The following is a 224473-nucleotide window of genomic DNA, read 5'->3' as shown; positions in this document are numbered from 1 at the left end:
GCTCCGGCGAGCGAGAACCCGATCGCCGTCCGGTCGATCCAGGTACCCCTGCGCAGGGCGGAGATGAACCCGAGCGTGACGCCGAGCAGGGCCCACATCGCGGCCCCACCGAGGACGATCGAGATCGTCACCGGAAGCGCGCGTCCGACGATGCTGGACACCGCCTCACTGCTCCGGAACGACCAACCCAGGCACGGCGCTTTGCACTCGATCGCGGTGTCGCCCTGGCCGATCGTGCGGCCGGCGACGATGCCCTTCATGTACTGGCCGTACTGCGTCCAGAGCGGCTGGTCCAGACCGAGCTGCCGCTCGATGTTCTGGACCTGCGCGGGGCGGCAGTCGCGGCCGCACTGCAGTTCGGCCGGGCTGGTCGGAACCGCGAAGAACATGAAAAACGTCAGGACGCTCACGCCGAACAACGTCAGCAGTGCGAGCGAACCTCGCCGCAGAATGAACCGGGCCACGGACCTCTCCCAGCCGGGTGCCCCGGTCGGCCGTCAGCACGACGGCCGACCGGAGCAGTGGTGACTTACTTGACGTACAGGTTGTTCAGACCCGAGTTGCCGTACGGCTTGCTCAGGTAGATGCCGCCGATCTTCGAGCCGTACACGGTCGTCTGCTTGTCGTAGATGACCGGGATGGTCGGCGCAAGGCGGGTCATGATGTCCTTGTCCAGCGCGCCCCAGGCCTTGTCGGCCTCGGTCAGGTCGGACAGCCCGAGGATCCGCTCGATCTCCTCGTTGGTCTTCGGGTCGTTCAGGTACGCCGTGTTGTTGTTGCCCTCCGGCGTGATCCGCTTGCCGTCCCACAGCGGCGGGATGACCGTTCCGGCTCCCGGCCAGTCCGAACCCCAGCCGTACATGTACATGTCGAACTGGTTGTTCTTCTTTCCGATGACCGTGTAGTACTGGTCCTCGTCGACCGGCTGGATCGTCAGGTCGACACCGGCCGGCTGCAGGCTGCTCCGCAGGAACGCGGCGACGGCCTGGTTGCGCTCGGTGTTGCGGTAGGCGTAGGTCAGCTTGACCTTCTTGCCGCCGAGCAGCTCCTTGGCCTTCTCGATGTTGCCGGTGTTGCCGCCGTCGTAGGCGTTGTACTTGTCGTAGCCCGACGTCGTCGGCGAGAGCAGCGTCGTGCCCGGGTCACCGGCGTAGGAGCCCCACACCTTGAGCAGACCCTGGCGGTCGATCGCGTAGTTCAGCGCCTGGCGAAGCTTGAGGTCCGTCACCCGCTGGGTGTTGAAGTTGATCTGCCAGACGTACTGCGTCGGGCCGCTCAGGATCCGGTCCTTGGCGGACTGGACGGCCTTCGGGTAGACGCTCGCCGGGATCGTCATGTCCTGGAACGTCAGCGAGGTCTGGGCCGCGCCGGCGTCGGAGATGACCAGCTCGCTGGCCTGCTCCGCGGTCCGGGTGAAGTCGACGACGTACTGGTCCGGGAAGTCGTGCCGGATCGGGTCGGTCTTCGGGTCCCAGTTCGAGTTCCGGACCAGCACCATCTTCTGGGTGCGGTTGTACGTCTGGATCTTGTACGGACCGGACGAGAACGGCCGGTTGTCGTACTGGACCTTGGTGTCGCGGGCCGGCGGCACCGGCGACGCGGTCGGCAGCGCCATCGCGAACGGCGTGTCCGCGTGTGCCGCCGGGAACTTGAAGATGATCGTCTTCGCGTCCGGCACCTCGACGTTCGGCGGAACCTTCGCGCCGCCGTTGTACGGGCCCTTGTACTTCGCGTTGTAGTCCGCGCTACCGGCCAGCCACTGCTGGATGTAGTGCGGGCCGTTCGGCAGGTCGGGGCTGAACGAGCGGGCGATGCCGTACGCGACGTCCTGAGCCGTGATCGCCGAGCCGTCCTCGTACTTCAGGCCGTCCTTCAGCGTGTACTTCCACGTCTTGCCGCCGTCGGACTCCTCGCCGGTGTTCGTGGCCAGGTCGCCCACGACCTCCAGCTTGCCGTCGCCGTTCTCCCGGTACTGGGTCAGCGTCCGGTAGAGCAGGTTCGAGCCGGTCGTCTGCGACGGCACGACGTAGTTCTGCTGGGGGTCGAGGTGCTCGAAGTCGCCGCTGGTGTAGAGCGTGACGGTGCCGCCCTTCTTGGCACCGGCAACCTCGGGAGCGGGTCCGTCCGAGTTCTCCGCGAGCGTTGCGGTCTGCGTCTCCGCCTTGGTCGTCTCGCCGGTGGCGTCGTCATCACCGGTGTTCTTGCTGCATCCGGCCGCGGTGAGCGCCACCGCAAGAACGCCGACGCTCAGCATCCGTACTGGTCGTCGCACGAGTACCTCTCTTCTTCCCAAGGAACCGGTCATCGTGCAGACCGGGGATCAAGTGCGTCGCGCAGCGAGTCACCGAACAGGTTGAACGCAAGCACGAGCAGGAACAGTGCGATGCCGGGGAAGAACGCGTACGCCGGGTCGGCGGACACGTAGCTGGTGGAGCGGAAGATCATCCGTCCCCAGTCCGGCACCGGTTCGGTGACGCCGATGCCGAGGAACGAAAGTGCCGCCTCGGTCGTGACGTACTGCGGCACCGCCAGCGAGAACGTCACCAGGATCGGAGCCCACAGGTTCGGCAGCAGCTGCCGGAAGATGATGTGCCTGGTGCCCGCACCGGCCGCGCGGGCGGCGTCGACGAACTCGCGTTCGCGCAGCGAGAGCACCTGGCCGCGGACGAGCCGCGAAGTACTCATCCACCCGAACGTCACGAGTACACCGACGACGACGTAGATGCGTGATTCGACGCTCGGTTGTTTCTGCACGGAACCCGTGATCAACGTGTTGATGATGGGAATTGCAGCGAGCGAGAAGATGATGAAGGGAAACGCCAGTAGCAGGTCGGTGATCCAGCTGATCACCGAGTCGACCCAGCCGCCCAGGAAACCGGACACCAGGCCCATGATCACGCCGACGACCGTGCTGAACACCGCGGCCGCGAATGCGATCCCGAGTGACGTCCGGGCGCCATAGACCAGCTGCACGAAGATGTCCCGGCCGAGCTGCGGCTCGAGGCCGAACCAGTGCTCACCGCTGACTCCGCCCAGGTAACCGAGCGGATAGCCGATCGAGTCCAGCTGATCGCCGAAGAGCTGGTCCTTGTTAATTCCGTAGGCAGACACGATGAGGTCTGCGAAGATCGCGACGAGAAGGAAAAACACCAGCACGACGACGCTGGCCACCGCGATCTTGTCGCGGCGCAGGCGTTGCCAGGCGATTTGCCCGGGTGAGCGACCCTGGACCTTGGGTTGCTTGCTACCGGTTTCGCCGGGCTCGTCACCGGCGGCCGGCGCGAGCACCGCCTCCGTGTCGAGCGGCAGGACGGGGCCGGGGCCACTGAGGCCGCCTGCCGCTTCCGTCGCGGGCCGATCGCCGCCGACATGGCTCATCGCTGGCGTTCTCCTTCCCAAGATTACGAGGCGTCAGCACAAAGTTGCAGCATGCAACACACACGGGTCGTGGCGTTGTGACGTGCACATGCCGGTCTGCGCCGCCCCGCCGAAAAGCTACGCGAATGTTCATAACGGCGAGGCGTCCCCAGCCCACAATCGTGTAACAGCTCAATCACGAGCGAAGAGCCGACGCGACAGCGGGTAGCAGCGTCGTCTACGGATTTAACTTCGGTATCAATTCGCTAACGGCACCGGGCCTCTACAACGAAACAGCCCCGGGCCAGTGGCCCGGGGCTGTACGGAAGCGGCGGTTGTTCACGCCGGCGGGTTGGCCCACTTGCGCCGACCACGCGTCTTCTCCCGCTCGTGCGCGTTGAGCACGACCTTACGAATCCGCACCGTAGCCGGGGTGACCTCGATGCATTCGTCCTCACGGCAGAACTCGAGGGCCTGCTCCATCGACATCTGCCGGTAGGGGATCAGCGGCACCAGCACGTCGCCGGACGACTGACGCATGTTGGTGAGCTTCTTCTCCTTGGTCGGGTTGACGTCCATGTCGTCGGACCGGGAGTTCTCGCCGACGATCATGCCCTCGTAGACCTCGGTGCCCGGACCGACGAACATGACGCCGCGCTCCTGCAGGTTCGCCAGCGCGAACCCGGTGGTGGGGCCCCGACGGTCGGCGACCAGCGAACCGGTCGGACGCGTACGCAGCTCGCCGTGCCACGGCTCGTACTTCTCGAAGACGTGGTGCAGCAGGCCGGTGCCGCGGGTGTCGGTGAGGAACTCGGTACGGAAGCCGATCAGGCCGCGCGCCGGAACCAGGTACTCCATCCGCACCCAGCCGGTGCCGTGGTTGACCATCTGCTCCATGCGGCCCTTGCGCAGGGCCATCAGCTGCGTGACGACACCGAGGTAGTCCTCGGGGATGTCGATGGTCAGCCGCTCCATCGGCTCGTGCACCTTGCCGTCGATCTCGCGGGTGACGACCTGCGGCTTGCCGACGGTGAGCTCGAAGCCCTCGCGGCGCATGATCTCGACCAGGACGGCGAGCTGCAGCTCACCGCGGCCCTGCACCTCCCAGGTGTCGGGTCGCTCGGTGTTGAGCACGCGGATGCTCACGTTGCCGATGAGCTCGGCGTCCAACCGGCTCTTCACCAGGCGCGCGGTGAGCTTCTTGCCGCTCTCGCCGGCCAGCGGCGAGGTGTTGATACCGATCGTCATCGAGATGCTGGGCTCGTCGACGGTGATGACCGGCAGCGGGCGCGGGTCCTCGGGGTCGGCGAGCGTCTCACCGATCGTGATCTCGGGGATACCGGCGATCGCGATGATGTCGCCGGGGCCCGCCGACTCGACCGGCTTGCGCTCCAGGGCGTCGGTCATCAGGAGCTCGGTGATCTTGACGCGCTCGATCGAACCGTCGGCACGGCACCAGGCGGCCTGCTGGCCCTTCTTGATCGTCCCGTTGTGCACGCGGCAGAGCGCCAGGCGGCCCAGGTACGGCGACGAGTCGAGGTTCGTGACGTGTGCTTGCAGCGGAACGCTCGGGTCGAACTTCGGCGCCGGGATGGTCTCCAGGATGGCGTCGAACAAAGGCTTGAGGTCTTCGGCGTCCGGCAGGCTCGCGTTCGCGGGGCGGGTCATCGAGGCCCGGCCGGCCTTCGCGCTGGCGTAGACGATCGGGAACTCGATCTGGTGCTCGTCGGCGTCCAGGTCGAGGAAGAGCTCGTAGGCCTCGTCGACGACCTCGGCGATCCGGGAGTCGGGCCGGTCGACCTTGTTCACGACGAGGATGACCGGCAGCTTCGCCTCGAGCGCCTTGCGGAGCACGAACCGGGTCTGCGGGAGCGGGCCCTCGCTGGCGTCGACGAGCAGCAGGACGCCGTCGACCATCGACAGGCCGCGCTCGACCTCGCCACCGAAGTCGGCGTGGCCGGGGGTGTCGATGATGTTGATCGTGGTGTCGCCGTACTTCACGGCGGTGTTCTTCGCGAGAATCGTGATGCCCTTCTCGCGCTCGAGGTCCATCGAGTCCATGACCCGGTCGTCGACGTCGCCCTGCTCTTTCTGGTGGGCGCTGAACGCGCCGGACTGCCAGAGCATGGCGTCGACCAGCGTGGTCTTGCCGTGGTCGACGTGCGCGACGATCGCGACGTTGCGCAGGTCTTCGCGACGGGACAACACCGTGTCCTCGGACTGGGCGGGCATGACGAGGTCACTCCTGGGTTTTCTCGGGTTTGCCCGCTACTGGAATGACACCGGGCCAATACCTATTCTACGGGGCACTCCCTTGCCCGTTCCGCACGGAAGGGCCACGGTCGAACCATGGCTGATCTGACTCTCAGCGCGGACGAAATCACGGCTTCGCTGGTGGAGCTGCCGGGGTGGTCGGGCGACACGCTCGGGATCCGGCGGACGGTCGAGGCGGAGTCGTTCCCCGCGGCGATCGCGCTCGTCGACCGGGTGGCTGTCGTCGCCGAGGCGCGCGACCACCATCCCGACATCGATATCCGGTGGCGGAAGGTGACGTTCACTCTCGTCACCCATTCCGCCGGTGGGGTCACGGCAAAGGATCTGGACCTGGCGTCCGAGATCGATGCACTCGTCACCGGCTGAACTGATTCCGTGGCCCCTCGACTCGGACTTTGCACGATTAAGTCCAAATCGCGCCGCGCCGGATACGCGTAAACGCTTCCCGTGTGGGATGGATCACGGCAGACTGCCGGTACGTAGGGTCGACGCGCAAAGGGGCGCCGGCGGGCTGACATCGCCCGGCGTCCCGTCCACGCGTCGAGGCGCCACGGAGGTGGTCACGATGTCGGTGCGTGCACAGGAAAACACGGAGCTCGCCCAAGTTCGGCGGGCGTTGGTCGAACTCGACCGGGCAGTCGGTCAGCTACAGGCTCATCACACCGAAACGCTCGGCGTCCGGCGGCTGGTGAGTGACGTCCGTCGGCTCATCGAGGACCTGGACGAGATCGGCGAACTGCCGCCGGCCCAAGCCGAGGAAGCCCGCCTCCACTACGTGTCCGATACGCCGTATCCACCGGATCTCTGGCGCGATTGTGACGACGAAGGCCTCGGCGGCCGCAGGTAGGCCACGCACATAACTTCACAGGAGCCACCCCAGGCATGAGTGCACCCCCTATTCCCCCAGCTGCTGTCTCCCCCGAGCCTCGCGCCCGAGCGAAGATCAACGTCCGGACGCTACGCACGGATCGCTGGTGGCTGACCCCCCTGCTGACAGTCCTGGGCCTGGTGGCCTGGGTCGCCTATGCGACCGTGCGGGCGTTCATGCAGAAGTACTACTGGGTCGACGACTACCACTACTTGACGCCGTTCTACTCGCCGTGCGTCTCCAACGGCTGTGTGCCGGAGGCAGCGCACTTCGGGCGGGTACTGCCGGACGTCTGGTTCATCCCGTACGCGGCGCTCAGCCTGCCGTTCCTGCTGCTCTTCCGGCTGACCTGCTACTACTACCGCAAGGCGTACTACCGGTCGTTCTGGCTGTCGCCGCCGGCGTGCGCGGTCTCCGAGCCGCACACGAAGTACACCGGTGAGACCCGGTTCCCGCTGCTGGGCCAGAACCTGCACCGGTACGCGTTCTACGCCGCGTTCCTGATTTCGCTGATCAACACGTTCGACGCGCTGGCCGCGTTCCGCTCGGGTGACGGTTTCGGCTTCGGGCTCGGCAACGTGATCCTGCTCGCCAACGTCGTCGCGCTCTGGGCCTACACGCTGTCGTGTCACTCCTGCCGGCACATCGTCGGCGGACGCCTGAAGCACTTCTCCAAGCACCCGGTGCGGTACCGGGCCTGGACGTTCGTCTCCCGGCTCAACGGTAAGCACCAGGAACTGGCCTGGCTCACGCTCGGCACGCTCGCCTTCACGGACTTCTACGTGATGGCGATCTCGGCCGGCTGGTTCTCCGATCTGCGATTCGTCGGGTGAGTGCAATGACCAACATCGAGAAGCATTCGTACGACGTCGTGGTGATCGGCGCCGGGGGCGCCGGTCTGCGCGCGGCGATCGAGGCACGTCAGCAGGGCATGCGCACCGCGATCATCTGCAAGTCGCTGTTCGGCAAGGCCCACACGGTGATGGCCGAGGGCGGCGCCGCTGCCGCCATGGGCAACGTCAACAGCAAAGACAACTGGCAGGTGCACTTCCGCGACACGATCCGCGGTGGCAAGTTCCTCAACCACTGGCGGATGGCCGAGTTGCACGCCCGCGAGGCGCCGCAGCGGATCTGGGAGCTGGAGACCTACGGGGCGCTCTTCGACCGCACCAAGGACGGCAAGATCAGCCAGCGCAACTTCGGGGGTCACGAGTACCCGCGGCTCGCGCACGTCGGCGACCGCACCGGTCTCGAACTGATCCGCACGCTGCAGCAGAAGATCGTCAGCCTGCAGCAGGACGACCAGCGCGAGCACGGCGATTACGAGAAGTACCTGCGGGTCTTCCACGAGGTGACGATCAGCGAGCTGCTCAAGGACGGCGACCGGGTCTCCGGCGCGTTCGGCTACGCCCGTGACGACGGCCGGTTCCTGCTGTTCGAGGCACCCGCGGTCGTGCTGGCGACCGGCGGCATCGGCAAGTCGTTCCAGGTGACGTCGAACTCGTGGGAATACACCGGCGACGGCCACGCGCTGGCCCTGCGCGCCGGCGGGACTCTCGTCAACATGGAGTTCGTGCAGTTCCACCCCACCGGGATGGTCTGGCCGCCCTCGGTCAAGGGCATCCTGGTGACCGAGTCGGTCCGCGGTGACGGCGGGGTTCTGACGAACTCCGAGGGCAAGCGCTTCATGTTCGACTACATCCCGGACGTGTTCAAGGACAAGTACGCGACCAGCGAGGAAGAGGCGGACCGCTGGTACAACGACGCCGACAACAACCGGCGTCCCCCGGAGCTGCTCCCGCGTGACGAGGTGGCGCGGGCGATCAACTCCGAGGTCAAAGCCGGGCGCGGGTCCCCACACGGTGGTGTCTACCTGGACGTCTCCAAGCGGCTGCCCGCCGACGAGATCCGGCGTCGCCTGCCGTCGATGTACCACCAGTTCAAGGAACTGGCCGACGTCGACATCACGGCCGAGCCGATGGAGGTCGGGCCGACCTGCCACTACGTCATGGGCGGGGTCGAGGTCGACCCGGACTCCCAGGCCGCTGTCGGCGTCTCCGGGCTGTTCGCGGCCGGCGAGGTGTCCGGCGGCATGCACGGCTCGAACCGCCTCGGCGGCAACTCCCTCTCCGACCTGCTGGTCTTCGGACGCCGGGCGGGTTCTTACGCCGCGGCGTACGTGACCGGTCTGGAGGGGCGCCCGTCAGTGCTGGAGGCCGACGTCGAGGATGCGGTGTCGTTCGCGCTGGCGCCGTTGTCCCGCACGGACGGCGAGAACCCGTACCAGGTGCAGCTCGACCTGCAGAAGACCATGCACGAGCTGGTCGGCATCATCCGTAAGGCGCCCGAGATCGAGAACGCCCTGTCCACGCTGGTTTCGCTGCGGGAGCGAGCTTCGACGGTCTCGGCCGTCGGTGGGCGGACCTACAACCCGGGCTGGCACGTCGCGCTGGACCTGCGCAACCTGCTCGTCGTCGCGGAGTGCGTGGCGCGGGCCGCGCTGATCCGCGAGGAGAGCCGCGGTGGGCACACCCGGGACGACTTCCCGGAGATGTCCGCGGTGTGGCGCCAGCGGAATTTGATCTGCTCACTCAGCAAGGACGACCCGGGCGTCACCGTTCGGGAACAGCCGCTGCCGACCATGCCGGTCGAGTTGCTGTCGCTGTTCGAGCGGTCGGAACTGTCGAAATACCTCACCGACGAGGAGCTTTCCGTCTTGGCCTCTTCTCCGGAGGCACCACCCGCGGTCGTCGCAGCCGCTCGACAACCGGCCGAGGACGAGTCACGCGACTCGTCCCCAGAGACGGTCGCGGACGAGCGCAGCGCCACCGGCGACGCGGTCGGTAGGAGCCATTCCGAGGGGAGCAGGGGCTGATGGGGTACCAGGCGAAGTTCCGGGTCTGGCGCGGCGCCGGCCGCCCCGACGAGACGATCACGGCCACCGAGGCCGACGGCGGGCTGCACGACTACGAGGTCGAGGTCAACGAGGGTGAAGTCGTTCTCGACGTCATCCACCGGCTGCAGCAGACGCAGACGCCCGACCTGGCCGTGCGGTGGAACTGCAAGGCCGGGAAGTGTGGGTCGTGCTCCGCGGAGATCAACGGCAAGCCGCGGCTGATGTGCATGACCCGGATGACGACGTTCGAGGAGGAGGAGACCGTCACTGTCACTCCGATTCGGACGTTCCCGCTGATCCGTGACCTGGTCACGGACGTGTCGTACAACTACGAGAAGGCGCGCGAGATGCCCGCGTTCGCGCCGCCGCCCGGCGTCGAACCCGGTGAGTACCGGATGCAGCAGGTCGACGTCGAGCGTTCGCAGGAGTTCCGGAAGTGCATCGAGTGCTTCCTGTGCCAGAACACCTGTCACGTCGTGCGTGACCACGACGAGAACAAGCCGGAGTTCGCCGGGCCGCGCCTGTTCATCCGGGCCGCCGAACTGGACATGCACCCGCTGGACTCCCAGTCGGACCGCAAGGAGTTCGCGCAGGCGACGCAGGGCATCGGCTACTGCAACATCACGAAGTGCTGCAGTGAGGTGTGCCCGGAGCACATCCACATCACCGACAACGCGATCATCCCGATGAAAGAACGCGTCGTCGACCGCAAGTACGACCCGATCACGTGGCTGGGCTCGAAGATCGGCCGCCGCAAGGCCTGACGTCTCACAGACGCCGACGCGCCCCGGGGTGGTACCTGCTACCGCTCCGGGGCGTTCGTGTTCCTCGCCGCCGCGTCCGGGCGGCCGCGTTGAACTGCTCCACGAGCTCAGCACCGGCCCCGGTCAGACGCCCCATCGACCGTTGCACGAGCGAGCTGATCACCGCGCCCAGCAGCACGTAGCCCATGACCGTGATCGCGATCCCGGTCGTCCTCGCAAGGATGGTCCCTGGGGCCAGATTCTCGGGGTCACCTCCGAACAATCTGTTGATCAGCCAATAGATCGCGCTGAGGTAATCCGTTGGCCGCCCGTCGCCACAGCTCGAGCATTGCCGCTCCACGTCGGCGACGACCGAGGCGCTGGCGACGATCGCCATCAGGATGCCGAGAAGTAGCCACGGGATCGCCCGGCCCGGAGGCACAGCGACGGCGTCCGGGAGCCGTACGCGGGGATGCCGACCGCCGAGCACGACGTAGGGCGATCCGACGGCCAGCGGCGTCGCTCCGGGCACGGCGCCGAGCCATTCCCGGGAGGCGCTCGAGGTGAATCCCCGCTCGTCGACGAAGAGGACCGGTGGAGCGGGCTGCCGATCCTCCGGAGTCGCCGTTCGGAGGCTGCGCGCACGCGCCGCCCGAAAGAGCCGGTCCGCCGAGTCGGCGTTCTGCAGGTGACAGAAGCGCACTGACCAATGCCACGTCAGCAGCTGTCCGGTGCCGTGCCGGGTCAAATCGCTTTGCTCCGCACGCACCAGCGTCCGGTAGATCTCGACAACTCCGCGGCCCACCGCGACCGTGCCGAGCAGCGCGAAGACCACTACCGGAAGCAGCGCCAGGCAGAGCGCTGAGTAGTAGACGGCGCGGCCACCGCCGACGAGCACAAGGGCAACGGCCGCCAGCCAGCTGACCACGGTGAGTACGAACAGCCAAAGCCCGCTGTCCCAGTTTCGATCCAGCCAACGGAGGACTCGCACCGATCGGGAACCACCGGTCGGCTCGGGCCACGCGGCTGGGCGGCTCAACACGAGGAATCCGCCGTCACCGGCCGTGACGAGCCGTTGCTCGACCGCGGCCAGGTAGAGCAGGACCGCCATCGGTGCGCGTCCGCGGGCGATCCCCATCACTCCACGCTGCCGAAACGCGCGCACCGCCTGGCGGCTCTCCGGGGAGTGCCGTAAACGGGCTGCCACTCGGCGGCACTTGCGGAACGGCCACAGCGGAGGTTCGATCGGCGCGATCACGCAGCGAGGATCGCACCGCTACGCAAAGTCGTCACGACGCTGGTAATCACAGCTCGGCGCGCACTTCCAGGCCCAGCCCAGGAGATTGAGGCCTCGCCACTTCGCGGGGATCCAGGCGTGGGCGTCGGCACCCCCGCACATCGCAGACGCCTTCGACAGGGAGCACCCGAATAGTCGGGGGCCCTGCGGTCGGTGACGGAAGTCACAGTCGTCGGTCGGGTCGCGTTGCCTTAGGTACCCGGGCCGCTCGAATCGGCGAGATCCCGGCTCCGGCTGGCCGTCGGATTTCGGCATCCGGAGACCGCGCGGCGGGCTGATGCGGCGTGTCGGGCCCCGCTCCGGGGTGCACTTTCCCGCCGGAATGGGACTTCCGGAGATCCGTTCGTTAGCCTGACTGCGGTAACGGGAGAGGACGGGAAGGCCGCGCCGTGACGAGTTCCGAGCCTGGTCGACAGGGATGGCAAGGGTCGGTCCTGCGCGACCTCACGCCTGAGTCCACCAGCACGAACGGCCATCAGGCCGCGTCCGAGCCGACGATCGATCCGGACGATTCGACCGCTACGCAGCGGGTCGATCCGGCGTCGTTAGGCATCACCGCGCCGATTCCGACCGCTTTTCCGGAGGCGTCCGGGGCGGAGTCCACCACCATGCTTCCGCCTGGCGAGCTGCCACCGTTGATTCCGACGCAGAACGGCGCACCGACAGCGGAGAGCTCACCCGCCGACGCTTCGTTCCCGCCGCTGCCGCCGCTCTTCCCACCCCAGCCCGACCCCAGCGCGGCCAGCACTCCCCCGCCCTACACCCCGGCCTACCCCGCCACCCCTCCCTTCCCACAAGCCCAGGGCTTCCCCACCTCCGGCGCCCCCGCACCCGGCACCCCAGGCTTCCCGACGTCCGGCGCCGCCGGCCCGGGCTTCCCACCCCCCGATGCACCCCCGCAGGGCTTCCCGCCCGCGGACGCACCCCCGCAGGGCTTCCCGACCTCGGGCGCCCCGGGCGTTCCCGCTTCCGGTGGGCCCGCGCAGGGCTTCCCGACTTCCGGCGCCGCCGGACCGGGTGTGCCGGCGCCGGGCTTTCCGGTGCAGGGTGCGCCCGGGCCGGGGTATCCGGCGGTTCAGGGGCCTGAGGGGCCTGGGCAGCAGGGCTATGGGCAGCCGGCGCCCGGCTATCCGCAGCAGGGGGTGCCCGGGCACTCGAAGGTTTTCGGCCCGGACGCCACCCCGGTCCAGCAGCAGTGGACCCCGGCCGGCCTGCTCCCCATGCCCGAGCACGCCGACAACCGGATCCAGCGGCTCCGCAGCAGCGTCCGCGGCGCGGGCCGCTCCACCCGCGGCGCCGACGACATCGCCGGCGAGCTCGGCGCCCCGGTCACCACCGGCCGCCGCATCGCGGTGCTCGGCATCCGCGGCGGCTCCGGCAAGAGCACAGTCGCTGCGCTCCTCGTCAGCGCCTACGCCACCCACCGCGGCGACCGCGTCCTCGCGGTCGACGCCGACCCCGACCTCGGCTCGCTCGGCCTGCGACTCGGCGCGAGCTCACCGACGTCACTGGCGAACCTCGGCCGCGTCCCCCGCGTCTGGGCCACCCTCGACGAGGCCGAACGCTGCCTCGGCCGCAGCCAGTCCGGCGCCTGGATCCTCTCGGGCGAGCGCGGTTCGGCCGCCCCCGAAACCGTCGCCCCCAACGCCTACTACGGCGTCCTGCACGGCATCAGCCGCTACTTCGCGGTCACCGTCGTCGACGCCGGAGCCGGCATGGTGACGCCACTCAACCAGGCCGTGCTCGCCGACGCGCACGCGATCGTCCTGGCCACCCCGGCGAGCATCGACGGCGTGGTCAGCGCCCGCCGCGCGCTGGAGTGGATCCGCGAGTGGAACCCACAGCGGCTCCAGCAGGCGACGATCGCGCTCACCGCGATGTCCCCGCAGGCAGTGAGCATCGACCTGAACCGCACCGCGGAGGCGTTCGCCCCCTACGGCGTGGTTCCGGCCCTGCTGCCCTACGACCGGCACCTGGCCACCGGCTCGACGATCGAGCCGTGGCGTCTCGGCGAGCGCACCCGCAACTCCGCCGTGCAACTGGCCGCCGCGACCCTCGTCAAGGCACGGGCCATCCCCTAGGCCGCCCGCACCTCGGCTCGACGCTTCAGGTGGGCGTTCCGCGCCATCAGGATCGACAGCAGCTGACGGCGCACCGCCACCTCGTCCGCGACCCGGCCGAGCAACCCGAGCGGTGACTCCCAGACGATCCGGTCGGTCACCAGCGTCCCGGCCCCGGTCTCGGCGAACACGTGGTCGTGACGCAGCGCACGGAACGGCCCTCGCACCTGCTCGTCGCTGAAACCGCGCGGAGCGTCGACCTCGACCACCTCCGCGTCCAGCGCGAACGGAAGGCCGAAGTGCCGCGCGCGGAAACACACCAGGTCACCGGCCTCCAGCAACCCGCTCACCCGCCCCGGAGCGACGACCCGCTCCGCGGTGTGCACGAGCGCGGCGGTGTGCTCCCGCACGTCCCGCGCGAGGTCGAACACCAGCGCCGCGGGGGCGTGGATCAACGTTGTCGTGATCAGGATCGACACGTCACACCGTCGCCAGCCGCTCGCGCAGCTCGTCGATCAGCGGTGCGTCCGCGGGCAGCCACGCGACGTCGTCCAGCTCCGTGGCGTCGAGCCAGCGCAGCGCCGCGTGTTCGAGAGCCGCAGGCTCTCCGGCCGACAGGCGCGCGATCCACACCCGCAGAACTCCCCGGTCGCGCTGCAGCGGCAGGTCACCACCGAGCCGCTCGACCAACTCGATCTCGACGCCGAGCTCCTCCTGGCATTCGCGGACGATCGCGGCCTCGGGGCTCTCCCCCGGCTCGACCTTGCCGCCGGGGAACTCCCAGCCCCCGGCCAGCGCGGGCGGCTCGGCGCGTTGGGCGGCCAGCACCTGACCGCGGTCGTTGACGATTGCTGCCCCGACGACGATCAGGAGAGGGGTGACCACCGCCCCAGCCTGCCAGAGGTTCCTTCGCGCCCGGATCGGGCACACCAAGGAAGGATCTGACCGACTGCCGCGTTGTCACAACAGACAAGCGACAACCGAGGGAGACACCGATGGCCACGGTGGAACTGACCACCGAGAACTTCAACGAGACGCTGGCGCGCGACGGAATCACGCTGGTGGACTTCTGGGCTAGCTGGTGCGGCCCGTGTCGCCAGTTCGCTCCGGTGTTCGAGAAGGCCTCCGATACTCACGAGGACATCGTGTTCGGCAAGGTCGACACCGAGGCTCAGCAGCAGCTGGCCGCCGCATTCGACATCCAGTCGATCCCGACGCTGATGGTGATCCGCGACCGCGTAGTGCTCTACGCGCAGCCGGGTGCGTTGCCCGGTGACGCGCTCGAGGACCTCATCACCCAGGCGCAGGCCCTCGACATGGACGAGGTGCGCAAGCAGGCCGAGGACACCGAGGCCGCAGATGCCGGGGCGCAGGCCTAAGGCGACCACGAAACCTGAGAGATCGGGGCGTTAGCTCCGCATCTCTCAGGTTTTGTGTTTCCGGCCCGATGGGCTACCCGAGCTGTCATCACGGGAGACCAGGGCGAGCACATGCGCGACGCGGGTGAAGAGTCGGCCGGATGAGCACCGACCTGGTCACGGGCCTCGCCGGTGCGGACTACGACCCGCTCGACGACTCCACCTCCTGGTGGGGTGGCCAGAAGAACCGCTCGCGCCCGACCATGCCGCCCGATCCGGCGGCTCTGCGACGCCAGATGGCGTGGCGGAAAGCGATCTCCGGCGTACTCGCCGAGCCCGACCAGATCCGCGTCGTGTTCCAGCCGATCGCCGACCTGGCCCGCGGCACCGTCGCCGGGTACGAGACGCTCGCCCGGATCGACGCACCGGTTCCCGGCGTCGGTGACCGCCTCTCCCCCGACCTGTGGTTCGGTGCCGCCGACGAGAACGGGCTCGGCCCGGCGCTCGAGGGCGTGGTGATCACCCGCGCGCTGACCCGGCTCGACGACCTGCCCCCGAACGCGTTCCTCACGGTCAACGTCAGCCCGCACCTGCTCGGCACGCCCGAGCTCGACGAGGCGTTCGGCAGTGTTCCCGACCTGTCCCGCGTCGTCGTCGAGCTGACCGAACACGTCGCGTTCGCCGACCTGCGGTCGATCACGACCGAAACCCAACGGCTGCGTGCCGCCGGTGCGCTGATCGCGGTGGACGACGCGGGCAGCGGTTACGCCGGCCTGCAGCAGATCCTGGAGCTCCGCCCGCAGCTGGTGAAGCTCGACCGGGCTCTCGTCGCCGGCGCCGACCGTGACCCGGCGCGAGCGGCGCTGGCCCAGCTGCTCGGGCAGTTCGCCGGCCAGCTGGACGCGTGGCTGCTGGCCGAGGGCATCGAGACGGTGGGTGAGCTGGCGACGTTCTGCCGGATGGGCGTGCCGCTCGGCCAGGGTTGGCTGCTCGGCCGCCCGGCCGACGAGATGGTGGGGCTGACCGACGAGGTGCGCTCGCGCATCCTGGCCGAGACGTCCCGGGTCGCGGCCACCGAGGCGATCACGAGCGTGATGCTCAGCAACGTCGTGGTCGCCACCGCGGACCGCCTCGACACCGCGTCCTCGACCGAGCCGACGGTGGTGGTGGACGCCGGCGGTTCGCCGGTCGCGATGTTCGCACCCGACCCCCGCGACGGCGTCCGCCGGGAGCTGCCCGTGAGCCTGCGGGTGCTCACCTCGGACACCGCCGAGGACGTGCTGATGCGGGCGCTCACCCGGCCGGCCGCGAACCGCTTCGACCCGGTGGTGTGCACCGACGCCTGGGGGCAGGTGATCGGTCTCGTGCTGGTGGACGAGCTGACCCGGCACGTCGTCGGCGCCCGAGACGCCGCTCACAGCTGAACCCCTCAGGTCGTCGGCGACCGGACCGATTCCGGTGAAAGCCGCCCTTTCCTCGACACCGGTGGCTCCCCCCGCGAACGGAGAACGGTCATGAAGCACTTCGCCTGTGGTGACGTCGTCAGCGGCTGCACGGCGGTGTTCGTCGGAGACACCGAGGACGAGATCCTGTCGCTGGTGGCGCAGCACGCCCGGAAGGACCACGGGTTGGTCGACATCCCCGGCGAGCTCGTCGCCGCGGTGCGCGGCTCGATCGTCACGTCGGCGGCCTGACCTTCGCACCGAGGACGAACTCGGTGCGCCCGGCGACCACGCCATTGAGCTGCAGTTCGATCGCGTGCTGCCCCGGGTGGTAGCGACGGGTGGTGATCTCACGGAACGAATGGCTCCGGGAGATCTCCTGCTGCTCACCGGGCGCCAGCTTCGCGGTGGTGAGCTTGAACGTCTTGCCGGTGAGCCGCCCGTCGGCCTTGCGGTGGTGGACGATGTAGTCCACCGCGACGACGGCGGCCTCGTCGGCGCGGTTGGTGACCGTCGCGGTGAAGTGCACGGCGCCGCCGTACGGGATCTCCACGGCCGCCAGCGTCGGCCCGACCACGTCGAGCGTGACGCCCGTGGTGAATCCCAGCAGCGCCAGCGCGGCCGGATCGCCCTTCTTGACCAGCGTTCGCAGCGCGTGCCGCACCAGGCGCCCGGTGTTGCCGTCGGGTGCGGCGAGCCAGCCGGCGGCGGTGTCCACGACGAGCTCGGGGTGGTGCCGGCTCAGGTCGTTGAGGTGGTTGGCGACCGACCGGCGGACGTACTCGCTCTCGTCCCGGTAGAGCGCCGTGAGGATCGGGATGGTCGCGCGGGGTCTCGCCAGGATCGCCGGAACCTGTTTCGTCCACGGGAGGAACGGCCGCGTGCCCTCCGACGCCAGCCGCCGGACGTGCTCGTCGGGTGACTCCGCCCAGGCCAGGACGATCGGCAACGCCCGGTCGAGGTCGTGGGCGAGCAGCGCGCGGATCGCGAATTCGCCGGTCAGCAGCGGGGTGAGCTCGGCGAGCACGGCGAACGCGTCGCTGAATGCGGCGTCGCCGCCGTCTTCCAGCGCCCGCGTGACGGTGGCCGTGGTGGCGGGCCAGATGCCCCAGCCACCGAGCCGGGCCGCCCGGATCGTCGCCACGAACGTGTCGTAGTCGGCCGGCAGGTCGGCGAGCAACGCGTCGCGGATGAGGTCGCTGCGCTCGCGCAGCGGGAGATCACCCAGTTGCACGCGGCGCAGTGCGGTGAGCGGGTTCTGCGGCGCGGCCGCCGCCAGCGCGTCGGTCAACGCGGCCAGCGCGGGGGCGCCCAGCAATTCGTCGGCGAAGGGCATGACCGCATCGTGCCCGCGGGGTACGACAGTTCAGGGCTGCGAACGAACCGCCAGCCAGATCCGGTCCGGCAGGAGCCCGGACGCTTCGGTCAGGTCGAAGCCCGGCGCACCGGCCAGGTACCGCCGGGCGGTCTCGGCGACCGGGCCGATGATCGGCATCTCCAGCAGCGATTCCGGCAGGTCGACGATCCGACCGGCGCGGACGTGCGGCCGGATCCACTCGACGATCGGCGCGATCTCCGGCTTCTTGGCGGCGGCGATCTCCGTGGCGTGCGCGGTGAGGTCCCCCGACGCCTAGATGAATCGGGCCGCGGCCGGGTGCTCGGCGACGAACGCCAGGTACGCGGTCGCGATCGCCCGGACCCCGTCCTCCGCGGTGCCCGCCGTATCCAGCGGCGCGGCGACCGTCGCCAGCAGTTCGGCCATCGACCGGCCGTAGAGCGCGGCGGCGAGCCCGTCCGCGCTGCCGAAGTGGTGGTAGAGGCTGCCGAGGCTGACGCCGCTGGCTGCGCTGATCGCACTGCCAGATCCGCTCGGCGAGCGCCCGGTCGGTGGCCGGTCCGGCGAGCGGTGTCTCCTCGTCCAGGTGGTAATAGCCGACCGTCCCGGTCGGTTCCGTGATCAGGCGGACGATCGGACGCGCGCCGCCGTCGGGCGTCGCCCAGCGTCGCTTGGCAAGTGTGAGCAGAAGGCCCACCGGGCCGGACCGGTCTCCGAGACCGGTCCGGATCACGTCGGGGTGCACGGCGTTGATCGTGACGTTCCAACCGGCCCAGCGTTCCGCGAAGAGCGGCAGCATCAGGACGTTGCAGAGCTTCGTGTCGGCGTAGGTGCGCAGGCTGCTGAAGTCGCGGCCGGTGGGTGTCCGCTCCGGATCGGCCCGGCCCTTGACGTAGAGCCCGGCGCTCACCTGCACGACGCGGGCGTCAGCGGCGGCCAGATCCGGCTCGAGCTGCGGGCAGGCGTCCCGGATCGCCACCGCCGCGGCCCGGACCCCGGCGATGGTGCCGAGGTCACCGACGACGGAGACCGGAGGCGGACCGGATGCGAGGGGCCACCGCGGCCGAAGCTGCCGCCCCGCTGGCCGCATTCCGGCAGACCAGCACCGTGCGGTACCCGTTTTCTAGAAACTATTTTTGATCTCGAAGAGCAGCGAGTCCCGCCACCCGCCCCGCACCGGCAGGTGGTCGGTGAGGTAGTCGATCTGCCGCAGCCCCGCTTTGCTGAGAACGCGGGCGGACGCGAGGTTCTCCGGCGCGCACGTGGCCGCGATCCGCTCGAGGCCCAGCGGCCCGAAGCCGTAGTCGACGAGGAGCCGCGCTGCCTCGGTGGCGTAACCCTGCCCCCAGTGCGCGCGGGCGAACGCGTAGCCGAACTCGCCGTGTTCGTCGACCACGCGGATCGAGGCGCCACCGATCATCTCGCCGGACGCACGCAGTTCGACGGCGAACTGGTGCACCGACGGCGGCGGGTCGAGGGCCTCGCGGAGGAAGGCCGCGGTCTCCGCCGGGGAGTTCGGACCCCAGTCGGTGTACCGGGTGACCTCCGGGTCCGCGGCGTACCGGTGAACGGCCGCCTCGTCCGTGGCCCGGAAGGGGCGCAGCCGCAGCCGCGCCCCGAGAACCTCCGTCACGCCGACGGACCTGCCACGCCGACCAGGTTGCCCTCCGGGTCGACGAACTGCCCGACCGTGAAGTCACCCGACGCCGGCTCCGGCCCCAGCACGCGGGAACCGCCGAGCCGTTCGGCGTCGCGCAGCGCGGTCTCGACGTCCGGCACCGCGACGTAGAACAGCACCCGCGGCCGATGGCCCTCGCCGCCGCCGACCCCGCCGTTGATTCCGGCGACGCTCTCGTTGACGAAGCCGTACTCGCCCGGCTGGGAAACCGCGTCGGTCGTGGCGTCGCCGACGGCGTACTCCCACTCGAACAGCTTGCCGTAGTAGTCGCGGAGCTTCGCCGGGTCCGCACCGATGATCTCGAAGTGCACGACGGGTCGTCCCATGGTTCTCTCCTTCGTCATTTTCAGAATGACGAACGGGGACAACCGTTTTCTACTTCACCGCGACGATCCGGAGCCGGCGGTAGTCGGCCCACCAGGCACCGTTGCGCCAGAGCACCTCGTGCACGCGCTCCTCCAACGTCCGGAAGAACACCGCTTCGTCGACGCCGTCGAGCAGGAACGCCGCGAACATGCGTACCCAGTTCTCCAGGCCGGCCGTGCCGTCGAGCACGGTGGGCCGATCGAACAGCCACGCCGAACGCACCTCGAGCCCGGCCCGCTCGACGACCCGCGCGTACTGCGCGACCGTCGGGTAGTACCAGGGCGTCGACACCGCCGGCAGCCCCGCTTCCGCCCGGACCTCCTGCGCCGCACCGATGATCGTGCCGACGTTGCCGAAGCCGCCGAACTCGGCGACGAACCGACCGCCGGGCTTGAGCGCCTTGGCCACCGACTTCGCGACCCGCCACGGCTGGGGCACCCAGTGCAGCACGGCGTTGGAGAACACGGCGTCGTACTTGTTCTCGACGCCCAGCTTCCGGGCGTCCGCGACCGCGAAGTACGGGAAGTCGGGGTACTTCTCCTCGGCGCGGGCGATCATCTCGGCACTCGCGTCGACGCCGTCCGCCACCACCCGCCGCGACCGCAGCAGCGCCACGTGGTCACCGGTTCCGCACCCCAGGTCGAGCACGCGCTCGCCCGGTAGCGCGGCCAGCAGCTCGAGCAGGTCCTGCCCGTACGAGGCGACGAAGCCGTGGTGGCGGTCGTACAGCGCGGCGTCCCAGGTCTGCGTGCTCATGGCGCCGACCCTATCGGTGTTCTCACCATACAGGAATAGCGTCTCACTATGTGGATGAGAGCTGGCCCAGGAGTCGACTGAGCAATGCGGCGACGCCCGGCACGCTGATGATGACACCCAGCACGGCGAGCACTGTGAACGCGGGCACCAGGACCGTGCGCTCCACCGTGCCACCGGCCCGGACCGCGATCCTGTCGGGCATCCCGATCTCGCGCCAACGCTCGCCCCGGATCGGCAGCGGCCAGAGCACCGGACACCCCGCCTTGGTGATCATGTCGCCGAACGTGTGCACCACGCAGCCGATGCCGACCGACAGACCGAGCAGTGGATATCCCCGGTCGGACGGCAGCGTGTCGATCGCGACGTACGCGGCGGTCGCGGACAGCGCGGTGACGATGATCCACCCGGACGCCTTCACCGCGTCCGCCATCAACCCGCGGATGCCGAGCCCGAACAGGAAGAACAGCGCGATCGCGACGGCGGTCTTGCCGTAGGTCTCGGCCAGGTAGCCCGTACCGGCGCCGAGCCCGGCGGCGAACAGCCAGGTGTGCGTGAACGTGCGGTGACCATTGCGTCGTTTGCCGTCCCGCTTGGAGCGGGTGAGCTTGTAGACGCCGAGCGAGAACTTCTCCACGCACTCGGCGAGGAACAGCGAGACGACGCCGAAGGTGCGGGCCACGGTGGCACCACCCTTGTTGCTGGTCACCTTGCCCGACGTGTCAAGGTCGGGCAGTAATGCGGCCCCGGCGCACGCGACCGTGTAGGTCGTCAGCTCGATCGGCGACTGCATGTAGTGACCGAGTTGGGCCGCCACCGCGGAGCCGACCAACCAGGCGGCCGCTCCGGAGATGGCATGGGTGGGCCCCATGACCATGCGCGCTCACTTTCCACTGTGTACTTGTGAGGTCCACGGTAGAACCTCGGCGAAACCCGCACAGTGAAGCACGCATCGTTCAATCAACCGGACAGCGACACGCGTGAAATCAAACGTCTGTGCGAGACTCATGTTTGAGGAGCAGCCGTTTGATCTGGACGCCCCAGCGGAAGCCGCCGAGCGTGCCGTCCTGCCGCAGCACCCGGTGGCACGGGACGAACAGCGCGGCCGCGTTCCGGGCACACGCTGACGCCGCGGCCCGGATCGCCACCGGGTTACCGGCCAGCCGGGCGTACTCGGTGTAGGTGATCGCCGAGCCCGGCGGCACGGTGCGCAGCACGTCCCAGGCGACCTGCAGGAAGACTCCGGACTTCTGCAGCACCGGGATCGTGTCGATCGCCGTGAGGTCACCCTCGTGGTACTGCACGATCGCCTTCGTGACGTCACCCAGCTCGGTGCGGGGCACGAGTTCGGCCGGGCGCAGCGTCGGATGGATGACTTCCATCAGGTCGTCGATCGTGCCGGTCCAGCCGCTGGCGAGCACGGTGCCGTCGGTCTCGATCGCGGTGAACGGGCCGATGTGGGTGTCGACGGTCGCGTAGTAGGTGGGGGAAGACATGCCGTCTGTCCTTTCAGTCACTCTCGGATTGCCAGAGGTGGAGCACGGCGTACGAGCGCCACGGACGCCAGCGGCTCGCGCGCTCGTCCAGCGCGCGTGGCGCGTCCGGAAGGCCGAGGCGGGCGGCTGCGCGCCGGACGCCGAGGTCGCCGGGAAGGAACACGTCGGGTGCTCCGGTGGCGCGCAGCGCGATGTAGCCGGCGGTCCACGGCCCGATGCCGGGGATCTCCTGGAGTACGGCCAGTGCCTCGGCAGGGTCGGTGCCGGAGTCGAGCACGAGTTCGCCGCTCGCGAGTGCGGTGCACAGCGCGATCAACGACCGGGCCCGGCTGGCCGGCATCGGCAGTTCGTCGGGGGTGAGTTCGGCCAGCACGTCGGCCGACGGGAACACCCGCGGGCCCTCGGGCTCGGCCGGATCGCCGTAGGCCTCCGCGAGCCGCCCGGCGACCGTGCGTGCCGCGGCCACCGACACCTGCTGCCCGAGCACTGCCCGGACCGCGAGCTCCGCGCCGTCGACAGCGCCCGGAACGCGGAGCCCGGGACGGGCCGCGACCAGCGGTTCGAGTACCGGATCGGCGGCGAGCGCCATGTCGACGGCGACCGGATCCGCGTCCAGATCGAGCAACCGCCGGCATCGGTGCACGGCGGTGCCGAGATCGCGGAGATCGGCCAATGTCAGATCGGCACGCACGTGCCCGGCCGCCGGTGTGAGCGCGACCGAGCCGACGCCGTGCGGCAGCCGCAGCGTGCGCCGGTAGGTGCCGCCGTCGATCTGCTCGACGCCGGGCACGGCGCGCATGCTCAGGAACGCCCAGAGCGCTGTGGCGTCGAACGGCTCCCGGTACGCGAGCCGCAGACTGATCACACCGGGGCCGCCGGCGGCTTTCGGACCGCGCTTGGTGCGCAGTTCGCTGGGCGTGGAGGCGAACACCTCCCGCACGGTCTCGTTGAACTGCCGGATGCTGCTGAAACCCGCCGCGAACGCGACTTCGGCGAACGGCAGCGTCGTGGTCTCGATCAGCGTGCGCGCGATCTGGGCGCGCCGGGCCCGGGCCAGCGCGAGCGGGCCGACGCCCAGCTCGGCGATGAGCTGCCGGTTGAGGTGGCGCGCGGAGTAGCCGAGCCGGTCGGCCAGGCCACTGACGCCATCACGTTCGACGACGCCGTCGCTGACCAGCCGCATCGCCCGCCCGACCAGGTCGGCACGCAGATCCCAGTCGGGCGAGCCGGGCGCCGCGTCGGGCAGGCAGCGCAGGCAGGCGCGGAAGCCTTCCGCCTGTGCCGTCGCCGGAGTTTGGTAGAAGCGGACGTTGCTGCGCTTCGGCGTCATCGCCGGGCAGCTCGGGCGGCAGTAGATGCCGGTGGAGGTCACCGCGAGCACGAACTGCCCGTCGAACCGCGAGTCGCGGCTGCGGGCGACGCGGTAACAGAAATCGGGGTCCAGTAGAGCGGTCACGACAACGATCCTGCCCCGCCACCCCTCTGCCGGGCTGGCGGAAATCGGACCTGTGCATAACGTGGGACCCTGTGCCGCGTGACCGAATCGCCTTTCGAGTTCCACAGCGACGGACTGGCGCTCGCCGGCGTCCTGCGTGTCCCCTCCGGTACGGCACCGGAAGGCGGTTGGCCGACGCTCGTCTTCACCGGTCCGCTCTCCGGCGTCAAGGAGCAGGTCGTCGGCGGGTACGCCGAACGCCTCACCGCGGCCGGCTACGCGACGCTGGCGTTCGACCACCGCAACTTCGGCGCCAGCGACGGCGAGCCCCGCCAGCACGAGAACTCCGCGGGCAAGCTCACCGACCTACGCGATGCGGTCAACGCGCTGGCCATCCACCCGGCCGTCGACGCCGACCGCATCGGTGCGGTGGGCATCTGCCTCGGTGGCGGGTACGCGCTGCGGTTCGCCGCGTTCGACCCGCGGATCAAGGCGGTGGCGTGCATCGCCGGTGGGTACAACGACCCGGCCGCGATGCGCTCGGCGATGGGCGCCGACGGCTACCGGGCACAGCTCGCGCGGTTCGCGGACGCGGCCGCCGAGCAGTACCGCACCGGTCAGGTCGCCTACCTCGCCGCAGTGTCCGACGACGAGGACGAGCCGGCCGTGATGGCCGGCGCCGAGCCGTTCGCCTACTACGGCACCGAGCGGTCGGCGAGCCCCGGTTGGATCAACCGGCTGACGCTGCTGACCGTCCGCGAGCTGATCACGGTGGACCTGGCGATCGGGGCGGACTTCCTCGGCCCGACGCCGCTGCTCGTGGTGCACGGTACGACCGACGCGTTCTGCTCCCCCGATGGTGCGCGAGCGGTGTTCGAGCGGGCCACCGGCCCGGCCGAGATCCTGTGGCTCGAGACGACGAACCACATCGATCTGTACGACCGGCCCGAGTACGTCGATCCGGCCTCAGAGCGCGCAGCCGAGTTCTTCGACGGACATTTGTGAAGAGTTCCGACAGTGGTTGTGATGATTGTCCGCCAAGTAGCTGACAGCATTCACTTGTCAGGGGCGGCACAATAAGTGGAGCCGAAACACTAACTCGCGCGAAGCTCCGGGGGGTGATCGACTGATGACGCTGGCAAACGCGTCGGGCCATCCGCTCGGCGCCCGCCGGGTCAACGCGGCCACACCTTCCGAGGCCGGGCTCTGGGCGCGCACCGTCGACAAGGTGAAGGAACGCCGGCGGCGGCGCTACGTTGCCGCCGTGAAGCGCCGCCTCCGCCGCTACGACCCTCCGGCGGGCCGCTAGCCCCCTCCGGCGGGCCGCTAGCCCCCTCCGGCGGGCCCGAGACCGCGACTAGTTCTCGGGCCTACGACGAGTGTGCGGGCCTACGATGGCCCGAGGTAGGGCCGCAAAGTCGTCGAAGAGCCGAAAAGCTGCGCACCGAACGCAAGCCCGAGGAGGACGCTGAGGTGGTCCCATTTCGGCGGGGCCAAGCTCACCCGAACGGGACCACTTCGACTAGCAGGCCGCTGACGACCGACCTGCCGCACCAGACGTTGTCGCGTCCCTGAGTACAGGCGTGACAGCCGCTGCTGACCCCGATCAGGTGGCAGTCACTTCAGTCGGCTGGCCACTCGGTTGAGGGTCCGGTTCGGGTAGCACGGCATCTCGATGGGCTCGGTTCGCGATCCCGAGGAATTCCGCTTCGACGCGAGTCCCCGTCGTTCCCCAGTTCGGACCTACAATCGTCCACCACCGGTACGGAACAGGTCGACTAAAAAGCGTCGAGAATAATCGATATGTCGTAGTCTCGGGGAACTCGCCTAGCTCCCATTGCATCTTCCAGTACGTTACCCACAAATTCGCGGCGATCGTCTGGCGCAGCTCCTCGCCTTCAAAGCCGCCGACCGAAGTTACGTCCAGCGAAGGATCGTCGAGGACAAGCTTCACCAGGTCGAAATGACGCTCACGCGAAACGGCCTGATGTGAAATTTTGATTTGGTTGGATTGAAGAATCAAAGATGCGGCGATGCCAATTAGGGCGAACGCCGAAAGTATCGCAGCCACGCTACTTTTTCGGCCTGACACGGGGATCTCCCTTGCTGGCGCCCTGCGGTCATGCTTTCTAGCACGACTCAGGTTCATCGTGCATGAACGTCGCAACCGGTCGGACGATGCGCTTCAGCCGAAGTAGCTCGGGTGGCTGGGTCTCTGGTCTTCTCCGTCGTGAGGGACAAATTGACGTACCTCGCTCCGACGGAGAGTCGCGATAGCGGAAAGTGTTCACCGGGATCGAACAATTCGCGCCGGCGCGAGCGCGGCAGGTCCCCTGGTGGAGGTCGCCCCAGATGATGCATTGACGAGTTACACCCGACCTTGTTTCGAATGTCCAGCGTCCAAGGTCGTCAGGGCCGCGCAACGCAGCGTGGACTTTCCGCTTCTGCCTTCATGGGCGCCGCCCTGCATCGAGCCGGGCCGAGCCCATGCTCGTGTCGCAGCAGGTTCTCGGGCCTACGACGAGTTCGCGGGCCTACGACGGCCGGAGGTAAGGCCGCGAAGTCGTCGTAGGGCCGAAAAGTTTGCGCACGCTGGAAAGCGGTGGGCGGTCAGGCCGGGCGGGGACCCCTGGCTCGGACGATGCCGAGGTCGTAGGCCAAGATCGTCGCGCGGACGCGGTCGCGCACGCCCAGCTTGGTGAGTAGCGCGTTGACGTGGGTCTTCACGGTGCCGACGCCGACCCCCAGCTCCTCGGCGAGTTCGGCGTTGGACAAGCCCGACGCCAGGAGCACGAACACCTCGCGTTCGCGGGCGGTGAGGCCGGCGAGGGTGGCCTCCGCGGCCGGGTCGGGTGGTGGGCCGCCGTCAGCGAACGTGGCGATCAGCCGGCGGGTCACGGTGGGCGCCAGCATCCCCTCACCGGCGGCCACCACCCGCACCGCGTTCAGGAGCTCCTCGGGCTCCGCGTCCTTGAGCAGGTAACCGGCCGCACCGGCACGGAGCGCCTCGTAGACGTACGAGTCGAGGTCGAACGTGGTCAGGACGACGACGGCAGGCGCGTTCGGGCGGTCGGTGAGCAGGCGGGTGGCGGTGAGGCCGTCCATGCCCGGCATCCGGATGTCCATCACGATGACGTCGGGCTGCAGCGAACCGGCCAGCTCCACGCCCGCGGCACCGTCGCCCGCCTCGCCGACCACAGTGATGTCGGGCTCCGAGTCGAGGATCGCGGCGAACCCGGCGCGCAGCACCGGCTGGTCCTCGACGACCATCACCCGGATCACGCCGGCACCGCCAGCACGTCCGGCCGCTCGGCGGCGGTGCTGGTGGTCGGCGGATCCAGGGCGGTGAGCAGTTCGCGCATCGCCGCCAACGCAGCCCGGGCCGCGGCCACGACCTCGTCCGGGTCACCGTCGTCAGCGGCGGCCACGACCTGCTCGGTGTGCCGCAGCACCTGCGCCCGCAACCCGCCGACCAACCGCACCCGCTCGGCCCGTGCCTCGTGCTCCGCGGCGGCGACCGCCTCGAGCACCGCCGTGTGCTCGCGACGCACCACACCGTCCCGACGGAGCCGGACCACGAAACCTCCGGCCCAGGCGACGACGACCGGCGACGCCATCGCCGCGCCCCCCAGCCCGGCAAGCACCACTGTGACGCCCGGATGGACCCGCTCGCTGGCGTCCCATGCGGTCTTCAACGCCACGGCGACGGCCACCGCGCCGATCACGGCACCCGACGCCGGCATCACGATCAGGCTCAGCCACTGGTGGCGAGCGTGAGCACCGACCGTGTAGACCGCCACCGCCTCGGCCCCGAGCGCGAAGATCAGCGCCGACGCGAGGTTCTCGGTCATGCCGTCGGGCGTGAGCCACAGCGGCCACAACCCGGCCGTTGCGAACACGCCGGCCCACGCCAGCCAGGGCGCGCGACGGCGGACGAGCAGCGGCGCGCTGTGCGCGATCAGCAGGAACACCGGCCAGATGCCGAGCGGCACCGGCCGTACCGTCCAGCCGTCGTCGTCAGGCATGTAGAGGCCGGCGATCGAGAACGTCAGGATCATCGCGACGATGCCGACATCGATCAGCGGAGTGCGGCGTGAACTCCACCAGCGCTCGGAGGGCGGCGCGGCCGACCCGACGGAGGGCAGGACGGCGCTCACCCGCCAGCCGTCTTCCCCGGCCGGACCGGCGGTGAGACCACCGCCCAGCGCGGTGACCCGCCGCCGCAAGCCCGCGAGGCCACGCCCCGAACCGAGCCGCACCACGTTGCCCCCGACGGACACCGCGCCGTTCTCGACCACGACGTGCAGCTGCCCGACGTCGAGAAGAAGACGGACGCGGACCGCGCCACCGGGCGCGTAGCGCAGTGTGTTCGTGAGTGCCTCGCGGACGACCGCGTGAGCGGCCTCGGCGACCGGCAGCGGAAGCGGACCGGGATCCGGTGCATCGAGCGTGACGTGCTGGCCGAGACGGGTGAACGCGTCGCTCAGCTCGGCCAGCCGATCGGTGAGGTGGGGACCGGTGGGAGCCCGGCCGGACGCACCGAGCAGCGCGCGCAGCTCGGTGAGCGCCTCTCGAGCCGTGGCCGCGGCAGCCACCAGGCTTTCGGCGAGCAGTTCCGGGCGCGTCTCGCGCAGCCGGCGGGCCGCGTTCATCGAGACGACGATCGACGTCAGGTGGTGGGCGCTGACGTCGTGCAGCTCGGCGGAGAGCCGCTGGCGTTCACCAGAGCCGGCCTCGCGGTGGGCGGTGGTGGCCTGCTGCAGCGCGTCGGCGGCGGCTCGGCGCCCGGCCCGCCACTGCTGCCGCGCGACACCCGCACCGGCAGTGACCACGTACGCGACGATCGTGAACCCCGCCTCGGTGATCCCTTCGCTGTTGACGCCGAATTCCAGCCAGCCGACGGCGGCCTGCCACACCGAGAGCAGGACGAGCGCGGTGACCCAGGTGCGCCGTGGCTTCCACGCGGCCACGGAGTACAGCGCGACCAGATCGGCCGCAGCGATCGTCAGCGCCCCGTCGTACGGGCTGGCCAGGTACGCGACGGTGATAGCGGCGACCGCCCCCGCCAATGCGACCACCGGCCGGGAGCGCCGCAGGCACAGCACGGCCGCGGTGAGCACCGTCGCGAGCACGGTGACGCCGGCCAGCAGCGGATCGCCGACCGGGGGCGCTCCGGGCAGCAACCCGCCCGGCCACCACACCAACTGTGAGGCGGCGAGCACCAGGGGCACGATCACCGTTTTCATCGGCACCGACCTTAGGGGGTCGGTCCGACAACGTCTGTCGGCTCTCTATCGCTCGGTAGAGACGGGGATCCTGCGCGCAGCCGACGCGGTGCACGCGCGGTGCGGAGACCCTGGAGACATGACCGCCTATCAACACCTCGCCAGGACGGCGACGAACCGCTGGTGGAAGACCCTTCTCGGGTTCGTGCTCGCGCCGATCGCCTACCTCGTGGTGGCGGGCGCCGGAGCGCTCGTGCTCTTCGTCCCCCGCGGCGGCACGGACGTCGGACCACTCGCCGAGTTCGCGCTCGGCATCGGTGCGGTGGCCCTGATGCTGCCGGTCGTCCTGCTCGTCGCGTGGGTGACGCAGGGTCGCCGCCCCGGCACGCTGTCCTCGGTCGTCGGACGGATCCGCTGGCGATGGTTGCTCGTGTGCGCGCTGCTCGCCGTCGGAACGACAGTGCTCTCGTTGGGGCTGAGCACGGCGGTGACGGGTGGCGAGGAGTACCGGTGGGCCGGCTGGGCGACGTTCGCCCCGGCGCTGTTCGTCGTGCTCGCGCTGGTGCCGGTGCAGGCCGCCGCCGAGGAGTACCTGTGCCGCGGCTGGATCCTGCAGTCGGTCGCCGCGTTCGTCCCGCTGCGGTGGATCGCGATCGGCGTCCAGGCCCTGGTCTTCACGTTGCTGCACGGCATCGGGACCGGCTGGGGTTTCGTCGATCTGATGGTGTTCGGCGGTGTCGCCGGGTGGCTGGCGATCCGGACCGGCGGCCTGGAAGCGGGGATCGCGCTGCACGTCGTGAACAACGTGCTGGCATTCGGGATCGCGGTCAGTGCGGTCGGCGGGCTGTCGATCGACGAGACCGCGGCGGACTCCGAGTGGCAGACAGTCGTCGTCGACATCGCGGTGATCGTGGGTTACGCGGTGCTGGTGCGGTGGCTCGCGACGCGGAAAAAAATCGAGACGGAACCGGCCGAGGTCACGCCGCCGCTCGTGCTGGTGCCGAATCCAGTGCCGTGAGCAACTCGCGCATGGCCGCCAGCGCGGCCCGCGCGGCGGCCAGCACCTCGTCCGGATCACCACGATCGGCCGCGACGACGACCCGGTCGGTCTGTTGCAGCACCTGCTCACGCAGGCCGGCCACGAGCCGGGCGCGCTCCACCCGCGCCTCCTGCTCGGCGGCTGCGACCGCGGCCGTGACCGCACCGTCCTCCCGGCCGACGATCCGGTCGCGCCGCAACCGCACCGCGAAGCCGATCGCCCACGGCACGACGGCCACCAGGGCGATCACGGCCGCGATGATCGCGAACGTCCCCACGTACCCGAGCGCGGACTTCAGCGAGTCGTCGTCCTCGTACACCGCCGCGCCGACCGCGGCCAGCACACCGGTGGCCGCTCCGGTGAACGGCACGACCAGCAGACCGGCCCACTTGTGCCGGGCGTGCGCTCCCACCGCGTAGACCGCCACGAACTCCGCGCCGACGGCGAAGATGATGACGTCGAGCCGCCCCTGGGCAGCGGGCCCGTCGGCGTTGAACATCCACATCGGCCACAGTCCGATCGTGGCGAACACCGCGGCCCACACCGCCCACGGGACCTGGCGTCGGTACAGCAACGGCACCGTGTGCAGCGGCACCACGGCGGCCAGCCACAGCCACGACCGGCCGTCGAGCCTCGTGCTCCCGTCCGGGATGAGCGCCAGGCCCAGCGGCAGCGCGAGCAGCAGCGCCACCGCGGTGACGTCGATCAGCTCGGGAACCCAGCGACGCCGCGCTCGCGCCGTGATCGACACGGTCGCCGCCACCCGCCAGCCACCGTCGACACCCGGGCCGGCGGTCAGCGTCCCGCCGAGCAGTTGCGCCCGTCGTCGCAGGCCACCGAGGCCGCGTCCGGAGCCGAGTTTCTCGCCGAGGGCCGCTGCGGCGTCGTTCTCGACCACGACGTGCAGCTGCCCGACGTCGAGAAGAAGACGGACGCGGACCGCGGAGCCGGGCGCGTAACGCACGGTATTGGTCAACGCTTCGCGAACGATCGCGTACGCGAGCTCGGCGACCGGTTCGGTGAGGGAATCCACCGCCGGCACGTCGAGGGTGACGCGCTGGCCGAGCCGGGTGAACGCGTCGACGAGTTCGGCCAGTCGCTCACCCAGCGGTGTCTCCGCCGGAGTGAGGTCGTCGGCCAGAAGCCTCTTCAGCTCCCGCTGGGCGGTCCGGCCGGTCTCGGCGGCCGTCCGGAGGCTCTCGGGCTCCAGCCCTTTCACCCTGCGGGCGGCGTTCATCGTGACGACGATCGACGTGAGGTGATGGGCGCTGACGTCGTGCAGCTCCTCGGAGAGCCGACGCCGCTCACCCGCACCCGCCTCCTGGTGCGCGACCTGCGCCTGCTGCAACGCCTCCGCCGCCGCCCGACGACCGGCAAGCCACTGCCGACGCGCCACCCCGGCGCCCGCCACCAGCAGGTAACTGAGCGCGGTCAGCCCCGCCTCCGCAACGTACTGCGCCGCCGTGTCCCAGACCTCGGGACCGATCACCGCCTGCCAGAGGCAGAGGACGCCGAGCGCGGCCGGCCAGTGACGCCCCCGGACGACCACCGAGTACAGCGCGATCATGTCGGTGACCTGCATCCCGATGAGCGCGTCCTCGGGCGTGCCCAGCTGTCCGATCGTGAGCCCGGCAACCACCCCGGCGAGAGCGGCCAGCGGACGCCGCCGACGCCACCCCAGCGCGACCGTGATGACGACGACCGCGAGCACGCCGAGGTACTCGTCGGGCGAGGGAACGAGGTGCCGCGGCCAGTAGAGCAACTGGAGCACACCCAGCGCGACCGGCAGCGTCCAGTTCTTCATCGAAACGAACCCTAGGGGCTCTATCTCTCGGTAGAGGCCGGTTTCGTGCTCGCAGCCGACGAGATCCGCCGGGGCCGGCCCGAGGCTGGAGTCATGCTGATCTATGCCACGCCGCTGATTCCGTACCACCGCCTCGCCGTCCCGGCGGCGAACCGCTGGCGGCGGACGCTCCTCGGATTCGCACTGGTAGCGGGTGTAGCCCTCCTGCTGCGGAGCGTCGAGTTCCCCGACGTCAATCCGGCCGCCCGGCTCGCGCTCGACCTCGGCTCGGTCGCGCTGCTGCTCCCGCTGGTCTTCCTCGCCGTTCAGTGGACACAGGCGCGGAGACCGGGGACGCTCTCGTCGGTCCGGGGTCAGCTGCGGCTGCGATGGCTCGGCATCTGCGCGCTGGTGGCCGTGCCGGCGTGCGCGTACTCGTTCACCTGGCCGGGGTGGACGACGTTCGTGCCGCTGCTCATGGTCGCCGTCGCGCTGGTGCCGGTGCAGGCCGCCGCCGAGGAGTACCTGTTCCGCGGCTGGATGCTGCAGTCGATCGGGGCCCACCTGAAGTCGCCGTGGGTGGCGGTGGGCGTCCAGGCGGTGCTGTTCGCGCTGGTCCACGGCTCCTGGACGTACGCGGTGATCGGCGTCGTGGCCGGGTGGCTCACGGTGCGGACCGGTGGCCTGGAAGCCGCTGTCGCGTTCTCGGTCGTCAGCCACGTGGTGAGCCTCGGCTCCGAGGCCGCCGCGGTGAACGCTGTCTTCGTGGTGGCCTACGGCCTGGTCGTGCGCTGGTTGGCCACGCGGTCCGGCGTCGAGACGAGGGCACGCGGTGAGGAGTCCCTGACGCCGCTGGCCGAACTGTCCAGGCGGACCGTGCCGACAGCGCGCGGACCGGTTCTGACCAGGCGGTCCAACCGCTCGGAGGTGTCCTCGTCGTGCGGCAGGTAGAGCACCAGGCGCAGGTCGTCGGCGTCCGGGAACACCAGAACCTCCGGGCGCAGACGCAGGTCACCGACGTCGGGATGGCGCCAGACCTCGAGGCGCTCGGAGTGCGGCGCCGGGGTGGCAGCGGTGGTCAGATCATCGGTCACGTACGGGTCCGCACGATCCGGTAGGTCGGCGGCACGCAGGCTCGCCACCGCGGACCAGTCGGGGTAGGCGTCGCGAGCCCGCGGATCGGTGAACACGTACCTCGCGAGGTTCCCGCGTTCCAGCAGGCCGATCGGCTCGGCGAGCAGCCGGAATCCGTCGGTGTGGGCGAGGACGTCGGTGATCCGGTTGAGCACGACGGCCGGCGACGGTTCGAGCCGGTCCAGCACCATCCGCACGGCGGCCGGAACCTCCGTCGCCGGTGGCTCGATGATCAGGCACGGAACGCCGTCCTGCGCCTTGGCGATGCGTCGCAGCTGCAGGCGATCGGGGTCGGAGAGCTGCAGGGCGTCCGCGAGCGCACCGATGACCTGCGCCGACGGATGCCGGTCACGCCCCTGCTCGAGCCGGGCGAGGTACTCGACGCTCACTCCGGCCAAAGTGGCGAGTTCGCCCCGGCGGAGGCCCGGGGTGCGTCGGCGGGACCCCGGTCTCAGACCGGCGGCTTCCGGCCGGAGTCCTTCCCGGCGGGAGCGCAGGAAATCGCCGAGCTCGGTCATGGCTCCGAGGCTAGTAGCGGCGCCCGCCTTTATCGTCGCCCTGCGAGGGCTAGCCTTCGCGCGGTGTTTCTACCGCTCCCGCCTTCGCCCAGGGTGAGGGGCATGAAACTCGTCATCATCGTGGGAAGCGTGCGGGAAGGCCGTTTCGGCCTGCGGGTCGGAGAGTGGTTCCGCGCACGAGCTCAAGAACACGGCCACTTCGACGTCGACGTGCTGGACGTGGCGGACGTCGAGCTGCCCTGGACGTTGCCGCCGAACGTGCTGGAGCTGATGGACGTGTCGGCGCGCCCCGCCGAACTGCAGGGGGTGGCTGCGCGACTCGCCGCCGCGGACGCGTTCGTCGTCGTCACGCCGGAGTACAACCACAGCTTCCCGGCGTCGCTCAAGCATCTGATCGACTGGCATTTCACCGAGTGGCAGGCCAAGCCGATCGGGTTCGTCTCGTACGGCGGGCACGGCGGCGGTCTGCGGGCGATCGAACAACTGCGGCTCGTGTTCGCCGAACTGCACGCGGCGACGGTGCGCGACTCGGTCAGCTTCGACCGGCACTGGGAGCGTTTCGCCGCGGACGGCTCGCTGTCCGACGCCGACGCCCCGAACGCGGCTGCGAAGGTGCTGCTCGATTCGCTGGCGTGGTGGGGGCAGGCGCTGGCCGACGCGCGGGCGGTGCGGCCGTACGCGGTGGCCTAGGGCGCCGGTCCGGGAGGGCGCCGTGACGGACGGGCGCCGGTCGACGCGTAACCTTGGTCGGCGTGAGCCTTACGCTGGGAATCGTCGGTCTGCCGAACGTCGGCAAGTCGACCCTCTTCAACGCCCTGACCAAGAACGACGTCCTCGCGGCGAACTACCCGTTCGCGACGATCGAGCCGAACGTCGGGGTGGTGGGCGTGCCCGACGAGCGCCTGAACGCGCTGGCCAAGGTCTTCGACTCACAGAAGATCGTGCCCGCGGCGGTGAGTTTCGTCGACATCGCGGGCCTGGTCCGTGGGGCCTCCACCGGCCAGGGCCGCGGTAACGCGTTCCTCGCGAACATCCGCGAGGCCAGCGCGATCTGCCAGGTCATCCGCGCGTTCAGCGACCCGAACGTCGTGCACGTCGACGGCAAGGTCAGCCCGGCGGACGACATGGAGACGATCAACACCGAGTTGATCCTCGCCGACCTGCAGACGCTCGAGAAGGCGATTCCGCGGCTGGAGAAGGAAGCCCGGATGAAGAAGGACCGGGTGCCGGTGCTGGAGGCCGCTCGGGCGGCGTCCGCCGTGCTGGACGGAGGGACCACCCTCTACGCGGCCGGAGTCGATCTCGAGCCGCTCCGCGAGCTCAGCCTGCTGACCGTCAAGCCGTTCCTCTACGTCTTCAACGTCGACGAGGACGAGCTGGGCAACGCGTCGTTCCTGGACGAGCTGCGGGGCCTGGTGGCGCCGGCGGAGGCGGTCTTCCTGGACGCGAAGATCGAGTCCGAGCTCATCGACCTGCCCGAGGACGAGGCGCGGGAGCTGCTGGAGTCGGTCGGGCAGGACGAGCCGGGCCTCAACCAGCTGATCCGGGTCGGGTTCCGCACGCTCGGACTGCAGACCTACCTGACGGCCGGGCCCAAGGAGGCCCGCGCCTGGACGATCCCGATCGGCGCCACCGCCCCCGAGGCGGCCGGGGTGATCCACTCCGACTTCCAGCGCGGCTTCATCAAGGCCGAGGTCGTCTCGTTCGACGATCTGATGGCGGCCGGCTCGATGCAGGAGGCCCGGTCGCGCGGGCGGGTGCGCATGGAGGGCAAGGAGTACGTGATGCAGGACGGCGACGTCGTGGAGTTCCGCTTCAACGTCTAGCGCTGACGAACCGGCCGCGGCCGGCTCGGCCTCCCGCACTCCGAGCGAGGCGCTGGCGTGCGTTGCGGCTCGGAGCGGTCCCGATTCAGTGGGCTCGGGCTCGCTCGAACGGGACCGCTTCGCGTGCGACCCCGTGGATCCGACCGCAACCTCCGGCGTGGCTCGCGCGTAGTAGAGGGGTCCGGACGGTGGTGCCGGCTGCGGAGCGGAGGTGCGGGTGACGCCCGCCGAGCAACGGTTCGACGACTTCTACACCGACCGGTTCGCGGCCCTCGCCGCCCAGATCGCCGTCTACCTGGGTGACCGCGCCGAGGCGGAGGACGTCACCCAGGAGGCGTTCTGCCGGGCCTGGCGCCACTGGTCGACGATTTCCGACGACCCGGCCCCCTGGGTGCACACGGTCGCCTACCGACTGGCGACCAGCCGGTGGCGGCGGCTCAAGACCGTGCTCGCGCACCGCCGGAGTACCCGGCCGCAGGACGTGCCACCGCCCGACACCGCCCGGCTGGATCTGATGAACGCGCTCGCCGGGTTACCCGACGCCCAGCGTCGGGCGATCGTGCTGCACTACCTGGCCGATCTGAGCGTCGAGCAGATCGCCGCCCGGGAGGGTGTCGCGACCGGAACCGTGAAGTCGTGGCTGCATCGGGGCCGCGCCCGCCTGGCCACGGTTCTCGACAACGAAGGAGCGCGCCGGTGAGCGACGACACCGACCTCGCGGCCGCACTCGCCGCCGAGTACGAACACCACCGCAGCCACACGAGCGCCCCGGGAGGCCCCACCGCCCGCGCCACCGTCACCCGGCGTCGCCGGCGGAACGCTGCCGCCGCAGTCGTCGGGCTCGTGCTCATCGTCGCCGCCGGGATCGGCCTCGCCCGAGGCGCCGGCACCCCCGACCGCCTGGTCCCGGCCACCCCGGCAGCCCCATCACCGAGCAGCACCACCGACACTCTGAGCGAAATCCAGGACCCCGACTGCGGCGACCCCGCCGCCAAGTACCGCGACAAGGTCGAGATCGACAGCATCCCCGCCGACACCGGCTGGACGCTGACAGGCCCTACCGCCCAGTTCAGCGGTGACAACTACCTGGCGTTCCTCACCTGCTCCCGCGGTTCCTACGTACCCGCCCGAACCTGGCTGGTGATGCTCACCGGCTGGAACGCGAAGCTGCGCTTCACCGGGCACCCGTACCCGCTCAGCGCCACCGGCCGCCCCTCCAGGTTGCCCGGACTCAGCGTGAACGACCACGGCACCATCTCCCTGCGCAGCAGGCTCGGCGATCAGGAAACGGACGTCCTCCTCCGCTGGGAGGTCGACCAGTTCAGACGAGCTGGTTGAGAAAAATTCATGCGTGCTGTTACGCGAACGCGACTTATCGTCGAATCATGGGGGAGGAACGGCCCACGGGGGCACTAAAAACACTGCTGCGTCTGCGGACGTACGCGCGTCCGCACTCGACCCGACTCCTCGTCCTGCTGACCTCCTCCGCCGTCGCCCAAGCACTGCAGATCGTCGGCCCACTGCTGACCCAGCGCCTGATCGACGGCCCGGTACGCCACCGCACGACCGACGGACTGTTCCTGCTCGCCGGGCTCGCGCTGGTAGCTGCCCTCCTCGTCCAGCTGAGCGACTACATCGGACGCCGAGCGCACGCGACCGGCTCGGTCGGCATCGAGACCGCGCTGCGCACGGACCTGTACGCACAGCTGCAGCGCCTGTCGCTGAGTTTCCACGAACGCTGGCAGAGCGGGCAGCTGCTGTCCCGCGCCACGTCCGACCTGCGCGCGGTCGGCAGCTTCCTGGCGTTCGGCTCGGTCTTCATCGTGCTGCAGACAGTGACCTACCTCGGCGTCTCGATCGTGTTGATCTCGATCTACTGGCCGCTCGGGCTGCTGGTCACGGCCGGCGTCCTCCCGGTGATGGTGCTGACCTACGGCCTGAGCCGCAGCTACCTCCCGCTTTCGCGCCAGCTGCAGGACGAGGTCGGTGACCTCACCAGCCTGGTGGAGGAATCGGTCCTCGGCTTCCGCACGATCCGGGCGTTCGGTCGGCACCGGTACCTCAACCAGAAGTTCGCCGAGGCTGCCGAACAGGTCAGACAGACGGGCCTCGCGCAGGGCCTCGTGATCGCCCGGTACTGGCCGGCGATCGAGGCCGTCCCAGGCGTTCTGCTCGGCGTCACGCTGCTCGGCGGTGCCTACGCCGTCGCCGACGGCGCGATGACGGTCGGCGAGCTCGTCGCGTTCGTCGGGCTGCTGACGTTCGCGATCTGGCCGCTGGACTCGCTGGGCTGGCTGCTCGGTGAGGCCCAGCAGGCGGCGACCGCGGCCCAACGCGTCTACGAAATTCTGGACGCGAAGCCCGAGATCGTCGACCGGGCTCGGACGACCACCGTCAAGGCAAACGGCCACCTGAAGTTCGAGAACGTCAGCTTCCGGTACCCGTCCGAACAGGACTCGGTGCTGAAAGACGTGAACCTGGAGCTGCGGCCCGGCGAGACCCTCGCCCTCGCGGGTGTCTCCGGCTCCGGCAAGACGACGCTGACGCTGCTGGTCAACCGGCTGCACGACGTGTCCGCCGGCCGCATCACGCTCGACGGCGTCGACATCCGGGACCTGCCGCTGGAAACCCTCCGGACGCACGTCAGCGCCGCGTTCGAGGATCCGACGCTGTTCTCGGCGAGCGTCCGGGAGAACATCATGCTCGGCCGCCCGAACGCCTCCGAGGAGGAGGTGGCCGACGCGCTGCGGATCGCCCAGGCCGAGTTCGCGTACGACCTGCCGTGGGGCCTCGACACCCGGATCGGTGAGAAGGGCTTGTCGCTCTCCGGCGGTCAGCGGCAGCGGCTGGCGCTGGCCCGCGCGGTCGTGGGTCGCCCCCGCGTCCTCGTGCTCGACGACCCGCTCTCCGCGCTCGACGTCGAGACCGAAGCGCTGGTGGAACGAGCGCTCAAGACCGTTCTCACCGGCACCACCGCGCTCCTCGTCGTGCACCGGCCATCCACAGTGGCGCTGGCCGATCGGGTCGCGCTACTCGACAACGGCACGATCACCGCGGTCGGCACTCACGAGGAACTGCTGGAAACCGTCCCCGGATACCGGGACGTCCTCGACACGACCCCGCAGGAAGTACCGCGATGACCACCGACTGGCACGGCGTCGCCGCCGAAGACATCGACGACGTCCCGGACGACGCCGGCCTCCGGCTGCGGCGCCGCAGCCGCAAGCTCCTCGGCAGCCTCGTGCGCCCGTACCGCAGATCGATCGGGATCGCGTCGCTGCTGCTGATCGCGCAGAACGTCAGCGGGCTGGCGGGTCCGTACCTGATCAGCGTCGGCATCGACGCCGGTCTCCCGCCGCTGGTCGACAACGGCGACGCCAGCGTGATCTTCACCGTCGCCGGTGCGCTCGTCGCCGCCACGGTCGTCGAGTCCGTGACCCGGCACATCTACCTCCGCTACAGCGCGCGGGTCACCAACGGCATCCTGTTCGACCTGCGCCGGCGTGCGTTCGCGCACCTCCAGCGCCTCTCCCCCGCGTTCCACGAGCGCTACACGTCCGGCCGGGTGATCTCCCGGTTGACCTCGGACGTCGACTCGCTGGCCGACATGCTCGACGGCAGCCTCGACGACCTGGTCATCCAGGGCCTGAACGTGCTGGTGATCGGAATCATCCTGCTCGTCCTGGATTGGCGGATGGGGCTCCTGGCGCTGCTCGCGTTCCCGTTCCTGTGGCTGATCATCCGGTGGTTCCGCCGGGAGTCCGGGCCGGCCTACCGGCGGACGCGCGAGGCCGTGGCGTCGGTGATCGTCCACATCGTCGAGACGCTCGGTGGCGTCCGCGCGGTGCAGGCGTTCCGCCGGGAGCCGCGCAACAACGTGCTGTTCGGCCGCCTCGCCGGTGATCTGGCCGCGGCCGACGCCAAGGTGCTGCGCCTGATGGCGGTGTTCGCACCGACCGTGTTCGGGGTGTCCACCGGGGCGACAGCGCTGATGCTGGCCGTCGGCGGCTGGCTGGCCGTGCACGGGCAGCTGCAGGTGGGCGTGCTCGCCGCGATCCTGCTCTACGTCCGCCGGTTCTTCGACCCGATGACGCAGCTGTCGATGTTCTACAACAGCCTGCAGGCGGCCACGGCGGCGCTGGAGAAGATCTCGGGTGTGCTCGAGGAGGAGCCCGACGTCGCACCTCCGGCCCGGCCCGTGCCGCTACCGGTGCGCACCAGCCGCGGCCGCACCGTCGAACTCCGGAACATCACGTTCGGCTACCGCGACGGCGTGACGATCCTGCCCGAGCTCGACCTGACGATCCCGACCGGTCAAACCGTGGCACTGCTCGGTGCCACCGGCGCCGGCAAGACGACAGTCGCCCGCCTGATCGGCCGGTTCTACGACCCGCTGGGCGGAAGTGTGCGCCTGGATGGCGTCGATCTGAAGGATGTAGGCGAGGACGCGCTGCGCGCGGCCGTCGTGACCGTGACCCAGGAGAACTTTCTCTTCGGTGGAACGGTCGCCGACAACATTCTTTTCGGACGCCCTGGCGCGAGCCAAGAGCAGATCGGAGCGGCGGCAGCACAGGTCGGGGCGGACCGCATGATCCGTGAACTCCCGGCCGGGTACGCCACGCAGGTCGGGCAGCGGGGATCGCGGCTGTCCGCGGGACAGCGACAGCTGGTGGCGTTCGCCCGGGCGGTGCTGGCCGACCCGGACGTGCTGATCCTGGACGAAGCGACGTCGTCGCTGGACATTCCGAGCGAACGCGCCGTCCAGCGGGCGCTCCGGACGCTGCTCGCCGACCGCACCGCGGTGATCATCGCCCACCGCCTCTCGACGGTGGAGATCGCCGATCGCGTGCTGGTGCTGGACGCCGGACGGATCGTCGAGGACGGGCCGCCCGCCGATCTGCTCGCGACCGGCGGACGGTATGCGGCCCTTCGTGAACTATCCAGTCGCTAGTTCGGTGGCGAGGGCTTCCGCCTCCTCCATCCGGTGGGCACCCTCGTTCCCCAGCCGCTCCAGCACCCGCCCGGCGATGGCCTCCACCAGCGCGACCGCCGGGGTCAGCGCCCGCGGCGAGGCCTCGCTCGGCAAGACCACCTCGGCGTGCGCCGCAGCCGGCGACAACCCGGCAGCGGTGAACAGCACCACCTTCGCGTGCTGTTTGGCGGCGTACCGGGCCAGCGCCGTCACGGCCGGTTCGTACGGCGGCAGGTCGAAGACGACCAGCACGTCGCGGGACGTGAGGTCGGCGACCGTGGTCACCGGCGGCGCACCGACCACGTGCACGCCCGGGCGCACGGTGGCCAGCAGTTGGTGCAGGTACCCGGCGAGCAGCGAACCGCCGACGACGTAGATCTGCCGGCGACGGTCGGCGAGCAGCTCGACCGCCTCCTGCACGTCGTACGGCGGCAGCCCGGCCACCGTGCGCACCATCGCCTTGGTCGCATCGTCCACCGACGCGAGCAGTGCGGCGTCCCGGGCCGTCGGTACCACCGTGCTGGTTTCCGTGCGTAAGCCGCGCTGGAAGTCCGGGAAACCCTGGAATCCCAGCCGGGTGGCGAAGCGGACCACCGTCGGCCCGCTGACGCCGGCGCGGAGTGCCAGCCGCGCGACGGTCTCGAACCCGGCGGCGGGATAGTCGGCCAGCAGTACGCGGGCCACCTTCCGTTCCGCCGGGCTGCATTCCCCCAGCCGTTGTCGGATCACGTCCGCCAACGTTTCTTCGATTACTCGCTCGATCACGACGCCTCCCCCGCGCCCAATTGCCCCCACGCAGTCCTGACGGACGAAGACTTCTTAACGGCATTTTTCGGACGTTTGAGCGAGAAACTATTCCTTGGGAGGGCGTGCCGACGTGGCACCGCCGGGCCGATGAGTCACGATTCGCTCATGTCCACCTCCACCCTCATCGGACTGATCGTCGTCGCTCTGTTCTGTCTGGCCGCGGGGGGCGCAGCGGGATGGTTCGCCGCCCTGGCCCGCCATGCCGCGGACACGGCCGGGCTGCGGGCGACCGTCGAGGCGTCGAAGGCGAACGAGGACCGGCTGGAGCACGCGCTGCGGTCGGTCACCACGGAGGCGATCGAGCGCAACAACACCGCGTTCTCCCAGCTCGTCGGTCCAATCCGGGAGAGCATCGCCAACGTCGAGCACACCGTCGTCGAATTGGAGAAGGACCGGGCGGTCGCGCACGCGGCGCTGCGGGAGCAGGTCAACGCGATGCAGCAGACCGGCGAGAAGCTGCGGGTGGAGACCGGGCAGCTGGTGTCGGCGCTGAAAGCGCCGCAGGTCCGCGGCCGCTGGGGCGAACACCAGCTGCGGCGGATCGTCGAGGTGGCGGGCATGGTCGAGCACTGCGACTTCGTCGAGCAGGCCGTCTCCAGCACCGAGGACGGTGTCCTCCGTCCGGACCTGGTGGTGACGCTCGCCGGTGGGAAAAGCGTCGTCGTGGACGCGAAGGTGCCGTTCGCCGCGTACCTGGAGGCGATGGAGGCGCGCGACGACGCCGCTCGGCGTGGTCGGATGGAGGCTCACGCGAGGCACCTGCGCACTCACGTGGATCAGCTCGCAGCGAAGGCGTACTGGCAGCGCTTCGAACCGACGCCGGAGTTCGTCGTGCTGTTCGTTCCCGCCGACACGTTCCTCGACGCCGCGCTGCAGCGCGAACCGAACCTGCTCGAGCACGCGTTCAGCCGGAACATCGTCGTCGCGACGCCGTCGACGCTGGTCGCGTTGCTGCGCACGATCGCGTACACGTGGCGGCAGGAGGCGCTGGCCGAGAACGCGGCGGCCGTGCACGCGCTGGGGCGTGACCTCTACCAGCGGCTGTCCACGATGGGTGGTCACGTCGACAAGCTGGGTACCGCGCTGAGCGCGGCGGTGGCGCGGTACAACGACGCTGTCGGTTCGCTGGAGGCGCGCGTGCTGGTGACCGCCCGGCGGTTCACCGACCTGCAGGTGGCGACGAGTGACATCGCGCCACCGCGGCAGGTGGAGGCGGTGCCGCGGGCGCTGCAGGCGCCGGAGCTGGTGGACTAGCGCCGGCCCTGCGACTAATGCCTGAAGCCGGCGATCAGGCCCTGCAGGTCGGCCGCCATGCCGGCCAGTTCCCCCGCTGACGAGCGGGATCCCGCGGCCTGACCGCTGATCGACTCGGCGGTGTCGGCGACGCTGCGGATCGTCGTCGCGATGCTTCCGCAGCTCGGCCGAGTGATCGCCGAACTCACCGCGCACCTCGGTCAGGTTCGCCTGCGGGTCGACCAGCGCGAGCAGGACGTCACCGCGGATCGCGTCGTGGTCCATGTCAGCCTGGAGCGTGGCCCGGGTCAGTACACCCGCCGACAACACCCGTTCGGCCGACTCGTGTGCCTGGTTCAGACCGTGCACACCAGCAATGCCGACGCCGATCGCGCCGGCGACGGCGAGCAGGCCGAACGCGGTGAGCTTCTGGCCGACCGAACGGTCCGCGACGAAAGTGCGTAGCGACATGCGGACAGGATCCGCGCAAACCGGACACGCCGAGTAACGGCGCGCCGAGGGTTGCACGGTTTGGTGGGCTATGACCCACCAAGGCGTGCAAGCCTCACGACGTGGGGAGGCCGGCGGCCTTCAGGTCGCGGCGGAGTTCCTGGGGCAGGGAGAACGCGAGCCGCTCCTGCGCGGAGAGGATCTCCTCGACCTCGCCGTAGCCGCGCTCGGCCAGCCAGGCCAGCACCTGCTCGACGAGCTCCTCCGGCACCGACGCCCCGGACGTCAGACCGACGGTCGTCACGCCCTCGAGCCACGCCTCGTCCACCTGGTGGGCGTAGTCGACCAGCCGGGCGTCGTTCGCACCGGCCTGCTTGGCCACCTCGACCAACCGCACCGAGTTCGACGAATTCGTCGAACCGACCACGATGACGAGTTCGCACTGCGGGGCGATGTCCTTCACGGCCTGCTGCCGGTTCGACGTCGCGTAGCAGATGTCGTCGCTCGGCGGCGACTGCAGCCCGGGGAACCGGGTCGTGAGGCGGTCGACGGTGGCCATCGTCTCGTCGACGCTCAGCGTCGTCTGGGACAGCCAGACGACCTTCGACTCGTCACGCACCGTCACATTCGCGACGTCGTCCGGCCCGTCGACGAGGTGGACGTGGTCCGGCGCCTCACCGCTGGTGCCGATGACCTCTTCGTGACCCTCGTGGCCGATCAGCAGGATGTCGTAGTCGGCGGCCGCGAACCGGCGCGCTTCGTGGTGCACCTTCGTGACCAGTGGGCAGGTGGCGTCGATCGACTTGAGGTTCCGGGCCGCCGCTTCCTGGTGCACGACCGGGGCGACACCGTGCGCCGAGAAAATCACCGTCGCGCCTTCCGGCACTTCTTCGGTCTCTTCGACAAAGATCGCGCCGCGTTTCTCCAACTCGGCGACGACGTGCTTGTTGTGCACGATCTGCTTGCGGACGTAAACGGGCGCGCCGTACAGGTCGAGCGCCTTTTCCACCGTGACGACTGCGCGGTCGACACCGGCGCAGTAGCCCCGGGGCTTGGCGAGCAGGACGCGCTTGACGGTCGAAGTCATGGCCCCATGGTAGGCAGCAGAAACCCCGGCCACCTGATGAGGTGACCGGGGCAACCCTGCTTTCGGTCATCGCCGGGCCGCCACCCGGCAACGATCGTCAGTCTTCGACGTAGAGCGCCCAGACGCCGTACCGGTGACCCCAGCGGTCCCAGTCGTTGCCCCAGTGGTTGCCCCACCGGTTGCTGCGGTCCCAGCCGCGACGCCACTGATTGCTGCGCACGCAGATGTAGTCGTCACCGCGGTCCCAGCGGGTCTGGTAGCGGCCGGCGCGCTCGCACGACCAGCGGCTGTTGTAGACGCCCCGGAAGTCCCAGTCGTCGTCGTCCCAGCCGCCCCAGCCGTGGCCGCGAGCGCCCTGCTGCTGCTGCGTCTGGTTCGACGGAGCGGTCTTGGCGGCCTCGGCCGCCGCCGGGCTGGCGGCGCCGAGAACGGCGCCAGTGGCGAGCGTCAGCCCCGCCAGCATGACCGCGGTGCGGCGAATCGTGGTTGTCATGATCAGTGCCTCCCGTTGATGTTGCGGCAGAACGGAGCTAATCAGACAAAAAGTGCTTTTGGGGAGCTTGAGCCGTCTTTGTGTCAATTACCAGCGCATTAAAGCCGATATTAACCTTTCTGGACTAATGCGGATTAACCGTTCGGATGATGCCTTCCCGTCCGGGTGGCCAAGGGGGCACTAGGCTCGGGTCGTGACCGACATCGCACCCGCGCCGTCGAAACCTGACCGCAGCTCGGCGGAGGCGCCGTGGCCGGTGCGCATCGTGAGCATGAAGATCGGCCAGTGGGTCGCCCGACTCGGTGACGTCTGGGTCGAAGGGCAGGTGGCGCAGGTTTCCCGGCGCCCAGGGGCGCCGACGGTTTTCCTCACTCTGCGTGATCCGGCTGCGGACATCAGCATTCCGGTCACCTGTCCCCGCATCGTGTTCGACGCCGTGCAGCCGCCGCTGTCGGAGGGCGCGCGAGTGCTCGTGCACGCCAAGCCGGACTACTACCTGCAGCGAGGGTCGCTGTCGCTGCGGGCGACCGAGCTCCGCGCCGTGGGTATCGGTGAGCTGCTCGCCCGGCTGGCGCGGCTCAAGGAGCTCCTCGCCGCAGAAGGCCTGTTCGCCACCGAGCGCAAGCGGCGATTGCCGTTCCTGCCCGGCACGATCGGTCTGATCACCGGGCGGGCGAGCGCGGCCGAGCGGGACGTCCTGGAGAACGCGCGGCGCCGGTGGCCGGCCGTTCGCTTCACGGTGCGTCCGGTGGCGGTGCAGGGCACGACGGCGGTGACGCAGATCCTCGAAGCGCTGCGGGAGCTGGACGCCGACCCCGAGGTGGACGTGATCGTCCTCGCTCGTGGCGGCGGGTCGGTGGAGGATCTGTTGCCGTTCAGCGACGAGACGCTGTGCCGGGCGGTGTTCGGGTGCCGTACGCCGGTCGTCAGTGCGATCGGGCACGAGACCGATACGCCGCTCGTCGATTACGTGGCCGACGTCCGCGCGTCGACGCCGACCGACGCGGCGAAGCGGGTGGTGCCGGACCTGTCCGAGGAGCGGCAACGGATCGACGTCGCGCGGCAGCGTCTGCGGCGCGGGGTGCTGTCCCGGCTGGAGGCCGGGCAGCAGTGGCTCGACGGGGTTCGGTCGCGGCCGGCGTTCGCGCAGCCGACCGTGCTGGTGGAGCAGCGGGAGGTCGAGGTCGACGGGCTCCGGGAGCGGGCCCGGCGGACCCTCGCGCACCGGCTCGACGCGGCCGGCGGGGAGCTCGCGCAGGTGCGCGCCCGGGTGCGCGCGCTGTCGCCGCAGGCGACGCTCGACCGCGGGTACGCGGTGGTGCAGCGCGCGGACGGCGCGGTGCTCCGCGACGCCGCGGACGCGTCCCCCGGCGACGCGCTCCGCGTACGCCTCGCCGCGGGCGAACTACCAGCGCTCGTCACCGACCCCACCACCTGAACCGCCAGGCGATAAACCGAGCGCGGACGCGCGCGGGGCGCGGCCGCGGGGCACGCGGAGCGTGCGCGGGGGCGCGGGCTTGGTGAGCAGGGTCGCGCGAGCGCGGCGGTCGTAGATCGCGCGACCCTGCCCGGCTCAGCGGTCCTCGTACTCCGCGGTGCCGATGACCTGGCCGGTCCAGAACCAGTCGGTGCCGAGTGCGCGGTCGAGCAGGCGTTCGCCGTCGCGGGTGAGGCGCAGCGTCACCTCGTCGCGGTCGTCTCCCGCGCCCCCACCGCCGGCGGCCGGCCGCTGCTGAGCGCCGCCCTGCTGAGCGCCGCCCTGCTGAGCGCCACCCTGCTGGCCGTTCTGCGGGCGGTTGCCCTCGCGGCCGTTCTGGCCGTTCTGGCCCTCGCGCTGGTCGCCGGGGCGGTCGCGGTCGCCGTCACGACCCCTACCCCTCGTGTCGACGCTGAGCAACGTCACCCGATCGCGCCCGATCTGAAAACTCACCGTCTCCCGCCGCAGATCCACCGACGGCCGGGAGATCTGGAAATCCGGCCGCCGCGGGCTGTCGAACAGCACGCCACCCCGATGCTCGAGCTGCCCCGGACGCGAGTTCCGCTCCGCCCGGAACGTGATCCGCACGTCGTCGCCGCGACCACGCTGCTCGGCGTCCACCGCCCGGATCCGGACACCCAACCGGTTCAACTGCCGGACCACCGCCCGATCGAACGTCACCTCGGTCCGGTCGACACGGCCCCCGGGCGTGACGTCGGCCGCCGCAGCCGGCACGGCAGCACCTGCTCCCAGCACCGCGGCCGCGGCCATCCCACCCGCAAGGGCACGAGTTCGCGTTCGCATGAAGACTCCTTCTCTTGCCGGCAACATCGCCGGCGTCGGATCGTCTGCGCCACACACCTTCGCGGAAGTGATGACCTACACCAGGACTTACATTCACCCTAAATGGGAATAATTCGGAAAACCGTCCCTCCGATCGAGGCGCTACGCTGACGCCCATGGCGGAACGGCTGAGCTACGAGGACGCCCGCGCACAGCTCGTCGAGGTCGTGCAGCGGCTCGAAGCCGGCGGCACCACCCTCGAGGAGGCGCTGTCGCTCTGGGAGCGCGGCGAACAGCTCGCCACGGTGTGCCAGGAGTGGCTCGACGGGGCCCGCGCCCGCCTCGAAGCCGCCCGCGCCCCCGTGGAGTAGCTCTCATAGCTCAGGCACAGGATCGGCACAGGAGCTCCTCAGCCTGCCTGATCATCGTGGGTGCCATGACGACGAATCACTCCCCTCGCGTGTCAGGCTGGACAGCATGAGCGACCGTTCGGGACAGCGTCGGGTCCTCGTCGTGGACGACGAGGAGAACGTCTCGCACCTGGTGTCGACAGCCCTACGGCTGGACGGCTTCACCACGGTGGTGGCCGACACCGCTCCCGGTGCGCTCGCCGCCGTGGCCGAGCACGAGCCCGACCTGGTCGTCCTCGACATCATGCTCGGCGACGCCGGCGGCATGGACGGCGTCGGAGTGCTGCGGCGCATGCGTGAAGCGGGCGCCGAGGTGCCGGTCATCTTCCTGACCGCGCGGGACGCCAGCGGCGACGTCGTCGCCGGGCTGCGCGCCGGTGCGGACGACTACGTCGTCAAGCCGTTCCGGGTCGAGGAGCTGCTCGCGCGGGTGCACGCGGTGATGCGGCGGGCGGTGCCCGACCCGGGGCGCGCGGCCGCGCTGCGCGTCGCCGACCTGGAGCTGGACGAGGAGAGCCGCGAGGTGCACCGCGCCGGTCAGGAGGTGCACCTGACTGCGACGGAGTTCGAGTTGCTGCGGTACCTGATGCGGAACGAGCGCGTCGTGGTGAGCAAGGCGCAGATCCTGGAGCGCGTGTGGCGCTACGACTTCGGCGGTCAGTCGAACATCGTCGAGCTGTACATCGGTTACCTGCGCAAGAAGATCGACAACGTCGAACCGCGGTTGATCCACACCGTGCGGGGTGCCGGCTACGTGCTGAAAGCCCCTCGATGAGGCCATGATGACGCGGTTCTCGCTCCGCACCCGCTTGGTTGCGGTCGTCGTCGCGGTCACGATCTTCGCCCTGACCGCCGGTGGCGCCGCCACCTGGCTGGCCCTGCGCGCCTACCTCTACAACCGCATGGACGAGCAGGTCCACGGGATGAGCGGCCGGTACGAGGAGACCGCCGAGAAGATCATCGAGAACGGCTTCACCAGTGGTGTGCTCCTCGACAGCCAGCTCGGGCCTCCGCGGCCGAGCTCGGCCGGGCTGTTCACGATCGTCGACCCGGACGGCGCCCCGCTGCTGACGCAGGCCGAGTCCCCCACGCAGAACTTTCTCTTGCGCCTCCCGCAAGACGACATCGACGAACTGCTCGACATCTCCGGCACGGACCACGACACGCGGACGCTCACCACGACCGACGGCGTGTCGGTCGTGGCGATGGCGCGGCCGGTGCAGACGGGCTACATCCTCGTCGTCGGGTTGCCGACCACCGACACCGACGACAGCCTGACCCAGCTCATCGTGCTGGAGCTGGCGGTGGGTGGCGCGGCGGTGCTCGCGGCGGTGGCGCTCGGCGCCTACGGCGTGCGTGCCGGGCTGCAGCCACTGACGCGGGTGAGCAACACCGCGCACGAGATTGCCGAGAACCTCAAGCGGCACGGCAGTGGGTTGGAGCGGCGGGTGCCGCCCAGTGATCCTCGGACCGAGGTGGGGCAGCTCACCGAGGCGGTGAACACGATGCTGAGCGAGGCCCAGGTCGCCTACGCCCAGCGCGTCGAGAACGAAGACCGGATGCGCCGCTTCCTCGCCGACGCCTCCCACGAACTCCGCACACCCCTCACGTCCCTGCGGGGCTACGCGGAACTGGAGCGCCTGCGCGCCACCACCATCGGCGCGGAGGATCCGGCCGCCACCCAGGACGCCCTACGGCGCATCGAAACCGAGGGTGACCGCATGGCGCGCCTCGTCGACGACCTGTTGCTGCTCGCCCGCACCGACCAGGGCTCCTCGGCGCCCGAGCTCGGCCCGGTGCCGGTCGACGAGCTCCTCGACGAGGCGGCCGACCGCGCCGGCGCCGCACACCCCGGCCGCCCGTTCGTCGTCGACACCCCGAACACCGGCCTGGTCGTGGTCGGCGACCGGGAGGCCCTGCTGCAGGTGCTGGGCAACCTGATGCGCAATGCCGCGATCCACACCCCCGGCCCACGCCCGATTCGGCTCGGCGTCCGACCCGACGGCAACTCGGTGCTGCTCCTCGTCGCCGACGAGGGCCCCGGCATGACACCGGAACAGGCCGCGCACGCGTTCGAGCGGTTCTGGCGCGCGGACTCCGGTCGTACCCGGGCCACCGGCGGCAGCGGTCTCGGGCTCGCGATCGTGCACGCGCTGGTCGCCGCCCAGCACGGCGCGGTAGGCCTGACCAGTGACGTCGCCACCGGCACCACAGTGCTGATCCGGATGCCCGGACTGCTCGACGACGCCGGCCGGTTCGTCCACCAGGCCACCCCGGACTACTACCCGCAGCAGTACACCGATCCGCAGACCGGCTCGCACCGGTCGGTGAGCACCCCCGACTACCGCCGGCTGCCGTAGCCCGCCGGAACCCCGCGTTCGAGCAGGTCGAACGCCTGTCGATACGCGTCCGCCGCCCAGTTCTTGACGACGTCGAGCGGCTCACCGTCCAGCAGCCGACGACGGGCCTCGGACAGCACCGCGTGCCGGGCACCGGCGATCAGACCGGCCACCAGCAGCGGCATCGGGTCGTCGTCACTGGCACCGGTCTCGGCGGCGAGCGCGCGGGCCAGGGCGGTCTCGGTGCGCTCGGCCAGCTCCCGCTCCCGGGCGCGCAGCGACGGGCTCCCCTCGACGAGCCGGAAGAAGTCCACGGCGCCGTCCCAGAGGCCCGTCGACCAGTCGTCGGCGGCGAATCCGTCGAGGATGTGCCGGCGGACGGCCTCGACCGCGCCCTCGCCCGCCCGTCGGCCGCGGACGATCGCGGCGAGCATGTCCTCGACCTCGGCCTGCCGGTCGAAGAAGAGGTCCTCTTTGCTGGGGAAGTAGTTGAAGACCGTGTTGACCGAGACATCGGCGGCCCGGGCCACTTCGGCGACGGTGACGCCCTCGAAGCTGCCGCGCGCGGCGAACAGGCCCATCGCGATGTCCGCGATCAGCAGCCTGGTCTGCGCCTTCTTCCGCTCACGCAGCGACGTCTCCACGACGCAATGGTAGCAACGTCATTTTTGGAGTCGTTGCAATTTTGGTGTGACTCTGTTTTTCTGGGCACATGATGCTTTCGATACGAGGTTTGCGGAAGGACTATCCGGGGCCGGTCACCGCGGTTCACGGGCTCGACCTCGAGGTCGACGCCGGTGAGATCGTCGGGCTGCTCGGCCCGAACGGCGCCGGAAAAACAACGACACTGCGCATGCTGACGACGCTGCTGCGTCCCACCGCCGGAACGGCGACGATCGCCGGGGCTGATCTGATCGGGAACCCGGCCGCGGTGCGCCGCCGGATCGGGACCGTCGCGCAAGGCGGCAGCACCGATCCCACGTTCACCGTCGGCGAGGAACTCGTTCTGCAGGGCAGACTGCACGGTCTGTCCGGTCGGGCGGCGAACGGCCGGGCCGACGAACTGATCGGCCAGTTCGAACTCGGCGAGGACCAGCCGACCGGCCATCTCTCCGGTGGCCAGCGCCGTCGGCTCGACGTCGCGCTCGGCCTGGTGCACCGCCCGTCCGTGCTCTTCCTCGACGAGCCGACCACCGGGCTGGACCCGCGCAGCCGCGCGACTCTGTGGACACATCTGCGCACCACCGGGACGACGATCGTCCTCAGTACGCACTACCTGGAGGAGGCCGACGCGCTCTGCGACCGGGTCGTGGTCATCGACGCCGGCCGGGTCGTCGCCGACGGCACACCCGAAGCACTCAAGAGCGAAGTCGGCGAGAACTCGACGCTCGACGACGTGTTCCTGGCGCTGACCGCATGACCGAGCGCTTGCGCGAGGTCCGGCTAGCAGAGTGGTTTCGCCGTCATGACCGCGACGAGCGAAGCGAGGAGTGGGCATGACGGCTACGTGGTTGATCTTCCGGCGGTACCTGCGGCAGACCCTGCGGACGAAGATCGGGGTGCTGTTCGGCGTGCTGCAGCCGATGCTCTACCTGCTGTTCTTCGCGCCGCTGGTGGACTCGTGGGAGATCTCCGTGCCCGGCTTACTCGTCCAGCTGGTGCTGCTCTCGGCCGGACTGGCCGGCTTCGGGATCGTGTTCGACCAGCGGTTCGGTGTCCTCGACCGGCTGCGGGCCACACCGGCGCCACGGGCCGCGCTGCTGCTGGGCCGTGTCCTGCGTGACGTCGTGGTGCTGCTCGTCCAGGCCGTGCTGATCGTCGTGGTCGGATTCGCGCTGGGCCTGCGGGTGCCGGTGCCGGGCGTCGTCCTGGCATTGATCTTGCTGGTGCCGTTGGCCGCCGGGGTGGCCGCGCTGTCGTACGCGGTGGCGCTGCGTCCCGGCGCGACCGAGCTGTTCGCCCCGCTCATGACGACGATCGTGGTGCCGCTGACCCTGCTGTCCGGCGCTTTCCTGCCGATGACGCTCGGCCCGCGCTGGCTGGACGTGCTGTCCCGGTTCGATCCGTTCCGGTACGCGGTCGACGCCCTGCGCGAGCTGTTCGCCGGGCGCTACACGAGTGGCCCGGTCCTGCTGGGCACCGCGTTGACAGTGGCCATCGCGGTCGGGGCGACAGCGCTCGGCGTCCGCGCGTTCCGGTCGGACCCCGCCTGAAACTCCGTCGAGAATTGTCGGGGGGCCGATCTACCGTGGAGCGGTGCCTGAGCTGAACGCGATCGAGCTGTCCGGTGTCGTCAAGCGATTCGGGGCGGTGACCGCGGTCAACGGGCTCGACCTGACGGTGCCCGCCGGCATCTGCCTCGGGCTGCTCGGGCCCAACGGCGCCGGCAAGTCCACCACGATGCGGATGCTCACCGGCCAGGCCCGTCCTGATGCCGGTGAGATCCGGGTCCTGGGCTACCGGGTGCCGTCGGAGTCCAAGCACGCCCGCGCGCAGATGGGCGTCGTTCCGCAGCTCGACAACCTCGACACCGAGTTGACCGCCCGGGAGAACCTCTCCGTCTTCGCCCGGCTCTACCGGGTCCCCCGCGCGGAGCGCCGGGCGGCCGTCGAGGCGGCGCTCGCCATCGGGCAGCTCGCCGACCGGGCCGACACCAAGGTCGGCGAGTTGTCCGGCGGAATGCGGCGGCGGCTGCTGATCGCGCGCGGGCTCGTCCACCGGCCGCGGCTGGTGCTGCTCGACGAGCCGACGGTGGGGCTCGACCCGCAGGTGCGGCAGGAACTGTGGGGTCTCATCGACCGGTTGCGCCGTGACGGCACCACGGTGCTGATGTCCACGCACTACATCGAAGAGGCCGAACGCCTCGCCGACGCGGTGGCCGTCGTCAGCAAGGGTCGGGTCATCGCCCGGGGCACTCCGGCGGAGTTGCTGGCCGGCCACGCGGGGCGGTCCGCGGTGGAGTACGCCGGTCCTCCCGATCGGCTCAGCGAGGTGGAGCGCATCGCCGCGGCTGCGGGGATGTCCACCCGGCGCACCGGTCCGAGCGTCTCGATCCTGCGCGCCGAGGACATGCCGCCGTCGGTGGCCGCCGCGCTCGGGCCCGGCACCGCGCGTCCGGCCAATCTCGAAGACGTTTTCGTCACGCTCACTGGGGAGTACGTCGCGTGAACAGATCCGAACGGCTGCGATTCATCGAGCCCACCGCGCTGGCCGGTGTGATGGTGCACGACCTCGCGGTCTTCCGCCGCTACTGGCTCAACGCCACGTTCTCCGCGGTGGTGGAGCCGACGATCTACCTGCTCGCATTCGGCTTCGGCTTCGGGTCGCTGGTGTCGGTCGTCGCCGGGTACCGCTACCTGGATTTCCTCGGCACGGGCGTGGTCGGCACCGCGGTGCTGTTCACGTCGGCGTTCGCCGGCATGTTCCAGACCTTCGTCCGGAGAACGTTCCAGCACACCTACGACGCGATGCTGTCCACACCCCTCGACGTGCACGAACTCGTGACCGGCGAGGCGCTCTGGATCGGCGCCAAGGCCGGTGTCTACGGCTGTGCTCCGCTCGGCGTCGCGGTGCTCTTCGGCCTCCGGCCCTCGCCGGCGGTCGTGCTCGTGCCGCTGGTCGGTTTCGTCACCGGGCTCGGCTTCGGGCTGTTCGGAATGTGGATGTCGGCGCTGGTGCCGAACATCGACAGCTTCAACTACATCATCTCCGGGGTGCTGACCCCGTTGTTCCTGGTCGCGGGAACCTTCTTTCCGTTGGACACGCTGCCGTCCTGGGCACACACCGCGGCCGCGCTGAACCCGCTGTATCACTGCGTCGAACTCGTTCGCCACTCCGTGTTCAATCAACTGGGAGTCAACGACCTCGGGCACCTTTTGGCTCTTATGTTTTTCGCCGCTGCCATGTGGGTAGGAGCGGTCTTCTTTCTGCGTCGAAAGTTGATTGATTGAAAAGCAGTCGGCAGTACTAGCCCGCCGACGGTCTCGCTAAACCACAGCTTTGAAGACACACAGAATGCGGTTGGGGCCGCCTTCCCGAAGGAAGGCGGCCCCAACCGCATTAGTGGTGCTGGTTCGTCAGCGAACCAGCGGGCGACGACGGCCACCGCTGCGGCCGTAGAGACCGGCGACCAGGGCAACACCCACGGCCGCGAGCACGACCTGAACGGCCAGCTCACGCCAGTCGATGCCCGAGGTGCTGGTGGGGATGCCGATCGCGCGAGCAAGCGCAGTTCCGAGGAAAGCAGCGATGATACCGACGAGGATCGTCAGCCAGATCGGGATGTTCTGCTTACCCGGGACGACGAGCCGGCCCAGCGCGCCGACGATGGCTCCGATGATCAGCGCCATAATGATGCCGGTGACGGTCATGGCTTTCTCCCTTTACTTCCTGGAGGTTTTCTCGCTCCCTGGCGGGTTGGCGTTGACCATCTAATGCCCGGGGTGGCGCACTCTCACACACCTGGAGAAAGAAATTTTCTGCCCGATGCCTTTCCGCACGTGAATGGCATGGAGAAGTGCCGAACATTTGCGAGTGGACGCTAATGCGGGTCAGGAAAGTAACCGACATTAAGGACAAATAAGACTTATTGAAGTGACTTGATCATCGTGCGAGCGGTATCCACCGACGCGTCGCCCACGACTACGACCGTCACATCCGGCTCGATCAACACGAAGGCGTTCTCCCGGCCCTCGCGTGCGGTGTACCGGGTCCAGGTCTCGCCTTCGATCTGCTCGGAGCCGACCGGGGCGCTGCGGTCGATGATCCCGGAGATCAACGAGTCCGCCGCGGCGTTGCTCTGCACCAGCTGCACGTAACCGTCGTCCGGAACGGAGTAGCTGACGCGAATCGTGAACCGACCGCCGGCGGACGGGCTGTAGACGGCCGCGGTCGGCTTCCAGTCCGCGATGCCCTGCGGCTCCCGCACCCGGAACGCCTTCTCCGCCCGCGCGGTGTCGTAGACCCGCGCCGGATCGACGGCGGGGGCGTCCGACTCCTTCGGCTGGAACAGCACGACGATCGCGACCAGCGGGATGACCAGGACCCCCAGCGCGATGGCCAGGTTGCGGACGGTGGCGTCGGCCCGGGTCGGTTTCGACGGCGGCACGCTCGTTCCGGCGTCCGTGCTCATCCCGACCGTGACGTGCGTGGGCTCCGGGGCGGTATCCACGATGTCGACGATCGGACGCTCTTCGCTGGCCATGCCTCTATCGTCGTACACCCGGCCCGTACCGCCCACCCGGGGCGTGCTGAATCGAAACACCGGGGTTCACACGCGTGGCATACGCCACGTGGAGCCTCATAGCTCCGGGCGCGCGTAGTCCGTTCTGCCAGGATGAAGGCCCGCCGTCCGTTGATGGAGGACTTCCATGTCGCTCGACACCCAGCCCCAAGCTCCGGACCGGAACCTCGCGCTCGAGTTGGTCAGGGTCACCGAAGCCGCCGCGATGGCCGCCGGACGCTGGGTCGGCCGAGGTGACAAGAACGGTGGAGACGGCGCTGCCGTCGACGCGATGCGTCAGCTGATCAACAGCGTCTCGATGCGCGGCGTCGTAGTCATCGGCGAGGGCGAGAAGGACAACGCCCCGATGCTCTACAACGGCGAGGAGGTCGGCGACGGCACCGGTCCCGAGGTCGACGTCGCCGTGGACCCGATCGACGGCACCACGCTGATGGCCAAGGGCATGCCGAACTCGGTCGCCGTACTCGCGGTCGCCGAGCGGGGCGCGATGTTCGACCCGTCCGCCGTCTTCTACATGGAGAAGATCGCGGTCGGCCCGGACGCGGTGGGCGTCGTCGACATCAATGCGCCGATCAGCGAGAACATCCGGCGCGTCGCGAAGGCCAAGCGCACCGGCGTCCGCGACGTCACCGTCTGCATCCTCGACCGCCCGCGCCACGAGAAGCTCGTCGAGGAGATCCGGCAGACCGGTGCCCGGATCCAGTTCATCTCCGACGGCGACGTGGCCGGCGCGATCTCGGCCGCGCGCGAGCAGACCGGCGTCGACATGCTGGTCGGCATCGGCGGCACGCCGGAGGGCATCATCGCCGCCTGCGCGATGAAGTGCCTCGGCGGCGAGATCCAGGGCAAGCTCTGGCCCCGCGACGACGAGGAGCGGCAGAAGGCTCTCGACGCCGGTCACGACCTCGACCGCGTGCTCGGAACCGACGACCTCGTCCGCGGCGACAACGTCTTCTTCTGCGCGACGGGCGTCACCGACGGCGAGCTGCTGCGTGGCGTCCACTACCGGCGCGGCGGCGCGACCACCGAGTCGTTGGTGATGAGGTCCCGCAGTGGCACGATCCGGACCGTGGGAAGCTGGCACTCGCTGGAGAAACTGCGGGCATACTCGCTGATCGACTTCGGACACCGCGGCGACGACGAGGACGAGTGACGACAAACCTGATTACGGTCGTTGGAGAGAACATCATCGACCTGGTCCCCGACCAGGGGGACGATGCTCCCTACCACGCACGCGCCGGCGGCAGCCCCGCCAACATCGCGGTCTCCGTGGCGAAGCTCGGCTCCTCGGCGGCGCTGGCCGCCCGGGTGAGCCGGGACGTGTTCGGCGGGCGCATTCGCACCCGCCTGGCCGAGGCCGGCGTCGACAACCGCTTCCTGGTCGACGCCACCGAGCCCTCGTCGCTGGCGGTCGTGACGTTCGACGACGAGCGCCGGGCCAGTTACGACTTCTGGCTCACCGGTACCGCCGACTGGCAGTGGCGCGACAACGACCTGCCGAACCCGCTCGACGACGACGTCGTCGCGCTGCACGTCGGCTCCCTCGCGGCGTATCTGTCGCCGGGCGCCGAGGCGATCGAGCAGATGGTCGCCCGCGAGGGTTATCGCGGGCGGGTGACGCTCACCTACGACCCGAACATCCGCCCGACGATCGTCGCCGCGGCCGACGGTTCGCTGGACGCCGCCCGGGTGCGCACCGAGCGCCTGGTGCGTCTCGTCGACGTCGTGAAGGTGAGCGACGAGGATCTGGGCTGGCTCTACCCGGACTCCCCCGCCGAGGACGCGGCCGCCGAATGGGCGGAGGCCGGTCCGGCGCTGGTCGTGGTCACCCGCGGTGCGCAGGGTGCGCTCGCGATCGGGCGTGCCGCGACCGTGACCGTGGCCGCGCCGAAGGTGGAGGTCGCCGACACGATCGGTGCCGGCGACTCGTTCGCGGGGGCACTGCTGCACGCGCTGGGCGTCCGGGGGCTCCTGGGACCGGGAGGCGCGGACCGGATCGCCGGCCTCGACGAGGCCGCGTTGACCGACGTGATCCGCACGGCCGCCGTGGCGGCCGCTCTCACCTGCACTCGCGTAGGCGCCGAGCCGCCGACCGCGGCGGAGCTCGCGGCCGCGCTCGAAGAGTTCAGCTAGGTGCTGAACGTTCTGCGCCCCGCCAGGGGCACAGAACGTTCAACCCTTGACGCAGACGACCTGCTTGAGGTGGGCGACCACCTCGACCAGGTCGGTCTGCTGAGCCAGCACCTGCTCGACGTCCTTGTACGCGCCGGGGATCTCGTCGACGACCCCGGCGTCCTTGCGGCACTCGACGCCCGCGGTCTGCTCGGCGAGGTCGGCCTCGGTGAACATCTTCTTGGCCTTGTTCCGGCTCATCCGCCGTCCCGCGCCGTGCGACGCGGAGTCGAACGCGTCCGTGTTACCGCGGCCACGCACGATGTACGAACCGGTGCCCATCGAGCCGGGAATGATCCCGAGGTCGTCCTTCCCCGCCCGGATGGCGCCCTTTCGCGTGACGAGCAGGTCGACGCCGCCGTACTGCTCCTCCGAGACGTAGTTGTGGTGGCACGAGATCGGCTCGTCGAACGTGACGTGCGCGAACGCATCACGGACCACGGTTTCGAACAGCCCGAGCATCAACGCGCGGTTGCGCCGTGCGTACTCCTGCGCCCAGTACAGGTCACGCCGGTAGGCGTCCATCTCCGGGGTGTCGCGAGGAACACCGCCAGGTCACGGTCGGGCAGGTCGGCGTTGTGCGGCAGCCTGCGCGCGACCGCGATGTGCCGCTCCGCGAGCTCCTTGCCGATGTTCCGCGACCCGCTGTGCAGCATCAGCCAAACCCGGCTGTCCGTGTCCAGGCAGACCTCGAGGAAGTGGTTACCGCCGCCGAGCGTGCCCAGCTGCTTGCCGGCTCTTGCTCGCAGCTGGCTGACTCCGCTGTGCAGGTCGTCGAAGCCCGTCCAGAACTTGTCGAGGCCCTTCGTGTCGACGCCACGGACGCGCCGCGGGTCGACCGGGTCGTCGTGCGTGCGGAAACCGACCGGGATCGCGTCCTCGATCGCCCGCCGCAGCGGCCCGAGGTCGTCCGGCAGGTCTTCGGCGCTCAGCGACGTACGAACCGCCGACATGCCACAACCGATGTCGACGCCGACCGCGGCCGGCGAGACGGCCTGGCGCATGGCGATGACCGAACCGACTGTCGCGCCCTTACCGAAGTGCACGTCGGGCATGACCACGACGCCGCGTTCCGGGCAGCAAGGTGTACATACGTCACAGTGTCACCCCCGAGACTGGAGAACCTCGAACAATTAATCTGGCGGCAACTCCCCAACGCCGTGAGGTCTCATCGATGCCTGACTTCCGCTACTCGGACCTGCTCCCGCTCGGGCCGGACGACACGCAGTACCGGCTGCTGACATCCGAGGGGGTGGAGGCTCGCGACGGGTTCCTGCACGTGGCGCCAGCCGCGCTCACCACGCTGACCAGGGCCGCGATGCGCGACATCGCGCACCTGCTGCGCCCGGCGCACCTGCAACAGCTGCGCAACATCCTGGACGACCCGGAGGCCTCGGGTAACGACCGGTTCGTGGCGCTCGACCTGCTGAAGAACGCCAACATCTCGGCCGGTGGCGTCCTGCCGATGTGCCAGGACACCGGTACCGCGATCGTCATGGGCAAGAAAGGTGAGCGGGTCCTCACCGGCGGTGGCCAGATCGACGGCGAGGCGATCAGCCGGGGCGTCTACGACGCCTACACTTCGCTCAATCTCCGGTATTCGCAGTTGGCGCCCTTGACGATGTGGGACGAGAAGAACACCGGCTCGAACCTCCCGGCGCAGGTGGAGCTGTACGCCGACGGCAAGCCGAACGAGTACAAGTTCCTGTTCATGGCCAAGGGCGGCGGCTCGGCGAACAAGAGTTTCCTGTACCAGGAGACCAAGGCCGTACTGAACCCCACGCGGATGATGCAGTTCCTGGAGGAGAAGCTCCGGTCGCTGGGTACCGCCGCGTGCCCGCCCTACCACCTGGCCATCGTGGTGGGCGGCACGAGCGCGGAGTACGCGCTGAAGACCGCGAAGTACGCGAGTGCCAAGTACCTGGATTCGTTGCCGACCTCCGGAACCATGGCCGCGCACGGCTTCCGGGACATCGAGCTGGAGTGGCAGGTGCTGGAGCTGACCCGTCGATTCGGGATCGGCGCCCAGTTCGGCGGCAAGTACTTCTGCCACGACGTCCGGGTCGTGCGGCTCCCCCGCCACGGCGCTTCGTGCCCGGTCGCGATCGCGGTGTCCTGTTCGGCCGACCGTCAGGCGCTGGGCAAGATCACCGCGGAAGGCGTCTTCCTGGAGCAGTTGGAGACGGATCCGGCGCAGTACCTGCCGGAGACGACGCACGAGGACCTCGACTCCGACGTCGTGCAGATCGACCTCAACCGGCCGATGTCCTCGATTCGGGAAGAGCTGTCGCGGTATCCGGTGAAGACGCGGCTGTCGCTGACCGGGCCGCTGGTCGTCGCCCGCGACATCGCGCACGCGAAGATCGCCGAGCGGTTGGACGCCGGGGAGCCCATGCCGCAGTACCTGCGTGACCACGCGGTCTACTACGCCGGTCCGGCGAAGACGCCCGACGGGTACGCGTCCGGATCGTTCGGGCCGACGACAGCGGGGCGGATGGACTCCTACGTGGAGAAGTTCCAGGCGGCCGGTGGGTCGCTGGTGATGCTCGCGAAGGGCAACCGGTCGAAGCAGGTCACCGACGCGTGCCACGCGCACGGCGGGTTCTATCTGGGCTCGATCGGAGGCCCGGCCGCGCGGCTGGCGCAGGACTGCATCACGCACGTCGAGGTGCTGGAGTACCAGGAGCTGGGGATGGAGGCGGTGTGGAAGATCGAGGTTCGCGATTTTCCCGCGTTCATCGTGGTCGACGACAAGGGCGAAGACTTCTTCGCCGACACCACCAAACCAGTCCTGACGATCAGCCCCCGCCCTTGACGGTGCTCCACCCACGGACGCGGGCCGCCGCGAAGCGGTCCCGTTCGGGCGCGCCGGGGCGCGTCGGAATGGGACCGCTTCCGGCGGCCGGCCGTGGCGCAGCGGCGCTGCGGGGTGACCGGTGATTTCGGCGCAGGTTTCGGCCGCGCGGGCGGCGTCGCAGTTGCTGGCGGTGGAGCGGGCTGCGAGCGCGGCCGAGGTCGTGGAACGGTTGGGGGCGCTGCAGGCGCAGGATCTGTCGGCGACTGCGCTCGCGGTGCGGGCGCGGTCGTCCGGGCTGGTCGCGTCCGAACTCGGGCTCGAGTCTTCCGCGTACGTGCGGACGTGGTTGATGCGCGGAACGCTCCATCTGGTGGCAGCGGAAGACGCCGGCTGGATGCTGAGCCTCCTCGGCCCGCTCAACCGAGCACGCGGCGCACGCCGCCGCGCCCAGCTGGGTCTCGACGACGCACTGTGCGCCCGCGCGGTAGCGGCGCTGCCAGAGGTACTGGCGGACGGACCGCTCGACCGCACGGAGGTGGTCACCCGGCTAGCGTCCCTCGGCGTGCCGATCGGCCCAGGCCAGGCCGCGCCACACCTCCTCGCCTACGCGGCGTCGCTGGGCGTTCTGGCGCTGGGCCCCGAGATCGCCCGCGGACAGGCGACCTACCGCCTGCTCGACCCCGCAACGCCGTCCTCGGCCGATGCCGTCACGGAGCTGGCGCGCCGATACCTCGTAGGCCATCAGCCAGCTGGGTGGGCGGACTTCGCCGCCTGGTCGGGTCTCGGTCTCCGCCAGGCCAGAGCGGCGTTCGCCGCGCTCGACGAGCCGACCCTCGCGCCGCGCGGCTCGGCGGAACCAACGGTGCGACTGGTGGGCCACTTCGACCCGTACCTCCTGGGTTACGCCGACAAGTCGGCCAGCGTGCCGGCGGAGCACGTGAGCCGGGTCCGCACCGGCGGCGGCTTCGTCACCCCCACCGTCCTGGTCGACGGCCGAGCCACAGCCACCTGGCGCCGCGCCGGCTCGGCACTAACCGTCGAGCCGTTCCACCCGCTTCCCGGTGCCGTCCTCGCCGCTGTCGAGCACGAGGTATCCGACATCTCCCGCTTCCTCGACAGCCCGCTGACTCTGACGATCTAAGCGTCAGGATCCACGAACTCAGCGAGGTCGACCGCGAACAGGAAGGGCTCGGTCACGTCGATCCGCGGCCCGCGGGAGACCTCGACGTAAGCCCCGTCGTCCAATCGGTGAACGACCGCGATCAGCTCGGGCTCGAGCTCGATGCGCCAGTAGTAAGGGACCTTGGCATCGGCGTAGACGAGCGGCTTGAGTGTCCGGTCGATCCTGCCACTCGTCGGCGAGACGACTTCGATCGCCACGACGATGTCGTCCGCAGTGTGGATGCGACGCCCTTTCAGGCTCCGCGCGCGCAGGACCGCAACGTCCGGAATGCGGGTCGTCCGATCGCCCAACTGAACATCGATACCTTGGTTGACCGTGTATCCGCTCGAACGTGCTCCGTAGAGGCGCATCCCGAACGCCATCGCGAAGAATTGGTGCTTGTCTTGTGGGGCAGGAGACACCGTCAGGACTCCGTCGGTCAGCTCGATGCGGTAATGGGTTTCCGGCATCGCGAGCAGATCGGCAACGGTGAAGCCGCCAGCGGGCACCTCGAAGTCGTCGCGGAAGGGCGACGGGGCGCTCTCCTGCGGCTCATCGGGCGTCCACACGGCTGCATCGTCCCACGGAATCGGTCGACGACGTCCGCGTTGCTTACGCGTGCCTTGGTCCAGCGCGTTCATGCTCATCGGGTCAGTCCTCCCTGTGATCGGGTGGTCATGCTCGGTCGCCGGCGGTCACCATTCGCGCCTCGCCCACTGGGGGCGGAGCTCCTCCAGGTCCACTCGGAAGGTGAACGGCTCCGCGACTTCGATGCGGCAGCCGCGGGATACCTCGGCGTACCGGCCGTCTCGAAGCGCATGGACCACGGCGACGAACTGGTCGTCGTCGGTTTCGATGCGCCAGTAGTGCTCGATGCCGAACTCGGCGTAGAGCGCCGGACGGGTGATGCGCTCCTCGACGTGATGGCCCGGCGATTCGACCTCGACCGCCAGCAGCACATTGCTCGGCGAAAACCAGCGCCGATCCGGCTCCCGCGACCGCAGCACGAGCACGTCAGGGATACGCGTCAGCGAGGCGGCCAGCCGAATCTCGGTGCCCCATGTCGCGCTCATCATTCCGGTTGCCGCCTCGCTGAGTCGCAGACAGAGCGAGCCGGCGATGTATTGGTGCAGACGGGTGGGCGCCGGACTGATCGTCAGCGCTCCGTCGGTGAGCTCGGCGCGTACCTGCCCTTCCGGTAAGGCGTCCAAGTCGTCCAGCGTGAAGCCACCCTCGGGCATCACCGGCATGAAGGGGCTCATTCACGACCTCCGCAACGGTTGGCAACGCTCATTGGCACGAGCCTCCCAGTTGTTCCATTGCGGACGCAAGCGAAGTTCACAACGGCCCGCTGCGGCGGACGACGACGAGACGGCGTAGGTATGAGGTATGAGCGAGAGCGAATACCGGATCGAGCACGACACGATGGGCGAGGTCAAGGTGCCCGCCGCGGCGAAGTGGCGCGCCCAGACCCAGCGCGCGGTGGAGAACTTCCCGATCTCGGGAACCCCGATCGAGCCGGCGCTGATCGCCGCGCTCGGCCGCATCAAAGCGTCCGCTGCCCGCGTCAACGCCCAGCTGGGCGTGATCGACACCGACCTCGCCGAGGCGATCGCCGCTGCGGCCGAGGAGGTGGCCACCGGCGTGCACGATGCCGAGTTCCCGGTCGACGTGTTCCAGACCGGCTCCGGCACGTCGAGCAACATGAACACCAACGAGGTCATCGCCACGCTCGCCACCGAGCGGCTCGGCAAGCCGGTCCACCCGAACGACCACGTCAACGCGTCCCAGTCGTCGAACGACGTGTTCCCGTCGTCGATCCACCTGGCGGCCACGGGGGCGGTCTCCGACGACCTGATTCCGGCCCTCGAGCACCTCGCGGCGTCACTGCGCCGCAAGCAGGACGAGTTCAAAGACGTCGTGAAATCCGGCCGTACGCACCTGATGGACGCCACACCGGTCACGCTCGGGCAGGAGTTCGGCGGCTACGCGACGCAGATCGAGCTGGGCGTCGAGCGGTTGCACGCGGCGCTGCCCCGGCTGGCCGAGCTGCCGCTGGGCGGCACCGCAGTGGGTACCGGCATCAACACCCCGCCGGGGTTCGCCGCCCAGGTGATCGCCGATCTCGCGACTCGCACGGGCCTGCCGGTCACCGAAGCCCGCGACCACTTCGAGGCGCAGGGCGCCCGCGACGGCCTGGTCGAGGCGTCCGGCCAGCTGCGCACGATCGCGGTCGGCCTGGTGAAGATCGCCAACGATCTGCGGTGGATGGGCTCGGGCCCCCGCGCGGGCCTCGGCGAGATCGCGCTGCCCGACCTGCAGCCGGGGTCGTCGATCATGCCCGGCAAGGTGAACCCGGTCATCCCGGAGGCGGTCGCGCAGGTGGCGGCCCAGGTCATCGGCAACGACGCCGCAGTGACGTTCGCCGGCGCGTCGGGGTCGTTCGAGCTCAACGTCATGCTGCCGCTGTTGGCCCGCAACGTGCTCGAGTCGATGCGTCTGCTCGCGAACGTCTCGCGGTTGCTGGCCGACCGGTGCATCGACGGGATCGTGGCGAACGTCGACCGGTGCCGTGAGTACGCCGAGTCGTCACCGTCGATCGTGACGCCGCTCAACAAGTACATCGGCTACGAGGAGGCGGCAGCCATCGCGAAGCAGGCGCTCAAGGAGCGCAAGACGATCCGCGAGGTCGTGGTCGAGCGTGGTCACGTCGAGAACGGCAAGCTCACCGAGCAGCAGCTCGATGCCGCGCTGGACGTCCTCTCGATGACCCGCCCGACCGGCAGCTGAGCGCCGCCCGTCCGAGCGGCTCGGCTGCCCTCGGCCGGAGACGACTCGGGCCCGCCTCGTTCGTGCGAGGCGGGCCCGAAGCCGAACGACTCAGTACCAGCCGTTGGCCTGCGAGTGCGACCACGCACCGCACGGCGTGCTGTACCGACCCTTGATGTAACCCAGGCCCCAGCGGATCTGCGTCGCCGGGTTCGTCAGGTAGTCACTGGCGACCGACGCCATCTTGCTGGCGGGCAGCGCCTGCGGAATGCCGTACGCACCCGACGACGGGTTCTTGGCGGTCTCCCGCCACGTGCTCTCCTTGTCCCACAGCTTCTCCAGGCAGCTCATCTGGCTGGTGGCGAAGCCGAACTCACTCAACAGCGAGCAACCGGTCTTCTTGTTGCCGCTGTAGGAGCCGCAGTCCGCGGGGCCCTCGGGCACCGGGTCGCCGCTGTTTCCGCCCGACTTCGTCGAGGACGACGAGGACGACGAGGACGACGTGTCGGCGGCGGGTGCCGCAGCCTTGCGCGCCTCGCTGCGCGAGGACCGCTGGTCCTCGGCGTGCTCGGCCTGCTTGGCCGCCGTCTTCTGCGCTGCCGTCGCCTTGTCCGCGGCGCGCGACTTCGCGGCGGACACCGCGTCGTCCTGCTTCTGCTGCGCCTGGTCCTGGGCGGCCTGCGCCGCTGCGGCGTCGGCGGAGGCGTCCACCGGAGCGTCCGCGACCGGCGCGTCGGCCTGCAGGTCTTCCTTGACCTGGACGGTGTCCGGGTCGGTGTCGTGCAGCACCGTCACCGCGACGCCGATCGCCGCGGAGAAGACGAGTACCAGTACCGCGGCCACGCGCAGCACCAGGTGCTTACGGGGTAACGACCGCTTGTGCGTCGCGGGGGCCTCGATCGCGAAGTCCGGGTTCTCTTCAGCGGGGCGACGCTGTTCCGGAATTCGCGGTTCGGAGTGCCCGTACGCGGGCGGCACCGGCGCGGTGACGTTCGAATATGCGTTGTCTATCGGGACACCGGCGGCCGCGCGTAACGCGTCCGCGTCCCAGGCGCTGCCTTCGCCGCGCGTCTGTCCCCACCAGTCGACGGGAGTCGCGTCGGTGGGCGCCTCGTACGAGCCGAGGTCTTCGAAGGATTCCGCTCGCCGCCGACGAGGCTGCCAGTCAGCGGGGCGTTCGTACACGTACTGCTCGACGTCGGCGGTGTCGCTGGAATGCCGACGCCGTCTGGGTAACTCGGGAGACTCTCGGTCGTCGACGTAAGTCATCGGCGCCGACCCGTCTCCCGCGCGCCGTCCCAGTCGACGGCGTCAGATCCGGCCCTCCCGGCACCGGCCAGAAGGGAGAAACCTGGCGCTGTCGTCAGGGTGGAACCCGGCAGCGCTGTAATCATGAGCACCTCTCGCGTCAGGTCGCGCCTCGGGCACCATCTGCCCGAGAACTCGTCCGTCGCCCCTTGCACACGTCGACCGAACGTACCTGACCGATTCGCGCACTCCCCGTCACTGCAGCCATCGCTATACGTCTCTTACTGCTGCGTTAACAGTCCGTGGCTGAACGCGGCCGAATTACCCTACTAACGAGCTATTTGAGGAACCGAAGCACGGCAATCAGTGACCTGGCTCACGCAAAACAGGGGTCCTCCGCCGAACGGAGGACCCCTGTAGCGGGACGAAAAGGTCAGGCGCGCGGGCCGCCCGCAACGTAGATGACCTGACCCGAGACGAACGAAGCATCGTCACTGACCAGGAACGACACGACGCCGGCAATGTCCTCCGGCTGGCCCGGACGACCGACCGGGATCTGCGACGCCGCCGCCTTGATGAAGTCGTCGAACGGCACCCCGACACGCTCCGCGGTGGCCGCGGTCATGTCGGTCTGGATGAAGCCGGGCGCGATCGCATTCGCGGTGACCCCGTAGCGACCGAGTTCGATCGCGAGCGTCTTCGTGAAGCCCTGAAGGCCGGCCTTCGCGGTGGAGTAGTTGGCCTGGCCACGGTTACCCAGCGCAGAGGTCGAGGACAGGTTGACGACCCGACCCCACTTGGCCTCGACCTGGAACTTCTGCACGGCCCGGGACATCAGGAACGCACCGCGCAGGTGCACGCCCATGACCGCGTCCCAGTCGCTGTCGGACATCTTGAAGATCAGGTTGTCGCGGAGGATGCCCGCGTTGTTCACCAGCACCGTGGGCGCGCCCAGGCCGTCGACGACCTGCTGGATGCCCGCCGCCACGGCGTCGGAATCGCTGACGTCCGCACCCACCGCGATGGCCTTGCCGCCGGCGGTCGTGATCGTGTCGACGGTGTTCTTGCAGGCGTCCGCGTCGAGGTCGACGACGCCGACCGCGAAGCCGTCGCGGCCCAGTCGGACCGCGGTAGCGGCACCGATCCCTCGCGCCGCACCCGTCACGATCGCTACCCGCTGCTCTGCGCTCACGCTGCCTCCTATAACAGTCACGTCTGACCGTCACCCTACCGACGCGTCGGTCACTTACCGCCGTGACAACGGCCACGAACAAGAAATCGGGGCCCCGGCACCAGCCGAAACCCCGATCCCCAAAAAACCAACTCAGTGCGGCAGATCCTCGAGCATCTCGGTGACCAGAGCCGCGATCGGCGACCGCTCCGATCGCGTCAGCGTCACGTGCGCGAACAACGGATGCCCCTTCAACGTCTCGACGACAGCCGCGACCCCGTCGTGCCGTCCCACCCGCAGGTTGTCGCGCTGCGCGACGTCGTGCGTCAACACAACCCGGGAGTTCGCACCCACCCGGGAGAGCACGGTCAACAGCACACCGCGCTCCAACGACTGCGCCTCGTCGACGATCACGAACGCGTCGTGCAGCGAGCGGCCGCGGATGTGGGTCAGCGGCAGCACCTCGAGCAGCCCGCGCTCCAGCACCTCTTCCACGACCGCGTCGCTCACCAGCGCGCCGAGCGTGTCGAAGACAGCCTGCCCCCAGGGGCTCATCTTCTCGGCCTCGCTACCCGGCAGGTAACCCAGTTCCTGGCCACCCACGGCGTAGAGCGGACGGAACACCACGACCTTCTTGTGGGCGCGCCGCTCCATCACCTGCTCCAGACCCGCGCAGAGCGCCAGCGCCGACTTACCGGTACCGGCCCGGCCACCGAGCGAGACGATGCCGACCTCGTCGTCGAGCAGCAGGTCGAGCGCGACGCGCTGCTCGGCCGACCGGCCGTGCAGCCCGAACGCGTCCCGGTCACCGCGGACGAGACGGACGGTCTTGTCCGGGCGGACGCGAGCCAGCGCCGACCCGCGGCCGGAGTGCAGCACCAGGCCGGTATGGCACGGCAGGCCCTGCGCAGCGGCGACGTCGATCGTCTCCTCACCGTAGAGACGCGCCATGTCCTCGTCGCTGATGTCGATGTCGACCATGCCGGTCCAGGGCCGCTCGGCCACCGACACCATCTCGGCGCGGTACTCGTCGGCGTTCAGGCCGACCGCACCGGCCTTGACCCGCAGCGGCACGTCCTTGGTCACCAGAACGACGTCGGCGCCCTCGGCGGCCAGGTTCAGCGCGACCGCGAGGATCCGGGCGTCGTTGGTCTCGGTGCGGAAGCCGATCGGCACGTTCTCCGTCGACACGTGGTTGAGCTCGATGCGCAGGAAACCGCCGGCCTCGTTCACCGGCACCGGCACGTCCAGCCGACCGTGACGAACCCGCAGGTCGTCGAGCATGCGCAGCGTCTGCCGGGCGAACCAGCCCAACTCCGGGTGGTGCCGCTTGCCCTCGAGCTCGGTGATGACGACGAGCGGAAGAACTACCTCGTGCTCAGCGAACCGCCCGAGCGCGCCCGGGTCGGAGAGGAGAACGGAGGTGTCGAGGACGTAGACCGTCTTGGCTGGGTGGCCCTCCGTACGCGGCGCCCGCTCCCGGGTGCGCTGGGTCTCCGAACCGGACGGTGCCTCCACGGGCGCGACGACCTCGTCAGGTACGAAGTCGTTTTCTGGGGTACGACGATCGGGCATGAGGTGCTCCTGATCCCGTGGGCGCGCACCCATGCGCCCACTGGCTCGCCGGGTCCGGTACCCGCCCCACGGGGCCGGGTGCCGGCCCCGCGACGAAGACAACCGATCGAGGTTTCAACGCCTGGGCCTCCCGGGTGGGATCGAGAACCCCACCGACACCAAAGCTACGCCGTCTCCGCGGATTCCGGGTTCGTATCGCCCAGATCCGCAGTACCAGTGTGTGAACATCACGTAACCGGACAGGACCAATAGTGGTCACACCCCGAAGCGACGATTCCGCCTCGCGTAGTCCCGCAGCGCCCGCAGGAAGTCCGTCCGACGGAAGTCGGGCCAGTGCGCGTCGCAGAAGTAGAATTCCGAGTGCGCGCTCTGCCAGAGCAGGAACCCGGACAGCCGCTGCTCCCCCGACGTGCGAATGACCAGGTCGGGATCCGGCTGCCCCTTGGTGTAGAGGTGCTCGGCGATGTGATCGACGTCGATCACCTCGGCCAGTTCCTCGATGCGGGTGCCGAGGCCGGCGTGCTCGTGCAGCAGCGACCGCACCGCGTCGGCGATCTCGCGCCGCCCGCCGTAGCCGACAGCGATGTTCACCGACATGCCGGTCTTGCCGTGGGTGCGCTCGGCGGCGTCCTTCAGCACCCGGGCCGTGTCGGACGGCAACAGGTCCAACGCACCGACCATCCGCAGCTGCCAGGGCTGGTCGTCGGACGCCAGATCGGTGGCGACGCCCTCGATGATGCGGAGCAGCGGTGCGAGCTCGCTCTCCGGCCGGGTCAGGTTGTCGGTGGAGAGAAGCCAGAGCGTCACGACTTCGACGCCCTGATCAGCGCACCAGCCGAGGACGTTCTCGATCTTCCGGGCACCGACGTGGTGCCCTTCGTTCGGATCGTCGAACCCGGCCTCACGTGCCCAGCGCCGATTGCCGTCGAGGATCACCCCGACGTGCCGAGGGCGCGGTTTTCCGGTCAGCTCGCGGACCAGCCGCCGCTCGTAAAGGGAGTAGATGACATCCCGAACAGCCACGCGGGAAGGGTACGCCTCAGAACTGATCACGTGGAACGGCCCGGTCGGCCGAGACCGACCGGGCCACACCTTTAACTACTGCACGCCCAGCTTCGTCTTCAGCACGTCGAGCTCGGACCAGAGAACACCCGGCAACTTGTCGCCGAACTTCTCGAACCACTCGGTGACCTGCGGGATCTCGGCCTTCCACTCCTCGGCATCGACGGCGAGGGCGGCCGCGACCTGCTCTTCGGTCAGCGAAAGGCCCGCGACGTCCAACGATCCCGGCGCCGGCACGTGTCCGATCGGAGTGTCGACCGCGTCGGCAGTGCCCTGGATCCGCTCCACGACCCACTTCAGCACCCGGCTGTTCTCGCCGAAGCCCGGCCAGAGGAAGCCACCGTCGGCGTCGCGCCGGAACCAGTTCACATAGAAGATGCGAGGCAGCTTGGATGCGTCGCCGGTCGGGCCGCCCTTGCCCATCTCGATCCAGTGGCGGAAGTAGTCGCCGCCGTTGTAACCGATGAACGGCAACATCGCCATCGGGTCGCGACGCACGACGCCGACCGCGCCGGCCGCCGCTGCCGTGGTCTCCGACGAGAGCGTCGCGCCGAGGTACACCCCGTGGTTCCAGTCCCGCGCCTCGCTCACGAGCGGGATCGTCGTCTTGCGGCGACCGCCGAACAGGATCGCCGAGATCGGCACGCCGTTCGGGTCCTCCCACTCCGGCGCGATGATCGGGCACTGCCCGGCCGGCGTGCAGAACCGGGAGTTCGGGTGCGACGAGGGCTCGTCCGACGCCGGCGTCCAGTCGCGACCCTTCCAGTCGGTCAGGTGCGCCGGCGGCTCCTCCGTCATGCCCTCCCACCAGATGTCACCGTCGTCGGTGAGCGCCACGTTGGTGAAGAGCGAGTTGCCGATGTCGATCGTCCGCATCGCGTTGGCATTGGTGTGCCAGCCGGTACCCGGCGCGACGCCGAAGAAGCCGAATTCGGGGTTGAGCGCGTAGAGACGGCCGTCCTCACCGAAGCGCATCCAGGCGATGTCGTCGCCGAGCGTTTCGACCTTCCAGCCCGGGATCGTGGGCTCGAGCATCGCGAGGTTCGTCTTGCCGCACGCCGACGGGAACGCGGCGGCGATGTACTTCACGTCGCCCTGCGGGTCGGTGAGCTTGAGGATCAGCATGTGCTCGGCGAGCCAGCCCTCGTCGCGCGCCATGACGCTGGCGATCCGCAGCGAGAAGCACTTCTTGCCGAGCAGCGAGTTGCCGCCGTACCCGGAGCCGTAGCTCCAGATCTTGCGCTCCTCGGGGAACTGCACGATGTACTTCTCGGGGTTGCACGGCCAGGCCACGTCCTCCTGGCCGGGCTCGAGCGGCGCGCCGATCGAGTGCAGCGCCGGCACGAACGTCGCGTCGTTCCCCATCCGCTCCAGGACCGAGGCGCCCATCCGCGTCATGATCCGCATGCTGGCGACGACGTACGCGGAGTCGGTGATCTCGACGCCGAACATCGGGTCGGCCGCGGTGAGCGGGCCCATGCAGAACGGGATGACGTACATGGTCCGGCCGCGCATGGACCCGCGGTACAGCCCGGTCATGATCGTCTTCATCTCGGCCGGGTCCATCCAGTTGTTGGTGGGGCCGGCGTCGTTCGGGTCCACCGAACAGATGAATGTGCGCTCTTCGACTCGCGCGACGTCCGAAGGGTCGGTGCGAGCCCAGAACGAGTTCGGTTTCTTCTTCGGATCGAGGCGGACGAGAGTGCCGCCTTCGACCAACTCATCGGTCAGGCGGACCCATTCTTCCTCGGACCCGTCGACCCAGACGACACGATCGGGAGTGGTGAGCTCAGCGGTTTCACGTACCCAGGTGAGCAGTTCCTCGTGAGAGGTCGGGGCATCGGCCAGGCCGGGAATCGCGGTGGGGGCTGACATCGGATCACTCCTCGGGTGGGCGTTATTCGATGACCCCGGAAACGCGAATAGACCGCTCGGCGGCGGGTTCGGTCGGGGGTTTTCAACTACCCTAGACCCGACCGAGAGGAGTAACGGGCGTCCGCATTGTGAGAACTGGCATAGGGACCGATTCAGTCATGCAAGCCGTTGAGCAGTCCGTTCACCGCTGTGATGCCGAGGTTTCATCAGTCTTGACGCATGCACAGCGTGCGCTCACGCCAACCAAACCTACGGTGGCGTAACCTTGGGTTCGTGCCTAGCGACGACCTGACGACCGAGAGTCTCAAAACGGACAATCTCGCGGCCGCCGGCGTGACGATCGCGGACGTCGCGGACGAGACCGCCGACGGCTCGCCGATCCTGCTGAGCCGTGACCCCCTGGGCCGGCCACGAATGCGTGGCTGGCTGCACGTGTACGCCGTCGGCGTCGCCGCCGTCTGCGGAATCGTGCTGTGCAGCATCGCCGCCGCCCGACCCGGCTGGTCCTACTTCTACGGATGCCTGGTGTACAGCCTCACCGTGTGCGGCTTGTTCGGCACCAGCGCGCTCTACCACCGGCGTATCTGGGGCCCACGCGGCTACACCACGATGAAGCGACTCGACCACTCGATGATCTTCGTCTTCATCGCGGGCACCTATACGCCCTTCTGTCTCTTCCTGCTCGAACCCCCGAAAGCCGACTGGCTCCTGGCCGTCGTCTGGATCGGCGCGGGGGCGGGCGTCGCTTTGAAAATGGTGTGGCCGAAGGCGCCGAAGTGGTTGGGAACCCCGCTGTACATCGCGCTCGGCTGGATCGCGGTGCTGGTACTGCCCGAGATCGGGCACGCCAGCGTCACCGCATTGGTACTGCTCGCGGTAGGCGGCGTGATCTATTCGGTCGGCGCGGTGTTCTACGCGGTCAGCTGGCCGAATCCCTGGCCGCGGACGTTCGGCCACCACGAGTTCTTCCACGCCTGCACGCTGGTGGCAGCCATTTGCCACCACATCGCGATCTACTTCGCGGTGTTCGCCTGAAATCTGTCTAGATTGAACAGAAGGCCGACCCTCTCCGCAGGGTCGGCCTTCTGTTTACTACCTTTATCGACGCTAAGCGCGGCCACACCGTGGGTGGGGTGACTTATCCCTCAACGGATGACTTCGGGATCGTCCGTGTCGGAGCTGGCCGGTTTGGCCGCCTCGTCCGAGGCGCCGGCGTCCGGGCCGGCCGCGCGAACCCGGTCGACCTCGCTCATCGCTGAGCGGAGCTGGTCGAGCCAGTTGTCGGCGTTGCGGCCGACGAGCCGTACGCACCACGAGAGCGCGTCCGACCGCGAGCGCGCCACCCCGGCGTCGACGAGCGTGTCGAGCACCTGCCGCTCGGGCTGCCGCAGCCGCGTCATCACCGGCGCGGAGTGGGTGGTGAACAGCTCGCGCGTTCCGCCTGCGACCGCACCCCAGGAGACCTTGCGGCCGTAGCGGTGCTCGCCCTCGCGGGCGACCCGGATGCGCGCGTCGCGCGTCTCCTCGCGGAAGCGGGCGATCAGGCCGGCTTCGTGGCCGGCTTTGTCCGCGTCCGACGCTTCGGACGCGTGCTGGGTCGGCAGGGTGCCGATGACCAGGATCTCGTCGCGGTCGACCTGGACCTCGGGCGCGCCGGTGAACCAGTCCGTCGGGAGTCGTCCCGCGAACCAGGCGGGCGCGTCCTCGGCCGGGGGGAGGTCGGCCTGCTGCCAGCCGCCCGATCGCCCGAATCCTCTTCCTTGTCCGCGCATCTCCGCCTCCTTCTCGCGCTGCTTTGAATAAGCGTTGCACTGATTACAGCATTACACGATCACGTCGTGACTGCCAGGGAGCGCGAAATGACGCTTGAATGAGTGAGGCCTCACTCATATGATGCTCCACATGACATCTCCTCCCAGCCGGCGCCGAGCGTCGGCACTCAGTCCCGAACAGCGCCGCGAGACGATCGTCCGCGCGGCCCTACCCCTGGTCGCCGAACGCGGTGCCGCCGTGACCACCGCCGAGGTGGCCCGGGCCGCCGGTATCGCGGAAGGCACGATCTTCCGCGTGTTTCCCGACAAGAACGCGCTGCTCGACGCGGTCGTGGTCGAGGTTCTGCGCCCCGATCACGTGCTCGCCGAGCTCGAGTCGATCGACCTCGACCAGTCACTGGCCGCGCGCCTCACCGAAGCCGGCGAAGCCCTGGCCGCCCACCTGTCCCGCATGGGCGCCGTCCTGGGCACCCTCCACACCACCGGCCGCCCCCTGGACCGCCGCCCACCCCCCACCGCCGGGGACGCCGCCGACGCTGCGCCGGCCACGGGCGCCGCGGAGGCGGCAGAGGTTGCGGGGCCGGCTGGGTATTTTCAGCGGGCGGACAGTGCTCGGGCTGCGGCGGCGCGGCGGGCGCCCACGGAGGGGCCGAGCATCGGGCGGGACGAGAGTCAGGTGGCTACGGCTGCGGCGCTCAGTGAGTTGTTCGAGCCGGAGCGAGAACACTTGCGGGTACCGCCGGAGCAGGCGGCAGGCATCTTCCTCAGCCTGCTGTTCGCGCGCGGACGCCAACCCCGCCCGGCCGCCGACCTGGAGACCACCGTCGACGTCTTCCTGTACGGCGCCCTGGACGTCCCGGCCCCCGGAGCCCGGTCATGAGCCGGGCCGGAACCCGGTCCCTCGCGGTGGCGGGTGCAACCGCCGCCGCGGTGGCCGGGTGGGTGGTGATCGGCCCGATCGCCGGCGCCGATCTCGTCGTCGTCGGCAACAACGGCCGCACGCTCACGGTGGGCGTCGGCGCCGTCATCTTCCTCAGCGTGCTGGCGGGCCTAGCCGCCTGGGCACTCCTCGCATTACTCGAGCGAGTCACGACCCGCGCACGGGTGATCTGGCTTGCAGCAGCCGCCGTAGTGCTGCTACTGAGCTTCGCCCCACTCACCGGCTCCGACGCGACCACGGAAACCCGCGTCGGCCTGGCCGCGCTGCACGTGGTCGTCGCCGCCGTACTAATCCCCGTGATGTGGCGGTCCAGCACCGACAACTCGTCGGGCCTACGACGAGCCCCCGGGCCTACGACGGCCGGACGTAAGCCCGGCAAGGCGTCGTAGGCCCGATTACTCGTCAGCCGATGCGTACTGCCACGGAGAGCGGCGTCTGCTCCGAGCCCTGACCGAGCGGATTGTCACCGAAGAGGTTCTCGAAGAACTCCTCCGGCCGGTCCGCGTCACTGCCCAGCACGTTGCGCCCGATGTCGTTCGCGTCGATCACGACGACCCCGGCCAACGTCTGCGCCAGCTGCGACAACCCGGCCTCGCCGAGCGTCGCCGCGATCGTCGACTTCAACTTCGATGCCACGCGATCGGGATGCGCCGGCGCCAACTTCGCGGACACGTTCGCCGGGTACACCGAATACTCCGTCGGGCCGTCGATGGCCCGCACGGAGTGGCCCGCCACCTGGTAGAACAGCCCGCGCTTGCCGACCGCCTTACCCGCGGCGCTGACTCCGGCCGCGAACAGGATGCGCGGCAGGCCGGCTTCCCGGATCGCGAGCTCCATCGTCCACGGGCTACCGAGCCCGATGCCGTACGGCGTCTTCACGACGAACTTCGCCAGCGTCCGCGCCCACCACGACGGCTCGATGTCCCAGATGAAGTACGACCGGCCCTGCGAGATCGCAATGATCTTCTCGCTGACCAGCAGGTACCACGGACCGTTGAACGCGGTCAGGTACGAGCCGTCGGCACGCACGTGCTCGATGAACTCGCTGACGTACCCGGTGATCCGCCGGGTGTAGTCGTCGCCCGACGTGAACAGCTCGGTGCGGATCGGGAAGCGCAGCCAGCGCTCCTTGCCGACGGTGATCTCCAACTGCTTGTTGGCGTTGGCCTCGAGCGGGCCCTTGATCCGGACCGGCTCCTTCTCCTCGGGCTTCGGATCGAGGAACTCCTGCGCCCACATCTCGACGCACCAGATCCGCCAGAACAGCTCGGCGTCGTGGTTGCGGCCCTTGATGAAGTCCTCGAACGCGACCAGCACGTTCTGCTGGTGGAACCAGGGCCGATTGACGAACGACTCGGCCAGGAACGTGCCGTAGATCCGGTTCTTCAGACGCAGCAGCCAGTCACGCACCGGCGCCGAGTTCCGGACGTCGCCGGGTGCACCCGCCGGAAGCGCGGACCGCAGCGACGCGCCGCCCTGACCCGCGTCGGCGACCGGGTTGGCGAACGGCGTGTCGATGCGGATGCCGAGCCGGGCGGCGTTGCGGTCGGCGGTGCGCCGGGCCTCGGCCAGACGCGCGGACGCCTTCACCGCCGGACGCGGAGCGGGTGCGCCGTCGGCGGGCGCCGCGGATCGGGCCTGCGCGAGCGTCGACGCCAACAGCGTGGTGGGCGTGACCTCCTTGCGCGGCTTCTTGCCGGTGGTCTCGATCGTCAGGCCGTAGGCAGCGATCGCGCCCACCGGGTCGAGCAGCGAGTCGGCGCCACCCTCGCGGGCAGTCTTGGCGACCGCGTACTGCACGTACTCGCCGAGGTCGGCGACCGGCTCCCCCTGCACGCGGAGGAACTCGGCCAGGTCCGACGCGAGCGTGTCGGCGTTCACCCGGACGGAGTGGACGGTCGCGCCGAGCGAAGCGGACACCGCGCCCACGTACATGTCTTCGGTGGTGTCCATCGGCGCGAAGCTGGCCGAGAAGTACGCCGACGGCGGGACGCCCGGCGTCGTCTTCGCGGTCGCGGCGAGCGCGGCGCCGGGAAGGCCGAGGCCGAGGCGAACGGCGGGCTGGTGGCTCGCCACGAGCGCGTTGCGGGCGGCGGCCAGGCCGTCGATCGGCGGGGCCACCGCGTCGATCGAGCGGGTGACCGCACCACTGCTGTCGACGACCAGCGCCTGGCCGGCGGGGAGCCGCCGGATGCCGGCGAAGAACGTCGCCTCGCCGTCCTCGCCGCCGCCGGTGAGGACGAATTCCACGACCCGCTCGGTGTCGGGCGCCGACGAGACCAACCCGGCCTCGACGAGTGCGGCCGGCTCGGACGCGAACGCCAGCCCGTCGACACCTGCGGCAGCGGGCGCGTAGTAGAGCGGAGCACCGGCCGCGACCAGCACCAGTGCTTCCCGGCGCGGGTCGAGCAGCGCGGCGGTCCACGGCGTCGGCAGCGTGGCCAGCAGCTCCACTCCCCCGGACGCGTACCGGTCGGCCACGGCAGCCGGGTCGACACCCGCGGCCACGACGACAGTGCCGTCGTGGTCGGTGTGCCCCGCCGCCACGTTCCGGGCGGAACGAACGACGAGCCCGATCCGGCCGCCCTCGGCCCGGTTCTCAGCGGCGCCGCGGTGCGCCAGCGCGGCGCCCAACGCGACGAGCGCGTTCTGCCCAGCGGCCTGACCGGCTGCTCCGTAATACCCCGCGATGCCGCCCGGCTGGTAGTCGACGGCCGGGGTGCCCGCCTGGGACGTTGTCGCGCCGCCGTCCGTCTCCGTCACACCCATGAAAGCCGCCCACTCCTGTCTTCGCCGAGTCCGCACGATCGTAGCGAGCCGGTACGACCGACTCGCGCGGCGCGTTACCGCAACTGCTCGGCCAGCGCACTCGCGTCGGTGGTGGGCCGGTCGCAGACGAAACCGCGGCACACGTACGCGGCCGGTTCGCCGCCGACGAGCGGGCGATCGGCCAGCAGCGGCACGCCTTCCGCGTCGGGTTCGCCGGTGACCACCACGGTGCCCGGCGACGTCGCCCGCCACGCGGCCGTGCGCAGCGCGTCGGCGTCGGCACCCGATCCGACAATTGCGACCTGCAGCGGACCGGCGACGGCGGCCTCACCGACCGCGCAGGCCCAGCCCGCGAAGCGGGCGAACCGTTCCGCGACCGGCGCCATCTTCGCCAGCGCGCCCTCGGCGGCCTCGCGGTGGCGGATCGACGCGGTCAGCGCGGCGTACGTGAGCAGCGCACCGGCCACCGCGGAGGAGCCGGACGGGGTCGCGTTGTCGGTGGGGTCCTGGGGGCGGCGGATCAGGGCTTCCGCGTCGTCGGCGGTGTCGAAGAAGCCGCCGGAATCGTCCGCGAATCGAGTGAGCGCGGCCTCGAGCAGGTCCCCCGCCGACGACAGCCACCGTGCCTCGCCGGTGACCTGGTGCAACGCCAGGAAGCCCTCGGCCACGTCGCCGTAGTCCTCCAGGACGCCGGCGTGCTCGGAGACCCGGCCGTCGCGCGAGGTGCGCCGCAGCCGACCGTCGACCACGTGGACGCGCAGCAACAACTCCGCGGCGCGCACCGCGGCGTCGACAGCGTTCTTGTCGTTCGTGAGCTCGCCGTATTCGGCGAGCGCAGCGATCGCCAGACCGTTCCAGGCAGCGACGACCTTGTCGTCGCGCGCGGGCTGCGGCCGGTCGTTCCGCGCGGTCAACAACCGCTCCCGCAGCGACGCCCAGCGCGCGGGATCGTCGGGGTCGCGCCGCAGTTGCAGGACGCTCGTGCCGTGCTCGAACGTGCCGTCGTCGGTGACGCCGAGCAGCGCGGTGGCCCAGCGGCCGTCGTCGTCCCCGAGCGTTTCGGTGAGCTGCGCGGGGGTCCAGGCGTACGTGAGGCCCTCGACGCCGTCCGTGTCGGCATCGAGAGCCGACGCGAAGCCGCCCTCCGGCGTCAGCAGATCGCGGCGGAGGAACTCGGCGGTCTCGTCGGCGACGCGACGGGCCAGCGGATCGCCGGTGGCGCGCCAGAGGTGCACGTAGACGCGGAGCAGCAGCGCGTTGTCGTACAGCATCTTCTCGAAGTGCGGCACCGTCCAGGTGGCGTCGACCGCGTACCGGGCGAACCCACCGCCGAGCTGGTCGTACATGCCGCCGCGGGCCATCGCCTCGCAGGTTTCGGCCACCATCCGGAGCGAGTCCTTGCTCCCGGTGCGGGCGTGCTGGCGCAGCAGGAACTCCAGCCCCATCGACGGCGGGAACTTCGGGGCGCCACCGAAGCCCTTGTTCGTCGTGTCGAAGTCGCGCTGGAACGTCTGCGCGGCCGAATCGAGCTTCGCCGCGTCGAGCGGGTGACCCGGGCCGAGCGCGCCGCCGGTGAGCGCCTCGACGACGTTGCGGCCCTGCGCGATCGCGTCCTCGCGCTGGGTGGCCCAGGCCTGTGCGACAGCGGTGACCAAGCGCTGGAAGTGCGGCTTCGGGAAGTACGTGCCGCAGAAGAACGGCTCGCCGTCGGGGGTGGCGAACACGGTCATGGGCCAGCCACCCTGGCCGGTCATGGCCTGGGTGGCTTCCATGTAGACCGCGTCGACGTCGGGGCGTTCCTCGCGGTCGACCTTGATCGGAACCGTGTACTGGTTGATCAGCGCGGCGGTCTCGTCGTCCTCGAACGACTCGTGCGCCATGACGTGACACCAGTGGCACGCGGCATAGCCGACGCTCAGCAGCACCGGGACGTCGCGGCGCTTGGCCTCGGCGAACGCTTCGGCCGACCAGGGCCACCAGTCGACCGGGTTGTCGGCGTGCTGGACGAGGTAGGGCGAAGTCGCGTCACCGAGCCGGTTCATGGTCCGTAGCCTGCCACGCCCGTACGACGGCAAACGTCTCAGAGCTTGCGGGCGACGGCTCCGTAGGCCTCGATCGTGGGGGGTTCGGCGTCGTCGGGACGCCAGTGGGTGATCTGGACCAGGCCCGGGTCGATCAGCTGGAGGCCGTCGAACGCGGAGGCGAGCGTCTCCGGGCTGCGCAGGATGTACGGGACGCCGCCGCTTTCCGCGAGCTTCCGGGCTCCCTCGACGACCTCGGGGGTCGTGTTCGTGCCGTCCCAGAGCACGAGGTAGCTGTCGGGCTCCAGCGGGGCCAGGGTGCGGCTGACGATGTCGCGGAACACGTTGTCGTCGGGTTCGTAGCCGAGGACACCCATGAACATGACTGCGATCGGCTCGGAGAAGTCGAGAGCCTTGCGTGCTTCGCTCAGGATCGTGTCGGGGTCGTGGTAGTCGGCCTGGACGAAGGTCGCGGCGCCCTCGAGTGGGGTGTTGGCGACCATCGGGTCGATGTCGACGTAGACGACCTTCGCGTTCGGGGCCACCTCGTGGGTGTTCTGCATGATCGGTAGGCCGGTGCCGATGTCGAGGAACTGCCGGATGCCGGCTTCGTTCGCCAGGTAGCTGACGGCTCGGATGAGGAACTGGCGGGAGTACTGGGCCATCCGGACGATCTCCGAATAGACCTGCGCGACCGCGTCGCCGGCGGCTCGGTCGGGCGGGAAGTTGTCCGTGCCGCCCATCCAGTAGTTCCAGATTCGGGCGGCGTGGGGGTATTGGGTGTCGAGGTCCTCATCGGAGAGCGCCATGGGGTGTTTCTACTCGCGCGGGTAGCCCGAACGCAGCCGGCTCGGGCGTTCGCCGCCACGGGATCGCACGGCTAGAGCAGGTCGGCGAGTTCGGCGCGCTGTTCCGGGTCGGCTAGTGCCGACCCGAGCGCCACCAGCGCGGCGCCCGCCGCGAGATAGGTCGGCACGTCGCCCACTGACAGGCCTCCCGTGGCGACGAAGCGAACGTCGGGGAACGGGCCTCGCAGGGCGGAGATCCAGCCGGGGCCGAGCGCGCCGGCGGGAAACGCTTTGAGCCAGCGGCACCCCGCGGCCACCGCCAACCCCACCTCGCTCGCGGTGCCCACCCCGGGCAGGTGGGGCACGCCGGCGTGCAGGCTCGCGGCGAGAACCGTGAGGTCGAGGCCGGGCGCCACCGTGTAGCGCGCCCCGGCTGCGGCCGCCGCACGGGCCTGGTCGGGCGTCACGACCGTGCCCGCGCCGACGATCAGCCCACGATCGGCGGCCGCCGCGGCGACCTCCCGCAGCGCGTCCAATCCGTGCGGCCGCGCCAGCGGAATCTCCAGCACGGTGACCCCGGCGTCCCACAGCCGCGTAGCCAGCGAAACGGTCTCCGCCGGCGGCAACCCCCGCAGGATCGCCATGATCCGCGCATCCCCGACGATCTCGTCGAACGTCACCACGAGCCCTCCAGTCGAGCCTCGGAAAGTCGAGCCACGTCGCCGGTCACCCGGAGCGCGGCGCCCGCCAGCTGGTGTCCGAGTCGCAGCCGCTCGCTCTCCGGCGCGTCGTTCAACAGGCCGAACAGGTACCCGGCCGCGAACGCGTCACCCGCCCCGACCGGCTCCACGACGTCGACAGTGGGAGCGGGCACGAAGCAAGCGTCCGAGTACGCGCCCACGGCGCCGTCCTTCACGATCACCCGCTCCGGCTCCGGCAGGAGCTCCCGCACGTCCGCCGCCGTCCGCACGCCCCAGAGCGTCCGGGCTTCGTCCAGACCGACGAAGACGACGTCGGCGCGGCGAGCCAGCCCGGCCAGCACCGGCGCGGCCTGCTCGACCGACCAGAGCCCCGGCCGGTAGTTGACGTCGAAACTCGCGGTCACACCCGAATCGAAAACCGCATCCACCAGTGCGGCGCACGACGAGGAGAGCGCAGGAGTGATCCCACTCAGGTGCACCACCCGCGAGGAAGGCAGCGTGGACGGCCCGAGCCGCGATGCCGCCGACCCGGCGCGGTAGTAGTGCACGGTCGTGCCCGAGGCGCCCGGGTCCTTGAAGAAGACGCCGGTGGGCGCAGAAGGATCCACCACGACGGTAGAGACGTCCACGCCGTACGACGCGATCCGCGAACACACCAGCGAGCCCAGCGGATCGGCCCCCACCGCACTCACCCACGCCGTCCGCGCCCCGAGCTGCGCCAGGTACGACGCCACCGTCGATTCGGCGCCAGCCACGTCGAGCCGCATCGGCCCACCCGATGCCAACGGACCCGGCGGATCCGGCGTCACCAGCGCCATCGCCTCCCCGACGCACACCACGTCGAAACTCATGCCGAAACCGTCAGCCGCCACTCGCACACCCCGGACTCCCCGACCACGGCTGTCTCCCCCTCGGCTCGGTCGAACACCCGCCCCAGCATCGGCTCGACGCCGATCGAACGGTACGGATCCCCCTCCGGCCAGCCTCGCAGGTTCCGCCAGAGCGCGACCGAGGCGGGCTGCCCCTCGGCCTCGAGCCGGAAGCTCAGCGACTTCCCGTCGACCACCCGCACGGCGGAACAGGCGAGGATCGCCCCGACAGCGGTCCCGTCGTCCGGCCCGAGCCGGTCCAACCTTCCCGACCCGGACCGGTCCGCGCTGCCCGGCCCGACATGACCCGGCCACGCCACGGTCTCGGTCGCCGGGCCCCGGCCGTAGACCCGGGTCGGCGTTCCCGGCGGGGCGATCAACCGGGCATCAGCCGACACGTCCAGCAGCGCGTGCGCCGCCCACACGAACCGGTACCCCGGTGAGGCGGTCAACCGGTAATCCACCTCCACCGCATCGACCACGTGTCGAATCGTCCGCGACAACGAGAACTCGTCGGTCACCACCGACCCGTCGGCAGACCACGGTCGCGACCACACCGACCCGTGATCCGGATGTCCCCGCACGGTCGGGACGCACTCCTCCACGCCGCCGGCGTCGACAAATGCGTCGCCGGGGCGAACCGAAGCCCGGGGCGCGGAACGGTGCCAGAGCCATTCCCGGCCGCCCACACGCAGCGACGTCCACCGGCCGCCGTGCGCGAGATCGACGTCGACGCTCACCACTCCGCGAACGACCCGTCGTCGTGCCGCCAGACGGGGTTGCGCCAGGCGTGCCCGGACCGGTCGGCCCGGCGCACCGCCGCCTCGTCGACGGTGATGCCGAGACCGGGTAACTCCAGGCGCGCGATGTGACCGTCGACGATCCGCAGCGGCTCGGGGTCGGCCACGTAGTCGAGCAGGTCCGCGCCGACGTTGTAGTGGATCCCGATGCTCTGCTCCTGGATCAGGAAGTTCGGCGTGCTGAGCGCCACCTGCAGGCTCGCCGCCAGCGACACCGGACCGAGCGGACAGTGCGGCGCGAGCAGCGCACCGTGCGTCTCGGCGAGCGACGCGATCCGCCGCACCTCGGAGATGCCACCGGCGTGTGAGAGGTCGGGCTGGACGACGCTGATGCCCGCGCGTAACGCGGGCAGGAAATCGCTGCGGTGGTAGAGCCGCTCACCGGTCGCGAGCGGAGACGCGGTGAGGCCCACCAGCTCGGGCAGCCGGTCGCCGTGTTCGGGCAGCAGCGGCTCTTCGACCAGCAGCGGGTGCAGCGGCGCGAGCGCGGGCAGCAGCAGCCGCGCGGCCGCGAACGTCGCCCGGCCGTGCAGGTCGACGGCCACGTCCCGGGTGTCGCCGAGCGCGTCCCTGGCCGCGGTCACGCGCGCGACCACCGCGTTGAGCTCGGCGAGCGTCGGCACCGGCGAGAGCACCCCGCTCGCGTTCATCTTCACGGCGGTCATGCCCGCTTCGACGTGCGCGGTCACCGCGTCGGTGATCTCGCCGGTCTCGTCGCCGCCCACCCACGCGTACACGCGGACGCGATCGCGCACCGCCCCGCCGAGCAGCGCGTGCACCGGTGCACCGTAGGCCTTGCCGGCGATGTCCCAGAGCGCCTGGTCGATGCCGGCGACCGCGCTGGAGAGCACCGGACCGCCGCGGTAGAACCCGCCCTTGGTCAGGACCTGCCAGTGCTGCTCGATGCGCAGCGGGTCTTCGCCGATCAGGTACTCGGCCAGCACGTCCACGGCGGCGCGCACGACTTCGGCGCGGCCTTCGACGACCGGTTCGCCCCAGCCCACCAGCCCGTCGTCGGTCGAGACGCGACAGAACAGCCAACGCGGCGAGACGAGGAAGGTCTCGACCCTATCGATTTTCATCGGCGAGCCTCGCTACGTCGTCGACCGCCTGCTCGAGCAGCCGGCCCATCGCCCGTGCGGCCTCTGCGGCGTCGTGCTGACGGATCGCGTCCACCACCGCCTGGTGGCTGGGCACGGGGTCACCGGGGCCGGCGCCGTGCACCATCCGGTCACGTTCGGCCAGCCCGGTCTCGATCAGCACTTCCATGCGTTGCAGCAGCTCGTTGTGGGTCGCGGCGAGCAGCGCACGGTGGAACGCGAGGTCCGCGTCGACGGCCGCGCCGGTGTCGTCCCCGGCGGACGCCATCGCCGCGAGCGCCGCGTCGAGCGCGGCGACGTCGGCGTCCGTGGCGCGTTCAGCGGCGAGGCCGGCGGCACCGGGCTCGACGATCGAGCGCAGCTCGTGCAGGTCGGAGAACAGGCCCGGACGAGCCGCGCGGGAGAACTGCCATCGCAGGACGTCGGGATCGAGCAGGCTCCAGTCGTCACGCGGACGCACGAACGTCCCGCGCTTGGGACGCGCGTCGACGAGCCCTTTCGCCGCGAGCACCCGCATCGCCTCGCGGAGCGCGGTGAGGCTGACGTCGAGTTCCGACTGCAGCGCGTTGATGTCGAGCGTGGCGCCTTCGGCGAGCTGCCCGGTCAGGATGCGCTGAGCGAGCACCTCCACCGTCTGGCCGTGCACGCCACGCGTCCCGTAGTGCTGCATGCGTCCCCTTGTCACGACGACTGCCGGGTGGCAGTCCAGCCACCGTCGACGACGAGCGTCGTCCCGGTGATGAATCCGGCCTCGTCGGAGGCCAGGAACGCCACCGCGGCAGCCACTTCGTCGGGGCTACCCAGCCGGCCGGCGACCGTGGCTTCCGCACTGCGCGCTCTGTCGGCCTCCGAGAGGGAGGCCCACGCGTCGGTGAGGATCGGCCCCGGCAGCACTGTGTTGACCCGCAGCGCCGGACCGTACTCGACGGCGAGCTGCCGACCGAGCGAAACCAGCGCACCCTTGGCCGCCGCGTAGGCAGGCCGGCCCGGGAGCCCCACCAACGCGTGCACCGACGAGATCAGAACGGCGGAGCGCAAGGCCCCCAGAAGTGCACGCACCCCCAGGAACGTGCCGGTCAGCGACACCGCCAACTGCCGGTCCCACGACTCCCGGCTCGTCTCGTGCGCCGGCTTGACGTCCACTGAGTACGCGTTGCTGACGAGGACGTCGACCGGTCCGAAATCAGAACCCAGCCGTTCCCAGGTGGACTCGTCGGATGCGTCCGCGATCACGGCGTGCGCGCGTCCGCCGTCGGCTCGGATCTTCTCGGCGACCCCGTCCGCGGGCCGCACGTCGGTGAGCACCACCGCCGCGCCCTCGGCCGCGAGCCGGACCGCGCACGCGGCACCGATGCCGCCGGCCGCACCGGTGACCACGGCCGTCCGACCTGCGAATCGTTCGCTCATCCGGGAGCCTCCGAGCCAACTAACCATTAATTACGAAGATATATTGACAGCCCTGCAAAGCCCGTGCAACCGTTCCGCAACGCGATGTCACAGCTGACTCTCGTCCCCCCGGAGGGTTCACATGACCACCACTCGACGCGGCTTCCTCGCGGGCCTCGGCGGACTCGGAGCGGCCGCCGCGCTCGGCGGCTGCGCCACCGGTAGCGACTCCAGCGGTGGTGGCAGCTCCACCACGCTGACGCTCCAGAACTCGCAGTCCGACGCCGACCCCAAGGCCGCGCTCACGCAGGTCGTCGACGGTTACACAAAGCAAAAGGTCACCCTGAACACGATCGCGATCGAGACGTTCCGGGCCCAGCTGCCGACCTACCTCAACTCGGCCAACCCGCCGGACGTCCTGACCTGGTACGCGGGCTCCGTCGCCCGCGACTACGCGAAAAAGGGCTTCCTGCTCGACGTCTCCGAGCTCTGGACCGGCGACGGCGCCTGCGCGAAGTTCTCCCCCGCGCTCAAGGAGCTGTCGACCGCCGAGGACGGCAAGCAGATCTTCGTGCCGACGAACTACTACTGGTGGGGCGTCTTCTACAAGAAGTCCGCGTTCGCCGAGTGGGGCGTGCAGCCGCCGACCACCTGGGACGAGTTCATCGCGGTCTGCAAGACGATCAAGAGCAAAGGCGCCTACCCGCTGACGATGGGCACCGGCTCCACCGCGTGGGTGGCGTCCGGCTGGTTCGACTACCTCAACCTGCGGATCAACGGCGCGAAGTTCCACCGGGAGCTGCTGGCCGGCCAGCACGCGTTCGACGGCCCCGAGGTCAAACAGGTCATGGACCACTACCGGCAGCTGATCGAGTACATCGACCCGAAGGGCCGCTCGTACTCCTATCAGGACGCGGTGACACCGCTGGTCAACAAGAAGGCCGGCATGTACCTGCTCGGAGCGTTCATCACCAGCTCCGTGCCGCAGGGTGGCGTCGAGGACATCGACTTCTTCCGCGTTCCGTCGATCAACACGAGCGTGCCGGTCGCCGAGGAAGCCCCGACCGACGGTTACTTCGCTGCCGCGAGGACCAAGAACAAGCAGGGTGCACTAGACCTGCTGTCGTACCTCGCCGGGTCGAAGCAGCAGCAGGCGTTCATCGAGCGCGCGAAGTCGTCGAACCTGCCGACTTCGAGCGAGGTCGACGTCAGCAAGTTCTCGCCGCTGGTGCAGAAGGGGGTCAAGCACCTGAACGAGACCGAGGAGATCACCCAGTTCTTCAACCGGGACTCCAGCGACGAGCTGCAGACCACCGCCGACACCGCGCTGACGAAGTTCCTCGACAAGCCCGGTGACGTCAACTCGATCCTGAAGGAGTGGCAGGCGAGCGCGAAGAAGGTCCTGGGGTCGTGACTGCTCCTGCCGTGCGGGCACCGGCACGCTGGCGCCGCGTGCCCGCGATCGTCTGGGTGTTCCTCGCGGTGCCGGCCCTGGTCGAGATCGGGATGGTGTTCTGGCCCGCCCTCAACAGCTTCTATCTGTCGTTCACGACCTGGAACGGGCTGGGCGCCGCCCAACCCGTCGGGCTGGAGAACTACCAGAACCTCTTTGACGACGACGTCTTCACCGGCGCGCTGAAGAACAACGTGATCTGGGCGATCGGATTCGGTGGGCTGTCGGTGCTGGGCGGGTTAGCTCTGGCGTTGGCGCTCAACCGGCCGCGCCGGGGCGTCGGGCTCTACCGCAGTGCGATCTACCTGCCGATGGTGTTCTCGCTGGCAGTGACCGGTCTGTTCTGGCGGGTGCAGTACCAGCCGGACGGGTCGATCAACACGCTGCTCGGGGCGATCGGGCTGTCGTCGTGGGAGAAGCAATGGCTGGCGAACCCCGACACCGCGTTGTACGCGGTGCTGGTCGCCGCGGTGTGGCGGCAGGTGGGGTACGTGATGGTGCTGTATCTGGCGGGCCTCAAAGGCACCGATCCCACCTTGGACGACGCTTCCGCGGTGGATGGGGCCACGGCGTGGCAGCGGTTCCGGTACGTGACGTGGCCGCAGTTGCGTGGCGTCAACACAGTGGTCTTCGCCGTGACGGTGATCGATTCGCTGCGGACGTTCGACATCGTCTGGGCGATGACAGCGGGTGGGCCCTACCACTCGTCGGAGCTGCTCAGCACGTACATGTTCCAGCAGGGCTTCAAGTTCCTGAACCTGGGTTACGCGTCCGCGATCGCCGTCGTGATCTTCGCACTCGCCGTCGTTTTCATCATCACGTACCTGATCCGCGCGACCCGCGAGGAGGCTGCGGCATGACGGGGTATCTGGTTGGCCGCCTCGCATCGGGAGGCGCCTTGTGACAGCGACTCTGGTCGCCGCGCCGGCGGCGCCCGCGGCTCCGCAGAAGTCCCCGCGACCGCGCCGGAAGCGGGGGTGGGTGTTTCACCTGATCATGGCGCCGGTGACCGTGCTGTGGGTCGCACCGATGGTGTTCGTGCTGGTGCTGGCGATCCGGACCTTCGACGACGTGGCGGCGAACGGCACCGCGTCGTTGCCCCACAGCTTCACGTTCGACGGCTTCGACACCGCCCTGGGCACGGGCGGAATGGCCCGCTCGCTGTGGACGAGCATCAAGATCACCGTGCCGGCCGTGATCATCACGCTCTGGCTGGCGTCGATGGCCGCGTACGCACTCAGCCGGTACGCGATCCCCGGTCGCCGCGCGATCCTGCTGACGATGCTCGCCGGCAACCTGCTCCCTCCGCAGATCCTGCTGATCCCGGTCTCCCGGATCACCGAGTCGCTGGGGCTCTACGACACGCTGACCGGCCTGATCGCGATCCACGTCGGCTTCGGCCTCGGGTTCTACACATTCGTTCTGTACGGGTTCATGCGCTCGCTGCCGGGCGAGCTCACCGAAGCCGCACGCATCGACGGCGCCGGGCCGGTGCAGATCTACGCCCGGATCGTTCTGCCCCTGTGCCGTCCGTCGCTCGCAGCACTCGCCGCACTGGCCACGACCTGGATTTTCAACGACCTGATCTGGGCGATCACGGTCCTGCGCACCGAGGCGAAACTGCCGGTCACGGCGGCGCTGCTCAACCTGCAGGGCGGTTACGTGAGCCAGTGGAACGTCGTCGCGGCGGCATCCGTGCTCGCCGCGGTGCCCACCGCGATCGTGTTCTTCGCGTTCCAACGCCACTTCGTGTCGGGCCTGCTGGTGGGGGCGAACAAATGAGCAAGCTCGCGATGACGCTGTGGGACTTCAGTTGGTACACGCGGACCGGCCCCGGAGAGCCGTTCGAGGACCTGGACCGGGCGTTCACCGAGGCGGTGGAGCGCGGCTACAACGCGGTGCGGATCTGCGCGATGCCGTTCCTGCTGTTCCGTTCGGGTCTCGACACGTCGGCGTTGACGTTCGAGTCGTTCGGCGGTGAGTACGGGCAACGAACCCGCTGGTACGACGTTCGCGGTCGCACCACGCTGAACGGGCGCGCGCACCTGCTCGACTTCTTCCGGGCCGCCGCCCGGCACGACGTCAAGGTCATCGTGTCGAGCTGGGAGTACCAGCAGAGCCCGTCGTTCTCCGGCGACGACGCCTGGCACCGGGCACTGCGCGCGGTGCCCGTGTCCGAACGACCGCTCGCACTCGCCGACGCCCACGCGGATCTCGTCGATCTGGTGAAGTCCGAAGGGTTGGCCGACACCGTGGCGTTCGTCGAACTGCACAACGAAGTGCAGGTCAGCGCGCTGACCGAGGACGGACGGTTCGGCGGCGTCGTCGAGCTCCGCGACGCCCTGGAAGCCGGCATCGACCGGTTCAAGGAGCGCCACCCGTCGGTGCCGTGCACGGTGAACTACGCGCACGTGCCGATCGGTGAGCTGCGCGGTGTTCCGCGCAACATCGACGTCGCGGTGTTCCACCCGTACGTCTACGGCGTGCTCGACCAGCTCATCGACGAGTTCGCGCTGCGGGATCCGTCGCGTCCGTTCCCGCAGGAGCGGGCGTACGCCGAGCTGCTGCGCGACGGTGCACCGCCGCTCGAGGACTGGCAGCCCGCGGAGAATCGCCGCTGGACGCTCGACGCGACAGTGATGCAGCCGCGGGAGCTCTACGCGCACGACTGGTGCGACCCCGACAAGTGGGACCGCTGGCTCTACGACCGCTACGGCGCGCACCGCGTGGCCATGCGTGCTGTGTTGGATCTGTGGCTGGCCGCCGCCGCCGACTTGGCGTCGGACCGCGGTGTGCCGCTGGTTTTCGGTGAGGGCTGGGTCGGCTACACCCCGCTGCACACCGACTTCGAGGAGGGCCCGGTCGGCGCGGAGATCTGCGAGTACGCCGTGCGTCGCAGCCGGGAGATCGGCGCCTGGGGCACGATCGTCTGCTCGAACGCGGCGCCGCACCATCCGATGTGGGTGGACGTGGTGCTGCAGCAGCGCCTGACCGCCGAGTTCCTCGCGTGAAGTGGACCCTCACCGGGGCCACCACCGAGTACACGGTGACCCTGGCCGACGAGTGGCTGGAGCTGCACTCGTGGGGGCCGATCGGCGTCAGCGACGGGCCGTCGCCGCTCGCGTTCCACGGCAAGGTGCAGTACCTGACGCGCGGGGACGTCGCTCCGGTGGAGTACGCCACCGATGGACAGCGGCCATTTCTGGGTGCGGATCTGGATGCCGGGGGGCTGCGCTGGGAGTTCGTCTCCGCCGAGGAGACCGACGGGCTGCGGGTGACGTTCGTCGACGCGCTTACCGGCCTGCGCGGTACGCAGTGCTACCGGTTCGGTCATGGCACGGACGTGATCGAACGGTGGGTGGAGGTCCGCAACGACGGCCGTGATCCCGTGTCGATCGGGTCGCTCGGCTCGGCGGCGTTCTCGGTGCCTACCCCGGATGGTGCGCGCCTCGGCTACCTGTGTGGCCAGTGGTCGCAGGAGTTCACCTGGTCGGAGATCGACCTGCCGCGCGGGCGGTTCGAGATCGGCAGCGCGCAGGGAGTGACCGGCCACCAGTTCGCGCCCTACCTGACGGTCGACGGCACGTACGGCGTCCAACTGGCCTGGAGCGGTTCCTGGCAGATCGTCGCCGACGTGGACGCGGTCGGGACCACCCGCGTGCGGGCCGGTTCCGTCGGCGGGGTCCTGCTCGCACCGGGTGAGACCGTCACGACGCCGATCGCCGCCGGCGCCTACAGCGCCGAGGGCGTCGACGGCCTCGGCCGCGTCTGGCACGCCTACGAGCGGCTCCGGTCCCGCGATCGGGTGCGCCCGGTCATCTACAACTCCTGGGAAGCGACGACGTTCGACGTCACCGCCGAGGGACAGCTCGCGCTCGCCGACATCGCCGCGGACCTCGGCGTCGAGACGTTCGTGGTCGACGACGGCTGGTTCGTCGGGCGCACGGACGACCACGGTGGCCTCGGCGACTGGACACCCGACCCGGCCAAGTTCCCGGACGGCTTCGCGGCCTTCGTCGACGCGGTGAGGGCGAAGGGCCTCGGTTTCGGGCTCTGGGTCGAGCCGGAGATGGTGAACCCGGCGTCGGAGCTCTACGCCGAGCACCCCGACTGGGTGTACCGCATCGAGGGGCGCCCGCAGACACAGGTGCGCAATCAGTACCTGCTGGATCTCGGCCGCGCGGACGTCTTCGAGTTCGTGAGTTCGACGCTCGAGGGACTGCTGGCGGAATACCCGATCGACTACCTGAAGTGGGACTTCAACCGGCCCCGAACGGAGTCGACGGCACCCGACGCCGACCGCAGGCACGTCGCGAACCTGTACCGCGTGCTCGATCGGCTGCGGACGAACTTTCCCCACGTCACGGTCGAGGGGTGTGCTGCGGGTGGGGCACGCGTCGATCTCGCGACGGCGGAACGCACCGACGTGCTGTGGCCGTCGGACAACACGGCGCCGCTGGACCGGCTCCGGATCCAGCACGGTTTCCTCGCCGCGCACGCGCCGCACCTGATGAGCTCGTGGGTCACCGACGCGCCCGGCCTGTTCGACGTCCGGCCCCGGTCCCTGGACTTCCGTTTCGTGCTCGCGTCCGCGGGGGTGCTGGGGATCGGCGCGGACGTCGGTCGTTGGTCGTCGGCCGAACGCGAGACCGCGCGCACCTGGGTCGCCCGGTACAAAGCCGTCCGCGACGTGATCACGGGCGGCACCGTGTACCGGATCGGCTCACCCGACCAGGCGCGATGCGCCGTGCAGTACACGCTCGGTAGCCGCACCGTCGTGCTGGCCTGGAACACCGGGACGCTCGACGGCCTTGGGCACGTGCCCGGACGCGATCTGCGCCTGCCGCTCTCCGGGCTCTCCGCTGCCGCCCGCTACCGTGCGCGAGGAACCGAGTTCTCCGGAGCGCACCTGGCCACGGTCGGGTTGCCGGTCCGGTGGACCGCAACGCAGGACGCCGAAATGATCGTCGTGGAGGAGCTTTGAGCACCAGGCTCGTCATCGGTTCGTACACGTCGGACATGGACGGGACCGGGATCGGCCTGTCGTCCGTGCCCGGCGGGCACGTGGTCACCCCGTCCCCGTCCTACGTGATCACCGACGGCTCGTACCTGTATGCCGTCAACGAGGGCGAAGGCGCGGTCAGCTCGTTCACTATCGACACGCTCGAACTGCTCTCGACGCAGTCGACCGGCGGACAGTGGCCGTGCCACCTCGCGCTGATCGACGGCTACCTGCTGGCGGCGAACTACGGCTCCGGGAGCGTGTCCGTGCACCCGGTCGCCGACGGGAAGATCGGCCCGCGGACGAGCCTGGTGCAGCACCAGGGGACCGGGCCGGACGCCGAGCGCCAGGAAGGCCCGCACGCCCACCAGATCGTGTCCGGCCCGGACGGCGCGGTCACCGTCGTCGACCTCGGCATCGACCGGCTCGTGCACTACTCGTTCGCCGACGGTGCGCTGACCCGCACCGGCGAGACCGCCCTGCCGCCCGGTACCGGTCCGCGGCACGTGGCGGTGCACCCGTCCGGCCGCTGGTACGTCGCGGGTGAGCTGAACTCGACGGTGGTGACGCTGTTGTCCGGGAAGGTCGTGGCCACCACGCCGTCCACCGCCGTGGACGGGCACAACCAGGCGAGCGCGATCGCGCTGTCGGGCGACCACCTCTACGTGGCCAACCGCGGCCCGGACACGATCGCCGCGTTCCGCCTCGACGCCCACGGCGTTCCGGCACCGATCGCCGAGGTGTCGACCGGCGGCTCCTGGCCCCGGGATTTCGCGCTCGTCGACGACGGCCTGGTCGTGGCGAACGAGCGGTCGTCGACGCTGGTGTGGTTCTCCCTGGAAGACGGAATCCCCGTCCCCACCGGCAAAACCGTGGAAACCGGCTCCCCGACGTCCGTCCTCCCGCTCTAGACGGGCCTGGCACCGATTCCTTTCGCGGTGGGGCATCGTCTACCCGGAGATGGAGATCCTGGACGAAGCCGTGCTCGAGGCGCATCGGCGCGAGTTGCGGGCGCACTGTTACCGGATGGTCGGTGCGCTGGGCGAAGCCGACGATCTGGTGCAGGAGACGTTTCTGCGGGCGTGGAAGGGCCGGACCGAGTTCGAGGGGCGGTCGTCGCTGCGGACCTGGCTCTACCGGATCGCCACCAATGCCTGCCTCGACGCCCTGGCCAGCGGGCAGCGCCGAGTGCTGCCCGCCGACGTCGGGCCGGCGGATCCACGCTGGTTGGAGCCGATCCCGGACCATCTGCTCGACCCCGCCACCGGGTCGGTCGACCGCGAAACGCTCGAGATCGCGTTCCTGGCCGCCATCCAGCACCTGCCGCCGCGGCAGCGCGCGGTGCTGATCCTGCGTGACGTGCTGGGCTGGCCGGCTGCGGCGACCGGTGATTCGCTCGGATTGAGCGTTCCGGCCGTCAAGAGCGCACTGCAACGTGCTCGGGCGACGCTGCGCGAGCGCCTGCCGCGCGAGCGCGAGGAGTGGCGCCGCGACGCTTCCACCGACGAACGACGAACGCTCCGCCGCTACGTGGCGGCGCACCGGTCCGGTGACCGGCACGCGCTGGCCGCCCTGTTGGCCGAGGACGTCCGCGCCGAGTTCGCGCCGTCGGCGCGGTGGATCGAGGGCCGCGACGCCTATCTCGACGAGATCCGCGACAACGCCGACCCCGGTGTGTACCGGTACGTCGAGGCCGGCGCCAATCACCAGCCGGCGATGGCTGTCTACCTGCGGGCGCCCGGCGTCGTGGTGTACCGGCTCCACGCCGTGCAGGTGCTGCGCGTCAGCGGCGGCGTGGTCGTCGGGATCGTCGACTTCCACGCACCGCAGGTCCTCGATTCCTTTTCGCCGGAGCTGCCGTCAGAACTGGCATGAGTACGCGACGCGTGATTCTTCGGATGCAGATAACGCTCGACGGGTTCGTCGCCCGGCCGGACGGTGGGCTCGACTGGATGTGGGAGTCGTTCACGGCGAAGAAATCGCGCCGTTGATCAACGGCATCGAAAAGATTGTTTTCTCGACGACGTTGAGCGAGCCGTTGAGCTGGTCGAATGCGCGGCTGGCCACGCAGGGGCTCGGCAGCACTGTCGCCGGGCTGAAGCGACAGCCCGGTGGTGACATCGTGATCGTCGGGGGCGCGGCGTTCGCGCGAGCGGCGGTGCGCGAGCGGCTGGTCGACGAGTACCACCTGGTCGTGCATCCGGTCGCGATCGGGGACGGGTTGGCGCCGTTCGGTGCGGACACGCGGTTGCGGCTCGTGGGCCACCGGGCCTATCCCAGCGGCGTGCTGCGCCTCACCTATCAGTAGTCCGGGGTCAGCAACCCCTGGAATCCCACGATCACGGCAATAATCCCGAACACCGCCAACAACAAAGCCACCCCCGTAGGCGCCGCCACCGCGGCGGCGGTGCGGCTTCCGGCCGAGCCGCCCGGCCCGGCCGGCCGAGCCGATCCGACCCCGGCCGGCGCGACACTGCCGGCTCCCGCCTGGCCGCCCCCGGCCGGGGCGGCGCTTGCCGCGGGGCGGCCGGCGCCGCGGCCGCTGCGGAGGCGGTCCCAGAGGAGGATGACGCCCATGGCGATGGCGACCAGCTCGAAGTGGAAGACGTGGGGGCCGTCGGTCGCGTGGACGAGCAGGTAGTAGCCGCCGGTCACCAGCGCGACCAGACCGACGATCCACCCGTACGGCGCCGCGGCCCGGGCCACGAGGCCCAGGTCGTCACCCACCCTCGGCAGGCGCTGCAGAAGCGCGGACGCGAGCAGCAGTCCTCCCGCGATGTTCGCGAAATCGAGCAGGAGCGCCATGATCATGACCCGGTTCCCTTCTCCTACCCCCGACATCGATGCCTGCTCTAGAGACGCGCCAAACGCGCTTCCCGCCCAACCGAAGTTAGCCTTCGACACATGTCCCGGCTCCGCGCGATGCTCCTGGTCGCCGTTCCGGCCCTCATCGGGTTCGCCGGGATCACCATCGGACTGGCGACCGGCATCCTGATCGGTATCGACCGGTCGATCGCCGACGGGCACCGGATCGGCGCCCTCTACTGGCCGGCGCGGGTCGGATTCTCCCTGGGCCAGAACTGGGTGTTCCCCACCGCGTCGGCAGTGGTCGCGGCCCTCCTCGCGGTGCGAAAGCGCACGCCCTGGCCGGTACTGGGCCTGATCGGCAGCTGGCTCGCCCACACCCTGGTCGTGGGGTCCGCGAAAATCTGGGCCGGGCGGCCCCCACCGGCCGGCGGCGACCCGCACCTGCACGCGGTCGCCGCCGAGCTCAGCCAGCGCATGAGCTACCCCTCCGGCCACGCCGCGAACATCGTCGTGTTCAGCGCGACGCTCGGCGTCCTGCTGGCCGCGTATACCGGCAATCCGCGCTGGGCGAGCCGGATGCAAACCGTCGGCGGCGTCAGCGCTCTGATCTGCGTCGTCTGCATGGTCTACCTGAACTTCCACTGGACGACCGACGCACTGGGAGGCCTGGTGCTCGGCATCGCTATTCGTGCTCTCGTCGTCCCTTTCTGTGAGAGAATCAGTAGTACACCAGTTCGGGGGTGACCCATGAAGGGCGACCGAGTCGAGATCGTCATCGATGCGGGCGAATCCACCCGCACCTACGAGGTCGTGGCCACTCGCGCCGGCCGCCGGGTCGACGTCACGCACGGCCGCGGCATCGTCGAGGTCACCGAAGTGACGCGCGGCGGCACCCCGGTCCGCACTGCGCGTTTCATGGCGGCGCGCGTCCTCGCCCTCGTCGAGCACCCCGCACCGCGGGGCGCCCACGCCGACGACGAAAAGCCCCCACAGGTCACAGCGGCGTAGGAATTACTCACCGAACGACGGACTTAACCACGCTTTCGTTAGCACCGGCGCGTCGAATCTGTTGTTTTCCGTCGCAGACGCCGACAAAAGCGCACGCTCTAGTGGTGAGTCGGGGGTTACGCGCGGCTGGGCTGCTACTGAGCACCGCCACCTGGTATTCGATGTTCCTGTTCGCGGCCGGTGCGCCAGCGATCCTCGGGCCGCTGTTCTTCAACCGGTACGGCGGCGCCGACGGAAGCCTGTTCGCGTTCGCCACCGCCGGGGTCGCGTTCCTGACCCGGCCGATCGGCGCGCTGGTCTTCGGGCGGCTCGGCGACACCGTCGGTCGCCGCAGCGCGCTGATCTCCTCGCTGGTGCTCGGCGGCCTCAGCATCGCGCTGATCGGCGCGTTGCCGGTCGAGCGCACGATCGGCGCGCTCGCCCCGATGCTGCTGGTCGGCCTCCAACTCGTGCACGGGCTGGCGATCGGCGGCATCTGGAGCGGCATGACGCTGAGCCTCACCGAGGGCGCGCCGCCGCTGAGTCGCGGACTGATCGGCGGCTTCGTGCAGAGCGGTGTGTCGTGCGGCGCGGTCCTGGCGAACGTCGCCGTCTTCGCCGCGACGTCGGCGTTCGCCAACGACACGTTCACGAGCTGGGGCTGGCGGGTGCCGTTCCTGGTGGGCGGCGTCCTGCTCGTCGCGGCGCTGCTGATCGCCGTTCGCCTGCGTGACGCGCCGGCCCCGCCGGAACCCGCCCGGCGCCGCGGGCCGATCCGGAGCGTGCTGCGTCGTCCCGGCCGGCTGCTGCTGGCCGCCGGCCTGCTGTTCTCGGCGAACGCCGCGTTCTACGTGACGATCACCGGCACCGTGGAGTACGGCGTCACCGAGCTCCGGCTCGCCCGCGCAGACCTCATCGCGGGCTCGTTCATCGCCGCTGTCGTCGGCGTGCTCGGCACGCTGGGCGGCGGCGCGCTCGCCGACCGGCTGGGGCGCCGCCCCGTCGTCATCCTGGGTGCGGTCGCCAGCGCGATCTGGGCGTTCCCGTTCTTCTGGCTGGTCAACACCGCCGCCGTCGAACTGGTGACGTTCTCGATGGCGGTCAGCGGACTGGCGTCGGCATTGGGCTACGGCGCGGTGGCCGCCTACCTGACCGAACTGTTCGACCGGCGGTCCCGGTACACCGGGACCGCCCTCGCGTACCACCTGGGCGCCGCGCTCGCCGGCGGAGCCGCGCAGCTCGCGGTGCTGGAGCTGCCCACCTATGTGGAGAGCGGCATCTCCTGGTTCCTGATCGGCGCGTCCGCACTCACGTTGCTGTGCGCGCTCGCGCTGCCGGAGACCAAACCGGTATCACGCTCGGACGCCACGTTCGCCCGGCTCAGGGAAGGGGCCAGCCCGCATAGTTCTCGGCCAAATTCGTCGCTGCGGCGGTAGAGCTGGTCACCTGGCGCAGCTGGGCGATCTGCAGGCGCTCCTGGAACTCCGCCTCGGCCGCTGACCCGTACGCCGAGACCGGGAACTTGTGCAGCATCGACGTCATGAACCACGAGAACCACGTGCTTCGCCACACCCGGGTGAGACAGGTGTCGGAGTAGGCGTCGGCCAGGTCGGCTTTGCCTTCGACGAGCAGCCGCACGAGTGCGTCGGAGAGCACCTTCACGTCGGCGACCGCGAGGTTGAGGCCCTTCGCACCGGTCGGCGGCACGATGTGGGCGGCGTCGCCGGCGAGGAACAGGCGGCCCTGACGCATCGGTTCGGCGACGAAGCTCCGCATCGGTGTGATGCTCTTCTCGGTGATCGGGCCCTCGGTGAGCGTCCAGCCGGGATGTCCGAGCCGGACCTGCAGCTGCTCCCAGATCCGGTCGTCGGACCAGTTCTCGATCTTCTCGTCCGGGTCGACCTGGAGGTAGAGGCGGCTGACCTCGGGCGAGCGCATGCTGTGCATCGCGAAACCCTGCGGGGAGTGCGCGTAGATCAGCTCGTCGGTCGAGGGCGGCACGGGGCTGAGGATGCCCAGCCAGGCGAACGGATACGTGCGCTCCGAGACGCGCAGGCCGGACATCGACGGGCGGGAGACGCCGTGGAAACCGTCGCACCCGGCGATCACGTCGCACTCGAGTTCCTGCGCGACACCGTCCTTGTCGGTGAACGACAGGATCGGGCGCTCGGTGTCGATGTCGTGCACGGCGGTGTCGGATACCTCGAAATGGATCGGATGCCCCACCGCGATCGCGTCTTTCACGACCTCGGTCTGCGCGTAGACGGTCAGCGTGCGTCCGCCGGTCAGCGACGGGAAGTCGAGGTGGTGACGCTCGCCCCCGAACTGCAGGTAGATGCCGCTGTGCAGCAGCCCTTCCCGCATCATCCGGTCGCCGAGGCCGATCTCCTTGAGCAGCTCCACCGTGCCGTGCTCGAGGACGCCGGCCCGCTGGCGCTTCTCGCAGTACTCGCGGCTGCGGTTCTCGACCACTACGGAGTCGACGCCGGCTCGGGTGAGCAGGTGCTGGAGCAGCAGACCGGCCGGACCGGCCCCGATGATGCCTACCTGGGTACGCGTGCGCATCGTCACAGGATTACGGATGCGTTGCGGTTGGATGACCCAGGTCTTCCGTTGGCCGGAAGAGCAATCCCGCAGCCCGTTCGATCGGACCTAGCGTGAGCGCATGGCAGAGCTGCACTCAGTACCCATCTCATGAGGGGACGGCCGCACATGGCTGAGCTACTCGATCTCGCCGCGGCGGTGGAGAGACTCATCCACGATGGGGATGTCGTCGCCCTCGAGGGCTTCACCCACCTCATTCCGGTCGCGGCCGGGCAGGAGATCATCCGTCAGGGTCGGCGCGACCTGACGCTGGTGCGGATGACCCCCGACATCGTGTACGACCAACTGATCGGTGCGGGCTGCGCCCGCAAGCTGATCTTCTCCTGGGGCGGTAACCCGGGCGTCGGATCCCTGCACCGATTTCGCGACGCCGTGCAGAACGCGTGGCCGGCGCCGCTGGAGATCGAGGAACACAGTCACGCCGGCATGGCGAACCGGTACGTCGCCGGCGCGAGCGGGCTGCCGTTCGCGGTGCTGCGTGGCTACGTCGGCACCGACCTGGTGAACCAGACCGACACGATCAAGCCGATCACCTGCCCGTTCACCGGCGAGACGCTCACCGCGGTGCCCGCGATCAACCCCGATGTCACGATCGTGCACGCCCAGCGCGCCGACCGACTCGGCAACGTCCAGATCTGGGGCTTGCTGGGCGTCCAGAAAGAAGCAGTTCTGGCCGCGAAGCGGTCGTTGGTGACGGTCGAGGAGATCGTGGACCAGCTGTCGCCGGTGCCGGGAGCGATCACGCTGCCGAGCTGGGCCGTGACGGCGGTGGCCGAGGTGCCCGGAGGGGCGCACCCGAGCTACGCACAGGACTACTCCGAGCGCGACAACGCCTACTACCGAGAGTGGGACGCGATCAGCCGGGACCGGGACACCTTCACGAACTGGCTGAAGGAGAACGCGGCATGAGCTACTCGTCCGACGAGATGATGTCGGTCGCGGCGGCGGCCTCCCTGACCGACGGGGACGTGTGCTTCGTCGGCATCGGTCTGCCGAGCACCGCCGCGAACCTGGCCCGCCGCCTGCACGCGCCCGACCTCGTCCTGATCTACGAGGCCGGTGCCGTCGGCGCCAAGCCCGACCGCCTGCCGCTCTCGATCGGCGACGGGATCCTCGGGGAGACCGCGGACGCGGTCGTGACAGTGCCGGAAATCTTCAACTACTGGCTGCAGCCCGGCCGGATCGACATCGGATTCCTCGGTGCCGCGCAGATCGACAAGTTCGGCAACATCAACACGACGGTGGTCGGGGACTACGCGGACCCGAAGGTGCGGCTGCCCGGGGCGGGTGGGGCGCCGGAGATCGCAGCCTCCGCGAAGGAGGTCCTGGTCGTCGTGCGGCAGAGCAAGCGGGCGTTCGTCGAGAAGGTCGACTTCGTGACGTCGGTGGGGTACGGCGACGGGGCGGGGTTCCGGGAACGCCTCGGGCTCCCGGGGAAGGGTCCGGTGAAGGTGATCACGGATCTGGGCATCCTGGAACCCCACCCGGAAACCCGTGAACTCACGCTCACCGCCATCCACCCCGGGGTATCACTGGACCAGGTGCGGGAAGCCACCGGCTGGGACCTGAAAGTCTCCCCGGAGCTCACGACGACAGCGGAACCGACCGACGAACAGCTCGATGCCCTACGGGCGCTGAAGGAGGCGTCGTGACCGACGCATACGTGATCGACGCCGTCCGGACCCCGTTCGGCAAGTACGGTGGCGCGCTGAGCGGCGTGCGGCCCGACGACCTCGCGGCGCACGTCGTCCGGGGCCTGGTCGACCGCTCCCCCGACCTCGACCCCGCGACGATCGACGACGTGCTGTTCGGCAACGCGAACGGCGCCGGTGAGGACAACCGGGACGTCGCCCGGATGGCGGTGCTGCTGGCCGGGCTGCCGACGTCGGTGCCGGGCGCGACCGTCAACCGGCTCTGCGGCTCCGGTCTGGAAGCCGCGATCGAGGCGGCCCGAGCGGTCGAGACCGGTGACGCCGAGCTGCTGATCGCCGGTGGCGTCGAGTCGATGAGCCGGGCGCCGTGGGTTCTGCTGAAACCTTCCAAGGGCTTCCCCGCAGCGCCCGAGACCCTGCACTCGACCACCCTCGGCTGGCGCATGGTCAACCCGCGCATGAACGACGCCTGGACCGTGTCGCTCGGTGAGGCCACCGAGCAACTCGCCGAGAAGTACGGCATCACGCGGGAAGCCCAGGACGCGTTCGCGGCGAAGAGCCATCAGCGCGCGGCGGCGGCCTGGGACGCCGGAGTGTTCGCCGACGAGGTGATCGCCACCGAGGACCTGGAGCGCGACGAGGGCATCCGGCCCGACTCGAGCGTCGAGAAGCTGGCCCGGCTCAAGCCCGCGTTCCGTCCGGACGGCACGATCACGGCCGGCAACGCGTCGCCGTTGAACGACGGAGCGGCCGCGACGCTGATCGGGTCGCTGGAGACCGCCAACCGCCTGGGGAAGACGCCGCTCGCGCGCATCGCCGGGCGTGGGGTGGCCGCCGTCGAGCCGCAGTTCTTCGGCATCGGACCGGTGCAGGCCGCCGAACGGGCGCTGCGTCGCGCCGGCATCGGCTGGGGCGACCTGAGCGTCGTCGAGCTCAACGAGGCGTTCGCCGCGCAGTCACTGGCGTGCTTCGCCGACTGGCCGGAGCTCGACCCGGAGATCGTGAACGTCAACGGGGGCGCGATCGCGATCGGGCACCCGCTCGGCGCGTCCGGCGTCCGGGTCCTGGGCAGCCTGGCCCACGAGTTGCGTCGCCGCGGCGGCGGCTGGGGCCTCGCGGCCATCTGCATCGGCGTCGGCCAGGGTCTGGCCGTGGTCTTGGAGGCATCGTGACCTATGTGCAAGATTTCGACGTCCATCCCCGGCTGGACTTCGCCGGCTACAAGTCGACGGCGCTGCGCCATCCGAAACAGCCGCTGATCGCCCTTCCGCACGCGTTCACCGAGATCACCGGGCCGCTGCTCGGCGAGGGGCGCCTCGGCGAGCTGGACAACGACCTCACCCGCCAGCACGACGGTGAGCCGCAGGGCCAGCGGATCATCGTCTACGGCCGGGTGCTCGACAGCGACGGGCGGCCGGTGCCGCGGACGCTGCTCGAGGTGTGGCAGGCCAACGCCGCCGGTCGGTACCAGCACGTCGTCGACAACTGGCCGGCGCCGCTCGACCCGAACTTCACCGGGCTCGGCCGGACGCTCACCGACGATCTCGGCCGCTATCGCTTCACCACGATCAAGCCCGGCGCGTACCCGTGGGGCAACCACCACAACGCCTGGCGTCCGGCGCACATCCACTTCTCGCTGTTCGGGCGCGCGTTCACCCAGCGTCTCGTCACCCAGATGTACTTTCCGGACGATCCGCTGTTCCCGTACGACCCGATCTTCAACTCGGTGCCGGACGAGAAGGCACGGCAGCGGATGATCTCCCGGTTCGATCTGGAGTCGACGCAGCCCAACTGGGCGCTCGCCTATGAGTGGGACATCGTGTTGCGCGGTACGGAGGCGACACCGTTCGAGTCGGAGGTGGACGACGAATGACGACTCCTTCACAGACCGTCGGCCCGTACCTTTCGATCGGCCTGACCTGGGATGACGGCCCGTTCGTCGCACCTTCGGGAACGCCCGGCGGGTTCTGGATCCGCGGTCGGCTCACCGACGGCAACGGCGACGTGGTGCCGGACGGCCTGATCGAGACCTGGCAGGCCGACCCCGATGGCCGATTCGATCATCCCGACGATCCACGCGGCGCCGCGAAGCCGAGCGTCGAGGGATTCCGTGGGTTCGGCCGCTCGGCCACCGACCAGAACGGCGAGTGGGGCGTCTACACGCTCATGCCCGGGCGGGTGCCGGATCAGGCACCTCACATCGACGTTTCGGTGTTCGCGCGCGGCATGCTCCATCGCGTCGTCACCCGCATCTACTTCTCGGACGAGATCGACTCGGTGCTGGCGACCGTTCCGCCGGAGCGCCGGGGCACGCTGATCGCGACGCCGACCGACGACGGCTACCGGTTCGACATCCGCCTGCAGGGCGACGGGGAGACTGCTTTCTTTGCGCTCTGAGCTGTTCGATCCCCTGTTCGCCGATGCGCGGGTGTCGGCAGAGATCGGCGACGACGCGGTCCTGCGCGCGATGCTCGACGTCGAAGCGGCGCTGGCGCGCGCAGAGGCGTCCGTCGGGGTGATCCCGGCGGACGCGGCCACGGCGATCGGTGCCGCCTGCGCCGGTGAGTTCGACGTGGCAGCGGTGGGTCGCGCCGGGGTGTCGGCCGGGAACCCCGTGGTGCCGCTGGTGCGGGCGCTGGAGAAGGAGTTGCCGTCGTCGGCGAAGCCGTGGGTGCACCACGGCGCGACCAGCCAGGACATTCTGGATTCGGCGTTGATGCTGGTATCTGCCCGCGCTCGGCGCCCACTGCTGGCTGCGTTGCAGGCGGCCACTGACGCTCTCGCGACACTCGCCGCGGAACACAGGACCACGCTGATGGTCGGCCGCACACTCGGCCAGCAGGCACTCCCGACGACGTTCGGGCTCAAGGCCGCCGGCTGGCTGGTGGCCCTGGACACCGCGGCTTCCCGGCTGCGTGCCGTGCAGCCGGCCGTGCAGTTCGGCGGGGCGGCCGGCACGCTCGCCGCACTGCGGGAACACGGCGTCGCGGTGACTGCCGCGCTCGCAGCTGAACTGGGGCTCGCGGAGCCGACACTGCCATGGCACACCGACCGGCAGCGGATCCTCGACCTCGGCTCCGCGCTCGCCGCGGTGTCCGCGGCCCTCGGCAAGATCGCGCTCGACGTCACGCTGCTGGCGTCTACCGAGGTGGGCGAAGTCGCCGAAGGCGGCGGAGGCGGCGGCTCGTCGGCGATGCCGCACAAGCGCAACCCGGCGAACGCCATCCTCGTGCGGTCCGCGTCGGTCCGCACGCCCGGCTTGCTGGCGACGCTGCACAGCGCGGCGGCCCAGCAGGAGCACGAGCGGGCGACCGGCGGCTGGCACGCCGAGTGGGAACCGCTTCGCGAGCTCTTCGACGTCGTGGGCGGCGCCGCCGCACGCGCGGCCCAGTTCCTGCCGGACCTGCAGGTGGACGTGTCCGCGATGCGCGCGACGCTGGACGCCACCGGCGGCGTGCTGCTGAGCGAGAACGTCAGCGGGGCGCTCGCCGAGACCCTCGGCCGCAGTGCCGCGCATGATCTGGTCAAGAATGCGGTACTAGCCGGGCGTCCGCTGCGCGAGGTTCTCGACGAAGCGGGAGTGGCCGCGGACCCCGTTCTCGATCCCGCCAACTACCTCGGCAGCGCGGACGAGCTCGTGGACCGCGCGCTCGCCGCCCACAGGAAGGGATGGCAGTGACCGCTCGACTAACCACCACCTGGTACGGCACGGACAGTGCGCCGATGGACGCTCCGGTTCTGGTCCTGGGCAACTCCATCGGCACCAATCAGGGCATGTGGGCACCGCTGATCCCGACGTTCGCCCAGCGCTTCCGGGTGCTGGCCGTCGAGACCCGGGGCCACGGCGGGTCCGAGGTGCTGCCGGGGCCGTACTCCATCGCCGACCTCGGTGGCGACTTCCTCGCGGTGTTCGACGAGCTCGGCCTCGAGACCGTGCGGTACGCCGGGCTGTCGATCGGCGGGATGATCGGCATGTGGCTGGCGTCGCACGCGCCCGAGCGGGTCGAGAAGCTCGCGCTGGTGTGCACGTCGGCGTACCTGCCACCGGCGACGAACTGGATCGCCAGGGCGGAGACCGTGCGGTCGGAAGGCACCGGGGCGATCGCGGAGACGGCGGTCGGGCGCTGGTTCACGCCCGGGTTCCGGGAGCGTTCGCCGGACCAGGTGAAAGCCGCGGTCGCGATGCTCGAAGCCACCTCGGACGAGGGCTACGCGGGCTGCTGCGAGGCGATCGCGGGCATGGATCTGCGGCCCGACCTGCATCGGATCACCGCCGAGACGCTCGTGATCGCGGGCGCCGACGACCCGGCGACGCCGCCGTCGCACGGCGAGGCGATCGTGGACTCGGTGCGGGGCGCGCGGCTGCAGATCGTTCCGGACGCGTCGCACCTGGCGACGCTGGAGCAGCCGGAGACGATCGCTTCGCTCGTGCTGGGGGCGCTGGCATGAGCGATCGCTACGAGGCCGGCATGAAGGTCCGCCGGGAGGTGCTCGGCGAGGCGCACGTCGACCGCGCCACGGCGAACACCACCGAGTTCACGGCGGACTTCCAGGACTTCATCACGCGCTACGCATGGGGCGAAATCTGGACGCGTGAGGGCCTCGACCGTAGGACGCGCAGCTGTATGACGCTCTCGCTGCTGGTCGCCCTCCGGGCGGAGAACGAGATCCCGATGCACGTACGCGCGGCACGGCGCAACGGGCTGACGCCGGACGAGATCAAGGAAGTGTTCCTCCACGCCGCCGTCTACGCCGGCGTCCCCGCCGCCAACTCCGCCTTCGCGATAGCCCAGAAGGTGCTCGCCGAAGAGAGCTGACGCACCCGCGCAGCGCCGCCCGGGCCGTGCACCGCGGGCCGCGGCTCAGCGGGTGCGGGAGATGCCGCGTGCTGCGGCGCGCACGGCGGGGGCGAGACCCAGGCGGTCCGCGCCTTCGCTGCGCACGACCACGGAGAGGGCGGCCACCACCTCCGACGCGCCATCGGCGGCGAAGATCGGGGCGGCCACCGAGAGGGAGTCCGGGTCGACGAGGCGGTCGCACACGGCGATCCCGGTCTTCCGCACCTCGGCGAGCACCGAACGCAGCCGCTTCGGGTCGGTGACCGTGTACTTCGTGAACGACTGGAGCGGCAGCGCGAGCACCTCGTCCTGGAACTCCGCCGGCGCGTAGGCGAGAAGCACCTGCCCCACCCCCGTCGCGTGCAGCGGCAACCGCCCACCGACGCGCGACAGGATGCTCACCGCGTGCCGACCGGTGATCCGCTCCACGTACACGGCTTCGTACCCGTCCCGCACCGCCAGCTGGACGTTCTCGTGCGTGACCTCGTACAGGTCCTCCAGGAACGGCAGCGCCCGCTCACGCAGCCCGAGCCCCCGCGGCGCCAGCGACGCGACCTCCCACAGCCGCAGCCCGATGCGGTACCGACCGGCCTCGTCGCGCTCCAGCGCCCCCCACTCCGTGAGTTCGCCGACCAGCCGGTGCGTCGTGGTGAGCGGCAGCCCCGCCCGACGGCCGATCTCCGAGAGCGTCAGCTGCGGCTGCTGCGCGGTGAACGCCGCCAGGATCCCCAGCGCTTTGCTGGTGACCGACGCCGACGGTTCCATGTGATTGTCACCTCGCTTCTCACTCGGCGGAATCTGCTGGTGAGGCTCTCAGTTTGGTCGAGTAGTTGATAGGTACACCGTCTCGCGCCCCACCAAGGAGTCGTGCATGTCCAGGCTGCAGATCATCGTCGCGAGTACCCGTCCGGGCCGGGTCGGGCTTCCCGTCGGCCAGTGGGTGGAGTCCGCAGCCGGCAAGCACGGCGGCTTCGACGAGATCGACCTCACCGACCTCGCCGACCTCGACCTGCCGCTGATGGACGAGCCGAACCACCCCCGGCTGTCGCGGTACACCAAGAATCACACGAAGGAGTGGGCCGCCCGGGTGGGCGCCGCAGACGCATACGTCTTCGTGCTCGCCGAGTACAACCACAGCTACACCGCCGGCGTGAAGAACGCGATCGACTACCTGCACAACGAGTGGCAGTACAAGCCGGCCGGACTGGTCAGCTACGGCGGTGTCTCCGCCGGTCTGCGGGCGGCCCAGGCGTTCAAGCCGGTGCTGCTGTCGCTGAAGATGGTGCCGATCGTCGAGGGCGTGATGATTCCGTTCGTCGCCCAGTTCCTCGATGACGAGCGTGTCTTCACGCCGAACGAGATGGTCGAGACGTCGGCCAACGCGATGCTCGACGAGCTCGGTCGCTGGAGCGGCGCGCTCACTTCCCTGCGCTGACGAGGGAGCGCGGCGCGCCACGGCGCGCCGCGCCCGTTATTGGTCGGAATATGTCTTTTACACTGAAGCGTGGCTAATCACGGAACATCCACGTCGAACGAACTGACCCATCGTCAGATCGTGACGATTCTGATCGGACTCATGCTCGGGATGTTCCTGAGCGCGCTCGACCAGACCGTGGTGGCCACCGCGATCCGGACGATCGCCGACGACCTGCACGGCTTCGACCTCCAAGCGTGGGCGACGACCGCGTTCCTGATCACGTCCACGATCGTGACGCCGCTCTACGGCAAGCTTTCCGACATCTTCGGTCGCAAACCGCTGTTCATCACCGCGATCGTGCTGTTCCTGTTCGGCTCGCTGCTGTGCGGCATCTCGTCGTCGATGTACGAGCTCGCGGCCTACCGGGCCCTCCAGGGAATGGGTGCCGGCGGGCTGATGTCCCTGGCGTTCGCGATCATCGGCGACATCGTGCCGCCCCGGGAGCGCTCGAAGTACCAGGGCTACTTCATGGCCGTGTTCGGCACGTCGAGCGTCCTCGGGCCGGTCATCGGCGGGTTCTTCGCCGGTGCGGACTCCGTGCTGGGTGCGGCCGGGTGGCGGTGGATCTTCTGGGTGAACCTGCCGGTGGGCGCCGTCGCCCTGGTCGTGGTCTACCGGTTCCTGCACGTGCCGCACACGCCGCGCAGCCACCGGATCGACTGGCCGGGCGCGCTGGCGCTGGTGCTCGCGCTGGTGCCGCTGCTCACTGTCGCCGAACAGGGCCGGGAGTGGGGCTGGGGTTCCGGGCGCGCGGTCGGCTGCTTCGTGGTCGGCGTCATCGGTATCGCGTTGTTCCTGCTGGCCGAGCACCGGTACGGCGACGAGGCGCTGCTGCCGCTGCGCATGTTCCGCGGACGGACGTTCGCGGTGGGCTCGGCGGGCAGCCTGATCATCGGCATGGGCATGTTCGGCGCGATGGCGCTGCTCCCCCAGTACCTGCAGATCGTCAAGGGGTCCTCGCCTACGATGGGCGGTCTGCAGATGCTGCCGCTGGTGGTCGGCATCATGACCGCGGCCGGCATCTCCGGAACGATCATCACCCGTACCGGCCGTTACAAGGTGTTCCCGCTGATCGGCAGCGTGCTGATGGCGCTGGCGCTGCTGCTCTTCTCGCGCGTCGGCGCGGACACGGCGCTATGGCAGACGATGCTGGTCATGGCCATGTTCGGGGCCGGGCTCGGCGTCAACATGCAGCCGGTGATCCTCGCGGTGCAGAACGCGGTCGACCCGCGGGACATGGGGGTGGCGACCGCCGCTGTCACGTTCTTCCGCCAGATGGGTGGGACGCTCGGCACCGCCGTGTTCCTGTCGGTGCTGTTCACGGGGTTGACGAAGGACATCGGCACCCGGGTCGCAGAGGCGGCGAAGACGCCGGAGTACCAGGCCGCGCTCGCCGCCCACCCGGAGCAGGCCGCCACGCTCCGGGCCGCCGACGGTGGGTCGCTGTCCGACACGTCGTTCATCAACACGCTGGACGCCGTGGTCGCCCACCCGTTCAAGGTCGGGTTCTCCGACGCGATGAGCACGGTGTTCCTGCTGGCCGCCGCCGTCATGGCGATCGGGGCGGCAATCATGTGGATGCTCCCGGAGCTGCCGCTACGCAGCCAGAGCGGCCTGCAGGCCCGAGCCTCCGCCGAGGCCGCCCCAGCCGCCCCGGCCCCAGCCGCCGCCCCAGCGACCCCAGCAGCCCCAGCAGCCGGCGCCCCAGCAGCCCCCGCAGCCGCCGCGCCGAGCGCCGCGGTCGACCTCGACGACAGCGACATCGACCTCGACGACCCGGACATCCGCGAGCTGGACGACACGACCGACGACGCGGTGCGCCGGCACTAGGACGGGCCCGGCCCGGGGCGTCCTCGTGTCGTGCGCGTCAGGACGTGGTGGTGATGGCGCCCGTCTTCGAGTGCTCCAGCCAGTCCTCGAAGTCCAGCGTCCAGTCGCTGTAGCCGTTGCCGAGTTCGACAGTCGTCTCGGTGTTCTTCACGGTCACCGGGTCGCCGACCTGCAGCCGGTCGTACAGCCAGATCGCGTTGTCTTCCGACACGTTGATGCACCCGTGCGACACGTTCGTGTTGCCCTGCTGCGCGACCGACCACGGCGCCGAGTGGATGAACTCCCCACCCCAGGTGAGGCGCATCGGGTACTCGACCTTGGTGCGGTAGCCATCGGGCGAGTCGACAGCGAGGCCGTAGGTGGACGAGTCGAACATCGCCTCGCGGCGCTTGTCGATGATCACCATCGTGCCGCTGCTCGACGGGTACTTCGGCTTACCGAGGCTGACCGGCATCGACTTCACGACCGAGCCGTTCTCCGACACCTTCATCGTGTGGGTGGAGGAGTCGGCGACGAGCCGCCGGTCGGTGCCGATCTTGTAGTCGATCGTCATGTCGGTGCGACCCCACACCCCGTCGGCGACCTGGCGACCGGCGCTGTCGACGGCGACGTGGACCTTGCTGCCGGCCGCCCAGTACTCCGACGGCCGGAAGTGCAGCTCGGTGGAGCTGACCCAGCCCCACGCGCCGGTGGTCGGCGGCTCGGACGAGACCTTCAGCATCTTCTCGTACGCGGTGCGCGCCGCGTCGCTCTTCACCGACCGGCTCAGCTTCAACACGATCGGCATGCCGACGCCGTACGTCTTGCCGTCGCCGAGCGGGCTCGACGCGCGGACCGAACTGTCGGCGCCGGGCGTGGGCACCGTCGAGAACTTCGAGGTGAGCGGCGCTCCCCCGCCGGTCGTCGTCACCGAGACGGTGTAGGTGCCACCGAACGACAGCTTCCCGGTGCTCGCCCAGCTGCGCTTGTCGGCGCCGACGGCGCCTTCCACCGCGTCGCCCTTGTCGGACTTCACCGAAACCTCGGAGATCGTGTCCTTGTCGATCGAGAGCGTGATCGGATCCGACGGCGAGACGGCGGTGGCGTTCGCGGCCGGCTGGACGGTCAGCTTCGGCCCGTCCGGAGAGGGCGACGTGGACGGCTTCGAGTCACCCCCGCCACTACCACCGTCACCCGACGACGAGCACCCAGCGGCCACCAGTGCCGTCGTCAGAAGCGCGACGAGCAGTGCCACTGCGCGGCGAAGGGCTGGGGTGGTCACGAGCAACTCCGGGGGGAGACGGTGCGCCACAGGACGATCCGGGGCGCGATCAGCGGCTCCATCGTGCCTCAAGATTTCAAGTCTGGAGAATGAGGCAAACAGGGGCAGCTGAGCATGGTCAATAAGGTCCTGTTAACGCTGGTTGTGGTTCAGGCTAAGGCACCGGCCCGCAGTCCGTTTTCCGGTGTACCCCTCCGCCGATCAGGCGAAAATTTCCGACCGGATCGGTTGCAACCTCGCGGGGCCGACGCTGCGTCAGTTCGGTGGTCCGTCGGGCCCGCCGCGCGCGGCCAGCACGACCTTCGCGTCGTCGGGGTCCAGCGGCGGGTAGAAGAAGAAGCCCTGCGCACCGTGGCAGCCGAGTTTCATCAGCTCAGCGCGCTGTTCCGCGGTCTCGACGCCCTCGGCGATCGCCCGGAGCCCCAGCGTGTGCGCCAGTCCGACGGTCATCCGAACGACCGCCTCGGCCTGGCGGGAGGTCTCCATCGCGATCACGAACTGCCTGTCGATCTTGATCTCGTCGACGGTGACGCGCGCCACCGAGGTGAGCGACGAGAAGCCGGTGCCGAAGTCGTCCAGCGACAGCCTGACACCGAGGTCGCGCAGGGCCGTGAGCACCTCGTCGACGACCTCGAGCTCGCTCATCATCGCGGTCTCGGTGATCTCCAGCACCAGCCGGTCCGGCGGCACGTCGAACTCGGTCAGCAGGCGGCTGACCTCGTCGGGCAGGTCCCGGTCGAGCAGCGAGCGCGCCGAGAGGTTCACCGCCACTGGTGCGTCGATGCCGTCGTCGAGCCAGGTGCGGTAGGTGCCGAGCGCGAGCTCGAACACGCGCCGGGTCAGCGGCGCGATCAGGTCGGTGTGCTCGAGGTCGGGGATGAACGCGGCGGGGCTGAGCATCCCGCGGCGCGGGTGCTTCCAGCGCACCAGCACCTCCGCGCCCAGCGGCTTGCCCGCGACGAGGTCGACGCTGGGCTGCAGCTGGATCACGATCTGGTCGTCAGCCGCGAGCGCGGCCTGCATCTCCGAGGCCAGCGCCAGCCGGTCGACGCTCGCGGTGTCCTGCTTGGCGTCGAATTCCAGCAGTTCGACGCCGCCGGCCTTCGCGCGGAACATCGCGGAGTCGGCCCGGCGGAGGAGCTCGACCATGTCGCAGCCGCCGGTCTCCACCGCGACGATGCCGGCCGTGGCCTCGATCGACAGCTCCACCCCGTCGACGACGAGCGGTCCGCCGAGTGCCCCGAGCAGCGTCCCGGCCCGGGCGTGCGCGTGCAGCGACGCCGATCGCAGGCTCGACTGGCCGGGCATCAACAGCGCGAACTCGTCGCCGTGCAGCCGCGCGAGGGTCTCCCCCGGCGCCACCCGGACCCGCAGCCGCTCGGCGACGACACGCAGCAGGTCGTCGCCGGCCTCGTGGCCGAGCGTGTCGTTGACCTGGCGGAAGTGGTCCAGGTCGAGCAGCAGCAGGGCGACGGTGCCGTGTCCGCTGGTCAGCACCGCGTTGCCCTCGGCCATCAGGCAGGCGCGGTTGGCCAGGCCGGTCAGCGCGTCCTGCGTCGCGAGGTCGTGCAACTGCTGGTGGACGTAGGCGTTCTGCATGGTGCCGGCCAGTGCGCTGCCGAGCGTCGCCAGCGCGAGCTGTTCACGCTCGGGGAGACGGACCTGCGAGCGGAAGCACAGGCGCAGTTCGCCGAACGACGGACCGGAGCCGTTGACGAGCGAGACCGGGAACATCGTCTGCTCGGGTCGGTAGAGGCCGGGCTTGCCCTGCCAGATCTCGCCGTTGGCGTCACCGCGGGTGAGCATCGCGTCGCCGTTGGCCCGTTTCCACTCGACCTCGACGACGTCGGCGCCGAACAGTTTGGCCGACTCGACGATCGCGGTCCGCAACACAGCGTCGATGTCGAGGTGACCCATTTCCTGGGTCGCGGCGGACAGCCGCTGCCACATCCGGCGTTCGATCCGGGTACGCACGCGGCCGGCGAAGCCTTCGATCAGCAGCCAGAGCACCGGTGGAAGAACGATCAAGAGATAAGGCGCGTAGCGCGCGACCGCGAGAATCAGCGCGCCGATCGCGAGATTGAGCAGCAGGCCGAGAGCGCGGGTTCCGACGCCTTCGAAGACGACCGAACGGAACGTGTCGCCGCGCGAGAACGCAACCGCCGCCGCACACGCCACTTCACTCACGACTGCGGAGATCGCGGCCATGGCGGTCAACGCGAGCGCGCCGCGCCAGCTGATCGGATCGGGCTGGGCGCCGGCGATGGCAACCATCGCCGTCGCAGCGGCACTCACTCCCACAATCGTCGTGGCGACGTTGAACCAGGCTTTGACCGGATCGAACCTCTTCCACGCCATCGCACCAGCGGTACCGATCGCAGCGGTCAGAACGGTCCATCCGGGCGGCAGCAGGACGAGCCCGACGATGAGGACTGCCTCACCCCAGTCGACGAGGATGCCGCTGCCGCCGATGTAGCGGCGGACGATCCAGATCCGACTGATCGCCACCATCACGGTGACGAGCGGGACTGCCCACCAGTCGGTGCCGGGCGCGGGCAATGTCAACGCGACCGCGGCAATACAGACCGCCGCCAACACGGTCATACCTGTGATCAAGGCGCGAAGACGACTGGGAAGCGACAGTCGCTGGGCGCTGATAACCGCGTCCACGCCGCCTCCCTCGATCTCGCCGGCGTGACCGATACGGCCACGCAAGCACGATCCTCTCCGACGGAGGGCGGGTGCGTCACGGGTTATGAGGCGATAGTTGGGTGAGCTTTAACCACTCACGTTCGTACAGCCCTTGCGGGCATCGAATTATCAGCCGTCAATGACCGAACGGCTACGCTGCGCAGTTTAGCCCCAGGTTGCGCCACGCATCACGCAACTCCCTTCAGGATGCAATTCCCGGTCGCCCTGGTCCTCAGCCCCACGTTGCGCCACGCATAACGGTTCCCTCCATTCCCGCCAGTAACGAATTTCCACTCCGAACACAAAGGGGGCAATCAGCCCCAGGTCGCGCCTCGCATCATCGAGCACCTCCTCCTGTCTTTCACTGCACTCGCCCGTCGTCCGTTCGGTTCAGCCCCACGTCGCGCCTCGCATCGCGCACACCGCCCTTCGAATCCGCTCGTCGCCGTCCACATCCGACCGTCAGCCCCACGTCGCGCCGCGCACGGTCCACCTCCGATCGTTCGCATCTGATCCGACACATCGGACAAACTCAGCCCCAAGTAGCTCCACGCATCACTAAACACCTCCGTTCACTTCTCTCCAACCATTCCCACTATTCACTTACGTTAAATTCAGCCCCACGTTACGCCGCGCATCGCCGCTTCCCCTTCCTGGAGTTGCCCGACAAAGGCTGGACCACACCGATCCGTACACGCTCGGTCACGGAAACAGTTCTTCGCCTATCGGCATCCGAACGCGAGACAACGTGACCAGAAAGATCCGGTAGCAATCAGCCCGCAGTTTTCGGGCTCAGTTCGAGATTCGATCTTGCTTTGCGATACGGCCGACGGTAGTGGCGTTATCGCAATGGGTGAAGTCACTCAATGGTCACCAAAGAATGTGCGTTCGCCCGCTGGTCGGAAATGGTATAAAACGCTACCGGAAGTTATACTGCCCGTACTTATCCCTATGCGAAGTGTCACCGGTCCGGGTTTCCGGAACGACAACACGAGATAACGACGCGGATAGGAAATGCATCCGCGCCGTTCTGATCGGAGATTACTCTCCGTGGCTGGCGAAGGGAAGGCGGGGTCCATCCGGCGCGCCGGAGGAATGGCGCGCCGCTACGTCGACGTGACGGTACGGAGAGTGACTAGCTCTCGGTGTCGGTGCGCTCGGGAGCAGCGGGCGCCGCGGGCGCCTTGGGTGCCGCGGCGGGTTCGGCGGCGGCCGGCTTGTCGGTGGCGTCCTGCGTGGCGAACGACGACGGCAGGCGCTTGATGCGCGCGGTCATGTTGCGCCACAGGAGGATCGTCGCGATCGCGAGCAGCGCGACGACCGCGAGGGCCAACGGGCCCGCACCGGCGCCCTCCCGCGTGTCGCCGAAGTTGTTCGCCGCCTCGATAACCGTGTCCAGCGTCATCGTGCCTTCACCGCCTCGCGTACGCCTGCGAACAGATCATCCTCCGGCAGCTCGCTCGCCACCGCGGACCGGGCCAATTCGTAGTCCTCGGTGGGCCAGACGCGCTGCTGGATCTCCAGCGGCACGCCGAACCAGCGCCCGTTCGGGTCGACCTGGGTGGCGTGCGCCCGCAGTGCGTCGTCCCGAACACCGAAGTATTCGCCACAGTCGATCCGCGTGGTGATGCGGTCCCCCGGGTCGGGCCGGTCGTCCGACCAGTTCTGCAGCCACTCCTCGTACGGCGACTCCAGGTTCGCCGCCTTCATCGCCGCGTCGAGCTTCACGACCCGGGCCTTGGAGAAGCTCATGTGGTAGTAGAGCTTCAACGGCTGCCAGGGCTCGCCCTGCTCGACGTACCGGTCGGGATCACCGGCTGCCTCGTAGGCCTCGACCGAGACCCGGTGGCACATGATGTGGTCGGGGTGCGGGTAACCGCCGTTCTCGTCGTACGTGAGGATCACGTGCGGACGGAACTCGCGCACGAGCCGCACCAGCGGCGCGGCGGCCACCTCCAGCGGCTGCGTCGCGAAGCATCCCTCGGGCAGCGGCGGCAGCGGGTCGCCCTCCGGGAGGCCGGAGTCGACGAATCCCAACCACGCCTGGTCGACGCCGAGGATCGCGCGCGCGTTCGCCATCTCCTCGCGACGCAGGTCGCTGAGGTTGGCCCAGACCTCCGGGCGGTCCATCTGCGGGTTGAGCACCGAACCGCGCTCGCCGCCGGTGCACGTCGCGACGAGTACCGAGACGCCGTCGTGCACGTAGCGCGCCATCGTGGCGGCGCCCTTGCTCGACTCGTCGTCCGGATGGGCGTGTACCGCCATCAAGCGGAGTTGCTCGGTCACGCGTCTCCCTCACCTCGGCGCCACGAGCACGTCGGGATACGTTGCTGCGTAGCTAGACAGCTGAATTGTCCACGACCGGCGGCGCCGCTGTGACAGCGGCTCACCGGCCCCGATAGCGGAGCGCTCGTGACGGCACCCGTATTTCCTCCCGGCCGGTACGGTCGCCGGCGCGCCGTGCGCGCCTATCCCCGGTGGCTGGTCCCGGCGCTGGTCGGAGTGGTCGTGGTGGTCGGTCTGGCGATCACCGGAAAGCTGTACACCACCTACGGCGACGACCACGTCGAGGGCCGGGTGCTCCGGTACGCGGTGGTGTCCGACCGCGAGGTGCGGATCGAGTTCGAGGTGTCCGGCACCCGGGAGACGCCGGTGAGGTGCGCGGTGCGCTCGCGGGCGGAGGACGGCTCCGAAGTGGGCCGCACCGAGATCACCGTGCCGGAGGGTGACTCCGTGATCACTCGAACCGTTACTCTGACCACATCGAAACGAGCCGTCAGCGGTGAATCGGGAGGTTGCACGCCCGCCGCGTGAACCGGCCGCCACCCCTGCCCGTGTCCACGGGGAGGGGGCAGCTGTGCCCAACCGATCCTCCGAACGTCGGAGACGCGCGTCCCACGGCGGGATCGCATCCGGACAGCACCCTCGCCGCGGACGCGATCCCGAGGTTCTCTGGGAGCCATGGGAGGCAGTGAGTCGCGGCGCCGTTCGCGGCACTCGGTAGCGCAGACCGATCCGCTGTACTGGGCTCGGGCACGCGCGGCCGAGCAGGATCCGATCGGCCGACCGGCCGATCCGGAGGCTGCCACCGAGGAGTTCCCGTCGGTCGCTCCGGAGTGGTCCGGACGCTTACCGCTGCCGGCCCCTCCGGGCCTACCGCCCCGTCGCTCCTGGTCCGGTGAGGACGCCACCACCGACTCACTGCCTGTGGTTCCCGTGGTCCGCGACGACGACGCCGCGACGACCGTCGATCTACCTGCGGTGCCCTCGACCGAGGTCGAGACCGTCGACCACCGCGACCACCCGCTGGCACTGCTGCCGCAGCCCTACGGCTCCGGACGCTCGGCGATCGCGCGACGCAACTACACCGGGCGCCACCGTCCGCCGCCGGCCCCGGCACCCACCCGGCTCGGGCTGTCCACCGTCGGCATGACGGTCGCGGTCGGCGTCCTCGGCGTCACGCTCGCCATGCTCCACGCGCAACCCAGCGACCAGGCCGACCGCGGCACACCACCGCTGGCGGCGGTCTCGCCGACCGGAAGTTCGGGCCCCGACGGCGCGACGGTCACCGAACCGGATCCCACGCCCGGTCCCGACGGGCAGCTCATCCCCCGCCCCGGCACGACGCCGAGCGCCGTTCCGCCCGCTTCCCCGGACGCGGCTCGCCCCGCCATCGAACGCCCCGACGTACCCGCCGTCGCTCCCGGGGCGCCCGGCGCGAACACGGACGACGACGGCGGCGGCGCGACGACAGAAGAAGAGCCGGCCGTTCCCCGCTCGGGCGGCCGCCCCACCCGGACCCGCCAGCCCGAGACCGCCGCCCGGCCGACGCCGCGGGCGACCCCGCGCTGCGCGACGTCGATCGACCGTGCGACGGCACGCACCAACGCGCTCTCCGACGAGGAGTCCGCGAGCACCAGCACCACGACGCCGGCCGACCCCGACGAGACGCCGTCGGAGGAGCCCACCGAGGAAGAGGTCGAGCCCGCGAGCCCCAGCTCGTCGGCCGGGGCCTGCTGACCTGCGCGGATTCGGCTCTGGGCACTTCGGGTCGCGCCGATCGTTGAACGAGATGGCGTCGAGATGTCATCCTGGGTGTCCGGTCGCCTGGGGGCGTCCTCCCCGAGGTGACGAGAAGGGCAGTCGAGCGTGACGAGAAAAAGCGGCCCGGTAACAAATACGGCTGAGTAACCGCGCGACTGCATTGGGTTCCCCGACCCCGGCCCGAGAGAGACCGATCGGGCTATCCTTTTAGTTTCCGTTCCATCCCCCGCAGTGCGTAATACCGATCTATCCATTGACCCCCGAGGAGCACCCGTGTCTACGACCGATGAGGCGCGCGCGACCTGGCTGACCCAGGAGGCGTTCGACCGGCTGAAGGCCGAGCTCGAGGAGCTCAAGAACAACCGTCCCGTGATCGCCGCGGAGATCAACGCGCGACGCGAAGAGGGCGACCTCAAGGAGAACGGCGGTTACCACGCCGCCAAGGAGGAGCAGGGCAAGCAGGAGGGCCGGATCCGGCAGCTCGAGGACCTGCTCCGCAGCGCGCGCGTCGGCGAGGCGCCCACCACGGCGACCGTCGTCGCGCTCGGAACCGTCATCACGGTGCACTTCGACGACGACCCGGACGATGCCGAGACTTTCCTGCTCGGCTCCCGCGAGATCTCGTCGACCACCGACCTGACCGTGTACTCCCCCGAGTCGGCGCTCGGTGCCGCGATCATCGACCACAAGCCCGGTGACAAGGTGTCCTACGAGGCGCCGAACGGCCGCACGATCAACGTCACGATCGCGAAACTGGAGCCGTTCGCAGGCTGACGTCGCTCCGCGGGCTACTCGACCGAGTAGCCCGCGGACCGCAGCGCGTTCACCGTCCGGTGCGAGTGGTCGGGGCCGTCCGTCTCGACCGTCAGCGACACCTCGACGTCTCCGACCGCGAGCGCGGCGTCGTGCCGCACGTGCGCGATGTCGAGGACGTTCGCCCGCTGCTTGGCCAGGACGCGGAGCAGGCCGGCCAGCATCCCCGGCCGGTCGGCGAACCGCACGGTGAGGTCCAGGTACCGCCCGGCGGCGCCCATGCCGTGCTCGATCACCCGGAGCAGCAGCAGCGGGTCGATGTTGCCACCCGAAAGCACCACGACGACCGGCGGGACGAACGTCTCCGGCTCGGCCAGGACTGCGGCCAGCGCCGCCGCACCGGCCGGCTCGATCACCATCTTCGCCCGCTCCAGGCCGAAGAGCAGCGCTTGCGAGAGCTGCTCCTCGGTGACCGTGCGCACCTCGTCCACCTGCGCGGCGATGTGGGCGAACGTCAGATCGCCCGGCCGGCCGACCGCGATGCCGTCGGCCATCGTCCGCATCCCGTCGAGCGTGATCGGGCGACCGGCGGCCAGCGACACCCGCACCGCCGCCGCACCGGCCGCCTGCACGCCGACCAGCCGGACGTCGGGCCGCTCCGCGCGGAGCACCGTCGCGATGCCGGCGACCAGGCCACCGCCTCCGGTCGGGACGACGACCGTCCGCACGTCCGGACACTGCTCCAGGATCTCCAGCCCGACCGTGCCCTGGCCCGCGACGACGTCCGGGTGGTCGAACGGGTGCACGAAGACCGCACCGCGCTCGGCCGCGAACGCGATCGCCGCGGCCATCGCGTCCTCGATCGTGTCGCCGACCAGTTCGACTGTCGCGCCGTACTCCCGGGTCGCCGCCACCTTCGGAAGCGACGCACCGATCGGCATGAACACGGTGGCGTGCGTGCCGACCGCGCGGGCCGCCAGCGCGACGCCCTGCGCGTGGTTGCCCGCACTGGCCGCGACCACGCCGCGGGCCCGCTCCTCCGGCGACAGCCGCACCAGGCGCAGATAGGCCCCGCGCAGCTTGAACGACCCCGCGTGCTGCAGGTTCTCGCACTTGAACAGCGCCGGGCCGCCGACCGCGCGGCGCAGCGGCTCGCACTCCTCCATCGGCGTCCTGCGCACCACTCCGGCGCCGGTCAGGACGTCCTGCGCAGCCCGGACGTCGGCCAGCGTCACCAGATCGGGAGGGGTGACGACAGCGTCCACGCTCGGCATGGGGAGAATCGTGCCAGGAAGCCGATTCCTGACCCTCCCTGGGTGGTCAGTGCAACGGGAGATGAGAAACGGTGGTTACCCTGACCGGCGCCGGTGTGATTACGAATTCGCTGGACGGGTAGTGCCGGTGCAAGTGAGAGCCGACGGGCAGGAGAAGGCAGTGCGCGCTGCGGGGCGGCCTTGACCGCGGCACAGATCGAGGGTGACCCTTCGCCTGACGCAGGCCCGACGCTCGGCCATCAAGCGCTGATCTACTCCTCGCGCGACGAATTCACCGCGAGCGGGGTGGAGTTCCTCCGGCAGGGCCTGGACCAGGGCGACACGGTCGTGCTGGCCACGCCGAACGCCGCCGACCTGGTCGAGGCACTGGGGTCGCACGCCGACCGGGTCGAGGTCGTGGACGACCGGGCCTGGCACCACGTACCGGCCTGGACGATCGGCGGCTACGCCCGCCGCACCGAGCGGGCGTCCCGGAAGGGCCACCGCCTGCGGGTACTGACCGAGATCCGCTGGGACGCGCAGAACACCACCGAATGGGAGTGCTACGAGTCCCTGCTCAATCCGGCCCTGGACGGTCTGTCGATCGACCTGTGCTGCGCCTACGACGCGGACGGGCTCGCTCCCGAGGTGGTCGACACGGCCCGCCGAACGCACCCGTCGACACGCGGGCTCGCCGGCGTCGCACCGTCGGAGACGTACGTCCCGGCCGTCGAGTTCCTCTCCTCCGGCCCACAACCGACGCGTTTCCCGGTTCCGGTCGACGCGCTGCGCGTCGAGTTCGGCGCCGCCGAGATCCCGTCCGTGCGGCAGACCGCGCTGGGCTGGGCCCGGGACGCCGGGATGAACGAGGACGACGCGAGCGAGTTCCTGATCGCGATCTACGAGATCGCCAGCAATGCCGTCGAGCACGGCGGCGGGCGGGGCGTCGGCCGGTTCTGGTCGGAGGCCGACCGCCTGTACTGCGACATCTGGAGCGCACGGCAGATCGGCGACCCCCTGGTGGCCGGCTACCGCCCGCCGGGCACCGCGCAGGAGCGTGGCCGTGGCCTCTGGCTCGCCCGTCAGATCTGCGAACACGTCACGATCTACAACAACGGCGGAGCAACAGTGCAATTGGTGCGCTCGGTCGCGTCGAACTGATCCACCTCGCCAGCCACGGGAATCCGACGTAGCGTCGGACTGTGACGCGTGATGCCTCGGCGGCCGAGGCGGCAGCCCGGCCCGAACCCACCACTCTTGGCGCCCTCCGGGACGCCGGGACCCCCTACCGCGGCGTGAAGGCCGAGATCCGGCACAACCTGCTGGCCCGGCTCCGCGCCGGCGAACCTTCCGTTCCCGGAATCCTGGGATTCGACGACACCGTCCTCCCCGAGTTGGAGCGAGCCCTGCTCGCCGGCCACGACCTCGTGCTCCTCGGTGAGCGCGGCCAGGGCAAGACCCGCCTGATCCGGTCGTTGATCTCCCTGCTCGACGAGTGGACCCCGGTGATCGCCGGTTCCGAACTCAACGACCACCCGTTCGCGCCGATCAGCGTGTACGGCCAGAACCTCGTCGCCGAACTCGGCGACGCCACCCCGGTCGAGTGGCTGCACCGCTCGCTCCGGTTCGGTGAAAAGCTCGCCACCCCCGACACCTCCGTCGGTGACCTGATCGGTGACGTCGATCCGATCAAGGTCGCCGAGGGACGCACGCTGGGCGACCCCGAGACCATCCACTACGGACTCATCCCCCGCACCAACCGCGGAATCATCGCCGTGAACGAGCTGCCCGACCTGGCCGAACGCATCCAGGTGGCGCTGCTCAACGTGCTCGAAGAGCGCGACATCCAGGTCCGCGGCTACACACTGCGGCTGCCGCTCGACCTGCTCGTGGTCGCCAGCGCCAACCCGGAGGACTACACCAACCGCGGTCGGATCATCACCCCGCTCAAGGACCGGTTCGGGGCCGAGATCCGCACCCACTACCCGCTCGACCTTCCGGGCGAGCTGGCCGTCATCGAGCAGGAAGCGCTGGTCAGCTGGCCGGACGAGCCGCTCGGCGACCCGGTCGTGCCCGACCACCTGCGCGAGATCATCGGTCGCTTCACCCGCGAGGTCCGCGAGGCGCCGCAGGTCGACCAGCGCTCCGGCGTCTCGGCCCGCTTCGCGATCGCGGCGCTGGAGACGGTGGCCGCCTCCGCGGTGCGCCGCGCCGCGCGTACCGGTGAGTCGCCGGTGGCGCGGGTCAGCGACCTGCCGTCGGTGGTTCCGGCCAGCCGCGGAAAGGTCGAGTTCGCCGACCTCTCCGGCGACCTGGAAGACGGCCGTGAGCTGGAGATCCTCGATCACCTGCTGCGTCGGTCGATCGCCCGGACGTTCCGCCGCTACCTGGCCGGCGTCGACCTGTCGGGTCTGCAGACCAAGTTCGAAGGCGGCAGCACCGTGATGGCCGGCGAGAACGTGGCCGCGGCCGACCTGCTGCACCAGCTGGGCACCGTGCCCGGGCTGGCCCAGATCCTCGAGCGCGTCGGTGTGCCCGACGGGGCGGAGTCGCCCGGTCTCGCCGCCGCCGCACTGGAATTCGCGATGGAAGGGCTCCACCTCAACCGTCGGCTGGCCAAGGACGTAGCCGAAGGCCAGACCCTGTACGGCTCCTAGGGAGCCGACCGTAGGGAGGCGCCGTCATGAGCGCAGAACCACTGGAACCGCCGCCCCCGCCCCGCCGTCGCGGCGGCTACAAGTACGGACGCTGGTCCGGTGGCGCCGACCCGCTGGCGCCTCCGTTCGACGTCCGCGAAGCCCTGGACGGGATCGGCGACGACATCCTGTCCGGTTCCACCCCGGCCGACGCGTTGCGTCGGCTGCTGCAGCGGGGGCGCGACGGCCTGTCCGGCCTCGACGACCTCCGCCGTCGCCTGCGCAAACGCCGGGAACAGCTGCGCCGCTCCGGGCGCTTGGACGGCACCCTGGACCAGGTCCGGGAACTGCTCGACCAGGCGCTCGAGGCGGAGAAGCGTGCGTTGTTCGCCGACCCCGACGACATGGCGCGCTTCGAAGAAGCCGAGTTGGACGCTCTGCCGAACGAAACGGCCAGCGCGGTGCGTGCGCTGTCCGAACGGCAGTGGCGCTCCCCCGAGGCGGCGCAGAAGTACCAGGAGATCCAGGAACTCCTGCGCCGCGAGGTGCTGGACTCCCAGTTCGCCGGCATGAAGAACGCGCTGCAGAACGCCTCACCCGAGGACATGGCGCGGGTCCGCGACATGATGGCGGACCTGAACGACCTGCTGTCGAAGCACGCGCGCGGCGAGGCCGGGCAGCAGGACCTCGACCAGTTCCTCGACAAGCACGGCGAGTTCTTCCCGGAACGGCCGAACACCATCGACGAGCTGATCGACCAGCTGGCCCGGCGTGCCGCGGCGAGCCAGCGGATGATGGACGGCCTCACCGCCGAGCAGCGCGCCGAGCTGGGCGACCTGATGGATCAGATGCTCGGCGGCGACATCGGGCTCTCCGCGGAGATGGAGCGGCTCAACCAGCAGCTCCGCGCGGCCCGGCCCGACCTGCGCTGGGGCGGCGACCCCCGGATGCAGGGCCAGGAAGGCATGGGCATGGGCGACGCCACCAGCGCGGTCGCCGAACTGTCCGACGTCGAGTCGCTCGACCGGCAACTCGGTCAGCAGTACGCCGGTGCCGGCTTGGACGACGTCGACGAAGAGCTGGTGCAGAGGGCGCTGGGACGGGAAGCCGTCGACGACCTCAACAACCTCCGGCGGATCGAGAAGGAGCTGTCTCGGCAGGGATGGCTGCAGAACCGGAACGGTCAGTTGGAGCTGGCGCCGAAGGCGCTGCGACGGCTGGGCGCGACGGCGCTGAAGCGGGTGTTCGCGCAGCTGCACGACGGTCCGCGGGGCGACCACGACATTCCCGACGCCGGTGCGGCCGGGGAACTGACCGGTAGTAGCCGGAACTGGCAGTTCGGCGACACCCAGCCGCTGGACGTGGTGCGCACGGTGCGCAACGCCGTTCTGCGTACCGGGCCTTCCACCAACGGCGTTCGCCTTACCGTGGACGACTTCGAGGTCGTGGAGACCGAGCGGCGGTCGCGGGCTGCGGTGGCGCTGCTGGTCGACCTGTCGTACTCGATGGAGCTCAACGGCACGTGGGGTGCGGCGAAGTCGACGGCGCTGGCGCTGCACCACCTGGTGACGACGCGTTATCCGCAGGACTCGATCGAGCTGATCGGGTTCAGCCAGTACGCGCGGCCGTTGCGTGCGGCGGAGCTGGCCGGGCTGGACTTCGACCCGGTGCAGGGCACGAACCTGCAGCACGCGCTGATGCTGGCACGGCGGCACCTGACCCGGCACTCGGACGCCGAGCCGATCCTGCTGGTCGTCACCGACGGTGAGCCGACCGCGCACCTCGAGCGGGACGGCGAGGCGGTGTTCATGTGGCCGCCGATGCCGGAGACGCTCGCGCTGACGTTGGCCGAGGTCGACCGGGCCACGCGGGCCGGGGTCGCGATCAACGTGTTCATGCTCGGTGAGGATCCGCGGCTGGTCGACTTCATGACCGAGGTGGCCCGGCGCAACGGCGGCCGGATCTTCACGTCCGACGCCGACAACCTGGGCGAATACGTGGTGAGCGACTTCTTGAAGCGCCGAACCGCCATCGCCTCCGGCCGCCGCCGCTAGAGAGTCAGTACCTCGATGTTGCAGATGTACCAGCCGTTGTTCTCCAGGACCTGAAGGCGCATCGGCCAGGGGAGGTTCGACGTCGCCCGCGAGCGCTTGTCGGCCACGACGAAGGTGACCCCGACGTCCAGTTCGACCTCGGTCGAGCTGCGTCGGGTTTCCTTCGTGATGCGCCAGTTGATGGTCTGGAGCTCTTGGCCGACGTCGACCAGGCCGCTGTTGAACTCCCGCAGCGTCGCCCCCGCCTGGCTGCGCTTCGCCTCGCAGAGCGCCTGCTCGAACTCGTTGATGCTGTTCTGCGACATGCTGCGCAGCAACTGGTCAGCTGCCGCTTTCGGCGTCTCCGGACCCTGTGCACCGGTGCGGTAGACGAACAACGCGGTGACCGTGCAGACGACCGCCGACATCACGACGGCGACCACCCCGAGGAACACGAACCGACGCTTCCGCCGTTTCCGACGACGCTCCCAGCTACGGCTGCGAGTCGTCAGTTCCGGCGGCGGGGGCGCAGGAAGCATGACCCTCCTTCGTGAGCGGCGTTCACAGTACTGGCGCCGAGCGCATTGTGTCCCGCACACGGGGGTAGAACAGTCGCATGACGAAGTTCGTGTTGACGCTGCACGTCCTCGCCGCCGTGTTCCTCATCGGACCGATGGCGATTTCCCCGATGATGGGCATGCGGGCCATCCGCCGGCACGATGCGCGAGGCGTCCACGAGGCCGCCCGCACCACCACCCTCTACACCCTGTTGTCGCTGGTGGTCGCCGCGCTGGGCTTCGTGCTGATCGCTGTCGGCAACGGACGGTGGTCGTTCGGCGATGCCTGGGTCACGATCTCGATGACTTTGTACGTGATCGCGCTGCTGCTGGGCATCGGCGTGGTGGCGCCGGGGCTCACCGGCGCCGCCCGGCTGCTCGACGTATCGACGCCCGTGCCGGCGACGCCGGTGACGGTTTCGGACACGACGGTCGAAACCACCGAGCCCGCCGGTACGGATACCGCGACGATCGACGTCGAGACCCGCAGGAAGGTCGACGCCGCTTACGGGCGGGTCGCGGCATCCAGCGGCATCGTCGCTCTGCTGCTGATCATCATCGTGATCTTCATGGTCGTTCGGCCGTTCCGGTAACAGCGCCCTCGGGGTGCCGCTGCCACGACAGTTCGGCGGCGGCGCCCAGCAGGAGACCCTCGCTCCCGGGCGGCCCGACCAGCTGAACCGACGCCGGTGCGCCGTCGCTGCGCACCCCGGCGGGCACGGCGAGCGCCGGGAAGCCGGCGAGATTCCACATGCCCGGATACGGCGCCAGACGCGTCGACACCTGCGCGTTCGCCCGCCACGATTGCGCCGACCACGCCTCGGCACGCGCCGGTGCCCTGGTCAGCACCGGCATCACCAGCAGGTCGACGTCGTCGAAGAATGCTGTTGCAGTTCGGCGCCACCGGTCGCGCTGACGTTCGTTCACCAGACCGGACCGCAGTGCCGCGCGGCCGAGCGCGATGTGGGTGCGGGTCCGCGGCTGGAGCGCCGCCTCGTCGAGGTTCGCGGGGAGTTCGGCGGCGACCGCGCCGGTCCAGAACGCACCGGCGAGCGTCTGCAGCGACGCGGGAATCTTGGGATTGCGCGCAAACGTGGAGTGCCCGGCCAGCGCGAACGCGCGGCCGACGCGGTGCAGGCCGTTGCGGGTCTCGGCATCCGGCTGGGCGAACACCACCGGGGAGCGGGACGAGATCGCGATCCGCAGCTTCGTGCGCTGCGGGGTGAACGTTCGGCCCGCCATCACGCCGAGCCCCAGCGCCACGTCCTCGACGGTCGTGGCCAGAACGCCGTGCTCGGACAGGCCCAGCCAGCCTTCGCCGTCGGCGTGCGGGGTGACTCCACTCCCGGGCTTGAGGCCGAGAACGCCGCAGCACGCGGCCGGGATGCGAATCGAGCCCATTCCGTCGCTGCCGTGGGCGAGCGGCACCATGCCGGCTGCGACCGCCGCGCCCGCGCCGCCGGAGGAGCCGCCGGCGCTGTAGCGCGGGTCCCAAGGGCTGCGGGCGATGCCGTTGGGGTCGTCGCTGAATGGCCAGATGCAGAGTTCGGGGACTCGGGTGAGGCCGATGACCACGGCGCCGGCTTCGCGCCAGCGGTGGACGAGGGGGTGGTCCGTTTTTGCCGGGGTGTGTGAGGTGGCGAGGGATCCGTCAGCCCGAACCTCGCCGGTGACCTCGACGTGGTCCTTGATCGCGACCGGCACGCCGGCCAGCGGCCCTTTGTCGGCACGCTGGTCGACGGCGTCGGCCTCCGCTAGCGCCTCGCTCGCTCGGACCCGGCGGAACGCTCCGTAGAGCGGGTCGACCCGCTCGATGTGCGCGAGGTGCGCAGCGACGACTTCCCGCGCCGTCGTACGCCCCTCGCGCACCGCGGCCGCGATCTCCGTAGCCGTCGCGCCGATCACGCCAGCGCCTGCAGCAGGTCCCCGATCAGGTCGTCGACGTTCTCGATCCCGACCGATAGACGGACCAGGTCGTCCGGCACCTCGAGCGGCGAGCCGGCCACACTCTGGTGGGTCATCTGGCCCGGGTGCTCGATCAGCGACTCGACGCCACCGAGCGACTCGGCGAGCGTGAAGATCTGCGTCTTCGCGACGACGTCCAGCGCGGTCTCGAGCCCACCGTGCAGGCGGATGCCGACCATGCCACCGAACCGCCGCATCTGCTTGGCGGCCGTTTCGTGGCCGGGGTGCTCCGGGAGCCCGGGGTAGAGCACCGACTTGACCGCTTTGTTGCTGAGCAGCGCCTCGACGACCCGCTCCGCGTTGTCGGAGTGCCGGTCCATGCGCACGCCGAGCGTCTTGATGCCCCGCAGCGTCAGCCACGAGTCGAACGGGCCGGCGATCGCTCCGACAGCGTTCTGGTGGTAGCCGATCTTCTCCGCCAGCTCGGCGTCCTTCACGACGACAGCGCCGCCGACGACGTCCGAGTGACCGCCCATGTACTTGGTCGTCGAGTGCACGACCGCGTCCGCGCCCAGGCCGAGCGGCTGCTGCAGGTACGGCGACGCGAACGTGTTGTCGACGACGAGCAGCGCGCCCGCGTCGTGCGCGATACCGGCCAGTGCGGCGATGTCCGCGATGCCCAGCAGCGGGTTCGTCGGCGTCTCGCACCAGACGACCTTGGTCTCCGGCCGGATCGCGGCGCGCACGGCGTCCAGATCCGAAAGGTCGACGCTGGTGTGGCTGATGCCCCAGTTCGACAGCACCCCGGCGATGAGCCGGTAGCTACCGCCGTACGCGTCGCCGGGCATGAGCACGTGCGTGCCCGGCCGGGCGACGCTGCGCAGCAGCGTATCCTCGGCGGCGAGCCCGGAGGCGAACGCGAACCCCTTGAGCCCGCCCTCCAGCGCGGCCAGGCACTCCTCGAGCGCCTGACGCGTCGGGTTGCCGCTGCGGGCGTACTCGAAGCCGCCGCGCAGGCCACCCACGCCGTCCTGCTTGAACGTCGAGGACAGGTGGAGCGGCGGCACGACCGCACCGGTGGTCGGATCGGGGTCCTGACCGGCGTGAATGGCGAGCGTCTCGAAGGCGTGGGTCATGAACTGAGCCTAAGCCGCTGCAGCGAGTCCGCCGTCGTCGGCTGATCCCTGTGTTGTCGACGTCGTACCGCTGGGAACCGTGAGCAGCGGAAGTGTGACGTGGACGACCGGGCCGATGCTGATCGCGTACAGGATCGTGCCGATGCCCACCGTGCCGCCGAGGAGCCAACCGATGGCGAGCACGCCCAACTCGATGCCGGTGCGGATCACGCGGACCGATCCCCCGGTCTTCGCGACGAGACCCGTCATCAGGCCGTCCCGCGGCCCGGGCCCGAGCCCGGCGCCGATGTAGCAGCCACCGGCGATGCCGTTGAGGACGATGCCCGCGATCAGGAACGTCCACCTACCGGGCAGCCACGTCATCGTCGGAAGCGCCCAGAGCGCCGCGTCGACAGCGACACCGACCACCACGACGTTGCTGAGCGTGCCCAACCCGGGACGTTGCCGCAGCGGGATCCAGAGCAGCAGCACCGCCGCACCGACGACGATCGTCACCACCCCGAACGACCACGGGACGTGGGTCGCGATGCCCTGGTGGAAGGCGTCCCAGGGGTCCAGGCCCAGGTTCGCGCGGATCATCAGACCCATCGAAAAGCCGTAGAGCGCGAGCCCGACGTAGAGCTGGACGAGCCGGCGGACCCGGTGATCGGGCGGGAGGAGGCTGTTCACGGGTATACGGTTACTCCAATTGGCCTTCTATCCAATAGCCAATTTCGGGATAGTGGACTGGTGACGACCGACCGGCGGGTCAACGGCCCGCATCTCGTCCGCCTGCTGGGCGACTGGCGCACCGGGCCGCTCCCGACCGCCTATGCCGGGCTCGCCAGTCGTCTGCGCCTTCTCATTCTCGACGGTCGGGTGCCGCTGCACACCCGGGTTCCCGCGGAGCGGGAACTGGCCGACGCGCTCGGGGTGTCGCGGACCACTGTCGCGGCCGCGTACGAGCGGCTCCGCGAGGACGGCTTCCTGCTCAGCCGCCGCGGGTCGGGAACGTGGACCCACCTGCCGCCCTCCGGCGTGTCCGCGGCCGGGCCGGTCGCGACGCTCGGCGAAGACCTGCTCGACCTGGCGCACGCCGCCGCGCCCGCTCCCGCCGAGTGGCTGCACGCGGCGGCGGAAGCCGCTGTCACCCAACTGGCCCGCTTCCTGCCGACACACGGCTACGACCCGCTGGGGCTGGCCGAACTCCGGGGCGCCGTCGCCGATCGCTACACCGCCCGAGGGGTGCCCACCACCCCGGACCAGATCCTCGTGACCGGCGGAGCGCACCACGCGTTCGCACTGGCGCTGCGCGCGCTGACGACACCCGGCGACCGCATCGTCGTCGAGCACCCGACGTACCCGAACGCGCTGGAAGCCGTGCGGTGGGCCGGGTGCCGCCCGGTGCCGGTGCCGTTCGGACCGGACGGCTGGGACCTCGAGATGCTGGCCGCGACGATCCGGCACGCCGCGCCCCGCGTCGTCTACCTGGTGCCGGACTTCCAGAACCCGACGGGGTTCTACATGTCCGCCGCCGACCGGGCCGCCGTCGTGGAGCTCGCGTCGCGGTCCGGCACCACGCTGGTGATCGACGAGACAGTCGCCGAGCTCTGGCTGGACGGATCACCGGTGACGCCCGTGGGCCTCGATGCGGTCGTGACGACCGGGTCGACCAGCAAGGCGTTCTGGGGCGGGCTGCGCGTCGGCTGGATGCGTGCCACGCCGGCGCTGGTGCGGCGGGTCGGCGCGGCCAGGGCGTCGATGGATCTGGCGAGTCCGATCCTGGAGCAGTTGATGGCGGCGGAGTTGGTGCCCCGGACGGCAGAGGTCACTGCCGATCGGCGCGACTGGCTCCGCGACGCCAGGTCGCGGCTGCGGTCGCGGCTGGCTGCGCAACTCCCGTCCTGGACGCTGAACGCACCAGCCGGCGGCCTGGCGTACTGGGTCGACCTCGGCGCGCCGATCTCCTCGGCGCTGGCGATCTCGGCGGAGCGGCACGGCGTGGCCCTCGCCGCGGGGCCGCGGTTCGGGCTCGACGGTGCCTTCGAGCGTTACGTCCGACTTCCGTACACGCTGGAGCCGTTCGCGCAGGACCTCGCGGTCGACCGCCTGACCGCCGCCTATCTCGCGCTGGGCGGCGAAGTGGCGGAGGATCTACCGTTGCGGGGTGTGACCTGAGTCGTGGAACACCCGGACCGCAGGCTGTGTTGAGCTGGACGTGGGCCGGGCCGCCCGGCCCCGCTGAATCGCAGGAGGCGAAACCATGCTGTTCGGCCGCAGCAAGTCCGAGCTGATCACCGAGGAGAACGCACTCCCCGGCCGGGCGCAGCCGCTGCCGGTCGCCGCCCGCCACACCGTCCTCGACACCCCGCTGACCGGCCCCTGGCCGGAGGGCTACGAGACCGCCGTCTTCGGAATGGGCTGTTTCTGGGGTGCTGAGCGCATCTTCTGGCGGATTCCCGGCGTCTACTCCACGTCCGTCGGCTATGCGGGCGGGTACACGCCCAATGCCACGTACGAGGAGGTCTGCTCCGGTCTGACCGGGCATGCCGAGGTCGCGATGGTCGTGTACGACCCCGCCAAGGTCTCGTACGAGACGCTGCTCAAGGCGTTCTGGGAGAACCACGACCCGACGACGCTCAACCGGCAGGGCAACGACCGCGGTACCCAGTACCGCTCGGTCATCTACACCACGTCCGACGCGCAGGCCGCCACCGCCAAGGCGAGCCTCGAGGCGTTCCAGCCGGTGGTGACGAACGCCGGTCTCGGCGCGATCACCACGCAGATCCAGCCGCTCGGCGAGTACTACTACGCCGAGGACTACCACCAGCAGTATCTCTCGCCGTCCAAGAACCCCAACGGCTACTGCAACCACGGCCCGAACGGGCTTTCGTGCCCGATCGGGATCGGGAACGTGCCGGCTCAGACCTCGGTAGAGGTCCCGGGCGCAGCGCACTGACGTTTTAGAACGCCACATGGCGACGGGCGGTCCGGCATAGTCGGGCCGCCCGCTTCATTCGTCCACCGCCCGGTCGATAAGACAGGCATGGACCTGATGGAGGTCGCTGGGCTCATGCTTGGCGCCGAGCCTCGCGTTGTCACGGCCGAGTACACCGACGAGGACATCGATGGCTCCTCGCGCGCCGGCCGCTTCGTCCTCTTGGATGCCGGTGAAGTCTGGCTCGACCGCCACAGCGACGGATTCCAGCACATGAGTGGCCCGGGCGGGACCGAGGTCCGCTCCGGACGGAAGGTCATCGACCGCAGCGAGCACCGCGGACGGCTCTACGGTCCGCGAAATGCGGGCGTCATGCTGATGCCCCGATACGCGTATATCTGGGAGTATCCGCTGCCACATCCTCGACTTCCTGGACATACACGGCCGCACCACCTTCACCAATATTCGCTACGACGTCGCCCCCTCCGACCTCGCGCACCTGCAGCGCGTCCGCTGACGTGGAGCCGATCGAGGTCGCCGGCTACCTGATGGGGCAGCGCGAGACCCAACTGTCCGCCACCTATCTGCGCCAGGACGACCGGACCGGACGGTCGACCGGCCAGATCGTATGGACCCAGGCCGGGCTGTGGCTCGTCGAACAGGACGACGACTACCTCATGATCAACGGCCCCAAGGCCAGCGAGATCCGGATCGGGCGTGGCCGCTGGCAGCGCGGCCCCTCGATCCCGCTCGGCCTGCCCGACAACCCCGCCGCGTTTCTCCGCCCCTGGCACGCCCCGATCTGGGGACGACCCCAGCACGACTGGCGTCTGGCCGGGCCGGTGGAGGTCGAGGGCGACACGGCAACCCTGCGGCTGGTCCACGCCGACGACCCCAAAACCACCGGACAACTCACCGCCGACCTCGAACACTGCATCATCCTCGACCTACAGATCCCCGGCACCAGGACAACGCTGACCGACGTCGGCTACCTGATCACCGCCAACCATCAGCGGCTTCTCGAACGGGTACAACCCGGATGACCGAACCACCCGCATCCCCGGCCGAGCGTGTCAGGCGCCTCTCGCCCCAGCCACCCGCACGACGCACACCGTATCTACGGATCTACCAGCCCAGCCGCCACCAACTACGCCTGGACTTCTCCGGAGACGTGGACCAGTGGTCACGCCCCCTGCTCGCCGCAGCCCTGAACGCGGCCGAAGCCGCACCCCGCGCCGACATTCTCATCGACCTCGGCGACACCACCGCCCTCTACGACGTCACACTGAAGACCTTCAGCGACATCCGCACCCACGCCGAGCTCCATAGCCGGTCACTTACCTTCATCCGGCTCAGCGAAGCTGCGCTACGCACCTTCGACCTGCGCAAATTCGCATATTAAGGTCTGCGAACTCCGTTGATTGAACGCTATCGACGCAGGCACGCAGTCGGTGAGGGCACGTGGAGCCGCGATGGCGACGCAAGACAGTTCGTAATACAATTCGTCTCATGTCCACGATTACGTTTCGCGCAGACGACGACGTCAATGCCGCTCTCGCGGATCTGACGTCCGGGGACCGGGACCGCTCGCAGGTCATCAGAGAAGCCATCCTCGCCGCCTGGCAGACTCGCCAGGCCGAACGACTCCGAGCCGAGGCCGAAGCAGTCGCCGCAGACGAAGACGACCTGGCCGAGGCCCGGTCCGTGCTCGCCGACATGGAGTCGCTCCGTGCGTGGTGACGTCCACGAACTGAAAGCCCCCCGAGACGCCCGCGGCCACGACCAGCGCGGCAACAGGTTCGCGGTAGTAGTGCAGAACGATCTGCTGCCGCTCTCCACGCTCTTGGTCGCACCCACCTCGACCAGCGCTCGCCCGACCAGCTTTCGACCAGAGATCGAAATCGAGGGCAAGACAACCTACGTGCTCGCCGAACAGACGGCCGCCGTCCAAGCAGAGCGTCTGGGCCGCATCGTCGGCCACCTCTCGCACACCGAGATGACAGCAGTCGATGCCGCCCTACGGACCGTCCTCAGCGTGTAGGCCCCGCCGGAGTAACGAACAGGACGACTGCCACCAGCAGTATCTGTCGCCGTCCAAGAACCCCAACGGGTACTGCAACCACGGCCCGAACGGGCTGTCGTGCCCGATCGGCGTCGGCAACGTACCGGCTCAGACCTCGGTAGAGGTCCCGGGCACAGCACACTGACGGTTTAGCACTTCCCCCAGCGGCGGGCGGTTCGGATACGGGCCGCCCGTTCGTTGTCCACAGGCTGTTTCGGCGGCTGGCGTCGCCCGGCGCTCCGCGCCTAACCTGGTTCGCATGAGCGCCGAACGAGATGAGCTTCGCCGCCTCGTCGAAGAGCTACCCGACGAGGAAGTCGGTGCTGCTCTCGACGAACTACGTCGTCATCTGCGGCCTGTCAGCGCCCGCCCCTGGCCGCCTGCCTTCTTCGGTGCGGGAACATCGCGCCGGCCGGGCGTCGCCCGCCGAGCTGACGAAATCCTTGCGGAGGGCTTCGGACGGTCGTGATCATCTGCGACACCGGCCCGCTCGTGGCTGCCGCCCTGTCTGACGATCCCGACCACCACGCCTGCACTGAGCTCTTCACCGGCATGCACCTGGCGGGTCGTCGGCTGCTCGTGCCCGGGACAGTCGTCGCGGAGGTCGGATACCTCCTTGCACGGGAGTCCGGACCACGAACCGAGGCGATCTTCCTCAGGTCGATGGCAGAAGGCGATTTCGAGATCGTCGACCTCACCTCAACCGACTACCGGCGAATGGCTGAGCTGGTCGTGCAGTACGGCGACCTTCCGCTCGGTACCACCGACGCATCCGTCATCGCGTTGACGGAGCGCTTCGGACTCGCAGAGGTCGCAACGCTAGACAAACGCCACTTCACCGTCGTCCGCCCTGCACACGTGAACGCGCTAGCGCTTCTGCCGTGACGACTGACGCCATCCGCTGAGCTGACAGCGCCGCAACCCCGGTTGAAGCGAACCGGGCAACAACCACCAGCAGTACCTCTCGCCGTCCAAGAACCCCAACGGCTACTGCAACCACGGCCCCAACGGGCTCAGCTGCCCGGCAACGTCCCGGCCCAGAACGACCGTCGAGGTCCCGGGCGCAGCGCACTGACGCACTAGGCACGCCGACGGGCGGTCCGGCAACCTGCCGGGCCGCCCGTGTTCAATCTGGAAGCAGCCTGAGCCGCTGCCCCTTCGGTAGGTGGCGCGGTGCCACGACGCTGAAGTCTCGGCGATCGAGCGCCGCCACTTCCCTGAGGTCCAACCGCTCGGCGAGCGCGACGACGCAGGCGTCCACCGCCTGTAAGCGAAGAGACGCGTAGGTGCTCAAAAGCTCCGACATTCGTCTGTAGTCGTAGGGCGAGATCTCTCACCGCGAGGGACGGACAACTAACCGAGTCCAGTTCTCGACGAGAAACCGAGAGCAGCGCTCGTGGTTGTCGTTTGCCTCGTTGAAGGCCGCGACGAGCGGCCCGGTATCGCAGAGGATCACGCCGAGGCCGCGCCGCCGGCCTGCTGTTCCTGTGGATACGCCAGATACTTGTCGTGGTTCTGCGCGAGATCCGCGGGGCCACGCAGTGAACCCACCAGCCGAGCGAGGTGCCGGGGCAACGCTCGCTCGTTCGCGAGCTCCTCATCGTCCCGCTTCAGCGAGTCCGGTTCGTCGGCCCTTCGTGGAGTGTTAGCGCCGGTCATCACGTGCCCAGGCACCGAACGCCGGTCTGTGAACACCCCGACCACTTGCAGCGCTGCGCTTGCGCTTCCGCATCAATCACGCGAGGAGCTAGGTGCATGCCGCCTGCCAGCCAATCCGAGTTCTGCGGTATCAATGCTCCGCCGCGGACGCACAGGGGCTCGCGTGCCCGATCGGTGTGGGCGCCATGCCGGCCGAGACCGTGGTAGAAGTCCCGGGCGCAGCGCACTGGCGCTCTTAGGTTTGATGATGGGCGGTCCGGCTCACATCGGGCCGCCCATACTCAGTCACCGGGCGCGCACCACCCAGAGAATTCAGCGGTGGCCCTCGGCCGCGGCCGTATGCGCATCGATCGTCGACTGGTGAGGTTGGTGCAGCGCTGCGGTCGACTCGTCGACGAGGCCGGACAACCGGGCAACCTCGTCGTCGGTCAGCAACTCGGCAACGGACGTCGCGGCGACGTTCGCGCGCAGGTGATCGGGGTTGGACGTACCGGGAATGACGAGCATGGCCGGTGAACGACGCAGCAGCCAGGCGAGCGCGACCTGGGCCGGTGTCGCACCAAGGCGCTCCGCCGGGGCGGTGAGTGCGGCGTAGGCGGTGAGCCGCCCGGCGGCCAGCGGGAAATACGGCACGAACCAGATGTCCTGGCCCTCGCAGTCGGCGAGGACCTGAACGCCGCTGCGATCGAGCAGGTTGAAGCGGTTCTGCACGGCCGCGATCGGCGTCATCTTCTGCGCCCTGGCCAGCATCTCCGGTGATGCGCCGGAGAGCCCGATGCGACGAATCAGGCCCTGGTCGCGCAGGTCGACGAGCGCACCGAGCGACTCCTCGAGTGGCACCTCGCTGCCGGCTCCAGGCGTGTCGCCTTCGAGCCGGAGGTAAGTCAAGGCACTCGCTTCCACGCGCATGTCCTGCAAGGCCTCGTGCACCTGCAGTCGAATCGTGTCCGGGTGGTGGGTGAGGATCCACGACCTACCGGATCCGCGGCCGGCGCCGACCTTGTTGCCGACGATCACATCGTCCGGGATCGGGCTCAGCGCCTCACCGATCAGCTGATTCACAGTGCGCGGACCGTACGCGTTCGCGGTGTCGAGGAATGTGACGCCCAGCTCCACGGCAAGCCGCAGCACCTGCCGCGCCGACTCGGGGTCGGCCGGCAGGCCCCACACGTTCGGGCCCGCGAGCTGCATGGCGCCGTATCCGACTCGATTCATTTCGCAGTCCTCTGCGTATCAGTGCAACGCCATCAATCGTGGCAGTGCTACGTCTCAGTGATACACCGTGCTGCGTAGCATTGCCACCATGAATGACGACAGGGCTCGTACGCGTCGGCGGATCGTCGCGATTGCCGCCGAGCTCCTAGAGCGGGAGGGCGTTCAGGCGGTCTCGACCCGGTCGGTTGCCGCTGCGGCGGGCGTTCGCGCAGCCTCGCTCTACGGACTGTTCGGCGATATGGACGGGCTCCTCAATGCCGTCGCTGTCCACGCTTTTGATCTCTACCTGGCAGAGAAGCGAGAGCTGACGCCAACCGACGACCCGGTCGACGATGTGCGGCGGGGGTGGGACATGCACGTCGACTTCGGGCTACGGCATCCCGCGCTGTACGTGCTGATGTTCGGCACGGGCCGACCCGGTCAGCGGCCGCCTGCCGCAGACAAGGCGCACCACCAGCTGGTGGGCTTCTTCGATCGGGTCGCCGCCACAGGCCGACTGCGAGTGCCCTCCGCTACCGCCGCCAGCCTTTCGGTTGCCGCCGGCACTGGCATCACACTCGCACTGATCGCCGCACCCGCCGAGGAGCGCGACTTGGAGCTCTCCGTGAAAATGCGCGAGTCGGTCGTCGCTTCGGTCATCATCGACGCACTCCCCGGTAAGGACCCTGGCCTCGCGTCGCTCGCGGTCGCGCTCGACGCTTCGCTCGGCGCGGTGGGCGGCGAAGACCTGCCCCTCCGCGCTACCGAGACTGCGCTGATGCGCGACTGGCTGCACCAACTCGCGCGCTGATCGCCTGCGGGAGTTCTTCGCCCGAGCAGCCCCGAATATGCACATGGTCGCGAGTGCTAGCACCAGCAGTACCTGTCCGACGCGAAGAACCCGTACGGGTACTGCCAACCACGGCCCGAACGGGCTTTCGTGCCCCATCGGTGTGGGGGCGATGCCGGCGCAGACCTCGATCGAGGCCCCGGGCGCAGCGCGCTGACGCGGTAGTACTTGCACGGCGACGGGCGGTCCAGCTTTCGAGCCGGGCCGCCCAATCGGCTTCTGTGGTGCCCGGTCGCTGAGAATGAGACCGTGAACCTCAGGCTGACCGGAAGCACGCTTGACACGTTCGAGTGGGACCACTCCGCGACTCTCGCCTTCTCCGAGAGGTGGGAGGTACGCATCGAAACCCGCTTCCAACTGCGCACGCCGAGCGCGGACATGATGGTCGACCCCGAGGCGGATCACCGGGCGTCATCACGTTCCTCTGCCGGCTCTCGTCGGTCCCACGATCGAAGCGGCCGAGGTGAGTCCGCTAGGCCTCCTGACCCTCACCTTGAAAGGCGGTTCTTCCCTCGCCATCGAGCCGGACGGCCGTTACGAAGCGTGGACGGTTGCCGGACCTGCCGGTGGGAAGGTGATCTTTCGGCCCGGCGGAGGATTCACCGCATGGTCGGCGATACAGGCAGACGACCGGTGATACCTGCCCGAGGATCAGTCCCATGCCCAGCCCGTTCCCGAAAGAGTTCCGGGCTGATGTGATCGCGGTCGCCCTCGAAAAAGCGTGGGAAGCTCGGTTGACCGTCCCGGGTGGCGGGTCAGGGAATGAGGACGATTTTGCCCACGTTCTCGCCGTGTTCCAACAGGCTCAGCGCCTGGGCGGCATCCGCCAGCGGCAGGCTTGTGCTGTGGGGCCCGGTAACCGTGCCGTCAGCGATCCAGTCCAGCAGCCTGGCGACCGCGCCGTGGGCAGCATGGGGCCGCCGGGTAAGCCAGTGCGTGACATTGAACCCGGCCACGGATTTCCCCGCGGACGGATCATTGACCAGCGCAGTTAGCGCGTCCGCGTCAACGACTTCCCCGTAGCCGGGCAGCATTCCGTAGATGATGACCCGCCCGAACGCTGCCAGGATTGACAGCGACTCGCCCACGTGTTTCGGCCCCAAGCCCTCCAGCACCACGTCGACGCCGGTCCCGCCGGTGAGCTTGGCGATCTCCTCGGTCCAGCCAGGCGCCCGGTAGTCGACGGCGTGGTCGGCGCCTAGGTCGAGGGCGACTTGCCGCTTCTGCGGCGTACTGGCGCCGGCGATGACGGTGGCGCCGAGGGCCTTCGCGATCTGCACAGCGTAGCCGCCGAAACCGCCGCCGGCAGCGGGGACGAACACGATCTCGCCCGCGGCGATCCGGGCCGCCTCGATGAGGGCGATGGCGGCGGCCGCGCCGACAACCGTCAGCCCGGCCGCCTGTGCAGCTGCCATACCCGCCGGAATCGGCGTTAGCCCGGCGGCCCGGACGGTGGTTAGCTCGGCCCAGCCGCCGTCGAGAATCTGGCCGGACGCCCCGAACACCCGGACGCCAACTTTCAGGCCCTCGACATCCCGACCGAGCGCGACGACGGTGCCGGCAACCTCCGCGCCGGGCACGAATGGCAGCGGCGTCGGGACGTCGAACGGCAGGCCCCTGACGCGCATGAGGTCCATGAAGTTGACCGCGGCCGCCTCCACCCGGATCAGCGCCTCGCCGGAGCCTACTTGTGGTTCGGGCAGGTCCACGAGTCGCAGCGTGTCGATACTGCCGGTGGTTTCCGTCTGGATTGCCTTCATTAGCTGTCTCCGCAAATATGTGGCTAGCCAAATTGTGTCTAGCCACATAATTGCTTGGTCAGCCACATAACGCAAGGGTCGGTGCTCACATACGATGGAACTCGCGCAGCCGAGGGAGGACGACCGTGACCGACGCCAGCAACGGGCCGCTCATGAACCAGCCGACCTTGGTCGACCGCGCGCCCTTGAGCTTCGGTCTGCTTTCGCTCTCTCGCACCTTCCACAGCTATGGCGGCGAGCTGTTGCTGAAACTCGGCCTGTACCCCGGCCAGGAACTCATCCTCATGCAGCTCTTCGACCGCGACGAGCAGATTCAGACCGAGCTGCAGACCTCGATCGGCCTCGACCACTCCACACTCTCGCGCAGCATTCGCCGCATAGAAGATGCCGGCCTGGTCACCCGCCGCCCGGCGGACCGCGACAAGAGAGCCATGGTGGTCTCCCTGACCGACGCTGGGCGAGCTATGGTCCCCCGGCTCGTCGAGCTATGGGACACCCTCGAAACGGCGCTGACGAATGGGCTCACCGATGGCGAGCGCGCCGATCTACTGAAGGCGATCGGCGCCCTCGACCAGTCCGTGGCCAACGCCCGTCGCCGCCGCAAAACCTGACGTCGGCGCCGCAACCGTGAATCTTGGCCGGGTTGATTTGTTCGGCCACGGTCGACGGTGTCGACGTCCACCAGCCTGTTGCCGGCCCGGACCGGAGTAGAAATCCCGGGCGCAGCGCACTGACGCTGCCTTGATCCCGGGCCGCCCGTTCGGTTGCTCAGGAGTCGAGACCCGCTTCGTAGCCGGCAATCACCAACTGCGCTCGGTCACGTGCTGCCAACTTGGCGAGCAGGCTCCCGATGTGGGTCTTGAGTGTTCCCCGACTCACGTGCAACGTCACCTCGATCTCAGCATTCGACAACCCTCGGGTGATCAGAGCGAGGACTTCGCGCTCCCTCGGCGTCACACCGTCGAGCACGCGGCGCGGTGGTGTCCGGTCCATCCAGGCAGCGATCAGCCGCCGAGTCACCCTGGGAGCGAGCAGCGATTCGCCAGCGGCAATCGTCCGAATCGCGTCGAGCAATTGCGGGGGCGGGACATCTTTGAGCAGGAATCCGCTCGCTCCTGCGCGTAACGCGCGAAAGACGTTGTCGTCCACGTCGAAGGTGGTCAGCACAAGTACCCGCGGCAGGACTGCTCCGGCCGTGAGACGTGCGGTAGCGGCTATGCCGTCGACGTCAGGCATCCGTACGTCCATCAGGACCACGTCCGGCCGAGAGGTTCCAACGACGGCGATCGCCTCGCGGCCGGTTCCGGCTTCACCGACAACCGCGAGGTCAGGTGTCGCGTCGATGAGTTCCCGGATGGTGTCGCGATACCGGGCCTCGTCGTCCGCGAGCACGACGCGAGTCGGTCGACCGATCATGGGACCAGCGGAATCTCTGCACGGACGGCGAATCCGCCGCCGGGCTCCGGGCCGGTGACAAAGGTTCCGCCGTACAGTGCGACCCGTTCGCGCATGCCGAGCAATCCGATCCCCGGCGGTCCCGAGCGTGCCGCTGTCGTTCCGTCGTCGACGACCGCCAGCCGCAGTGACCGGCTATCCGCCGTGAGCGTGATCCGGCAATGAGTGGCGGACGCGTGGCGACGTACGTTCGTCAGCGCCTCCTGCACGATGCGGTACGTCGACATCTGCACCCCGGCCGGCACGTCGGGCAGGTCGTCTCGGTCGTAAGTCACCGACATTCCCGTCGCACTGGCCTCCGCCACCAGACGATCGATGCCGGCCAGGGTCGGCGGCCCCTCCTCGTCGTCCGGCGTCCCCGGCTCGCGGAACCCCGTGAGCACTGACCGAACATCGTCCAGCGCGCTGCGGCCGACCTGCTCGATCGTTCGCAGGGCGGTGTCCTGCTCGGCCCCTAGATGCGTGGCCACCGCGGCCTTCATGGTGATCAGGCTGAGTGCATGTCCGACGACATCATGAACATCACGGGCGATGCGTAGGCGTTCCTCCGCGACCATCCGTGCGGTGCGCAGTTCGGCCGACCTGTCGAGGTAAGAATGCCGGACGCGGACGGCCGATCCCAATCCCCAGGCGCCGACGAGAACCACCAGGCTGAATGCGGTGACGATCGCCGGAGCGGTCGTGAACGTTTCCATGTCGCCGGGGGCAGACACCAGTGGAAGCCCGGATGAGAGGGCATCCGCCGTTCCCGGCACCAGTACGGCAGCGAGAGCACCAGCAAGGCCCCACGCAGCCGGACGAACCGACTTCAACGCCACTGGATACAACGCGATCGCCACCGCGTAGACCACCACCTCGCCGCGTAGCCCGACGAGCAACGAAGCGCCACCGGCCAGGGAAACGACGACCAGGACTGCGACCGGCCACGGCCGTCGGACCGCCAGCGGAAGCCCGACGAGCGCGGCCAGGCACCACACCCACCAACCCGATACCGGTCTCATCAGCACGGCTGCCGCCGTGACCGCGACCGCGGCGAGGGCGTCGACGCCCAGCAACCCCCACCGCCACAACGCCGTGATCACGCCTTCACGGTAATGACGCCGGCCCGCGCGGTTGATCGGACCACGGTCCGATGCGGAGTGACGTGACCGCCGCCGAAGCTCAGACGGTGCTGCTACACGCTCTTGCCGCTCTCTTGCTCGCAGTGCCGGCGGCTCCCGTTCCCGACCGGCCGCTCGCCGTCGATGCCGAGTCGATCGACACAGCCGTCCGCGCCTACCGCGAAACCACCCGTATTCCGGGGATCGCGGTTGCCGTCACACACGGCCTCGAGGTGGTGCACGCGGCCGGTTACGGCACCACCGCAGGCGGCGATCCCGTCACCGACCACACCCTCATGTCCATCGCGTCGCTCAGCAAGTCGATCACCGCGCTGGCCGTGCTACAGCTCGTGGACGACGGTCGGGTGCGGCTGGACGCACCCGTTCACACCTACCTCCCCGAGTTCACGATGGCCGACGATCGCGCTGCGACGATCACCGCGCGGCAACTGCTCAACCACACCTCTGGCTTGTCCGACGCCACGGTCCACCCGTTCAGCGGGCCCGCAGTGCATTCCCTGCGCGAGGCGGTCTCGTCGCTCCGCACCGCTCGCCTGGCCACCGAGCCCGGCACCCGATTCGAGTACCACAACCCGAACTATCAAGTCGCCGCCCGCCTGGTCGAGGTGGTCAGTCGGCAACCGTTCGACGAGTACCTGAGGAGGAATGTCTTCGGTCCCCTCGGCATGCGTGACAGCCGAACCGGCGACACCGCGGACGAGTTACCGCGCAGCGGCCGGGGGCACCGGATGCTGGCCGGTTTCGCGGTCACACTGCCCGAACCACCCGCGTTCGGCAACGGATCAGGCGGCGTGCTGAGTACCGCGCGGGACATGGCCGCGTGGCTGATCGCCCAGAACGATCGCGGCCGAGGACCCGACGGAACTCCGATCGTGTCGTCCGGCAGCCTGACCGAAATGCACAGCCGCTCCGTCGGCTCTTACGGTCTCGGCTGGGAGATCGACGAGACCTCTTCGGGCGCCCCACTGATTCACCACACCGGCGGGCTGATCACCATCACTGGGTACCAAGCCCTGCTGCCGGACAGCGGTTACGGCCTCGTCGTCCTGGCGAACAGCGGAAGCCAATACGGCGACGCATCGGCGCTGGGCGCCCAACTCGTGGACCTGATCGAAGGGCGACCGACCTCGCCCGCGAATTCCCCGACGGCACTGATCGGCGTCGACGTGGTCTTGCTTCTCCTGACGCTCGTGACGGCGCTCCTGGCGGGCCGGGCCGTTCGACGGTGCCAGCAGTGGTCGGAGAACCGCCGGCGCGCCCTCACCACGGCGGCCCGGTTGATTCCGTATCTCTTGCCGTCCGTGCTCCTCGTATCCCTGCATCGGATCGCCAGTTACCTCTACCGCGGCATGGACATCTCATGGCGGCAGGCCGTCTATCTACAGCCGGGCTTCACTCTGCTGCTCGTCACTTCGGCGCTCGCCGGTATGACAGTGCTGGTCTTCCGCCTCGTGTGCTTGTACCGGCGTCGCAACACGTCAGCGACGCCCCGCGGCTGACCGCCAACCCGGCATCGCCAACGTCCCGGCCCAGACCTCCGTGGAGGATCCCCGGCGCTACGCATCGACGCTTCTGCATGGACGACGGGCGGTCCGGCTCAGCCGACCGCCCGTCGCTGAGGCGCAAGCCGGCGCGGATCGCGTTCGCGGCTCCGGACCACTCTCACGGGCGTAGCCCTGCGAGAAAGATTCCGACCAGACGCGGGCCGTAGTCGGGTCCTTCGCCCGGTACCGGGTGGCAGAGCAGGGCGACGGCGTGCATCAGGTCTGGCGCAGTGACGTCGGAGCGGATCTCGCCGACGGCCCTGGCCGCCTCCAGCATCGATTCGAGTACCGGAACCAGGCGCTCGTAGACGTAGGCTCGCAGAGCCTGGTGGGCGGTTTCGGCTGATTGCAGAGCCGAGGCGAGGCCCATCTTCGTCGCGACCAGTTCCGTGTAGCGCTTGACCCATTCTTCCAGCGCCACCCGCGGCCCGCTGGCCGCGGCCAGTTCCGGCCCCGCGTCCGCGCAAGCGTCGATCTCGTGCTCCAGCACCGCCAGGACGAGGTCGGAGCGCTGCGGGAAATGCCGGTAGAGGGTGCCGACCCCGACGCCGGCCAGATCGGTGATCTCCTTTGCCGGCGCATCCACCCCTGACGTCGCGAACACGGTCCTTGCGGCCTCGATCAGTGAGACGAGGTTTCGTCGGGCGTCGGCACGCCGCCGCCGCTGCGCAGTGCTGTCCGTCACCACCTGCACCCTTCGCTTGCTTAATCGGAAAGCCTTTCCGTATGGTAATCGGAAGAGCTTTCCGTTTAGCCCTAAGATACGTCAGGAGAACGCCGTGCAGTACCGCACCCTCGGACGGACCGGTATCAGAGTCAGTCCCTACGCACTCGGCGCGTTGATGTTCGCCACGTCCGTTGGCAACAACGATCCGGCCGACTCGATCCGGATCGTGCACAAGGCCCTGGACGCGGGCATCAACCTCATCGACACCTCCGACGTGTACGGCGACTCCGAGGAGGTCGTCGGGCAGGCACTGAAGGGACGGCGCGAGAACGTCGTGCTCGCGACCAAGTTCGGCCGGCCGATCGGCACCGACCCCAATCAGCAGGGCGCTTCGCGCCGATGGATCATGGCGGCGGTCGAGAACTCGCTGCGCCGTCTGCGAACCGACTACATCGACCTCTATCAACTCCACGTCCTCGATCCCACGACCGACGTCGAGGAGACGCTCTGCGCACTCTCCGACCTGATCCACAGTGGCAAGGTCCGGGCCGTCGGATCGTCCAATACGCCGGCATCCGACATCGTCGAGGCCCAGTGGGTCGCCGAGCGACGCGGCATGGCGCGGTACCACACCGAGCAACTACCGTATTCGCTGCTCAGCCGTGGCGTTGAGCGGGAAGTGCTGCCGGTCGCACAGCGATACGGCTTGGGCACACTGGTGTGGGGACCGCTCGCCCAAGGTCTACTGACCGGCCGCGTTCGCAGAGGTGGGCAGAACGATCTGAGCCGCGCCCGCTTCTTCAAGCATCTCAACGACGAGCGCCGCATCGACGCCGTCGAGCGGCTGATCCCGTTGGCCGATGCGGCCGGCCTGCCGATGACCCATCTGGCCATGGCGTTCACGATCGCGCATCCCGGTGTGACCAGCGCGCTGCTCGGCGCCCGATCCGAAGAACAGATCGACGACCTGCTCGCAGGCCTCGACGTCACTCTCGACGACGCACTGCTCGATCGAATCGACGAAATCGTCCCACCCGGTACCGACATCGGGACGCTGGACCAGGACTACAAGCCCCTAGCCCTGTTGCAGGCGAACCTACGCCGTCGTCCGGTCACCGAGCGGTCCGCCTCACCCGGCGCAGACGCCTGACGGTCCGTTGGCCTCGCTGTGCGCGGGCCGAACACTCATCTGCTCGGGCGATCCCGGGCCGACCCGATCAACTCGTCGCCCAGAGAACTTCGCCGGTACAGGACCAGCCGACCACTACGCGCCCGGTTCACCAACCCCGCGCCATGCAGGACGCGGAGATGTTGCGAGATCGCTCCCGGAGTGACCCGGAGGCGATGGGCGATGTCGATCGTCGGCAACGGTTCTTCGAGCAGGCGGAGCAACCGAGTTCTGGGCACTCCGATCAGTGCGGACAGGGCGGCGGACGTCGCGTGTGGCGTGGTCGTCCACAACGTCGCGATGCCACGTGCGGGGTAGGCCAGCCACGGCGGCTCGTCGGGACTCATCGGCGGGATCGGCTTGTACGCGAAGATCGAGGGGAGCAGCAGGAGGCCCCGTCCGTCTGCCGCCACTCGATGTCGTCCGATCATGCGATCGATTCGAAGCGCACCGTCTTCCCACGTCACATTCGTGTGTATGTCGGCGAAGAGTGATCTTGCGCCGCCGACCGCCAGCCGGCGCGCACGGTAGACGACGTCGGCCTCGAGCAGGGTGCGCATCCGGGGCCAGTCAGGTCGGAGCGTCCGATCCCAGTACCGCACGACGACATCGCAGAGCACGTCCCGCAATCGCCGAACGTCAGCGTCGTGCGGCGAGTCGGCGTCGCGCACCGGGATCGGCAAGGGTCCCGGCGCATGGGTGGCCAGCATGTCGCGCCGGACGATATCGAGAGGCGTGCGGCGGACCTGCGCGATCTGTTCTTCCATGGTGGGCGCGAAGGATCCCGGCCTGGGCGTGAGGAAGTCCGGCAGTGCGCGGCTCTCACCGACCAGCGCCAGCAGCGTCGTGAGGTCGTCGGTGTCGGTGGCGGCAAGTGCGGCCCTGCGCCATGGCAGGTGCAGTGCGTACCGGCCGGGGTCGCGGAGAACCCAGAGGCTGCACAGAGTTTCCTGTACCGGCGAGATGGCGAATCGAGTGTCCGCCAGATCGTCGACGTCGAGATCGAAGTGGATCATTTAGCAAATAGCTATATCCGTTCCGGTTGCCGCGCGTGCGCGATCGACTCAAGTGGTGACCCCACGCATGCTGATTTTGCTCTCGGTAACCAGTGGAATAGCTGTCGGTAACGTCTATTTCCCGCAGGCGATCATTCCGTCGATCGCCACCGGCCTGGACATCGGTCCGGAGGCTGCCGCCTCGATCGTGACGGCTGTCCAAGTCGGATACTCGGTAGGTTTGTTTCTGCTCGTTCCGCTCGGGGATCGGATCCCCTACCGGCGCCTCATCCTCACGCTGCTCGGACTGACCGCCGCAGGCCTGCTGGCGGCCGGCGTCGCGCCCGGTCCGGATTTTCTCCTCCTGGTCGGCGTGCAGATCGGCGCCACCACAGTGGTCGCGCCGATCATCGGATCAATGGCCGCCGGGCTCGTGCCGTCCGACCGACGTGGCGCCGTGGGTGGCGTGCTGCTCAGCGGCGCAACCGGCGGCATGCTGCTTTCCCGGCTGGAGGGTGGCGCACTCGCCGAGGTGTGGGGCTGGCGGGCACCCTACTTGGTCGCCGGAATCGCCACCCTGGTCGTCGCGTTCGCGGTGGGCCGTGCCCTTCCGAAGGCGCCGGCCCCGACCACAGAGCGTTTCCTGGCTGTGCTCGCAGCGCCAGTGCGGCTCCTGTGGTCAGAATCCGATCTGCGTCGCTCGTGCCTCTACCAGGCCACCGTGTTCGCCGGCTTTTCTGCCGTCTGGGCCACCGTCGGCCTACTACTCGCCGGGCCGGCATATCGGCTCGACGAACGTGCCGTCGGTGTACTCGCGTTGGTCAACATCGCCACGATGTTCGTCACGCCGGTGGCCGGTCGGCTGGCCGATCGACATGGCCCGGACCGGGTCAATCTGGTCTGTCTCCTCGGGGTCGTCCTTGCCGCCGGCGTGCTGTATCCAGCCGCGGCCGGGCTCGAGACCGCAGGTGGACCGGCGACGCTGATCGCTGGAACCCTCCTCCTCGACGTCTCGATGCAGTCGGGGATGGTGGCCAACCAGGTCCGGATCTACGCGCTGCGCCCCGATGCCCGAGCGCGCCTGAACACGGCGTACATGACCTGCGCCTATCTCGGCGGTGCCGGCGGCTCGGCGCTGGGGCTCCGCGCCTACGGCCAGTTCGGCTGGCACGGGGTGTGCGGCTTGGTGGCGCTCCTCGCCGGCATCGCACTGACGCGCCTCCGGATCGGGAGTACCGGAACAGGTCTGAGTGGACCGTCGCCGGTTCGCGCGCCGAAAACGCATCCGGCGTAGACGACTGCTACAGCGGCCCGAGAACCTGGCGCGGATCGGCTTCGAGTCGCAGCGTCTCCAAGACCGCTAGGAGCATCCGCTCTTCGTAGCGGAAGTGGGACTCCATGATCGCGGCCACGCCCTCGAGGTGATTCGTCAGTTCGGCCGGGGACGCCGAGCGGTCGACGGCAGCCTGGAGGCCGCCGAGCAGGTGCCCGATCATCGAGTGGTCCTGTTGCAGGGCGCGCAGGGTGTCGCGCAGTTCGGGATGCTGCTCGGCGATCGCCGGGAACAGCTCCCGGTCCTCGCCCTCGTGGTGTCCGGTCAACGCGGCGCAGAAGCCGTGGCAGAACAGCAGCAGGTCGGCGGCACTCGACGTTTCCCGCGTGGCGCGCAGAGCAGCCCGCAGCCGCTCATGCACGGTTCGAAGTTCAATGCTCCAGGCCACCAGCCTGGTCGTCTCGCCCTCACCCACGGGTGACGGGCGAAGGGGACGACGAGATCACGTCGTGCTCCTTCGGTCCGGCGCCTCCATGCCTGGCACGGTCTGCCACCGGCACGCGACGCTGGCGTCACCTTAACCGACCGCGCCGACGTTCCTCAGCCGACTGCCGATCCCCGGTAGTCAGCGATTGCGCGGGGGTGGTGCCGCGGCCGTCATGACCTTGACGCCGGCTTAGCGCGAACTATCGCCGCGCTCGTCCCCCGGAACTACTGACGCGCTGCATCAGTGACGGGCGGTCCAGCTTCCGGCCGGGCCGCCCGCTGCCGACCGTGCTATTCGACGAACTGATAGTCGCGAGCGATCCGATCTTCCTTGTCCAGGACAAGAATCTCGCGCCCGACACCGACCACCTCGCCGTCGCGTCGACCCACCATCTCCCAATGGAAGGTCACGACGTCGGCGAGTTGCTCCGCGTCCTGCCGTGAACGGAACTCGTGAACGCCGGGCGCAACGAACTCCTCGTAAGCCCTACGCACGCGATATTCCAGCGATTCCCTGCCCCGCGCCTCGAGAACAGGTCGGTTGAACCCCAGGTCGACCGCAGCTTTCCGGACGTCCTGCGGCGGCTGCAGTAGGTGCACGGCATCAGCGGCGAACAGGTCAGCTATCTCGGCGCGGCGCCGGTCAGCGTCCGGCTCGTTCCACACGGCGGCGTAGCGATCGGCGAGTAACTGCGGAGCAGACGACATGAGGCCTCTTCGGAGAACTGAGCGACAGTGACAGTCCGACTCTCCAGAGACGGCGCGCGTCCCACAATTCCTCGAAAGGAATCGCCGTGCTGCTATTAGAACGCGTACGGCCCGAATCGGCCCCACGCCACCATCGCGGCCAGCACCAGCAGCACGACGCTCGGAACCGACGCCGAGAACTCGCGGCGCCGTACGTGCATCACCACGGCCCCGACCATGACGAGCACCAACCCGGTCGCGGCGATCGGAACAAGAACGGGCGCGACGTCGACCACGGCAGGCAGGATCACGCCGATCGCGCCCAGCACCTCCAGCACGCCGATCGCCTTCGGCGCCCACCGCGGCGCGTCAGCAGCCCAGCTCTGTGAGGCGACGTACTTCTCGTGCGTCAAAAGGAGCTTGAACGCACCCGAGAAGAGAAAGGCCGCGGCGACCAGCCCGGCAACGACCCAGAGAACGATGTCCATGATTCCCCACTGGCAGAGATGACTTAAACAGTGAAGTCAAAGCTAACCAGCATGAGTTAAACGTGCAAGTGACTGCTAGAATTGCGCCGTGACCGACGACGAACCCCCGTGGCTCAGTCCGGACGAGCTCAAGACCTGGCTGACGCTGTTCTCGCTGCTCGTACGCCTCCCAGGCGCGCTCGACTCACAACTCCAGCGCGACGCCGGAATGAACCTGTTCGAGTACAGCCTCCTGGCCGGGCTCTCCGAGGCACCGGACCGCCAAATGCGGATGAGCCTGCTCGCCGACATTTCCCAGGGCTCGCTCCCCCGCCTCTCCCAGGCCATCGGCCGCCTGGAAAAACGCGGCTGGGTACGCCGCTCCCCCGACCCGGACGACGGTCGCTACACGCTCGCCACCCTCACGGACGAAGGGCTCGAAAAGGTCCTCGCGACCGCACCCGGCCACGTCACCGAGGTCCGTCGCCTGATCTTCGATCCGCTGACGAAAGCGCAACCACGGCAACTGCACGACATCGGCGGACGCATCATGCGCACCATCGACCCCGACGGCCCCTACCCCGGCGACCGGCCGTACTAGCGGCCTCTCTATACGCCAGCGTACAAACTGGTCTAGCCTTCTTCTATACGCACCCGTATAGAAGAAGGAGCGAATGATGGCCATCCCGGGCCTCCGGTTACGCCTCCCACCGATGCCGATCGCGGCGGAGCGCATCCGCACCTCAGCGGGGACCGCGCTCCTGGCGCGCGAGGCAACCGCCGACGACCTGACAGCCGTCAACGACCTGCACAACCGCTGCTCGGCCCAGACACTCCTCAGCCGCTACCACGCCGGCCGCAACCGCCTGACCGTCGCCGAGTGGGATCGGATGGTCGATCCCGCGCAGGGGCGCACGCTCGTGCTCACGGATCCCACGGAGGTCGTCGGCTACGCGAACGTGCTGCGGACAGCACCCGCCGGTCCGGCAGAGGTTTCACTGCTCTTGCGCGACGATTGGCAAGGCGCCGGCGTCGGCCGCGCGATCGGCGGACACCTGATCCGGGTCGCGCGACGACTCGGCTTCACGGACCTCGTCGCGTGGACCGAACCGGACAACGTCCGGGCCATCGCCCTCCTGCGCGGCGTCGGTGCCCGGCCCGATGGCCACGAGCCCGGCGTCATCTGCTGGGCGCTTGACCTCAACCGCTGTTGAAGTTCCACGCTGACTCCACAGTGTTCGACCCGAGGAGTCGCCATGAACGCACAGCCCCTGCCGCTCGCCGTCATCGTCGGCAGCACCCGCGCCGGACGCTTCGGCCCGACGGTCGCCGACTGGTTCGTCGATCAAGCGAAACAACACCCCGCCGTGACGATCGACGTCATCGACCTGGCCCTCACCCCGCTACCGACCCAGATGTCCAGCGAGCTCACGCGGCAGGAATCAGCCGTCCTCGCCGACGTAGGCAAAAAGCTGAACACCGCCGAGGCGTTCGTCGTCGTCACCCCCGAGTACAACCACAGCTACCCCGCCCCGCTGAAGAACGCGATCGACTGGCACAACGCACACTGGCACGCGAAGCCCGTCGGCTTCGTCTCCTACGGCGGCCTCGCCGGAGGCCTCCGCGCCGTCGAACACCTCCGCCAGGTATTCGCCGAGCTCCATGCCGTCACCGTGCGCGACACGGTCAGCTTCCACGGCGCCCGCCAACAGTTCGACGCCACCGGCCGACCGATCGACGCGGCAGGGTGTGCGACAGCAGCCGGACGCATGCTCGACCAACTCGTGTGGTGGGGCAGCGCACTCTCCACCGCCCGTTCGGCGACGCCTTACACCGTCTAGATGGGCCAGGATGATCCTCACCTACCGAGCGTGAGGAGGACCGGCATGACCGGACGGGTGGTGTGTGACATCACGATCTCGGCCGACGGCTACTCAGCCGGGCTGAACCAGACCGAGGAACGTCCCTTCGGCGACGACGGCGGCGACGGCTCGGGCGGCCTGCTGCACTCCTGGATGTTCGATTCCGCCGACGAGAACCGCGCCGAGATCGAGCAGATCGTCGCCGCCGACGCGTTCATCATGGGGCGCAACATGTTCGGCCCGGTGCGCGGGGAGTGGGATCGGCAGTGGAACGGCTGGTGGGGAGACGATCCGCCATACCACGCCCCGGTCTTCGTTCTCACCAACCACGCGCGCGACCCCGAGCCGATGGACGGCGGCACCACGTTCCACTTCGTCACCGACGGAATCGAATCGGCGCTCGCGCAGGCGCGCGCGGCCGCAGACAACGGCACCGTCGCGATCTGCGGCGGCGCGACCACCGTCAATCAGTATCTGGCCGCGGGCCTGATCGACGAGCTGCGGCTCCACATCGCACCGCTGACGCTGGGCGCCGGCACGCGGCTCTTCGACGGCGTCCCACCGCGAAAGCTGGCGCAGACAAACGTACGTGCCACGTCGAGCGTCACCCACGTGACGTACCAGCTCTGACCACGACGGAATCGGCCATCTGCCGGGCTCAGGGCACCGACTGAGCAGCTACCATCCCCACCAGCATCTCGACGATCTGCTCCGCGGTCGTACCCCACTTCTCCTGCGTCAGGTGACCGCTCACTTCCATGCCGGCGACGCCGTGCGCGCTGGTCATGAGCAGCGCTCCGTAACGCCGGGCGTCCTTCTCCCCCACCAACTCGGCGACGATCGCGAGGAACTCGTCCTGGCTGCGCCCCGCGGCCCGGACGACAGCGCTCGGGTCGCCGCTCGGCTGGGTGAACATCAGCCGGAACAGGTGCGGCTGCTGACGCCCGATCGCGATCAGACCGGTCAACGCCGTGCGCAGCTTCTCGGGCGCCGACAGCTCCGACGACGCACGCAGCACTGACACCTCGTCGCCCACACGGTCCCACGCCTCGGTCGCGATCGCGGTGAGCAGGCTCTCCTTGTCGGCGAAGTGCCGGTACGGCGCTCCCCGGCTCACCCCGGCCCGCGCGCCGACCTCCCGCAGCGTCACCGCTTCGACCCCGCCCTCTCCGAGCAGCGTCGCGGCCGCGTCAAGAAGAGCACGGCGAGTACCAGCGGCGGACTCCACTCGGCTGACCATGCAGCCCATCTTACTGTTGACAACGTCAACCCAAACCACCTACCGTCATTCAGGTGACAACGTCATCTGAACTCATCGTCATTACCGGCGCATCCACGGGCATCGGCGCGGCAACCGCGCGCGAACTGGCCGGCCGCGGCTACCACGTACTAGCCGGGGTACGGCGCGAGCAGGACGCGCCGAGCGCGCCGAACATCGAACCGGCGATCCTCGACATCACCGACCCGGCCCAGGTCGAGGCACTCGCCGCCAAGGTCGGGCACACCCCGGTCAAGGCCCTCATCAACAACGCCGGTATCGCCGTGAACGCCCCCGTCGAAGCGCTGCCCCTGAGCGAGTGGCGCCGCCAGTTCGACGTCAACCTGTTCGGCCACATCGCCGTCACCCAGGCCCTCCTTCCCGCCCTCCTGCGCAGCGCGGGCCGGATCGTCAACATCAGCTCGATCGGCGGCCGTATCGCCCTGCCGACGTACGGCGCCTACGCGGGAACGAAGTTCGCCCTGGAAGCGGTCAGTGACGCACTGCGCCGAGAGCTGGCACCGCACGGGGTAAAGGTCGTGATCGTCCAGCCCGGCGGCGTCAAGACGGAGATGACCAGCCGGGCCACGACCCTCGTCAACCAACTGGCCGCGAACATGACCGCCGAGCAGAACGACCGCTACGACCCCCTGGTGCAGGCGATCATCTCCCACTCCGCCGCGTTCACGAAGGCCGGCCGCACCGCCGCGCAGGCCGCGAAGGTCGTCGCCAAGGCGGCCACCGACCGCAAGCCCCGCGCCCGCTACACGATCGGCCGCGACGCAGCCCTGATGACCAGGCTCTCCCGCGTCCTGCCCGACCGCGTCCTCGACCGGGTCCTCGCCGCCGACCTCAAGCCCCACTTCCCTGGATGACGGCCGGGTACGTCGCCGTCATCGCCGCCAGGAAGTCGAGCTTGCCCCGCGCATCCGTGCCCGGCCGCGGCGTGTAGACGACGACCCGCAGGTTCGACCCGTGCGTGAGCAGGATGTCGGAGTCCAGGTCGACGTCCCCGACCTCCGGATGCTCGACGATCTTGTGCGCGCTCTGGTGCTCGGCCACCGACCGCCGCTCCCACAGTTCCCGGAACCGCGGAACCTGCAGCAGCCGGGCGATCAGCGCCGCGACGTCCGGATCGTTCGGGTACCGGCCGGCGGTCGTCCGCAGGTCCGCCACCATGGATTCCTCGAACGCGACCCGCTCGTCCGGCGTGAACCGGACGCGGTCCAGGGCACGCTCGAACTGCTGGAGCAGCAAGCTCCCGGCGTCGACCGGATCCCCGAACACCGCGACGAACAGCGGATTCCAGTGCAGCAGCGTCCAGGTCGCGTCGTACACGGCCAGCGGGTGTCCGGTGAGCTGCTCCGTGATCCGGCGCACGCTCGCGGGAATCAGCCGCGGCACCCGGCTCGGGTCCGCGGTGTGACCCGCGAGCCGCATCAGGTGGGCCTGTTCCTGGTCCGACAGCTGGAGCGCGCGGGCCAGCGCCAGGCACACCTGCGCCGACGGCGTCGCCGCCCGCCCCTGCTCGAGCCGGACCACGTACTCAATCGAGATCCCCGCCAGCACCGCCAGTTCCTCGCGCCGCAGCCCCGGCGTCCGGCGCGGAGCAGTTCGCGTGAGCCCGGCCGCTGCCGGGTCGAGCCGATCCCGCCAGGCCCGGAGCACGGTGCCGAGGTCGTCCATACGGCCATCTTCGCTGCTGGCAGCGTCGATTGCCTGCTACCAGCAGTACCAGGAAGACCCGTAGCTCCCGCCGGCCCTGCCGACGGCTCACGGTAGAACCATGAACGACAAAATCTCCCTTGCCGACGATCTGAGGCCGACCAGGTTGGGCTACGGCGCCATGCAACTGGCTGGCCCCAACGCGTTCGGACCTCCCCGCGACCGCGCCGAAGCAGTGGCGGTGCTGCGGACCGCCGTCGATCTCGGCGTCACGCACATCGACACGAGCGACTACTACGGCCCGGTCGTCACGAACGAGCTCATCCGGGAGGCGCTGCACCCCTACCCCGGCGACCTGCACATCGTCACCAAAGTGGGTTTTCGGCGCGGCCTGGAGGGCAGCTGGGATCCGGCGCCGGAGAACCTGCGTGAGCAGGTGCAGGCCAACCTGAGCCACCTCGGGCTCGACGTGCTCGACGCCGCGAACCTCCGGATCGCCGGGCCGGGGTCGCTCGCGGAGGTGTTCGGGACGATGGTCGACCTGCAGAAGGAAGGCCTGGTGAAACACCTCGGTCTCTCCAACGTGACCGCCGAGCAGGTGCGCGAAGCGCGGGCGATCGCGCCGATCGTGTTCGTGCAGAACCTCTACAACGTGGTGCACCGCGACGACGACGAGCTGATCGACGCGCTCGCCGCGGACGGCATCGGGTTCGTGCCGTTCTTCCCGTTGGGCGGGTTCAGTCCACTGCAGTCCGCCGTGCTGGACGAGGTGGCGGCTTCCCTCGGCATCGGAACGCAGCAGGTCGCGCTGGCGTGGTTGCTCCAGCGCTCCCCCAACATCCTGCCGATCCCGGGCACGTCGTCGGTGGCGCATCTGCGCGAGAACGTCGCCGCCGCAGACCTGACGTTGCCACCGGAGGCACTTGCCCGGCTGAACGGCCTCTGACGGGCGCTACTTGGTACGCGGAAGGGCGACGGTCAGCAGCAGGCCTGCGGCGACGACACCCATGGTGACGCTCAGCGAGCGCAGAATGCCCACGTGGTCGGCGAAGAAGCCGAGCAGCGGCGGGCCGCTGATGCCCAGCGGAAACCCCATCGCGGTACCCAGCCCCCACCCGACGACGCCGATCACGGCCGAAGCCTGGTTCGGCCCGAAGACCGTCGTTCCGAGTCCCATCAGCGCGAGCACCACGCTCACGCGGGTGACGAGCCGCGGGCCGTAGCGCTCGACCAGCGGCGGGCCGAACCACCGCCCGAGCGTCATCGCGGCGACGAACAACGCGAAGCTCAACGACCCCACCGCGATCGAGGTGCGGTGGCCTTCGACCATCGCGGATGCGAGCCAGTCGTTGCCGGTGCCCTCCGAGAACCCCATGGTCAGGACGAACAGGCCGAGAACGAGCGTCCGTGGCTCGGTTCCCGGGAGTCCAGGTGGAGCTGCGACTTGACGCTCGGAATGCGGGCCGCCCAGGTGGCAAACAGGAATCCGCTACCGGTGAAGGCCAGATAGACCGCCGCGATCGCGGCCTTCACCGGACGGCGTCGGGGACGAGCCGACGGACGGCGTCCCGGATCGTGTCGGCGTCCAGACGTCGGCCGGGATGTCCTTCGTGACGACCGCTCCGGCGCGGATGATCGAGTTCTCACCGACGGTCACGCCGGGGCAGATCATCGCCATGCCGCCGATCCACACGTTGTCGCCGATCGTGATCGGCAGTGCCGCTTCCCACTTGGCGCGGCGCAGCTCCGGGTGGACGGGGTGCGTCGGAGTCAGCAGCTGCACGTTCGGACCCATATGCGCTTACGCGTAGGAAGTTCCCTACGCTTGACGCGTCGGTAATTTCCTACGTATCGTTCGACGCATGCCGCAACGCGCGAAGTCGTCACCGGCGGACCGGGTGTTCGCCGCGCTGGCGAACCCCACCCGCCGGGACGTGCTCGACCTGCTCCTCGACGGCCCACGGCCGGTGCAGGAAATCGCCGAGCACTTCGACATGGCCCGGCCCAGCGTCTCCGAACACCTCAAAGTCCTGTTGGACGCCGAGCTGGTCACCGAGACGAGGCAGGGCCGCCATCGCGTCTACGCGGTGACCCCCGACCCGCTGCAGGAGCTGCAGAGCTGGCTGACGCCGTACGAGCGGTTCTGGCGTTCGAAGCTCACCGGTCTGCGTACCTACCTCGAGGAGCAAAACCCATGACCGCTGCGATCCACGTCGACGAGTTCCTCCCTCACCCGCCCGCCGCGGTCTGGCACGCGCTGACCGACCCCGAGGCGCTGAACGCCTGGTTCCTGCCCAGCGACTTCAAGCCGGTGGTCGGGCACCGTTTTCAGCTGCAGGCCGAACCGATCGAGGCGACGAAATTCAGCGGCGTCATCGCGTGCGAGGTGCTGGAGTTGCGGCCCGAGGAGCTGCTGAGCTACTCGTGGACAGACGCGAACAACGCGGGCGGGCTCGACTCGGTCGTCACCTGGACGCTGCGCCCCGAGGGCACCGGCACGCGGCTCTTCGTCGAACACAGCGGTTTCGACCTCGACGACCCGCAGCAGAAGCTCGCGCACACCATCATGGACGGCGGCTGGCGCAGCCAGGTCCTCCGCCGTCTCATCCAACACCTGGAGGCGTCGTGATCAGCGGCTGATCCCCCGGGCCACCTTCGTCAGCTCCTCGGCCGACAACCCCGCGTTGCCGGTGATCGAGATGACGACGCCGTCCTCGGCCGTGAGGACGACCGAGTACACCGTCGCCTCGGAGCCTCGGGTGACGAGCACCCGGGCGGGACCGATCGGTGCGTCGAACGTCGACACCTGGCTGGTTCCGGTCGTCAGCCAGTCGACCACCCACTGGGTGGCCGCGCGAGAGTCGCCGGGATCCAGCACGGTGATCCACAGCCAGGCTCCGCCGTTGTTCCTGTCGTAGCGGCGCTGGGACACCGCCACGGCCGGGGCACCCGCGTCGCGACATTCCCGCATCCCCGCGGCGGCCGCGCAGGTGAACGACCCGTCGCGCGCCTCCGCCCGGACGCCGCTCGGAAGATAACCGACCTCGAACCCACCGAGCGGAGAGTCGGCCGGGGCCGTCGCGGGCGGTACGACGAGCGTGGTCGTGCCGCTGCCGGTCACCGCGAAGGCGACGACGAACGCGACCACCGCGGCGGCCCCCGCAAGCGTCGCCCGGCGCAGCAGCCGCCGACGCCGCACACCCCGCCGCACGCCCGCGACGAACTCCTCCGTCACGGGCAGGTCCCAGTCCACCGCGAGCAGCTCCTCCGGCACCGGTTTCACCTCTCTGCCGCCAGCCGACGGCGAAGCGCGGCCAGACCACGGGACACCTGCGATCGCACGGTCTGCGGTGTGCACCCGAGCAGTTTGCCGATCTCGTCGTCGGACAGGTCCGCGAAGTAGCGCAGCGCGATCGCCGCGCGCTGTTTCGGCGGCAACCCGGCGAGAACCTGCCGGGTGGCCGCCGCGGAGTCGACGGCCGCCAGCGCATCGTCCTCGCGCCCGACGTCCGGAAGACGTTCGACGGGCAGATCCACCGCACGCCGGCGCCGGTTGAGAAAGACGTTGACCATCGTGCGATGGGCGTAGCCCAGGCCCGCGCCGGAAGCGCGCACGAACGCCTCGAACTCGGCGTCGCCGGCGGGAAATCCTGACGGGCTCACACACTGGAAGTACACAGTCAGCGGCCCGGAACGTTGCACGGGAATCAGGGTTGGTCGACGTGGACGTCCCACCGAACGCTCCTCGACCGATCGCCGCGGTCGCGACCTGGGCGGTCGAGCGCGCCCCGAGATCGATGCGGCACGCAGGCGCGGCGGATTGACTCCTGCTGCGTCCAGAGGAGACTGATTCGGTGGTCAAGACGCTGCGTCCGCAGAACTACAACGAGGTCTTCTACGTCGGCGACTGGTTCCGCTGCGGCACCCCGGTTGTGATGGATCTGAGCGAGTTCGACGAGTCGGACGCGATGCCGCTGGTCGACTTCGCCACCGGGCTGGTGGTGGGGTGCGGCGGCGCGATGGAGAAGATCGCGCCGCGGCTGTTCCTGCTGCTGCCCGAAGACATGGTGAACGCGGCTAAGGCTTCGACGCCGAACTGAGCGCTCGCAGAGCGTCGACAAAAACCGCCCGGTGATCGGGCGGCAGTACCTGGAGCATCCGCTCCTCTTCCACGCGGATCGCGGCCTGCACGGTGCCGCGGATGCGACGGCCCTCCGGGGTGATGCTCACGACGCGCGCCCGTCGGTCACCGGGCGCCGGGCGACGTTCGATCAGCCCCGCCGTCTGCAGGTCGTCCAGCACGGCGATCAGCCGTGTCTTGTCGGCGCCGATCGCCTCGGCCAGCGCTGCCTGGGTGTACACGGGCTGGTCGTCGAGGCTCGAGAGCACCACGTAGCCCCACATCGTGAGGTCGTGCGCGCGCAGGATCGGTAGCTCCATCGCGACCAGCGCCCGGCCGATCGGCCCCATCATCGCCGCGAGGTCCTGGCGTTGCTCCACGTCGGAAAGATACCGCTTGACAACTCATAAGCACCTGCACATCGTAAGCACATGCTTATTGAAATGAAAGAGCTGGACGCTCGCGCTGTCGCACTCAGCGTGCGCATCGTCGACGCAGTGAAGCCCGAGGACCTCGATCGCCCGACCCCGTGCGCGGGCTGGACGGTCACCGACCTGCTCCGTCACCTGATCGCCCAGCACCACGGGTTCGCCGCGGCCGTGAACGGTGGGAGCGCGTGGGACCTGCCGCCGCTCGACGACGATCCGGCGGCGCAGTACCGGGCGGCGTCCGATGAGGTCGTTGCCGCGTTCGCCACGGTCGAGGCACCAGACCAGCTGTTCGTGATCCCCGATTTCGGATCGCAGCCGACCCCCGCGCGGTTCGCGATCACGGCCCACGCCGTGGACTACCTGGTGCACGCCTGGGACGTGGCGGCCGCGCTCGGGCAGCCGTTCGCACCCGACGACGACCTGGTCGACGCCCTGCTGCCGATCGTGCTGTCCCTACCCGACGACGAGCGTCGCACCGAAGCCGGCAGCCCGTTCGCCCCCGGCATCCCCCAGATCCCCGGCACCCCTGCGATCGACCAACTCCTCCGAGCCGTAGGCCGAGACCCGCACTGGCTCCCCGCCTGACCCGTGCCGACGCGGCTGCCAGCCCGGTTCCGCGACCGTCGGCCGGCCGCACGACCGTCAGGTGGCCGCGGCCGCGCCGGCGCGGTGGCGCCTAACGGCGTCTCGGTTGGCGCAGGCGGGTGAGCAGTAGCGCTGGCGGCCGGTGCGGCTCACGTCCGCGAACGGGCGTCCGCACTCCGTCACCGCACACCGCCCCAACCGGTGCATCCCCCGCCCGGTGAGGTGCAGCGCCGTACCGACGCTGATCAGCGCCCGCAGCACCCCGGCCAACGGCAGCTCGGCGGCCCGATAGTGCAGATGCCACCCGTCCGACGCGTGGTTCGTCAACCGCGGGTACGCCGACGCGGCCGCGAGCAACACGTTCAGCCGCTCGGCCCGGGTCTTGTCGTCCGGCGCGTCCACGACCCCGAGCCACTCGTCCACGAAAAGACGAACGTCATCCAGATCGACGTCACCAGCAGGGACCTCCACCCCCGCCGCGCGGCACCGCGCCACGAGACCGGCCGGACTCACCGGAAAGTCGACAGCGAGCGAAATCGCGAACCGCACCGGATCTTCGCCGTAAGGGTTGATGTGCACAAGACCATTACAGCACGCTCGAGGCATGAAGCACTTCTGGAAGACGATCTCGAGCCACGACACCAGCGAGGGCCGCATCCACTACCAACGCTGCACCTGCGGACGCTGGCGCGTGACCCGCGACGGTCAGATCCAGGAGTCGAACCACATCCGCGAGTGCCAGGAGTCGTACGTCATCTGCTCGCCGGTGTAGATCGGATAGAAGTACGCGAACGTCGCCGCGATCACGACCAGATAGGCCGCCACGGCCACCGCCCCGACCAACCGCCGGTCCCGGTCGTCGATCGAAGCGGCCAACCCGGGCGCGGCGGAGCGTCCGGGCCCCAGCACCGTCCCCAGCGCGAGCGTCACCGCCAGGACGAGGAACGGCAGCGCCGGCAGCGTGTAGAAGTAGAACATCGTGCGGGTGGGGTAGAACGTCCACGGCACGATGCCGGCGCCGAGGCTCATCAGCAGGATCGCGCCGGCCCGCCAGTCGCGCCCGGCCAGCCAGCGCCACCCGACCATCACCAGCGCCGGGATGAACGACCACCAGAGCAACGGTGTACCCAGGGCCAGTACCTCGGCCGAGCAGTTGTCGCTGCCGCAGCCCGGGTCACTGGAGTAGTAGTACGCGACCGGCCGGCCGAGCAGCAGCCAGCTCCACGGCGTCGACTGGTAGTCGTGCTTGGCGTGCAGGCCGGTGTGGAACTCGTACGCGTGGACGTGGTACTCCCACAGGTTCCCGATCGACGACGGCAGCCACGACGGGCCCGGCCAGGGGTTGCCGTTGCGGTTCCACCCGTCGTCGGAGAGGAACCATCCGGTCCACGTCGACAGATACACCGCGAGCACGACGACGCCGAACACGACGACCCACAGGGTCTCGCGCACCAGCGTGTCCCGGATCGGACGCTCCACACCGGCGCTGCGCCGGGCCTGGACGCACCACCACAGCGTGATCGCCACCAGCGCGACGATGTACCAGGTCGCGCTCCACTTGACACCCAGCGCGCACCCGGCGCTCACCGCGGTGGCCAGGCGCCACCACGGCACGCGGAACGGCGTCCCACCGGACAGGTCGTCGCCGGCGTCGGCCCGGCGCAACAGCCACGACCGCGTCGAATCCCGGTCCAGCAGCGCGCAGGCGAACGCGAGCAGCAGGAAGAACATCAGGTAGATGTCGAGCAGAGCGACGCGGCTCATGACGAAGTGGAGGCCGTCGAGCGCGAGCAGGAGGCCGGCGACGCAGCCGAGGAGCGTCGAGCCGAACATGCGGCGCGCGATCCGCGCCAGCAGCAGCACCGAGAGCGCGCCGATGAATGCCGCCGAGATGCGCCAGCCCAGCGCGTTGTAACCGAAGAGCTGCTCGCCGCCGGCGATGAGCCACTTGCCCAGCGGCGGGTGGACGACGTACCCGGCGCCGGTGCCTTCCTTGTCCCGCTCGACGCCGAACATCAGGAGGTCGTGCGCTTCCTTGGCGTAGTAGACCTCGTCGAAGATCTTCTCGCCCGGCTTGTCGAGCCCGACGAGCCGCAGGATCAGCGCGAGAAACGCGATTCCCCCGGTCCACAGCCACGACATCGCCTGGTCGGACGGCAGGCCGTCGGCCAGCCGGTGACGCAGGGAAGACCGAGCCGCCTTCTCGGCAGTCGGCGAGGACAACGCTTCGGTCACGGCCACGCGAGTGATCGTAGGCGGCTGGGACCAGCGGGACGCGTATGGACCGGAGAGTGCGGGTACCTCACAGCGTGTTGAACCCAACGCAGCGGTATGGTCACTGGGAGGTATCGGGTACCTTCGCGGTGAGCGACGGCGGGCCGGAAGGACGGTGCCATGCAGCGCAAGATTGGCTTGATGACGTTGCTCTCCGCTTTGTTGATCCTGCTCGTCTTACCGGGCGAAGCGTTCGCCGCGCCGGTGGCCGGCGTCAACGCCCAGGATCAGTCTTTCCTCCGCGGCGCCCACCAGGCCCACCTCGCCGCTGTCGCCGCGGCCCGCATCGGTCTGCGCAAGGGCGACAAGGAAACGCGCGAGCTGGCCAACCAGTGGCTCACTGACCACTCCCGTCTCGACAACGAGCTTCGCCCGGTGGCGAAGAAGCTCGGCGTCGACCTGCCGGCCCGGCCCGATTCCACGCAGCAGGCGATGCTCAACCGGTACGAGCAGACCAGCGGTCCGGCCTTCGACGGCCTCTGGGTGTCCACGCAGCGGCAGGCCCAAGCGTCGATCCGGCGCCAGGTGGAAGCCGAGCTGACCGGTGGCCAGAACGAAGAGGTGAAGAACCTGGCGCGCAGGACGTCGCCGGTGGTGGCCAAGCACGCCGAGGGGCTGGACGACAACGCGCCCGCGGTGGGAGCCGCACCGGGACAGGTCGACGCCGGGCGGGGCATCTCCCCGGGGAACCGTCCGGTGATCGCCGGTACGCTCGCTGCGGTCGGCGTTGCCTTCCTGCTCGGATCCGCCTGGTTGTGGCGTCGTCGGGGCACCCTTCCCGAGAGCGGATAGCCCGAGGAATGATCGATTCCCGGCGGTTCTTGTTACCGGCCCGTCGGAAGCTCCGCCTTCCCACCCCTGACCGTTCGAAGCGCTGGCCCGCGTACGCCGGTCTGGCGACGGGGATCGTCTGCCTCGCCGCGGCGGCGATCTACGCGCTGCTGCCTCCCCCGGCACCCGATCTGCCGAGCGAGGTGGGCGTGGTGCCCGGCGAGTCGGCGCAAGCCGCGCCGAGAAGCGCGTCCCCGGGACGCGGGTCTTCGAAGAGCACGGCGCCGGAGAGCGCAACTTCCGCGAGCCCGAAGGAGTCGCTCACGGTCCCGCCCGATCCCGCTGTGGCGCGGCCTCGGCGTCTGGTGATCCCCGTGCTGGACGTCGACGCTGTCGTCGATTCGGAGATCGTCAACACGGTCGGCGGCCTCACGCTCCCCGAGGATCCGCGCCGCGTCGGCTGGTGGTCGGCCGGCGCCGGTCCCGGCTCGACGTTCGGGTCGGTGATCCTCGCCGGCCACGTCGACGACCGGGAGCTCGGTCGGGGCGCGCTCTACGACATCGGGAAGCTCTCGGTCGGCGACCTGATTTGGGTCGACAGCACCACCGGACGCCGGGCGTACCGGGTGGCCGCCCGCCGGGTCTACAAAAAAGCGAAACTCCCCGGCGACGTGTTCGCACAGGGAGTTCCGGAGCGGTTGGTGCTCGTCACGTGCACGGCCCCGTACGACCGGAAAACCCAGTCGTACGAGGCCAATGTCGTCGTCTACGCGTCGCCCGCGACCGGGTGACTCAGGACTTGCGGTAGCGCGCGTCGAAGAAGCAGTAGACGCCGTAGCAGACGAAGCCCAGCGCCATCAGCCACAGCAGCAGCGAGCCGAACGGCTGCGACGCGATCGTCTTCATCGCACCGTCCAGGCCGGACGCCTTCTCCTTGTCGAAGCTGACCGCCGCCGCGACCACCAGGCCACCGACCACCGCGTACGCGACGCCGACCGCCATGTAACCGACCTGCCCGGTGCGCTCGGCGGCCTTGCGTGCCTTCGCGTCGGCGTGCGACAGGTCGAGGTCCTCGCGGAACTTCTTCTTCCAGCCGTGCCACACCACGAACGCGGCGCCGACGACGATCGCGAGCCCGATGATGATCACGAGCCCACGCCCGAACGGGGCGTCGAGCAGCTTGCCGGTGAACGACTGGGTCTTGCTGCCGTGCTGCGGGTTGCCCATCGCGAACTTGGCCGCGGTGAACGCGAGGAAACCGAAGATCGCGGCCTCGAGTGCGCTGGTGAGACGCTTCTTCAGCCGCCGGTCACCGGCCGACGCGTGACCCCAGATCGCCTCCGCGATCTGCCAGATCGTCAGCGCGACCAGACCGACCGTGACGATCCACAGAATCGCCTGACCGAACGGCTTTTCGGCGACCTCGGAGAGCGCCCCGTTCTTGTTCGCCTCCTCGCCGCTGTCGCCGGTCGCGACCTGAATGGCCAGGAACGCGATCAGCAGGTTCACCACCCCGTAGGCCACCAATCCCACCCGACCGATCCGAGTGATCCAGTCGCTGCGGGCTGCGCGGCGTGCGGTGTTACTGGCGCCGCTCACCGATGCGGACGTCATGGGGGGCCTCCAGGGGGCTGTCAGGTAACGCTTGCTTATCAGTCGCCACTGGATGCTTGCGTCAAACCAGTATCTGCCTCCTGGGCTTCCCGATCGGCGACCGGCGGTGTCTCGTTGAGCTGCCCGACCAGCTCCTCGAGCAGGTCTTCCAACGCGACGACCGCCGTGCCGTTCACCAGCCCGAGGTGTGCGCCGTCCCGTCGCAGCGCCTCGACCGCGTCGGCGAGCGGTGCGTCGTCGTCGATCTCGGGCATCGTGCGGATCAGTCGCTCCGGCAGGATCTCGTCGAGCTCGTCGGGCCGCGCCTCCAGCAGGTCCTTGGCGTGGACGTAACCGGCGAAGCCGTCCGATCCCCGCACCGGGAACCGGGAGTAACCCGAGGAGGCCACCAGGCGCTCGACGTCGCGGACGGTCGCGTCGTCGGGCACCAACGTGAGCTGATCGCCGGTCAGCGCCACGTCGCTCGCGGTCCGGGCCTCGATGGACAGTGCCCTGGTCAGCCGCTGCTCCGAGTCCTCGTCGAGGTAGCCCTCGGCACGGGACTCGGCGACCAGCTCGGTCAGTCCTCGGTGTTGTAGACCGTGTCCAGGTCGTCCCGCGGCGTGATGCCGACCAGCTTGAGGACGCCGTTCGCCGTCGCGTTGAGGCTGACGACGATCGGCTTGGTTATCCGGCACCAGGTCACCATCGGCGGCCCGAGGAGCAGCGCCGCCCGCACCGGCCCCGCCAGCGAGATGTTCTTCGGCACCAGCTCGCCGAGCACCAGGTGCAGGTAGGACACGATCGACAGCGCGATCACGAACGCGATCGGGTGCAGCATGCCCTCGGGCACGTGCACGAGCTCCAGCGGACCCTCGATCAGGTGCGCGATCGCCGGCTCACCGGCCGCGCCGAGCCCGAGTGAACAGAGCGAGATGCCGAGCTGCGCACCGGCGAGCATCAGCGACAGGTGCTCCACGCCGTAGAGCGCGGTCTTCGCGGCCCTCGAACCCCGTGCGACACGGGGTTCGAGCTGATCGCGGCGGGTGGTCACCAGCGCGAACTCCGCGCCGACGAAGAACGCGTTGCCCAGCAGCAGGGCGAACGTCAGGATCACGAGAGCGAAGTCCATGTCAGTCCTCGTCCCTCGGTTCGGTCTCGGTCCGGCGCAGGCGGATCGCCGCGATGCGGTGGGCGTCCATTTCGTCGACGATCAGTTGCCACTCGGCGGGGTCGATCGCGTCCTCCACCGTCACCGAGTCGCCGACCTCGGGCACCTTGCCCGCGCGGTCGAGGAACAGCCCGGCCAGCGTCTCGTAGGGCCCGGACGGGACGTTGAAACAGATCCGCGTCGCCGCCGCGTCGTCGCGGAGCAGCCCCGACACCCGCCAGTGGTCGGCGCCGAGCTTCACGATGTCGGGCTCCGGTGGCCGGTCGTGCTCGTCGCGCACCTCCCCGACCAGCTCCTCGATCAGGTCCTCGAGCGTCACCACGCCGGCCAGGCCGCCGTACTCGTCGATCACCGCGGCCGCCTGCAGCGGCTCCTGCCGCAGCTGGCCGAGCGCCTCGTCCAGCTCCAGCGTTTCCGGCAGCACACCGAACGGCTCCATCACCTCCCGGATCGATGTGTGGGCACGCTCCTCGTCCGGGAAGCGGAAAACTGCCTTCACGTGGACGACGCCCAGCAGGTTGTCGAGCTGGTGCTCGAACACGGGGAAACGGGAAAAGCCAGTGCGGCGCGACTCGGCCGCCAGGTCCGCGACAGTGCTGTGCGCCGAGAGGGCTTTCACGCGGGTGCGGGGTGTGAGCACATCGGCCACTGTCCGGTCGTCGAACACCAGTGAACGTCGCACCAGCCGGGCGGTGCCCTCGGTCAACAGACCCTGCTCGGCGGACGTGCGGATGAGGCCACTCAGCTCGGCCCGGGAACGCCCGGCACCCAACTCGTCCTGCGGCTCGATGCCCAGCCGACGGATCACCCAGTTCGCGGACCCGTTCAGCATCAGGATCAGCGGCTTGCAGGCCCGACTGAACGCCCGCTGGATCGGCGCGACGATGTGCGCGGTGCGCAGTGGCTCGGACACTGCGGCGTTCTTCGGCACGAGTTCGCCGAACACGGTCTGCACCGCTGTCGCGAGGATCAGCGCGACCACGTAGGACGCGGTGCCCGCGACGCTCTCCGAGAGACCGATCGCGTCGAAGCCCGGATCGAGCAGCGTGCCGATCGCCGGTTCCGCGAGGTAGCCCAGGATCAGTGACGAGACCGTGATGCCCAGCTGCGAACCGGACAGCTGGAACGAAAGCGTCCGGAGCGCGGCGAGTACTCGGGCGTCCTTCTCGCTGCCGCCGGCGGCGAGACGCTGGACGCGAGGGCGGTCGAGGCTGGTGAGCGAGAACTCGGCGGCGACGAAGACCGCGTTCGCGGCGAGAAAGACCAGAACGGCGACGAGTGCGAGCGCCGTCACCCGGGAAGCCGACGGAATCGAGAAAGATGCGGGTTACCCATGACGTGCAGTGTTGCCGAACTCGTGGGGCTCCACACCCCGGGAAGTGTGAGATGCACCTAGCGGTGTCGACATGTCGCTCGGCCTGAGAAGATTGGCGACGTGGCTGCTGTCAGTTCGTTCTCCGATCGAGGGGGCAACCCGCAGGACGTGTTCGTCCGGCTCGGCGTCGCGCTGCCCGGACTCGACCTCCTCTTCCGCTCGGGCACCGGCGTTCCGGTGTGGGCGTACCCCGTCGAAGCAGGTGAGGGCTTCGACCACTGGCTGCGCTTACGTCGGTTGCACGAGCGCACCGGCCTCTACCCGTTCCTGGTCGGGCCCGGCGACGAGACCGCCGACCTCGCGTACATGGCCGAGAACGACTGCGATCCCACCGCCGTCGAGCGGGGCCTGGCGATGGACGCCGCGCGGCGTCTCGCCGAGTTGGCCGAGGGGCAGAACACGATGTCGATCGAAGACGTCTACCTCAACCCCGACCTGGACGCCCAGCCCAGCCCCGAGCCCGAGTTCGTCTGGGACAAGCAGGAGACCCTCGTCGGGCTCATCCCGGCGCGGGCCGGCTACGAGGTGCCGGGATTGTTGTCCTGGCAGGGCGCGGTGAACTGCGACATCGACGGGGCGGACCACGTCGCGATCCTGAAGCGGTGGCACGACCTGCACGGCGCGCAGCTCGTCACGCTCTCGTTCGACATGCTGGAACTGCTGGTGCCGACGCCGCCGATGGATCCGCGCGAGGCAGCCGCGACAGCGGTCGAGCAGTACGCGTACTGCCCCGACGCCGTGGACCAGGGCGTCGGCTCGTTGGCCGCCCTCGCGGCAGGGCAGGTGCGCAGCCCGAGCTGGTACTTCTGGTGGGACTGACCTAGGCGGCGCGGTGGCGGCGTCGGCGGAGGTTCCACCAGGTCATCAGCGGGTCGAGAGCGGCTAGGACGTTCGGGAACGTCCGGTCCCACGGCAGGATCTCGTCGACGGGCAGCACCCGCCACTCGTTGGAGTGCAGCCAGGTGAGCTCGCCGACGAGTACGGCGGAGCCGCGGGACGGGCCCCGGTCGCGGTGCGGGCCGTAGAGCAGCCAGCGGTCGTGCGCGACCCGGAGCGTCATCCAGCCGGGTGGAAGGTACTGGGCGAACGTGTCGGTCGGCGGAGCTGCCTGGTCAACACTGGGCGTTTCGCGGCCCACGGTGAGCGAGTCGACGTCCATGCCCGTGAATACGGACGCCGAACGTTTTCGGCTCGATGAAGCTGCGATTCCCATCCCACAATGGCGCGAGCGCAAGCTCTGACCTGGAGCCCGCCGTGGGCGGCGCGCCGCCCACTAGTAGTCGAGCCAGTCCAGGATTACTGCCGCCGTCCAGCTTTGGCGGCGACTGCCCAGGGCCTCGCCGGTCAGGGGCTCGTAGTACTCGGAGAAGGCGCCGTCGCCGACCAGTTCGAGCGTCTCCGAGCGCAGACGCTGGGCCTCGGCGGCGTGACCGTGGCGGGCGTGCGCCCACCCGAACAGCCACGACACCACGGGCCACTGCGGCCCACGCCAGTACTCCCGCGACTTGAACCCCGCCGAGTCCGGCGAGACCGTCGGCGGCACCTTTGCGACCAGGTCCGGGTGGCCGGCCCAGCGAGGCCCGTGCAGCGTCGAGATCAGCGCGCGTTCGGCGTCGGCATCGAGACCGCCACAGATCAACGGCGCGAAACCCGCGAGGGTCTCGACGTCGATCCAGGCGCCGGCGCGCCGGTCGAAGTCCCGGGCCAGCCCGGTCTCCGGCGAGCACGACGCAGCGACGGCCGCTCGCGACCGCGCGGCCCACGCCCGCAGGTCGGCGACCTGCGCTGGCGGCATCCCGAACTCGTCACCGAGGTCGGCGAGCACGTCCGAGGCCACCGCGAAGATCGCGCTCACCAGCACGTCCGCGACCAGGAAACTGCAGGTCTCGTACACCTTCACCGGGTCGTAGGAGACGCGGCGCATCTCCTCGATCAGCCAGAGGTACCTGTCGTACTCGACGTCGGTCGGCCGCTCGGCGCCGTCACGCACCAACTCACGGTCGAGCCGCACGTACGACGGCAGGTCCGGGCCGGGGACGACGGCCGAGTAGGGCCGGTCCCAGCGCGGCGAGTTGTCCATGCCGGATTCCCAGCCGTGCACGACAGCGATCAGGCCGGTGCCCTCCGGGTCGCGGTACCGCGCGAGCCACGCGTGCCAGCGGTACAGCGACTCCCACGAGTCGAGCACGAGCTTCTCACCGGCGGCCCGGTCCTCGTCGGAGCCCCTGCGGGCGACCTCGAGGATGCGACCCACCGCGATCGCGTGGACCGGCGGCTGGCAGATGCCGGACGTCAACGGCGCCTGCGGCGCGGACGCGGACAGCTCGGCGGTGCCCCACCGACCCGGGCCCGGGAAATAACCACCGCGGTCGCCGTAGACGATGTGCGGGATCATGCCGTCGGCCCACTGCGCGGCCAGGAGCGTCCGGAGCTCCTGCCCCGCGCGCTCGACGCCCAGGTGCGCCAGGCCGATCGAGATGAACGCGGCGTCCCAGCTCCACAGGTGTGGGTACAGCGCCGGCGCGGCGGTCACCATGGTGCCGATGTCGTTGCTGCGCAGCACGTCGGCAGCTTCCATCGCCAGGTCCGCGACTCCGCGGTCGGGACGGGTGACGGGCAGCAGGGCAGGCTGGGCTTCGGGCCCGGCGGTCATGACGGTCTCCAACGCGACGAAATCGTTCGGTGGGCACCGGCCGGCCCGGCACACGTCATTCGTGCGGCAGGCACAGGGCACCAGGCGTCACCAACGACGCCACGGCCGGATGGTCGGGGGGCTCGCCGGCGGGTAGCCGACTGCGGATGGAGCCACTCCCTTGCGTCGACCCGCGATCCACCTGGTTGACACGTGGTGTTCGCGGTCGAGCAACAAGAACGTTACAGAGTTTGCTGAGCAGGCGGTATCTCGACGCGGTCCGTCAGCAGGTCGGACCGCATCAGCCTTTCGCCGTCAGAGATCGTCCGGGTGGTCATCGCCGCAGGACGCCCGCGTACTGCCGACAGGGCGTCGATGCCGGGCGTACCGATGGCGAGGTGCGGACGTGGCGGAGATCACGCGCGCTCCGTCTTCCGGATTCCACGTAGTGGACCCATCCTGCGCCGCACCGGCGCGCTGATCAGGACGGTCACCGTCACGGCGACCGCCAGCACGTGGGCGGTCACCCACCCGCGGTGACCGGCCGCCGCGCCGGCGTCGAACACCTGCTTGACGCAGTACGCCTCGTACGCGGCGATCGCCAGCAGGAGCAGCGCCGGCACCAGGTTCGCGCCGCGCCAGATCCGGTAGAGCAGGAACGCCTGGAGCAGGTAGGTGAGCAGCCCGACGGCCGAGTCGCCGCCGTGCGAGACGAAGTACGCGTACGTGTTGGCCACGAGCACGAGCAGCAACAGCGTCCCTGGACGCTGGAGTACCGCTCGAATGGGCATGTCGTGTTCATCGGGGCACGACGCTCGCTTCGAAGGAAACTTCAGCGCCTTCTGTACAGCCACCGCAGCGCAGCGGCTGCCTCGGCCAGCTGGAACGCCCGTACCTCCGGCGCGTACCAGGGCGCCGGCTCCAACCCCACTGTCACCAGGAACCCGGCCAGCGCCGCCACCGTCGCGGTGATCGTCTCCGGTGCGACGTCCCTGGTCAGTGGGTGGCTACGAACAATTTCCTCGACGTCGACCGCGGCGGACGCCGCCACGCCCGGCAGGAAGAACAGCAGGTCGAGCCAGGGCGCCCCCACGCTCGCGGACGGCCAGTCGACGAACCACACCCGCTCGTCGGTGAGCAGGATGTTGTCGGCGCGCAGGTCGCCGTGGAGCAGCGTGTCCCCGTCGGCGCACACCGACCAACCGGCTTCCAGGCGGGCGAGCTGATCCAGGTCACCGGCCGCGCGATCGGCGAGATCGGCGGGCAGCGCGGCCTTGAGGTCCTCCGCTCCGGAGGGGCTGTTCGCGAGGGACCGCCAACCGGTCAGGTCCGCCGCCCAGTCGGTGACGAACCGCGGCCCGGTGAGCGGGGCCGGTGTCGTCGCGGCAGCGCAGTCGGCCACCGCGGCGAGCACCCGCTCGAGGTCCCCGGGCGTCCAGGGCAGCGCCGGTGGGCGGCCGTCGACGTCGGTGCAGGCCAGCGCAGCCCAGCGTCCGTCGTCGTAGACACCGAGCAGGTCCGGCGCCGGGGCGTCGGGCCGCAGCGAGCCCAGGACCCGGGCCTCCCGGCGGAGCTTCTCGACCTCGAAGGCGCCCCGGTGCACGCCGGCGGCCTTCAGGAAAGCGCGTCGCCCGTCCGCCAGCCGGACCCGGGACGCGAGCCCGGGTGTCAGGCCGAGCGGAGCGCTGTGGGCTTCCACGACCTCGGTGCCGAGCGCGGATTCGATGCCGGTGCGTACGTCCGCCGGGAGTTCCGACCAGGTCGGGCGTGGGCGGCCCCGGCTGCCGGGTCCGGTCGCGGCGGTTTCCACGGGGTCATTCTCCAGGAGCTACGGTCTGAGGGTGCCTCCGACCGGGACCGTCCCCCGCCCGCCCCAGCTGGACCTCGACGATCTGGAGCCCGTCGACGGGCCGATCGACGACGAGATCGACCTCTACCGCAACCGCCTGACCGGCTCTTACGTCGGTGTGGCCGGCCGCGGCGAGATCGCGACGGTGTACGCCGACGGCGCCGACTTCACCGGGACGAAATTCGAGCCGCTCGACGTGAGTGACGTGCGGATCGAGCGGTCGGACCTGGCCGGTGCCCGGTGGGAAGGGGTGTCCGCGCGTCGGGTGGTGATCGCCGACTCCCGGTTGGTCGGATGGCGGCTGCTCGCGTCGTTCGCCGAGGACGTGCTGGTCAGTGGCTCGCGCTGGGACAGCGGCAGCCTGTTCGTCCGGCGCGCCAAGGGTTCGGTGGTGTTCCGCGACTGCACGTTCGCGGGCACGACGATCCGCGGTGACCTCTCGGGGTTCGTGTTCGACGGGTGCGACCTGGCCGGTGCCGAGTTCGGTGCGGACGCGGCCCGCAAGTGCGACCTGCGGACCTCACGCCTGGAAGGTGCGAAGGGCCTCACGACGCTGCGCGGCGCGCTCATCACGTCCGACCAGGCCATCGCCCTGGCCGACGTCCTGGCCGCCGAACTGGGCTTCACGATCTCGTAGCGGGCGTATGGGAAAGTGAGCGCTGTGACCTCGGAGCGGCAGCGGTTGATCATCGGCGAGGCCGTCGAGGTCGAGCTGCCGGTCGCCCGGCTCGCCACACGGGCCACCGCGGTCGCGATCGACGCGTTCATCCAGCTGTTTCTGTTGTTCGCGCTGAACATCGTGCTCGCGCAGGTCGTGATCAGCACGAACGTCGCGGTGGGAGCCACGCTCTCGATCCTGGTGCTGGTGTTCGTCTTCATCGTCTGGCCGGTCGCGTTCGAGACGCTCACCCGTGGGCGTAGCCCGGGGAAGTTCGCGATGGGGCTGCGGGTCGTGCGTGACGACGGCGGCCCGATCCGGTTCCGGCACGCGCTGACCCGCGGTCTGATCGGCGTCGCGGTGGAGTGGCCCGGTCTGTTGCTGGCGCCGCTGACGTGGATCTTCGGGTCGGCGTGCATCCTGTTCACCGCGCGGGCCAAGCGCCTCGGTGACCTCGCTGCGGGCACGATCGTGCTGGTCGAGCGGCTGCCCGATCTGCGGGGGCAGCAGATCGTGATGCCGCCGGAGCTGGCGCGCTGGGCGCGCGACCTCGACCTCGCCGGCATCGACGACGCACTCGCGATGACGCTCCGACAGTTCCTGACGCGTTCCGGGGGTATGCGCGCCGAGGCGCGGGCCTCGCTCGGGCGGCGGCTGGCCGACGAGGTCTACCACAGCACGACGCCTCCCCCGCCACCCGGTACGCCGGCGTGGGCTTACCTCACCGCGGTGCTCGCCGAGCGCCGACGCCGCGAGGCCGACCGCCTCGCAGCCCGCCGCGCGGTAGTAGCCCTCGGCGCTCCCGGTCAGCCGAACAGGGTGTCGCCCCAGTAGCTTCCTTTCTTCACGCCCGGGGGGACGGCGTAGATCGCGCTGCCGACGTGTTTGACGTACTCGTTCATCGCGTCGGCACGAGCCAGGTTCTGCTGGATCGGGATGAACTGTTTGCGCGGGTCACGCTGGTAGGCGAGGAAGAACAGCCCGGCGTCCAGGCGGCCCAGACCGTCGGACCCGTCGACGAAGTTGTAGCCGCGCCGGAGCAGACGGGCCCCGTTGTTGAAGTCCGGGTGCGCCAGACGCGTGTGGGCGTTCTCGGCGATCACCGGCTCGGAGGCACCGGTCACCGTGTCGAACTCGAACTCGTCGAACTCGCGGGTGTTCTCGTCCGGGCTCGTGGTGGGGGCGCCGCTGCCCTTGAAGCGACCGAAGATCATCTGCTGCTCGTCCAGCGACGTGCGGTCCCACGTCTCGATGTGCATGCGCATCCGGCGCGCGACCAGGTACGAGCCGTTCGTCATCCAGGGCGTGCCGTCGGCCCCGGACACCCAGAGCTGCTCCTCGAGGAGCTTGGCGTCCTCGGCCTTGAGGTTCGCGGTGCCGTCCTTGAACCCGAACAGGTTGCGCGGGGTGGCCTGGTCGCGCGAAGTCGACGACGTCCGGCCGAACCCGAGCTGCGACCAGCGCACCGCCACCGCGCCGAACCCGATGCGGGCGAGGTTGCGCACGGCGTGCACGGCTACCTGCGGGTCGTGGGAGCACGCCTGGATCGCGAGGTCACCCCCGGAGCGGGCCTCCTCGAGGTCGTCGCCGGGGAAGGCCGGGAGGTCGACGAGCGCGGGCGGGCGCTGTGACGTCAGCCCGAAGCGTTTGTCGAACAGCGACGGGCCGAAACCGATCGTCAGCGTGAGCTGGGACGGTGGGAGGCCGAGCGCCTCGCCGGTGTCGGCGGGGGGTGCCTCGACCGGTCCGCCGAGGTCACCCGCGGAGTCGCCGATGGTCATGCGTTCGGCGGCCTTCGTCCACTCGCGGAGCAGGTCGACGAGGTCGGCGCGGTTCTCGGTGGTGATGTCGAAGCTGACGAAGTGCAGGCGGTCCTGCGCCGGGGTGGTGATGCCGGCCTGGTGTGTGCCGTGGAACGGCACCGAGCCCGCCGCGTCGCTGCCGGCCGATCGCGCCCCGGAGCGTGCGTCCGCCACGACGTATCCCCCGGTCGCCGCAGCCCCCAGCCCGGCCAACCCGACCGCCCCGGCCCCGAGCAACCGCCGCCGAGAAAACCCCCGCCGCCCCGGCGTCTCCCGCCCTGGAGCGCTCCGCGACGGCGCATCCGCCGGAGCCGCAGCATCCGCATCCGCAGCGGCACCGCTGCCGACCGCCGGGCCGGCCTGAGCGCCGCCGCCGACCGCCGGGCCGGCCGGGGCGTTCGGCGCGGGGGCGGTGTCGGCCGCCGCGCGGCCCTTCGACGCGTCCATTGCTCAGCCCTCCCGTCAGATCGCCCGGAGGGCGCCCCGGAAGCCGGGGCGCCCTCAGGCTGGGTTACTTCTGTGCGACTACCGCGGCGACCTTGCTCAGCGGCTCGCTCAGCGCGTCGACGGCGGTCGCGAACGACTTGATCTCCGCCGGGGTCAGATCGGTGTAGAGCTTGAACCCGTCGTCGGTGGCCTGCGCGTCCAGCAGCTTCTGCACGGCGTCGAAGCGCGTGTCGAGCTCCTTGACCAACGCCGGGTCACGCTCCTCCAGCGTCGGACGCAGCGCGGCGATCGCCGCCTTCGACCCCTCCACGTTGGCCTGGAAGTCCCACAGGTCCGTGTGCGAGTACCGGTCTTCCTCACCGGTGATCTTCCCGGTCGCGACCTCGTCGAGCAGCCCCTTCGCCCCGTTGGCCAGCTGCAGCGGCGACAGCTTCACCGAGTTGGACTTCGTGACGACCTCCTGCACGTCCTTCAGCAGCTGGTCGGCCAGCGCACCGTCCTTCGAGACGTCCCCGGTCACCCACAGGTCCTTCTCGATCCGGTGGAAGCCGGTCCACTCGGTACCCGGCTCGACGTCGTTCTCCCGAGCGTCGGTACGCGGGTCGAGGTCACCGAAGCTCTCGGCGACCGGCTCGATCCGCTCCCAGTACGTCCGCGCGACCGGGAACAGCGCCTTCGCCTGCGGCACGTCGTTCGCCTTCACGGCGTTGACGAACTCCGTCGTCTTCGCGATCAGCGCGGTGGTCTGGCTCTTGACGTAACGCTGGTAGCTCTCGGTGGCCTCGGCGAGCTGCGCATCGGTACCCAGCGACTCCGAAGCGCCAGTGACCTTCAGCGCCGTACGCAGGCCGGTGCCCTTCATGCCGGGCTTGCAGGTCCCCTCGTACGAACCGGCGGGCAGCTCGACGATCAACTTCCGGCTCAGGCCGGGGCCGATGTTCTCGACCTCACCCATGATCCGGTCGCCCTCGGCGTACACGTAGAACTCGGTGACCTTCGAGCCCGTGTTCTTGATCTCGAACGTGCTGGTACCGGCGTCGAGATCGGTTTTGTCGAGCTTGCACGACGAGTCGGTGGCAGCGACCGAGATCGGGCCGCCGCTCTTCTCACCGCTGGAACCTTCGTCGTCGGACGAGCTGCAGCCGGCCGCACCGAACAGCGTGACGCCCGCGAGCGCCACGGCGAACACGGTGGTGGGTCTGGACATGCGCATGTGGGGGTCTCTCTCCATCGTTCCGGCAGGCGGCCGGCGGGGTGCGGGAAAACGGCCTGTCGGCCGGGTGGGGAGCGCTCAGGTGCCGGTGGCCGCGGGCTCGGTGGCCGGCGTCGGCTGGGTGGCGGTGGTCTTCTTGCTCGGCCAGAGGAAGAAGGTGAGAACCGGGACCAGGTAGGCGAGCCAGGCGATCGCCTGGAGCACGGTGGTCTGCGGCTGGAAGTTGAAGATGCCCTTGAGCAGCGTCCCGTACCAGCTGTCGGGCGGGATCTGCGCGCTGACGTCGAACGCCAGCGAGTTCAACCCCGGCAGCACTTCGGCTTCCTGCAGGTCGTGGAAGCCGTACGCGAAGATGCCCGCCGCGACGACGACGAGCAGCGCGCCGGTCCAGGTGAAGAACGTGGCGAGATTGATGCGGACGGCGCCCTGGTAGAGCGCGAACGCCAGCACGACGGCGATCGCGATGCCGACCAGGAAGCCGAAGAGCGGTCCGGCTTCGCTGTCGGCCTGCTGCGCCGCGCTGAAGAAGAACAGCGTCGTCTCCAGGCCCTCGCGCGCCACCGCGAGGAACGCCATCAGCGCGACAGCTCCGGCGCCCATCGCGATCGCCGCTTCGAGTTTGTCGGTGAGCTCGGCTTTGAGGTGCCGGGCCGTCCGGCGCATCCAGAAGATCATCCAGGTGACGAGCCCGACCGCGATGATCGACAGGAACCCGCCGGCGAGCTCCTGCTGCTTGAACGTGTCGAGGCCGGTGACGGCGTAGGTGAGCAGCGCACCGAAGGCCACCGCGAGCACGACCGCGCCCGCCACCCCGGCCCAGACGAGCGGCAGCCGGTTGCGGCGCTCGGTCTTGACCAGATAGGCGACCAGAATGCTCACCACGAGCGCCGCTTCGAGCCCTTCGCGGAGCCCAATGAGCAGATTCGGGAAGAAGTAATCCACCGTCCCCGTTCCCTCCGCCGACATCTGAGTGAGCGGGGCAACGGTAAGCCTTACCTAAGGCGAACTCAACAGGGTGCGCCCTACCAATTGCGTCACACAACTTTGTAGACAGTGGGCAACTGCAAACGTGCAGGTCAGGACGACCAAGACGTGAGGTAGGCGAGTTGCGTTTCCGTGAGGATGTCGAGAGTCACGTCTAGCGCGGCCAATTTCAGCCGCGCGATCTCGCGGTCGATACCCGGCGGGACCTCAAGCACGGCCGAGGGAAGCGTGCCCGGCTCGTTGTGCAGCAGCCACTCCGCGGAGAGCGCCTGCATGCCGAACGCGATGTCCATGACCGCGGCGGGGTGCCCCTCCGCACCGGCCAGGTTGGCCACCCGCCCCTCGGCGACCAGGAGCAGCCGCCGACCGTCCTTCTGCACGTACTCGTCGACGTGCGGACGCACCTCGGTGTTGCGCGCGATCGCGTTCGCGGTCAGCCAGGCCACGTCGATCTCCAGGTCGAAGTGCCCGGCGTTGGCGAGCACCGCACCGTCTTTCATCACCGCGAAGTGCTCGTCGCGAATGACGTCGCGGTTGCCGGTGACAGTGATGAACACGTCGCCGAGCGGCGCCGCCTGAGCCATCGTCAGCACCGCGTAGCCGCTGAGCGTGGCGTCCAGGGCCCGGGCCGGGTCGACCTCGGTGACGACGACACGCGCACCCAGCCCGGTGAGCCGGGCGGCGATCCCCTGCCCGACGTGCCCGAAGCCGGCGACCACCACGTTCGCGCCGGCGAGCAGCGTGTTCGTGCTGCGCAGCAGAGCGTCGATCGACGACTGGGCAGTGCCGATGCGGTTGTCGACGAGGTTCTTCGTGGGCGTGTCGGTGACCGCCACGACCGGGTACCGGAGCGCTCCGGCCGACTCCATCGCGCGGAGCCGCACGATGCCGCTGGTCGTCTCCTCGCAGCCGCCCCGCAGGCCCGACAGGAGGTCCTGGTAGTCGGTGTGGAGCGCGGTGGCCAGGTCACAGGCGTCGTCGAGCACGAGCAGCGGCGGACGCGCGAGCACCGCGTCGAGGTGCTGGCGGTAGGTGACCGAGTCGGACCGGTGCCTGGCGAACACGCTGACGCCGAACTCGGTGACCAGCGCGGCCGCGGTGTCGTCCTGCGTCGAGAGCGGGTTGGAGGCGCACAGCCGGATCTCCGCGCCACCGGCCTGCAGCGTGCGGACCAGGTTCGCGGTCTCCGCGGTGATGTTCAGGCACGCCGCGATGCGGACGCCCTCGAACGGCCGCTGGGCGGCGAAGCGGTCGCGGATCGCACGCAGTACCGGCATCGACCGGTCGGCCCATTCGATGCGGCTGTGACCGTGTGCGGCGAGCCCGAGGTCTGCGACGTCGTACGGGACTCTCGGAGCACTCACGGAGCGACCGCTCCGTTCGGCAGCCGGCTGTCGGCGGCCGCCTGGGCAGGCGTCACGGGTACTGTCGTCGTCGCCGCTGAAGGCTCGAGGTCGGGCTGCACGCCGCCCAGCGTTTCATCTTCGGGCGCGACGGGCGCAGCCGCCACCGGCGCGTCGGTCTCGGTGACCCGGCGGACGAACCAGAGCGCCAGCAGCACGAGGGCCACGACACCGACGGTTTCCAGCAGCAACGGCACGAACGAGCCGAGCGGTGGGGTCCAACTGCCGCGCAGCGGGTTGAGGCCGCGGCCCTGGCCGAACTGATAGCGCGACTGGACCAGCAGCAGCGTCCACAGGTGCAGCACACCGGTGACCACCGTGACGCCCGGCACGATCCGCGCCACTCCGGTGGTGCCCAGCGCCCGGTCGACCCGGCGCAGCGACACGGCGGCCAGCACCAGGCCGACACCGAACGGCATGACGTACCGGCCGTGCTGCGACCAGCCGATGTTGCGCAGGTAGAACAGCTCGAGCGCGATCAGCGACAGGAACGACGTCGCCAGGATCCCGAGCAGCACCAGCGCGTGGTGACGCTTCACCACGGCCAGCGCCGGACCGACCAGCGCCCCGACCAGCAGGTACCAGGCGATGCTCGTCCAGTTCGGCACCGTGGTCTCGCCGTAGCCGAACTGGCCGACGATCTGGTTGACCCAGAACGTCATGCGGGTCTGTGCCAGCTGCCGCAGCGCGTCGGACCAGGGCGTGTTCGCCCCGTCGTTGCCGATTGCGCCCTCGCTGTCGGAGAGCCCCGACAGCAGCATCCAGCCGATCGCGTACAGGCCGACGAACGCGCCGGCGCCCAGCACCCACCAGACGTCGTGCCTGCGGACCAGCGCCATCACCGAGCCGCGCCGGGACAGCAGCAGACAGGCCGCGACGATCAGCACGAGGAAGACCGGGCCGAGCGCACGCAGCACGAGCAGCAGCGAGGCCGTGATGCCGGCCAGCACGACGAGCTGCCGGGTGAACCGTTCCTCGAGCTCACCGGGGCGGGCCCGGAACAGCGTCAGGAGCGTCGACCAGAGCAGCACGCCCGCGGCGATCTCCCACCCGTTCGGGTTGATCGCACCGTCGAGGTTCATGGCCATCGGCGTGGCGACGACGACCAGGCCCGCGAGCAGCAGCGGACGCCGACGGCGGAACGCGATGAGCACCGCGGCGCCGAGCATCAGGGCCGCACCGAGCGCGGAGACCATGCGGGCGGCGACGATCCCGGCGAAGTCGGGCGAGATCAGCAGCGGTAGACCGACGACCGCGTAGTAGACCGGGTTGTACCGGCCGGCGGCGCTGGCGACGCGGGTGGTGGACTCGTCGTCGGGCGCCGGGGTCTGGCAGCTGGCGGGGGGCCGGTCCTCGTCCTTGAACGTGCAGTCGATGTCGCCCGGCAGGAGGCTGCGCGGCACGTCGAACCAGGCGCCGCCGCCGCGGATGGCGTCCGTGGGCTTCGCGTAGACCTGACCGCTGGCCACCCCGTAGGCACGGACGAGGTGCTGCGACTCGTCGTAGGTGCCGTTGACCGGCAGAGCCGCAGCCCAACCGGCACCCATGAGGAAGAACGAGACGACCGCGACGACGAGCACCCACCGGCCCCGGACCACGACCTCATCCTCCCCGGCGAAGAACCCGTGCCCCGCCTCGTCTCGGACACACTAGTGGTCGGGTGCGACAGGTCCGCGCCCGGCGCGGTCAGTCCGAGGAGCGCTCGGGTACTGAACCGATCCGAGCGGACGGGCGGGCGACGCGCGGCTGACGTCGCCCGGGCACGATCGCGTCGAGAGCGACGGCGATCGCCGGGGCGGCGCCGGGCTTGGGCGCCCGCGAGAGCACGACGAGCACGACGAGCAGCAGACCGCCGAGCGCGGTGGTGAGCAGCGGGATCTGCGGGCCGACAGCGGGCAGCCAGGTCCCGTGCAGCGCGCCCAGCGCCTTCTCCCGCTGGTCGACCTGGAACCGGGTCATGACGACGGCCAGCGCCCAGAGGTGCATCAGCCCCGCGCCGGAGGCACAGAGCAGCACGAACCGTTTGGTGGCGACCTCGCCGAACCGGTGTTCCCAGCGCCGCAGGCAGCCGGCGTACAGCAGCGCGCCGACGCCGAACGGCAGGATGTACCGGCTCTGCTGCGCCCAGCCGATGTGCTGGTAATAGAGCACCTCGAAGCCGACGAGCAGCGCGACGCTGACGGCCGCGATGCCGAGGATCGCCGCGGACTGGCGCCAGGTGGCGAACAGCAGCGTGGGCACGATGATCAGGAGCGCCAGCGCGTACCAGGCCACCAGCAGCCCGTTGGGCGCCTGCACCTCGCCGTAGCTGAACCGGCCGACGACCTGGGCCACCCACTGGGTGAGCCGGTCGCCCAGGATGTACGCGATCTTCTCGACGAACGAGAGGTGGCGCGGTGTGGTCTCCGCCGGCGGGTTGTTGAGCACACCGGAGAACAGCGACCAGGCGACGCCCAACAGCCCGGCGATCGCGACGCCGATGCCGACGGCGCGGAAGTCACGGCGCTGCCGTAGCTCGCGGGTGCGGCCGGGCCGGGCGACGGCCATGCAGGCCAGCACCGTCAGGCCGAGCAGCAGCGGGCCGAGCGTCCGGATCGACACCAGCGTGGCGGCGCCGATGCCGGCGGCCAGCAGCAGCTGGCTCGTCCACCGGTCGCTGAGCTCACCGGCCCGCGCGCGGACCAGCGTCAGGAGGGCGGTCCAGGTCAGCACGCCGGCGGCCAGTTCCAGGCCGCTCGGGTTGATCGAGCCGGCCAGGTTGAGCATGTTGGGGGTGGCCGCCACGATCACCGCGGCGAGCAGCAGCGGGCTGCGCCGACGGACCGCGATCGTCGCGGACGCGGCCAGCAGCCCGGCCACCATGGCCGCGGACACCAGGCGGCCGAGGATGATGCCGGCCATGTTCGGGCTGAGCACCATCGGCAGGCCGACCGGCACGTAGTAGAGCGGGTTGTAGCGCCCGGCCGCGGTGCCGACCTCGGTACGGCTCGGGTCGTCCGGCGGGCGCTGCAGGCAGGACGCGGGCAACTCCCACCGGTAGGTGCAGTCGGCGTTCACCGGCAGCAGGCTGCGGGGGACGTCGTACCAGGCACCACCGCCCCGGGCCGCGGCGGCGGGCGCGGAGTACAGCTGCCCGCTGGCGGCGCCGTAGGCGCGGACGATGTGCTCGTCTTCGTCGTTGGTGCCGTTGGCCGGCAGCGCGAGCGCCCAGCCGGCGCTGACGAGGAAGAACGCCGTGAAAGCGAGGAGGAAGACGGCCCGCGACCGCATCGGGCGGACCAGCTTCGGTGGCCAGCTGACGGCGTCCTTTGACACAGCACCTCCTGGCGGCGGAGCCGCCCGGTTACTCGGCGCCGGGGCACCCACGAGTGGATGCCCCGGCGTTGCTCCGAACCCCTATACCCACGGACAGGGGGCGCTACTCATCGATTCTCGAGGAATATCAGTACCGGTAGTGGTCGGGCTTGTACGGCCCCTCCACCGGCACGCCGATGTAGTCGGCCTGCTCCTTGTTGAGCTCGGTGAGCTTCACGCCGAGAGCGGCCAGGTGCAACCGGGCCACCTTCTCGTCGAGGTGCTTCGGGAGCACGTACACCTGCTTGTCGTACTCCGACGTCTTGGTGAACAGCTCGATCTGGGCGATCGTCTGGTTCGCGAAGCTGTTCGACATCACGAAGCTCGGGTGACCGGTGGCGTTGCCCAGGTTCAGCAGACGGCCCTCGCTCAGGACGATGATCGAGTGGCCGTCCTCGAAGACCCACTCGTCGACCTGCGGCTTGATGTTGTTCCGGACGATGCCCGGGGTCTTCGCCAGGCCGGCCATGTCGATCTCGTTGTCGAAGTGGCCGATGTTGCCGACGATCGCCTGGTGCTTCATCTTGGCCATGTCGGCGGCCATGATGATGTCCTTGTTGCCGGTCGTCGTGATGAAGATGTCGGCGATGCCGACGACCTCGTCCAGCGTGGTGACCTGGTAGCCGTCCATCGCCGCCTGCAGCGCGCAGATCGGGTCGATCTCGGTGACGATGACCCGGGCGCCCTGGCCGCGCAGCGACTCGGCGGAGCCCTTGCCCACGTCGCCGTAGCCGAAGACGACAGCGACCTTGCCGCCGATCAGCACGTCGGTGCCACGGTTGATGCCGTCGATCAACGAGTGACGGCAGCCGTACTTGTTGTCGAACTTGCTCTTGGTGACCGAGTCGTTGACGTTGATCGCCGGGAAGAGCAGGGTGCCGGCCTTGGCGGACTCGTACAGGCGGTGGACGCCGGTCGTGGTCTCCTCGGTGACGCCCTTGATTTCCGCCGCGACGTTCGTCCAGCGCTGCGGGTCCTCGGACAGCGTCCGGTTGAGCAGCGTCAGGATGACGCCGAACTCCTCGCTGTCGGCGGTCTCCGGCGCGGGCGCGGAGCCGACCTTCTCGAACTCGACGCCCTTGTGCACGAGCAGCGTGACGTCGCCGCCGTCGTCCAGGATCATGTTCGGGCCCTTACCGCCGGGCCAGGTCAGGATCTGCTCGGTGCACCACCAGTACTCCTCCAGCGTCTCGCCCTTCCAGGCGAAGACCGGGACGCCCTGGGGGTCCTCCGGAGTGCCGTTCGGGCCCACGGCGACGGCGGCGGCCGCGTGGTCCTGGGTGGAGAAGATGTTGCAGGAGGCCCAGCGCACCTCGGCGCCGAGCGCGACCAGGGTCTCGATCAGCACCGCGGTCTGGATCGTCATGTGCAGCGAGCCGGTGACCCGGGCGCCGCGCAGCGGCTGCTCCGCTGCGAATTCCTTGCGGATGGACATCAGCCCGGGCATCTCGTGCTCGGCGAGCTGGATCTCCTTGCGGCCGAACGCGGCCAGGGAGAGGTCGGCGACCTTGAACGGGAGGGTTCCCGCCGGGGCGTCGGTGACGGCTGTCATCGGTTCTCCTCGTGAGTCCGGTGCGCACCCGGACGGCGACCGGAACGGTTCCGGACGTCGTCGTCCGAGATGTCCACAACCGGGTATGTCCCAGTATCGTCCGGGATATCGACTATCGGATACGCCCCCGTAGGAGCGTCGACCGGGGCGGGACGGGAACGCTGCGCGACCGGGATCTCAGCCAGCAGCTTCTGGTGCTTGTCGTACTCCCAGCGCAACCAGTCGTCGGCGGGAACATCCGCCGGGGGAGCCGGGCGGGCCTGGAACCATTCGTCCAGCGCTGCCCGAAGCTCCTCGTCGCGGCGCAGCCGCAGCGCGAAGCCCACGTCGGTGAGCCCGATGTCGAACTGCTGCAGCAGCTCCCGCAGCGTCCGGAGGCGCTGGAGCTCGGCCGGACCGTACAGGCGGTACCCGCCGGCCGACCGCGGTGCGGCCACCAGCCCGACCTGCTCGATGTAGCGGAGCATCCGCGGTGACCACCCGGTGGTCTCCGCTGCCTCCTGGATCGTGAGCGTACTCATTGCCATTTGAGGTTAGCAGCGTTCTGTGAAGGTTCCGAATCGGCGGCGGCACGCAACCGATTGCGGCTGTACGGCGTCAATAGACCGACGGCTGAGTCTGTTATGCGACAACGGCGGGGAACGTCCTCGGTCACTCGGACCAAGAGTGACATCATCGGTGGAGGACCGGAGGCGAGGAACTGGATGGCAACGATCAGCGACGCCCTTCCGTATGGCTTACGCGAAGACGCCGCGGTGCTCGCTGCCCTGCGCGAGGGCAACAGCACTGAATTCGACGCCGTGCCAGGAACACGAGCGAGCTGGGCCGGTGGGTTCCGGCGGCACGCCTCCGATTTTTCTGACGGGTTCTCCCCCGGTGGGCTGAACGCCCTGTTCGACCGTTACCACCAGTGGGCGTACGGGCTGTTCATGCGGACGCTCCGCGATCACGACAACGCCACGCTGGCCCTTGGGCAGGCGCTGGGCAACGTGGCCTCCGCGCGGTTGGCCCGGCCGGAGCAGCTGCGCCTTGCGGTGGCGCGTGCGGCGTACGAGCACGGTCTGCGGGTCGGTGAGGGTCGCAGCCGGATGACGCGCGTGCGTCGGACGCCCGACACCACCACGCAGCTGCTGGTCGGGATCATGGACGCCGGGGGCGACGGTGAGTTGCGGCGCCTGGTGTGGCGCGCGATGGAGACTTTGTCGTACCGCGAGCGGCTGTTGTTCGAGCTGGAGTGGCACGACCGGTTGGACTCCCGTGAGCTGGTTCACGTCATCGGTGGACGCAACGCGCAGGCGGTGCTCGACCGGGCGCGCGACCGGATCCGCGCGACGCTGACCACTGCGGTGGCGGTCTGGTACGGCAGTGAGCGATGCATGGATCTGCGGCGTCTCGTGCGGCACGCCGGTGCTTCCGAGGGGCGTCCTGGATCGATGCGGAGTGTCATCGAGCGGCACCTTTACGGCACGCGTGGCGAGTCCGGGTGTGCGATTTGCGCCGACAGCCAGGACAAGTACGCGCTGTCGGTGCTCGGGGCGGCGTTGCCGGTGTTCGTCGTGCCGGAGGTCCTGCGCGATTCCGTGATCGAAATCGCCCTCGAGTACCGCCGAGGCCTTCGCGCGGCCCCCCTCGATCACCCCACCTTCACCCCGATCGCGGTACCCCCTCTCTCGGCCCCGGCCGAGCCAACGGTGGCCGGGCCGACAGTGGTCCTGCCGACGGCCGCCGCCGAACCGACGCCACCGGCCGCTACGCCGGCTCCGGCCGCTACGCCGGCTCCGGCGGCCGCCGGAGCTGCTGCGGCCAGCGGACCGACCGGACCGGCCGGACCGGTCGTCGCCGGTGGGGCGGCGGTGGACGCGGGTGCAGGAGTGGACGCCGGGGTGGCGGCTGCTTCGGCGCCCACGGTCATGACCGGGGGGCTCGCGGCGGCTCTGAGCAGCGTCTACGGGCCTCGGCCGAAGGTGGAGGCGCGCGGTGGCGAGGCGGTGGACGGCGTCACCGTGCAGCACACCGAGCTGCCGACCTCGATCAATCGCGTCGTCTCCAAGCAGCAGAGCGTCCCGAACACTCAGTCGCCCTACTCCGGTTCCCCCTGGGGCGCACCGGAGACGCTGCCTCCGAGCAACGCGTACCTCCCGCCCGCCCCGGCGCAGCCGACGAACGTCGTCTCGATGCGCCGTAAGCGCATCGCCGCCGGCGCGGTGGCCGCCGCAGCCGCGCTGCTGTTCTCGTTCAGCGCGGTGATGCTCGCCCAGAACCAGGTCTCCGGCGACCCGTCGGACGTCCTCGCCGCCGCCACCCCCAGCGAACGTGTGGGCGGAGGCGCATCCGAAGGGCCGTCACCGATCGGCGACCCCCCGGACAGCCGGACCAACGGCAACGAGCCGGAGCCCGGCAACTATCAGATCGACACGAACGCCGGGAACGAGTACCCGGTCCCGATCCCGGAACCCCGCACCAACGACAAGACGACGCCCGGCAGCCCGTCGACGAAGCCGCCGACGAAGTCGCCGTCCACGAAGCCCACCACGCCGTCGCCTTCGGTCACCACGCCGAGGCCGACCCCGTCGAAGACCACACCGGAGCCGACGCCGACCGAGGACGAGGACGACCCGACGACGCCTCCGCCGGACGACGACCCGACCACGACCCCGCCGACGAAGGCACCCACCACCCCGCCGGCGTCCCCGACGGTCCCCCGCACGTCGACCCCGTCGACCATCACGATCCCGGCGTAGAGACTCAAGCTCCGGTCGTCGCCTGGAAAACCGTTCCGCTCCCGGTCACCGTCACACTGCGGCGGCCGGCCGGCACGTACCCCGCCTCACCCCCACGCAGCTCCACGGGCTCGGTGCCGTCGTCGACGGTCACCGTCCCGTCGAGGCAGAACAGGATCCGCGGCCCTTCCGATCCGAGCGACGCCGCACCCCCGGCCTCGTCGAGCACGACCCGGGTCAACGCGAACTCCGGCACCGGCGGCGCCCATACCCGCACGCCCGGCCCCGGCTCCGCGGCCGGGAACGGCGCAGCGGGCATCTCCTCGAACCGCACGACCCGCAGCAGCTCCTGCACGTCCACGTGCTTGGGCGTGAGGCCACCGCGCAACACGTTGTCGGAGGCAGCCATCACCTCGACACCGAGCCCGTGCAGATACGCGTGCAGCACCCCCGCCGGCAGGAAGATCGCCTCCCCCGGCGCCAACTCGAGCCGGTTGAGCAGCAACGCCAGCACGATTCCGACGTCCCCGGGGTACTGGTCCGCGAGTGACACCGCCAGCTCGTACTCGGCCGACGTACGCGCCTTGCGGCATGCGTCCGCAAACGAATCGGCCACCTGACCGGCGTCGGGAAGACCGAACAGCCCAGCCACGAACGCACGCAGACCCGAACCGTCGGGCGAGGCGCGCAGCGCATCGACCAGCGCGCGCAGCGCGGGGATCTCCGCGACGACCGGCGCGAGCACCTCGACCGACCGCGACGGCGAGCGGAAGCCGCAGAGGGCGGAGAACTCCCCCACCGCGCAGATCAGCTCGGGCTTGTGGTGCGGGTCCACGTAGTTGCGCCGCGGATCGCCGATCGGCGGCCCGGCGGCCTGCTCGGCCGCGAACCCGGCCCGCGCCTGCGACTCGCTCGGGTGCGCCTGCAGCGAGAGCGGTGTCTCGGCGGCGAGCAGCTTCAGCAGGAAGGGCACCCGGGCACCCTGCGCCGCCGGTCCCAGCTCGCGCTGGGGATCGGCGGCGACGAGCGCGTCGAGACCACGCTCGACGCCGTCCCGGGTGAGCCGCGACGGCGCCGACGGATGGCCGCCCATCCAGAGCTCGGCCTCCGGCTCCGCGCTGGGGACCGGGCGACCCTGCACCCCGGCGATCGCCGACCGCGAACCCCAGGCGTACGTCCGGATCGGGTTAGTGAGCAGCTCCATGGGTGGCGCCCTCCTCCGCCGCCGGAGCGGCCTCCTCCGCCGACTCGGACTTGGTCTTGCCCGCGTGGTAGATGTCGGGCTCCAGGTAGATGACCCTGGCGACCGGCACCGCGGACCGGATCCGGGTCTCCGCGGCGTCGATCGCGTCGGCCACCTTGCCCGCGGTGTCGTCGTGGTGCACGGCGATCTTGGCCGCCACGAGCAGCTCGTCGGGGCCGAGGTAGAGCGTCTTCATGTGGATGATGCGCTCGACGGTGTCGCCGTCGGACGTGATCGCCTTCTCGATCTTCGCCAGATCCTCGGCGTTCGCGCCTTCGCCGAGCAGCAGGCTCTGCGTCTCGATCGCGAGGAAGATCGCGACGGCCACGAGCAGCACGCCGATCATGATCGTGCCGACGCCGTCCCAGATGCCGTTGCCGGTCGCCAGCGTGAGCCCGACGCCGAACAGCGCGAAGACCAGACCGAGCAGCGCGGCGGTGTCCTCCAGGAGGACGACCGGCAGCTCGGGCGCCTTCGCCCGGCGGATGAACGTGATCAGCGACGACGAGCCGCGCGACTTGTTCGTCTCCCGCATCGCGGTCGTGAACGAGTACCCCTCGAGCGCGATCGCCACCAGCAGGACCGCGATCGGCACCCACTGCCAGGAGTGGAACGCCTCGGGCTCCTTGATCTTGTGGTAGCCCTCGTACAGCGCGAACAGCCCACCGACGCTGAACAGCACGATCGAGACGATGAACGCGTAGATGTAGCGCTCGCGTCCGTAGCCGAACGGGTGCTCGGGCGTCGCCGGTTTCTTCGCCCGACGACCGCCGAGCAGCAGCAGGAGCTGGTTGCCGGAGTCGGCCAGCGAGTGGATCGACTCCGCGAGCATCGACGAGGAGCCCGTCAGCAGCCAGGCGACGAGCTTGGTGAGGGCGATGCCCAGGTTGGCGATCAGGGCCGCGATGATGGCCTTGCCGCCGCCTTCAGTGCTCACGCGTTCGTCCGCTCCTTCAGTTCGGACACAGCCCGAACCGCGATCGGGTCGAGGCCGTGCAACAGGGCCAGGTAGACCGACGCGAAGTCGGGCACCGCGATCAGCGACGCCAGTCGCTCGAGCTCGGACCCACCCTCCGCGTTCAGTACGCTGACGCCTATACCCCGTTCCCGGGCCAAATTCTCAATCGCAGTGGCACGAGCTGCGTCGACCTCGGATTCGCCGTCGTCACGCAGCAGCACCAGGCGCAGTTTGGTGGAGCCCGCCGAGTCGACCCGGTCGGCGAAGAAGTCGTCGGCGTCGTCGGCGAGCGAGCCGAACACACCGTCGATCAGACCGACGCGACCGCGGCCTGCCTCGACCAGGTTGCCGGCGATGGCGGGGTAGCGCGCGTTGGCGGCCAGCTGGTCGGCGAAGCGGTTCGCGGCGACCGTGGCCAGCGCCGACGTGCCCCAGACCACCGGGATCGTGTTGGCCAGCTCGATCGCCAGCGACTTGCCCTCGTTGACGAACGACTCGGCCGTCGGGCGGCAGCGGTCGGCGTCGTTGTCGAGGCGGGTCGCGGTCTCGGCGAAGTCGGCCTCGGCGACCTGGCACATGCCCAACCCACGCCCGGCCAGCAGCACCGGGGCGGCGAGCGACCAGAACGCCACGCGCGCGGGGCGGCGGCGCGGCACCGGGACGAACAGCGCCCGGGCCCGCTCGGCCATCGACTGCAGCTCGCTGTCGGGCGCGCCGATCGCCACCAGGCGGGCACCGCGGTGCATGGCGGCCTCGGCGGCGGCCAGCGCCTCGGGGCTGCGGCCGGACGCGGAGACCGCGATCACGACGTCGGCGGCACCCACCCAGCCCGGCACGCCCCGGCTGCGGTGCAGGATGACCGGCACCGGGCAGCGCGGGCCGGCGACGGCGTTCAGCACGTCACCGGTGCGCGCCGCGGTGCCGACGCCGGCCACGACCAGCGCACGGGGACGGATCTCCTCGGACAGCACGTGCAGACCGGCCTCGGCGGCCAGCGAGACGGCTTCCCGCAGCTGGGGGCCGGCACCGGCGGTGGCACGGAGCATCTCGGCCGGATCGGCACCGGACAGGACGTCGGTGTCGTCGAGCCGTGTCTCGTCGATCTGAGCTGTCATTTGGCGTCACCCCGGAGGTTCAGTCGGGCCTCGCCGAGGCCGGACATCATTCGGCGCCACCGGAGCGGTGACGGGCCTCGTCGAGCAGGAGCACCGGGATGCCGTCCCGGATCGGGTACGACCGGTCGCAGACCGTGCAGGCGAGCTCGTTCTTCTCCTCGTCGAGCCGCAGCGGTGCGTGGTCGTCGCTGGGGCAGGCCAGGATGTCCAACAGGGCCGAATCGACTGTCACGATTCCTCCGGGGTTGAGCGGACCAGTGCCAATACCTGGTCGCGGATCTCGGTCATCCGTTCCGGCGTGGCCGCCTCGACGTTGAGGCGGAGCAGCGGCTCGGTGTTGGATGCCCGCAGGTTGAACCACGCACCGTCCGAGAAGCTGACGGTGGTTCCGTCCAGTTCGTCCACCTCGGTACCGGGGAAGGACGCCAGGACCTTCCGAGTGGCGGCGGCCTGGTCGTCCACGACCGAGTTGATCTCGCCGGACGCCACGTACCGCTCGTACCCGGCGCCGAGCGTCGAGAGCGGCGCGGTGTCCGAGCCGAGCGCCGCCAGTACGTGCATCGCCGCGAGCATGCCGGTGTCGGCGCGCCAGAAGTCGCGGAAGTAGTAGTGCGCGGAGTGCTCGCCGCCGAAGACGGCGTCGCTCTCGGCCATCTGCGCCTTGATGAACGAGTGGCCCACCCGGGTGCGCACCGGATTCCCGCCGTGCTCGCGCACGATCTCGGGCACCGCGCGCGAGGTGATCAGGTTGTGGATGATCGTTGCGCCGGGATTCTTCGCCAGCTCGCGGACGGCGACGAGCCCGGTGATCGCGCTCGGGCTGACCGGCTCGCCGCGCTCGTCGACGACGAAGCAGCGGTCGGCGTCCCCGTCGAACGCCAACCCGATGTCCGCCTTGTGCTCGACGACGGCCTTCTGCAGGTCGACGAGGTTCTTCGGGTCGAGCGGGTTGGCCTCGTGGTTCGGGAAGTCCCCGTCGAGCTCGAAGTAGAGCGGGACGATTTCCAGCGGTAGGTCCTGGCCGAGGACCGTCGGGACCGTGTAGCCGCCCATGCCGTTGCCGGCGTCGACCACGACCTTCAGCGGCCGGATACCGCTCAGGTCGACCAGCGACCGCAGGTACTGCCCGTACTCGCCGAGCAGATCGACGCTGGAGATCTCGCCGACGGTGCCGACGGGTGTGATGCCGTCGGCGAGTAGCTGTTCGGCGGTTTCCCTGATAGTGGTCAGCCCGGACGCCTGGCCGATCGGCGTCGCCCCGGCCCGGCAGAGCTTGATGCCGTTGTACTGCGCCGGATTGTGGCTCGCGGTGAACATCGCGCCCGGCAGGTTCAGGTGCCCGGCGGCGAAGTAGAGCATGTCGGTGGAGCCCAGGCCGGACTCGACGACCGAGAGGCCCTGGCTCATGGCGCCTTCGGCGAAGGCCCGGGACAGCGGCACCGAGCTCTCGCGCATGTCGTGCGCGGTGACGATCGAGGTAGCGCCCTCACTGCCCACGAGCTGGGCGAACGCGGCGCCCAGCGCTCGGGCGACGTCTTCGTCGAACTGCTCGGGTACTACGCCTCGGACGTCGTACGCCTTGACGAGGCCGGACAGGTCAAACGAGGACACAGAGCGCGCTCCTTCGATGCGGTGCGATGCTCGCGAGCCTAGCCGGGCCGCCTCAACGGGGATTCGGCAGAGCGCGCAAGTGCCCTCGGCGTCCGACCTGCGGCGCACCGTCCTTCGCGGGCTCGGCGGACGCCGGGCGGGCCGCCTCGCGCACCGCGTCGGCCAGCGCTGCCAGGTCGTCGCTGCTCGGCGGCGGGGCCGCCCAGTCGCCCTCGGCACGCACCAGGTCCCAGCCCTTCGGCGCGGTGAGCCGTTCGGCGTGCCCTTCGCAGAGATCGTAGGTATGCGGTTCGTGCGAAACGGCGAGTGGACCGATGACCGCAGTGGACTCCGCGTACACGTAGGTCAGCGTCGCCACCGCAGGCTGGGAACAGCCGTTCTTTGAGCAGCGCCGGTGAGACCTCACGGCGGAACGGTATCGGGCGGCGGGCTCCTGCGCCAACGGTCGGCTCCGGCGTGGCGGGTGTGTCGTGCATCAACCGGGGTGAAACGCCCGGCGCAACGCCTCGCCGCGGGCACTATCCTTCTGGCATGCCCCCTGCCGCCGAGCACCGGCGCCGACCTGGCGCGTCGCGCCGCGATCGACGTGGTCGAGGCATGCGCGGACGTCTGGTCCCGGCCACCGTTCCCCTCTCCCGCAGCCGCGCCCAGATCTTCGACGACCTCGTGCTGGACGCCGTCGAGCACCTCGAACCGCGCTGGTCCACCCAGCTGCGTGACGTCGAGTTCGCGGTCGAGGACGTGCCACCGGAGCTGCCGTCGTACGACTCGGACGTCCTGGAGGACGGCAACGTGCCGCTGGCGCGGCTGCTGCCGGGGCGCGACGGCGGACGCGGGCGCAGCACTCCCCCGCGCATCGTCGTCTACCGGCGCCCGCTCGAGGCGCGCGCCTACGACCGCGAGGATCTCGCCGACCTCGTGCACGACGTCGTCGTGGAGCAGGTCGCGAACCTGCTCGGCCTCGACCCGGACGACGTGGATCCGCCCGGGCACTGATCGGTCGGATCTTGACCCCGAACGGCCCTCTTCGCAGGTAACCCGGCTCGGCGATGCCCGGCGACCAGCATCATGTAATCCGAACCGTATTCACGTTTCGGGGAGACCGGAATGACCTCCGCGCCGACGAGCTACCGCGGCCGGCACGAAATCGCCCGCCGCGGCAACCGGCTCCCAGTGCTTTCCCCGCGGAAGGCACCGCGCCGGTGGCCGGCGTCGCTGGTCGTCGTCGCCGCCGCGGCACTGGCCTACGCCGGCGCGTACCGCGCGGGGTCGCTGACCGCACCGCCGCCGGACGCGGCCGAGTCGTCGCTGATCGAGGCTGCAGAATCGCTGACCCGAATCACCGTGGAGACCGCGGGCGCCGTGCAGATCGCGGCCTGGAACACCATTTGGGACGACCCGCTGGCCGGCGCCCGGGCGCTCATGGTCATGGCCTCGGTCGCCACCGTCCTGGCCACCGGGGCACTGGCCCGTCGGGTCGGGCTCAGCCTCCCGGCCACCGCGCTGGCGACAGCCGTCACCGCCGCGCTGCCGTGGGCGCTGGCCGGACACCGCCTGGTGCTGCCGGTCAACCTCGCCGTTCCCTGGGTGCTGGCCGCCGCGCTGTTCGCGAGTTCGCGGGGGCGATGGCGCCTGGTAGCGGTGCCGTGTCTGCTCCTCGCGGTGCTGACCGCGCCGCTCGTCGTCCCGATGGCAGTTCTGGCAGTTGCGGTTCTGCTCGCCGACCGTGACCTCGCGGCCGGTTGGCCGCTGTCGAACCGCCTGGCGGGGGTCGCGATGCTCGGTGTGCTCACGGCCGGCCTGTTCGCGGTCGTCGCCGGTGCCGGCTTCGGGCTCCGGCAGCCCGCCCCGGACGTTTCTCCGTCGGTCGTCGACCTGGTCGTGGGTGGCGGTATCGCAGTGGGTGCGGCGATCGGCACCCTCGTGCGCTGGCTGCGACCGTTCGCGCTGGTGGTGCTCGGATGCGCGGTGGTCGCCGCGGTGGCCGGTCCGAGTCGGACGGCACTCCTGCTGCTGGCGCTCCCGGCCGCGGCTCTCGTGCTCGGTGCTGCTGTCGACGCCGGGGCGGCAGCCGGCCTCGGCAGACACGTCCGGCCGACACCGGCCCGCACGACGCTCGCCACGGCCGCGGTGCTCGTCGTCGGCGTGGTTCTGATCGCGACGGTCCACAACTGAGAGTGGCGGACGGGCTGAGCCCGTCCGCCACTGGCGTTTCCGCAGAAGCTGAGTAGACAGTCGAATCGATCGGCGACCTGATCCACCCCCGGTCAGTCGCACACGAGACCGTCGGGTGTGGTCAGATGACCCGCTTCTTCAACTTGCGCCGTTCGCGTTCCGACAGGCCGCCCCAGATACCGAAGCGTTCGTCGTGCGCGAGCGCGTACTCCAGGCACTCCGCCTTGACCTCGCACCCGGTACAGATGCGCTTGGCCTCGCGGGTCGAACCGCCCTTCTCCGGAAAGAAAGCTTCCGGGTCCGTCTGCGCGCAGAGCGCGCGATCCTGCCACTCAGGTGCGTCACCGGTCACTAGATCGGTGATCACTTCTGCGGCCACTTCCCTGCCTCCTCCACTCGTTACGCCGGCCGCGCGGCTGGCGCGTCGAACCCCCTGTGGAAGGTGATATTGACTATCCCCATTGGGAATTACACGCGTGTAATGCCGGTCCCGTCAAGAGACATTTTGATCCGATATGTGCATTTTTATCACGTGTCAGCCCGGGTGAGGGAACCCACCCCGGCAAAAAGGGTCGAACGCACCCCCACCGGGAACGCGCGTCCCCGCAATTTGCACGCCCTTACAGCACGCAACCGCCCGTCCCGCGATGGTCGTTTACCAAAACGGGCAAACAGGGCTTATTGTGCGGAGTAACACCAGCATGGGGGGTGCCGGGGTGGATCGACCGACGAGCGGCTACTGGCCCAGTCGAGACTCGGTGCTGGGCGCACCCGACCGGATCTCGGCCGTCGAACGCGCGCACGCACTGGCGTCACGATGTCTCGCTGATCAGCTCGCGCGGCTCGTGGCCGAGGCCTGTGGGGCGCCGAACGCGCTGATCTCGCTGGTGCACATCCAGCGTCAGTTCGTGCTCGGGTCGTTCGGCGCGGGACGCAGCGGCGCGGGTCCGGCGGAGATTGCCGGAGAGCGGTCGCTCTGCGAGGCGGTGGTCGCGGCCGGGATCCCGATCATCGTCTCCAACGCCACACAGGACCGGCGGTTCGCCGACACCGCGGCGGTCCGCAAGCACGGGCTGAACGCCTACGTCGGCTTTCCGATCCGGGATGCCGACGACCTGGTGGTCGGCGTGCTCGCGATCGGCGACCACCTGCCACGGGAGTGGTCGGCGCGGCAGCTGACCGTGATCGACGACGCGGCGCAGCTGTTCACTGCCGGTCTCGCGGGTGAGATCGACCGGGAGCGCCGCACGACCCCCGTACCGGACACCATCGCCGAGCTCACCACCGACGGCCTCGACGAGCTCCACTCGTTCACCGACGGCCTGCTCACCAGCCTCCAGACCGGCGTCGCCGCCTGCGACCGCAACGGCCGGCTGGTCGTGTTCAACCAGGCGCTGCGCAACATGCTCGGCGTCGAGGACGGCGACCGCACGGACGTCGAGCCCGACGACTGGCCGGGTGCGCTGCACCTGTTCCACCCCGATCGACGCCTGTTCAGCGCCGACGAGGTGCCGCTGCGGCGGGCCCTGCGCGGGGAGCGCCTGCGTGACGTCGACGTGCTGGTTCTCGCGCCGGGGCGGCGTCCGCGCGTGCTCTCGATCAACGGCCAGCCGGTCGTGGACGTCGTCGGCGACCGGGTCGGTGCGGTGATCACCGCCGAGGACATCACCCAGCGCCGCCGGACCGAACAGCTCCAGGCCTGTGAGCTCGCTGCTGCCCAGGCACTCGTCGACACCACCGACCTGGCCGAAGCGAGCGCGAACGCGCTGGCAGCGATCGGTGAGTGCCTGCACTGGCCGCACGCCGAGCTCTGGCTCGCCGACGAGCTGTCCGGGGCGTTGGCCCCGGTCGCCCGCTGGGACCAGCCCGGACGGGCACCGATCCCCCGCATGCCCGACCACGTCGACGCCGGCGCGGGGCTGACCGGCAACGTGTGGAAGACCGGGAACCCGGTCTGGGTGCCCGACATCGCGTCCGGGCCGCTCGCCGACCCGGTCGCGGCCGGCTGCGGGCTGCACGCCGCCCTCGCCGTGCCGGTGCGCAGCGGCGAGAAGACGATCGGCGTCCTCGCGTTCTTCTCCGCGCACACGGAGGAGCCGGAGAGCTCGCTGATCGCGGTGCTGCTGGGCATCACCGCGCAGATCGGCCAGTCCCTGGAACGCCGCCGGGCCGAGAGTTACGCCGCCCGGTTGGCCCGCTCCGAGGAGGAGTACATCGCGCTGGTCGGCCATGAACTGCGCACGCCGCTGACGTCGATCGCGGCCTACACCGAGCTGCTGCACGAGTCCGACGACGACGAACCGCTGGGTAACGTCCGGCCGCTGCTGGAAGTCGTCGAACGCAACACGCGCCTGCTGCTCGCGATCGTGGAGAACTTGCTCGACCTGGCCGCGCTGGACTCCGGGCACACGATGCTCGATCTGGTGCCCACCGACCTCGCGACGATCGTGCGGGAGGCCGTGGACGCCTACCACGACCTGGCCGAGGAGAACGGCGTCCGGATCCAGGCCGAACTGCCGACCGACGCACCGCTGGTCGCCGACCCCGAGCGGCTGCGTCAGGCCGTGGACCACCTGATCGACAACGCGGTGCGCTACAGCCCCGACGGTGGTGACGTCGACGTTTCGCTGGACCTGGCCGGTAACGCGCTGGCGTTGACGGTCAGCGACAGCGGGATCGGCATTCCGGAGAACGAGCTGGAGCTGGTCACGCGTCGCCTGCGGCGGGGAAGCCGCAGCACCGAGCGCAAGATTCGCGGCACCGGCCTGGGCCTCGCGATCGCGACCACCGTGCTGGCTCGGCACGGCGGCACGTTGACGCTGCGGTCCGGCGGAGAGCACGGCACGACTGCCACGGCCCGCCTGCCGCTGCGTCCGCCGGTGGCCGCTGAAGGTTGAACACTTTGGTGGCCTGTAGGCCACCAAAGTGTTCAGGCCTCACGCCAGACTGAGGGTGGGTCGCGACGGAACCTCGCCGTAGGTGGTCGTCCGCTGGCGGACGGGGCGGCCAGCGGCCGCTGCCATCGCGGTGAGCTCTTCCACGCTCCGCTCGCTGCCGTTCTCGGAGCCGGCCATGCGGCTGATGGTCTCCTCCATCAGGGTGCCGCCGACGTCGTCGGAGCCGCCGTTGAGGATCTGTACGGCGCCGTTGTCGCCGAGCTTCACCCAGGAGCACTGGATGTGGTCGATCCGGCCGTGCAGCGCCAGCCGGGCCAGGGCGTGCACGGCCCGGTTCTGGGCGTTGGTGGGGCCGGGCCGGGCGATGCCGGCAAGGTAGATCGGTGCGTTGTGGTGCACGAACGGCAGCGGGACGAACTCGGTGAAGCCGCCGGTCTCGTCCTGGATCTTCGCCAGGGTGCGGAAGTGTCCGAGCCAGTGCCCGGAATGGTCGACGTGCCCGTACATCATCGTCGACGAGGAGCGAATGCCCAGCTTGTGAGCTTGCGTGACGATCGAAACCCACTCCGCCGCGGGGAGCTTGCCTTTGGTGAGCACCCAGCGGACCTCGTCGTCGAGGATCTCGGCGGCGGTGCCGGGGATCGTGTCGAGGCCGGCTTCCTTCATCATGACGAGCCAGTCGTGCACCGACATGTTCGCCTTGGCGCTGGCGGTGGCGATCTCCATGGGGCTGAACGCGTGCACGTGCATGCCCGGCACCCGCTGCTTGACCGCGCGCACCAGGTCGGCGTAGCCGCGGCCGGACAGCTCGGGGTCGATGCCGCCCTGCATGCACACCTCGGTCGCGCCGACCGTCCAGGCTTCCGCGGCGCGGTCGGCGACCTCGTCGTGGGACAGGCGGTACGCGTCGGCGTCGGTGCGGCGCTGGGCGAACGCGCAGAACCGGCACCCGACGTAGCAGACGTTGGTGAAGTTGATGTTCCGGTTCACCACGTAGGTGATCGCGTCGCCGTTGACCTGTTTGCGCAGGTCGTCGGCGAGCTTGGTCAGGGTGTCGAGGGCTGCGCCCTCGGCTGCGAACAACGCCAGCGTCGCGTCGGTGTTCGCCTCGTCGAGCAGTGCGGCCGGGTTCTCTGCCGCAATGTCCAGACCTTTGCGGACGTCGGACGCGAGCCGCTCCGGGGCGCCGCGCCCAGGGGTGACCGCCGACGCGTCAGCCGTCGGCGCAGCGGCCCCGAGGCCGGCGGCGGCGTGTTCGGCCACGGCGTTCCAGTCGCCGTAGACGGTGGAGAAGTCGGTGCGGCGGTCCTCGGTGCGGCCGGTCGTGTCGATCGTCGTGCCGAGGTCGGCGCGGCCCATCGTCTCGAGCAGTGCGGGATCGGGCTCCTGCCAGGGGCGTCCGACCGGCATCGCGGCTTCGTTCGCGAGCCCGGTCTCGGGGTCCATGAGCGCGTGCAGGTGGGTCGCGACCCGCGGGTCGATCCACGGCTCGCCGGCCAGCGCGTACTTCGCGTGGGCGGTGAGGCGCTCGCGCAGCTCGAACCCGGCGGCTTTGCTGCGGCGGGCCAGCTCCTCGATCTGGGGCCACGGGCGCTCGGGGTTGACGTGATCCGGGGTCACCGGCGAGACGCCGCCCCAGTCGTCGATACCGGCGCGCAGCAGGAGCGCGTACTCGTCCTCCGTGCTCTTGGCCTCAAGTGTGTGCAGGTCGTCGAGCAGGTTCGGCGGCGCCTGCAGGCGCATCTTCGGGCCCAGCACCAGCCGGGCGGTGGCCACCGTGGCCAGGAAGTCCTCGAAGTCCGCGTCGGGCTCGTTGCGCATCGCGGTGTCGGGCTTGGCCCGGAAGTTCTGGATGATGACTTCCTGGATGTGCCCGTACTCCCGCGCCGACTGACGGATCGCGAACAGGGAGTCCGCCCGCTCCTCGTGCGTCTCGCCGATGCCGACCAGGATCCCGGTCGTGAACGGCACACCGACGCGACCGGCGTCGGTCAGGGCGCGCAGGCGGACGGCGGGCTCCTTGTCGGGCGAGCCGTAGTGCGGGCCGCCCGGCTCCGACCACAGCCGGGTGGCCGTGGTCTCGAGCATCATGCCCATGCTCGGCGCGACCGGCTTGAGCCGCTGCAACTCCGCCCACGACATGACACCCGGGTTGAGGTGCGGAAGCAGACCGGTCTCCTCGAGCACCGCGATCGCGAGGGACCGCACGTAGTCGAGGGTGGATCCGTAGCCGCGGGAATCGAGCCACTCCCGGGCCGCCGGCCACCGCTCCTCGGGGCGGTCGCCGAGCGTGAACAGGGCCTCTTTGCAGCCCTGCTCCGCCCCGGCCTTCGCGATCGCGACGACCTCGTCACGGTCGAGGAACGTGTGCGGCACCTTGTGCGGCACCGTCGCGAACGTGCAGTAGTGGCACCGGTCCCGGCACAGCCGGGTGACCGGGATGAACACCTTCCGCGAATACGTGACGATCCCGGGACGGCCGGCGTCCACCAGACCCGCGTCCCGCACCCGGGACGCGATCGTCAGGAGTTCGTCCAGCTGATCGCCGCGGGCGCGGAGCAGCGTCGTGGCCTCGCCCGGGTCGAGGCTGACGCCGTCCCGGGCTCGCCGCAGAGCGCGTTTCAGTCCTCGGTCATCCGGGCTGCTCGTGGGGGTATTCGGGCGCGTGACCTCGACCATGTCGGCCACAATATGCCGCTGCGCGCCCGGTTGACCGAGAGGTATCCGTGCTGTCCTGGTTTGGGGCGCCGGGATTACTCCCCGTGCCGCGGTCCGCGGTGCTGCTGCTGGTCAGGCGGGAGCAGATCGTTCACGTTGACGATGTTCGTGTCCTGGTTGCCCGGGTTGTTCGGGCCCGGGTAACCGCTGGTCGGCTGCGGGAACCCGCTGGTGGGTGCGGCCTGGTGCGCGGAGCCGTAGCCGGGCTGCTGGGCCGGGTACGCACCGCCGTAGGGCATGCCGGAGCTGGGCTGCTGGCCGTACGGCACGCCGGAACTGGGCTGGCCGTAGGGCACGCCCGAGCTCGGCGGGGCGAACGGTGCGGGCTGACCCGAGGTGGGTGCCTGGCTCGGCCACGCGGACTGCTGGGGCTGGCCCCAGTCCTGTCCGGGCTGCTGAGCGGGCTGGCCCTGGTGCTGGCCGGGCTGGCCGGGCTGGCCCGGCTGCTGCTGGCCCGGCCAGGCCGGTTGGGCGTTCCAGGCCTGGGTGGGCTGGCCCGACGGGACCGGCTGGCCCCAGTCCTGGCCCGGCTGCTGCTGGCCCGGCCAGTCCTGCTGCTGGGGCTGCTGCGGCTGCTGCGGCTGACCCGGGTAGCCGGCCTGGCCACCGTACGGAGCGGCGGGGCGGGCACCGGTGTCACCCGGCATGCCCTGGCCGGGCATCTCGCCGTACTGCCCGCCCGGGTACCCGCCGTAACCACCCTGCGCAGCCGCCGGGTTCGCGGCGCCGCGCGCCGCCATCATCATCTGCAGGACGACGAAGGCCACCCCGGCCAGCAGGACGATCCACGCGAGCCCCTCGAGGAACCCGGCGAACTTCGTCCCCGCAGTCGAGTACGACGCGGCGAAGATGCTGAGGTTCGTGATCAGCCCGAGCAGGATCGAGAACGCCAGCTCGCCCAGGGCGATCATGCAGGCCAGCGGAACGAGCTTGTCCTTCGCCGGCTGCACGACGGCAACCAGCACCACCGCGAGGGCAGGCAGCAGGACCTGGGTGAGACCTGCGAAGCCTCCGCGTGAGGTCGCCAGCGCGTCGCTCAGGTCGAGGGACGACGTCGCGATCGAGAGCAACCCGACGATCAACAGGAAGCCGTTGACGGCCAGGAGCAGCACCGCTGCCGGTCCTCTTAACCGCTCGAAGACGGCCTGGACAGGCGTTTGGGCCTCGGTGGACGACACGGTCTTCTCCTTCGACGCCATGTTCTGTCGCATATCGGTTCTGCCGCCAGCCTGGCACAACACTGCCGAAAGGTGCGAGCGAACGCCCCGGGCAAACGTTGTCGGTGGCGTGCGCGACGATGGGAGAATGCGCATTGTCGTCTTGGCCGGTGGCATCGGTGGGGCACGTTTCCTCCAGGGCGTCCGGGAATGGGCGGGCCGCCGTCCCGACCATCCCGAGATCACCGCCATCGTCAACACGTCCGACGACGTCACGCTGCACGGTCTGCGGATCTGCACCGACCTCGACAGCGTGATGTACACGCTCGGCGGCGGTCACGACGAGGAACGCGGCTGGGGCCGGGTCGGCGAGACGTGGGCGGTGAAGGACGAGCTCGCGGAGTACGGCGCGGAGCCGACGTGGTTCGGTCTGGGCGATCGGGACATCGCTACGCACCTGGTCCGGACGCGAATGCTGGATGCGGGTTACCCGCTTTCCGCGGTCACCGAGGCGTTGTGCGCGCGGTGGAAGCCCGGGGTGCGGTTGTTGCCGATGACCGACGATCGGGTGGAGACGCACGTCGTGCTCGCCGAGGAGCTCGAAGGCGCCGGGGTGCAGCGGCGGGCCGTGCATTTCCAGGAGTGGTGGGTGCGGTACCGCGCCGGGTTGTCGGTGGATCGGTTCGTGCAGGTGGGGATCGAGGATGCGAAGCCCGCGCCGGGGGTGGTGGAGGCGATCGCGGCCGCTGACCTGATCCTGTTCGCGCCGAGCAACCCCGTAGTGAGCATCGACACGATTCTGGCGGTGCCGGGGATCCGGGCGGCGTTGCTCGCCGCTCCGGCGAAGATCGTGGGGGTTTCGCCGATCATCGGGGGTGCGCCGGTGCGGGGCATGGCGGAGAAGTGTCTGCCGGTCGTCGGCGTGGAAATCTCCGCTGCCGGGGTCGGGGCCCACTACGGGGCCCGGGCGTACGGTGGCCTGCTCGACGGGTGGTTGGTCGACACCACGGACGCCGGCACCGTGCTGTTCGGCGCGGACGTCCGCGCGGTCCCCCTCTGGATGACCGACCCCGAAACCACGGCCACCACCATGGTCACCGAAGCCGCCGCCATCGCCGGCCTCCCCCGATGACCGCGCCCACACCAGGCGCCGCGAGCGCCGCGTCGGAGGCGGGTCGCGGCGGAGCCGCGTCGGTCGGCGCGCCCGTTGGGCCGCCGGCTTCGCCCGCGCCTGCGGGCGGGGCTGCTGCGCGGGCCGACGACGTGCGCGTTCTTCCTGTGCCGGGGATCCCGGAGGTGGTGCCGGGTACGGATCTGGCTGCGTTGATCGCGGGCGCGGCGCCCTGGCTGGTGGAGGGCGATGTGCTGGTGGTCACCAGCAAGATCGTCAGCAAGGCGGAGGGGCGGCTGGTGCCGGTCGACGGCGACCGGGAAGCGGCCCGGGAAGCCGCGATCGACGGCGAGACCACGGCCGTGGTCGCGACCCGCGGCCGCACGCGAATCGTCCGCACACCGCAGGGCCTGGTGCTGGCCTCCGCCGGCGTCGACACCTCGAACGTCGACCAGGACGTCATCGCGCTCCTGCCGGAAGACTCCGACGCCTCCGCCCGAGCGCTCCGCGCCGGCCTGAAGAGCATCCTCGGCGTCGACGTCGGCGTCATCATCAGCGACACGATGGGCCGCCCCTGGCGCGTCGGCGTCGCGGACGTGGCGATCGGCGCCGCAGGGTTGCGCCCCCTGCGCGACCTCCGCGGCCAGACCGACGGCCACGGCAACGATCTCGCGATGACAGTCGTCGCCGACGCCGACCAGATCGCCGCCGCGGCGGAGCTCGTGAAGGGCAAATCCGGCGGCGTGCCGGTAGCCGTCGTCCGCGGCGTGCAGTCTCTCGTCGACGTCGGCGGTGACGACGGCCCCGGAGCGAACGCGCTGGTCCGCGTCCTCGAAGACGACATGTTCGCGCTCGGCACCGCCGAGGCCCGCGCGCTCGGTCACCGCGAAGCAGTGACCCTCCGCCGCTCGATCCGGACGTTCCGCAAGGACCCGGTCGACCCCGCAGCCATCGCCCGCGCGGTGGCAGCAGCGGCCACCGCACCGGCCCCGCACCACACCACACCGTGGCGGTTCGTCCACGTCGCCTCCGACGACGTCCGCAAGCGCCTGCTCGCCGGCATGCGCGAGGCCTGGGCCGCCGATCTGCGCGGCGACAACTTCGACGAGGCCGCAATTCGGCGCCGTATGCAGCGCGGGGATCTCCTCTGGGAGGCCCCTGCCCTGGTGGTGCCGGTACTCGCGCTGGACGGCGCACACCCCTATCCGGACGCGCGCCGCGCCGCGAGCGAGCGGGCGATGTTCCAGGTGGCGATGGGCGCCGGCGTGCAGAACTTCCTCGTCTCGCTGGCCACCGAGGGCATCGGCTCCTGCTGGATCTCCTCGACGATGTTCGCCGCCGACCTCGTGCGCGCCGAATTGGACCTCCCCGCCGACTGGCACCCGATGGGCTCCGTGGCGATCGGCTACCCCGCCGAAGCGCCCCGCGATCGCCCCCCACGCGACGCCAGCACCTTCCTCCTCACCCGCTAGCGTCCACTCCAAGTCGACGCACGCCCCACGACGCACGCTCCGCGGCGGGGCAGCGGGCAGCGGGCAGCGCGCGCCTTCAGAAGGCGCGGTAGTCGCGGGGAGAGAAGCGGGGGCCGCGTTTCGGGGGGCGGACGGCGGGACCCACCTCGACGAGGCGGATGGCCCGCTGCCGGTGGGGGGCGTACGGCGACAGGACCTCGAGCATGCCGGCATCGTCGAGTCTGCGGCCGACGAGTGCCCAGCCGACGACGTTCGGCAGGTGGAAGTCACCCACGCTGACCGCGTCGGCACCGGACATCGCCCGCTGCACCGCCTCAGCGGCCGTCCAGGGTCCGATCCCCGGCAACGTGCACAACACCCGCACCGCCTCGACGACCGGCCGGTCCACGAGCTGGTCGAGACGGGCGGCCACGGTCGCCGCGGCCCGGATCGCCCGGCGGCGGGACAGATCGACGCCGGCCTTGTGCCACTCCCAGTCGGGAATCGCCAGCCAGTCGGCCGGGTACGGCGCCACCGCCATCCCGGCCGGCGCCGGGCCGGGAGCCGGTGAGCCGAACCGCCACACCAGCTCGCGCCACGACCGCCGGGCCTCGATCCCGGTCACCTTCTGCTCCAGCACCGCGACCGACACCTGGTCGAACAGCAACCGGGTGGCCGGGAACCGCAGCCCTCCCCCGCACAGCCGCCAGGCCTCGCTCAGCACGGGGTGTGGAGCAGCCTCCAGCACCCCCGCGAAATCGTCGACCACGTCGTCGACGCAGAGCAGTTGCGGAAGGTGCTCGAGCAGCCACGCGCCGCCCGGACCCCACGCCTCCGCGACGACGCGGTCTGTGCGGCGCAGCCGCAGAGTGCCCGGCCCCGCAGGCGTGGGCGCCGTACGCCACAGCGCACCATCAGCGAGCCGATGGGTCGGGTCACCTTTTCCCCGGGCCAGGTGCCCGAGCGAACGACGGATGTCGAGCGGGTACGACGGACTCCACTCACGCGTGAGTGGTTCCACCGATACAGCCTCAGCAGAGATTGCCCGCACCCTTGTTCTTCAACGCCTCTACCAGCGACTTTACCTCTTGCGCCCGATCGCGCGGGCAGACCAGCAACGCGTCGGGCGTATCCACGACGACGACGTCACGCATGCCGAGCAACGCGACGGTGCGGCTGGAGTTCGGCACGACCATCGACCCGGTGGTGTCGATCGTGATCACCTGGTCGCTGGCGCCGACCACGGTGTTGCCCTCGTCGTCGTGGTCGAGGACGGCGGCCAGACCGTCCCAGTCGCCGAGGTCGTTCCACCCGAACGCGGCCGGCACGACCGCAACGGAGCCGCGGGCCGCAGCGCCCTCCATGATGCCGTGGTCGACCGAGATCTTCGGCAGCCGCGGCCAGACCTCCGACAGCACCTCGTCGCGGCGGGGCAGGTCCCACGACTCGCAGATCTTCATCAGGCCGCTGTAGAGCTCGGGGAGCTGCCGCTGTACCTCGGCGAGGAACGCGTCGACGCGCCAGACGAACATGCCGGCGTTCCAGACGTACTCGCCGGACGCCAGGTAGGTCTCGGCGACCTCGGCCGACGGCTTCTCCTTGAACTCCAGCACCGCGCGGGCGCCGGTCTGGAGGTGGTCGCCGCAGCGGATGTAGCCATAGCCGGTCTCCGGGCCGGTCGGCGTGATGCCGATGCAGACCAGCTTGCCCTCGGCCGCGGTCGCGATCGCCGTGCGCACCGTCGTGACGAACGTCCGGGTGTCCCGGACGACGTGGTCGGCGGCGAACGAGCCCATGACCGCGTCCGGGTCGCGACGCTGGATCAGCGCCGCGGCCAGCGCGATCGCCGGGCCGGACTCGCGTGGACCGGGTTCGACGACAATGTTCGACGCCGGGACCTCGGGCAGCTGGCGGGCGACAGCGGCGGCGTGCGCCGCACCGGTGACGACGAACGTGTCACCGGGCAGCGAGACGTACTTGAGCCGGTCGACGGTCTCCTGGATCAGCGTCCGGTCGCCGCCGGTGAGTTGGTGGAGGAACTTGGGGTGTCCGGCCCGGGACAGCGGCCAGAGCCGTGTGCCGCTGCCGCCGGCGGGGATGACTGGATAAAAAGCACCGCTCATCAGGCAACCTCCGGGAGGGGGTCGTCGACGCGCACCTCTAAGTTCATGCGCTGGCTGCTACGGCTCTCGTGAAGCTGGCGATGTGCGCCTCCGCGGAGGCGTCCCAGGAGAACTCGAGCGACCGCTCGCGTCCGGCCGTGCCGAGCTGCGCGCGACGGTCGTGGTCGTCGAGCAGCGCGGCCAGGTCGGTGCCGATCTGGTCGGCGTCCTCACCGGTGTACGCGACCGCCTCGCCGCCGACCTCCGGCAGCGAGAGCCGCGGGGTGGTGAGCACGCAGGCACCGCAGGCCATCGCCTCGAGCACCGGCAGGCCGAAGCCCTCACCGTGGCTCGGGTAGGCCACCACGATCGCCCCGCCCAGGTATCCGGGCAGGTCGGCGTAGCGTAGGTACCCCGGCCGGATCAGGCGAAGGTGCGGCGGGATCTCCTCGATCGCGGTGTCGATCTCCTCGTCGTGGCCGGAGCCACCGGCGATCACCAGCGCGGGCGGCGCCTCGCGGTGCGCGCAAGCGCGGGCCCAGCCGCGGATGAGGTTCGGAACGTTCTTCCGGGGCTCCTGGGCACCGAGGAACGCCACGTAGCTGGCCTGCCCGATGCCCAGGCGGGCCCGCACGCGGGCACACTCCGCCTCGTCGGGCACGTGGAACACCCGCGGGTCGACGCCGTGGTAGGCGACGTCGAGCTTCGTGGGGTCGGCGTCCAGCAGGCGGATCAGCTCGTCCCGCGTGGCCTTGCTCGGCACGATGACCCTGGACGCCCGGCGCATCGCGGTGCGGGTGGCCGACCGGAAGAACGCGCCCTTGCCCTTGTCGTAGTGCCGCGGGTCGGTGAAGAACGTGGCGTCGTGCACCGTGACCACCACCGGGCACGAGACGCGCAGCGGCTGCGTGTAGTGCGGCGAGTGCACGACCTCCGCGTTGACGTGCTGGGCGACCAGCGGCAGGCCGGTCTGCTCCCACGCCAGCCGCGCGGGGCGGTGGGCCACCGCTGCCGGGGCCGGGATCACGGTCGCGGCGGGTACGAGCCGTCCGTAACGCTCCGCATCCGCCCGCTGGCAGACGACTGCCAGTTCAGCGCCGGCTCGGCCGAGGGCTGGAAGCAGCCCGTCGACGTACCGCCCGACGCCGCCACGGTCAGCGGGAACCGCCGTGGCGTCGACCAGGACTCGAGGGCCGTTGCCGCCTGTCACCTGATGTCTCCTCGTCGACCTGTCGTCGTCGTGCTGCGGGGGCAGACGCTGCCTTCCCGCGCGTATGAGCGTACGCCGCAGAGGCATCCGTCACCGAACGGTCGGCACCGTCTGTTCGAGCCGGGAAGCCCCCCGACGGTCACCGTATCGGTTACTTGGCGAAGCCGAGATAGGTACTCCGCAGGCCGAGCTTGATGCGGAACGCGTCACCCGTGAGCGACACCGTGACGACCTTGCCGGTAGCGAGCGTGCCGGTCAGCGTCACGGTCTCGGCGCGCCCGCCCCAGCGGCCGAGGCCGGTCCGCTTGGTCACCGTGACCGCGGTGACCGTGGTGAGGCCGGCGGCGGTGGCGAGCTGGGCGGGGGTGACGACCTTGGTCCAGTTGGTGCCGGAGGACTGCGCGGCCAGCGTGTACGGGTCGGCCTTCGCCGGGAGGTAGGCGACGCCACCGCTCGCGGTGTAGCCACCCGAGTCCGACGAGAACTCGGCGCTGATGACCTTGCCATTGACCGTGAGCACCTTGCCGACGGTCGCGGCGATCGCGGCGTTGGTGGCAGCGGTCTCCGAAAGCGCACCGTCCCAGCACTGGTTGGCCTGGGTGTCGACGACGTCGTAGTAGCGGCTCGCCGTAATCTTCGCGGCGGCGTAGGTACGCGCGGCGATCGTCTGCGCCTGGAGGGCGGCAGCCGGCCAGCTGGACGGCATCTCGGAGGCGACGACGCCCTTCAGGTAGGTGTCGAGCGGCATCGTCGCGACGAAGCGGGACGCGTTGTCCGCGACCAGGGCGGTGAGCGTGCCGTCGAACGTCACGGTCGTGCCGCCGCGGCAGTCGCCCTTGGCCTTGCCGTAGGTGAGCTTGAGCGTCTTCGGGCCGGTGAACGTCACCGGAGCGACCAGCGTGTAGGTCTTCGCACCGGCCTTGACGACGTAGTTCGAGCCGCTGCGCGTGACGTTCCAGGCCTGCGCGTCGAGCGCGACGACCTTCTTGCCGGCGTCGGTGGCGACCAGGCCGGCGACCGGCGTGAACGTGAAGGTGCCGGCGTCGATCGCGGAGAGGCGCACGCGGATCGACGGGTTGCCCTTCGCGGCCAGCGTCGTACCCGGGTAGTAGAAGTTGACGATCTGCGCGGCGTTCAGGCCCTGAGTGGCAGCACCCTTGGCGCCGTACTGGCTCAGGCCGCGGCCGTGGCCGAAGCCCGCGCCGTAGACGGTGAGGCCGGTGGCGGGCACGGTGGCGTTGTTCGCGGTCGCGGTCGGCGGGGTGGTCGGGGTGGTGGCCGGCTTGACCGGCGCGGCCGGGGTCGCCGGGGTGGTCGGCTTGTTGACGACGGGCGCGGGCGCCACCGTGGCGGCGCCGAGCTTGTACGCGGTGACCAGGGCCTTCGCACGGGTGCGGACCCAGGCCATGATGTTCAGGCCGTACTTGCCGGGGCAGGTGGTCGCGCTGGTGCTCTGGTGCGGGTAGATCGTCGGGAGCGTGAGCGTCGTCTTGGTCTTGAACTTCGTGGACGGGCCACCGGTGAGCTTCGCGGTGCCGACCGGGCTCACCTTGCCGGTGCCGAGCTTGAACGCCGAGTAGCGGGCGACGGCCTCCTTGGCGGCGGCGCTGACCGCTACCTTGGTGTGGTCGCCGATGATGCCGATGCCGCTGGTGCCGGTGTTGAAACCGCCGGCGTGGGCGCCGACGACGGCACGGGTAAGGCCGCCGTAGCGTCCCTCCCAGATGCGGCCGAAACGGTCGATGAGCACGTTGTAACCGACGTCGCCGTACTTCTCGGTGACGGCCATGTAGTAGTAGATCGAGCGGATGATCGCGGGGACCTGGTCGGCGGTGTAGTTGTTCGCGGTCGCGGTGTGGTGCACGACGATCGCGTTCACCTTCGGCGCGTAGGCCGGGGTCCACTTCATGTAGGCGGCGTTCGCGCCCCAGGCGGCGCGACTGTAGATCTTGACGACGCCGTTGCCGTAGGTGGTGGGGGTGGGCTGCGCGGTGGCGGCCGGCACCAGCGCGTCGGACTGGGCGACCTCGTCGCCGTCGGTCACGGTGTTGGTGGGGGTGTCGGTGCCCGGGTCGATCAGGTCGACCTTCACGTCGACGGGCTGGCGACCGGAGACCGTGGTGACGACGACCTCGGCGGTGACCGCGTCGCCGGTCCAGATGACGCCCGGGCCGTCGCGGAGCTCCGCGGGCACGGCGTTGGTGCCGTTGCGGTCGTCGCTCTCGCTGCTGGCGACCGTCGTCCAGGCCGAGAACGGCGCGGAGGTCTCGGCGCGGGTGCGGACGGCGACGCTGACCTTGCCGAGCGACGCGTCGCGCTGCCAGGTGACGCCGACGGCGGAGAACGGGGTGCCGGAGGCGAGGGTGCGCAGGACGCGGGCCTGGTCGGTGGCGGCGTTGAACGCCAGCGGGACGCCCGCGGGCTGGGTGGTGCTGGCCTTGGCGTGGGTGGTGGGGCTCGAGGCGCTGCCGAGCGCGACGGTGCGGACGGAGACCTTCGCGGGGATCGCGGCACCCTTGACCGTGGTGCCGGCCGCAACTGCAGCAGCCGTCTCGATCTCAGCGGGAGCGTCGCCGGTCGCGGCAGCGTCCGCGCCGTTGGGGGCGTCGTCGGCGGCTGCGGCTGCGGTGGCGGCTGCGTTGGCGGCGGCGATCGGGGCGGTGGCGGTCTTGGCGGCGGGCTGGGCGGAGGAGTTCGCCGAAGGCAGGACGGCGGCCGGGGCGAGCGCGATGCCGCCGGCGACTGCCGCGACGACCGTGGCCGGCAGGGCGATCGCCCAGCGGCGCGCTGTCGTGTTTCGAGCCATGGAAGCAGGTCCCCCGCGTCGATTCGGTGTGGGCTTCGTGCGTGGATCGCTGTCCACGACTGAGCCTTCGGCGCGGTTGGTTGCCGGATGAGGAGGGTTGCGGCCGTGCAACCGGGTCCCACCCGGCGTGCAACGATTCGGCAACCGAGCGAGCGAGGAGCACCAATGGAGTCACCGGACGCGGCGTTGCGGAAGGCGCTGGCAGCGGACCCCGGACGTCCGCTGATCACGCAGTACGACGACCGCACCGGCGAGCGCGTGGAGCTCTCGGTGGCCACCGTCGACAACTGGGTCTCGAAGACCGCGAACCTGCTGCAGGACACCGGCGTCGAGCCGGGCTCTACCGCCGCGGTGCTGCTGCCCGCGCACTGGCAGACCGCCGTGATCCTGCTCGGGTGCTGGCGGGCCGGGGTCGCGGTTGGGCACTCCGCCGTACCGGGTGCTGTTCTTCCGGCCGACGTCGAGCCGCGGGTCGTGTTCACGGCGGCGGACCGGGCTGCGGAGGCCGTCGCACTGGGCACCGACTTCGGCGCCGACGAGATCTGGGCGCTCTCCCTGGCCCCGATGGCCGCGCCCCTCCGCGAGGTCCCACCGGGCGTGGTCGACTACGCCCCGGAGGTCCGCACCCACGGCGACCGCTTCACGCCGTACACCCCGGTGGATCAGACCGGCCCCGGACTGTGGCTCGCCGCCGACCCGCCACCCGCGGCAGGCGCCGCGGGCACGGCTGCCGCCGGCGCGGACGTGGCTGCCGCCGGCGCCGATGGTGCTGGCGCGAATGGGGTGGGCGGCGGCGGATTGTCGCTGGCGGAGTTGGGAGCGCTCGGGGTGGCTCGGGCGGGGGTTCTGGGGCTTACGGGCGGGGGGCGATTGTTGGTGGGTACCGACGAGGTGGTGCAGCCATCGCCGGTCGAGTGGCTGCTGGCGCCGCTCGTCGCGGGCGGCGGCGTCGTGTTGCTCCGCCACCCCGACCCGACCCGCGTCGACCACGTGGCGGAAACCGAACGCGTCACCGTGCGGCTGGCATGAAGAAACCCCGGCCCGCGTGAGCGGGCCGGGGCCTGTATCTCCTGGAAGAAGTGCGGGGCTCCACCCCCTGGGGAGGATCGAGTGGAGAGCCGATACTTCTTCGACCGTGTCGCCGAAGTGTCTTACCGCGTGCCGCGATCAGCCTCTTCGGCAGGACCGGCTAATAAACCGCCGTCGGAGAACCGGGGTGACCCGGATCGCGAACGGCGCCTCCTTGAGCCGGTGTCGTGCTCCGTCGTGCACGACGGGCGGGACCGGACGTTCCAGCTGGAGGTCTCGCCCGCACGACGCCCCGAGTTACCGGGAACATCGGCGGAGCCCGGCACCACGGCACGTCGGTGCCGCGTAGCCAGTGGCACTGGCGACTCAGCCACCGACCATGCTGCGACCAACGACTGTGCCATGCCACCCCCTTCCGTGCGTCCAGATATGGACATAACGTGTCTATCAGAATCAAAGCGGCAATGGAAGCCTTACGTCACACTGCACCTGTTTGCACCTGTGACCCCGCCAGCCCCACCTGAGGTGGCCGAATCAACTACGCCAGGGGTGGCCGATGGTCCCTAGACTCAGCGCGTGAAGCTGTCGGTCCTGATGCCCGTCTTCAACGAAGAGCGCACGGTCGCCAACGCGATCAAGCGGGTGCTCGACGTCGACTACCCGTGCGAGGTCGAACTCGTGGTGGTCGACGACGGTAGCCGCGACCGCACCGCGGCGGCGCTCGCCGGCATCGGCGACGCCCGGATGGTCGTCGGTGCGCACCCCCTCAATCGCGGGAAGGGCGCCGCGGTCCGCACCGCGGCGAGCCTGGCGACCGGTGACTACGTCGTGGTGTGCGACGCCGACTTGGAGTACGCCCCCGAGGACATCCCGAAGCTGGTCCAGCCGGTGCTCGACGGCGACGCCCAGGTGGTGTTCGGCACCCGCACGTTCGGCTCCCACGCGTCGTACTCGTACTGGTACGTGATGGGCAACCGGGGCGTCACCACCGCCTGCAACCTGCTGTTCAACTGCTACCTCACCGACCTCGAGACCGGCTTCAAGCTGATGCCGATCCAGCTCTACCGCGACCTCGACATCCGCGAACCGGGCTTCGGCATGGAGGCGGAGATCGCCGCCAAGCTGCTCCGCCGCGGGATCCGCCCGTACGAGGTGCCGGTCAACTACCGCGCCCGCGGCCGGGCCGAGGGCAAGAAGATCACCTGGCGTGACGGCGTCGAGGCGGTCTGGATCCTGGGCAAGATCCGCGCCGGGGGCCGCTGACCCGGGCCGTACGCTGACCGCGTGACCTTTTCCGTTATCGGACGAGATCCGGTCACGGGAGAACTGGGCGTCGGTGTGGCGTCGTGCGTGCTCGCCGTCGGCCGGGCCGTGCCCTGGGGCAAGGCCGGTGTGGGTGTCGTCGTCACCCAGTCGCAGCCCCGCCGGGGGTACGGTCCGCACGCGCTGGCCGGCCTGGAAGCCGGGGTTCCCGTCGGTCGGGTGCTTCCCACACTGCTCTCCCGCGACGCCGGGGCGTCCGGGCGACAGGTCGCGGTGCTCGCCGCGGACGGGTCCGTGGCGGTGCACACCGGCGAGGACTGCGTCGCAGCGAGCGGTGACCGCTACGGCGACGGCTGGAGCGTCCAGGGCAACCTGCTGCGCTCGCCGGACGTCCTCGACGCGATGGTCGACGCCTACCTGCGCAATCCGCTCCCGCTGGCCGAGCGGCTGCTCGTCACGTTGGAGGCCGGTGAGGCAGCCGGTGGTGACCTGCGCGGACGCCAGTCGGCAGCACTGCTGGTGGTCGGCGGCAAGCGGCTGGTCGAGCCGTGGGACGGCGTCGCGGTGGATCTGCGGGTCGACCACGCGGACGAGCCCCTCGTCCAACTGAAGCAGTTGTTGTCGCTCCAGCGGGCCTACGAGGGTGGCGACAGCGCCGCGTTGGCGGATCTGGCGCCGGACAGCACGAAGGCGATGCATGCTGCACTCGAGGCCGCGCGGCGCGGTGATCTGGAGGGCGCGCGCGCCGCGGTGGCGCAGTTGCGGCGCAATCCGCAGTGGGAGGAGTGGTTGCGCTCCAGTGCGGTAGCGGGACGTTTCCCTCATCTCACACAGTTGCTCGACTGAGGTTTGCCTGGGCGGGAAGATTGGTCACCTGACCCACGTCGGCACGGGGAGACTTCATGCGGCACTTCGGCAGCCTGGTGCTCGCGATCGTCCTCGCCCCCGTGGCGTGGGTGGCGATCGCGTTCGGCACGAATCGGTTAGCCCGGTCGGTGCTGGACCTGCCCGGTTCGTCGGACACCGACAAGTACATCGGGATCGGGTTGATCCTGGTGGCCGCGATCGCACTCGGTGTCCTGCTCGTGCCGCGGATCTCGCCGGTGGGGCCGGTGATCGCCGGTGCCGGGTTCCTGGCCGTTTCGGCGCTGGGTCTGTCGTCCGATTCGCCGGTGTACGACGTCGGCAAGGACATCGTGAGCAACGCCGACCAGCAGACGCTGGTCTCGCCGATTCCCGCCGGCTATCTCTGGCTGGCCGGGTTCCTGCTGCTCGTGCCGCTGGTGATTCCGGCGCGGTGGCGCAAACAGCGCACGACGACGCCAGCCGCCGCCCCCGCCGCCGGCCCGTACGGCCCTGGCGGCCCGGGCCCCAGCGGCCCCGGCGGTCCTGGCGGTCCCGGCACGCCGAACCCGTACGAGCCCAGCCCTTACGGCGCCAGCCCGTACGAACCCAGCCCTTATGAACCCAGCCAATACGGCGCCAGCCCGTACGAACCGAGCCAGTACGAACCGAGCCAGTACGGCTCCGGTACGCCAGGCTCCGGCACGCCCGGCTCCGGCACGCCCAGTGCGCCTGACACCGGTAGCTCTCCCACGCTCGTGGGACCCCCGCCGGCGAATCCGAACCCTGGCGGCACCGACAACCCACAACAGTCCCCATATTACTCCGAGCGGCCCGCGCAGAGCCCCGGCTCCGCCCAGTTCCCCTCGGCCTCGCCGTACCCGGGCTCCGCCGGCGCGCAGTACCCGCCGTCGACCTACGGCTCCCAGTTCCCGGACCCGAACGCCTACCAGGCGCAGCAGAACTACCCCACTACCTACTCCGCGCCGGAACAGCAGCCGGGCCCCACCAGCTACTCCCCCACCGTCTACGGACGCTCCCGCCCCGACGACGAGCCGGACACCCCCGACGACCCGCAGGAAACGCGCCGCATCCCGTAGGTCAGTCAGCCCCGGGTAACCACTCACCGATCTTCGCCCGCACCCGGGCGTCGGCGAAGAAAGCGGTGTGCACGACGGTGCTCGGCGTCGGAACGACGAACGGATCGCTGATCCGGTACTCGCCGGCGGCGTAGACACCCTGCGTCGGCACCACCAGGTCGTTCCCGGCGCCGAAGAACGGGTCGACGATCGCGTTCAGCGCTCGGAGACGCAGATCGCCGTCCGCCGGCGTGAAGTCCGACGCCACCGCACGCACCGGTCCGGCGATCCCCGCCGCGCCACCGAACACGCCCGTGTTCGCGGTCGCGATCGACGGGTTGGCCGGGTCCATCGCGGTGAGGCCGGCCAGCCCGTTGAACACCCCGGTCGCGATCTGCTTGACCAGCTCGATCACGCTCTCGGCGGTCGCGGTGGCCACTTCTTCGGGCAACAGCGAGAACAAATTCGTGAAGACGTCGATCAGCGTCGTCCAGCGTTTCGGCGACGCGAGCACCGTGCCACCGTTCGGCGTCCCGACGTGGATCAACCGGCGGATGTTCGGGGCGGGCACACCGACCGCCCGCGCCAGGTCCGCATCGGCGATCCGGCGGCCGACCAGGCCACCCCGGGAGTGGGTGAGAACGTCGAGCGTGACCGGTCGGTCACGCGGCAGGCGTTCGAGGAACCACCGCGCGTTCACCGACGGGTCGACGTGCAACGTCTGGTGATCGAAGCCGAGCACCCGCCCCTCGTACCGGGCGACGAACTCGGCGAGGTCGGGACCGTCACCGGGCTTCGCGAGGCCCGCGAACCCGCTGCGGATCGTGCTGAACGTCCCGTGCACCAGCAGCAGGAACGGTTTGTCGGCCAGCTCGGCGAGGCGTGCGGTGTCCACGCCGCCGGGCTCCGGCACGCCGGCCAGCGTCTCCGGCGTGAGCAGGTTGAGCGAGTGCGGACGGTTGCGGTCCTCCCACCAGCCGACGAGCGCTTTGCCCGCCGCGGCCGCTGCCGACTCGATCGGGAACCGGATCAGGTGCAGCACCTTCCGGATGCCGAACCCGACCAATCCCCGGCGGCTGTCCTGGATCGGAATCCGGAACACCTGGTCGAGCCCCGCGTACACCGGGGCGACACGACGGACCGGAGGCGTCGGAACACCGTCAGCGATCGCCACAGCGGTGGTGACCGCCTCGACGTCCACGTGCCACCGCACCAAGCCGACGTCGTCGACCTCGAGCACGACCTGACCCTCGTCGGGCCCGGGCGCCGGCACCGACACCTCGACGTACGGCGCATCACCGGTGAACCCACGCGCCGACACCGCGACGCCGTCGAGCGGAACGACGAGCACCTGCTGCATCCCGGCCGCGGTCAGCACCGGTGCGAGCCGGGCGTCGATCTCGCCCGTGTCGGCCGAGAAGCCGCGTATCCCCGGCTGTCGCACGTCTCCTACGGTCGCGGTCACACCCGACGACCGGATCCGGATGCCGGACGCCAGCACCAGCTCGCTGTCGTGCTCCAGTTCAGGCACGGGCACAGTAGACACCCGAGGTGGTGTGGTTGAGAACCCAGTGATCTCCGTCACGAACGGTCCGGATCAGCGAATTGGACGCATGGATACCGAACAAAGCGTCCCCGTCCAACTTCTCTTCATCCCGTAACGCGACCATTACCGCCCATTAAGACGTTCTGACTCTGACCGGAAGGCCGCGTGGTTCCGCATCTGGGATCGCGGGCATCATCTACCCTCGAACGGTTGAATCGACCCGGACGGCCCCTGCACCCCGCCCGGCCCAGTAGAGCTGACCCGGTGGGTCTTGCCACAGGAGGAAGCACGCGTGTCGGAATCGATCCCCCAACGACCTCGTCTCACCATTCTCGGCACGGGCTATCTCGGGGCCACCCATGCCGTATCGATGGCCGAACTCGGCTACGAGGTGCTCGGCGTCGACGTCGATGAGTCCAAGATCACCAAGCTGGCCGACGGGCAGGTCCCGTTCCACGAGCCCGGCCTGGACGAGATGCTGCGGCGCAACCTGGCCACCGGCCGCCTGCGCTTCACCACCTCGTACGCCGAGGCCGCGGACTTCGGTGACGTCCACTTCGTCTGCGTCGGCACCCCGCAGAAGGCCGGCAGCATGGCCGCCGACATGCGTTACGTCGAATCGGCAGTTGTTTCGCTTGCGCCGCATCTGACCCGGAAAGCGCTGATCGTCGGTAAGTCGACGGTCCCCGTGGGTACGGCCGAATGGGTCGAGGAGCTCGTCGAGCAGCACTCGCCCGACGGTCTCGGTGTCGAGGTCGCCTGGAACCCGGAGTTCCTCCGCGAGGGCTTCGCGGTTGAGGACACCCTGCGCCCGGACCGGCTCGTGTTCGGCGTCAAGAGCGAGTGGGCCCAGCAGATGCTCGAGGCCACCTACAAGGGTGTGTACGAGCTCGGTGTGGCCGAGGACCGCGAGGTCCCCACCGTCGTCACCGACTTCCCCACCGCGGAGCTGGTGAAGGTCGCGGCGAACTCGTACCTGGCCACGAAGATCTCGTTCATCAATGCGATGGCCGAGGTGTCGGAGGTCGCCGGCGCCGACGTGACGCAGCTCGCCAAGGCGATCGGCTACGACGTCCGGATCGGCAACAAGTTCCTCCGGGCCGGTGTCGGCTTCGGCGGCGGCTGCCTGCCCAAGGACATCCGCGCGTTCCAGGCCCGCGCCGACGAGCTCGGTGTCGGCCACGCGTTGAAGTTCCTCAACGAGGTCGACCAGATCAACAACCGCCGCCGCGAGAAAGCCGTTTCCCTGACGGCCGAGCTCGTCGGCGGTTCGCTGGCCGGGGCCCGGGTCGGTGTGCTCGGTGCCACGTTCAAGCCCAATTCCGACGACGTGCGCGACTCGCCGGCGGTGGCCGTCACGCGGCTGCTGGCCGAAGCGGGCGCGCAAATCACCGTGTACGACCCGCAGGGCATCGACAACGCGCGGCGCGCACTGCCGTCGGTTGCGTACGCCACGTCGGCCGTCGACGCGATCCGGGACGCCGACGCGGTCGTCGTGCTGACCGAGTGGGAGGAGTTCCGGCACGCCGACCCGGTGGCGCTGGGCAACCTCGTCGCGCACAAGCGCGTGGTCGACGGGCGTAACTGCCTCGACCCCGCGGTGTGGCGCGCGGCGGGCTGGGAGTACCGCGGCATGGGCCGCAACGCCTGATCCCGACGTACGTTGGGGACATGCACAGCTCGGCTGACGACATTCGGAAGTTGCTAGCTGCAAAGACGTGGGCTTTCGTGGGGCTCACCGACACGCCGTACCGCACCGTCCACCAGATGGCGGCGTTCCTGCAACGGAACGGGGCGCGGATCGTGCCGGTGAACCCACGGGGCGAGTCCGTGCTGGGCGAAGAGGGCCACACGTCGGTTCCGGACGGCGTCGACGTGGTGGCGGTCTACCGACGTTCGCAGTTCGTCGGGCCGCACGTCGACGAGGCGATCGCGGTGGGAGCGTCCGGTGTCTGGACGCCCCTCGACGTCGTCGACGAGGACGCGGCCACGCGGGCCCTCGATGCCGGGCTCACGGTCGTGATGGACCGTTGCCCGAAGATCGAGTGGCCCGCGTACGGGCCTAGCTGAGTTCTTTCTGGAGCGCTTCGTCCTTGGTGGCCACCAGGGCGCGCAGTTCGTCCTGGAACGTCACCATCTTGGCCCGGAGTTCGGAGTCGCTCGCGGCGAGGATGCGCACTGCGAGCAGACCGGCGTTCCGTGCGCCGCCGATGCTCACGGTGGCCACCGGGACGCCGGCGGGCATCTGCACGATCGAGAGCAGCGAGTCCATGCCGTCCAGATACTTCAGGGGCACGGGGACGCCGATCACCGGCAGTGCGGTCATCGAAGCGACCATGCCCGGTAGGTGGGCTGCCCCGCCGGCGCCGGCGATGATCACTTTCAACCCGCGGTCGGCGGCCGATTCGGCGTAGTCGAGCATCGCGCGCGGGGTGCGGTGCGCGGACACGACACGGACCTCGTGCTCGACGCCGAACTCGGTCAGGGCCTCGGCCGCGGCCTTCATCGTGGGCCAGTCCGAGTCGCTGCCCATGATCAAGCCGACAGTCATCCTTGCTTCCCCTCGCGCAGCCAGTGCACCGCTCGCCGGGCTCGGCGGCGGACGTCGTCCAGATCGTCGCCGAGCGCGGTGACGTGCCCGACCTTGCGCCCGGGGCGCAGTTCCTTGCCGTACAGGTGCACCTTGACGCCCGGCTCGGCCGCCATCATGTGATGAATCCGCTCATCGAGCGTCATCTCGGCCGGCGGCTTGTAGTGGTGCTCGTCCCCGTCGTCGGCCGCGGCCTCCGCGGGCGAGGCGACTGCGGCCGAGGCTGCGGCGGGCGCGTGGCTTTCCACCCTCGGGGTGGTGGCGCCGGGGTTGGGGGGTGTGATGTCGCCGCCGAGGAGGTTGGCCATGACCACGTAGGGGGCGGTGAGGCCGGTGGCGCCCAGGGGGTAGTCGAGGACGGCTCGGAGGTGTTGCTCGAACTGGGAGGTGCGGGAGCCCTCGATGGTCCAGTGCGCCGAGTTGTGCGGGCGCATCGCGAGTTCGTTGACCAGGATGCCGTCCGGGGTCTCGAAGAGCTCCACCGCCAGCACACCGACGACGCCCAGCTCGGCGGCGAGCCGGATCGCGAGTTCCTGCGCCTCGATCGCCCGGTCCTCGGACAGGCCCGGCGCCGGCGCGATCACCTCGACGTTGATGCCATCCTGCTGCACGGTCTCGACCACCGGCCACGCGGCGACCTGCCCGAATGGCGAGCGGGCGACGACCGCCGCCAGCTCCCGCACGAGCGGCACCTTCTCCTCGACGATCAGCGGCGTCCCCGCATCGAGCAGCTCACGCACCTGCGACGGGTCACTCACCATCCACACGCCCCGCCCGTCGTACCCGCCGCGAGCAGCCTTCACCACGACCGTGCCGCCGTCCCGGGCCGCCCCGCTGCCGGCTGCGACGAAGCGGGCTACGTCGTCGACCGACGTCAGCGGTGCCCAGCGCGGTACGGGGGCGCCGAGCGCGGCGAGACGTTCGCGCATGACGTGCTTGTCCTGGGCGTGGATCAGGGCGTCCGGGCCCGGATGGACCTTCACACCCTCGGCCACCAGCGCACGCAGGTGCTCCGGCGGCACGTGCTCGTGATCGAACGTCACCACCTCGCAGCCGGCAGCCAGCTTGCGCAGCGCGGAGAGGTCCGTGTGGTCGCCGATCAGGACGTCGGCCGCGACCAGGGCGGCACCGTCGTCGGGGTGGACGGCGAGAATGCGCAACGACTGACCGAGTGCGATCGCGGCTTGATGGGTCATCCGGGCGAGCTGGCCGGCGCCCACCATGCCGACTACCGGGAGTCCGGTACGGGGGTGCATGGCGCAAAAGCCTAGCTGGCCAGCACTGATCGCCCGTCCCCCGGTCACCCCGAGCGGCGCGTGACCACGAGTCGTATTCTCGATCGGTGAGCTTCGTCCGGCGGCTGCGCGACCGATGGCACGCCCTGATCAAAGAGATGACGAAGTTCGGCATCATCGGCGTCGTCAACACCGTGCTCGACTTCGCGGTCTGGAACGCGCTGCTGTTCATCGGCCCGATCAAGGCCCAGGTCGTCTCGACGATCATCTCGGCGACGTCGTCGTACTTCATGAACCGTCACTGGACGTTCCGGCACCGCGCCCGCTCCGGGCTACGCCGCGAGTACCTGCTGTTCTTCGGTTTCAACGCGATTGGCTTGTTGATCACAGCAGGCATCCTGGGCATCGCGTCGTACGTGTTCCACATCGACAACGTCGCCGCGCTGAACGTCGTGAAGCTGTTCGCGATCGGCGTCGCGACGATGTTCCGGTTCTGGGCCTACCGGCGCTGGGTGTTCCTGCACCCGGAGGACCAGCTGTACGAGCCCGAAGAAACACCTGCTGCCCGTTAGTACAACTGGAGTGACAGTTGTTCATGTCTGACCAATGCCGCATGGTCGCGTGCACCGAGTCTCTATCGTGGCCCTCGTGACTCTGTTGGCGAAGCTTCGCGCCGGTCGGGAAAAGCTCATCCGACAGCTGGCGTCGTTCGGCGTCATCGGCGCGGTGAACTTCGTCATCGACACCGCGATCTTCAACGCCCTGTTCTCGATCGGCCCGGTGAAGGCGCAGATCGTGGCCACCACCGTGGCGACGACGCTGGCCTACTTCGCCAACCGCTACTGGACGTTCCGCAAGCACGAGCGATCCGGGCTGCGCCGCGAGTACCTGCTGTTCTTCCTGCTCAATGGCGTCGGGCTGGCGATCACCGCGGCGATCATGGGCGTCGCGAAGTACGGCTTCGACCTGCACGACCAACTGGCGCTCAACATCGTCCGGCTGTTCGCAGTTGCCGTCGCGACAGTGTTCCGGTTCTGGTCGTACAAGCGGTGGGTGTTCGGCAAGGAGCTCGAGCCCGCCTCCACGGTGGTGCCGGTGCCCGAGCAGCGCAGCGAGCTAGAGCGCGTCCGGGTCGAGCGCTAGCTCCTCTTCTTCGTCGTAGAGCTCGGCGTCGGGGTCCTCGATCAGCTCGTAGATCGCCGCCTGCACGCTCTCCACGCCCGGGACGTTCTGCACGACGACGACGCCGCGGTCGGCCGCCAGCTCGACGTAGAGCGTCCCGCAGCCCAGGGCACGCTCGAACAGCGTGTGCTCGAACGAAACCTCGTCGATGCGGCCCAGCGGGATGTCGCGTCCGTAGCGGGCGAAGATGCCGGAGCGCAGCAGGAGCCGGCGGTCGGTCACGGTCAGCGTCGTCGTCAGCCAATGCAGTACCGGGCTCGCGGTCGACGCCGCGAGGACCACCAGCGCGGCAGCAGCGATGCCCCACCGGGTGGACGCCTGCGAGACGACCGCGATCAGCAGCCCGGCCAGTCCCACCACGACGACGGTGACGATCACGGGACGGACGAGGACCCGCACGTGCGGGTGTCGATGGACGACGACGTCCTCGCCATCCATCAGTAGGCGATACGGAACGGCCACCAGCGTCTCCGTACTATTCGGTCAAAACTGGGCGTCGGTGCTCGACCTCGCGCCCGGCAGGCTAGAGCATGTGGACCTGAATCGGGGGGAACACATGCGGCGACACGATTTTTGGCACATTCGCACGGCAGCGGTCTGCCTGCTCGCCACCGGCATCCTGAGTGCCTGCGGCGGCAACAACGATGACGCCGTCGAACCGGCGGCCACGCTCATGGCGTCGGAATCGAGCAGTGACGGGGCAGGGACCACGACGGAGGCGAGCCCGATCGCGAGCACCGCGCTCGAGGCGGCGATCACGCTGACCTCACCGTCGCAGGACGCGACCGTCGGCCGGAGTTTCGTGGTGCGCGGGTCCGGGGTCGCGTTCGAGGGGACCCTGCTGTGGAAGCTCGCGAACTCCTCGGGGGCGGAGGCGGTGAGTGGGTTCGCGTCGGCGGGGGCCACCGAGAAGCAGCCGTTCCAATTCACGGTGGAGGCGCCGGATTCCGGGGCGTACACGCTCACCGTGTATCGGGAGTCGGCGGACGACGGCAGCCCGGCCGACGTGGTCAGTCGGCGGGTCACGGTACGTTGAGCCCTACTCTTCCCCGGGGCCGTCGACGATCAGGATGAGGCGCTTGGCCACGTCGTTCGGGTCCAAGCGGCCGTCCGCGACCGCCGCGCACAGCGAGTCGTGGTCGGGCAGGTCGAGTACGCGGGCCAGCATCGAGAGCGGACGGTCGTGGGCCAGTACCCGGCCCTCGGCCGCCAGCGCCGCCACGATGTTCCGGCGGCCGTCCTCCACGGACGCCTCGGAGACGTCCTCGGCGAACCAGCGGCGGATCTGGATCTGCGCCTGCGGGCTCTTGGCGAACTGCAGCCACTCCTCGCTCGGCCCCGAGTACTCCGACGGCGACGTGAGGACTTCCACCACGTCGCCGTCGGAGAGGGGCCGCGCCAGCGGTACGAGCTGGCCGTTGACCTTGGAGCCGATGCACCGGTCGCCGAGCCGCGTGGACACCGCGTAGGCGAAGTCGACGGGCGTCGCACCGTCGGGGAGGCTGATCGCGCGGCCGTTCGGCGTGAAGACCAGAACCTCGTGGTCGGAGAGGCCGGAACGCAGCGAATCCATGAACTCGCCGGGCTCGGCGGCGTCCTCCTGCCAGTCGAGCACGCGCTGCAGCCACTCGAGCTCGACGGCGGCGTCACCCGCCCGGTCACGGCCGAAGCGGTGCAGCGCGGCGATGCCGTACTCGGCGACCCGGTTCATGCCCTCGGTGCGGATCAGCACGTCGCAGCGGCCTTCCGGCGCGATGACCGTGGTGTGCAGCGACTGGTACATGTTGAACTTCGGGACGCCGATGTGGTCCTTGAACCGGCCCGGGATCGGGTGCCATCGCCCGTGGATGGCGCCCAGCGCCGCGTAGCACTCGGTGGGGTCGCCGTCGATCACGATGACGAGACGGTCGGCGCCGATGAAGTCGTCGGGTGCGTTCGGCGTCTTGTTGATCTGCTTCCAGACCGACTTGAGGTGCCGCTCGCGCCAGGTGACGGTGGCCTTGATCTTGCCGCGCTTCAGCTCGGACACGGCCGCCTGGACGAGGCCGTCGAGGTAGACCTTGCGCTCGGCCATCCGCGCCTCGACGCGGCGCTCGATCTCGGCGTACGCCTCCGGGTGCATGATCCGGAACACCAGGTCTTCGAGCTCGCGCTTGACCTTGTGGATCCCGAGCCGGCCGGCGAGTGGGATCAACACCTCGCTCGTGGCCCTGGCGATGCGCTGCTGCGACGGGCCGGACTTGAAGCCCAGCGTGCGCATGTTGTGGACGCGGTCGGCGAGCTTGATCACCAGGACGCGCGGGTCACGGCCGGCGGTGATGATCATCTTGCGGTTGGTCTCGGCCTCGGCCAGCTCCTTGCCGAAGCGGACCTTGTCGAGCTTCGTCAACCCGTCGACGAGCAGCGCGACCTCGTCGCCGAAGTCGGCGCGGAGCTGGTCGAGCGTGTACTGCGTGTCCTCGACCGTGTCGTGCAGGATCGCGGCGACCAGCGCCGTGGTGTCCATGCCCAGCTCGGCGCAGATCTCGGTGACCGCGAGCGGGTGGGTGATGTAGGGCTCGCCGCTCTTGCGCATCTGGCCGCGGTGGGCGCGCTCGGCGATCGCGTAGGCCCGATGGAGAACCTCGACATCGGCCCGGGGGTGCACCTGCTTGTGCAGGCCCAGCAGCGTGGTGAGCGGGTCTTCGGCGCGATTACGCGCGGTGTTCGATGTACCAGCGCGGAGCAACGCGCGGAACGCTTTACGCGCTGATTGCCCCCCCGTTACCGCTCCACCGGGATCCCCGGTGTCTGACGCGCGGGGCGCGAGCGGCTGGGTCGGATTCGACCCGAACGGGGTGGCCTCGGCGCTCATGCCTCGGCCCGTCCAGGGACCTCGGCTTGTCCAAGAAAAAGGTGACCCGGACACAGGTCAGACATTCGTTGGAGCGCACGCGTCGACATAGCGGGCACTCACCCCCAGTCGGTCGCCGAGACAGGAAGTCGAGTTGTACCGATGGTAAGCGGCCAAACGGCGTGTTGGTGACCCTGACCGGGCGTCCGATCCGATGCGGTAGCTCACCATTGGCCGTTCGATTGAGCTCTGCTAACTGAACGGTCTCGGCGGGGGTTGCATCTAGATGTTCTTTCGATATATCGTTAGAGCATCGGTAGTTGAGACGTACACAGGAGGAACTCATGTACCGCACCCCGCATGAACACCATGAACACCGCGGCCGCGGCCGCGGTCGGCAGGGATTTTTCCCCGGCTTCGGCGGTCCCCCGCCGTTTCCCCCGGGGCCGCCCGGCTTCGGTCCGTTCGGGCCGCACGGCCGGGGCGGGCGCCGCACCCGGCGTGGCAACGTCCGCGCCGCCGTCCTCGCGCTGCTCCTCGATCGGCCGATGCACGGCTACGAGATGATCGGCGAGATCGCTGAGCGCAGTAACGGTGTGTGGCGGCCGAGTCCCGGTTCGCTGTACCCGGCGCTCCAGCTCATGGAGGACGAGGGTCTCGTCACGATCGAAGAGAACAACGGCAAGAAGCTGGTTTCGCTCACCGAGCGGGGCCGCGCCGAGGCCGAGGCGCTCGCGGATGGGCCCGCGCCCTGGACGCAGGCGTCGGAAGGCGTCGAGCAGAGCGTTGTCGATCTGCACGCCGCGATCGGCCCCGTCATGCAGGCGGCTGGTCAGGTGGCCCAAGTAGGCACCGATGAGCAGCGCGCCAAGGCCGTCGAAATCCTGACGGAAGCCCGTCGGAAGCTGTACGGCATCCTCGCCGAAAGCGAGTGATCACCACACGTCGAAGGCCCCGCACTCGCGGGGCCTTCGCGCTGTTCAGATCAAGCGGCGGTCCACTGCCCAGCGGCTCAGTTCGTAGCGGTTGGACATCTGGAGTTTGCGCAGGACGCTGCTCACGTGGGTCTCGACCGTCTTCACGGAGATGAACAGCTCCGACGCGATCTCCTTGTACGCATAGCCCCGAGCCAGTAAACGCAGCACCTCACGCTCCCGGTTGGTGAGCAGATCGAGCTCCGGGTCGCGAACCACGGTCTCCGGCCGCTGCGTGAACGCATCGAGCACGAATCCCGCCAACCGCGGCGAGAACACCGCGTCCCCCTCGGCCACCCGACGCACCGCGTCCGCGAGCTCGTCCGCCGCGATCGTCTTCGTCACGTACCCCCGCGCCCCGGCGCGGATCAGCCCGATCACGTCCTCGGCGGCGTCCGACACGCTCAGCGCCAGGAACTTCACCTGCGGCAGCGTCGGCCGAATAGCTTCCAGCACCGCGCGCCCACCGCCGTCGGGCATGTGCACGTCGAGCAGGACGACGTCGGGAGTCAGGGAGGTGATCACCGTCACCGCCTGGGGGACGGTGCTGGCCTCCCCCACCACCTCGACGCTGCCCCCGAGCTCGGCGCGCACGCCGGCCCGGAACATGCCGTGGTCGTCGACGAGCACCACTCGGATCGGTCCCTCAGTCATCGCTACTCACCGTTCGTACGCGTCATCGTCAGCCGGACTTCGGTACCGCTACCGGGGCTGCTCCGGATCTCGGCCTTTCCGCCGTGGCGCTCCATCCGACCGAGGATCGAGCCGCGCACGCCGTGCCGGTCGTCGTCCACGCGCGAGGGATCGAAGCCCTTGCCGCGGTCACGGATGAACACGCTCACCTGCTCCGGCTCGATCTCGGCGTACAGCGACACGGACGCTACCCCCGCGTGCTTGCCCGCGTTGACCAAAGCCTCGCGCGAGGCCTGAACGAGCGCCGTCAGCGCCGGGTCCAGGTCGCAGTCACCGACCACTACCGCGTCGACGCTCACCGCGAACGCGTCTTCGACCTCTGCCGCGGCCTCCTCGAGCGCGGCACCGATGCGCTCGGTGGCCGACGCCGTCGGTTTGTAGAGCCAGTTACGCAGCGAGCGCTCCTGCCCACGGGCCAGCCGGGCGACCTCCCGCGGATCGTTCGAGCGGCGCTGGATCAGCGCGAGCGTGTGCAGTACCTGGTCGTGCACCATCGCCGCGATCTCCGCTCGCTCCTGCGACCGGATCCGCTCGCTGCGCTCACTGCGCAGCTCGATGATGATCTGCGCCAGCCACGGCGCGATGACGAGTGCGACACCGGCCAGCAGCACGCTGCCGAACAGCAGACCGTCGCGGACCGACTCCCACTCGCCGGAGAAGACGAGGAAGCCGACCAGGCCGACCATCACCAGGACGCCGCCACCGAACAGGCGCACCGCGGTCATGCCCCGGCCGGCGGAGAGCACCGGACCCAGCCAGGGCACGTTCGGGGTGGCGGCGGTCCAGCGTTTGCGCTGCACCGGATCGGCTCGACGCCAGACCAGCGCCGCGCCGACCGCGACCACGCCGAGACACCACACCAGCACCAGCTGGGTGCTCTGCCGGAGACCCAGCAGCACCACGATGATGCCGAGACCGAATACCAGAAACGCGACGAGCTGCCCGGTGTCACGGTGGCTACCGCGCTGCTCGGCGGCCGGGTCGAGGCTGAGCACGGCCCAGAACACCGCGTAGAGCACGGCGCCGAGGCCGCCGAAAGCCAACAGGACCAAGAACACCAGCCGGACGACGATCGGGCGCGCGCCGATGTGCTCGGCGATACCGGAAGCCACGCCACCGAGGACGCGGTCGTCGGTTCGCCGGTAGAGGCGGCGGATCGGGATACCGGAGGGGGTCGAGAGGCCGGAGTTCACCGGATCGGTGGCCGGGGGTTGCAGGGTGCGCTCGGCCGCGCGGCGGACCGCCTCGGCGGCACGCTCGGCGGCCGCGCCGTGGCTCGCCGCGTGCTGAGCTCTGGCGCGGGCGACGGCCTCGCGGTGGGCGTCGGCGTGCTTGGCGGCGATGCGGTCGGCTTCTGCGCGGGCCTGCTGCGCGGTGAGGAACCGCGCCGTGAGCTGCTGCGCTTCGGCGTAGGGCACGGCGCCGGGCAGGGTGGACGCGGGCGCAGCAAACGTCGGTGAGGCCGGTGCCGGTGCGGGCGCAGCCCACGTCGGTGAGGCCGGTGCCGGCGCCGGTGCGGGCGCAGCCCACGTCGGCGCGGCCGGTTTCGGCGCGGGCGCCGTGGATGCGGCGGGGATGGGCGCGGGAGGGGCGGTGGCGGGACCGGCGCCGGGCCCGCGGTGGGCTGGCGTAGTGATCATTCCTCCCGGTGTTGGTTGGCGACTCCGATCGTCACACGCACGGAGGCGGGAGGCCACGGGGTGAGCCCCGGAGATAGGGATCAGGGTCCGATCAGGGTCGTGCCCGATGGTTCGGGGGCGATCCGCGCTGGAGGATCGGTGACATGGACAGCCTCGACCCCCGCCAGGAGCTAACGCCGGACTCCGGCTCCACCTCGCCCAGCGGTTCGGCCGCGGCGTCGGACTCCGCATCGGGCGGGTCGACGCCGTCCGCCGGGCCGGCCGACCCGACGCTGAACCTCCGAGCCGCCGCGTCGGACGCCACCCCGTCGCCCGACGCGGCACCCACTCCCCCTCCGGCCCCCGCGCCGGCCACCGCCCCCGAAGGCACCGCGCCGCACGCCGGCGCCCCGGCCGGTGGCGCGCCGCAGGGTGGCGCCCCGCAGGGTGGCGCCCCGGCCGGTGGCGCGCCGCAGGGTGGCGCGCCGGAGGGTGGCGCGCCGGAGGGTGGCGCCCCGCAGGGTGGCGCCCCGGCCGGTGGCGCGCCGCAGGGTGGCGCCCCGCAGGGTGGCGCCCCGGCCGGTGGCGCGCCGCAGGGTGGCGCCCCGCAGGGTGGCGCCCCGGCCGGTGGCGCGCCGGAGGGTGGGGCTGTGCCGCCGGGGCCGGTGCCGCCGCAGGGTGGGACGCCGCCGCCTCCCGGGGGGATGCCGCCGTTCGGTGAAGGGGCGTGGAACACGGGTGGTGGTAGCGGCTGGAACTGGAACCGGGGTCGCACCCTCACCCGCACCCGTCAGGGCAAGCTGGTCGCCGGCGTCTGCGCCGGCCTCGGCCGCACGACCGGCGTCGACCCGATCCTGTTCCGCGTCATCCTCACCGTCCTGGTGTTCTTCGGCGGTGTCGGTGCGCTGCTGTACCTGGTCGCGTGGATCGCGCTGCCGGTCGACGACGAGCCGGCCTCGCCGCTCGAGTCGCTCCTCGGACGCGGCCGCTCCGGCACCTCACCGGCGGCGACGGTCGGCCTGATCGTGCTCGCCGCGCTCCTCCTGATCGGTTCGCTCTCGAACGGGTTCGCGTCCACGGCGCTGCTCGCCGCGTGCCTGATCGGAGGAATGATGCTGCTGCGCCGCGCGGGGGGCCACGGCGGCGGTTACCCCGCCGCGCCGGCCGGCCCGACCGGTCCGATGCCTGACGGCTCGCTCGGCTTCACCCCGCCGTCGGGTGGCTCGTGGGGCCCCGGTGGTGTGCCGACCCCCGGTGCGCCGACCCCTGGGCCCACACCCGCCGCGCCCGACGCCCCGGTGACCGACTCCTTCCATGCCGCCCCGGGCCCGCAGAACACCTACGCCGCGACCTCGGGCCCCGCACCGACCACCGCGTCCGTTCCGCCCGTGGGCGCCCCGCAGGACACCGGCACCCCGCTCGGAGCCGCGCCGACCACCGGCGGCACCGTCGGGAGCGCGCCGACCACCGGCGGCATCGTCGGGAGCGCGCCGACTGCCGGCGAGCCGCTCGGTGGCGCGCCGAGCACCGGAGCGCCGCAGGGAGGCGCGCCGACCACGGGAGCACCGCAGGGAGCTGCGCCGACCACCGGCGCCGGTGCGCCCTACGGCGGGGCGCCGTCTACCGGAGCGCCCTACGGCGGAACTCCGTACGGCGGAGCGCCGTCGACAGGGGCGCCGTACGCGACCAACCAGTTCGGCGCTGGGCCGTACAACACGGGGCCGTACAACGCCCCGGGGCAGCCCTACACCCAGCCGTTCGCGCCCTACGGCCCGTACGCACCGGTCTCCGGCCCGGGCATCGTGCCCCCGGCGCCCCCCATGCCGCCGTACCCCCCGGCGGGCTACCCCGGCAAGCGCAAGAAGGAGCGGTCCGTCCTCGGCCGCCTCACCTTCTCGATCGCGTGCCTGGCGATCGTCGTCCTGCTGATCATCAACGCCAGCGGCGTCCACATCCCGTTCACCGGGTTCGTGGCCCTCGCGCTCGGCATCGTCGCGCTCGGCCTGTTCGTCGGCGTCTGGGTGGGACGGGCCCGCTGGCTGATCCCGATCGGCTTGATCCTGGCCGTCGCGCTGGGCATCGGCTCGATCGCGGAGAACGTGGACGGCGGCCCGGAGACCAGCGGCGGCCGGCGTGACGTCGACTACGTGCCGGCCACGCTCGCCGAGGTCCGGCCGATGTACCAGCTCGGAGCCGGCGACTTCGACCTCGACCTGCGTAACGTCGACTTCACCGGCGTCACCCGCACCATCCAGGTCGACACCGGCCTCGGGGACGCGACGGTCGTCCTTCCCCCGGACGTCGACGTCACGGTCCAGTACGACCTGGGCGCCGGAGACGCCAAGGTCTTCGAGGATCGCCAGAATGGCCTGGGAGTCTCCGACTCCGTTACCGACTACGGCGAGAACGGGCCGGACACCAGCGACCTGACGCTGGTCGTCCACCACGGCGCCGGTGACCTGGAGGTCAGCCGATGAAGCGGCACCCGGTCGACAGCGTCTCGCTCGTCTTCGCCCTGCTGTTCAGCGCGGCGGTGGCATGGTGGGGGGTCGCCATGATCAGTCGCGACCCGCTGCACGTCCCGGCGGCCTGGATCGGCGCCGGAACGCTGCTGATCATCGGTCTGGTCGGGCTGATGAGCGCGCTCCGTCCGCAGCGTCAGCCCGTGCAGGCTCCGCTCACCGTTCCGCAGGCGCCGCAGCCGGCGCTGGACGTCGACCCGTACAACGACCCGTTCCTGGCGTCGGTGTCGCTGCCCCGCGTGGACGGCGTCCTCGACGCGGACGCGATCGCCGCGGCCTACCGCGAGGCCGGCTTCGACGACCCGGTCCCCCTCACCGACCGCCCCACCAGCACCCCTCCCGCTACCCCCACCGCGAGCACGCCCGCCTCGGGCGTCCCCGCCGCGAGCGCTTCCGCCGCGAGCGCTCCCCCTGCGGCCGCTCCCGCCGCGGAGGTGCCGACGTTCGATGCGCCGACCACCGGCGTCGCGGACGACGGACCGGCCGGCCCGCCGCGGGGGGTTCGGGACGGTGACACGAAGCAGTTGCCGGCCGAGCGGGACGGCGGAGTCACGTCGTGACGTGGCTCCTGATCGCCGGGGTGATCGGACTGGCCGCCCTCGCGGTGGTGGTCCGGGTCGACACCGCTCCGGCGTCCACAGCAGAACGTAGGTGGACCGACCGCTGAACCCGCACCACGAACCGAACGCGCCTCCAGCAATATGCTGGAGGCGCGTCCGGCTGTACGGGGTTCGGACGACTCAGCGCCGAAACCCAGGGTGAGGTATGTCAGACCACGTAATTTCCCCCCAACCGGACGCGGGACCGCTCGCGTTGTCCGATCGGCCCGTCGGCCCCGTGGCCGCGAAGGCCCTGGCCAGCGAGGTCGCCCGGCACCCAGGCCCGAAGACCGTGCTGGTGATCGGCGCCGGAGCCGGGGACGCCGTGGTCGACCGCGTGCTCGCGGTGCTGATGCCCAACGATCACGCGGTGGTCGTGGCCGACGGTCCGGCCGACGAGCTGCTGGCCGCCGCCGCGACGCTCGCCGGGCGGGTGTCGGTGCGCAAGGACCTGCCCGCCGACGTGTCGGAGCTGCCGGGCCCGGTCGACGTCGCTGTCGTCGCGCGCCCCGTGCTGCACCCGACGGTCGTGGACCGCATCCGCCCGCTGCTCGCGACCGACGGCGTGCTCGCGGTCGCCACCGACGCTACGGCGAGCGACCCGCTGACCAGCGTGGTCGACGACCACGCGGTGCGTACCGACCGGGTGTTCCGTGCGTTCCCGCCGGTGCGGGTGCACCAGCTGCGGTTCGCGCCGGCGACGCCGCACCTGGCGGCTCGGCTCGACCCGGCCGTGGTACCTAGCCACGTGGCCGTCACGAAGCGGATGGGCATCGACTCGAACGGGGTGGCGTTCGGTGGGTTGGTCGCCGGGGTCGCGTTGCTGACCAAGGTCGTGCGGCCGCGGTCGAAGGCGTGGTTGGTGCCGGCGGCGCTCGCCGTGCCCGTGGCGGCGTTCTTCCGCGATCCTCGGCGGATCGTGCCCGACGACGCGCAGGCGGTGGTTTCGTCGGCGGACGGCCGGGTGCTGGCAGTGGAGCGGCTCACCGATCACCGGTTCGGGGCCGACGAGTGGCTGCGGATCTCGGTGTTCCTGTCGGTGCTCGACGTGCACGTGAACCGGTCGCCGGTGGCGGGGCGGGTCGTGTCGGTCCTCCGCGAGGAGGGTGGGTACGCGAACGCGATGACGGCGGCGGCCGAGCACAACGTGGCCTGCTACACGGTGTTGGAGACCGTGCACGGGCGGGTCGTGGTGGCGCAGCGGTCCGGGCTCATCGCCCGGCGGATCGTCAACCGCGCGAAGGTCGGGGCGCTGCTCGCGCGGGGTGAGCGCTACGGTCTGATCCGGTTCGGGTCCCGGACCGACATCTACCTCCCGGCCACCGCCGCCGAGCCCGTGGTCTCGCCGGGCGAGCGCGTGGTAGGTGGCGAAACCGTATTGGCCCGCTGGCTGGCCGAGTAGCCCCGCAGGCGGGGTCAAGGGGGTGTGGGGCTTCGCCCCACACCCCCTTCGCGGCCCGGCGGGCGCGGCTGAGCAGAGCGCGGCTCGGCGCGCGGCTGCGCAGATCGCGCCCCGACGCGCGGTAGCGCGGAAGCGCGGAAGCGCGGAGCGCGGGTAACGGGGGTGTGGGGCCTTCGCCCCCACACCCCCTTTGCTGCGCGGAGCGCGGCCCAGCGGGCGCGGCAGCAGAGCGCGGCGCGGCGCGGCGCGGCAGCGCAGAGCGCGGCGCGGCGCGGCAGCGCGGTGCGGCAGCGCGGAGCGCGGAGCGCGGGTAACGGGGGCGGGGGTGTGGGGGGGGGGGGGGGGGGGGCCCGCCTCGCAGGCCCACGGGCGCGCGCGGGCGGGGGCGGGCGGGCGCCCGCCCGCGGGCCCG

223 protein-coding genes and 8 pseudogenes (1 of these 231 cut by a window edge) are annotated in these 224473 nt (G+C 69.9%); 115 read left to right on the top strand and 116 right to left on the bottom strand.

Going from position 1 to position 224473, the window contains the following annotated elements; genetic code table 11:
* The 4 genes from ACGFY5_RS40655 to typA all read right to left on the bottom strand — a co-directional run.
* Positions 1-464: the beginning of an ABC transporter permease gene (locus tag ACGFY5_RS40655; RefSeq protein ID WP_392729566.1), read on the bottom strand. 526 nt of this gene lie to the left of the window's left edge; 464 of the gene's 990 nt are visible here — the first part of the coding sequence; the start codon lies at positions 462-464; its stop codon lies beyond the left edge, outside the window.
* Between the two features lie 65 nt (positions 465-529).
* On the bottom strand, positions 530-2272 hold the full coding sequence (locus ACGFY5_RS40650) for an ABC transporter substrate-binding protein (protein ID WP_392729564.1): 1743 nt from the start codon (positions 2270-2272) through the stop codon (positions 530-532).
* Between the two features lie 29 nt (positions 2273-2301).
* Positions 2302-3378 carry an ABC transporter permease gene (locus ACGFY5_RS40645; protein ID WP_392729561.1) on the bottom strand — a complete coding sequence of 359 codons (1077 nt, stop codon included), beginning with the start codon at positions 3376-3378 and terminating at the stop codon, positions 2302-2304.
* A gap of 318 nt (positions 3379-3696) precedes the next feature.
* Complete coding sequence (gene typA, locus ACGFY5_RS40640; protein ID WP_392729558.1) at positions 3697-5589, bottom strand: translational GTPase TypA; 1893 nt, start codon at positions 5587-5589, stop codon at positions 3697-3699.
* Positions 5590-5706: 117 nt separating this feature from the next.
* Between typA and ACGFY5_RS40635 the strand changes: the two genes are divergently transcribed.
* The 5 genes and pseudogenes from ACGFY5_RS40635 to ACGFY5_RS40615 all read left to right on the top strand — a co-directional run.
* Positions 5707-5997: a 4a-hydroxytetrahydrobiopterin dehydratase gene (locus tag ACGFY5_RS40635; RefSeq protein WP_392729556.1), complete on the top strand. Its 291-nt coding sequence runs from the start codon at positions 5707-5709 to the stop codon at positions 5995-5997.
* Between the two features lie 199 nt (positions 5998-6196).
* Positions 6197-6478, top strand: a complete 282-nt coding sequence (locus ACGFY5_RS40630) for a hypothetical protein (RefSeq protein ID WP_392729553.1) — start codon at positions 6197-6199, stop codon at positions 6476-6478.
* A 35-nt stretch (positions 6479-6513) separates the two neighbouring features.
* Positions 6514-7332, top strand: a complete 819-nt coding sequence (locus ACGFY5_RS40625) for a hypothetical protein (RefSeq protein ID WP_392729550.1) — start codon at positions 6514-6516, stop codon at positions 7330-7332.
* A gap of 5 nt (positions 7333-7337) precedes the next feature.
* On the top strand, positions 7338-9374 hold the full coding sequence (locus ACGFY5_RS40620) for a fumarate reductase/succinate dehydrogenase flavoprotein subunit (RefSeq protein ID WP_392729548.1): 2037 nt from the start codon (positions 7338-7340) through the stop codon (positions 9372-9374).
* Positions 9374-10150, top strand: a pseudogene (locus ACGFY5_RS40615) (succinate dehydrogenase/fumarate reductase iron-sulfur subunit); the annotation flags it as partial. The gene ACGFY5_RS40620 and the pseudogene ACGFY5_RS40615, both read left to right, overlap by 1 nt.
* Positions 10151-10163: 13 nt before the next feature.
* Here ACGFY5_RS40615 and ACGFY5_RS40610 read toward each other — a convergent pair.
* Positions 10164-11276, bottom strand: coding sequence for a hypothetical protein (locus tag ACGFY5_RS40610; protein ID WP_392729545.1), 1113 nt, complete (start codon positions 11274-11276; stop codon positions 10164-10166).
* Positions 11277-11824: 548 nt separating this feature from the next.
* On the opposite strand from ACGFY5_RS40610, the gene ACGFY5_RS40605 reads away from it, so the two are divergent.
* Entirely contained in the window at positions 11825-13516 is a 1692-nt protein-coding gene (locus ACGFY5_RS40605; RefSeq protein ID WP_392729542.1) for a cellulose synthase operon protein YhjQ/BcsQ, read from the top strand.
* Here the strand turns inward: ACGFY5_RS40605 and ACGFY5_RS40600 are convergent.
* Both ACGFY5_RS40600 and ACGFY5_RS40595 read right to left on the bottom strand, forming a co-directional pair.
* The gene (locus ACGFY5_RS40600) at positions 13513-13974 is read right to left on the bottom strand and encodes a hypothetical protein (protein WP_392729539.1); all 462 of its coding nucleotides are present in this window, start codon (positions 13972-13974) and stop codon (positions 13513-13515) included. The two genes, ACGFY5_RS40605 and ACGFY5_RS40600, sit on opposite strands and share 4 nt — an antisense overlap.
* Before the next feature lies 1 nt (position 13975).
* Positions 13976-14380 carry a (deoxy)nucleoside triphosphate pyrophosphohydrolase gene (locus ACGFY5_RS40595; RefSeq protein ID WP_392729536.1) on the bottom strand — a complete coding sequence of 135 codons (405 nt, stop codon included), beginning with the start codon at positions 14378-14380 and terminating at the stop codon, positions 13976-13978.
* A 110-nt stretch (positions 14381-14490) separates the two neighbouring features.
* Here ACGFY5_RS40595 and trxA point away from each other — a divergent pair, with 110 nt between their 5' ends.
* The 3 genes from trxA to ACGFY5_RS40580 all read left to right on the top strand — a co-directional run bounded on the left by trxA (position 14491) and on the right by ACGFY5_RS40580 (position 16547).
* Entirely contained in the window at positions 14491-14874 is a 384-nt protein-coding gene (trxA, locus tag ACGFY5_RS40590; RefSeq protein WP_392729533.1) for a thioredoxin, read from the top strand.
* Between the two features lie 140 nt (positions 14875-15014).
* The gene (locus ACGFY5_RS40585; RefSeq protein WP_392729531.1) at positions 15015-16277 is read left to right on the top strand and encodes an EAL domain-containing protein; all 1263 of its coding nucleotides are present in this window, start codon (positions 15015-15017) and stop codon (positions 16275-16277) included.
* Positions 16278-16367: 90 nt separating this feature from the next.
* Positions 16368-16547, top strand: coding sequence for a DUF1059 domain-containing protein (locus tag ACGFY5_RS40580; RefSeq protein ID WP_392729529.1), 180 nt, complete (start codon positions 16368-16370; stop codon positions 16545-16547).
* Here the strand turns inward: ACGFY5_RS40580 and ACGFY5_RS40575 are convergent.
* From ACGFY5_RS40575 to ACGFY5_RS40535, 9 genes are all read right to left on the bottom strand, one after another.
* A complete protein-coding gene (locus ACGFY5_RS40575; RefSeq protein WP_392729526.1) occupies positions 16531-17631 on the bottom strand; it encodes a DNA alkylation repair protein in 1101 nt (366 codons plus the stop codon). The genes ACGFY5_RS40580 and ACGFY5_RS40575 overlap by 17 nt on opposite strands.
* 30 nt (positions 17632-17661) lie before the next feature.
* On the bottom strand, positions 17662-17790 hold the full coding sequence (locus ACGFY5_RS40570; RefSeq protein ID WP_392729523.1) for a hypothetical protein: 129 nt from the start codon (positions 17788-17790) through the stop codon (positions 17662-17664).
* Positions 17791-17925: 135 nt separating this feature from the next.
* Entirely contained in the window at positions 17926-18057 is a 132-nt protein-coding gene (locus ACGFY5_RS40565) for a hypothetical protein (RefSeq protein ID WP_392729520.1), read from the bottom strand.
* A gap of 697 nt (positions 18058-18754) precedes the next feature.
* Positions 18755-19264 (bottom strand): GNAT family N-acetyltransferase, encoded by a 510-nt coding sequence (locus ACGFY5_RS40560; protein ID WP_392729517.1) that lies wholly within the window; start codon positions 19262-19264, stop codon positions 18755-18757.
* Positions 19261-19635 (bottom strand): VOC family protein, encoded by a 375-nt coding sequence (locus ACGFY5_RS40555; RefSeq protein WP_392729514.1) that lies wholly within the window; start codon positions 19633-19635, stop codon positions 19261-19263. The genes ACGFY5_RS40560 and ACGFY5_RS40555 overlap by 4 nt, the downstream gene beginning before the upstream one ends.
* A 49-nt stretch (positions 19636-19684) precedes the next feature.
* On the bottom strand, positions 19685-20431 hold the full coding sequence (locus ACGFY5_RS40550) for a class I SAM-dependent methyltransferase (protein WP_392729512.1): 747 nt from the start codon (positions 20429-20431) through the stop codon (positions 19685-19687).
* A gap of 46 nt (positions 20432-20477) precedes the next feature.
* Positions 20478-21305: a metal-dependent hydrolase gene (locus ACGFY5_RS40545; protein ID WP_392729510.1), complete on the bottom strand. Its 828-nt coding sequence runs from the start codon at positions 21303-21305 to the stop codon at positions 20478-20480.
* Between the two features lie 109 nt (positions 21306-21414).
* Complete coding sequence (locus ACGFY5_RS40540) at positions 21415-21924, bottom strand: methylated-DNA--[protein]-cysteine S-methyltransferase (protein WP_392729507.1); 510 nt, start codon at positions 21922-21924, stop codon at positions 21415-21417.
* A 13-nt stretch (positions 21925-21937) separates the two neighbouring features.
* On the bottom strand, positions 21938-23368 hold the full coding sequence (locus tag ACGFY5_RS40535) for an AlkA N-terminal domain-containing protein (protein ID WP_392730043.1): 1431 nt from the start codon (positions 23366-23368) through the stop codon (positions 21938-21940).
* A gap of 90 nt (positions 23369-23458) precedes the next feature.
* On the opposite strand from ACGFY5_RS40535, the gene ACGFY5_RS40530 reads away from it, so the two are divergent.
* On the top strand, positions 23459-24364 hold the full coding sequence (locus ACGFY5_RS40530; RefSeq protein ID WP_392729504.1) for an alpha/beta hydrolase: 906 nt from the start codon (positions 23459-23461) through the stop codon (positions 24362-24364).
* A 124-nt stretch (positions 24365-24488) separates the two neighbouring features.
* A complete protein-coding gene (locus ACGFY5_RS40525; RefSeq protein WP_392729501.1) occupies positions 24489-24668 on the top strand; it encodes a hypothetical protein in 180 nt (59 codons plus the stop codon).
* A gap of 297 nt (positions 24669-24965) precedes the next feature.
* On the opposite strand, the gene ACGFY5_RS40520 is transcribed toward ACGFY5_RS40525, so the two are convergent.
* From ACGFY5_RS40520 to ACGFY5_RS40510, 3 genes are all read right to left on the bottom strand, one after another.
* Positions 24966-25451: a DUF6082 family protein gene (locus ACGFY5_RS40520; RefSeq protein WP_392729498.1), complete on the bottom strand. Its 486-nt coding sequence runs from the start codon at positions 25449-25451 to the stop codon at positions 24966-24968.
* Between the two features lie 518 nt (positions 25452-25969).
* Positions 25970-26629 carry a response regulator gene (locus ACGFY5_RS40515; RefSeq protein WP_392730040.1) on the bottom strand — a complete coding sequence of 220 codons (660 nt, stop codon included), beginning with the start codon at positions 26627-26629 and terminating at the stop codon, positions 25970-25972.
* A gap of 8 nt (positions 26630-26637) precedes the next feature.
* On the bottom strand, positions 26638-28605 hold the full coding sequence (locus ACGFY5_RS40510; RefSeq protein ID WP_392729495.1) for a sensor histidine kinase: 1968 nt from the start codon (positions 28603-28605) through the stop codon (positions 26638-26640).
* Positions 28606-28723: 118 nt separating this feature from the next.
* Here ACGFY5_RS40510 and ACGFY5_RS40505 point away from each other — a divergent pair, with 118 nt between their 5' ends.
* A complete protein-coding gene (locus ACGFY5_RS40505; protein ID WP_392729493.1) occupies positions 28724-29602 on the top strand; it encodes a CPBP family intramembrane glutamic endopeptidase in 879 nt (292 codons plus the stop codon).
* Here the strand turns inward: ACGFY5_RS40505 and ACGFY5_RS40500 are convergent.
* Positions 29562-31427, bottom strand: coding sequence for a sensor histidine kinase (locus ACGFY5_RS40500; RefSeq protein WP_392729490.1), 1866 nt, complete (start codon positions 31425-31427; stop codon positions 29562-29564). The genes ACGFY5_RS40505 and ACGFY5_RS40500 overlap by 41 nt on opposite strands.
* A 93-nt stretch (positions 31428-31520) precedes the next feature.
* Here ACGFY5_RS40500 and ACGFY5_RS40495 point away from each other — a divergent pair.
* A pseudogene (locus ACGFY5_RS40495) lies at positions 31521-32099 on the top strand (CPBP family intramembrane glutamic endopeptidase); the annotation flags it as partial.
* An 80-nt stretch (positions 32100-32179) separates the two neighbouring features.
* Here ACGFY5_RS40495 and ACGFY5_RS40490 read toward each other — a convergent pair.
* Positions 32180-33058 carry a helix-turn-helix transcriptional regulator gene (locus tag ACGFY5_RS40490; RefSeq protein WP_392729488.1) on the bottom strand — a complete coding sequence of 293 codons (879 nt, stop codon included), beginning with the start codon at positions 33056-33058 and terminating at the stop codon, positions 32180-32182.
* A 102-nt stretch (positions 33059-33160) separates the two neighbouring features.
* On the opposite strand from ACGFY5_RS40490, the gene ACGFY5_RS40485 reads away from it, so the two are divergent.
* The 6 genes from ACGFY5_RS40485 (at position 33161) to ACGFY5_RS40460 (ending at position 39835) form a co-directional block, all read left to right on the top strand.
* A complete protein-coding gene (locus ACGFY5_RS40485; RefSeq protein ID WP_392729485.1) occupies positions 33161-33748 on the top strand; it encodes an NADPH-dependent FMN reductase in 588 nt (195 codons plus the stop codon).
* A 62-nt stretch (positions 33749-33810) separates the two neighbouring features.
* Complete coding sequence (gene ychF / locus ACGFY5_RS40480) at positions 33811-34884, top strand: redox-regulated ATPase YchF (protein ID WP_392729482.1); 1074 nt, start codon at positions 33811-33813, stop codon at positions 34882-34884.
* A gap of 217 nt (positions 34885-35101) precedes the next feature.
* Positions 35102-35584 (top strand): RNA polymerase sigma factor, encoded by a 483-nt coding sequence (locus ACGFY5_RS40475; RefSeq protein WP_392729479.1) that lies wholly within the window; start codon positions 35102-35104, stop codon positions 35582-35584.
* Complete coding sequence (locus ACGFY5_RS40470; protein ID WP_392729477.1) at positions 35581-36222, top strand: hypothetical protein; 642 nt, start codon at positions 35581-35583, stop codon at positions 36220-36222. The genes ACGFY5_RS40475 and ACGFY5_RS40470 overlap by 4 nt, the downstream gene beginning before the upstream one ends.
* Positions 36223-36269: 47 nt before the next feature.
* Positions 36270-38024, top strand: a complete 1755-nt coding sequence (locus tag ACGFY5_RS40465; RefSeq protein ID WP_392729474.1) for an ABC transporter ATP-binding protein — start codon at positions 36270-36272, stop codon at positions 38022-38024.
* The gene (locus ACGFY5_RS40460) at positions 38021-39835 is read left to right on the top strand and encodes an ABC transporter ATP-binding protein (protein WP_392729472.1); all 1815 of its coding nucleotides are present in this window, start codon (positions 38021-38023) and stop codon (positions 39833-39835) included. The genes ACGFY5_RS40465 and ACGFY5_RS40460 overlap by 4 nt, the downstream gene beginning before the upstream one ends.
* Here the strand turns inward: ACGFY5_RS40460 and ACGFY5_RS40455 are convergent.
* A complete protein-coding gene (locus ACGFY5_RS40455) occupies positions 39821-40621 on the bottom strand; it encodes a MurR/RpiR family transcriptional regulator (RefSeq protein ID WP_392729469.1) in 801 nt (266 codons plus the stop codon). The genes ACGFY5_RS40460 and ACGFY5_RS40455 overlap by 15 nt on opposite strands.
* 147 nt (positions 40622-40768) lie before the next feature.
* On the opposite strand from ACGFY5_RS40455, the gene ACGFY5_RS40450 reads away from it, so the two are divergent.
* Complete coding sequence (locus ACGFY5_RS40450; protein ID WP_392729466.1) at positions 40769-41917, top strand: DNA recombination protein RmuC; 1149 nt, start codon at positions 40769-40771, stop codon at positions 41915-41917.
* A gap of 120 nt (positions 41918-42037) precedes the next feature.
* Positions 42038-42361, top strand: coding sequence for a hypothetical protein (locus tag ACGFY5_RS40445; RefSeq protein WP_392729464.1), 324 nt, complete (start codon positions 42038-42040; stop codon positions 42359-42361).
* A gap of 100 nt (positions 42362-42461) precedes the next feature.
* Here ACGFY5_RS40445 and ACGFY5_RS40440 read toward each other — a convergent pair whose 3' ends face one another.
* Together ACGFY5_RS40440 and ACGFY5_RS40435 are read right to left on the bottom strand one after the other, a co-directional pair.
* Positions 42462-43433 carry a 4-hydroxy-3-methylbut-2-enyl diphosphate reductase gene (locus ACGFY5_RS40440; RefSeq protein WP_392729461.1) on the bottom strand — a complete coding sequence of 324 codons (972 nt, stop codon included), beginning with the start codon at positions 43431-43433 and terminating at the stop codon, positions 42462-42464.
* Positions 43434-43530: 97 nt separating this feature from the next.
* Complete coding sequence (locus ACGFY5_RS40435; protein ID WP_392729459.1) at positions 43531-43926, bottom strand: hypothetical protein; 396 nt, start codon at positions 43924-43926, stop codon at positions 43531-43533.
* 193 nt (positions 43927-44119) lie between these two features.
* On the opposite strand from ACGFY5_RS40435, the gene xseA reads away from it, so the two are divergent.
* A complete protein-coding gene (xseA, locus tag ACGFY5_RS40430) occupies positions 44120-45364 on the top strand; it encodes an exodeoxyribonuclease VII large subunit (RefSeq protein WP_392729457.1) in 1245 nt (414 codons plus the stop codon).
* A gap of 135 nt (positions 45365-45499) precedes the next feature.
* On the opposite strand, the gene ACGFY5_RS40425 is transcribed toward xseA, so the two are convergent.
* A complete protein-coding gene (locus ACGFY5_RS40425) occupies positions 45500-46207 on the bottom strand; it encodes a hypothetical protein (protein WP_392729455.1) in 708 nt (235 codons plus the stop codon).
* A 155-nt stretch (positions 46208-46362) separates the two neighbouring features.
* On the opposite strand from ACGFY5_RS40425, the gene ACGFY5_RS40420 reads away from it, so the two are divergent.
* From ACGFY5_RS40420 to ACGFY5_RS40410, 3 genes are all read left to right on the top strand, one after another.
* On the top strand, positions 46363-46557 hold the full coding sequence (locus ACGFY5_RS40420; RefSeq protein WP_392729452.1) for an exodeoxyribonuclease VII small subunit: 195 nt from the start codon (positions 46363-46365) through the stop codon (positions 46555-46557).
* Positions 46558-46663: 106 nt separating this feature from the next.
* Positions 46664-47371: a response regulator transcription factor gene (locus ACGFY5_RS40415; RefSeq protein WP_392729449.1), complete on the top strand. Its 708-nt coding sequence runs from the start codon at positions 46664-46666 to the stop codon at positions 47369-47371.
* A gap of 7 nt (positions 47372-47378) precedes the next feature.
* Entirely contained in the window at positions 47379-48956 is a 1578-nt protein-coding gene (locus ACGFY5_RS40410; RefSeq protein WP_392729447.1) for a sensor histidine kinase, read from the top strand.
* Here the strand turns inward: ACGFY5_RS40410 and ACGFY5_RS40405 are convergent.
* Positions 48938-49579, bottom strand: a complete 642-nt coding sequence (locus ACGFY5_RS40405) for a TetR/AcrR family transcriptional regulator (protein WP_392729446.1) — start codon at positions 49577-49579, stop codon at positions 48938-48940. The genes ACGFY5_RS40410 and ACGFY5_RS40405 overlap by 19 nt on opposite strands.
* Positions 49580-49647: 68 nt before the next feature.
* Between ACGFY5_RS40405 and ACGFY5_RS40400 the strand changes: the two genes are divergently transcribed.
* From ACGFY5_RS40400 to ACGFY5_RS40385, 4 genes are all read left to right on the top strand, one after another.
* Entirely contained in the window at positions 49648-50355 is a 708-nt protein-coding gene (locus ACGFY5_RS40400; protein WP_392729444.1) for an ABC transporter ATP-binding protein, read from the top strand.
* Positions 50356-50431: 76 nt separating this feature from the next.
* Positions 50432-51148 carry an ABC transporter permease gene (locus tag ACGFY5_RS40395; RefSeq protein ID WP_392729441.1) on the top strand — a complete coding sequence of 239 codons (717 nt, stop codon included), beginning with the start codon at positions 50432-50434 and terminating at the stop codon, positions 51146-51148.
* Positions 51149-51191: 43 nt separating this feature from the next.
* Positions 51192-52103 carry an ABC transporter ATP-binding protein gene (locus ACGFY5_RS40390; RefSeq protein WP_392729438.1) on the top strand — a complete coding sequence of 304 codons (912 nt, stop codon included), beginning with the start codon at positions 51192-51194 and terminating at the stop codon, positions 52101-52103.
* Positions 52100-52885 (top strand): ABC transporter permease, encoded by a 786-nt coding sequence (locus ACGFY5_RS40385; protein ID WP_392729436.1) that lies wholly within the window; start codon positions 52100-52102, stop codon positions 52883-52885. Before ACGFY5_RS40390 ends, ACGFY5_RS40385 begins: the two co-directional genes overlap by 4 nt.
* 126 nt (positions 52886-53011) lie before the next feature.
* Here the strand turns inward: ACGFY5_RS40385 and ACGFY5_RS40380 are convergent, their stop codons facing one another.
* Complete coding sequence (locus tag ACGFY5_RS40380) at positions 53012-53305, bottom strand: GlsB/YeaQ/YmgE family stress response membrane protein (RefSeq protein ID WP_392729433.1); 294 nt, start codon at positions 53303-53305, stop codon at positions 53012-53014.
* Positions 53306-53520: 215 nt separating this feature from the next.
* A complete protein-coding gene (locus ACGFY5_RS40375) occupies positions 53521-54138 on the bottom strand; it encodes a DUF4245 domain-containing protein (RefSeq protein WP_392729430.1) in 618 nt (205 codons plus the stop codon).
* 166 nt (positions 54139-54304) lie between these two features.
* Here ACGFY5_RS40375 and glpX point away from each other — a divergent pair, with 166 nt between their 5' ends.
* Together glpX and ACGFY5_RS40365 are read left to right on the top strand one after the other, a co-directional pair.
* Entirely contained in the window at positions 54305-55330 is a 1026-nt protein-coding gene (glpX, locus tag ACGFY5_RS40370; protein ID WP_392729428.1) for a class II fructose-bisphosphatase, read from the top strand.
* Positions 55327-56310 (top strand): carbohydrate kinase, encoded by a 984-nt coding sequence (locus ACGFY5_RS40365; RefSeq protein WP_392729426.1) that lies wholly within the window; start codon positions 55327-55329, stop codon positions 56308-56310. The genes glpX and ACGFY5_RS40365 overlap by 4 nt, the downstream gene beginning before the upstream one ends.
* Positions 56311-56349: 39 nt before the next feature.
* On the opposite strand, the pseudogene ACGFY5_RS40360 reads toward ACGFY5_RS40365, so the two are convergent.
* A pseudogene (locus ACGFY5_RS40360) lies at positions 56350-57419 on the bottom strand (RtcB family protein); the annotation flags it as partial.
* Positions 57420-57523: 104 nt separating this feature from the next.
* Here ACGFY5_RS40360 and ACGFY5_RS40355 point away from each other — a divergent pair.
* Both ACGFY5_RS40355 and ACGFY5_RS40350 read left to right on the top strand, forming a co-directional pair.
* Entirely contained in the window at positions 57524-59164 is a 1641-nt protein-coding gene (locus ACGFY5_RS40355; RefSeq protein WP_392729423.1) for a fumarate hydratase, read from the top strand.
* Between the two features lie 121 nt (positions 59165-59285).
* Positions 59286-60287, top strand: a complete 1002-nt coding sequence (locus ACGFY5_RS40350) for a winged helix DNA-binding domain-containing protein (protein WP_392729421.1) — start codon at positions 59286-59288, stop codon at positions 60285-60287.
* On the opposite strand, the gene ACGFY5_RS40345 is transcribed toward ACGFY5_RS40350, so the two are convergent.
* Positions 60284-60955: a Uma2 family endonuclease gene (locus ACGFY5_RS40345; RefSeq protein ID WP_392729419.1), complete on the bottom strand. Its 672-nt coding sequence runs from the start codon at positions 60953-60955 to the stop codon at positions 60284-60286. The genes ACGFY5_RS40350 and ACGFY5_RS40345 overlap by 4 nt on opposite strands.
* Positions 60956-61003: 48 nt before the next feature.
* On the bottom strand, positions 61004-61570 hold the full coding sequence (locus ACGFY5_RS40340) for a Uma2 family endonuclease (RefSeq protein WP_392729417.1): 567 nt from the start codon (positions 61568-61570) through the stop codon (positions 61004-61006).
* Between the two features lie 127 nt (positions 61571-61697).
* On the opposite strand from ACGFY5_RS40340, the gene ACGFY5_RS40335 reads away from it, so the two are divergent.
* Positions 61698-63098: a class II fumarate hydratase gene (locus ACGFY5_RS40335; RefSeq protein WP_392729415.1), complete on the top strand. Its 1401-nt coding sequence runs from the start codon at positions 61698-61700 to the stop codon at positions 63096-63098.
* 90 nt (positions 63099-63188) lie between these two features.
* On the opposite strand, the gene ACGFY5_RS40330 is transcribed toward ACGFY5_RS40335, so the two are convergent.
* From ACGFY5_RS40330 to ACGFY5_RS40310, 5 genes are all read right to left on the bottom strand, one after another.
* Positions 63189-64346 carry a hypothetical protein gene (locus ACGFY5_RS40330; protein ID WP_392729412.1) on the bottom strand — a complete coding sequence of 386 codons (1158 nt, stop codon included), beginning with the start codon at positions 64344-64346 and terminating at the stop codon, positions 63189-63191.
* Positions 64347-64758: 412 nt separating this feature from the next.
* On the bottom strand, positions 64759-65517 hold the full coding sequence (gene fabG, locus ACGFY5_RS40325) for a 3-oxoacyl-ACP reductase FabG (protein ID WP_392729410.1): 759 nt from the start codon (positions 65515-65517) through the stop codon (positions 64759-64761).
* 132 nt (positions 65518-65649) lie between these two features.
* Positions 65650-67071, bottom strand: a complete 1422-nt coding sequence (locus ACGFY5_RS40320; protein ID WP_392729409.1) for a PhoH family protein — start codon at positions 67069-67071, stop codon at positions 65650-65652.
* A gap of 255 nt (positions 67072-67326) precedes the next feature.
* A complete protein-coding gene (locus ACGFY5_RS40315; protein ID WP_392729408.1) occupies positions 67327-68094 on the bottom strand; it encodes an isoprenyl transferase in 768 nt (255 codons plus the stop codon).
* A gap of 75 nt (positions 68095-68169) precedes the next feature.
* Complete coding sequence (locus ACGFY5_RS40310) at positions 68170-70008, bottom strand: phosphoenolpyruvate carboxykinase (GTP) (protein WP_392729407.1); 1839 nt, start codon at positions 70006-70008, stop codon at positions 68170-68172.
* Positions 70009-70422: 414 nt separating this feature from the next.
* Here ACGFY5_RS40310 and ACGFY5_RS40305 point away from each other — a divergent pair, with 414 nt between their 5' ends.
* A complete protein-coding gene (locus ACGFY5_RS40305; RefSeq protein ID WP_392730037.1) occupies positions 70423-71043 on the top strand; it encodes a hemolysin III family protein in 621 nt (206 codons plus the stop codon).
* A 110-nt stretch (positions 71044-71153) separates the two neighbouring features.
* Here ACGFY5_RS40305 and ACGFY5_RS40300 read toward each other — a convergent pair whose 3' ends face one another.
* On the bottom strand, positions 71154-71780 hold the full coding sequence (locus ACGFY5_RS40300; RefSeq protein ID WP_392729405.1) for a hypothetical protein: 627 nt from the start codon (positions 71778-71780) through the stop codon (positions 71154-71156).
* Positions 71781-71910: 130 nt separating this feature from the next.
* Between ACGFY5_RS40300 and ACGFY5_RS40295 the strand changes: the two genes are divergently transcribed.
* Complete coding sequence (locus ACGFY5_RS40295; RefSeq protein WP_392729403.1) at positions 71911-72660, top strand: TetR/AcrR family transcriptional regulator; 750 nt, start codon at positions 71911-71913, stop codon at positions 72658-72660.
* Positions 72657-73109, top strand: coding sequence for a DUF6069 family protein (locus ACGFY5_RS40290; RefSeq protein ID WP_392729402.1), 453 nt, complete (start codon positions 72657-72659; stop codon positions 73107-73109). Before ACGFY5_RS40295 ends, ACGFY5_RS40290 begins: the two co-directional genes overlap by 4 nt.
* Before the next feature lie 13 nt (positions 73110-73122).
* Here the strand turns inward: ACGFY5_RS40290 and ACGFY5_RS40285 are convergent, their stop codons facing one another.
* From ACGFY5_RS40285 to ACGFY5_RS40245, 9 genes are all read right to left on the bottom strand, one after another.
* Positions 73123-75489, bottom strand: a complete 2367-nt coding sequence (locus ACGFY5_RS40285; protein ID WP_392729400.1) for a hypothetical protein — start codon at positions 75487-75489, stop codon at positions 73123-73125.
* Between the two features lie 74 nt (positions 75490-75563).
* Positions 75564-77531 carry a thioredoxin domain-containing protein gene (locus ACGFY5_RS40280; protein WP_392729397.1) on the bottom strand — a complete coding sequence of 656 codons (1968 nt, stop codon included), beginning with the start codon at positions 77529-77531 and terminating at the stop codon, positions 75564-75566.
* 38 nt (positions 77532-77569) lie between these two features.
* Positions 77570-78319, bottom strand: coding sequence for an SAM-dependent methyltransferase (locus ACGFY5_RS40275; protein ID WP_392729395.1), 750 nt, complete (start codon positions 78317-78319; stop codon positions 77570-77572).
* Positions 78320-78390: 71 nt separating this feature from the next.
* Positions 78391-78978, bottom strand: coding sequence for a bifunctional 4-hydroxy-2-oxoglutarate aldolase/2-dehydro-3-deoxy-phosphogluconate aldolase (locus ACGFY5_RS40270; protein WP_392730035.1), 588 nt, complete (start codon positions 78976-78978; stop codon positions 78391-78393).
* Positions 78975-79850 carry a sugar kinase gene (locus ACGFY5_RS40265; protein ID WP_392729393.1) on the bottom strand — a complete coding sequence of 292 codons (876 nt, stop codon included), beginning with the start codon at positions 79848-79850 and terminating at the stop codon, positions 78975-78977. The genes ACGFY5_RS40270 and ACGFY5_RS40265 overlap by 4 nt, the downstream gene beginning before the upstream one ends.
* Positions 79847-80608 (bottom strand): hypothetical protein, encoded by a 762-nt coding sequence (locus tag ACGFY5_RS40260; RefSeq protein ID WP_392729391.1) that lies wholly within the window; start codon positions 80606-80608, stop codon positions 79847-79849. The genes ACGFY5_RS40265 and ACGFY5_RS40260 overlap by 4 nt, the downstream gene beginning before the upstream one ends.
* Positions 80605-81750 (bottom strand): galactonate dehydratase, encoded by a 1146-nt coding sequence (dgoD, locus tag ACGFY5_RS40255; protein WP_392729389.1) that lies wholly within the window; start codon positions 81748-81750, stop codon positions 80605-80607. Before dgoD ends, ACGFY5_RS40260 begins: the two co-directional genes overlap by 4 nt.
* Complete coding sequence (locus tag ACGFY5_RS40250; protein ID WP_392729386.1) at positions 81737-82438, bottom strand: FadR/GntR family transcriptional regulator; 702 nt, start codon at positions 82436-82438, stop codon at positions 81737-81739. Before ACGFY5_RS40250 ends, dgoD begins: the two co-directional genes overlap by 14 nt.
* An 11-nt stretch (positions 82439-82449) precedes the next feature.
* Positions 82450-83175 carry an SDR family NAD(P)-dependent oxidoreductase gene (locus ACGFY5_RS40245; RefSeq protein ID WP_392729385.1) on the bottom strand — a complete coding sequence of 242 codons (726 nt, stop codon included), beginning with the start codon at positions 83173-83175 and terminating at the stop codon, positions 82450-82452.
* A gap of 121 nt (positions 83176-83296) precedes the next feature.
* Here ACGFY5_RS40245 and ACGFY5_RS40240 point away from each other — a divergent pair, with 121 nt between their 5' ends.
* The 8 genes from ACGFY5_RS40240 (at position 83297) to ACGFY5_RS40205 (ending at position 91917) form a co-directional block, all read left to right on the top strand.
* Positions 83297-84568: an ABC transporter substrate-binding protein gene (locus ACGFY5_RS40240; protein ID WP_392729383.1), complete on the top strand. Its 1272-nt coding sequence runs from the start codon at positions 83297-83299 to the stop codon at positions 84566-84568.
* Entirely contained in the window at positions 84565-85467 is a 903-nt protein-coding gene (locus tag ACGFY5_RS40235) for a carbohydrate ABC transporter permease (protein ID WP_392729380.1), read from the top strand. Before ACGFY5_RS40240 ends, ACGFY5_RS40235 begins: the two co-directional genes overlap by 4 nt.
* 40 nt (positions 85468-85507) lie before the next feature.
* Positions 85508-86389, top strand: coding sequence for a carbohydrate ABC transporter permease (locus tag ACGFY5_RS40230; RefSeq protein ID WP_392729377.1), 882 nt, complete (start codon positions 85508-85510; stop codon positions 86387-86389).
* A complete protein-coding gene (locus ACGFY5_RS40225; RefSeq protein ID WP_392729374.1) occupies positions 86386-87618 on the top strand; it encodes a cellulase-like family protein in 1233 nt (410 codons plus the stop codon). The genes ACGFY5_RS40230 and ACGFY5_RS40225 overlap by 4 nt, the downstream gene beginning before the upstream one ends.
* Positions 87615-89591: an alpha-galactosidase gene (locus ACGFY5_RS40220; protein WP_392729373.1), complete on the top strand. Its 1977-nt coding sequence runs from the start codon at positions 87615-87617 to the stop codon at positions 89589-89591. Before ACGFY5_RS40225 ends, ACGFY5_RS40220 begins: the two co-directional genes overlap by 4 nt.
* Positions 89588-90520 carry a lactonase family protein gene (locus tag ACGFY5_RS40215; RefSeq protein ID WP_392729370.1) on the top strand — a complete coding sequence of 311 codons (933 nt, stop codon included), beginning with the start codon at positions 89588-89590 and terminating at the stop codon, positions 90518-90520. The genes ACGFY5_RS40220 and ACGFY5_RS40215 overlap by 4 nt, the downstream gene beginning before the upstream one ends.
* Before the next feature lie 49 nt (positions 90521-90569).
* On the top strand, positions 90570-91484 hold the full coding sequence (locus tag ACGFY5_RS40210) for an RNA polymerase subunit sigma-70 (RefSeq protein WP_392729369.1): 915 nt from the start codon (positions 90570-90572) through the stop codon (positions 91482-91484).
* Between the two features lie 79 nt (positions 91485-91563).
* Positions 91564-91917: a dihydrofolate reductase family protein gene (locus ACGFY5_RS40205; protein WP_392729367.1), complete on the top strand. Its 354-nt coding sequence runs from the start codon at positions 91564-91566 to the stop codon at positions 91915-91917.
* On the opposite strand, the gene ACGFY5_RS40200 is transcribed toward ACGFY5_RS40205, so the two are convergent.
* Positions 91911-92420 carry a hypothetical protein gene (locus ACGFY5_RS40200; RefSeq protein ID WP_392729364.1) on the bottom strand — a complete coding sequence of 170 codons (510 nt, stop codon included), beginning with the start codon at positions 92418-92420 and terminating at the stop codon, positions 91911-91913. The two genes, ACGFY5_RS40205 and ACGFY5_RS40200, sit on opposite strands and share 7 nt — an antisense overlap.
* A 93-nt stretch (positions 92421-92513) precedes the next feature.
* Between ACGFY5_RS40200 and ACGFY5_RS40195 the strand changes: the two genes are divergently transcribed.
* From ACGFY5_RS40195 to ACGFY5_RS40185, 3 genes are all read left to right on the top strand, one after another.
* Entirely contained in the window at positions 92514-93161 is a 648-nt protein-coding gene (locus ACGFY5_RS40195; protein WP_392729363.1) for a phosphatase PAP2 family protein, read from the top strand.
* 3 nt (positions 93162-93164) lie between these two features.
* Positions 93165-93425: a hypothetical protein gene (locus ACGFY5_RS40190; protein ID WP_392729360.1), complete on the top strand. Its 261-nt coding sequence runs from the start codon at positions 93165-93167 to the stop codon at positions 93423-93425.
* Between the two features lie 104 nt (positions 93426-93529).
* Positions 93530-94840, top strand: a complete 1311-nt coding sequence (locus ACGFY5_RS40185) for an MFS transporter (protein WP_392729358.1) — start codon at positions 93530-93532, stop codon at positions 94838-94840.
* On the opposite strand, the gene ACGFY5_RS40180 is transcribed toward ACGFY5_RS40185, so the two are convergent.
* Entirely contained in the window at positions 94785-95969 is a 1185-nt protein-coding gene (locus tag ACGFY5_RS40180; RefSeq protein ID WP_392729357.1) for a 4-hydroxybenzoate 3-monooxygenase, read from the bottom strand. The two genes, ACGFY5_RS40185 and ACGFY5_RS40180, sit on opposite strands and share 56 nt — an antisense overlap.
* A 147-nt stretch (positions 95970-96116) precedes the next feature.
* On the opposite strand from ACGFY5_RS40180, the gene ACGFY5_RS40175 reads away from it, so the two are divergent.
* From ACGFY5_RS40175 to pcaC, 8 genes are read left to right on the top strand one after another with little or no spacing between them, the layout of a single operon-like run.
* A complete protein-coding gene (locus tag ACGFY5_RS40175) occupies positions 96117-96917 on the top strand; it encodes a CoA transferase subunit A (RefSeq protein WP_392729354.1) in 801 nt (266 codons plus the stop codon).
* Positions 96914-97660 (top strand): CoA-transferase subunit beta, encoded by a 747-nt coding sequence (locus ACGFY5_RS40170; protein WP_392729353.1) that lies wholly within the window; start codon positions 96914-96916, stop codon positions 97658-97660. Before ACGFY5_RS40175 ends, ACGFY5_RS40170 begins: the two co-directional genes overlap by 4 nt.
* On the top strand, positions 97657-98832 hold the full coding sequence (locus tag ACGFY5_RS40165) for a thiolase family protein (protein WP_392729351.1): 1176 nt from the start codon (positions 97657-97659) through the stop codon (positions 98830-98832). The genes ACGFY5_RS40170 and ACGFY5_RS40165 overlap by 4 nt, the downstream gene beginning before the upstream one ends.
* Positions 98826-99533, top strand: a complete 708-nt coding sequence (gene pcaH, locus ACGFY5_RS40160) for a protocatechuate 3,4-dioxygenase subunit beta (RefSeq protein WP_392730033.1) — start codon at positions 98826-98828, stop codon at positions 99531-99533. Before ACGFY5_RS40165 ends, pcaH begins: the two co-directional genes overlap by 7 nt.
* Complete coding sequence (gene pcaG, locus ACGFY5_RS40155; protein WP_392729350.1) at positions 99530-100057, top strand: protocatechuate 3,4-dioxygenase subunit alpha; 528 nt, start codon at positions 99530-99532, stop codon at positions 100055-100057. Before pcaH ends, pcaG begins: the two co-directional genes overlap by 4 nt.
* On the top strand, positions 100047-101339 hold the full coding sequence (gene pcaB / locus ACGFY5_RS40150) for a 3-carboxy-cis,cis-muconate cycloisomerase (RefSeq protein ID WP_392729347.1): 1293 nt from the start codon (positions 100047-100049) through the stop codon (positions 101337-101339). Before pcaG ends, pcaB begins: the two co-directional genes overlap by 11 nt.
* Positions 101340-101383: 44 nt before the next feature.
* On the top strand, positions 101384-102109 hold the full coding sequence (gene pcaD, locus ACGFY5_RS40145) for a 3-oxoadipate enol-lactonase (RefSeq protein WP_392729345.1): 726 nt from the start codon (positions 101384-101386) through the stop codon (positions 102107-102109).
* On the top strand, positions 102106-102477 hold the full coding sequence (gene pcaC / locus ACGFY5_RS40140) for a 4-carboxymuconolactone decarboxylase (RefSeq protein ID WP_392729342.1): 372 nt from the start codon (positions 102106-102108) through the stop codon (positions 102475-102477). The genes pcaD and pcaC overlap by 4 nt, the downstream gene beginning before the upstream one ends.
* Before the next feature lie 45 nt (positions 102478-102522).
* On the opposite strand, the gene ACGFY5_RS40135 is transcribed toward pcaC, so the two are convergent.
* The gene (locus ACGFY5_RS40135) at positions 102523-103263 is read right to left on the bottom strand and encodes an IclR family transcriptional regulator (protein WP_392729339.1); all 741 of its coding nucleotides are present in this window, start codon (positions 103261-103263) and stop codon (positions 102523-102525) included.
* A gap of 106 nt (positions 103264-103369) precedes the next feature.
* Here ACGFY5_RS40135 and ACGFY5_RS40130 point away from each other — a divergent pair, with 106 nt between their 5' ends.
* Positions 103370-103933, top strand: a complete 564-nt coding sequence (locus tag ACGFY5_RS40130; protein WP_392729336.1) for an NADPH-dependent FMN reductase — start codon at positions 103370-103372, stop codon at positions 103931-103933.
* Positions 103934-104053: 120 nt separating this feature from the next.
* Positions 104054-105805 carry an MDR family MFS transporter gene (locus ACGFY5_RS40125; RefSeq protein WP_392729333.1) on the top strand — a complete coding sequence of 584 codons (1752 nt, stop codon included), beginning with the start codon at positions 104054-104056 and terminating at the stop codon, positions 105803-105805.
* Between the two features lie 37 nt (positions 105806-105842).
* Here the strand turns inward: ACGFY5_RS40125 and ACGFY5_RS40120 are convergent, their stop codons facing one another.
* From ACGFY5_RS40120 to mca, 4 genes are all read right to left on the bottom strand, one after another.
* Positions 105843-107066, bottom strand: coding sequence for an Ig-like domain-containing protein (locus tag ACGFY5_RS40120; protein WP_392729330.1), 1224 nt, complete (start codon positions 107064-107066; stop codon positions 105843-105845).
* Between the two features lie 255 nt (positions 107067-107321).
* Positions 107322-109670, bottom strand: a complete 2349-nt coding sequence (locus tag ACGFY5_RS40115) for a putative bifunctional diguanylate cyclase/phosphodiesterase (protein ID WP_392729328.1) — start codon at positions 109668-109670, stop codon at positions 107322-107324.
* Between the two features lie 1222 nt (positions 109671-110892).
* On the bottom strand, positions 110893-111162 hold the full coding sequence (locus tag ACGFY5_RS40110; RefSeq protein WP_392729325.1) for a hypothetical protein: 270 nt from the start codon (positions 111160-111162) through the stop codon (positions 110893-110895).
* Positions 111159-112043 (bottom strand): mycothiol conjugate amidase Mca, encoded by an 885-nt coding sequence (mca, locus tag ACGFY5_RS40105; RefSeq protein WP_392729323.1) that lies wholly within the window; start codon positions 112041-112043, stop codon positions 111159-111161. The genes ACGFY5_RS40110 and mca overlap by 4 nt, the downstream gene beginning before the upstream one ends.
* Before the next feature lie 126 nt (positions 112044-112169).
* Here mca and ACGFY5_RS40100 point away from each other — a divergent pair, with 126 nt between their 5' ends.
* The 3 genes from ACGFY5_RS40100 (at position 112170) to greA (ending at position 114575) form a co-directional block, all read left to right on the top strand.
* The gene (locus tag ACGFY5_RS40100) at positions 112170-112571 is read left to right on the top strand and encodes a DUF4307 domain-containing protein (protein WP_392729321.1); all 402 of its coding nucleotides are present in this window, start codon (positions 112170-112172) and stop codon (positions 112569-112571) included.
* Positions 112572-112718: 147 nt separating this feature from the next.
* Positions 112719-113777: a hypothetical protein gene (locus tag ACGFY5_RS40095; protein ID WP_392729319.1), complete on the top strand. Its 1059-nt coding sequence runs from the start codon at positions 112719-112721 to the stop codon at positions 113775-113777.
* 297 nt (positions 113778-114074) lie between these two features.
* Entirely contained in the window at positions 114075-114575 is a 501-nt protein-coding gene (greA, locus tag ACGFY5_RS40090) for a transcription elongation factor GreA (protein WP_392729317.1), read from the top strand.
* A 14-nt stretch (positions 114576-114589) separates the two neighbouring features.
* Here greA and ilvA read toward each other — a convergent pair whose 3' ends face one another.
* Entirely contained in the window at positions 114590-115828 is a 1239-nt protein-coding gene (ilvA, locus tag ACGFY5_RS40085; protein WP_392729315.1) for a threonine ammonia-lyase, read from the bottom strand.
* A 180-nt stretch (positions 115829-116008) separates the two neighbouring features.
* Between ilvA and ACGFY5_RS40080 the strand changes: the two genes are divergently transcribed.
* Genes ACGFY5_RS40080 through ACGFY5_RS40070 form a run of 3 tightly spaced genes read left to right on the top strand, consistent with a single transcriptional unit; the run spans position 116009 to position 120497 of the window.
* On the top strand, positions 116009-116968 hold the full coding sequence (locus ACGFY5_RS40080; RefSeq protein WP_392729312.1) for an anti-sigma factor RsbA family regulatory protein: 960 nt from the start codon (positions 116009-116011) through the stop codon (positions 116966-116968).
* Between the two features lie 41 nt (positions 116969-117009).
* Positions 117010-118464 carry a sigma 54-interacting transcriptional regulator gene (locus ACGFY5_RS40075; protein WP_392729310.1) on the top strand — a complete coding sequence of 485 codons (1455 nt, stop codon included), beginning with the start codon at positions 117010-117012 and terminating at the stop codon, positions 118462-118464.
* 26 nt (positions 118465-118490) lie between these two features.
* The gene (locus ACGFY5_RS40070) at positions 118491-120497 is read left to right on the top strand and encodes a VWA domain-containing protein (protein WP_392729307.1); all 2007 of its coding nucleotides are present in this window, start codon (positions 118491-118493) and stop codon (positions 120495-120497) included.
* Here ACGFY5_RS40070 and ACGFY5_RS40065 read toward each other — a convergent pair.
* Positions 120494-121015 carry a hypothetical protein gene (locus ACGFY5_RS40065; protein ID WP_392729305.1) on the bottom strand — a complete coding sequence of 174 codons (522 nt, stop codon included), beginning with the start codon at positions 121013-121015 and terminating at the stop codon, positions 120494-120496. The genes ACGFY5_RS40070 and ACGFY5_RS40065 overlap by 4 nt on opposite strands.
* Positions 121016-121092: 77 nt before the next feature.
* Between ACGFY5_RS40065 and ACGFY5_RS40060 the strand changes: the two genes are divergently transcribed.
* Positions 121093-121626, top strand: coding sequence for a DUF2269 family protein (locus tag ACGFY5_RS40060; RefSeq protein ID WP_392729303.1), 534 nt, complete (start codon positions 121093-121095; stop codon positions 121624-121626).
* Here ACGFY5_RS40060 and ACGFY5_RS40055 read toward each other — a convergent pair.
* The 3 genes from ACGFY5_RS40055 to ACGFY5_RS40045 are packed head-to-tail and all read right to left on the bottom strand — an operon-like array spanning position 121601 to position 124662.
* Complete coding sequence (locus tag ACGFY5_RS40055) at positions 121601-122938, bottom strand: amidase (RefSeq protein ID WP_392729302.1); 1338 nt, start codon at positions 122936-122938, stop codon at positions 121601-121603. The two genes, ACGFY5_RS40060 and ACGFY5_RS40055, sit on opposite strands and share 26 nt — an antisense overlap.
* Positions 122935-124074 (bottom strand): cystathionine gamma-synthase, encoded by a 1140-nt coding sequence (locus ACGFY5_RS40050; RefSeq protein WP_392729300.1) that lies wholly within the window; start codon positions 124072-124074, stop codon positions 122935-122937. The genes ACGFY5_RS40055 and ACGFY5_RS40050 overlap by 4 nt, the downstream gene beginning before the upstream one ends.
* Before the next feature lie 9 nt (positions 124075-124083).
* Positions 124084-124662 carry a YitT family protein gene (locus tag ACGFY5_RS40045; protein WP_392730030.1) on the bottom strand — a complete coding sequence of 193 codons (579 nt, stop codon included), beginning with the start codon at positions 124660-124662 and terminating at the stop codon, positions 124084-124086.
* Between the two features lie 141 nt (positions 124663-124803).
* On the opposite strand from ACGFY5_RS40045, the gene ACGFY5_RS40040 reads away from it, so the two are divergent.
* The gene (locus ACGFY5_RS40040) at positions 124804-126231 is read left to right on the top strand and encodes a PLP-dependent aminotransferase family protein (RefSeq protein WP_392729298.1); all 1428 of its coding nucleotides are present in this window, start codon (positions 124804-124806) and stop codon (positions 126229-126231) included.
* An 85-nt stretch (positions 126232-126316) separates the two neighbouring features.
* The gene (msrA, locus tag ACGFY5_RS40035; protein ID WP_392729295.1) at positions 126317-127012 is read left to right on the top strand and encodes a peptide-methionine (S)-S-oxide reductase MsrA; all 696 of its coding nucleotides are present in this window, start codon (positions 126317-126319) and stop codon (positions 127010-127012) included.
* A gap of 54 nt (positions 127013-127066) precedes the next feature.
* Here msrA and ACGFY5_RS40030 read toward each other — a convergent pair whose 3' ends face one another.
* Positions 127067-127327 (bottom strand): hypothetical protein, encoded by a 261-nt coding sequence (locus ACGFY5_RS40030; RefSeq protein ID WP_392729293.1) that lies wholly within the window; start codon positions 127325-127327, stop codon positions 127067-127069.
* A gap of 182 nt (positions 127328-127509) precedes the next feature.
* Between ACGFY5_RS40030 and ACGFY5_RS40025 the strand changes: the two genes are divergently transcribed.
* The 6 genes from ACGFY5_RS40025 (at position 127510) to ACGFY5_RS40000 (ending at position 129938) form a co-directional block, all read left to right on the top strand.
* Positions 127510-128034 (top strand): hypothetical protein, encoded by a 525-nt coding sequence (locus ACGFY5_RS40025; RefSeq protein WP_392729291.1) that lies wholly within the window; start codon positions 127510-127512, stop codon positions 128032-128034.
* Positions 128031-128393, top strand: a complete 363-nt coding sequence (locus ACGFY5_RS40020; protein ID WP_392729289.1) for a hypothetical protein — start codon at positions 128031-128033, stop codon at positions 128391-128393. Before ACGFY5_RS40025 ends, ACGFY5_RS40020 begins: the two co-directional genes overlap by 4 nt.
* Before the next feature lie 107 nt (positions 128394-128500).
* Entirely contained in the window at positions 128501-128731 is a 231-nt protein-coding gene (locus ACGFY5_RS40015) for a hypothetical protein (RefSeq protein ID WP_392729288.1), read from the top strand.
* A complete protein-coding gene (locus tag ACGFY5_RS40010; RefSeq protein ID WP_392729286.1) occupies positions 128721-129032 on the top strand; it encodes a type II toxin-antitoxin system PemK/MazF family toxin in 312 nt (103 codons plus the stop codon). Before ACGFY5_RS40015 ends, ACGFY5_RS40010 begins: the two co-directional genes overlap by 11 nt.
* 280 nt (positions 129033-129312) lie before the next feature.
* On the top strand, positions 129313-129522 hold the full coding sequence (locus tag ACGFY5_RS40005; RefSeq protein ID WP_392729284.1) for a hypothetical protein: 210 nt from the start codon (positions 129313-129315) through the stop codon (positions 129520-129522).
* Positions 129519-129938, top strand: a complete 420-nt coding sequence (locus ACGFY5_RS40000; protein WP_392729282.1) for a type II toxin-antitoxin system VapC family toxin — start codon at positions 129519-129521, stop codon at positions 129936-129938. The genes ACGFY5_RS40005 and ACGFY5_RS40000 overlap by 4 nt, the downstream gene beginning before the upstream one ends.
* Before the next feature lie 567 nt (positions 129939-130505).
* Here ACGFY5_RS40000 and ACGFY5_RS39995 read toward each other — a convergent pair.
* The gene (locus ACGFY5_RS39995; protein ID WP_392729279.1) at positions 130506-130712 is read right to left on the bottom strand and encodes a hypothetical protein; all 207 of its coding nucleotides are present in this window, start codon (positions 130710-130712) and stop codon (positions 130506-130508) included.
* A 312-nt stretch (positions 130713-131024) separates the two neighbouring features.
* Entirely contained in the window at positions 131025-131927 is a 903-nt protein-coding gene (locus ACGFY5_RS39990; RefSeq protein ID WP_392729277.1) for an aldo/keto reductase, read from the bottom strand.
* Positions 131928-132015: 88 nt separating this feature from the next.
* On the opposite strand from ACGFY5_RS39990, the gene ACGFY5_RS39985 reads away from it, so the two are divergent.
* The 4 genes and pseudogenes from ACGFY5_RS39985 (at position 132016) to ACGFY5_RS39970 (ending at position 133393) form a co-directional block, all read left to right on the top strand.
* Complete coding sequence (locus ACGFY5_RS39985) at positions 132016-132717, top strand: TetR/AcrR family transcriptional regulator (RefSeq protein ID WP_392729275.1); 702 nt, start codon at positions 132016-132018, stop codon at positions 132715-132717.
* 60 nt (positions 132718-132777) lie between these two features.
* Positions 132778-132913, top strand: a pseudogene (locus tag ACGFY5_RS39980) (peptide-methionine (S)-S-oxide reductase MsrA); the annotation flags it as partial.
* 92 nt (positions 132914-133005) lie between these two features.
* Positions 133006-133152, top strand: a pseudogene (locus ACGFY5_RS39975) (DUF6188 family protein); the annotation flags it as partial.
* Positions 133153-133156: 4 nt separating this feature from the next.
* Complete coding sequence (locus tag ACGFY5_RS39970) at positions 133157-133393, top strand: DUF6188 family protein (protein WP_392730028.1); 237 nt, start codon at positions 133157-133159, stop codon at positions 133391-133393.
* Between the two features lie 118 nt (positions 133394-133511).
* Here ACGFY5_RS39970 and ACGFY5_RS39965 read toward each other — a convergent pair whose 3' ends face one another.
* Complete coding sequence (locus tag ACGFY5_RS39965; RefSeq protein ID WP_392729273.1) at positions 133512-134516, bottom strand: zinc-binding alcohol dehydrogenase family protein; 1005 nt, start codon at positions 134514-134516, stop codon at positions 133512-133514.
* A 125-nt stretch (positions 134517-134641) separates the two neighbouring features.
* On the opposite strand from ACGFY5_RS39965, the gene ACGFY5_RS39960 reads away from it, so the two are divergent.
* Positions 134642-135127 carry a MarR family winged helix-turn-helix transcriptional regulator gene (locus ACGFY5_RS39960; RefSeq protein ID WP_392729270.1) on the top strand — a complete coding sequence of 162 codons (486 nt, stop codon included), beginning with the start codon at positions 134642-134644 and terminating at the stop codon, positions 135125-135127.
* A gap of 157 nt (positions 135128-135284) precedes the next feature.
* Here the strand turns inward: ACGFY5_RS39960 and ACGFY5_RS39955 are convergent, their stop codons facing one another.
* Positions 135285-135932, bottom strand: a complete 648-nt coding sequence (locus ACGFY5_RS39955) for a response regulator (protein WP_392729268.1) — start codon at positions 135930-135932, stop codon at positions 135285-135287.
* Positions 135929-137053: a sensor histidine kinase gene (locus ACGFY5_RS39950; RefSeq protein ID WP_392729266.1), complete on the bottom strand. Its 1125-nt coding sequence runs from the start codon at positions 137051-137053 to the stop codon at positions 135929-135931. The genes ACGFY5_RS39955 and ACGFY5_RS39950 overlap by 4 nt, the downstream gene beginning before the upstream one ends.
* A gap of 50 nt (positions 137054-137103) precedes the next feature.
* On the opposite strand from ACGFY5_RS39950, the gene ACGFY5_RS39945 reads away from it, so the two are divergent.
* Positions 137104-138591, top strand: a complete 1488-nt coding sequence (locus ACGFY5_RS39945; RefSeq protein ID WP_392729263.1) for a serine hydrolase domain-containing protein — start codon at positions 137104-137106, stop codon at positions 138589-138591.
* A 163-nt stretch (positions 138592-138754) separates the two neighbouring features.
* Here the strand turns inward: ACGFY5_RS39945 and ACGFY5_RS39940 are convergent, their stop codons facing one another.
* Positions 138755-139321, bottom strand: coding sequence for a TetR/AcrR family transcriptional regulator (locus tag ACGFY5_RS39940; RefSeq protein ID WP_392729261.1), 567 nt, complete (start codon positions 139319-139321; stop codon positions 138755-138757).
* Between the two features lie 94 nt (positions 139322-139415).
* Here ACGFY5_RS39940 and ACGFY5_RS39935 point away from each other — a divergent pair, with 94 nt between their 5' ends.
* Entirely contained in the window at positions 139416-140453 is a 1038-nt protein-coding gene (locus tag ACGFY5_RS39935) for an aldo/keto reductase (RefSeq protein WP_392729259.1), read from the top strand.
* 35 nt (positions 140454-140488) lie between these two features.
* Here the strand turns inward: ACGFY5_RS39935 and ACGFY5_RS39930 are convergent, their stop codons facing one another.
* On the bottom strand, positions 140489-141487 hold the full coding sequence (locus ACGFY5_RS39930; protein WP_392729256.1) for an ArsR family transcriptional regulator: 999 nt from the start codon (positions 141485-141487) through the stop codon (positions 140489-140491).
* A gap of 67 nt (positions 141488-141554) precedes the next feature.
* On the opposite strand from ACGFY5_RS39930, the gene ACGFY5_RS39925 reads away from it, so the two are divergent.
* On the top strand, positions 141555-142760 hold the full coding sequence (locus ACGFY5_RS39925) for an MFS transporter (RefSeq protein WP_392729254.1): 1206 nt from the start codon (positions 141555-141557) through the stop codon (positions 142758-142760).
* Between the two features lie 7 nt (positions 142761-142767).
* On the opposite strand, the gene ACGFY5_RS39920 is transcribed toward ACGFY5_RS39925, so the two are convergent.
* The 3 genes from ACGFY5_RS39920 to ACGFY5_RS39910 form a co-directional block, all read right to left on the bottom strand.
* Positions 142768-143214 (bottom strand): hemerythrin domain-containing protein, encoded by a 447-nt coding sequence (locus ACGFY5_RS39920; protein WP_392729251.1) that lies wholly within the window; start codon positions 143212-143214, stop codon positions 142768-142770.
* A gap of 302 nt (positions 143215-143516) precedes the next feature.
* Positions 143517-143933, bottom strand: a complete 417-nt coding sequence (locus tag ACGFY5_RS39915) for a hypothetical protein (protein WP_392729250.1) — start codon at positions 143931-143933, stop codon at positions 143517-143519.
* 95 nt (positions 143934-144028) lie between these two features.
* Entirely contained in the window at positions 144029-144400 is a 372-nt protein-coding gene (locus tag ACGFY5_RS39910; protein ID WP_392729248.1) for a DoxX family protein, read from the bottom strand.
* Between the two features lie 88 nt (positions 144401-144488).
* On the opposite strand from ACGFY5_RS39910, the gene ACGFY5_RS39905 reads away from it, so the two are divergent.
* The 4 genes from ACGFY5_RS39905 to ACGFY5_RS39890 all read left to right on the top strand — a co-directional run bounded on the left by ACGFY5_RS39905 (position 144489) and on the right by ACGFY5_RS39890 (position 146871).
* Entirely contained in the window at positions 144489-144980 is a 492-nt protein-coding gene (locus tag ACGFY5_RS39905) for a MarR family winged helix-turn-helix transcriptional regulator (RefSeq protein WP_392729246.1), read from the top strand.
* Positions 144981-145056: 76 nt separating this feature from the next.
* Positions 145057-145593: a GNAT family N-acetyltransferase gene (locus ACGFY5_RS39900; RefSeq protein WP_392729243.1), complete on the top strand. Its 537-nt coding sequence runs from the start codon at positions 145057-145059 to the stop codon at positions 145591-145593.
* 42 nt (positions 145594-145635) lie between these two features.
* Entirely contained in the window at positions 145636-146220 is a 585-nt protein-coding gene (locus ACGFY5_RS39895; RefSeq protein ID WP_392729241.1) for an NADPH-dependent FMN reductase, read from the top strand.
* 45 nt (positions 146221-146265) lie between these two features.
* Entirely contained in the window at positions 146266-146871 is a 606-nt protein-coding gene (locus ACGFY5_RS39890) for a dihydrofolate reductase family protein (RefSeq protein ID WP_392729238.1), read from the top strand.
* Positions 146872-146899: 28 nt separating this feature from the next.
* On the opposite strand, the gene ACGFY5_RS39885 is transcribed toward ACGFY5_RS39890, so the two are convergent.
* Positions 146900-147481 (bottom strand): TetR/AcrR family transcriptional regulator, encoded by a 582-nt coding sequence (locus ACGFY5_RS39885; RefSeq protein WP_392729237.1) that lies wholly within the window; start codon positions 147479-147481, stop codon positions 146900-146902.
* Between the two features lie 53 nt (positions 147482-147534).
* Here ACGFY5_RS39885 and ACGFY5_RS39880 point away from each other — a divergent pair, with 53 nt between their 5' ends.
* A complete protein-coding gene (locus ACGFY5_RS39880; RefSeq protein WP_392729236.1) occupies positions 147535-148374 on the top strand; it encodes an SDR family oxidoreductase in 840 nt (279 codons plus the stop codon).
* On the opposite strand, the gene ACGFY5_RS39875 is transcribed toward ACGFY5_RS39880, so the two are convergent.
* Positions 148352-149185 carry a helix-turn-helix transcriptional regulator gene (locus tag ACGFY5_RS39875; protein WP_392729233.1) on the bottom strand — a complete coding sequence of 278 codons (834 nt, stop codon included), beginning with the start codon at positions 149183-149185 and terminating at the stop codon, positions 148352-148354. The genes ACGFY5_RS39880 and ACGFY5_RS39875 overlap by 23 nt on opposite strands.
* Before the next feature lie 100 nt (positions 149186-149285).
* On the opposite strand from ACGFY5_RS39875, the gene ACGFY5_RS39870 reads away from it, so the two are divergent.
* A complete protein-coding gene (locus tag ACGFY5_RS39870) occupies positions 149286-150110 on the top strand; it encodes an oxidoreductase (RefSeq protein WP_392729230.1) in 825 nt (274 codons plus the stop codon).
* A gap of 6 nt (positions 150111-150116) precedes the next feature.
* On the opposite strand, the gene ACGFY5_RS39865 is transcribed toward ACGFY5_RS39870, so the two are convergent.
* Together ACGFY5_RS39865 and ACGFY5_RS39860 are read right to left on the bottom strand one after the other, a co-directional pair.
* The gene (locus ACGFY5_RS39865) at positions 150117-150539 is read right to left on the bottom strand and encodes an MFS transporter (protein ID WP_392729227.1); all 423 of its coding nucleotides are present in this window, start codon (positions 150537-150539) and stop codon (positions 150117-150119) included.
* A 114-nt stretch (positions 150540-150653) separates the two neighbouring features.
* A pseudogene (locus tag ACGFY5_RS39860) lies at positions 150654-150959 on the bottom strand (DapH/DapD/GlmU-related protein); the annotation flags it as partial.
* Positions 150960-151026: 67 nt separating this feature from the next.
* On the opposite strand from ACGFY5_RS39860, the gene ACGFY5_RS39855 reads away from it, so the two are divergent.
* A complete protein-coding gene (locus tag ACGFY5_RS39855; RefSeq protein WP_392729225.1) occupies positions 151027-151362 on the top strand; it encodes an ArsR/SmtB family transcription factor in 336 nt (111 codons plus the stop codon).
* Complete coding sequence (locus tag ACGFY5_RS39850) at positions 151359-151793, top strand: SRPBCC domain-containing protein (RefSeq protein ID WP_392729222.1); 435 nt, start codon at positions 151359-151361, stop codon at positions 151791-151793. Before ACGFY5_RS39855 ends, ACGFY5_RS39850 begins: the two co-directional genes overlap by 4 nt.
* Here the strand turns inward: ACGFY5_RS39850 and ACGFY5_RS39845 are convergent, their stop codons facing one another.
* Together ACGFY5_RS39845 and ACGFY5_RS39840 are read right to left on the bottom strand one after the other, a co-directional pair.
* Positions 151794-152438, bottom strand: a complete 645-nt coding sequence (locus ACGFY5_RS39845; protein WP_392729221.1) for a hypothetical protein — start codon at positions 152436-152438, stop codon at positions 151794-151796.
* A 5-nt stretch (positions 152439-152443) separates the two neighbouring features.
* A pseudogene (locus ACGFY5_RS39840) lies at positions 152444-152779 on the bottom strand (RNA polymerase sigma factor); the annotation flags it as partial.
* Between the two features lie 239 nt (positions 152780-153018).
* Between ACGFY5_RS39840 and sepF the strand changes: the two are divergent.
* Positions 153019-153264: a cell division protein SepF gene (gene sepF, locus ACGFY5_RS39835; protein ID WP_392729219.1), complete on the top strand. Its 246-nt coding sequence runs from the start codon at positions 153019-153021 to the stop codon at positions 153262-153264.
* Here the strand turns inward: sepF and ACGFY5_RS39830 are convergent.
* Positions 153242-153637 (bottom strand): MarR family winged helix-turn-helix transcriptional regulator, encoded by a 396-nt coding sequence (locus ACGFY5_RS39830; RefSeq protein WP_392730025.1) that lies wholly within the window; start codon positions 153635-153637, stop codon positions 153242-153244. The two genes, sepF and ACGFY5_RS39830, sit on opposite strands and share 23 nt — an antisense overlap.
* Positions 153638-153715: 78 nt before the next feature.
* Here ACGFY5_RS39830 and ACGFY5_RS39825 point away from each other — a divergent pair, with 78 nt between their 5' ends.
* A complete protein-coding gene (locus ACGFY5_RS39825) occupies positions 153716-154300 on the top strand; it encodes a TIGR03086 family metal-binding protein (RefSeq protein WP_392729216.1) in 585 nt (194 codons plus the stop codon).
* Between the two features lie 57 nt (positions 154301-154357).
* Here ACGFY5_RS39825 and ACGFY5_RS39820 read toward each other — a convergent pair whose 3' ends face one another.
* Entirely contained in the window at positions 154358-154879 is a 522-nt protein-coding gene (locus tag ACGFY5_RS39820) for a CGNR zinc finger domain-containing protein (RefSeq protein WP_392729214.1), read from the bottom strand.
* Between the two features lie 126 nt (positions 154880-155005).
* Positions 155006-156442, bottom strand: a complete 1437-nt coding sequence (locus tag ACGFY5_RS39815; RefSeq protein WP_392730022.1) for a dolichyl-phosphate-mannose--protein mannosyltransferase — start codon at positions 156440-156442, stop codon at positions 155006-155008.
* A 252-nt stretch (positions 156443-156694) separates the two neighbouring features.
* Between ACGFY5_RS39815 and ACGFY5_RS39810 the strand changes: the two genes are divergently transcribed.
* Positions 156695-157366, top strand: a complete 672-nt coding sequence (locus ACGFY5_RS39810; protein ID WP_392729211.1) for a DUF4142 domain-containing protein — start codon at positions 156695-156697, stop codon at positions 157364-157366.
* An 8-nt stretch (positions 157367-157374) separates the two neighbouring features.
* Complete coding sequence (locus tag ACGFY5_RS39805; protein WP_392729208.1) at positions 157375-158136, top strand: class F sortase; 762 nt, start codon at positions 157375-157377, stop codon at positions 158134-158136.
* 1 nt (position 158137) lies between these two features.
* Here the strand turns inward: ACGFY5_RS39805 and ACGFY5_RS39800 are convergent, their stop codons facing one another.
* The 4 genes from ACGFY5_RS39800 to ACGFY5_RS39785 form a co-directional block, all read right to left on the bottom strand.
* Complete coding sequence (locus ACGFY5_RS39800) at positions 158138-158959, bottom strand: DUF1206 domain-containing protein (protein ID WP_392729205.1); 822 nt, start codon at positions 158957-158959, stop codon at positions 158138-158140.
* A gap of 38 nt (positions 158960-158997) precedes the next feature.
* Positions 158998-159417, bottom strand: coding sequence for a CBS domain-containing protein (locus ACGFY5_RS39795; protein ID WP_392729204.1), 420 nt, complete (start codon positions 159415-159417; stop codon positions 158998-159000).
* Positions 159418-159518: 101 nt separating this feature from the next.
* Positions 159519-160070, bottom strand: coding sequence for a CNNM domain-containing protein (locus ACGFY5_RS39790; protein WP_392729201.1), 552 nt, complete (start codon positions 160068-160070; stop codon positions 159519-159521).
* 1 nt (position 160071) lies between these two features.
* Entirely contained in the window at positions 160072-161403 is a 1332-nt protein-coding gene (locus ACGFY5_RS39785; protein ID WP_392729200.1) for a hemolysin family protein, read from the bottom strand.
* Positions 161404-161544: 141 nt separating this feature from the next.
* Between ACGFY5_RS39785 and ACGFY5_RS39780 the strand changes: the two genes are divergently transcribed.
* On the top strand, positions 161545-162303 hold the full coding sequence (locus ACGFY5_RS39780) for a DUF4253 domain-containing protein (RefSeq protein WP_392729197.1): 759 nt from the start codon (positions 161545-161547) through the stop codon (positions 162301-162303).
* A gap of 1 nt (position 162304) precedes the next feature.
* On the opposite strand, the gene ACGFY5_RS39775 is transcribed toward ACGFY5_RS39780, so the two are convergent.
* From ACGFY5_RS39775 to ACGFY5_RS39760, 4 genes are all read right to left on the bottom strand, one after another.
* Complete coding sequence (locus ACGFY5_RS39775) at positions 162305-162643, bottom strand: hypothetical protein (protein WP_392729195.1); 339 nt, start codon at positions 162641-162643, stop codon at positions 162305-162307.
* 114 nt (positions 162644-162757) lie between these two features.
* Positions 162758-164062: a glycogen debranching protein gene (locus tag ACGFY5_RS39770; protein ID WP_392730020.1), complete on the bottom strand. Its 1305-nt coding sequence runs from the start codon at positions 164060-164062 to the stop codon at positions 162758-162760.
* A gap of 470 nt (positions 164063-164532) precedes the next feature.
* Complete coding sequence (locus ACGFY5_RS39765) at positions 164533-164907, bottom strand: hypothetical protein (protein WP_392729194.1); 375 nt, start codon at positions 164905-164907, stop codon at positions 164533-164535.
* Positions 164908-164948: 41 nt separating this feature from the next.
* Positions 164949-165926, bottom strand: a complete 978-nt coding sequence (locus tag ACGFY5_RS39760; protein ID WP_392729192.1) for a phosphotransferase — start codon at positions 165924-165926, stop codon at positions 164949-164951.
* Positions 165927-165957: 31 nt separating this feature from the next.
* On the opposite strand from ACGFY5_RS39760, the gene ACGFY5_RS39755 reads away from it, so the two are divergent.
* Positions 165958-166602 (top strand): pentapeptide repeat-containing protein, encoded by a 645-nt coding sequence (locus ACGFY5_RS39755; RefSeq protein ID WP_392729190.1) that lies wholly within the window; start codon positions 165958-165960, stop codon positions 166600-166602.
* A 24-nt stretch (positions 166603-166626) separates the two neighbouring features.
* Entirely contained in the window at positions 166627-167457 is an 831-nt protein-coding gene (locus ACGFY5_RS39750; RefSeq protein ID WP_392729188.1) for an RDD family protein, read from the top strand.
* Here the strand turns inward: ACGFY5_RS39750 and efeB are convergent.
* From efeB to ACGFY5_RS39710, 8 genes are all read right to left on the bottom strand, one after another.
* Positions 167430-168872 (bottom strand): iron uptake transporter deferrochelatase/peroxidase subunit, encoded by a 1443-nt coding sequence (efeB, locus tag ACGFY5_RS39745; protein WP_392729186.1) that lies wholly within the window; start codon positions 168870-168872, stop codon positions 167430-167432. The genes ACGFY5_RS39750 and efeB overlap by 28 nt on opposite strands.
* 64 nt (positions 168873-168936) lie before the next feature.
* On the bottom strand, positions 168937-170085 hold the full coding sequence (efeO, locus tag ACGFY5_RS39740; RefSeq protein ID WP_392729184.1) for an iron uptake system protein EfeO: 1149 nt from the start codon (positions 170083-170085) through the stop codon (positions 168937-168939).
* A gap of 78 nt (positions 170086-170163) precedes the next feature.
* Positions 170164-171027: an iron uptake transporter permease EfeU gene (gene efeU, locus ACGFY5_RS39735; protein WP_392729182.1), complete on the bottom strand. Its 864-nt coding sequence runs from the start codon at positions 171025-171027 to the stop codon at positions 170164-170166.
* Positions 171028-171161: 134 nt separating this feature from the next.
* A complete protein-coding gene (gene ahcY, locus ACGFY5_RS39730; RefSeq protein ID WP_392729179.1) occupies positions 171162-172433 on the bottom strand; it encodes an adenosylhomocysteinase in 1272 nt (423 codons plus the stop codon).
* Positions 172430-174070, bottom strand: coding sequence for a DUF2142 domain-containing protein (locus ACGFY5_RS39725; protein WP_392729177.1), 1641 nt, complete (start codon positions 174068-174070; stop codon positions 172430-172432). The genes ahcY (ACGFY5_RS39730) and ACGFY5_RS39725 overlap by 4 nt, the downstream gene beginning before the upstream one ends.
* Positions 174071-174158: 88 nt before the next feature.
* A complete protein-coding gene (locus ACGFY5_RS39720; RefSeq protein ID WP_392729175.1) occupies positions 174159-175787 on the bottom strand; it encodes a DUF2142 domain-containing protein in 1629 nt (542 codons plus the stop codon).
* Between the two features lie 127 nt (positions 175788-175914).
* On the bottom strand, positions 175915-177378 hold the full coding sequence (ahcY, locus tag ACGFY5_RS39715; protein WP_392729173.1) for an adenosylhomocysteinase: 1464 nt from the start codon (positions 177376-177378) through the stop codon (positions 175915-175917).
* Complete coding sequence (locus ACGFY5_RS39710; RefSeq protein ID WP_392729171.1) at positions 177375-177899, bottom strand: MerR family transcriptional regulator; 525 nt, start codon at positions 177897-177899, stop codon at positions 177375-177377. The genes ahcY (ACGFY5_RS39715) and ACGFY5_RS39710 overlap by 4 nt, the downstream gene beginning before the upstream one ends.
* Positions 177900-178082: 183 nt before the next feature.
* Between ACGFY5_RS39710 and ACGFY5_RS39705 the strand changes: the two genes are divergently transcribed.
* Positions 178083-180119: a hypothetical protein gene (locus tag ACGFY5_RS39705; RefSeq protein WP_392729169.1), complete on the top strand. Its 2037-nt coding sequence runs from the start codon at positions 178083-178085 to the stop codon at positions 180117-180119.
* Positions 180120-180123: 4 nt separating this feature from the next.
* Here the strand turns inward: ACGFY5_RS39705 and manA are convergent, their stop codons facing one another.
* From manA to ACGFY5_RS39675, 6 genes are read right to left on the bottom strand one after another with little or no spacing between them, the layout of a single operon-like run.
* On the bottom strand, positions 180124-181302 hold the full coding sequence (gene manA / locus ACGFY5_RS39700; protein ID WP_392729166.1) for a mannose-6-phosphate isomerase, class I: 1179 nt from the start codon (positions 181300-181302) through the stop codon (positions 180124-180126).
* On the bottom strand, positions 181286-182278 hold the full coding sequence (locus ACGFY5_RS39695; protein ID WP_392729165.1) for a cation diffusion facilitator family transporter: 993 nt from the start codon (positions 182276-182278) through the stop codon (positions 181286-181288). Before ACGFY5_RS39695 ends, manA begins: the two co-directional genes overlap by 17 nt.
* Positions 182275-183414, bottom strand: a complete 1140-nt coding sequence (locus tag ACGFY5_RS39690) for an SIS domain-containing protein (protein WP_392729162.1) — start codon at positions 183412-183414, stop codon at positions 182275-182277. The genes ACGFY5_RS39695 and ACGFY5_RS39690 overlap by 4 nt, the downstream gene beginning before the upstream one ends.
* 46 nt (positions 183415-183460) lie before the next feature.
* Positions 183461-183646 carry a Trm112 family protein gene (locus tag ACGFY5_RS39685; RefSeq protein WP_392729160.1) on the bottom strand — a complete coding sequence of 62 codons (186 nt, stop codon included), beginning with the start codon at positions 183644-183646 and terminating at the stop codon, positions 183461-183463.
* On the bottom strand, positions 183643-185025 hold the full coding sequence (locus tag ACGFY5_RS39680) for a phosphomannomutase/phosphoglucomutase (protein ID WP_392729158.1): 1383 nt from the start codon (positions 185023-185025) through the stop codon (positions 183643-183645). The genes ACGFY5_RS39685 and ACGFY5_RS39680 overlap by 4 nt, the downstream gene beginning before the upstream one ends.
* A gap of 52 nt (positions 185026-185077) precedes the next feature.
* Positions 185078-185431, bottom strand: a complete 354-nt coding sequence (locus ACGFY5_RS39675) for a DUF3499 domain-containing protein (protein WP_392729155.1) — start codon at positions 185429-185431, stop codon at positions 185078-185080.
* Between the two features lie 191 nt (positions 185432-185622).
* Here ACGFY5_RS39675 and ACGFY5_RS39670 point away from each other — a divergent pair, with 191 nt between their 5' ends.
* Together ACGFY5_RS39670 and ACGFY5_RS39665 are read left to right on the top strand one after the other, a co-directional pair.
* Entirely contained in the window at positions 185623-186021 is a 399-nt protein-coding gene (locus ACGFY5_RS39670; RefSeq protein WP_392729153.1) for a metallopeptidase family protein, read from the top strand.
* A gap of 111 nt (positions 186022-186132) precedes the next feature.
* On the top strand, positions 186133-187200 hold the full coding sequence (locus ACGFY5_RS39665; protein WP_392729151.1) for a hypothetical protein: 1068 nt from the start codon (positions 186133-186135) through the stop codon (positions 187198-187200).
* A gap of 121 nt (positions 187201-187321) precedes the next feature.
* Here ACGFY5_RS39665 and ACGFY5_RS39660 read toward each other — a convergent pair whose 3' ends face one another.
* Positions 187322-187579, bottom strand: coding sequence for a WhiB family transcriptional regulator (locus tag ACGFY5_RS39660; protein WP_035857741.1), 258 nt, complete (start codon positions 187577-187579; stop codon positions 187322-187324).
* Positions 187580-187916: 337 nt separating this feature from the next.
* Between ACGFY5_RS39660 and ACGFY5_RS39655 the strand changes: the two genes are divergently transcribed.
* Complete coding sequence (locus ACGFY5_RS39655; RefSeq protein ID WP_392729149.1) at positions 187917-190097, top strand: ATP-binding protein; 2181 nt, start codon at positions 187917-187919, stop codon at positions 190095-190097.
* Between the two features lie 39 nt (positions 190098-190136).
* On the opposite strand, the gene ACGFY5_RS39650 is transcribed toward ACGFY5_RS39655, so the two are convergent.
* The gene (locus tag ACGFY5_RS39650) at positions 190137-192776 is read right to left on the bottom strand and encodes a bifunctional FO biosynthesis protein CofGH (protein ID WP_392729147.1); all 2640 of its coding nucleotides are present in this window, start codon (positions 192774-192776) and stop codon (positions 190137-190139) included.
* A 74-nt stretch (positions 192777-192850) separates the two neighbouring features.
* On the bottom strand, positions 192851-193993 hold the full coding sequence (locus ACGFY5_RS39645) for a hypothetical protein (protein ID WP_392729145.1): 1143 nt from the start codon (positions 193991-193993) through the stop codon (positions 192851-192853).
* Positions 193994-194120: 127 nt separating this feature from the next.
* On the opposite strand from ACGFY5_RS39645, the gene cofD reads away from it, so the two are divergent.
* Both cofD and ACGFY5_RS39635 read left to right on the top strand, forming a co-directional pair.
* Entirely contained in the window at positions 194121-195104 is a 984-nt protein-coding gene (gene cofD / locus ACGFY5_RS39640; protein WP_392729142.1) for a 2-phospho-L-lactate transferase, read from the top strand.
* The gene (locus tag ACGFY5_RS39635; protein ID WP_392729139.1) at positions 195101-196555 is read left to right on the top strand and encodes a coenzyme F420-0:L-glutamate ligase; all 1455 of its coding nucleotides are present in this window, start codon (positions 195101-195103) and stop codon (positions 196553-196555) included. Before cofD ends, ACGFY5_RS39635 begins: the two co-directional genes overlap by 4 nt.
* A 76-nt stretch (positions 196556-196631) precedes the next feature.
* Here the strand turns inward: ACGFY5_RS39635 and ACGFY5_RS39630 are convergent, their stop codons facing one another.
* From ACGFY5_RS39630 to ACGFY5_RS39615, 4 genes are all read right to left on the bottom strand, one after another.
* The gene (locus tag ACGFY5_RS39630; protein ID WP_392729137.1) at positions 196632-197555 is read right to left on the bottom strand and encodes a DNA-3-methyladenine glycosylase family protein; all 924 of its coding nucleotides are present in this window, start codon (positions 197553-197555) and stop codon (positions 196632-196634) included.
* A gap of 10 nt (positions 197556-197565) precedes the next feature.
* The gene (locus ACGFY5_RS39625; RefSeq protein ID WP_392729134.1) at positions 197566-198657 is read right to left on the bottom strand and encodes a mannose-1-phosphate guanylyltransferase; all 1092 of its coding nucleotides are present in this window, start codon (positions 198655-198657) and stop codon (positions 197566-197568) included.
* Between the two features lie 43 nt (positions 198658-198700).
* On the bottom strand, positions 198701-199846 hold the full coding sequence (locus ACGFY5_RS39620) for a glycosyltransferase family 4 protein (RefSeq protein ID WP_392729131.1): 1146 nt from the start codon (positions 199844-199846) through the stop codon (positions 198701-198703).
* Positions 199847-199997: 151 nt separating this feature from the next.
* Positions 199998-202652: a SpoIID/LytB domain-containing protein gene (locus tag ACGFY5_RS39615; RefSeq protein ID WP_392729129.1), complete on the bottom strand. Its 2655-nt coding sequence runs from the start codon at positions 202650-202652 to the stop codon at positions 199998-200000.
* A 165-nt stretch (positions 202653-202817) separates the two neighbouring features.
* Between ACGFY5_RS39615 and ACGFY5_RS39610 the strand changes: the two genes are divergently transcribed.
* From ACGFY5_RS39610 to ACGFY5_RS39595, 4 genes are all read left to right on the top strand, one after another.
* Positions 202818-203681 carry a TIGR03089 family protein gene (locus tag ACGFY5_RS39610; protein ID WP_392729126.1) on the top strand — a complete coding sequence of 288 codons (864 nt, stop codon included), beginning with the start codon at positions 202818-202820 and terminating at the stop codon, positions 203679-203681.
* Positions 203682-204257: 576 nt separating this feature from the next.
* Positions 204258-204944 carry a glycosyltransferase family 2 protein gene (locus ACGFY5_RS39605; RefSeq protein WP_392729123.1) on the top strand — a complete coding sequence of 229 codons (687 nt, stop codon included), beginning with the start codon at positions 204258-204260 and terminating at the stop codon, positions 204942-204944.
* A 21-nt stretch (positions 204945-204965) separates the two neighbouring features.
* Positions 204966-205790 carry a DUF1028 domain-containing protein gene (locus tag ACGFY5_RS39600; RefSeq protein WP_392729120.1) on the top strand — a complete coding sequence of 275 codons (825 nt, stop codon included), beginning with the start codon at positions 204966-204968 and terminating at the stop codon, positions 205788-205790.
* Positions 205791-205846: 56 nt separating this feature from the next.
* On the top strand, positions 205847-206887 hold the full coding sequence (locus tag ACGFY5_RS39595) for a hypothetical protein (RefSeq protein ID WP_392729118.1): 1041 nt from the start codon (positions 205847-205849) through the stop codon (positions 206885-206887).
* A 1-nt stretch (position 206888) separates the two neighbouring features.
* On the opposite strand, the gene ACGFY5_RS39590 is transcribed toward ACGFY5_RS39595, so the two are convergent.
* Complete coding sequence (locus ACGFY5_RS39590) at positions 206889-208397, bottom strand: hypothetical protein (protein WP_392729116.1); 1509 nt, start codon at positions 208395-208397, stop codon at positions 206889-206891.
* Positions 208398-208704: 307 nt separating this feature from the next.
* On the opposite strand from ACGFY5_RS39590, the gene ACGFY5_RS39585 reads away from it, so the two are divergent.
* On the top strand, positions 208705-210063 hold the full coding sequence (locus tag ACGFY5_RS39585; RefSeq protein WP_392729115.1) for a UDP-glucose dehydrogenase family protein: 1359 nt from the start codon (positions 208705-208707) through the stop codon (positions 210061-210063).
* A 20-nt stretch (positions 210064-210083) separates the two neighbouring features.
* The gene (locus tag ACGFY5_RS39580) at positions 210084-210482 is read left to right on the top strand and encodes a CoA-binding protein (RefSeq protein WP_392729112.1); all 399 of its coding nucleotides are present in this window, start codon (positions 210084-210086) and stop codon (positions 210480-210482) included.
* Here ACGFY5_RS39580 and purE read toward each other — a convergent pair.
* From purE to ACGFY5_RS39565, 3 genes and pseudogenes are all read right to left on the bottom strand, one after another.
* Positions 210475-210963, bottom strand: coding sequence for a 5-(carboxyamino)imidazole ribonucleotide mutase (purE, locus tag ACGFY5_RS39575; RefSeq protein WP_392729111.1), 489 nt, complete (start codon positions 210961-210963; stop codon positions 210475-210477). The genes ACGFY5_RS39580 and purE overlap by 8 nt on opposite strands.
* The gene (locus ACGFY5_RS39570; protein ID WP_392730017.1) at positions 210960-211118 is read right to left on the bottom strand and encodes a hypothetical protein; all 159 of its coding nucleotides are present in this window, start codon (positions 211116-211118) and stop codon (positions 210960-210962) included. Before ACGFY5_RS39570 ends, purE begins: the two co-directional genes overlap by 4 nt.
* Before the next feature lie 168 nt (positions 211119-211286).
* Positions 211287-212258: pseudogene (locus tag ACGFY5_RS39565) on the bottom strand (5-(carboxyamino)imidazole ribonucleotide synthase); the annotation flags it as partial.
* A gap of 86 nt (positions 212259-212344) precedes the next feature.
* On the opposite strand from ACGFY5_RS39565, the gene ACGFY5_RS39560 reads away from it, so the two are divergent.
* Positions 212345-212809 carry a GtrA family protein gene (locus ACGFY5_RS39560; protein WP_392729109.1) on the top strand — a complete coding sequence of 155 codons (465 nt, stop codon included), beginning with the start codon at positions 212345-212347 and terminating at the stop codon, positions 212807-212809.
* 76 nt (positions 212810-212885) lie between these two features.
* Positions 212886-213380 carry a GtrA family protein gene (locus tag ACGFY5_RS39555; RefSeq protein ID WP_392729107.1) on the top strand — a complete coding sequence of 165 codons (495 nt, stop codon included), beginning with the start codon at positions 212886-212888 and terminating at the stop codon, positions 213378-213380.
* On the opposite strand, the gene ACGFY5_RS39550 is transcribed toward ACGFY5_RS39555, so the two are convergent.
* The gene (locus ACGFY5_RS39550) at positions 213354-213881 is read right to left on the bottom strand and encodes a PH domain-containing protein (RefSeq protein WP_392729104.1); all 528 of its coding nucleotides are present in this window, start codon (positions 213879-213881) and stop codon (positions 213354-213356) included. The genes ACGFY5_RS39555 and ACGFY5_RS39550 overlap by 27 nt on opposite strands.
* 94 nt (positions 213882-213975) lie before the next feature.
* On the opposite strand from ACGFY5_RS39550, the gene ACGFY5_RS39545 reads away from it, so the two are divergent.
* Positions 213976-214455 (top strand): Gmad2 immunoglobulin-like domain-containing protein, encoded by a 480-nt coding sequence (locus ACGFY5_RS39545; RefSeq protein WP_392729102.1) that lies wholly within the window; start codon positions 213976-213978, stop codon positions 214453-214455.
* Positions 214456-214458: 3 nt separating this feature from the next.
* On the opposite strand, the gene ACGFY5_RS39540 is transcribed toward ACGFY5_RS39545, so the two are convergent.
* Entirely contained in the window at positions 214459-216273 is a 1815-nt protein-coding gene (locus ACGFY5_RS39540) for a RelA/SpoT family protein (RefSeq protein WP_392729100.1), read from the bottom strand.
* 323 nt (positions 216274-216596) lie between these two features.
* On the opposite strand from ACGFY5_RS39540, the gene ACGFY5_RS39535 reads away from it, so the two are divergent.
* Positions 216597-217187, top strand: a complete 591-nt coding sequence (locus tag ACGFY5_RS39535) for a PadR family transcriptional regulator (protein ID WP_392729098.1) — start codon at positions 216597-216599, stop codon at positions 217185-217187.
* 45 nt (positions 217188-217232) lie between these two features.
* Here ACGFY5_RS39535 and ACGFY5_RS39530 read toward each other — a convergent pair whose 3' ends face one another.
* The 3 genes from ACGFY5_RS39530 to ACGFY5_RS39520 form a co-directional block, all read right to left on the bottom strand.
* The gene (locus tag ACGFY5_RS39530; protein ID WP_392729097.1) at positions 217233-217880 is read right to left on the bottom strand and encodes a response regulator; all 648 of its coding nucleotides are present in this window, start codon (positions 217878-217880) and stop codon (positions 217233-217235) included.
* A 2-nt stretch (positions 217881-217882) separates the two neighbouring features.
* Positions 217883-219082 (bottom strand): PspC domain-containing protein, encoded by a 1200-nt coding sequence (locus ACGFY5_RS39525; RefSeq protein WP_392730014.1) that lies wholly within the window; start codon positions 219080-219082, stop codon positions 217883-217885.
* Between the two features lie 647 nt (positions 219083-219729).
* On the bottom strand, positions 219730-220134 hold the full coding sequence (locus tag ACGFY5_RS39520; RefSeq protein WP_392730013.1) for a pentapeptide repeat-containing protein: 405 nt from the start codon (positions 220132-220134) through the stop codon (positions 219730-219732).
* Positions 220135-220242: 108 nt separating this feature from the next.
* Here ACGFY5_RS39520 and ACGFY5_RS39515 point away from each other — a divergent pair, with 108 nt between their 5' ends.
* From ACGFY5_RS39515 to ACGFY5_RS39505, 3 genes are all read left to right on the top strand, one after another.
* On the top strand, positions 220243-222015 hold the full coding sequence (locus ACGFY5_RS39515) for a PspC domain-containing protein (RefSeq protein WP_392730011.1): 1773 nt from the start codon (positions 220243-220245) through the stop codon (positions 222013-222015).
* The gene (locus tag ACGFY5_RS39510) at positions 222012-222620 is read left to right on the top strand and encodes a hypothetical protein (protein ID WP_392729096.1); all 609 of its coding nucleotides are present in this window, start codon (positions 222012-222014) and stop codon (positions 222618-222620) included. Before ACGFY5_RS39515 ends, ACGFY5_RS39510 begins: the two co-directional genes overlap by 4 nt.
* Positions 222621-222825: 205 nt before the next feature.
* On the top strand, positions 222826-224061 hold the full coding sequence (locus ACGFY5_RS39505) for a phosphatidylserine decarboxylase (RefSeq protein ID WP_392729094.1): 1236 nt from the start codon (positions 222826-222828) through the stop codon (positions 224059-224061).
* The last annotated feature ends 412 nt before the right edge of the window (positions 224062-224473 follow it).

It is taken from the genome of Cryptosporangium sp. NPDC048952, assembly GCF_043197895.1.
Taxonomy (GTDB): domain Bacteria; phylum Actinomycetota; class Actinomycetes; order Mycobacteriales; family Cryptosporangiaceae; genus Cryptosporangium.
Note: the sequence above shows the minus strand (reverse complement) of the source record. Positions and strands in the feature narration are given on the sequence as shown.

Bases quoted from the DNA above. Each gene is read 5' to 3' on its own strand.
- ACGFY5_RS39925 (WP_392729254.1), top strand. From the start codon at position 141,555: ATGCTGATTTTGCTCTCGGTAACCAGTGGAATAGCTGTCGGTAACGTC.
- manA (WP_392729166.1), bottom strand. From the start codon at position 181,302: ATGGAGCTGCTCACTAACCCGATCCGGACGTACGCCTGGGGTTCGCGG.
- ACGFY5_RS39875 (WP_392729233.1), bottom strand. From the start codon at position 149,185: ATGGACGACCTCGGCACCGTGCTCCGGGCCTGGCGGGATCGGCTCGAC.
- ACGFY5_RS40070 (WP_392729307.1), top strand. From the start codon at position 118,491: ATGAGCGCAGAACCACTGGAACCGCCGCCCCCGCCCCGCCGTCGCGGC.
- ACGFY5_RS40425 (WP_392729455.1), bottom strand. From the start codon at position 46,207: ATGCGAACGCGAACTCGTGCCCTTGCGGGTGGGATGGCCGCGGCCGCG.
- ACGFY5_RS39540 (WP_392729100.1), bottom strand. From the start codon at position 216,273: ATGAGCGCCGAGGCCACCCCGTTCGGGTCGAATCCGACCCAGCCGCTC.
- ACGFY5_RS40585 (WP_392729531.1), top strand. From the start codon at position 15,015: ATGAGCACCGACCTGGTCACGGGCCTCGCCGGTGCGGACTACGACCCG.
- ACGFY5_RS40420 (WP_392729452.1), top strand. From the start codon at position 46,363: ATGGCGGAACGGCTGAGCTACGAGGACGCCCGCGCACAGCTCGTCGAG.
- ACGFY5_RS39515 (WP_392730011.1), top strand. From the start codon at position 220,243: ATGCCGCCGTTCGGTGAAGGGGCGTGGAACACGGGTGGTGGTAGCGGC.
- ACGFY5_RS40525 (WP_392729501.1), top strand. From the start codon at position 24,489: ATGACGCTGGCAAACGCGTCGGGCCATCCGCTCGGCGCCCGCCGGGTC.
- ACGFY5_RS39945 (WP_392729263.1), top strand. From the start codon at position 137,104: ATGCGGAGTGACGTGACCGCCGCCGAAGCTCAGACGGTGCTGCTACAC.
- ACGFY5_RS39855 (WP_392729225.1), top strand. From the start codon at position 151,027: ATGCCGCAACGCGCGAAGTCGTCACCGGCGGACCGGGTGTTCGCCGCG.
- pcaG (WP_392729350.1), top strand. From the start codon at position 99,530: ATGACGACTCCTTCACAGACCGTCGGCCCGTACCTTTCGATCGGCCTG.
- ACGFY5_RS40500 (WP_392729490.1), bottom strand. From the start codon at position 31,427: ATGAAGAACTGGACGCTGCCGGTCGCGCTGGGTGTGCTCCAGTTGCTC.
- ACGFY5_RS40295 (WP_392729403.1), top strand. From the start codon at position 71,911: ATGACATCTCCTCCCAGCCGGCGCCGAGCGTCGGCACTCAGTCCCGAA.
- pcaC (WP_392729342.1), top strand. From the start codon at position 102,106: ATGAGCGATCGCTACGAGGCCGGCATGAAGGTCCGCCGGGAGGTGCTC.
- ACGFY5_RS39595 (WP_392729118.1), top strand. From the start codon at position 205,847: ATGCGGCACTTCGGCAGCCTGGTGCTCGCGATCGTCCTCGCCCCCGTG.
- ACGFY5_RS40550 (WP_392729512.1), bottom strand. From the start codon at position 20,431: ATGAGCACGCAGACCTGGGACGCCGCGCTGTACGACCGCCACCACGGC.
- ACGFY5_RS40310 (WP_392729407.1), bottom strand. From the start codon at position 70,008: ATGTCAGCCCCCACCGCGATTCCCGGCCTGGCCGATGCCCCGACCTCT.
- ACGFY5_RS40465 (WP_392729474.1), top strand. From the start codon at position 36,270: ATGGGGGAGGAACGGCCCACGGGGGCACTAAAAACACTGCTGCGTCTG.
- ACGFY5_RS40250 (WP_392729386.1), bottom strand. From the start codon at position 82,438: ATGCAGCACTACGGGACGCGTGGCGTGCACGGCCAGACGGTGGAGGTG.
- ACGFY5_RS40645 (WP_392729561.1), bottom strand. From the start codon at position 3,378: ATGAGCCATGTCGGCGGCGATCGGCCCGCGACGGAAGCGGCAGGCGGC.
- ACGFY5_RS39815 (WP_392730022.1), bottom strand. From the start codon at position 156,442: ATGTCGTGGCTGTGGACCGGGGGAATCGCGTTTCTCGCGCTGATCCTG.
- ACGFY5_RS39810 (WP_392729211.1), top strand. From the start codon at position 156,695: ATGCAGCGCAAGATTGGCTTGATGACGTTGCTCTCCGCTTTGTTGATC.
- ACGFY5_RS40545 (WP_392729510.1), bottom strand. From the start codon at position 21,305: ATGGTCATGGGGCCCACCCATGCCATCTCCGGAGCGGCCGCCTGGTTG.
- ACGFY5_RS40175 (WP_392729354.1), top strand. From the start codon at position 96,117: ATGGCTGAGCTACTCGATCTCGCCGCGGCGGTGGAGAGACTCATCCAC.
- ACGFY5_RS40330 (WP_392729412.1), bottom strand. From the start codon at position 64,346: ATGACTTACGTCGACGACCGAGAGTCTCCCGAGTTACCCAGACGGCGT.
- ACGFY5_RS40200 (WP_392729364.1), bottom strand. From the start codon at position 92,420: ATGATCATGGCGCTCCTGCTCGATTTCGCGAACATCGCGGGAGGACTG.
- pcaD (WP_392729345.1), top strand. From the start codon at position 101,384: ATGGACGCTCCGGTTCTGGTCCTGGGCAACTCCATCGGCACCAATCAG.
- ACGFY5_RS39825 (WP_392729216.1), top strand. From the start codon at position 153,716: ATGCTTATTGAAATGAAAGAGCTGGACGCTCGCGCTGTCGCACTCAGC.
- ACGFY5_RS40290 (WP_392729402.1), top strand. From the start codon at position 72,657: ATGAGCCGGGCCGGAACCCGGTCCCTCGCGGTGGCGGGTGCAACCGCC.
- ACGFY5_RS40050 (WP_392729300.1), bottom strand. From the start codon at position 124,074: ATGACCCACGCCTTCGAGACGCTCGCCATTCACGCCGGTCAGGACCCC.
- ACGFY5_RS39805 (WP_392729208.1), top strand. From the start codon at position 157,375: ATGATCGATTCCCGGCGGTTCTTGTTACCGGCCCGTCGGAAGCTCCGC.
- ACGFY5_RS40580 (WP_392729529.1), top strand. From the start codon at position 16,368: ATGAAGCACTTCGCCTGTGGTGACGTCGTCAGCGGCTGCACGGCGGTG.
- ACGFY5_RS40515 (WP_392730040.1), bottom strand. From the start codon at position 26,629: ATGGTCGTCGAGGACCAGCCGGTGCTGCGCGCCGGGTTCGCCGCGATC.
- ACGFY5_RS40305 (WP_392730037.1), top strand. From the start codon at position 70,423: ATGCGTGGCTGGCTGCACGTGTACGCCGTCGGCGTCGCCGCCGTCTGC.
- ACGFY5_RS39665 (WP_392729151.1), top strand. From the start codon at position 186,133: ATGACCTCCGCGCCGACGAGCTACCGCGGCCGGCACGAAATCGCCCGC.
- ACGFY5_RS40210 (WP_392729369.1), top strand. From the start codon at position 90,570: ATGGAGATCCTGGACGAAGCCGTGCTCGAGGCGCATCGGCGCGAGTTG.
- ACGFY5_RS39850 (WP_392729222.1), top strand. From the start codon at position 151,359: ATGACCGCTGCGATCCACGTCGACGAGTTCCTCCCTCACCCGCCCGCC.
- ACGFY5_RS39930 (WP_392729256.1), bottom strand. From the start codon at position 141,487: ATGATCCACTTCGATCTCGACGTCGACGATCTGGCGGACACTCGATTC.
- cofD (WP_392729142.1), top strand. From the start codon at position 194,121: ATGCGCATTGTCGTCTTGGCCGGTGGCATCGGTGGGGCACGTTTCCTC.
- ACGFY5_RS40510 (WP_392729495.1), bottom strand. From the start codon at position 28,605: ATGAAAACGGTGATCGTGCCCCTGGTGCTCGCCGCCTCACAGTTGGTG.
- ACGFY5_RS40340 (WP_392729417.1), bottom strand. From the start codon at position 61,570: ATGAGCCCCTTCATGCCGGTGATGCCCGAGGGTGGCTTCACGCTGGAC.
- ACGFY5_RS40110 (WP_392729325.1), bottom strand. From the start codon at position 111,162: ATGACGCTGGACACGGTTATCGAGGCGGCGAACAACTTCGGCGACACG.
- ACGFY5_RS40395 (WP_392729441.1), top strand. From the start codon at position 50,432: ATGACGGCTACGTGGTTGATCTTCCGGCGGTACCTGCGGCAGACCCTG.
- ACGFY5_RS40565 (WP_392729520.1), bottom strand. From the start codon at position 18,057: ATGGCCGAACTGCTGGCGACGGTCGCCGCGCCGCTGGATACGGCGGGC.
- ACGFY5_RS39530 (WP_392729097.1), bottom strand. From the start codon at position 217,880: ATGACTGAGGGACCGATCCGAGTGGTGCTCGTCGACGACCACGGCATG.
- ACGFY5_RS40570 (WP_392729523.1), bottom strand. From the start codon at position 17,790: ATGCCGATCATCGGCCCGGTCGCCGAGACCGCCCGGCGGTACCTGGCC.
- ACGFY5_RS40135 (WP_392729339.1), bottom strand. From the start codon at position 103,263: ATGGAACCGTCGGCGTCGGTCACCAGCAAAGCGCTGGGGATCCTGGCG.
- ACGFY5_RS40245 (WP_392729385.1), bottom strand. From the start codon at position 83,175: ATGAGCGAACGATTCGCAGGTCGGACGGCCGTGGTCACCGGTGCGGCC.
- ACGFY5_RS39505 (WP_392729094.1), top strand. From the start codon at position 222,826: ATGTCAGACCACGTAATTTCCCCCCAACCGGACGCGGGACCGCTCGCG.
- ilvA (WP_392729315.1), bottom strand. From the start codon at position 115,828: ATGCCGAGCGTGGACGCTGTCGTCACCCCTCCCGATCTGGTGACGCTG.
- ACGFY5_RS39535 (WP_392729098.1), top strand. From the start codon at position 216,597: ATGTACCGCACCCCGCATGAACACCATGAACACCGCGGCCGCGGCCGC.
- ACGFY5_RS40505 (WP_392729493.1), top strand. From the start codon at position 28,724: ATGACCGCCTATCAACACCTCGCCAGGACGGCGACGAACCGCTGGTGG.
- efeB (WP_392729186.1), bottom strand. From the start codon at position 168,872: ATGGACGCGTCGAAGGGCCGCGCGGCGGCCGACACCGCCCCCGCGCCG.
- ACGFY5_RS40335 (WP_392729415.1), top strand. From the start codon at position 61,698: ATGAGCGAGAGCGAATACCGGATCGAGCACGACACGATGGGCGAGGTC.
- ACGFY5_RS40060 (WP_392729303.1), top strand. From the start codon at position 121,093: ATGACGAAGTTCGTGTTGACGCTGCACGTCCTCGCCGCCGTGTTCCTC.
- ACGFY5_RS40015 (WP_392729288.1), top strand. From the start codon at position 128,501: ATGTCCACGATTACGTTTCGCGCAGACGACGACGTCAATGCCGCTCTC.
- ACGFY5_RS39955 (WP_392729268.1), bottom strand. From the start codon at position 135,932: ATGATCGGTCGACCGACTCGCGTCGTGCTCGCGGACGACGAGGCCCGG.
- ACGFY5_RS39915 (WP_392729250.1), bottom strand. From the start codon at position 143,933: ATGTCGTCTGCTCCGCAGTTACTCGCCGATCGCTACGCCGCCGTGTGG.
- ACGFY5_RS39830 (WP_392730025.1), bottom strand. From the start codon at position 153,637: ATGATGGGGCCGATCGGCCGGGCGCTGGTCGCGATGGAGCTACCGATC.
- ACGFY5_RS40045 (WP_392730030.1), bottom strand. From the start codon at position 124,662: ATGGGTCTGATGATCCGCGCGAACCTGGGCCTGGACCCCTGGGACGCC.
- ACGFY5_RS39625 (WP_392729134.1), bottom strand. From the start codon at position 198,657: ATGAGCGGTGCTTTTTATCCAGTCATCCCCGCCGGCGGCAGCGGCACA.
- ACGFY5_RS40415 (WP_392729449.1), top strand. From the start codon at position 46,664: ATGAGCGACCGTTCGGGACAGCGTCGGGTCCTCGTCGTGGACGACGAG.
- ACGFY5_RS39635 (WP_392729139.1), top strand. From the start codon at position 195,101: ATGACCGCGCCCACACCAGGCGCCGCGAGCGCCGCGTCGGAGGCGGGT.
- ACGFY5_RS40180 (WP_392729357.1), bottom strand. From the start codon at position 95,969: ATGCGCACGCGTACCCAGGTAGGCATCATCGGGGCCGGTCCGGCCGGT.
- ACGFY5_RS40375 (WP_392729430.1), bottom strand. From the start codon at position 54,138: ATGGCCAGCGAAGAGCGTCCGATCGTCGACATCGTGGATACCGCCCCG.
- ACGFY5_RS40635 (WP_392729556.1), top strand. From the start codon at position 5,707: ATGGCTGATCTGACTCTCAGCGCGGACGAAATCACGGCTTCGCTGGTG.
- ACGFY5_RS39615 (WP_392729129.1), bottom strand. From the start codon at position 202,652: ATGGCTCGAAACACGACAGCGCGCCGCTGGGCGATCGCCCTGCCGGCC.
- typA (WP_392729558.1), bottom strand. From the start codon at position 5,589: ATGCCCGCCCAGTCCGAGGACACGGTGTTGTCCCGTCGCGAAGACCTG.
- ACGFY5_RS39885 (WP_392729237.1), bottom strand. From the start codon at position 147,481: ATGGTCAGCCGAGTGGAGTCCGCCGCTGGTACTCGCCGTGCTCTTCTT.
- glpX (WP_392729428.1), top strand. From the start codon at position 54,305: ATGTCGCTCGACACCCAGCCCCAAGCTCCGGACCGGAACCTCGCGCTC.
- ACGFY5_RS40225 (WP_392729374.1), top strand. From the start codon at position 86,386: ATGAGCAAGCTCGCGATGACGCTGTGGGACTTCAGTTGGTACACGCGG.
- purE (WP_392729111.1), bottom strand. From the start codon at position 210,963: ATGACTGTCGGCTTGATCATGGGCAGCGACTCGGACTGGCCCACGATG.
- ACGFY5_RS40280 (WP_392729397.1), bottom strand. From the start codon at position 77,531: ATGAACCGGCTCGGTGACGCGACTTCGCCCTACCTCGTCCAGCACGCC.
- msrA (WP_392729295.1), top strand. From the start codon at position 126,317: ATGCTGTTCGGCCGCAGCAAGTCCGAGCTGATCACCGAGGAGAACGCA.
- dgoD (WP_392729389.1), bottom strand. From the start codon at position 81,750: ATGAAAATCGATAGGGTCGAGACCTTCCTCGTCTCGCCGCGTTGGCTG.
- ACGFY5_RS39690 (WP_392729162.1), bottom strand. From the start codon at position 183,414: ATGACAGCTCAGATCGACGAGACACGGCTCGACGACACCGACGTCCTG.
- ACGFY5_RS39710 (WP_392729171.1), bottom strand. From the start codon at position 177,899: ATGAGTACGCTCACGATCCAGGAGGCAGCGGAGACCACCGGGTGGTCA.
- ACGFY5_RS40485 (WP_392729485.1), top strand. From the start codon at position 33,161: ATGAAACTCGTCATCATCGTGGGAAGCGTGCGGGAAGGCCGTTTCGGC.
- ACGFY5_RS39890 (WP_392729238.1), top strand. From the start codon at position 146,266: ATGACCGGACGGGTGGTGTGTGACATCACGATCTCGGCCGACGGCTAC.
- ACGFY5_RS39900 (WP_392729243.1), top strand. From the start codon at position 145,057: ATGGCCATCCCGGGCCTCCGGTTACGCCTCCCACCGATGCCGATCGCG.
- ACGFY5_RS40440 (WP_392729461.1), bottom strand. From the start codon at position 43,433: ATGACTTCGACCGTCAAGCGCGTCCTGCTCGCCAAGCCCCGGGGCTAC.
- ACGFY5_RS40130 (WP_392729336.1), top strand. From the start codon at position 103,370: ATGTCCAGGCTGCAGATCATCGTCGCGAGTACCCGTCCGGGCCGGGTC.
- ACGFY5_RS40275 (WP_392729395.1), bottom strand. From the start codon at position 78,319: ATGGCGCTCTCCGATGAGGACCTCGACACCCAATACCCCCACGCCGCC.
- ACGFY5_RS39570 (WP_392730017.1), bottom strand. From the start codon at position 211,118: ATGGCGGCCGAGCCGGGCGTCAAGGTGCACCTGTACGGCAAGGAACTG.
- ACGFY5_RS39670 (WP_392729153.1), top strand. From the start codon at position 185,623: ATGCGCGGACGTCTGGTCCCGGCCACCGTTCCCCTCTCCCGCAGCCGC.
- ACGFY5_RS40400 (WP_392729444.1), top strand. From the start codon at position 49,648: ATGATGCTTTCGATACGAGGTTTGCGGAAGGACTATCCGGGGCCGGTC.
- efeO (WP_392729184.1), bottom strand. From the start codon at position 170,085: ATGCGCATGTCCAGACCCACCACCGTGTTCGCCGTGGCGCTCGCGGGC.
- ACGFY5_RS40575 (WP_392729526.1), bottom strand. From the start codon at position 17,631: ATGCCCTTCGCCGACGAATTGCTGGGCGCCCCCGCGCTGGCCGCGTTG.
- ACGFY5_RS39580 (WP_392729112.1), top strand. From the start codon at position 210,084: ATGCACAGCTCGGCTGACGACATTCGGAAGTTGCTAGCTGCAAAGACG.
- ACGFY5_RS40005 (WP_392729284.1), top strand. From the start codon at position 129,313: ATGAGCGCCGAACGAGATGAGCTTCGCCGCCTCGTCGAAGAGCTACCC.
- ACGFY5_RS39985 (WP_392729275.1), top strand. From the start codon at position 132,016: ATGAATGACGACAGGGCTCGTACGCGTCGGCGGATCGTCGCGATTGCC.
- ACGFY5_RS40380 (WP_392729433.1), bottom strand. From the start codon at position 53,305: ATGACCGTCACCGGCATCATTATGGCGCTGATCATCGGAGCCATCGTC.
- ACGFY5_RS39770 (WP_392730020.1), bottom strand. From the start codon at position 164,062: ATGGAAGCTGCCGACGTGCTGCGCAGCAACGACATCGGCACCATGGTG.
- ACGFY5_RS39800 (WP_392729205.1), bottom strand. From the start codon at position 158,959: ATGACGTCCGCATCGGTGAGCGGCGCCAGTAACACCGCACGCCGCGCA.
- ACGFY5_RS40435 (WP_392729459.1), bottom strand. From the start codon at position 43,926: ATGACAACCACGATTCGCCGCACCGCGGTCATGCTGGCGGGGCTGACG.
- ACGFY5_RS39775 (WP_392729195.1), bottom strand. From the start codon at position 162,643: ATGGACGTCGACTCGCTCACCGTGGGCCGCGAAACGCCCAGTGTTGAC.
- ACGFY5_RS39910 (WP_392729248.1), bottom strand. From the start codon at position 144,400: ATGGACATCGTTCTCTGGGTCGTTGCCGGGCTGGTCGCCGCGGCCTTT.
- ACGFY5_RS40540 (WP_392729507.1), bottom strand. From the start codon at position 21,924: ATGTCTTCCCCCACCTACTACGCGACCGTCGACACCCACATCGGCCCG.
- ACGFY5_RS39705 (WP_392729169.1), top strand. From the start codon at position 178,083: ATGGCAACGATCAGCGACGCCCTTCCGTATGGCTTACGCGAAGACGCC.
- ACGFY5_RS39610 (WP_392729126.1), top strand. From the start codon at position 202,818: ATGGAGTCACCGGACGCGGCGTTGCGGAAGGCGCTGGCAGCGGACCCC.
- ACGFY5_RS39510 (WP_392729096.1), top strand. From the start codon at position 222,012: ATGAAGCGGCACCCGGTCGACAGCGTCTCGCTCGTCTTCGCCCTGCTG.
- ACGFY5_RS40450 (WP_392729466.1), top strand. From the start codon at position 40,769: ATGTCCACCTCCACCCTCATCGGACTGATCGTCGTCGCTCTGTTCTGT.
- ACGFY5_RS40285 (WP_392729400.1), bottom strand. From the start codon at position 75,489: ATGGGTGTGACGGAGACGGACGGCGGCGCGACAACGTCCCAGGCGGGC.
- ACGFY5_RS40625 (WP_392729550.1), top strand. From the start codon at position 6,514: ATGAGTGCACCCCCTATTCCCCCAGCTGCTGTCTCCCCCGAGCCTCGC.
- ACGFY5_RS40265 (WP_392729393.1), bottom strand. From the start codon at position 79,850: ATGAGTTTCGACGTGGTGTGCGTCGGGGAGGCGATGGCGCTGGTGACG.
- ACGFY5_RS39765 (WP_392729194.1), bottom strand. From the start codon at position 164,907: ATGCCCATTCGAGCGGTACTCCAGCGTCCAGGGACGCTGTTGCTGCTC.
- ACGFY5_RS39870 (WP_392729230.1), top strand. From the start codon at position 149,286: ATGAACGACAAAATCTCCCTTGCCGACGATCTGAGGCCGACCAGGTTG.
- ACGFY5_RS40020 (WP_392729289.1), top strand. From the start codon at position 128,031: ATGACCGAACCACCCGCATCCCCGGCCGAGCGTGTCAGGCGCCTCTCG.
- ACGFY5_RS40410 (WP_392729447.1), top strand. From the start codon at position 47,379: ATGACGCGGTTCTCGCTCCGCACCCGCTTGGTTGCGGTCGTCGTCGCG.
- ACGFY5_RS40630 (WP_392729553.1), top strand. From the start codon at position 6,197: ATGTCGGTGCGTGCACAGGAAAACACGGAGCTCGCCCAAGTTCGGCGG.
- ACGFY5_RS39545 (WP_392729102.1), top strand. From the start codon at position 213,976: ATGCGGCGACACGATTTTTGGCACATTCGCACGGCAGCGGTCTGCCTG.
- ACGFY5_RS39865 (WP_392729227.1), bottom strand. From the start codon at position 150,539: ATGGGGTTCTCGGAGGGCACCGGCAACGACTGGCTCGCATCCGCGATG.
- ACGFY5_RS40190 (WP_392729360.1), top strand. From the start codon at position 93,165: ATGAAGGGCGACCGAGTCGAGATCGTCATCGATGCGGGCGAATCCACC.
- ACGFY5_RS39895 (WP_392729241.1), top strand. From the start codon at position 145,636: ATGAACGCACAGCCCCTGCCGCTCGCCGTCATCGTCGGCAGCACCCGC.
- ACGFY5_RS40490 (WP_392729488.1), bottom strand. From the start codon at position 33,058: ATGACCGAGCTCGGCGATTTCCTGCGCTCCCGCCGGGAAGGACTCCGG.
- ACGFY5_RS40320 (WP_392729409.1), bottom strand. From the start codon at position 67,071: ATGCCCGATCGTCGTACCCCAGAAAACGACTTCGTACCTGACGAGGTC.
- ACGFY5_RS40555 (WP_392729514.1), bottom strand. From the start codon at position 19,635: ATGGGACGACCCGTCGTGCACTTCGAGATCATCGGTGCGGACCCGGCG.
- ACGFY5_RS40170 (WP_392729353.1), top strand. From the start codon at position 96,914: ATGAGCTACTCGTCCGACGAGATGATGTCGGTCGCGGCGGCGGCCTCC.
- ACGFY5_RS40345 (WP_392729419.1), bottom strand. From the start codon at position 60,955: ATGAGCATGAACGCGCTGGACCAAGGCACGCGTAAGCAACGCGGACGT.
- ACGFY5_RS40620 (WP_392729548.1), top strand. From the start codon at position 7,338: ATGACCAACATCGAGAAGCATTCGTACGACGTCGTGGTGATCGGCGCC.
- trxA (WP_392729533.1), top strand. From the start codon at position 14,491: ATGGCCACGGTGGAACTGACCACCGAGAACTTCAACGAGACGCTGGCG.
- ACGFY5_RS40300 (WP_392729405.1), bottom strand. From the start codon at position 71,780: ATGCGCGGACAAGGAAGAGGATTCGGGCGATCGGGCGGCTGGCAGCAG.
- ACGFY5_RS40065 (WP_392729305.1), bottom strand. From the start codon at position 121,015: ATGCTTCCTGCGCCCCCGCCGCCGGAACTGACGACTCGCAGCCGTAGC.
- ACGFY5_RS40115 (WP_392729328.1), bottom strand. From the start codon at position 109,670: ATGACCGTGTTGGCGGCGGTCTGTATTGCCGCGGTCGCGTTGACATTG.
- ACGFY5_RS40195 (WP_392729363.1), top strand. From the start codon at position 92,514: ATGTCCCGGCTCCGCGCGATGCTCCTGGTCGCCGTTCCGGCCCTCATC.
- ACGFY5_RS39790 (WP_392729201.1), bottom strand. From the start codon at position 160,070: ATGGACTTCGCTCTCGTGATCCTGACGTTCGCCCTGCTGCTGGGCAAC.
- ACGFY5_RS39650 (WP_392729147.1), bottom strand. From the start codon at position 192,776: ATGGTCGAGGTCACGCGCCCGAATACCCCCACGAGCAGCCCGGATGAC.
- ACGFY5_RS39995 (WP_392729279.1), bottom strand. From the start codon at position 130,712: ATGACCGGCGCTAACACTCCACGAAGGGCCGACGAACCGGACTCGCTG.
- ACGFY5_RS39965 (WP_392729273.1), bottom strand. From the start codon at position 134,516: ATGAAGGCAATCCAGACGGAAACCACCGGCAGTATCGACACGCTGCGA.
- ACGFY5_RS40610 (WP_392729545.1), bottom strand. From the start codon at position 11,276: ATGGGGATCGCCCGCGGACGCGCACCGATGGCGGTCCTGCTCTACCTG.
- ACGFY5_RS40460 (WP_392729472.1), top strand. From the start codon at position 38,021: ATGACCACCGACTGGCACGGCGTCGCCGCCGAAGACATCGACGACGTC.
- ACGFY5_RS40095 (WP_392729319.1), top strand. From the start codon at position 112,719: ATGGGAGGCAGTGAGTCGCGGCGCCGTTCGCGGCACTCGGTAGCGCAG.
- ACGFY5_RS40240 (WP_392729383.1), top strand. From the start codon at position 83,297: ATGACCACCACTCGACGCGGCTTCCTCGCGGGCCTCGGCGGACTCGGA.
- ahcY (WP_392729173.1), bottom strand. From the start codon at position 177,378: ATGACAGCCGTCACCGACGCCCCGGCGGGAACCCTCCCGTTCAAGGTC.
- ACGFY5_RS40355 (WP_392729423.1), top strand. From the start codon at position 57,524: ATGCCTGACTTCCGCTACTCGGACCTGCTCCCGCTCGGGCCGGACGAC.
- ACGFY5_RS39990 (WP_392729277.1), bottom strand. From the start codon at position 131,927: ATGAATCGAGTCGGATACGGCGCCATGCAGCTCGCGGGCCCGAACGTG.